The following is a 230686-nucleotide window of genomic DNA, read 5'->3' on the forward strand; positions in this document are numbered from 1 at the left end:
TGAGGTTAATTGTTGCCAGCTCACGTTCTCCACCACTCAGCTCCAGTCCTTCTTCCTTGATGCGCTGGCCGAGGATCTGCTCAGGCAATTTCTTGTTGTAGATAATGTCGGACATTGCCATCCACGGCCAACCGGTACTAGACATATCCATAAACTCAAAGCGATAACGTAGTTCTTCTTTACTCGTTGGCTCACCACTCAGTAAATCAAAATGCAATACCCGGCCGTCTATACTCCCTTTCAATGCCAGATAGAAGCTCTGTAGACGCTGTTGACCATCGAGCACGAGCCATTTTGCCTTAGTTTTACCATGATGATAATGGTCCTTTAAATCAACCTTACCGCCATTAAAGTTCTGTATAAATTTACGGTGTTTTATCGCTTCGCGGGTTTTCCAGAAAAGCATTGAAGACAGAGGGTATTGGCGCATCACCGAGTCAAAAAGGCGGGCAATTTGATCTGTATTCCATACAAACTGTCTCTGAATATTTGGTAGCCAAAGTCCGCCTCCATCAGCTTCATCGTTGTTGATTTCCTGAACCATTGCCTTTATTGATTTACTTGGCATCGTATTCTTCCTTGTTGTCAGATCGTTGGTGCATACTTGAAATTGGCTCGCTTAAGCACATTAAGTAGGATTATCGGCAGAGAGATAATAACATTTAGGTTAAATGGGATCTTTCTAAGTATCTGTAAGTATCCCACCCAAGCGGCCCATTCACTTTTAGTGATTTTCCGACATACTGATTATGCCCCCTGAGGAGATCGCTATGCGTAAATTCTATTCACCGAGCACCAGCTCATCGCCGTTATGAAGTCTGTCGAAGCGGGCAGGACCTTCAAAGACGAGTGTCGCGAGGCCGCTATTTCCGAAGCCAGCTATTACAACTGGAGGGCGAAATATGGCGGGATGGAAGCCGCTGATATCAGAAAAATCAAAGTTCTTGAGGACGATAATCATCGCCTGAAGCAGATGTTTGCCGATCTGAGTCTGGAATGCCGGGCGGTGAAAGACGTCATCGAAAAAAAGCTTTAAAACCAGCGATAAAGCGTGAGCTCGTCAGTGATCTGACCGCGCAGTTTACGATGAGCGTACTCCAGGCATGCAGGACGTTATCGCTGAGCAGGACAGAGTATCGTTATCAACCGGATACGCGACGTGATGAAGCGGTGATCCAGGTGCTGACCGAGGCGGCCGAGCGCTGTCCCCGCTACGGCTTTAAGAAGCTTTTTCAGGTGCTTCGCAGGCAGGGACACGTCTGGAACCACAAGCGGGTACACCGAATTTACTGTCTATTAAAACTGAATTTTCGTCGTAAGGGTAAACTACGCCTGCCGGTGCGCAATCCGGCTCCGCTGGCCATGCCGGAAGCGCTCAACCAAAGTTGGTCGATTGATTTTATGCACGACGTCCTGACATGTGGCCGACGTTTTCGGACTTTTAATGTTGTGGATGATTTTAACCGTGAAGCTCTGGCTATCGAAATTGATCTGAATAACCCAGCGTAGCGGGTCGTGCGGGTGCTGGATAGAATAGTGGCAAATCGTGGATATTCAGTGAAGGTGCGGATAGATAACAGACCGGAACTAATATCACTGGCGCTGGCGCAATGGGCTGAAGACCATGGCGTGATGCTGGAATTTATCAAGCCGGGTAAGCCGACGCAGAATGCGTTTGTCGAACGTTTTAACAGGACGTACCGGACAGAAATACTGGATTTCTACCTGTTCAGAGCGCTGAACGAAGTATGGGAAATAATGGAACGCTGGCTGAATGAGTACAACAGTGAGCGGCCCCATGAATCCATGAATAACCAGACACCGGAAGAGTACCGGCTGATGGCCGAGAAACCGGAAATCTCAAAAAGTATGTGGAACTGAAGCTGGCATACTTACATCATGTCATGTCATGTCATGTCATGTCATGTCATGTCATGTCATTGCATAAATGCGCTTTCATATCGAAAGCGCATCCAGCAAAAAAACATCAGCCAGTAACTATCAGCATTATTGCGACATTTTTAACTCCGTTTAAGGTTAGCAAGCGCGCGTAATGGCCGTCTTTCCAGCTCGAATGTATCAATGAACCGCAGCGAAGAATTCCCATCAACTAGCCCCAAGGAGTCAATCAGAACATTTCGCTCAGGTTCTCTACATTGCCACAGAGGATGCGTAACGATTGCGCGCCAGAGTTCTTTTCCATCCTGAATTTCGGTAAGAACCGGTAATGAGTACTCTTTAGACAATTTGATTGTTCCAGGCCGTAACGCCGCGACGTCTTCCGCCAGCTCAAATGCTCTGTCTCGCCATCCGATCATTTCAGGATGAATCCAGTCATCATCGTTCAGACCGCAGGCAAATTCAGGTATAACCATTGCTCGTAAGTATGCCATTCCTAAACGCCAGTCCAGTAAACCGTGATACCGGCGGTTACCGTATCGCTGTATGCACTTGTAACAGGCAGTTTGACACTGAGCGGGATGATCCTTCTTAAGGAAATCAACCATTGGCCAGACTCGCTTATCTTCCAGAATCTCATGCAATAATGTGACTATCAAAGGCGGCCCACCAACGACGACTCGCTCGGCAAGCCGTCTGCATAATCCTGAACCGTTGATCAACGCGTCTGCGATTTGCAATATAGGTTTCTCATGATGGAGTCGGGGTTCAAGCGTTTCGAATTCGTCTGGCGAGACATCCAGATAGAGCGCAGCTTTGTGCGTTAATATTTGAGTCGCGCTGATAGCCGCCGCGCGCGTAGGCAAATTCATGTATTCGCCGTATCTGGCTATCATGTTCAAATTAAGGCGAGGATCAAATTGCATTAACTCCAAGTGAAGCGACTCAGTTTCTTTGCTTGATACAAGCCCAAAGCTATGCTTCTCGCCAGTACACCGCCATCTAAAATTATTGCGTAATCCAGCCCAATTCGAATCTATCGCTTGGCTTCCTTTAATAGGAGAATGGTAGGTAGCTAAAGGAATCGGCACCTTTTGATCTGTCGCTAAATCAACAGTAAACCGTTCTCCTTCTTTCTCTCCATTAATCGGCCCATCATTAAGACGCAAAATAGTGACGCCACCACGTCGTACGTTAAAAGTACCGCAATTTTCTGGGATATCTTTATGCAATACGGTTGCAGTAGTTTTTAACGACATACGAGTAAAGCTGTCCATGTCATCTTTTGGTTCGAAATCCGTACGGAAAGCGGCAGGCGTGATATAGAGTTCGAATTCTTCTGGGCTAATAGGTGTATCGCAATCCTCACAACCAATGTCGTTAACAGGTTTATTTTGCTCAAGTTTAGCGGATCCGCATGAATGGCAAATTGCAACATAGTGACTCGATTCTTTCCATGAACATACCGTTGAGAGATCTGCAACTCGATTATCTCGGACTTGAGGTTCTCGGTAGTTACCGGTAAAGCCGATCACTTGATGCTTTTTTTTATCCTTAATTAACACCGAGCCAGGAGCATACTCAAAAACTGCAAGATCAAGATCGCGATCCATCGTTGACCATTCGTATTCCGTCTCACCATTTGCCCCTTTTGTTTTGCGCAATCCCAGATAAAGATTACGTACCCGAGTCGGCATTCCATACATCGGCAACAGACCTCGTTCGGCCAGAAAACGAGCAAGTCCCGTACTGTCGTCAGGCGCGGAAGGCCTTAGTTTTTCAATTTCTTCAATTATTCTTTCGGTGTTAATTGCGGAATAAAGGCGTCGGCGCTGATCGGGGTCAAATGTTGCTGCTTCAATAAAGCGTTCTCGTATGTTCTGATTTACTTCCAGCGCGCGATACAATAGTTTGGCCCAGTCAACTTTATTATCATGATAGTAGTCATGCGTTGAAATATATTCACCATGAACATCTGGCGGAACGAGCTTATCTCCAGGGAATATCATTTTGTTTTTTCGGCATTCTTCGCGCATATCGTTAAACGCGCTCTTAAGCCAGATTTTCCGCAAAAGTCTTTGGGGAATTGCGTCGTGATCTACTGCCAGGAAAGGAGGAGGCGGTGGATCGCCGGTGATCGCATGCGGATGAGCAAAGTAATAAGCATCGTGAGTTCGTCCGCGGCAGAATGTGATTACAAAAGAAAATGCCTGGCCGCGTCGTCCTGCGCGACCGACGCGCTGTTGGTAATTAAATCGCTGGGGCGGCATGTTAGCCTGATATACTGACTGAAGCGAACCAATATCAATCCCGACTTCCATCGTCGTGGTGACGGCAAGCATATCGATTTCAGCATCCAGTTTTTCAAGCTCGCTCATCTCATCAACGAAAATCCCCTTGAATTTGCGTAATCTGTCTGAGAAATCATCCGTTTGTCCCGTCAACTCCTCGACGTTCAACCGGAAGCGTTTAACGCCGTCCCTTTCGCCTCGCACTATACGTTTGCCAAGAAAATTGTCTTCCCATAACTTTTCAACGACGCCTTTGGATTTGGTATCAAGCGGTCTCGTACAACGGGTACAACGCTTAAACCCTAAATGTAAGTGGATCCGCTCGCAGTTGCTGCATTGCCAATAGGGATCGCCTGGTTTGGCTACCTTGAGATATAATTTACCAATATTGAATAAACCAGCTGAATGCCCTCGGGTAGCGAACTGATTTAAGACTTGTGTCAAATTATTTTGATAATTTTTTTCTCCAAATAAAGCTTTAGCGACACGTTTTACTTTTTCTTTTGTAACATCTTTTCCTGTATTCCATTCTACGGAGTTTTCAGAATCAAAATATTTATTTTCTTTTACGCGATAAACACCAGCGAATACCCTTAACCAGGCATCAAGTTCGGGTATATCTTCTTTGTCTGAGGTGCACGGATAGGCCAAGCCAGTCTCTTCCAATGCGAAGAAAGTATTAGCAAAAATGACGTCATCAATTAATTCAGATTGATTGTCAATTATCTTCTTTTTGAGCTCTAATCGTTCAGATGAAGAAAGCTTTTCATGGTATTTAACAATATTTTTTTCTTTTGTAAAATTGGTATGCCAGACATCGTTACTATCTCCATCAGTACTCTGACGATATTTGTAAGGCGATATTCCCAGTCCTGCTAGTTCAGAGGATATTTTTCCTATGAAGTCGCCGTCTGACTCAAGTAATTTATCGATTTTTATACGCCTAAATTTACAAAGCTCGGAAACACCTGCTTGGTTTATTTTTATATTATGCAGTCGTTCATATTCGGCATAATTTTTGTCTGTTAGGGCTTTTATCTTCTCTTCTTCAATACTATCTTCTGAAACGTAGTTAATTTCAGCCTCTCGAATCATCTTTCGGGCGGCAGTGACCAATATTTCCCTGCGCAGATCGCGCAAGTGCAAGCGTTCGATTTCTAGCGCCATCGATGCCGCATCCTGCCGACTATCCGAGAAAACGATACTTTTTGCTTCCGCGCCGATCGCATGCAGCAATTCAAATAGCTCTGTCGCCACCAATTGAGATGATTTAGTCACACCGGTACGAAATGCGCGAATGGGGGTTCTGGAACGATTGCTGGCTGGTCGGCTGGAATAGTCGATGCCGCAGTTAGGACAGCAGAATGGCTGCGCGGAAGGTTTCTTTGTCGGTTCGCCTTTTTTAGTCGGAATTGTTTTTTGGAAATAAAGATATCCGTGAACCACGTCAGTATTTGTTGGCGATATTTCCTGCCCGACCGTCACAATACCTGTAAGTGGATTAAGCGCCGCCTTATCCCAGACATCCCAACCTTTTTCGCAGCCTGCCGGAGTTTTATCAAATATATCGACTGGCCAAAAAACCGCAAACTCTTCCAGTGTCATATCATCGTAATATTCAGCACCGGGGCGTTCGGGAAGATTTTCCAGATTAGTCGCCGAAGGTAATAATTCGATAGTTATATCGCCATTCTGGCCCTTCTGACCGCCGAGCAATAAATCGCCGCATGCTTCGCAGTACAGCATTTCAAATAAACGACGACCGCGATCTTCCCCTGGGGCTGAAGGCGCGTGCGATAGTCCCCGTTCCAGACAAAAATCAGCGAATTTTGCTTTTTTTTCTCCTGGAGACACGGACGCGAAGAAACCTTCGATATTTCTGACGAATGTATGTACGCGAAACGCTGGCGTGACGTTGGCGGGCTTCTCACAATTCATCCCGGATTCCGGTAGCGCACGCACCAGCATTAATCCACGTAATGCCAATTCCGACTCATCCGGCTTACCCGGCTCTTCCTTCAAAAAGATTTTATCGATGATAATCCCAGGTGGCATCGCCCGCGGCATTTCGCCATCTTTTTCAATACAGGCGTTCGTCAATAGCGCGGCGGCGGTTTCCGCCGCTTGTTTTATACCCTGCATGATATTTTGCTCTTTTATGCCAAGAGCCTGGAAGGCATCGAGTAACGCCTGATTCAGAGTGTCCGTCATATTCAGATTGCGGACGACATTGCCCTGTTCTGCAAGGGCGGCGCGCATTAATGCGGCGAAAGGCTGTACGGCGATTTTTCCTGATGGTTTCGGCGGTATGAAAGGTTTTCCCTGAATGACGCTGTTACGCCAGAAATCTGTTTCAACGCTGCCAGGATCCAGTGAATTTCGGCAAGTGCCGAAGGGGGCGAAGAGATCCCGCAGGTACTTCCGCGATTGCTCCCCATCCGCGCCGTCCATCGGCAGTGATGCGGAAGACGCCAGCAAACGCAGCTTATAACGGTGTTTCGGAGAATCAAGTCCGAGCCGAACAATCAGTGATTTAATCAGCATAGCGGTTTCCGTACCTGCGGAACCTCGCATTAAATGCAGTTCATCGAACACCAGATAGAAGTACGCGTCGTCATTGTTCATCAGCCATTCGCGCGTAGCGTCAAAAATATTATCCTCGACTTCGCGCGAAAGCATTGCTCCCAGCATTGAGGCGTTGGTGACGAGAACATCAGGCGGGGCAGCCTGCATATCCCAGCGAGAAACCATCTCCGCGCCGTCTGTCGAAGGAAATATATATCGGGTTTTTTCCGAAGCGTTTTCTTTTTCGTCGAATACGCGCGCGGCCTGTTGATCGTTATTAATTCGATTCAACGCCTTACGTAATTTTTCAAGATTACGGGCACGACGGCTTTTTTCCGAACTGGCGCTGGAAAGACGAGGATGGCTGGCGTAGCCGGTAACCGGAGTGGCGCTGGTATATTGCCCGAAGAAGATCTGGTTTCCGTTGAAGCGATCCTCCATAACCTTTCGTGCGTAATCGGAATCCAGTGTTTTACGCAAACGCGCCATTTGATCTTCAACCAGAGCGTTCATCGGATAAAGCACCAGCGCCCTGACCGCCGCTGGGCGTTTTTCTCCTTCGCGACGAGAAACCCAGTTATTTTCTGCGCCATTCCACCATTGGTTTTGTAGATAACCACCGTCAGGCTTGGACCAGTTGACAGCTTCATTTGATAATGCAGCCAGAATAGGCAGCATAAAACTTTCCGTTTTTCCCGAACCTGTACCCGATGTCACAATGCCGGGGCAGCCGGGACGAATACCGCGCTCCAGCATCTGAGTCTGGTGGCTATACGGCGCATGGACTGAACGACGCGGCCATACCTTGTCGCCAGGTTCCGAATCGAACAGACCGGATAATGCCAGTTCGACGAACGCCTTCCGGCCTTTGGGAGACAAGTTATTCAGCGGCCCGCCGTCCATCTCGGCCAGATCTTCGAGCGTTTTATCCGAAGACTCATACCGTAAAACAGGTTCAATGTAGGGCTCTGCGGCAAATTCCCCGCTGCTATTCAAAAGATTGCGTCTTGAGGCCGTGACGAAAGGATCGGCAATTCGGAAGTTGGTTTCTATATACGAAATGAAGAAGTCTTGAATACGGCGAAAACCGCCAATCGGATCTAACATGATTTCCTTCTCCTGCTATTTAATGGGCGCGTAGATCGTTACTCTGTAAATCTGCGTATAAATCGACTAAATGCTTCTGATGCGCTTTGTTTTCATCATCGAACGGCATGGCTTCATGCGCAGTTCTCATCGCCCGTAGGGTATTTGCCAGATCCAGACGTCCGGCTGACATTTCATCCGTGATAGCGAGTTTATCCGGGAGCAAACCTTGCGATATCGCGCCAGGATCCAGTTCACTATGATTTTCTGAAGAAAGATGCAAGGGGGACAGTGCTATCGAATTTCGAATGACGACGTTTTCCATCCGTAGACGAAGATGCCGTTCTTTCAGTTTCTCCGCTTCTTCACAATCTTCGTTTTCAATGGTGCCGCAAATCAGAAAGCGTCGGGGTAAATCTCCACCATGCAATCGGTCTTTTAGCGCTGGCAACCAGAAACGCGCGGCAGAACATTCGACACGCTCAATGACGGTGAGGATCGTTCGGGGACAGGAAGCTTCGCTCAGCAATAATCCCTGATAAAGAGGCGTCGCCAAATTATTTCCCGCGCGAACCCAAAGATCTTCGCCGGTAATCATCGTTGGATCGGCGATCTGCCGGATGGAGCGACCTGAAGAAATCAGTGATTCGGCAATAGCAAGGAAGTCCTGCGTTTCAGGGCCAGATAACAATGGACATTCTCCAGCCAGCATTAACGCCAGAAATTGCGTCATGAGTATCTTTCCGTCAGGTGTCAGCAACTTGTTCTCTCTGACGGTATGACCGAATTCTTCGCAGGATACGACTCTCGCTTGCGCTGGGAGGCGTACTTCAGGGATCGCTGAGTAAGCCATGCGGCGCGCTTTTTCAGCAATAGCTATATCCATTTTTTTGAGTTCAATTTGCGCCTGAGCGGTACTTTCTTCAGCATCCGTTAAAGACGCCAAAAGTGCTTCACGCTCGCAGGTGAGGGCTGCCAATATTTGACGTTCGTTTTCGTTCTGAGCGCATAAATCAGCGTTGGCGTCTTTCAGGCAGCTAATTTCGCTTTCGAGATACGTTTTTTCCTCTTTGAGTGTTTGTTCTATATACGTTTTCTTTTCTGCAAAAACAGAATGTAATTTTTCTTCTTCGAGCTGCCGTAATTGTGCGATCTCCTCTTCGATCTCGCTTTTCCTTGTCTTCTCAAAAACGGCCATTTCCGCTTCAATTGATTCTCGACGTTGCAGGCGTTCAGCAGAAAACTCTTTATCGAGCGACTTCTGCTGTTCGGCGCGCAACGCGACTCGCTCTTCTTCCGCAATGTTTTGTATTTGATGGTCGAGAAGGCGAGCGATATGCTGGTCCTTCAACATCGCTTCGGTAAACTGACGAGTCAGCGAATCTTCTGCCTCCAGTTTCTTAGCTAGCTCTCCTGCCCGAAGCGTTTGAGCGGCAGCCAGAAGAACATCGACGCCGGAAGTTAATTTTCCATTTTGCTCATTTGTATGCACCCGAAGCCATGAAGCGATCGCGGCTGTCGTATCAGCGCAGGAAAGGAGTTGAATGACGTTTTCGATATACTGCTTATCCGGCGTCCAGTCATGGACTTTAGCGGGTGAAGCATCAGTATCGGGCATATAAAATGCTTTTCCGCATTCAGATGTGTCGGATACACTAATTACACCGTTTTCGTTGAAAGCATATTCATGGACGCTCTGGTTTCTGGACAGCATCAGACAACCTGATTTTGACTCAGCCAGATTCGCCAGAATAAATCCGTCAGGCCCGAAACGGATAGCCCATAGTCCCGGTTCGCCGTCTGCCGTTATGCCGTCGAAACTTAATCGACGACGCGCCTCCAGCAGCGACTGCCCGGAAGATAAATCATAATAAGGATAAATATGACGGGTGTGTTTCGCCTGAGTCTTGTTTCGAGGGCCTGGACCCACCTGAAAAGCAGCCCATTCTTGCGGGCGAAATTGTAAAATGTCAGTTCCGTTGAACTCGACTTCCCCTGTACGAGGAAATTTCTTCCTAGGATTGTCGATCACACTCCAGCCATCTAGGGTTTCCTGCGCGACAACTTTGAAGTAAGACTGATAATTTCTGCGGTCATATTGACCAATATACCAAGGGATATCTTTCATTATTCTTTTCCTTATTTCCCAGTCCATAACGCTAGAAGCCCGTTTCGCCATTGAAGACGCATTTTTCCGCCGGAATGGCGAGCTGCGGAAACTAACTGGCTGGCGCTATTATCGTCATCCGACGAGAGCGAATAGAAACATCCAGGAAGCAGTTGGTTTAGCCAACGGAAAGATATGTCGTCGAGAGGGTAAGCATATCCGGCTTCCGTCGGGCCGCCGTTTCTGAGCAGGTTGCGCCGCAATCCTGTTGCCAGTGCGTCAGGCAAGCCGCAATCGTTGGTAATGCAAATAAAGCGGTTATCAGCGATTTTCCTGAACGTAGGGCGGCGAGCATCCACGTTCGCGGCGATAATTGCGGCGGTTCGGGATAAAAAAAACTCCGTTTTTCGGTGGGTAACAACACTATACACATCATGATCGCGTCCACCCGGATGAACATGGCGCGTTAAACGCGTCGTTTCGCCATCTGAATCCACATGCGGCAGAAAACATCCGGAATTCCAGTCCCAGGTTGCCGCCTGAACGTGAAGTTCGGCGGTGCGGAGCGTTGACATAAATGCGAGAGGCATCATATCTGACTTCAACGGCGCCTCGACAAGTGGCCATTCCATAATCCGGGATAACGTGACAGGATCATCAATCTCCGCGCCGAATACAGGAGGAGACCAGACACTTACGCCGCTGCGACGGAAATATTTTCCGCCCAGTTCTGAGACCGCTTTTTGAAAATCATCTATAAGCCTGGCGCAGATAGCACCTTCTACAATAACCAGACTGCTTTTTCCATAGCGAATATGAAACAGCGATGGTTTAACTAGCGTCCATACCCGACCTTTCCAGGACTGGCGTAAGCGCGGCTCAATCAGACCTGCATCATGCAGACAGCGAAGCAGATGCCATATGCTGATACCGTCAGCAACGCGCTGGAGAAGAGAGACCAGTTCAACTTCTTCCCAGCCGCTGGCGCCGGTTGCGTAAATAGCCTCCAGAAGATGTTCACAACGCACATCGCCATCTTCCATTAACAAGGGCGATTCGGCGCGGAATACTGGGGTTTTCAGTTGCGAAATCTTCCATTCAGTAAGACGCTCGAGATGATATTTTGCGCTTTCCCCTAGCGCTGGATGTGGAACAGCGCGATCAAAAAAACGCACTCGCCGCCGCCATAGTGGCATTTTCTTGTCTGCTTCCAACTCAGGCTCAATAATAAACTCGCCGCTGAGTGGCATGGATGATATTAATTGCCCATCTATCTTCTTGACATCGATTTTTGCGCAATTTTTCCCCAAAGCATAAACCCTGTAATTTCGCGCGTCTGATTTGATGAATGGCAGAAATGCAGGCAAGCCCAGCCATCCCCCCGGTACTCTTATTCCGTCGTAAATCAGAGGACGGGTAATCTGTTCATCCGGCGAATCTGACGACGCTTTCATCACACGGAGTATATCCATTGCTAGATGACGGCTCTGAGGGCGTCTGGTCAAAATCCAGTCACCTTCTATAACTGCATCGTCAAGGTATTTGCATATACGTGTGGAGTGCTTACAGGATAATGCGATGTAAAATTGTGAAGAACATTTATCGGGAACTGCGATTGCTCTCCAGCGTCCATGGCCGACTTGATGAAAAAAGATTAAGCCGATCTGCACGGCTTTTCCCAGGTTTTCACTGTGTCCAGCAGATGCAGAAATTAGCGCTTCGGATAACGAAGGAGCGAAAACACTATCGTTGTTCTCATCAGAGGAGCTGAAATAACACCGCGAATCGTCGAAATCGACCCGCATATCAATAATCGCTTTACGCATTTCAACATCGGGGAACTGCGCCATAGCTCGCTGACGCAGGCGCCAGAAAGGCATATCGGCGAGTGTTCTACGTCCAGCAAACCAGGCGCTTTTAAACTCGTTAAACGCCTGACTCATTGCGTAAGATGCGTTTTCTTTTTGAATCGCGAATTGGAAATAGTCGATTAACAGTCGGGGGCTGGATACAGCTTGCGGGTGATTCATAAGAACTCGGGTCATCAAGCGCAAGTCTGTTTTTCCGGGAAAAGCCAGCCGTAGGGTGTAGCCGATGTGACTCCAACTGGGTGGTATTTCAGGAAGAATCAGACGACGGTAAGGCTCCTCTTTCTGAATCCGTTGTTCAAGCCATCCAGCTAGCGCTTCCCACATAGCGTTTACGCCTGCCAAATTCTGGTAGCTATGCCCGGTTTGTAACCAGTTCTGTAACTTCAGGCGGAAATCATTACTTTCTTCTTGAGCGTCGAATTGACTGCTGATAAGTAGCGTCATTACAAGATAAGTAAAATATCCGGGAGACTTGTCATTGGATCTTTCCATCATTCCACTTTCAAGGCGCAGCGGCAGATCCGGTATCCTCGACATACATACCTGAAAAGCTTTTTCTATTTCATCCGCGCCGACGCCGCTGTCGGCGAATGCCGCTGCAAGCGTCGACGGCGTAACTTCAAACCAGCGAATATCCTGCGCATCGCCGTCGGGACCGAATCGTAGAAAATAATCGATCAGCTTACTTTCCCAGCCATCGGGCGTAACAGGCGGCGTCCACTTCATTTGTGTTTGTCCTCCCTCCGGCGCTCATCATTTCGGACAGCTATCGCCAGCGGTTCCAGGATGCGTTCAGCCAGAAAACGGACTGCGGGAACAGCAAGCCCGTCGCCGATAACTTTAAATGCCGATTGATACGCTGCCGGGAGAATAAAATCATCCGGCAACCCCATTAACGCCGCCGCTTCTTTGACCGAAAGCAAGCGCGTTTTCACCTGATTGCCCTTGACAACGATAATACGAGGACGAGAAGCCCCGCCTTTTGGTGTTCTAAGGCAACCAAGAACGGCCGAGAACGTAATTTCAGTCCGTTGCCTGTTAACGCCTTTTTCTTTACGCATGCGTAAATAAAGGCTGCCTGTTATTGTCGCGCCAGATGCCTGAGCGTTCGCCAGACGAGCCAAGTTCGCCGGTGCCATCATACTGATAAGCCGTTGTGTTTCATCGAAAGAATGCCATAGTGCGTTTTCGTCTTCAAAATCGATTAAGTCATCTAACTCCTTCGTTTTGGAGTCTGGCATATTGCCAAGCGACCACCAGATCCAATCATTACGGGCATCCTTCGCCAGCGCATCGCAGGCACGGAGGAGCGAAGGTGAATGCCATTGCGACAAAGGTTCTTCAGAGATCAAACATTCGGGAATGGAAACATGGCGACTAACAGCCACAAGAAATACGCGGGGCCTGGACTGTGGAAGAAAGTGCTTTGCATCAATGATTATTGCGCCATATCGGTAGCCTGTTTTACTTAACTGATGGCATATCGCGGCGAAATGGCTCCCTTGATCCAGCGTCAGCAATCCAAGAACATTTTCAAGAACAAGAATTGGCGGCTTACGGTTTTCCTCGCCGAGCCTGCTGATTAAATCGAGGAACGGCCATATCGCACCGGAACGCGTGGTTTCATCCGCGCAGGAATCTCTTTCGCCAATTCCCAGGCCATTGCCGGCCAGCGATAAATCCTGGCAAGGAAATGAGGCCCAGCTTAAATCAGCATGGAGTGGCAGTTCATCGGAGGCGACTTCGCGTACATCACGCATGTCGAAATGTTCGTCGCCCCAGTTATCGATGTATGTCGATGCTTTTATCGGGTCCATATCGTTGGCGAACAGACATTGCCACTGTTTTCCCAGCCCAGCCCTGGCCATACCGCCGCCCGCAAAAAACTCATAGAAACTGAATTCCTCTTCGTGAGGTTGCGCTGAATGATTGTCGCTCGTGACGGCTTTAGTGCTCATGACCTGACCATAAAATAGTATTACTGAATTGGCGCATCGATCAATTTCCTGAAAAGGATATTCTTATCTAGATAGTCTATAAAATCATGAAGATAATATCTATATGGATAAATGTGCTGGCTATGTAGCAAAGTTTAGAAACTGACTGAATATGAAGATAATTTTTCCTCCCGTAAGTGAAGCTTTAGAAACGATGAAGAAAAAATGCAAATAGTCAGCACTTGCGCTGTAAAATGTTTGTTATTTAGGAAAATTCACTACTGGAACAGATAGCTTAAATGCCGTTTAACATTCACCTCTGGTCTGAGCTAGCACCACGATACGATGGGACTATTTTGTTGGGCAACGGTGCAAGCATCGCCGTTAGTCATCGTTTTGCGTATGGATCTCTGTTTGAACACGTCACGCAAAGAGAGAGTCTGGAGGAAGATGTACGCAGACTTTTTGACTTTTTTAAAACTAAAGATTTCGAACTTATACTGCGTATTGTTTGGCAGGCGTCTAACGTCAATAAATCTTTAGAAATTGAAGATGCCCGCACCCATGAGGCCTACCTCCGAATCCGCGAATGCCTCATTCAGGCTGTACGAGATGTGCATCCTGAGCATGATGAAGTTGATGAACAACTGCCATACATTTACGCGTTTCTGAAAAGATTCAACACGGTTATTTCGCTGAACTATGACCTGATTGTTTACTGGACAATGACATATGGTCTGGATATCAACGATCATCATCGATTTAAGGACTGCTTTCTTGCCAGAGGTCTTTTTGAGCAGGATTGGCAACGGTTAAGAGGAATGCTTGGAAATGAACAATCTAATACGCTTGTTTTTTATCCACACGGCAGCCTTATACTATGTCGAAACCGTGTTGAACAGGAACATAAAATCCATATCCGAGGATCTGGTTTGCTCGAATCAATTCTGGAACGTTGGCAAAGCGAGGAAGTTGTTCCGCTATTTGTCAGCGAAGGAACGTATGAGCAGAAGGTTAGTTCTATTCAGAGTAGCTATTATCTTTCAACAGTTTACCGTGAAGTTCTCACCGAACCGCGTGAAAATCTGGTGATTTTAGGTTGGGGGATGGGTGAGCATGACGTACATCTGCTAAAACGCATGGCGAGAACAAGAATACAACGCGTCGCTGTATCTGTTTTTCGGGGGGATCAGGCTTATTGCACCAGAGTTAACCAATTAATCAGAGATAATCTGGGACCACATGTCCTCATCGAGTTTTTCGACAGCGAAAGTCCGAGCTGCTGGAATCAGCCACCAGAAAATCTGATGCAGGGGAACTAACTGGTAATGTGGCATGGCTGAAGCGGCATGTTACCAGAGCTCAGCGCCGAACAGCTATGCTTCTACAACGGAACTGTGATCAATCGAATCGGGCAGTCAACTCTGCGGCAGATGTGGACATTGCAACACTGTGTTCAGTAATATATTTATGAAATTTTTCATGTTGATACAGTTATTTCTCGTTACGAAAATCCCAACGCCGCATGGGAACTAATTTCACCTTTGCTTTCCTCAGAACGATCGTAAAAAGTCGGTCCCATTATGTTCAGCATCGCAAGGTCATTAACGGGATGTTTTAGGTACTTGGGTCATGGAAAACTGTTTACATCCTATTCAACCGGTACCGTAATCGGGAATTATTAAACTTAATTTCAACAAAACGGAATCGTGGATAACCTCCTCTTATGAATATCTGAGCAAAATGGTCATTTAAGGGGCACTATCTCCCTTTAACAACATTACTGAATGCTATCAGCTATATTCCAACCCAAGTTCAAACCCTTTCACCGCTGTGGGGTAAGGGGCGCTATGCTCGCATATACAGAGGCAGTTTTTTCTCCCGCGTGATTTCCGTTCCCGTATCAGCTTCCGGCTAATCGTTTCCCAACACAACCCGTCCCGCAAGGGTAAATGACACGCATTCTGCGCCCTTGCAGGCCGGAACGATGCCGGGAAAGCGAACCGTCAGGCGATACGAAGACGAAAATCACACCACTGACGGAGAAAAACCATGACTATTTCCCTGCATACCTAGGCTAGCGCCCCTAACACCGCAGCGGCGACCAGCGTATCCCCGCTGGAGCAGTCAGGCTCCTCAAAAACGAAATTTTCTAAAGCCAAAACCGATATTTATCAGACCGTCACCGACAACATCATTGCAGCGCTTGAAGCCGGTGTAAAACCATGGTCTTGCCCGTGGCAACAAGTGCCGGGCATGTCTGGGTTGCCATCCAATTACGCAACCGCTATCGCGTATAGCGGAATGAATATCATGCTGTTGTGGTGCAGTGCGTCAAAGCAGGGCTTCGGTGATTCACGCTGGATGACCTACAAACAGGCGCAGGCAGTAGGCGGGCAGGTTCGCAAAGGCGAGCACGGCACGACAGCCATTTTCTATTCAACCTTAGAGAAAGAGAACGAAGACGGTGAAATTGACAAGATACCAATGCTGAAAACCTTCAATGTGTTCAATGTTGAACAAATCGATGGCCTTCCGCTGACAACTGAAACAGTCAGCTCAGAAGCAACCTTTGACCCGTTGCCGGAGGCTGAAAATCTGTTCCAGAAGAGCGGCGCAAACATCCTTGAGAAAGGACAAAACGCTTTTTTTAGACCTTCAACCGATGAAGTCTGGCTACCGGAGCGCCATCTGTTTTCAGATGCCGCTAATTTCTACGCTACTGGCCTACATGAGCTGGTTCACTGGAGCGGCGGTAAAAACCGACTTAACCGTGAAATGAAAGGGAAATTTGGCAGCGCAAATTATGCGGAGGAGGAATTAGTGGCTGAGCTGGGAAGTGCTTTTCTGATGGCGGATTTGGGTATTGTTGGAGAGGTGCAGCACGAAAGCTATATTGTTTCCTGGCTGAAAGCACTGAAAAACGATAAGCGCTATGTTTTCAAAGCTGCCAGCGTCGCCTCAAAAGCGCATCGTTACCTGATGGATAAAATTTGAGCCGGAGATGATAAGCCGCAAAGGAGCGCGGCTTTAACCTTTAACGTGAGTGGGCAGAGTAAAGCTTGTTTCAAGGGGGAATCCCCCCTGCAAATTTTCCTGGTACTTGGTGCCAGGAAAATTTGCAGGCTGCAGGGCGGGCGGCAAAGAGCCCGCTCATCCCTATAGATGTATTGGCTTAAACTTGATCTAGCAGTGTTCGCTGCAAGACATGATTCAACATGACAATCGGCAACGAGCGAGAATCGGACCCATCCAGTATCTTTTGAGCTAAGATGTCGAGTGAAGTGGCACACTGAATTTGGCCACCTGAACAGAGGTGATATGCTCACCTCAGAACAACACAGGTGCTCCAATGAAAAAAAGAAATTTCAGCGCAGAGTTTAAACGCGAATCCGCTCAACTGGTTGTTGACCAGAACTACACGGTGGCAGATGCCGCCAAAGCTATGGATGTTGGCCTTTCCACAATGACAAGATGGGTCAAACAACTGCGTGATGAGCGTCAGGGCAAAACACCAAAAGCCTCTCCGATAACACCAGAACAAATCGAAATACGTGAGCTGAGGAAAAAGCTACAACGCATTGAAATGGAGAATGAAATATTAAAAAAGGCTACCGCGCTCTTGATGTCAGACTCCCTGAACAGTTCTCGATAATCGGGAAACTCAGAGCGCATTATCCTGTGGTCACACTCTGCCATGTGTTCGGGGTTCATCGCAGCAGCTACAGATACTGGAAAAACCGTCCTGAAAAACCAGACGGCAGACGGGCTGTATTACGCAGTCAGGTACTTGAGCTACATGGCATCAGCCACGGTTCGGCCGGAGCAAGAAGCATCGCCACAATGACAACCCGGAGAGGCTACCAGATGGGACGCTGGCTTGCTGGCAGGCTCATGAAAGAGCTGGGGCTGGTCAGCTGTCAGCAGCCGACTCACCGGTATAAACGTGGTGGTCATGAACATGTTGCTATCCCTAACTACCTTGAACGGCAGTTCGCCGTGACCGAGCCAAATCAGGTGTGGTGCGGTGATGTGACCTATATCTGGACGGGTAAGCGCTGGGCGTACCTCGCCGTTGTTCTCGACCTGTTCGCAAGAAAACCAGTGGGCTGGGCCATGTCGTTCTCGCCGGACAGCAGGCTCACCATGAAAGCGCTGGAAATGGCATGGGAAACCCGTGGTAAGCCCGGCGGGGTGATGTTCCACAGCGATCAGGGCAGTCATTATACGAGCAGGCAGTTCCGGCAGTTATTGTGGCGATACCAGGTCAGGCAGAGTATGAGCCGGCGCGGAAACTGCTGGGATAACAGCCCAATGGAACGCTTCTTCAGGAGTCTGAAGAACGAATGGATGCCGGTGGTGGGTTACGTAAGCTTCAGCGAGGCAGCTCACGCCATAACGGATTATATCGTTGGATATTACAGCGCACTAAGACCGCACGAATATAACGGAGGGTTACCCCCAAACGAATCGGAAAATCGATACTGGAAAAACTCTAACTCGGTGGCCAGTTTTTGTTGACCACTTCAAATTGAAGCCAGAAAAATGCCGTACCAGTGCAGACTGATACGGCTATTTTTTTCAGAGGGGTTATCCCATTGTGCAACTAATTTTCTTCCCACAAATATAAGGTGGGGCATACGCTTTCCGGCACATATCCAGATAATCCGACCACCACTGCATCATCGCCTTGCGGGCTTCCAGATGCTCCACCTTGTGAATGTATGCTGCCCGTACGCTATTGCGTTCCTGATGGCTCATCTGACGCTCAACCGCATCCTGTGACCAGAGGCCTGATTCAATCAGGGCACTGCAGGCCATTGCCTGGAATCCGTGACCGCAGATTTCATCTTTCGTGTCATACCCCATCAGGCGCAGCGCCTTGTTGACCGTGTTTTCGCACATTGGCTTATACGGATTGTGATCGCCGGGAAATATCAGTTCCTGATGTCCGGATATATCCCGTATCTGTTTTAGAATAGCGATCGACTGACGAGAGAGGGGAACGATATGTGGCGTGCGCATTTTCGCGCCACGCCCTGAATAGCGGACACCGGGTATGGCTTCCCGGGTGGCTGGAATGGTCCAGATTTTGTTTCTGAAATCGATCTCAGACCAACGGGCAAAGCGCAATTCGCTGGAACGGATAAACAGGTGCAGGGTGAGTGATACCGCCAGACGGGTTAATTCTCGCCCTTGCCTGTAGTCTTCAATGCGGGTCAACAGCTCCGATAGTTTCTCCAGCGGAAGGGCAGGGTAGCGGCGTTTAACGGGCGGGGGGATGATACCGTCCAGATTTGCCGCTGTGTTGTGTTCTATGAGTTCCTGATGCACGGCATGACGCATGATGTTGCACATATGCTGCCGGGTTCGGGCCGCCACTTCCAGAAGACCTTTTTTCTCAATACCTTTCAGCAGGTCGATGAAATGACGGGGTTTCAGTTCTGTGACCGCCAGGTGTCCAATTATCGGGAAGATATGGTTGTTCATACTGGTAAGCAGACGGGCAGCATGGTTTTCTGACCATGTCCGGTTGCTTTTATGCCAGTCCATTGCCACATGCCTGAAGGTTTTTTCTGGCGAGGAAGTGGCTCTTTCAGCAGAGCGCTGTTGTGCCGGGTTGATATTTTGCGCCAGCAATTTACGGATGCCGTCACGTTGCTGGCGAGCGTCGGCCAGGGATACATCAGGGTAGGCACCTAAGCCGAGGCGTGATTTTTTTCTGTTGATGCGATATTTGAGATACCAGAGACGTGAACCGCCTGGATTAACCAGCAGGTACAGACCGTGAGAATCGGAAACTTTGAAAGGTTTTGTGGATGGTTTTAAGTTGCGGATTTTTGAATCGTTAAGAGACATTTGGGGGTCACTCCGTCATCGAACCAACTTGACCCCAAATCTGACCACCAAATTCTTCCGATGCAGAGGGAAAATTGAAAATGCATCGGGAAGACTTTTCACGCTAACTTATTGAATCTGAATCATATAAGTATTCGCAGAGCGACATGAAAACAAGAATTTGGCTCCTCTGACTGGACTCGAACCAGTGACATACGGATTAACAGTCCGCCGTTCTACCGACTGAACTACAGAGGAATCGTTGGAACGGGGCGAATAGTAGCGATGCCCTTGCAAAATGTCAAAGCCGGAATGGATTTTTCCGGTGCGTTTGCTGGCAAAAACAGCGACTGCCGCTTTTTTATCCCCCTTTCCTGTCGAAATGTAATCTGCTGACTGAGATCTCACTTTAGAGCGAATTCATCGCAGATGTTAGAGGCGTGTCAAATTTTTGTTATTTGATGATTTTAAAACACGTATTTCGATGCTTTCATAATTAAAATTTCAAATTTCACATTTATGAAATAAATAAACTAAAACCATATCAGGTGGCTGCAAACGGGTAGGGTTAAGTGAAAGGTTTTTATGAAATTATAATTCAAACAATGAATTAGTGATAAGGAGTTGTTATCACCATAAGCTTTTTCCTCGGAAAAATGTACCTCCTACAGACCAAATGAAGCCGACAATGATGCTGTGGAATGAAAAAAATATTTTTCCATTGATGGCATCAACGCCCGGGCATGTTAACGATTATAAGGGTTACCCATGAACTTTAAAAAAGCGATCGTAACGTCACTGTTAGCCTGTATGTTGCCAGCCGCCGCCTTTGCCAAAGATATTCAGGTTGGCGTATCCATGGCGCTTTTTGATGATAATTTTCTCACCACCGTTCGTTCGGCGATGCAAAACGAGATGCAAAAAGAGAGCGTTAAAGGCCAAATTGAGGATGCAAAAGGTGATGTGGCCCAGCAATTACAGCAGGTACAAAATTTTATTGGCCAGGGCGTGGATGCCATCATTGTTAATCCGGTGGATACCAATGCGGTGAAACCCATCGTCGATCAGGCGACAAAGGCCGGGATCCCGCTGGTTTTTGTTAATCGCCGTCCGGCCATTGAGCTTGCAGGTAAAATCGCCTATGTCGGTTCGGATTCGGAGCTGGCGGGCCGCTTACAGATGGAAGCGCTGGCGAAGGCAATGAACGGTAAAGGCAATGTTGCGATTTTACTGGGGGATTTGGCAAACGAGTCAACTCGCGAGCGTACTAAAGGCGTTGAGGCCGTTGTTGCCAAATACCCGGGTATTAAGGTGATACAAAAGCAGACGGCAAAATTTCAGCGTAATGATGCGGTGGATGTGGTCAGTAACTGGATGACCGCCGGAGATGATATTAACGCCATTGCCTCTAACAATGACGAAATGGCGATTGGTGCATTACAGGCACTGGGAAGAAATAACGCGAACGTATTGATTGCTGGCGTTGATGGAACCCCGGATGCATTACAGATGATTAAAAACGGCAAAATGGTCGCAACCGTTTTCCAGAATGCCAAAGGTCAGGGCGAAGGGGCAGTGACCACCGCCGTTAAACTGGTGAACGGTGAGAAGGTACAAAATATTGTCGATATTCCTTTCCAGTTGATCACTAAAGAGAATTATGAACAGTTCGTCAGCATGAACCAAAAATAACTCTTCTCTGACAGCGTGGTACGGAGGTGAAGCATGACTGCTTATGCGCTTGAAGCCGAAGGCATCAGCAAGTTCTTTCCTGGCGTAAAGGCACTGAGTAATGTGTCGTTGCGCGTCAAGGCGGGAACGGTCCATGCCCTGATGGGTGAAAATGGTGCTGGAAAATCCACGTTAATGAAATGCCTTATCGGGATTTATCGTCCCGATGACGGCGTGATTCGTATTAAAGGAGAACCAATTCAGTTCCATGACACCTTGGATGCGCTTCGTTCAGGTATCTCAATGATCCACCAGGAATTGAACCTGGTTCCGCATATGACCGTCGCCGAGAATATCTGGCTAGGACGCGAGCCGATGAAATACGGCTTCGTTGATCACGCCAGATTAAATCAGCTAACGCGCGATCTGCTCCTGAAGCTGAATATTCGTCTGAAGGCGGATGATCTGGTGGGCGAACTCAGTATTGCTTCTCAGCAAATGGTAGAAATTGCGAAGGCGGTCTCGTGGAATGCTGATGTAGTGATTATGGATGAGCCCACTTCAGCGCTAACGGAAACAGAAGTCTCACACCTTTTCACTATTATTCGTGACCTGCGCGCTCAGGGAAAAGCCATCATCTATATTAGCCATAAGATGGATGAAATATTCGCCATTACCGATGAGGTGAGTGTCTTTCGCGATGGTGCTTGGGTTGGCAGCGATCAAACTGCCCACTACACGCGTCAGTCGTTGATTACGCAAATGGTTGGCCGCGAGCTGACGCAGCTGTTTCCCAAGTTTAATAATGATATTGGCGCAGAAGTGCTGACCGTGCGCGGGCTCACGCGGAAAGAGAAATTCTACGACATAAATTTCTCGCTACGTCGCGGAGAGATCCTTGGCGTTGCCGGGCTGGTTGGGGCAGGGCGCAGTGAAGTCATGGAGAGTCTGTTTGGAATGACCGCGTTTGACAGCGGAGAGATATTGATCGACGGCGTGCCGACTCGCATTGATTCACCCTCAGTCGCCATTGAGAAAGGACTCGCATTCCTTACGGAAGACCGTAAAAAGTCAGGGCTTTTTTTGGTGCTATCCGTTATGGAAAACATGAGTATTGTCAATATGCCGGAGTATAGCGCCAAAGCGGGTTTCGTCAGTCATGAGCAGATGGCAAAGGACTGTATGGAGCAAATTCGCCGGCTGAATATCAAAACGCCGACAATGGATCAAATCATCAACAATCTCAGTGGTGGCAACCAGCAGAAGGTTTTAATTGCGCGCTGGCTTCTGGCACAACCCAAAATTCTGATTCTTGATGAACCGACGCGCGGTATTGACGTGGGCGCTAAGGCGGAGATTTACCGCCTGATCAGTGAACTGGCAAACCGCGGTGTAGCCATCATTATGGTTTCCTCTGAACTGCCGGAAATCCTGGGGATGAGCGATCGTGTGATGGTGATGCACGAAGGGCGTATTACCGGCATCCTGAATAAAGAAGAAGCCGATCAGGAAACCATTATGTCGTTGGCATCCGAATAAGGGATGGGAAAATTTATGAGTGACGTAAAAGCCAGCTCCCGGCAGCCAGCAGTACAGCGCGGTTCGCTGTTCGGGCAACTTAAACATAAGATGCCGAAAGATACCGGTATTTTTATCGTGATGCTGGGCATCGCACTAATCTTTGAAGGTTTTGGGTGGTATGTACGCGATCAATCATTCCTGCTCAACCCGAACCGCCTGATATTGATTGTCCTGCAGGTGGCGATTATCGGCATCATTGCGGTAGGGGTAACGCAGGTTATTATCACTACGGGTATCGATCTCTCCTCGGGTTCGCTTATTGCGCTTTCCGCCGTCGTTGCCGCCAGCCTGGCGCAAACCTCCGATAGCTTGTCACCGATGTTTCCTTCGCTGGTAAATTTACCCGCGGCAGTGCCGGTTCTGGCAGGGATTGGTGTCGGGTTACTGTGTGGGGTAATTAATGGTGTATTGATCACCCGTACCGGTATTCCTCCCTTTATTGCAACACTCGGGATGATGGTTTCGGCGCGGGGGCTTGCGCAGTACTATACGCAGGGTAACCCGATCAGTTTTCTTTCTGATGGTTTCACCGCGATAGGACAGGGGGCGATGCCGGTTATCGTTTTTCTCGTTGTGGCGGTAATCTTCCATATTGCGCTCAAGCACACGCGTTACGGTAAATATGTCTACGCCATCGGCGGCAATATGACCTCGGCGAAAGTGTCGGGGATTAACGTTAATAAATACCTGATTATCGTCTATACCATTGCTGGTGCGCTTTCAGGTCTGGCCGGTGTTGTCCTGGCCGCACGCGTCAGCAGCGGCCAGTCAAGTATGGGAATGTCTTATGAACTGGATGCTATCGCCGCGGCGGTTATTGGCGGCAGCAGTCTGATGGGCGGCGTCGGGCGGATTACCGGTACACTTATCGGGGCAGTGATTCTTGGATTGATTAAGAGCGGTTTTACCTTTGTGGGTGTCGATGCTTATGTGCAGGACATTATTAAAGGAATCATCATCGTGGCCGCCGTTTCTATCGATATGCACCGTAACCGCAAGAAACGTTGACCCTTCTCGATTCCCTCGTTCAGACGCGCCGCGTAACAATTTCATGCGGCGCGTTATCTGCAGCATATATTGCACATCACCGTGACATTTTGCCCTAACCTGGTGCGACTGATGTTTACGGAAAAAATGCGATCTTATTAACCGCATGAATAAATTCACAGGGTGTAAGTAGATTTGCTTATTTTACTGCAACTTAGTGTAAGAGATTAAGCCTCCCACGGATCACCCGATGATATTGGCCTGTATATTGCAATCCTGTGAAGGTACGACGTCATGCTTAATACATATCTACCGTCATTTTGAATGCAGGTGTTGGCTATTCTTCTGGCAACCCAAAAGTGCTTACCTGCGTAAGCTCTTCGGGATTTATTCAGCCGGCGCCAACCTGCACTTGACATGAGCAGGGATAAAACAGCCGCATTCAGGCATTTGGGGATTCGTTACGGAGGCAAAATGAACTTAAGACGACTTAAATATTTTGTGAAAATCGTCGATGTCGGCAGCCTGACTCAGGCAGCAGAAGTGTTACATATTGCGCAGCCTGCGCTAAGTCAGCAGGTTGCTACTCTGGAAAACGAACTGGACCAGCAGTTATTGATTCGGACTAAACGTGGTGTGACGCCAACTGAAGCGGGGAAGATCCTGTATGCACATGCCTGTACTATTTTACGACAGTGTGAACAGGCGCAGAGGGCGGTGATTAACGCAGGACAGATACTGAGCGGTCAGGTTTCGATCGGTCTGGCTCCGGGAACGGCGGCCTCTTCACTAACAATGCCCTTACTGCAAACCGTTCGCGAGCAATTTCCAGGGGTGCTGGTTTATCTTCATGAAAACAGCGGTGCTTCATTAAATGAAAAAGTGATGAGTGGACAACTTGATATGGCGGTACTTTACGATCGTGCACCTACCGCCGGGATCACCAGCATGCCCTTGATGAAAGAAGAGCTCTACCTGGTCGGTGCCACCGTCTCGCCGGGACAAAGCGTCGATTTAGCTGAGGTTGCGCAGATGAATTTATTCTTGCCGCGTGATTACAGCGCGGTGCGTAAGCGGGTTGATGAGGCTTTTTCACTACGGCGTTTAAGTGCGAGGATTATCGGTGAAATAGAATCGATCGCCACGCTGACTGCTGCGGTGTCCAGTGGGATGGGGGCGACCGTATTACCCGAATCTGCCGCCCGCTCACTGGTTAGCGCGACTAACGCATGGATGTCGCGTATTGTCAGTCCGACGTTGAGCCTGCCGCTATCGCTAAATGTCTCTTCATCAATGACGCTGTCACCCTCCGCGCAGGCGGTAAAAAATATTCTGTTATCACTGCTGAATAAACCGACGACGGAAGAGCGCGAGCTAATGTTAGTGAGCTAAGCCTGGAGGTTTGCAGTAGCCACATTTGCCGTGCAAGCATAAACGGTACTACACGCTGCCTTCCGGCGGCGTTTTTTGGCTAATGTGAACACAGTAAAGCACCCGCTGCTTATCGCTAAATCGCATAACTATCCCTTTTTTATTATTTGTTGCTATCAATTTGCCTCCTTAACATAAGGACAAATCAACAGATGACAGAGGGGAACGCGCATGAATTTCCAGCAACTTAAAATTATTAGAGAAGCCGCGCGTTGTGAATTCAATCTGACCGAGGTAGCCAACACGTTATTCACCTCGCAATCTGGCGTTAGCCGACATATCCGCGATCTTGAAGATGAATTAGGCGTAGAAATTTTCATTCGTCGGGGCAAGCGTTTGTTGGGGATGACGGAGCCGGGTAAAGCGTTGCTTACCATCGCGGAACGAATTCTTGATGAAGCGGGCAAGGTCAGACGGTTAGCCGATGTATTCACGAATGAATCAAGCGGTGTCTTAACGATTGCCACAACGCATACTCAGGCTCGCTACAGCCTGCCTCCGGTAATTAAAGCTTTTCGCGTACTCTATCCCAACGTGCGGCTGGAGCTGAACCAGGGGTCACCGCAGGAAATTGTCGCAATGCTGGTTGCCGGTGAAGCTGATATCGGTATTGCCAGTGAACAGGTGGTCAATAATCCCGCGCTGGCGGCTTTTCCATGGTTCAGTTGGCATCATGCGCTGTTAGTACCAAAAGGGCATGAGCTGGAACAGCAGCAACCGGTTACGCTGAGCGCGCTGAGCCGTCACCCACTTATCACCTACCGTCAGGGAATTACCGGTCGTTCTCGTGTCGATCGCGCCTTCCACGCCGCAGGCCAGAAGCCCGATATCGTTCTCAGCGCCCAGGATTCTGACGTCGTAAAAACGTACGTTGAACTGGGGTTGGGGGTCGGTATTCTGGCCGATCAGGCCTGCCAGTTAGATGAACATTCAACGCTAACACGGCTGGAAGCCAACCATCTGTTTGAATCCAATACTGTCTGGCTGGGCCTCAAGCGTGGACAGCTTCAACGTAATTATGTCTGGCAGTTCCTTGAGCTTTGCAATGCCAATCTATCGCTGGAAGAGATTAAGCGTCAGGCGTTGTCGCTCCATGGCGAAGAGGCTGTCGCAATCGATTTTCAGATTTAACCGTCATGAGTGACGTTCCCTCTGTATTGGCCGTATTGACCTAACCGAATTAGCGCCTTATATGCGCCTGCTCAGCAGGCGTTCGCGGACCCTTACTGTGCTAATCGTAACATTTATGCACAAAATGACATGCTATGCCTGGCTATACAGGGCTATTCTTGTCGAACAACATCTCCGGTTGCAATCGTAACCGGCTTCTTTCGCTCTAACGCTAACTAACAAAAAAATTCGTGAGGATGAAAACATGGTTGCAGAAAAACGCCCCGTCTGGTTCATAACCGGATGCTCGACCGGGTTTGGCCGCGAGCTGGCGCAGCAGGTCATTGCACAGGGATTTAATGTTGTTGTGACTGCCAGAGATACAACGAAAATCGCTGATCTGGTCGCAGGGCATGAGTCCAATGCGATTGCACTGTCGCTGGATGTGACCGACAGCGCGAATATCGATGTTGCCGTTAAAGCGGCGCTGGCAAAATTCGGTACCGTTGATGTGCTGGTCAATAACGCCGGCTATGGTTACCAAAGCTCGGCAGAGGAAGGGGATGAAGCGGAAATTCGTGCCCAGTTTGATGCCAACGTCTTCGGGCTGTTTGCAATGACGCGCGCGCTACTGCCGACGATGCGTAAAGCGCGTTATGGACATGTCATTAATATCACCTCGGTTGCCGGTTTTATTGGTTTCCCGGGATCCAGTTACTATGCGGCCAGCAAGCATGCTGTTGAAGGTTGGTCGGATGCGCTGGCTGCCGAAGGCGCGCCGCTGGGTATCCATGTCACCTGCGTTGAGCCAGGTCCGTTTCGTACCGACTGGGCGGGTCGCTCTATGCGTCGGACGGAAAACACCCTTGCAGACTATGCTGAAACCGCAGCGGCTCGGATGAACAACACCGCGAAGATCAGTGGTAAGCAACCAGGCGATCCTGCGCGTGCAGCACAGGCTATGATTGCCATCACGCAGCGAGATAACCCGCCACGGCATTTGGTGATGGGCGCTTTCGGTTTTCAGGCGGTGACCAGCAAACTGAAAGAACGTCTGGCGGAAATTGAGGCATGGAAGGAAACCACTCTCGGCACGGATTTCCCTGACGCCAGCTAATACAGCTCCGGCATCCTGCGATGCCGTTTTTCGTTGCAAGGGGCAATTCCTCTGGCCCCTTGCCTTTATCCGTTCACGCGCGTTATTCCCTTTGCTATTTTGCCTGCGGGCAACCTGCTGTATTTCCTGCTTACGGGACTTTTTGCGTGTGTCATCATCGGTTTTATTCACCTCTCCGCTCTGCCATTCCTGCTGTTCTGCTGCAAATTCATTGTACCGCCATTTCTCTTTAACCTCGCTGTAACAGTCAATCGTCAAGGTAATAGCTCGCCCAACCTGAGGAACGTGCCATGACCTTTTTATCTTTAATGTGCTTGTCCCATCGCTGCATTAAGGAGTTTGTTCAATGATGAACATATCCAGACATCCGACCACTGTTTACCAGGCCGTCGCGGCGCAATTAGAAGAGGAGCTGCGTAAGGGCTACCGCTGTGGCGATTATTTACCCTCGGAACAACAACTGGCGACGCGTTATGCGGTAAATCGCCATACGCTGCGCCGTGCAGTCGATGAACTGGTTAATAAAGGGTTACTGCAACGTCGTCACGGGGTGGGCATTTTGGTACTGATGCGCCCTTACGATTATCCACTGCATACCCAGGCACGCTTTAGCCAGAATCTGTTGGAGCAGGGGAGTCACCCGACCAGCGAGAAACTAATGGGCGTGCTGCGTCCGGCGAGTAGCGATGTGGCGATGGCGCTTGCCTGTAATGAAGGGGCAAATGTCATTCATCTGCGCACGCTACGCCGTGTGAATGGTGTGGTGGTGTGTGTCATTAATCATTACTTCTCCGATCTCAGCTGGTGGCCGCAGTTGCAACAGTTTCACAGCGGTTCCCTTCACGATTTCATTCATCAACATCTCAATCATCAGCTGACGCGTCGGCAAACCCGGATCAGTGCGCGCCGGGCACAGGCAAAAGAGAGCAAGTTACTGGAAGTCGGCTTGCAATCACCGCTGTTGTGCGTACGTACGCTGAACAGCAGGGAAGATGGCAGCATGGCGGAATACTCCGTCAGCCTGACGCGTGCCGATATGATTGAACTGACGCTGGAGCATTAAATGGACGCGTTAAAAGCACGTCAACATTGGCTTTCGGTACTGGCACACAGCGCCGCCGATCGGCTGGAATACTACTGGAATGCACTTAATCTACAGCCAGGTTATGACGTATTACGTGCGCCTGAAACCGGTTTAACCCGGCTACAGGCGCGGATGGGTGCTACCGGAAAACGCTTTATTGTGGGTGATGTTACCGTCACACGGGCAGTGGTGCGGCTGACGGATGGCACCTGTGGCTACAGCTATATTACTGGCCGGGACAAATTACACGCCGAGCGCTGTGCCGTTATTGATGCACTGCTGCAACAGCGAGAGAACGGGGCTTTGTTGCACGATAACCTGATTACGCCACTGGCAGCGGAGCGCGCGGAGCAACAGCAGCAGCGCGCACGTGAAGTCGCCAGCAGTCGCGTGGATTTCTTTACTTTGGTACGCGGAGATAATGCATGACTTTACTGGCCAGCTTTAACCGTCCGGTGGCTGATTCACAGCACGCCTTTCGCCGCATCCTCAAAGCGATGAGCGAGCCGGGCGTAATTGTATCACTGCCGCTACAGCACGGCTGGGGCGCCTTGTCACCAGCGGCAACCGCGGTACTGCTAACGCTTGTCGATCGTGAAACGCCGCTGTGGCTGGACGATGCGCTGAGCGATGAGTCACTGCTTGCGAATCTGCGTTTTCATACCGGCGCGTCGCTTAGCGAAGGGGGAAATGCAGCATTTGCGCTGTTATCCGCGGCTTCCGATGTCGATCCGATGATATTCGCCTGTGGCGATAACCTCTCACCGGAGAAAAGTACCACGGTGATTATTGAGGTGCCTTCGCTGAATGGCGGCTTGACACTGCGCCTGCGTGGTCCCGGCTTGATGGAAACGCGCGCTATCGCTCCTCAACTTCCTGAGCGCTGGCTGGCGTATTTGCGTCAGCGCCCAACGATATTCCCTCAGGGCATCGATCTTATGTTTACCTGTGGCACCGCGCTGATGGCGCTGCCGCGTACCACCCAAGTGGAGGTTTGCTGATGTACGTTGCCGTTAAAGGGGGAGAAAAGGCCATCGCCAATGCGCACCAGTTGCAGCATGACCTGCGCCGGGGGGACCGCCAACAGGCCGAGTTGGAGTGCCAGCAAATCGATCGGCAGCTTGGGTTAGCTGTGGATCGCGTGATGACGGAAGGCGGCATCCATGACCGCCAACTCGCTGCGCTGGCAATCAAGCAGGCGAGCGGCGATTTAGTCGAGGCGATTTTCCTGCTGCGTGCCTATCGCACTACGTTGCCTCGGCTGGCGGATAGCTTGCCGCTTGATACCACGGTGATGCGGCTTGAACGCCGGATCTCGGCGGTTTACAAAGATCTGCCCGGTGGGCAGGTGCTCGGACCAACCTACGATTATACCCACCGCCTACTGGATTTTACCCTGTTGGCTAACGGTGAAACGCCTGCCGCACCACGTGCAGAACAGCCGCTTGAGGAACACTGTGCGCACGTGTTCGATATGATGACCCGTGAAGGACTGGCAGCACAGGAGCTTGATGACGGCAGCGAACCGCTGGATATCACTCGCGAGCCACCTGAATATCCCGCTCCCCGCTCTGCGCGCCTACAGCAACTGGTGCGTGGTGACGAAGGTTTCTTACTGGCGTTGGGGTACTCGACGCAGCGCGGCTACGGGCGTACCCATCCGTTTGCCGCTGAAATTCGCACCGGTTATGTCACGGTAGAGATTGCGCCTGAAGAGCTGGGTTTTCCGTTTGAGATCGGTGAAATTTTGCTGACCGAGTGTGAAATGGTCAATGGATTTACCGTTCCCGGCGATGAGGCACCGCATTTCACACGCGGTTATGGTCTGGTCTTCGGACGTTCGGAGCGTAAAGCGATGGCGATGGCGCTGGTAGATCGTGCGCTGCAGGCAGATCAATACCAGGAGCGCGTCACCAGCCCGGCACAGGACGAAGAGTTTGTCCTGGCGCATGCCGATAACGTGGAGGCGGCGGGTTTTGTCTCTCACCTGAAGCTGCCGCATTACGTCGATTTTCAGGCGGAACTGGAACTGTTGAAACGGTTACGCCAGGAGTATCAGGAGCAGAGAAATGCATGAACTGAGCGGTTATAACCCCGGCTACCTTGACGAACAGACCAAGCGAATAATTCGCCGTGCAATCCTGAAAGCGGTAGCAATACCCGGTTTTCAGGTACCATTTGGTGGACGGGAAATGCCGATGCCTTACGGCTGGGGGACGGGCGGTATCCAACTTACCTCCAGCATTATCGGCGAACATGACGTACTGAAAGTGATCGATCAAGGGGCGGATGACACCACCAATGCGGTATCAATACGCCAGTTCTTCCAGCGCGTCAGCGGTGCCGCGACGACCGAACGTACGGTGGATGCGACTCTGATTCAGACGCGACATCGTATTCCGGAAACGCCGCTGACGGAAGATCAGATCCTGATTTATCAGGTGCCGATCCCGGAGCCGCTGCGCTTTATTGAACCGCGTGAAACCGAAACGCGAAAAATGCACGCGCTGGAGGAGTACGGCATCATGCAGGTGAAACTGTATGAAGACATTGCTCACTATGGTCATATCGCAACCACCTACGCTTATCCGGTAAAGGTGAACGATCGCTACGTGATGGACCCTTCACCAATCCCTAAATTTGATAATCCCAAAATGCACATGATGCCCGCGCTTCAGTTGTTTGGGGCTGGTCGTGAGAAACGCATTTATGCATTACCACCGTTCTGTAAGGTGGAAAGCCTCGATTTTGACGATCATCCCTTTAGCGTGCAGCAGTGGGATGAGCCTTGTGCTCTGTGCGGATCACGCCAAAGTTACCTTGATGAAGTGGTGATGGATGACAACGGCACCCGTATGTTTGTCTGCTCCGACACCGATTTTTGCCATCAGCAGCAGGAAAAAAATCATGATCAGTGAACAACCGCTGCTGGCGGTAAATAACCTGACGCATCTTTATGCACCGGGTAAAGGTTTTGATGACGTGTCATTTGAACTCTATCCCGGGGAAGTCCTGGGGATTGTGGGCGAATCCGGATCCGGTAAGACCACCTTATTACAGGCGATTTCGGCGCGGTTAACACCACAGCACGGCAACATTCTTTATCAGGGTAATGATCTGTACGCGTTAAGTGAAAGTGAGCGTCGTCGCCTGTTGCGTACCGAATGGGGCGTGGTGCACCAGCATCCGCTTGATGGGCTGCGTCCGCAGGTTTCCGCCGGCGGGAATATCGGCGAACGCCTGATGGCCGTCGGCCAGCGCCATTATGGTGAAATCCGCCAGCAGGCCAGTAAGTGGTTACAGGATGTAGAGATACCGGTGTCGCGCATTGATGATTTACCGGTGACCTTTTCTGGCGGTATGCAGCAGCGTTTACAAATCGCCCGCAATCTGGTGACGCATCCTAAATTGGTGTTTATGGATGAACCGACGGGCGGGCTGGACGTTTCCGTACAGGCGCGCCTGCTCGATCTGCTGCGCACGCTGGTTCGGGAGCTTAATCTGGCGGTGGTGATTGTCACCCACGATTTGGGCGTTGCCCGGCTGTTGGCACACCGTTTGCTGGTCATGAAGCAAGGCCAGGTGGTGGAGAGTGGATTAACCGACAGGGTGCTGGACGATCCGCATCATCCCTACACCCAACTTCTTGTCTCTTCGATTTTGAGTTAAGGCCATCATGAACACACAGCTTCGCGTTGAGAATCTCTGTAAAACTTTTGTATTACACAATCAGCATGGTGCCGAATTACCGGTACTGCAGCAGGCCAGTTTTGAGGTGGCCGCGGGGGAATGCGTGGTGCTGGATGGCCATTCCGGTAGCGGAAAATCGACACTTTTGCGTTCGCTATATGCCAACTACCAGCCTAACAGTGGGCATATCTGGCTGCAACATCAGCAACAGTGGGTCGATCTGGCATGTGCCTCTGCCCGCCAGATCCTGGCGATACGACGTGAAACCATTGGCTGGGTAAGTCAATTTCTGCGGGTGATCCCACGTATTTCGACGCTGGAAGTGGTGATGCAGCCGCTGCTGGAACGTGGCGTAGAGCGCAGCCTGTGTGAAGTCCGGGCCCGACAGTTATTGACCCGACTTAATGTACCGCAGCGGTTGTGGTCCCTGGCACCGTCAACGTTCTCCGGTGGTGAGCAGCAGCGCGTCAATATTGCTCGCGGTTTTATTGCAGATTATCCCATTCTGCTGCTGGATGAGCCGACCGCATCGCTCGACAGCACAAACAGCGCGGCGGTGGTTGAACTGATTGAAGAAGCGCGCACGCGCGGTGCGGCTATTGTTGGCATTTTCCATGATAAAGCGGTGCGCGATCGCGTTGCCGACCGTCTGTATGTAATGAGCCCGGTGGCTCAAGGGGCAGAGGCATGATTATCAATAATGTGCAGTTGGTACTGGAAAACGAAGTATTGCACGGTTCGCTGGAAATTCAGGATGGCGTAATCCGCAGTTTTTCTGATTCGATTAGTCGTCTGCCGGGTTCGCTCGATGGCGAAGGTGGCTATCTGCTGCCCGGGCTGGTTGAGCTGCATACCGACAACCTTGATAAATTTTTTACGCCACGGCCTAAAGTGGACTGGCCCGCGCACTCAGCAATGAGCAGCCACGATGCGTTGATGGTGGCCAACGGTATCACGACGGTGCTGGATGCCATTGCCGTGGGGGATGTGCGTGACGGTGGACATCGTCTGGACAACCTTACCAAAATGATTAACGCCATTACCAGCAGCCAGAAAAACGGATTGAACCGCGCGGAACATCGGCTTCATTTGCGCTGCGAATTGCCCTATGACGATACGTTACCTCTGTTCGAACAATTAATGGATATCCCTGAGTTGTCGCTGGTGTCACTGATGGACCATTCGCCGGGACAGCGCCAGTATGTGTCGCGCGAGAAATACCGTGATTACTATCAGGGAAAATATCAGTTGAACGATGTGGAGATGGCGCAGTTTGAAGAGCAGCAACTGACGCTGGCGGCGCGCTGGTCTCAGCCCAACCGGCTGGCGATTGCAGCACACTGCCGCCGAAAAAATATCGCGCTGGCGAGCCACGATGATGCGCTGGATACCCACGTCGATGAGTCACACGCGATTGGCAGCGTAATTGCGGAGTTTCCTACCACTGAAATCGCCGCCCGTCGCTCGCGGGAATTGGGGCTACAGGTGTTGATGGGCGCACCGAATATCGTACGTGGTGGATCGCATTCCGGTAACGTCGCCGCGCATCGGCTGGCACAGCTGGAACTGTTGGATATCCTCTCTTCTGATTACTATCCGGCCAGCCTGCTGGATGCGGCGTTCCGTATTGCGCAGGATGAAACGAATCGCTACGACTTGCCACGTGCCGTACGACTGGTTACCGCTAATCCAGCGCGGGCTTTGGGGTTACACGATCGCGGCATTATTGCTGAAGGTAAGCGGGCCGATCTGGTGCTGGCGCATACCACTTATGGACATGCGCATATTCGCCACGTTTGGGCACAGGGACGGGCTGTTTACTGATGGCGCGCCTCATTTGGCTGATGGGCGCCTCCGGATCGGGTAAAGATAGCCTGCTGACGGCGCTGCGTGAACAGGCTCCGGAGGGGATTCTGGTGGCACACCGCTACATTACTCGTCCGGCTAATGCGGGGGGAGAGAACCATGTTGCGCTAAGTGAGGTGGAGTTTTTGCGCCGACGCGCGAAAGGGCTGTTTGCGCTTGACTGGCAGGCACATCAGCACTATTACGCGCTGGGGATTGAAGTTGATCTCTGGCTGGAACAGGGAATGGATGTGGTGGTTAATGGCTCCCGGCAGCAGCTCACCGCTGCGTGTCAGCGCTATGACGGCCGTATCCTGCCCATTTGCCTGCAGGTGTCTTTACCGGTACTGGAACAGCGCCTGCGGCAGCGTGGACGGGAAAGCGAAGGCGAAATTGCCCAGCGGCTGGCGCGGGCGCAGGAAGCACTGCCAGACCGTTGTTTGCGGCTGGCTAACGATGGTGCTCTTACGCAGACGTTAAGCCAGTTCCGCGCACTGCTGGAGCGTGAAGCATGCAACTGACCTTTTTAGGGACCGGAGGCGCACAGCAGGTACCGGTATTTGGCTGCGACTGCGACATTTGTCAACGAGCTCATCGACAGCCTCGCTTTCGTCGGAGTCCCTGTAGCGCAGCAATCCGCTGTGAAGGTGAAACTACGCTGCTGGATGCCGGACAGCCGTTACTGGAGCAACGTTTTGCACCGGGCGAGTTAACGCGTATTTTGCTGACACACTATCACATGGATCACGTACAGGGGCTGTTTGCACTGCGCTGGGGGATGGGAGCCAGAATCCCGGTATACGGGCCCCCTGACCCCGCGGGTTGCGACGATCTTTTTAAACATCCAGGGCTATTGGACTTTGCGCCCCCGGTGACGCCGTTTGAGCCGGTACAGCATGGTGCGTTGCGTATCACGCCGCTACCGCTGGTTCATTCAAAATTAACCTACGGCTATCTGATTGAGTATCGCGGGCAGGCTCTGGCATGGCTGTGCGATACCGTCGGTCTGCCGCTGGAAACCCTGGCATTTTTACAGACGCGCTCGATTGACCATCTGGTGCTGGACTGTAGCTACCCACCACTGAGCGCGCCGCCACGCAATCATAATGACGTTACATTGGCGTTGCAGTTGCACCAGCAGTTGAAGCCACAACAGTGCTGGCTCACGCATTTGAGTCATGAAGTTGATCGCTGGCTGGAAAATCATGCGCTGCCATCCGGCGTATCTGCAGCCTTTGATGGGTTGACGCTGGCGCTTTAGCCGCACGGGGCCATATCATCGTTTCATCATCTTATTGTCATGAAGTCTTCACGGGGGATGCCCTAAATATAACCGGCACAAACTTACGCTCAATTACATCGAAACGGATAAAAATATGGCACAGGCACTATTGAAATCCGCGCTTGACCTTGAGGCGCTAACATCGCCGGTTACGCACAGCAAAATTCTTTCAGTCCAGGGGCTCAGTAAAGCTTACTCATCGCAGCAGCGTGTGCTGGATGATATCAATTTCGAACTGCATGCCGGCGAGCTGGTAGCGGTTATCGGTCGTTCTGGTGCAGGTAAATCGACGCTGCTTCATGTACTTAACGGCACACTTCCCGCGACGGAAGGTGAAATTCTTTACCACCGTGACGAGGGGCAATCGCAGGACATTGTGACGCTGAACAGCCGTCAACTGCGCCAGTGGCGCAGTGAGTGCGGCATGATTTTTCAGGATTTTTGTCTGGTGCCGCGCCTTGATGTTCTCACCAATGTGTTACTGGGGCGTTTGAGCCAAACGTCAACACTCAAATCTTTTTTCAAAATTTTCACCGATGAGGATCGGGCCCGTGCTATTGCGTTGCTGCAGTGGCTCAATATGCTGCCCCAGGCGCTGCAACGCGCGGAAAACCTCTCTGGTGGACAGATGCAACGTGTGGCTATCTGCCGCGCGTTGATGCAAACCCCGAAGATCCTGTTAGCCGATGAGCCGGTAGCCTCGCTCGATCCGAAAAATACGCGTCGCATTATGGATGTGCTGCGTCAGGTCAGTGATAACGGTATTAGCGTGATGGTTAACCTGCACTCGGTTGAGCTGGTCCAGGAGTATTGTTCGCGGGCGATTGGTATCGCTCACGGACGGATTGTTTTTGATGGTCATCCATCGCAACTCAATGAAAATCTTCTCCATACGCTGTACGGCGATGAAATCACGCATCTCCATTAAACAAAAAACTACACAGGCGACAGTAATGAAAAAGACACTCAGTTTGACGACGATGTTCACCGGTGCGCTGTTGGCGTTTGGCGCCAGTGCTGCGGATGCACCCAAAGAACTGAATCTGGGGATCCTCGGAGGGCAGAATGCCACCCAGCAGATTGGTGATAATCAGTGCGTAAAGGATTTCTTTGATAAGGAATTAAGCGTCGATACTAAGTTACGCAATTCGTCGGACTATTCTGGCGTGATTCAGGGATTATTAGGCGGCAAAGTTGACCTGGTGCTCAGCATGTCACCGTCCTCTTATGCTTCTGTTTACATCAACGATCCGAAGGCTGTCGATATTGTCGGTATCGCCGTGGATGATACCGACCAGTCGCGTGGTTATCATTCGGTGGTGGTGGTGAAAGCGGATAGCCCTTATCAGAAGCTGGAAGACCTGAAAGGAAAAGCCTTTGGCTTTGCCGATCCGGACTCAACCTCTGGTTATCTGATCCCTAACCAGTCATTCCAGAAAATGTTTGGCGGTAATATTGATAATAAATATAACAACGCTTTTTCCAGTGTGACCTTTTCCGGCGGCCACGAACAGGATGTGCTGGGCGTGTTGAATGGCCAGTTTGAGGGCGCGGTGACTTGGGCCTCTATGATCGGCGATTACAACACCGGGTATACCTCCGGCGCGTTCACCCGCATGATCCGCATGGACCACCCGGATTTGATGAAGCAGATTCGTATCATCTGGCAGTCACCGTTGATTCCAAACGGTCCGATTCTGGTGAGTAACAAATTGCCTGCTGACTTTAAGCAGCGTGTTATTACGGCGATCAAGAAGCTGGATACCGATAATCACAGCTGCTTTATAAAAGCCATGGGCGGTACGCAGCATATCGGTCCGGCCACCATCGCCGATTACCAGACCATTATTGATATGAAGCGTGCGCTGACCAAAGACGGCCGCTGATTTTCGCTTTTCCCCTGTCTGTTGCAAGACGGACAGGGGAAATATCAGGCAGAACACCATGCAAAATCACGACTTTGAACGCTATTACCAGCAGATAAAAGGGCGACAAAAGCGCGACACATGGCTTTGGTCTCTGCTGCTGGTGGGGCTGTATCTTGGCGCGGGCAATGTTGCCGAATTCAGTCTCTCTACCATCCTGACCTCGCTACCGCACTTCTTTGATTATCTGCGACAAACGATTCCTGTATTGCACTTACCGTTGCTGTTTGCTGACGGACATACCGAAGGCTCATTGGCCTACTGGGGTTATCGGCTGCATATTCAGCTGCCGCTTATCTGGGAGACGCTTCAGCTGGCGTTGGCGGCAACGATAATCTCCGTAGTGATTGCCACCGTTCTGGCGTTTTTTGCTGCCAACAATACTCTAAGCCCACCAGCGCTACGTTTTGGCATTCGTGCAGCGGTGGCTTTTCTGCGAACCATGCCAGAACTGGCATGGGCGGTGATGTTTGTGATGGCATTTGGTATCGGGGCGATACCGGGTTTTCTCGCGTTAGCGTTGCACACCGTGGGCAGTCTGACCAAGCTATTTTATGAAGCGATAGAAACCGCATCAGATAAACCCAATCGTGGTCTGGCGGCCTGTGGTGCCAGCAAATTTCAGCGCATGCGCTTTGCCTTCTGGCCGCAGGTTAAACCTATTTTCCTTTCTTACAGCTTTATGCGTATGGAGGTCAACTTTCGCCAGTCAACTATTCTGGGGCTGGTGGGCGCAGGGGGAATTGGCCAGGAGTTGATGACCAGCATCAAACTGGACCGTTACGATCAGGTGAGCATGACCATGCTGCTGATTATTATCGTGGTATCGCTACTGGATACGCTTTCAGGGCGTCTGCGTCGTTGGGTTGTTGAGGGGAAACAGTGATGATTGCGCTACAGGGGACGCTTGATATCAAGCATATGAAGCAACAGCATGATGAACTGTTCAGCATGCAGCGTCGCTATCTGCAGCGTATTGGCCTGCTAATACTGGCGGTCGTGCTGTTTTATGTGCTCTTTTTCATGACGTTTGGCATGCCGTGGGCCCAATGGCTAACGGGTTGTCAGCAGCTTGGCCGTTATTTTCTGCGGATGTTTGTCTGGCATGATTTTATTAACTGGCCATTCGGTTACTACTTTTCGCAAATTGCGATCACGCTGGCAATTGTATTCGCCGGGACACTGACCGCCACGCTGCTGGCGCTGCCACTGTCGTTCTTTGCCGCCCGCAATGTGATGACTAGCCGAACGCTACGACCGATTGCGTTGCTGGTACGCCGCCTGTTGGACGTACTACGCGGCATTGATATGGCGATTTGGGGGTTGATTTTTGTTCGCGCGGTGGGAATGGGGCCGCTGGCCGGCGTACTGGCGATTGTCATGCAGGACGTTGGGCTGCTCGGTAAACTGTATGCTGAAGGACATGAGGCGGTAGAACGCTCACCAGGGCGCGGACTGAGTGCGGTCGGTGCCAATAGTCTGCAAAAACACCGCTACGGTATTTTTACTCAATCGTTTCCGACATTTCTCGCGCTTAGCCTGTATCAAATTGAATCCAACACCCGCTCTGCGGCGGTATTAGGTTTTGTCGGCGCCGGGGGAATTGGTCTGGTGTATGCCGAAAACATGCGGCTGTGGAACTGGGATGTAGTGATGTTCATCACCGTCATATTGGTGGTGATTGTTATGGCGATGGATGCCATTTCAGCCCGGTTGCGTAAACGCTATATCGTTGGGAATAACGTTCCACTTTATCAGCCATAATGGTGAAAGTGCTGGGGATGACGTACATTCCCGGCGCTTTCAGAACCCGCCTCGCGATGGGCTACACCCTGCAAAATGGAAGCGTGAGAGGGCTGTGATCATGATGGCGGCGTTCGGGGATACTGCCAGAGCCAGCGCCCGCTGATCATACGCCAGTAGAAGAATATCCCGCGAACGATCCAGTCGAGGAACATACCGAGCCAGATCCCCACCACGCCGAAACCCAGCATGATGCCCAATATATAGCCGACAACGATGCGACAGCCCCACATGCCAAGCATGGAGATCCACATCGTAAAACGCGCGTCACGAGCCCCTTTCAGACCGGCCGGAAGCACCCATGAGGCGGCCCAAAATGGCATAAATGCTGCGTTGAGCCAGACCAGCGTTTTTACCACCTCAATAACGTCTGTTTCGCTGGTGTAGAAGCGGGCAAGCACGCCAGCGAAGGGCGCCGAGAGAAACCCCAGCGCGCACAGTCCGACGGTTGACAGCCAAAAAATATGCTTCAATTGCCGTTCGGCTTGACCAATTTGTCGTTTGCCTAAACGGGTACCGACGATAATAGTGGATGCCGATCCCAGGGCATTACCGGGCAAGTTGATTAACGAGGCAATCGAGAAGGCGATAAAGTTACCGGCGATGACATCGGTACCCATTCCGGCAACAAAAATCTGTGTCAGCAGCTTGCCACCGTTGAACAGGACGGATTCGATGCTTGCCGGTAAGCCGATGCCGAGCACTTCCATCAGGATGGCGCCATTCATCGGTTTAAAGTAGCTTTTTAGGGTGATCTTCAGGCGAGGATTAAAACCGATTGCCAATACATAGATTACCGCAATCGCTCCGAGATAACGCGAAATGGTCAGCCCGATACCGGCACCGATGAATCCCAGTCCGGACCAGGAAAAACAACCGTAGATTAATGCGCCGCTAATGACGATGTTGACAATGTTCATGCCGCCGTTGATCAGCATCGGGATTTTGGTATTGCCCGCACCGCGCAGCGCGCCACAGCCAATGAGGGCTATCGCAGCGGCGGGGTAGCTCCAGACGGAAATACGCAGATAGGTGAGCGCCAGTGCTTTTACCTCCGGCGCGGCACTCCCGGCAATTACATCAATAATCGCTTCACCTGAAAGGGCGATCACTAGCGCCAGTAACACCGAGGCGAGAGTCATCAACACCAGCGACTGCCGCGTCGCGGCACGGGCACGCTTGCGATTTAATTTACCGAGGCTAAAAGCCACAACCACGGTAGTACCCAGGTCCACAGCTGCAAAAAAAGCGATGATCACCATGCTGAAACTTTCAGCGAGACCAACGGCAGCCATTGCTTCAGCACCCAGTCGACTGACGAGGAAAGTACTGAGCACCCCCATTAATAACACGCACATATTCTCGAAAAGAATCGGTACGGCGAGGGGCGTAATTTCACGCCAGAACAAGACGCGATATGAGTGTCTTTTCGGATACCAACCCGTACGCTGAATCGCGTGTAGCAATGTATCTCTGAAATTTTGCAAGGTAAGTCCAGCGGAAAGGAGCAGGTAAGTCATCTGATGATGGTAAAAGCGTGAGAATTATGCAATTTTTTAACCGTTTTTTTTATGTATCAGAACGCAAACAGCTTGCTGGTAAAGCACCTGGCCCCTCGCAGCCCGGCCTGCTTGTTGCCGGCAGAGGGGCCAGGTGCTACGCAGAATCGGGCACGGTGTTGGTCGTGAACTCTTTTACGGCCCAGTCGAGGAAAACACGTACCCGCGGTGAGAGTTGACGACTGCGTGGGTACAGGAGCGATACTGGCGCTGAAGGCGGCGGAAAATCTGTCATCACGGCAATCAGCGAGCCGCGTTGTAAATCATCCTCGACATGAAAGCGGGGGATTTGGGCCAGCCCCATTCCCAACCGTATTGCGGTAAGGTAACTATCCGTACCTGTCACGGATAAGGTGGCTGGTAGTGAGGCTGTACGGTGTTCGCCATCGTGGACAAATTCCAGCGGTGCAAGATTACCCGTAGTGATTGAACGTAAACCGACCATGGTGTGCCCGACCAGTGATTCAATGCGTGTTGGGGTGCCAAAACGTGCGAGATAAGCGGGCGTGGCACAGGTTAACCTTTCCAGCGAAGCCACCTGCCGAGCCGCCAGATCGCTATCGCGCAGTTTTCCGTAACGCAATGCGCAGTCCACGCCTTCCTGGACTAAATCAACCCAACGATCGCTTTCACTCATCGTAAGTTCAATGTCGGGATAACGTGCAAAAAAAGTGGGTAACCCTGGCATCAGGAAATGACGGGCCAGTGTGCCCTGAACTTCAACACGCAGTAATCCTTTGGGCTGTGCGCTACTGAAAGCGCCTTCGGCCTCTTCAATATCGTTAAGAATCGCCAGGCAACGTTGATAATAAGCTTCACCATCAAGCGTCGGCTTCACCACTCGCGTCGTACGCTGAAGCAGGCGCACCCCAAGCCGGGATTCCAGCTCTTTAATCGCATAGGTTACCGTTGAGCGTGGCAGGGTGGTGTCATGTGCTGCCAGCGTAAAACTACGCCGTTCCACCACGCGCGTAAAAAGCCGCATTGCATCAAGTCGATCCACGGATGCTCCTATTGTTCGTTTTTATTGAATAGTAATGGCAATTTTAGCGAGTTTATCTTTTTATCCCGTTCAACGATAGTTATCACACACCGCCGCTACTGGCGGACTGAATTAAGGAGAAAGAGATGCCTGCTCAAAATAAAGTCGCCATTGTTACTGGCGCATCCCGCGGTATTGGTGCCGCTATCGCACGTCGCCTGGCGAAAGATGGCCTGAACGTATTGGTCAATTTTGCGGGTAGCGCAGCCGATGCCGAAGCGCTGGTTAATGAGATTGAAAAAAACGGTGGACGGGCGATCACCGCCCAAGCCGATGTTAGCGATGCCGCTGCTGTAGCACGGATGTTCGACGCCGCTGAGGCTGCCTATGGTGGTGTTGATGTTTTGGTGAATAACGCCGGCATCATGAAGCTGGCAACGCTTGCTGAGACGGACGATGCGGTGTTTGACAGTCAGGTTGCCATCAACCTGAAAGGGTCTTTCAATATGCTGCGTGAGGCGGCCCGGCGTCTGCGTCCGGATGGACGAATCATTAATCTGTCATCAAGCGTTGTTGGTCTGTATCAGCCCACTTACGGAGCGTATGCCGCGACGAAAGCGGGTGTCGAAGCGATGGTGCACGTTCTGACGAAAGAATTGCGCGGACGTAATATTACCGTTAATGCCGTTGCTCCTGGGCCGACTGCAACTAAACTGTTTCTTGATGGCAAACCGCAGGATGTTATTGACCGTCTGGCGAAGCTGGCTCCACTGGAGCGTTTAGGGCAACCGGATGATATCGCTGCCGTAGTGTCATTTCTTGCCGGCCCTGACGGTGCCTGGATTAATGGTCAGACACTGCGCGTAAATGGCGGCATTATTTAACCCCTACAAACGGGCATCCAGCCCTGGAGAGAGTGAAATGAGCAAGAAAAATATTCTGATCACCGGTGCTTCAAGTGGTTTCGGACGCATTACTGCAGAAGCGTTAGCGCGTGCCGGACATACGGTGTATGCCTCAATGCGAGATATTGCTGGTCGTAATGCACACAATGCTGCCGAAATGGCGGAAACGGCTAAGCGTGAAGGCGTGGATCTGCGCGCTATCGAGCTTGACGTGCAATCAGAACCTTCTATCGATGCTGCCGTAAGCAAAATTATCGCTGACGTCAATCAGATCGATGTTTTGATCCATAATGCCGGCCACATGATGTTCGGTCCTGCGGAGGCATTTACGCCGGAGCAGTATGCCCAGCAATATGATGTTAACGTCCTTGGTACCCAGCGTGTTAACCGGGCCGCACTGCCGCATATGCGTCGGCATGGGCAAGGCTTACTGGTTTGGATATCATCAAGCAGCTCTGCTGGGGGAACGCCGCCGTACCTGGCTCCTTATTTTGCAGCGAAAGCCGCGATGGATGAATTGGCGGTATTATATGCGCGTGAATTAAGCCGCTGGGGTATTGAAACCACCATCATCGTTCCCGGTGCCTTTACAAAAGGAACCAACCACTTTGCTCATTCCGGCCGACCTGCGGATGAAGCGCGGCTGGCCGAATATGAAGCGGGCCCTTATGCCGGGTTTGGTGAGCAAGTTCAGCAGGCGTTTGCCCGCATTGTACCGGATGATGCTGATGTGGGTGGCGTTGCCGATGCGATTGTCGAGGTGGTCGATTTGCCGTTTGGCAAACGCCCGTTCCGCGTACACTATGATCCTACCCAGGACGGTGCGGAAGTTGGTTTTATGGTGCTGGACCGTCTGCGTGCAGAGATGTTACATCGGGTTGGCCTCGGCGATTTGCTCAAACCTCATGTCCGCAGTCAATCATAACTGTTGCAGCAACCCCCTATCTCTGTAGCAAAGCATAACGAAGGAAGAATTATCGTGACGACACGGAAAACCGCCCGATTTATTCTCGGGCGGAGTCATGAGTCGGTGGCTATTCAATACCGGGTTCTATCGCGTACATGTCTACCGGCGTTATCTTAGTGATCAACTTATTTTCGAAAAGAAATTGTTCATAAGCCTGATAACGTGCGCGATCCAGCCGCGCCGGGTCACGTGCAAATAGTGGCAGAGTTTTCATCCATGCCTGATGGTTTAGCGCGGTATTTAACTGCGGATATTTTCGGGCAAACTGTGTCCAGGACTCTTCAGGATGAGCGTGCAGGAAGTCACTGCCCTGTTTTAATGCGATGAGGAATTTGCGGATTTTAGGCTGATTTACCGCATCGCGGTTGGCGACAATAATTAGCTCGTCGTAAGCCGGAACGCCGTAATCCTCCACGTTTAATACTACCGGATCTTTCCCCTGCAGTTTCAGCTCTACTGCTTCAATATTGCGATAGCCCCCAATAACCGCATCCACCTGTCCTGCGAGTAGCGCGCTGGTTAATTGGAAATTAACGTTAATTAACTTGATATCATTGGCATTGAGCTGCTCATGTTGCAGCATGGTGGCCAGTATCGCATTTTCGATTCCGCTGACGGAATAACCGATTTTTTTCCCTTTTAGCCCCGCAGGAGAGGTAATCGTTTTATCCAGGGTGATAACGGTATTAAGGGGGGAATTGATTAATGTTCCGACGCGCATCAACGGCAGATTTTGGTCAGCAAAAAAGTGCAATTGCGGTTGATAGGTGATGGCGAGGTCGGCCTGCTTTGCTGCCACCAGTCGCGGCGGTAAAGCCGGATCGGAAGGGGGGACGATCTTCACGTCGAGCCCCTGGGCTTTGAACGCGCCGATCTGTTCGGCCACCATAATGGGGGCGTGATCGGGATTAATATACCAGTCGAGGATCAGCGTCAGTTTTTCTGCCGCGTTGGCGTGGGTCGCCAGTACGACGCTAAGCAGCAGGCCAAAGAAGGTTTTTTCTATCATTTTTCTTACTCTTATCGTTGAGAAGTTATGCATCGTTTTCCGGCGCCCAGACAATCAGACGCAGCAATAGGGCATCAACCGCTACCCATAGCAGGATGGTCATGACGACCAGAATAAACAGCGCGGCAAAGCAGATATCGGTCTGCATACGTGCGTTGGCGTTAAGCATGACGTAACCTAATCCTTCCGCCGAGCCGACCCATTCCCCAATGATGGCACCGATGGGGGCAACGGCGGCGGCCATACGCAGGCCGGAACCAAAGGCTGGCAGCGCCGCCATCAGCCGAACGTGCCGTAACTGTGCCCACGGTGACGCGCGCAGAGTACGAGCCAGATCGAGGTAGTCGTTGTTTACCCGGCGCAACCCATCAAAGAAGGCAGAGGCGACCGGAAAAAAAATGACCAGCACCGCCATGGCCACTTTGGCGCTCATCCCAAAACCGAACCACAGCACCAGTAGTGGAGCCAATGCAAATACCGGTATTGCCTGGCTGGTCAGTAGCAGCGGCATCAGCCAGCGTTGTAATCGTGGAGAGAAGATCATGCTCAGTGCCAGCAGCACGCCGAGCAGGACGCCGATCGTCAGACCGCTGACGATTTCGCTGGCGGTCACCAGCGAGTGATACGCAAGATAATCTCGCCCGTACCAGAGGGCCTTCGCGACCGCGATGGGCGAGGGCAGCAGAAAGGAGGGAATATTGCTCAGGGTGGCCAGCCACCACAATAGTAGTAGGCCGAAACATACCGTCAGACCACGGCGCAGGCGTGAAAGACGTCCTTCAGAAAGGGGTTTCATTCTGCTGCCCTCACCAGCTGTTGTAATAGTTCAGCCTGGCTCTTCAGCAAGTTAGCATCATCTGGTGCGCGCGGCGGTTGACCCGCGATGTGATGCGAAGCATCAATACCGGCAGGGTAACGAGAGAGTACCAGCAGGCGATGACTTAAACGGCAAGCCTCCATTGGGTCGTGGGTAATCAGTAATACGGTATGCTGCGCTAGCAGTTCGGCAGCCAGTGTCTGGATCATGGCGCGGGTAATTGCATCCAGTGCTGAAAAGGGCTCATCCATCAGGACAATCGGCTGACGTTCGTACAGGGTGCGGGCGATAGCGGCACGCTGTCGCATCCCCCCCGATAGTGTGCCGGGTAATGCGTTGCCATAGCCGCATAATCCCACGCGTTCAAGCAGGTGTCTGGCCCATTCCTTATTGGCCTTTTCACCACGTAAGCGTGCGCCGAGAGTAATGTTTTCGTCGATCGTCAGCCACGGATAGAGGAGATCTTTCTGCCCCATCCACGCGATGCGTCCGGCGATGGGAAGGCCATCACTGCCGATTACCGTTCCCGACGTTGGTTTTGACAGACCGGCAATAATTTTTAGCAGGCTGGTTTTTCCTGCCCCACTGGCACCAAGTAGCGCCACAATGCTACCGCTGTCGATATCCAGATTGAGCCCTTCAAAAAGGGTTTGCTGGCCAAAGCGCAGAGTGAGATCGCGAACCCTTATTCCTGGCGGAACAGTGCCACTGCTGAGGGTGGACATGTTCACAGTGGATACAACGCTGCAGTTTTTTCTGATGCGTTTAGTCCCATCTGCCAAAAGGCCGTTTCCAGCTGGGTCGCGGTGGTGAAAACTTGTGAAAGCTCACTAAAGCGCGCCTGTGCGCCGCGCTGCTGACCAACGTTTTCCAGCAAATCAAGTGAAGCCTTCACGCCAGCAAGATAGGTTTTATCACCGTAGTTTCGTATCCATGAAGCATAACGATGACCTTCTATGCGGGTGGACGTTTCGTTTAACAGGCGCAGACCAATTTCCGCATAGCCCGCAACGCAAGGCATTAAAGCAGCAAGCAGATCCAGCGCATCACCCGAGTGACCAATATCCAGTACATAGCGAGTGTAATTCATGGTTTCTGCAGCTTCGGGCTGCCGGGCCATTTCTGCCTCATTCAATCCCCAACGGGTGCAATAGTCGACGTGTAACGGCAGTTCAGAGACGATGGCATTGAGTGAGGCGGTGGCCATACGCATTTCAGGTAAGGTGCGTAATTTGCTGACCAGCAGTGCATAGGCGCGGGCAAAATGGATCAGGAACAGATAATCCTGCGTAAGATAATGGCGGAATGCAGACTCAGGGAGCGTGCCTGCACCGAGTGATTGCACAAAGGGATGGGTAACGTAATCCTGCCAGTGGCGTCCCGCCTGCTGGCGGAGTTGTCCGTAAAGACCGAGCTCAAACAGAGTCGTATACATGGGACCTCCTGAAAGTAAATGGAGATCCGGGTGCGCTGAGGTATGAACAGACAACGGCTGAGAGCCATTGCCAACCCGTCCCTTCGCTGGCATGACCCAGATCAGGTTCAAAGGGTTCGGCTTGCGCCATCTCAGCCCTTTACAGGACACCCCTCGGAGCAGACTTTTATACGATATTTATTTTTTGATTACAATGTTGATGGCCGCGGATATGTGATTGAATCGAGAGATGACAAATGGCCCTCTGAGGCCGATGTGGGGTTGATATGTTGAGGCAGCTGAAAAGGGGAGGATGCTGTGGCTACAATAAATTGTGTCATTTTGGATGATTATCAAAACGTCGCATCGCGAATGGCAGACTGGTCGCTATTGGCTGACCGCGTGACTGTTTCTTATTTACACGAGGCGATCCGCGACCGGACTACGTTGATCACGACGCTGTATGATGCCGATATTGTTGTCGCCATGCGTGAGCGCACCCCACTCGACAGTGCGCTGTTTGCGGCGTTGCCAAACCTGAAACTTATTATTACTTCTGGTATGAGAAATGCTGCTATAGATCTTGCGGCTGCAAAGCAGCGGGACATTGTGGTTTGCGGAACGGAAGGGGGGAGTGAGGCGCCGACAGAGTTAACGTGGGCGTTGATATTGGGGCTTGCCCGCCATCTGCACATTGAAAACCGCAATCTGGTACAAGGTGGGCCGTGGCAATCGACGCTGGGTACCACGCTTAATGGAAAAAAAATAGGGTTAATCGGGCTGGGCAAAATTGGTAAAAAAATGGCCATCCTTGCTCAGGCCTTTGGTATGTCAGTTTGTGCCTGGAGTCCTAATCTTACGCGGGCCCGCGCCAGTGAGGCTGGCGTCGAATTTTGTGCGACGAAAGACGCTTTGCTGACACGCTGCGATTTTGTCTCGCTTCATCTTATCTGCTCCGGCACGACTCAGGGTATTTTGCAGTATGCCGATCTGAAGAAAATGAAACAAAGCGCCTACTTAATCAATACCTCACGCGCGGCGCTGCTGGAAAAAGGTGCGCTCCTGATGGCGTTAAAAAATGGGGATATTGCCGGTGCTGGAATTGATGTATTTGAAGAAGAGCCGCTACCCGCTGATTCAGACTATCGTCAGGCGCCTAACCTACTGGCATTGCCGCATTTGGGCTATGTCAGTGACAGCAATTATCGTCAATACTTTCCGCAGACGGTGGAGAACATTCAATGCTGGCTGGCGGGTGAGCCTGTCAGAAGAATAAATTGATGATGCAGGGGAGAGGCTGCATTTTTTATCTGGAAACGGCAGAGATTTCACCTGTTCCCTGAATGATTTTGCGTATATACCCGGGATAATTTCGCTGCTAGCCAATAATGCTAGCGACGTGTCTGAAGGGTATCAATCAACTTTAATATAATACTCAGAGGGTTAAGTATGAGCGATTTACCTGCGGATAATTTTGGTGCTGCACCTGTTGCGATCGTGGGGGCAGGCACGTTGGGTCGGCGTATTGCGTTAATGATGTTTGCCCATGGCGTTCGGGTACGGCTTTATGACGCTCAACCTACCTCGGCGCAGGCGGCTTTAACATTCATTGAGCAACAGGCACCTGCATTGGCCGAGAGAACAGGGCATATCGCGGGGAAGATTGAAATTAGTACAGACCTTTCACAGGCCGTAGAAGGCGCCTGGCTGATCATTGAGGCTATTCCTGAAGATATTGAACTTAAGCGAGCGTTGTTTGGGGAGCTGGATCGGCTTGCGTCAAGCAGCGCTATTTTGGCGAGTAACTCTTCCTCATACCCTTCCAGCCAGATGATTGACCAGGTCAGCGCACAAGGCCGAAGCAGAGTGGTGAATACCCATTTTTATATGCCGCCAACGCAAAATGCGGTTGAAATTGCCAGTTGCGGGCATACCGAAGACGCAATTATCACGCGCCTCAACCATTTCTTCCCCCGCTGCGGATTTTATCCTTTTGTTGTACGTAAAGAGAGCGTCGGCTTTATTTTTAATCGTGTCTGGGCGGCGGTTAAACGTGAATGTCTTGAGGTGGTGGCGACTGGCGTATCAACGCCGGAAGATGTTGATGGTATTTATAAGGTGAGCCTTGGCGCGCAGTTTGGCCCCTTCGAGATGATGGACAGAATTGGTTTGGATGTGGTGTACAATATTGAAAAACACTATGCCGCCTTAAATCCCGAACTCTCGGCCCAACCTCTTAAGTTACTGAAGGAATATATTAATCAGGGGCATTTGGGGATGAAAACGGGGCAGGGGTTTTATCAGTATGATGATAAAGGCCAGCGGCGATAGCACCCATCGGTAAGGTTGTCCCTCACAGTTGAGTCTTATTGACAAGGCGCGCTCATAGCCCCGGGCATTCGCAATGTCGAGCTTTACAGGCCTTGGTGTTAATTGTTTCGGGGCCTGTTTAGCGAGCATCTAAACGATAAATTACAGTTTTAAATCGTGCAGGAAAACCTGCCGCTGGGCCGAAAATAGGGGGCACGGCTACGGTCCCGTTTGCGGTTGTAACTGATAGATCCATGCGGTGATCTGCTGGTTATTCAGCGTGGTTACACTCACCTCAACACGATCATAACCATCTTCAAACTCGTCTAACATGGGCCAGTGAGCCTCCAGGTTATCGGATAAAAATAAGTAACCATTTACTCGTGGTCCATTTTTATCCAGTACTATTCCTGGGAAGTCTGCGGCAGCTCCCCAGCCATATTCGTAAAATGTACCGGTCACATAACCTTGCAGCCACTCACCGCCGATGTTCTCAAGTATGTGTGCATTAGAGTGACCTAAGCGTAACGTACCGTAAACAAATAAAGACGCCATTTTCCCTCATCAGTTAACATAATGAATACACAATCAACAGGCGCTTAGCCGCTAATCCACGGAATGGGAGAGCGGCCGATACACACCATGACAATCAAACTATTCTGGCCATGCAACTTCAGTAACCCGTTAAACGGGGTTATTTCATCGTTTTTTTCATTTTCTCAACAAGCCCATATTTTGGAAGTAGTTTTTTAATTTCAGGGTCCGAGGCATAAGCGCGGGGACGATTTCCCTGAAAGCATTTAGCATGGATATCGATATCCGGGTGATTAACTAATGACTTAACGCCTGTTTCGAAACCAATGCGCGCACATGTATGCAGGGCCGTTTGCCCATGTTCGGTATCTTTTGCATTGACATTCAATTCTGGTTTTTTTAATAACAGTGAAAGTATCAGCGTTCCCTTTAACTCCATATTTAAGGGGATGTGACCGCCGCTACCGGTGGCGCGAGTTGCTAACTCAAGGTGATGAAGCATTGCGCCCAGAGGCTCCCTACCCGTAGGCTCATGTGGCATATTAACATCAAGCTTTTTATTTTTTAACAGTGCTGTTACCGTGTCAACTCCACCATCGGCAAGACCCATGCGATTAGAAAAAGATTCGTTTATGGCCTCATGGATTGGCGTACTGCCTGATTCATCTCTTATATTGGGGTTTATATTTGTCTCATTAATTAAAAACTTCTGCATATCAAGATTGTGTGAGCGAATTGATTTGGTTAATAAAGACGTGCCTTGATGTAATGCGTTAATATCTAATCCCAACTGAGGCATCGTTAACAAAGCACGCAGTGTGCCTATATTTCCGTGTTGAGCTGATGAGTGCAATAACTCGGCCGACTGCGACATGAAATTGGCCGGATCACCGTTAAAGCTTCGTTCGAAGAGTTTTAATGCTGTGTCGGCACTTATCGAAGGGGTCAGTTTGCACGCGTTACTGGCAATTAAAAGTGAAGGCGCGGTGGTTGTATTATCTAGTAACAATCCTATAATTTCATTCGCTTTTCTACTTTCAAGACTCGCAAGCCATACAACCGATTCCTTGCCATATAAGTTGTGGAACATATTGAGACCGGCATCAATAGCCCCACTCTGACTAGGCTCGGATTTTAGCATAAAAGCCAGTGCGTCCACGTCGTCACGCATTATGGCAGAAAGGAAATGCTTTTGTTGCTCGCCGGGTGGAAGTAAATGAAATGACTCCGACATATTCGCATGATTGCTCTTACTGGTTGAAGCGAAGTTAACCATGTCTCGTGAGTTTTTAATATGTCCTGCCACTTGCATGACTAGTTCATTTGGTAGCTGAGAAAACCCTGTTCCACGCGTTTGCATTATATTGTTCTCATCTTTAATTCTTATAGGTAAAGCCGTTTTAGTGACATGAAAATTCGATGAGTTCCGTTTTTTAAATTTTCAGATTATTCGTGATTACATTGTCTGCAAAATAATTCCTGATGGGCCGGCCCTAAACTGCCCATTCGCAGACAGAAGCATCCCTGAGATTCCGGCCGATGCATAACATGATAATCAGATTATACGGGTTATGAAATGTCAGTGAATCTTAAAATGCGGGTTATCTGATTGTTTGTTTTATTTTGTCAAAAAAACCATCTTTTGGCAGTAGTTTTTTAATTTCAGGATTCGAGGCGAAATCACGGGCGCGTTTTCCACTAAAATTTTTACTATTGATATTAATGTCAGGATGGGAGGCTAATAACCTAACGCCACTTTCAAAACCAGAGTCTGCACACCGATGCAGGGCCGTATTACCCGTCGCAGTATCTTTTTCATTGATGTTTAATCCGGGCGATTTTAACAGCAATGAGAGCGCCGATGTTAATTTTGACGTTTGATTAATGGAAATATCATTTCTACCTTTTCTTAGCATGATAAAATAATCAACAACCATTTTTAGCGGCGTTTGCCCTTGGTTATTTGAAATATTAGCATTAATTCTGTTACTGCTTAAGAGCGTTTTTATTGTATCAATGCTTACTCTATCAGAAACAGATTCTATCATTGCCGTATGGAGCGGCGTATTACCAGATGTGTCTTTTATATTTGGATCAATATTCGTCTCATTAACTAAAAATTTAAGCATGTTATGATTATTCGAATATAGTGATTTACTTAATAAAGACGTGCCATTTTGGATTGAGTTAGTATCTAATCCCAGTTGTGGCATCATTAATAAAGCACGCAGCGTTCCTGGATCTCTGGATTGAGCAGATAAGTGCATCATATCATTTGCCTGTGATTTAAAATTGGCAGGATCGGCGTTAAAACTTCGCTCAAAGAATTTTAACGCTGTCGAGGTACTCATTGGCGTGCCCAGCTTACACGCATTACTGGCAATTGAAACTGTAGGGGAGGTGTTTGTATTTTTTAGCAATAGTTTGATGAATTCATTTGCATTCTTACTTTGCAGGCTCGCCAGCCATATAACCGATTCCTTTCCATATAAGTTATGTACCGAATGGTGGCTGGCATCAATGGCACCACTCTGGTTAGGCTCGGCTTTTAGCATAAAAGCCACTGCATCCACATTGTCATTCATTATGGCAGAGAGTAAATGCTTTTGTTGCTCGCCAGGTGGAAGTAAATGAAATGACTGTAATGTATTAGCATAATTATTCTTACTGGTTGACGCGAAGCTCGTCATATCTCGTGAATCTTTAATATGCCCTGCCACATGCATGACCAACTCATTCGGTAGCTGAGAGTACCCTGTCCCACGTGTTTGCATTACATCGTCCTCACCGTTGATTGTGTTTTTAGCATCAAGCTATTTGAGTGACATGAGGATTCAGTTGGTTCCTTGCTGGCGTAAATTGTCGATCAACGTCTTACCAGATAATCAGAAAAGGTGAGGTCGTCGTTTCTGTAAAAGACCGAAAGATGGCTGATGGGGGAATGAAAAGGGGGCTGATAAAAAGGTGCCTGTTTGTGGTGTTAATCGACTCACCGGGAAAGCATTTCCCATGGCAAATGGGGCTATCAAGACGTTCGGCATGGAAGCAATAGGCCTCATGGCTGAAGGAGTACAGGCTAACAACCATGATTTGTTTCTGCTACTAATGCCTGACTTAACATGTATTGTCTCAGCTTCAGGTAACATAATGTGTTTGCCCTACAAAGAGAGAATTTTAATGCAAAAAGCCCGCTCAGGTTTCCCTGAGCGGGCTTCTCTAAATATGGCTCCTCTGACTGGACTCGAACCAGTGACATACGGATTAACAGTCCGCCGTTCTACCGACTGAACTACAGAGGAATCGTTTGAACGGGGCGCATAATAACGGTGGGCATAAAACTTGTCAAAGCCTCTTTTCATCAAAGATTACTGACTGATGAATAAACCAACAATCCGAGCCTTTTTAGCTTATGGCAAGTACCGACACTGTTTATTCAGCGATAAATGAGGGGATTACCCGGGCAGCAGAACTCGACACTGTCTCGCTATCAACAGCATTTGGAAAAAAATTGTTTTGAATAATGATCACGTTTATTTCATTTTTGCATTGTAATTGCCAAATATGAAATATACATTCCAAAAACACTCATCAACACGCGGAAAATGAGCATGAAAAAGGTAAAAGTTGGGCTGATTGGAACGGGTTATATTGGTCGCTGCCACGCAATTGCCTATGCGCAGGCTCCCACAGTGTTCGACCTGAAAGGCGAAATTGTGCGTGAAATGCTGGCTGAGGTGAACCCGGAATTAGCCGCTCGTCAGGCCAACGCCTTTGGTTTCCGCCGGTCTACTGGTAACTGGCGTGATTTGGTGAGCGATCCTGATATTGATGTTGTCGATATTTGCGCCCCTAACTTTCTGCACAAAGAGATAGCGCTGGAAGCGATACGTCACGGTAAGCATGTCTATTCTGAAAAGCCGCTGGCACTGAGTGTGGCGGATGCTGAGGAGATGACACACGCTGCACAGGAAGCGGGTGTTAAAACGCTGGTGGGCTTCAACTATATGAAAAATCCAACCAGCCAGTTGGCGCGCGAGATTATCGCGCGCGGTGAAATTGGCGATATCGTGCATTTTTATGGTACCCACAACGAAGATTATCTGGCAAACCCACAAACGCCGCGTGACTGGCACTGTCAACATGCGCTGGCAGGACTGGGAGCGTTGGGCGACTTGGCTGCACACATTGTCAATATGGCCCACTTCCTGGTCGGCGATATTGAGGAAGTCAGTGGGGATATGATGACCGTCATTAAACAACGCCCCGACCCGGAGGAACCTGCGCGTTTGGTGCCTGTTGAAAATGAAGATCAGGCCAGTGCCTTGCTGCGTTTTAAACAGGGTGCGCAGGGTGTTATAGAAACGTCACGCATTGCCTGTGGACGAAAAATGGGGCTGACTTATGTTATTACCGGTACGCGTGGCGCGCTGCGTTATACCCAGGAGCGTATGGCGGAGCTGGAGCTGTATCTGCATGATGAACCCACAGGTCGGCAGGGATTTAAAACGATACTGACTGGCCCTGCGCATCCTGACTACGCGGCTTTTTGTGTTTCCGCAGGTCACGGTATTGGTTTTAACGATCAGAAAACTGTCGAGATACGCGATTTAATAAACGGTATTGCTGCAAACGATCGGATGTGGCCTGACTTTGCTGAAGGATTGCAGGTCACCAGGGTGCTGGAGGCCATTGCTGCATCGGCGGTTGAACGCCGGTGGATAAAAGTATAGTCGCCAACAGCGGATACAGCTCTTTTTAGCATGTTGTGCTCCGTGCCGGTGTTATCTGCGCCTGCCACTTACTGTTTCTGTCGCGCTTCTTATTAAGTCACAAGGGCCTTCAGCAAGCGCATTCAGTGATGCGCTTCACATCAAACGAGCCTGCATGCGTCCGGGTTTCTGTTGCATCCTGAATTGGCCTTTATCTGATTTTAGCCATAAAAGCTAAATATTAACGCGTGGCGTTGAACTTTTATTGATATTCGCTTCTGTAAAATTTCTGTAATAAAGAAAAATCCGAAGGATGCGAATTGTGAGGCTGGAATTAGATCAAACCCTGTATGTTGCGAAGGGACGTCACCGCGAATGTTATCTTCATCCTGTTGATAACCATCTGTGCGTGAAGGTAGTTTACAATAAGGAAAGCGGGGGGGCTCAAGAGTCGCGACGTGAGTTGAAATATTACCATTTTCTGGAGAAGCGTAATATTGACTGGCGTATTCTGCCGGCGTTTCACGGTAAGGTTGAAACCAACCTGGGTACTGGTGTTCTGTTTGATTTTGTACGTGATTACGATGGTCAACCGTCTAAAACGCTGGAGCATTACTTGTCACATGAATTCCGTGATGGGCTGAATAATCCCGAGCTTCTGCGTGCCTTGTCAGAATTAAAAGCGGGCTTGCTCAAGAACCGCATTATTACCATGACGTTAAAGTCTAAAAATATTCTGTACAAAAAAGAGTCAGCCCATGTTGGGCGATTGGTGATTGTTGATAATATTGGCAACTCTTCACTGATCCCCGTGGCCAGTTACAGTAACTTTTTTGGTACACGTAAAATCCACAGAACATGGGCGCGTTTTATCAACGATCTGAAGAACGTGGATCAGGTTGCCGATACAATTGATGATACTGTCACCTGCTAATTACTGCTGCGGTGCAGCCTTCTGTTACGAAGGTTTTTTCGTTAATTATAGATGCCTGTGTGCTATTGCTTCCAAAAAGCATCCAATGCTCCTGGCATTTTACAGCTTTCTGTTAAGATGGTCGTTTATCGAAACAGAAATCTCTTAATTTATGAAACTGGATAAAAGGCTGCACCTGCATTCACTCGGGCTGCTGTTCATCGCTGTATTAGTCGCTTTACCGGAACGTCTGCACGTTCCTTTATATCAGGACATGACTGTCTATTGGGTAGAGACCGGACAGTCGATCTGGTTACTCTTTGGGGCTCTTTTTACCTTCATTTACGCAAAAATCACCCCTATGCCCCGCGAGAAAAAGATTTTCTGGTTATGGTCTGTAACCTGGTGGGTGATGTTATTTGGTCGTGGAATCAGCTGGGGGCGTGATTACGCGCCTGAACAACCTAAAATTTATTTTCACCTGATATCTTATCTGCTTATTGGTATTGTAATTGTTACGTTCCTGGTCAGGCCTGAACTGCACCGGGAGGTATTCAGGCGGCTTAAATCAGAGACCTTGCCGCTTTGGGATTGCCTGATTATGGTCGTTTGTTTCATCATCGCAGATACCATTGAACATCACCGTTACTTTGCCTTCTTGTTCCTGCAGGACCATAGTTATCAGGATCTCATGGAAGAGATGTTTGAAGTGCCCTTTATGTTAGCGCTGTTTTCAGTGGCATTTTATTTGATGAAAAAGGATGCCATCAGCAACCACCACAAGCTGGACGCATCCATTAATGGCAAGCTAAAGTGGTTTACAGCATGCTGTAAATAAAATGGTTTTTGCTGACGCCGTTGCCCCTGATTAAAGAAAGCCCCGTTTAAAAAACGGGGCTTTCTTTTTGTCGGATTATCCGTAGCCCGAGCTATTTTTACTTATTGTCCCGTACAGCCCAATCTTTTTTTCCTGCGACTAAATAAAATCCAATTATTTGGGGGAGGGGGATTTCCCTGCGGCAATGAAGAAAAGGAGAAACTGGCTGTTACCAACGGAATAATGCGTGTTACAGGGCAGTCTCCAGCGTTGTCAGTATCGCTGTGGGATCGGTACAGTTCATGTATTTGTAGCGCGAACAGGATGAGGGACTGATGATATTCCCGGACTGGCGCAGGTTGACCTTACCTAACGCTTGCAAACAGGAATACCCCGGCGAGAAGATAATAAGGCCGGGGTGTTGGAGGGATAATCCGCGAAGCTGGCTATCGCTCGCCCTGTGCTGTAGGCCAGGTCACGTTCATCCTGATGTTTAACTGGAAATCTCTTACGGCTCGATAATTATGCGCTGTATCAGGTCACCCTGAAGATAGAACTGAATCAGACCGCGGCCAGTAAATTTGCGGCTTTTAACGTTCACTGTCACTGCCTGGCCAACGAGCCCATCGCGTTGTACCGATTTGACTGAAATAACTTCCATACTGGCGTTTGCGCCAATGTTATCGGTGGTATTCCATGCCAACACACCGGTTTTCCCCTGGTAATGATGACCCCAGTCGGTGATATCCGCATCGGCGGCAAACTGCGCCAGAAAAGCATCGGTATCATGGTTATTGGTTGCGGTAATAAAATTTTCAATAGGTGTCGCGAGTGTGACTTTCATCATGCTTTTATCCTGTAGGGTTGGCTCTGCACCTGTCCCGCAGGCGCTGAGTAAAAATAGACACAGAGGCGCCAGCCAGCGCCGGATTATTAGCAACGCAGTTTTCATCTATGCTCCGGTGGTTATACGCACGGATTGCTATTTCACCGCAGGCCAGAATAGAACGATGGCGGGCGGCAAAAATATCAGCAGGAAAATCGGTAACTCTTCGAAAAAGCCATACCCTGCTTTGGTGATCCCTGCAATCATGTTGGTCAGGGCGATTGCAAACCACAGTACGGCGAACAGGGCAGGGAGCACGACGGTTACGGTCGGATAAACTGAAATAAATAGCCGAACCAGCAGACGGCATGCCCCGGCCAGTAAAAAGCCATTGGCCAGGAATAATAAGGTACGCATATAGGGCTCCTGATGGAGTGAGCCTGGTCGACAAGGGAGAATCGGCCCGTTTCGGTATATTTAATGTGAGTTCCGCTACGCCCATTCTCTTCTCCGGATGCCTGAGCGCAAGATAACCCCCACCAACATGAGGTAGAACCCATAGTAGTATTTTATAAGGAACTATAAAGTAGGGGATATTGATATTATAATTCCATTTTTACTAACAATGGGTTGAGCAAGGCGCGCGAGGATGGATAAATTCGATACCCTGTTACTCTTTACCCGCATTGTGGAACTGGAAAGTTTCAGCCAGGCGGCGGATCAATTGGGGATCCCCAGAGCGACTGCCAGCAATGCGATCAAAGAGCTGGAAAATAATCTGGAGTGTCGGTTACTGGAGCGCACGACGCGTCATGTGCATACTTCACCGGATGGTAAAGCCTTCTATGAGCGCTGCGTACATATCCTCTCTGAACTGGATGATGCCGAGTCGTCGCTGCGCCATACCGTTGCGCGGCCGCGCGGGATCTTGCGTATTGATTTACATGGTGCTCATGCGACGCACATTGTGCTGCCGCGGCTGGATGAGTTCCACGATGCTTACCCGGATATCGAACTGGTAATCAGCAGCGGCGACAGACTGGTAGACCTGGTGCGCGAAGGGGTCGATTGCGCGGTGCGCGCCGGAAAGCTGCACGATTCTTCGCTGGTGGCACGTTATCTGGCGACGATGCCTCAGGTTATTTGTGCCAGCCCGGACTATGTACGGCGCTACGGCTCGCCACGCAATCCCGAAGAGTTGATGGCGCACCAGTGTGTAAATTTTTTCTCTACCAATGGCGGGATGAACTACCCGATAGAGCTTATTGTTAATGGAAAAAAGCAGGGCTTCTATCCAAAGGGCTGGTTGACTGTGAATGACGCGGAAAACTACGTGATCTGTGCGTTGCGTGGTGGCGGATTGGTACAGCTACCGCGTTATCACGTAGAGGAGGCGCTGGGGGAAGGACGTCTGGTAGAAGTTCTTAGCGAATGGCAAAGTCCGGGGATGACGGTATCCGCGCTGTATCCGCAGCATCGCCAGCTGTCGCCGCGCGTACGGGTATTTATCGACTGGTTAATCAGCCTGTATAGTGAGCGCTTTCCTGAGGAAAAATCGGCCATTCACCGCCGCTGAATCCGGAAAGTTCCTCGATGCTGGGGTAAACCACTGGCACAGAGGAACGGAAACAGGATTCAGCGAAGAGGTCATTGCCTGGTGCAATATCGCTATCAGGTTTTATTGCGCGAGTAGTTTTCGGATACGTGACTCAGGGAAAAACCGAGGCGCTGGATATTACGCCCTGAAACAGGAAAAGGCTGTTCTTCACCTGCATTGTACGCGGATTCAATGGTGATCCCGCTGATGTCCAGCTCACAAGCCTTGTTAATTCTTGCTTTCAACAGGGCTTGCTGGATACCTTTACCGCGAAACTGCGGTAGCGTACCGCCAAAACCCAGCCACGCGACCTCGCCGGTGTTCATCATTGCGCCCGTGCCTGCCGGTTCGCCGTTATAGTGGGCAATAAAACAATGCCAGTTTTTACGTCCGATCAGATTTGCACTGCGCGCATCCATCCGGCGATCCATCTGAAAACATTCGCCTACGACCTCACTAAAAAGCTGACTCTCTTGCGTTGTTTCGGCTTCGATAATTGTGATTTCCGGTGCCACTTCATGTTTCACAGGCACTGCATCGCGCCAGTAGTGAGCTATCCCTCCACTACGCAGCGTAAACCCACACTCATTCAGCAACAGATCGATGTTAGCATGATGAAAATCGCTACCTAACGCAAATGCCCAGTTGGGATTAGCATGTTGATCCATCCATTCGGCTATTGTCTCGATCTGCTCCCGGGTTGCCATAGCGTTCTGACCCAAACTCATACAGCGGTTAAATAGCATAATATCGACTTCGCGGATGCCGGTACTACAATATTCAGGTAAATCAACCGCACTCATGCCCAACTCTGCCGCTACGGCTGCAGGTGAGGCTTGGTTGAGATCGTAACAGACACGGCGATGTGCCAGTGCTATCGGTTTGGCATGGGCAACAGCTGTACCTTGAACCGTATTATAAAAGCGATCTGACTTCTTAATTTTCATCATCCTTTCGTATAAAAAGACCATTTTTGCAGGTATATATTAAATTAATATTAATCAATAGCTTATGGTTTTACATTTTGCCATTCAATCCGCGTAAATGGCGGTTTCTAACGCGAGCTCAATCATGTTATCTACCGTTGCCTGACTCTCTTCTGCACTGGGTTCTTCACCCGTCAGACTAAAAATACAGGCCGTTAAGAGACTTAACGCTTGTGCCCGATACTGTGCCGCGATGGCGTACAGCGCTGAGGTTTCCATTTCAACCGCCAGAATGTTCATTTTTTTAAGCGCGGGTAGCATCGCTTCTGGTTTATCGTACAGGAGGTCGTTAGTGAAGATATTACCGAAATGCGTCGAAATATTGCGCTGATGGGCAACGCTCCAGCAGCGACGCAGCAAATCGAAGTCTGGCACTGCGGCGTAATCGTAACCACTGAAGCGGTCGCGGTTGGACGAGGAAGAGGTTCCTGCACCTGTTGCTACAATGACATCGCTCATATTGTGGTGGACGTCAATCGCACCGCAGGTACCGACTCGAATCATTCTTTTTACTGCAAAATCGTTAATCAACTCATGAGCGTAAATAGAGATCGATGGAATACCCATGCCGTGAGACATGACGGAAATACGTTCGCCTTTATAGTGGCCAGTGAAACCAAGCATATTGCGCGCGTTGCAGACACACCGGGCGTCGGTTAAGTAGGTTTGGGCAATATACTGCGCGCGCAGGGGGTCGCCTGGCATGATTACGGTGTCGGCAAAGTCGCCCGGATTGGCGTTAATATGTGCGGTCATGGGTCATCTCCTGCTATTTAAGGGCAACAACATAAACAGCTCGCTACGCAAATGAAAAGGCAAATGTCCGGTTGATGTTGATGGCGATCACAAAATTAAGATACTCCGCTCGCGGCAGATAGGTGATAATCGGGGGGAGTATTCTTGACGTTATCCCTGCCTTATCTGCGGGTAAGGCAACAATATGATTATCGGTTTCAGTTTTAGTGTGTCAGGAGTGAGAAAAGGGAGCCAGGGTATGCAAACCATTCAGCAGTTGGCGCAGCGTGGACACCAGATCCTACGCGAAACGGTGACGGCGGTTGCACTAAAAAAAAAGCATTGAATCCTGGCGAATATCTTCTTCGGCAGGGGGAGGAAATCAGTGCGCTGTATTGGATAACGCTTGGCGAATATTCCCTGCACCATCATGCGGAAAATGGCAAGGTGTTCAGCCTTGGGCAGCGTTTTGTCAGCGATACGCTCATTGGTGAGATTGAATATCTGACTAATACACCCAGCCAGTTTTCAGTGGTTGCGCATGATGCGATAACGGTTGACGTCATCCCGCCGGCGCTGATGCAAACGATACTGAGCAGCCATGCGGAAGTCGGTATCTGGCTGAGTCAACGGCTTTCGCAAAACTATCAGGGCGGGATGGCCAAAACGATGGAGCGTTTTCTGCAGCCGCTGCATTTTACTATCCTGGCCGATATTTATCAGCGCTACTTACAGGGTAAACCGTTGGTGGATTTCACGCAGGTGTACCGTGAAGCAGAACGATTTGGTTGTTCGGAGCGGGCTTATCGCAGGGTGATTACACAATTGCTTAACGACCGGTATATTCAGAAGTTATCCGGTGTCTACACGGTTTGTGACATGGATAAGTTTCACCGGACACTCACGGTTACGGCACGTTCTGGCTGAACGTGAGCTTCCGTCGCATAATCAGATGCTGGTTGAGTCCCTGCAGGATCGGTTGCAGTGGCATATTTTTACGATGCAGTATGATGGAACTCGGTAACCGACTGAACGATTACCGGGAGTATGACGGGTCACACGCTGAATGATGAAAAAATCGTTTACCAGCCGCAGACGTTAGCTTCTTCATCTGAATCGTAGCCTCGGATGATATTAACTAACTCTTTCAGTACATCAGCAGTAATGGTGTTGTCTTTTAACACATCGAGTGTAGGGAATCGTTTATCAACGGAAACACCGTTATTTTTATTCGTTACCGTCAGTACGAACCCTTTATTACTCTCATAGGTTAACGCCAGATCATCGATCAGTTTCTCAATGGCTTCCATAGCAATCTCAGGGACATAGAATGACATGGGTCTGAGATACACGCTTTCCACTTTTTTATTATTATCCTGGTTTAATAATGTTAATGAATATCCTTTATTTTCACTGGTCATGAGATTAACCTTCTATCAGAATTCTTGGGTCGACATAAAAATCCACATTAAATAATGTATCGTTAGAGAGTGCTTCGATCCTGTGCCATTTTTCTGGCGGGAATACACCAAATTGTCCGGCTTCAATCGTCAGCGTCTCGATCGGTTCTGGGCTTATTTCATCCACATAACCGTAATAACGAATAGCTCCTTGCATCACGGATAAACGCGGATAAACGCCTTGCCGTGTTCCTGAGTCCAGATGCCTCTTCCAGATAGACGGTGGCGCAGTATCTTTTGTCCACAAGGGGGTAGTCCGTGTATGAACATAATTTTCGGGTATGATAATTCGTTCCATGTTAAACCTCATCTTTTATCCAGCTGCTTTCATTGAACCGAAAGAGAAATCCCTGTACATGCATATAATATACTTCTTTTAATGCTTGTGAATTTTTTTCTGTTAATTAATTTTTCACTAAATTGATGCCGTTATCAGCGATGATCCTGTTATCAGGAGTGGAATGCCACTTATTTGGCTGGGCGAGTGGGGCCGGGAAATAAGAGGTATAGAGAATTACCTCGGAATTATACGTCACTTTTATACTTGTGGAGTATATCTGGTGGTAATGAAAAACATGGCTTATTTATGATTAGTTAAAATAAACCGTCTTTATAATAAAGGAGGGTTGCCCGTATTTTTATCTGTTCCTGTCATCTCGTACGGCTTGAAAGCCGGGTTTTGAGATTCTTTTTACAGCGCAAATTCTGTGCGCATGACGACGTCATAATTTAACGAAGAATCTGCGGGCAGTTCAGCGGCTTCCGGGACAAAACGTGTAAGTGTGTTGTGTGGGTATTAACGTTAATGATGCTGTAGAGGTGCTGGATCAACCGAAAGTTGCGTTGGCCAGGGCTGAAACAGCAGCCTGGCAGGCTTGCGCCAAAAGCGAACATTCACAAGTTCTGACAGGAATAACGCAGCAAGGTCATTGCTGCGCTATCTTAAGTTCATTTTTAGTCGCTAAAGTGCAACTCAGATCGTTATATGCATACAGAATTAATGCGAAGCTTGCGTCGGTCTGACAACTATTTCATTCACATCGACATTATCCGGTTGCTCAATGACATAGCGTACCGCGCGGCCAATAGCATCGGGCTGCAGTGCAATGGCGCGATAACTTTTCATCGCGTCAGCGGCGGCCGGATCGGTAATGCTTTCGGCCAGTTCACTCTCGACCACGCCTGGATGTACACAGGTTACCCTAAGCTGACTATTTTCCTGACGTAAGCCATCGGAAATAGCACGTACCGCAAACTTCGTGGCACAATAGACCGCTGCGGTCGGTGACACCGTCAGTGCACCCACTGAGGCAATATTAATGATATGCCCTGATGAACGTTCCAGCATCGACGGTAATACCGCGGCAATACCATAGAGCACCCCTTTGATATTCACATCGACCATTTGGTCCCATTCATCCACTTTCAGCGAGGACATCATCGACAGCGGCATGATGCCAGCGTTATTGATTATTACATCTATGCGGCCCCATTTTTCCAATGCGAAAGCAGCAAACTGTTCTACTGAGGCCCGTTGGGTCACGTCCAACTTCTGAATCTCAACTTCTGCACCGTCAAAACGTAACTCCTCTGCCAGCCCGGCTAAACGTTCTTCGCGACGGGCTCCTAAAAGGAGTATTGAATCGGTCTTTGCCAGTTCCCGCGCAATCCCTGCACCAATACCGCTGGATGCGCCGGTAATTAAGATCACTTTTTGAGCCATAAATACTCTCCTGTTTATGTAGTGCTGGCGATCTTACGCTGGCAAGACTATAAAGATAATCCACTCATTACTTAACAGACTGGTAATCGCGGCTAAACAATGACAGTTGATAAAAATGCGCTTGAGGTATTTGTTATCGTGGCGGAGACGCGTAATTTTCGGATAGCTGCCGAGCGCCTGGGAGTGACACGCTCGGCGATTAGCCAGACATTACGTCGACTGGAAGATCGACTGAATATTTCACTGATGCATCGGACAACGCGCAGTATTAACCTGACCGAGGCGGGAAAACGTTTTTATGATGATGTTGCTCCTGCTATTGAACAACTGAATTGTGCAGCGACGGATATCGCTGACCAGGCGAAGGAACCACGTGGGCAGCTACGACTGGCAATATCTTCAATAGCAGAGAGAGTCATTGGTGGGAAGATACTGGCGGATTTTATCTCCGCATACCCGTACGTCGAACTGGAAATTACCATCACCGATGAGGAGTTCGACATCGTGGAACAGGGTTACGATGCTGGTGTGCGGCTTGGCGAGGTTATCGCAAAGGACATGATTGTGGTGCCGGTTTCAACCATGCAGCGGCAGGTGGCGGTGGCATCCCATGCCTATCTTTCCCAGCATGGTATTCCGCAGCATCCGAATGACCTCATCCATCACCGGTGTATTGGTTGGCGAAAATACCCGGGCATTTCACCTTATTGCTGGGAGTTCTCTGATCGGGGACGCGATTTTGAAGTGAACGTCAAACCCCAGCTCACCACTAACGATATGGGGGTGATGATCCGTACCGTGTGTGCAGGAGGTGGGATTAGCTTTGGTATGGAAGAAACCTTTCAGCCTTACATTGCGCGTGGCGAGATGGTGACTTTATTAGATGAATGGTTACCGACGTTTCCGGGTTTTTATCTCTATTTTCCCGGGAGAAAGAACCTGGCACCTAAACTCAGAGCGTTTATTGACCATGTAAGGATGTGACGGTTCGTGTCTATAAATCGCCACACCTCCGGTAGATACCCTGAAGGTTATTATCACTCTTAGAACGCGCAGGTGTGCGGGGACTACCCTAATGCGGTACTCAACGTCCGCTCTTATCTGTCTTTCATAAACCGCAAAAAAGCAAAAAGCCAGCTTAATAAAAATTGAGCTGGCTTCTCTAATCTGGCTCCTCTGACTGGACTCGAACCAGTGACATACGGATTAACAGTCCGCCGTTCTACCGACTGAACTACAGAGGAATTGGTGCTACGAGGCGCATCATAGCGGCTGATGGTCGGCCGATCAAAGGAGAAAATGCAGGAAAGGGTTTATTTGCTGATACTTTAGTCAATCTGGCGAAAAATAAGTCGCCGTATATGCCAGCGATAAAGATAAGCCGGCGTTTGATTGCCTGATGTACGACGGTTTGCGGTGGCGGCGCTTGTTGTATTACAGGCCGGGGGCTTTCCACATGGGCGTGGTTAAATCTCGGTCTACCAAACCAAGCTGTTGCGCATAAATCGCCTGCCAGTTAGCTTTTTGAACCTGGTAGCCGCTATGATTGGCGCTATTCGGATGATATTCCCGTTCCCAGCGGACAAGGGCTTCGCCCGTATCGGCCAGCGTGCGATATATTCCTGCGGCGACGCCCGCTGCAATTGCGCAACCCAGTGCGGTGGCTTCTTTAACGACCGGTACTTTGACGGGTACGCCCGTTACGTCACTGAGAATTTGGCACCACAGTTTGCCCTTTGAACCGCCGCCCGCAAAGACCAGCGACTCCGCACGTACGCCGGAAAAGAGGGCGATTTGATCGAGATTACAGGCCGATACAATTGCCGCATTTTCTTCCAGCGCGCGGAAAAGCGTTGGTTTATTACATTTTTCCGGATCGATCGAGAGGTTAATAAAGGAGGGGGCGGCGTGATACCAATGCTTAAAGTGCATGGCATCGGAGAAAATAGGTGTAATTCCCCAGCAGCCAGCCGGGACTCGCGCGGCCATCTCCTCCAGCAGGGTATAAGCGTCAATCCCCAGCCGCTGCGCTGCGCGTTTTTCCTCATCGCAGAAGGCGTCCCTGAACCAGCGCATGGTGAGTCCCGTAAAAAAGCTGATGGATTCTGCCTGCGCCATGCCGGGGATGACGTGGGGATTGATGCGGATATTCATCGCGGGATCGGTCACCGGTTCCGATAGATTCACGACCTGTTGCCAGAAGGTCCCCCCCAGAACAGCCGTCTGTCCCGGACGCACCAGCCCCAACCCCAGCGAACCAAGCTGAACATCTCCGCCACCCATACCAACCGGTGTTCCTGCTTTTAGTCCACAGGTTTCGGCAGCTCGGGCAGTAATATAGCCGAGCCGTGTTCCCGTTTCAGCCACTGGTGACAGTATATCGGCACGCAGCCCGGCCATATCCAACAATTCCGGGTGCCAGTTGCGTGTTGACAGTGCCAGCATACCCGTCGTCCCTGCATTTGAAGGATCAACGGCCAGTTCGCCACTGAGCATATAGGCCAGCCAGTCACTGATCATGGTGACGGTCGCCGTCTGGCGATAAATTTCAGGACGATGATGGGCCAGCCACAGTAATCGCGGCATGGCGCTGAGTGCCAACGTCTGGCCGGAGCAGGCATAGACTTCGCTTTCAAAATGGAAATCGTGAATTTCTTTTAATTCGGCCACTTCACGGCTGGCGCGGGCATCAACATTCGCACAGGCCCATATGGCTTCACCGCTTTTGTTATACAATACAATACCTTCACGCATTGAACAGGCTGCAACCGCGCGTATTGCGGAAGCAGAGAGCCGAGCCTGCTGCAACGCCTGCTGAATACACCGGCATGTTAACTGCCAGTTTTTATGCAGATCGAATTCCATGGAGCCGGGCACTCCCGCTACGGAAAGGTGTTCCCATTCGGCCTGTCCTGTACCAAGCTGTTCACCATGAAGGTTAAAAATAACGGCACGGATACTGCCCGTACCGGCATCCAACGCCATCAGGCAGGTACGTTCGTCTTCTGTATTCAGGGTAGAGATCATGGTTATCTTCTCTCCTGCCATTGTTGGTCGTTAGCACCACGCTGTTAAAAAAACGTTTATAAAAAATGTAGATCAATTGCCTGATAGATAGATGGGGTTAATTGTGAGGTGGTTGGCAAATCCTTCATCCGATACGCTGAAATGCTATCGCCGAGTCCAAACCGGTGGACGAATTGTGATCAAAGCGCCGGTTTTCTTGTATTGAGCCGACTAGTTTTGTTTGCATCATCACCGTAGGTTCGTCCAGTAACACGGTGAATGTGGTGCTGACGCCGAGTCTGATCATAAGGTGCTGAACAAGGAGCAATAATGGAAGTGACCCTGGTTGAAATTAACGTCAAAGCCGACAAGATAGATGCATTCCTGGAGGCCTTTCGTCACAATCATGTAGGTGCAATTCAGGAGCCCGGAAACCTGCATTTTGATGTACTGCAGGATAAGGATATTCCTACACGGTTTTATATTTATGAAGCCTACTGTGATAAAAATGCCGTATTGGCCCACAAGGAAACGCCTCATTATCAGGCCTGCGTTGCAGCGCTGGAGTCCTTGATGAGCGAGCCAAGAAAGAAAAAGGAATTTACAGCAATATACCCGCAATGATTATTCATCCTTTTTCAGATGAATAACCGCTAAATAATATATTTGGCGGGGTTGCAATACGAGTGAAGTTTATTGAGTTTCCGCACCAGTGCAGATATTGAAATTAAGATGACAATGAAATAAATGCACTCCCACTCTGATAAGTAACTTGAATCAGATAACAATCAGATTTATCTCCCTTTTACCCGCTTCACCGCTGTGGTTCGTGCGCCTGGAACGACCTCGTGGCCCAGTAGTTACTGATATATGATTAAATGTGTGACACTCTCTTCATCGCAATGTGATTATTATGTATGCGCTGTCAATTGAACGCGTGGTAGTGTTATCTGCTGTTGTTTTTTGGTTTTATTATTATATCTCTCTGCTTTTTTCGGGGGTTTTGCCATTATTTTACCTTTTAAAACTAATGAGAAATAATGCGAAGAGTTGTGAAGAAGATAACAAATTAACTTTAAATAACTTAACACAGCGTTTAGTAATTAAAGTTATCAGGAGAGGTGTGTCTGACATGTTATATATCCTGAATGTTCATGTTACAGATGCGCGGCCCTAACGGTCGGGGGCCACGGATGAGCCAAATAACGTAACCAACCATACTGTGACCTGAATCATAGCAGAAATATTACGCGAGCTATTCATCAGCGTGTTTTCCTGTCGATAGCGTGTTTTGTACCTTCCATTCTTTACTTTGTAACAAAGGCAACGTGAAGAATGAAGGCAGCTAAAAATTAAAAGGATAATGTCATGTCTGCACAGAATGAGATCACGATCACGCCGGAATGCCTTGCGGCTTATGGCATCCGGAACGTCAGCGAGATTGTTTATAACCCAAACTACAGTCAGTTGTTCGAAGAAGAAACACATCCGATGCTCAGTGGATACGCGCTGGGACAGGTTACGCGTAGTGGAGCTGTAAATGTCGATACCGGGATTTTTACCGGGCGCTCGCCACGTGACAAATATATCGTTCGGGATGATATTACCCGCGACACGCTGTGGTGGGCTGACCAGGGGACCGGGAAAAATGATAATAAACCCTTGAGTGAGCCAGTCTGGCAGAGCCTGAAAGGGTTGGTCGGCGAGCAGCTTTCCGGTAAACGACTGTTTATTGTTGATGCTTACTGTGGGGCTAATCCGGCCAGCCGCCTGCGCGTGCGTTTTATTACCGAGGTCGCCTGGCAGGCGCATTTCGTGAAAAATATGTTTATCCGCCCGGAAGAACATGAGCTGATTGATTTTACTCCCGATTTTGTGGTGCTGAATGGCTCAAAATGTACTAACCCGAACTGGCAAGAGCAGGGCATGAACTCTGAAAACTTTGTCGCCTTTAACTACACCGAGCGTATGCAGTTGATTGGTGGAACCTGGTACGGCGGTGAGATGAAGAAGGGGATGTTCTCGGTAATGAACTACCTGCTGCCTCAGCAGGGAATCGCGTCAATGCACTGCTCGGCAAACGTCGGTCAAGCGGGAGATGTGGCCGTCTTTTTCGGTTTATCCGGTACCGGGAAAACCACTTTGTCTACCGATCCTAACCGCAGCCTGATCGGCGATGATGAACATGGTTGGGACGATGACGGTGTATTTAACTTCGAAGGTGGCTGCTACGCAAAAACCATCAACCTTTCCGCGCAGGATGAGCCTGAAGTGTTTGCGGCAATTCGTCGCGATGCATTACTGGAAAATGTCAAAGTATTGTCCAACGGCGAAGTGAATTACGCGGACGGCTCGAAAACCGAAAATACACGTGTGTCCTATCCGCTTTATCATATTAAAAATATTGTCCAGCCCGTTTCCCGTGCAGGACACGCTTCTCGCGTGATTTTCCTGACTGCAGATGCGTTTGGCGTGCTGCCACCGGTTTCATGTCTGAGTGATGAACAGGCGCAATACCACTTTCTTTCCGGCTTTACCGCCAAGCTTGCCGGTACTGAACGCGGTGTAACTGAACCTACGCCGACGTTCTCAGCTTGTTTTGGTGCGGCGTTTCTGTCGTTACATCCTACACGCTACGCTGAAGTATTGGTGAAACGCATGCGTGATGCCGGAGCAAAAGCCTACCTGGTTAATACGGGCTGGAATGGTACGGGCAAACGTATGCCGCTCGAACTGACGCGTAAAATTATTAACGCGATTTTAAACGGCGAGTTGGACGATCAACCTACTGGTACACTGCCGATATTCGGTTTGCAGGTCCCTAAACATATTTCGGGTATCGATCCATTGGTGCTGGATCCACGTCGCAGCTACGGCAGCGATAAAGAGTGGCATGACAAGGCCGTGGTACTGGCTGAAAAATTTATTGCGAATTTCTCCCATTATATTGATACGCAGACCGGTGAGTTACTGGTAAGTGCCGGACCGCAAATTCCGGGCTAAGCAGATGTCTAATTGCTGTCGCTGGGCGGCAGCAAAGCACTACTCCTGCAGGTACCCGGTAAGTGACCTGGGGGGGTAGTCTATTGTCAGCATCACGGATATCTTGCTGGCAACCAATACTGACTAATAATTCGTCTGTTTTAAATTCACGAATATCCTGCCAACATCTAGAAACATATCTATTGTTACATCTCCCTTGCTGCTTACGGATACATCCGCATCCGTAATGCACATATGCTTATTGTTCATGCTATCTCTGCGATCTTTTTTTAAGCTGACTTTTACTTTATCTGTCATTCATTAAGCCTTTTCGGAAATATCGCACCCGAATGAGAAGCTACGTCCGTAACACTTTCTATTATACGGTAAATGATGAGAAACTGATTTTGTTTTCCGATGATTAATTTTGTATAAGGATTCACATGTCTCATAAGGATTTGACATATTTAGTTGCAGGATGTCAATCGCATTCTATTCCTTTACCCGCCGAGTTAAGAATAGCGTGGGAAAAAAGTGACGATGCCTGGTGTTTAAAAGATAGAGAAAGAAAAATTGTATTTGTTAATGAAAAGTATTATTCGTTAATTGCCCCGGATAACAGAAAGGGAGAGTCCGCATTTTCCTGCTTCCGCCACTATATTATTTGTCACGACAACCGTGTAATAGATGAGGAGCGAAAAATAGAAGCCTTTGGCGTTCTACCAACTATCGCCACCAGTGAGTTTGCGATGTTTCAGTGTGAAAGAATGCCTTTTTACAACGCAACTGCTCACATGATCGGTATCATGAGTCACGTCACGCCACTGGGTGCTATAACGCCAAATTTTTTTGTTTCCGGGGAGGGTGTCGGGACGTTCAGTACATGCTGCCCGCTGGATATTTTCTCTGAAAGGGAGTGGGTTGTGGCCTTTCTGCTGTTACTCGGTTTATCGGAAAAAGAAGCTGCTGAAAAACTCAATCGTACGCTGAGAACGATAAAGTTTCATAAGAGTAATATTTTGCAGAAAACATACTGTGCTACCACCCGGGAATTTATACAGTTAGCCCGTCGTAATAAATGGCAGTTTGCCATTCCTCATGAGTTTGCTAAACCCTGTTACATTATTAGATAAATAAGAAGGTTGAGGTTTTTTGTGCTAACTCAATAGATTGCCTGTTGATAAGTTTGGATTATGCCTGGTACCTACGTTTAGACCTGTGTGAACTGTACCTTTAGTACAGTTCATTATGCGGTTTACGCGAGTAATCTCTTTTTATCCGCGGGCTAATACCTGCTGATATTCCCAATAACATGGATGAAAAGAGGACATGCGATGCGTTATGAAATAAATCGAGACCTTCCAATATTGATTATTTCAATCAGTGATGGTGATGTTCAGCTTAAAAACTCTTATGAAGCAATAAAGGAAGAACGTATATTAAATGACTATCATTTTATTGATAGCTATACGATAGAAGATGCCTTGGTCACATTGCGAAAAGAGTCCGGTATTCGCTGTGTGATTATTGATGACAATGATTTTCCCGGTCAGGAGGGATGTTCGAAGCAAATCCAGGATATCATTCGCGTTATTCGGAAGAAGAACTATAGCATTCCAATATTTTTATCATCGCGGACTCCGATTTTGGGGCGTTTACCGATGGCGATTATCAGGGAGATACACGAATATATTAATATTAATCAGGATACGCCGGCGTTTATTGCCGGCCGCCTCCATCTTGCAATTCGACAATATACTGAAAATTTATTGCCTCCTTATTTCTCGGCGTTAAAAAGTTACGCAACCGATAGCCCTTATTATTGGGATTGTCCCGGGCATCAGGGCGGCGTTGCCTACCTCAAGCATCCGGTAGGACGTGAGTTTATTAACTTTTTCGGTGAAAATATCATGCGGGCAGATATTGGCATCGCTACCCCGGAAATGGGGGACTGGCTGGAGCATAAAGGAGCACCGGGAGCTTCTGAAAAGCGCGCAGCCGCGCTTTTTGGTGCAGATAAAACCTACTATGTTACCGGTGGATCTTCGCAGTCGAACCAGATCGTCGGACATTCGCTTCCGTTGAAGGAAAAAGTTGTGCTGGTTGACCGGAATTGTCATAAATCCGTTAATCATGAACTGACCATCACGCAGGCTAACCCGGTCTATTTCCAGCCATCACGAAATGGTTTTGGCCTTATCGGACCGATCCCTCCTGAGCAATTTGAAGCGCAATCCATTAGCCAGAAAATTAATGACAGCGTCTTTGCCAGTCAGATGGAAGATCCTCTTCCCGTCTACGCCATTATTACCAACTGTACCTATGACGGGCTCATTTATGATGTCACGGCGATAACTCGTACGTTATCAGATTCGGTACCACGCATTAAATTTGATGAGGCGTGGTATGCGTATGCGAAATTCCATCCACTTTACCGCGGCCGTTTTGCGATGGATGTCCCGACGGATAAAGAAAAGGGACCGACGCTGTACGCCGTACAATCGACGCATAAAATGTTAGCGGCCTTTTCGTCAGCATCAATGATACATATCCGCAACTCACGGCGTGCACCGGTTAATTATGAAAACTTTAATCAGTCGTTCATGATGCACGGCACGACTTCACCGTTCTATCCCATTATTGCTTCCATTGATGTTGCCACTGCGATGATGGAAGGAGAAGCTGGCAAGACGCTACTGGATGAAGCCATCAATGATGCGCTTAATTTTCGTAAAACGATGGTTAATGTTGCGGATAAAGAGAAAGAGGATAACCCCGATGGTTGGTTTTTCGGCGTCTGGCAACCGACCATGTTGCTGCATGAGGGTAAACCCGTGTCATTTACCAGTATCCCAAATTCGATTCTGGCGCGTGATGCCTCCTGTTGGGTGCTGCGGGAAGGTGAATGCTGGCATGGTTTTAATGGTCTGCCGGATGGCTATGCGATGCTGGACCCGATCAAAGTCACCATTACTTGCCCGGGGCTCAATGCGCAGGGAAAAATAAGCACATTTGGTATCCCGGCTCCCGTCGTATCAAAATATTTGGGAACGCAGCGGATTATTCCGGCAAGAAACGGTGATTACAATATCCTCATTTTATTTGCGTTAGGTTCAACGCAGGGGAAATGGAATACGCTGATCGATCTGCTAATGGTATTTAAGCGTCATTATGATGACAATACGCAGCTCTCTTCAGTTTTGCCTGATGTTGCCGCCAGTGCATCGCGCTATCAGAATATGGGCTTAGGTGATTTATGCCGCGCTATCCATCAGGCCAATATTGAACTGGATATTGCCAGGCTCTCTGAATTAGCCTGTACGGCAGAAACGATCCCTGTGTTATCACCCTCCCAGGCTTATGAGCATCTGGTTGCAGATAATACTGAACTGGTTGCGGTCGCTAAGATCCGAAACCGGACGCTGGCCGTGATGATTACCCCTTATCCACCTGGAATTCCCTTAATCATGCCGGGGGAAATTATTACCAGCGAATCTCAGCCTATCGTCGATTACCTTGTTGCATTACAAATCTTTGGACAGCAATTTCCGGGATTTGAGCATGAATTACAAGGCGTTGAAATCGATGAAAAGGGCGGTTACTGGGTGCGCTGTATTAAAGAAGATGCACTGAGAAGAGTTCCCCTCGCCTTCGAAGCATTACCGGCACCTCAATCCTCCTGATTGCTGCGCAGTTTGGCTATTCCCCCTGGGTGCATACCGCACCCAATAAGCGAATTACTATATTGATGGTGGAAAAATACTATGTCATCCACAAATAACATTTCTGTGAAAAAAATGGGGCTGATTGCGCTAACGCTGGTAACAGCCTCAAATATGATGGGGTCTGGGGTTTTTATGTTACCGGCCAATCTGGCAGGCATTGGTGCAATCTCACTGTATGGCTGGATTATAACGATTGTCGGTGTCATTGCACTGGCGCTGGTGTTTGCCAAAAACAGCATGATAACGCCGCAGACGGGCGGCATTATTGCCTATGCCAGTGATGCCTTTGGCCCGTTTATTGGCTTTCAAACGACAATTTGCTATTGGATTAGCGCATGGGTAGGCAACGTAGCGCTGTTGATTGCGGGAGTGGGGTATCTGAGTTACTTCTTTCCTGCGCTTAAAGATCCGATATTTAGTTCAATGACGGCGGTTGTGATTCTATGGGGATTTATTGCGCTGGCTTCATTGGGAGCGAATGTTGCCGGGCGTTCCCAATCTTTTACTGCCAGTTGTATGCTGGTCGTGGTGTTAGGGATCGGTTTTGTTGGATGGTTTTGGTTTGACCCCGCGCTGTTCACGGAGGTCTATAACGGCACTGGCGGTAGCGATACGACGGCTATTTTTTCTGCCGCCTCGCTGGCATTGTGGGGCTTTTTGGGCGTGGAGTCGGCGGTTGTTTCGACTGGACAGGTGGAAAATCCGGAGTCCACCGTGCCAAAAGCAACGGTGATGGGATTACTGATTGCGGCGGTGTGCTATGTCAGCAGTTGCTCGGTGATCATGGGGCTGGTGCCACATAAAGAGTTGATTGGATCATCGGCCCCCTTTGCAGATGCGGCACGCTACATGTTTGGCGGCTTTGCCGGTGAAATTGTTTCTGCACTGAGTATCATCGCCTGTTTTGGCTCAATATCGGGATGGCTTATCCTGCAGTCAGAGGCGCCGAGAGAAGGGGCAAAAGAGGGATTATTTCCCAAATTTTTTGCTGATGTGAATAAAAACGATGTTCCGATGAAAAGTTTGCTTTTTACTGGCGTATTGATGACATTAGTTTTACTGGGTACGGCTTCGCCTAACCTGGCAAAACAGTTCCAGATTATCGTGTTAATGTCGGTATTTGCCTCATTGCTCCCCTATATTTATGCGCTGGTCTCGCTGCCTGTCATTATGGTGGCAAAATCCCTCAATAAAGGGAGGAGCTTTGTGATCTATTGCATCCTGGCCACCATCGGTATTATTTATAGTTTGTTTGCGCTGTTTGGTGCGGGCGCCAGTGCGATGTTCTGGGGAGTACTGATGATGATGCTGACTATTCCTTTATACGCATTTATCGCAGCGGCACGCAGCAAAAAGGGCATTGAGACACTTTATCTTCATCAGAAAGAGAAACAGGGCGAATAGGTTGTTTATCGCCGTATGTTAGCAGCACGGTCCTCCATTGAACGTCACGGTAGCAAGGTGTACTTGGACAATCATCACATCATCATTTGCCTGCCGATGGATGCTAAATGAAATTGTACAATCTGTGCCTTGGCTACTGTGGGCCGTGGCTATATTGTGGTGAGGGGATGCAAACCGTTAGTGAGACGATCGCTGAGAGGTGACGCATTGATTTAGGTCATCGTGCTATCTTTCAGGTTTTGGACTTCTGTGCACTAAATTCGTCGGATTAGATATCTTATTTCATCTTTCTTGTAGGATAATTATTTTGCAAAGACGGACGGCTCAAGCTCAATACTCAAAGTGAATTCGCAAGCGGCGCTTCACTTTGGCTCCGAATGCGTTGAGTCCACTTATAGCCCGGAATAATATCCGGAAAGGAGAGAAATCATGAGTACTGAAATCAATAAACAGGTTGCTCAGACATACTTCGCTGCGCTAGGCCGATATGATATAGACGGTATGAGGGCGTGCATGACCGATGACGCCACTTGGTGGATTGTTCCAGGAACGAGCTTCTCTGGTTTGCACCCTAAAGAGACTTTCCTCAGCTATATTCCTAAATTATTCGACGGCACTGTTGGTCGGCTGGATTTTGAGCCTTTTGAAATAACGGCAGAGGATAATCGTGTCATCATCGTGACGAAAGGCAATTTGCAGTTCAACGATGGGCGCGTTTATGCGAGCAACTACTGCTTTGTGTTGACTTTCCGTGATGGAAAGATCGTCAGCGGCAAAGAGTTCCTTGACCCGATTCACGTCAATGAAATTTTTGGTGGACCAGAGTCCTAAGCTGAGTAAATACGCACTGTTTCTCTGGGGCACCTTGCGGTGAAACCCGGAACAGTTCGAAGCAATATACCGTATGCTGTCCCGGCATGCGGTATTTTTTTAACATTTTCCGCCATTCGGAAAAATTGAAAAAAATCAGCGTGCCCACGATACGCAGCCTTAATTTAACCGTGACCCTCTGTTTTCTAACCGAGCCATTCCCATCCTGTCTCACCACTGGCAGTGGGATATGTCTGTTTCCCGGAACCCGCATCCGCTTTTGACCGCCCTCGCTCAACGCAAGTCGAACGTGATTCACGTCCGGTGACCCTGGCACAGTCTCAAAATTTACGGGTATAATCCCATAAATTTTCCAACGGGTTTAGAAACGAAGATGACAAAACTTACCTTACAAGAGCAACTGCTAAAAGCTGGATTAGTGACGACAAAAAAAATGGCCAAAGTCCAGAGGACGGCTAAAAAGTCACGCGTTCAGGCCCGTGAGGCAAGAGAGGCGGTGGAAGAAAATAAAAAAGCGCAACTTGAGCGTGATAAGCAGCTAAACGAACAGCAAAAGCAAGCTTTTTTATCTAAAGAGTATAAAGCGCAGGTAAAGCAGCTCATTGAAATGAACAGGATCAACATTTCAAAAGGTGATATTGGTTTTAACTTCACTGATCATAATCTAATTAAAAAAATCATTGTGGATAAGACGACCCAGACTCAGTTGATTAGTGGTCGGCTTGCCATTGCTCGTTTGATTATTGATAACAGCGGTGAGAGTGAATACGTTATTATCCCCGCGAGCGTAGCCGATAAAATTTCTCAGCGAGATGCAACCAGCATTGTTTTAAATAGCGCGCTTAGCCAGGAAGAGCAAGATGAGGAAGATCCGTATGCCGATTTTAAAGTACCCGATGACTTGATGTGGTAATGAACGCTTTCCGATGAGATGAAGAGTTATGAGAGTTCCCCAGGGATTTTTCAGTTAACTTAACGAGTTAGTCGGTTTATCAAACGGGAAGGCTCTTGCATAAGGGGCTGCCTGACGGGGTTATCTCCTGGCTTCCCTCTCGCGTTGGTGTTACGCGCGGCTTATGCACTGAGTTATAGACTTTTGCTTTCAGAACGGGCTGGTATTACGGGCACTGAACCACGTTTCACTCGCGGGATGAAAAAAATGTAACTCACTGGCGTGCAGCATTAGCCGTGGTGTGCGTTCGGTAACTGGCTGCAGGCAACCGCCATAAAGATCACAGCCCAAAATGGGGTGACCCAACTGCTGACAATGGATACGAAGTTGATGAGTACGTCCAGTTTCTGGCGTAAGTTGCACCCGAGTTAGTGGCAGCAACGTCCCGTCGTCCCATTTATGATAAAAGCGCTCAACGACCCGATAGTGGGAGCGAGCGGGTTTGCCGTTGATGGCGCAAATCGACATTAACGGAAAACGCATGGGATCTTTTGCAATAGCAGCGTCGATCACTCCTTCGTCTTTGGCCAGATGCCCACAGAGCAGGGCGCTATAAACTTTGATCACTTTACGCTGGCTGAACTGCTGGCAGAGGGCGGCATTTATAGCTTTATTGCGGGCAATCACCATTAGCCCGGAAGTGCCGAAATCAAGACGGTGGACTAATGTGCAGCCGGGGAATATCTGCACCAGTCTGTGATGCACCGAATCGAGATTTTGCGGATTTTTCCCCGAGAGACTGAGTAGTCCGCCAGGTTTATTGATAAGCACCAGGTGATCGTCCTGATAAAGATTCTCGATCTTGTCATGGCAAGGTGGTGCAATAAAGGTATCAATAATCCTGGACATCAGGCTACCCGAATGGAGAATGGGGGCGGATAATAACGAATTTTAAGTCGATTGACGAATCTGTGTGTCGGAGCGAGCAATCACCATCTGTTACGCCGATCATGGTATCCGGCCATTTCGCAATTTTACCGGTTGCCCGAGACATCCAGTTCATTGTCCATCGTCGATGGCATGAAGGCAAAAAGCCCGCTCAGGTTAACCTTGAGCGGGCTTTTTAAATATGGCTCCTCTGACTGGACTCGAACCAGTGACATACGGATTAACAGTCCGCCGTTCTACCGACTGAACTACAGAGGAATCGTTGGAACGGGACGAATAGTAGCGGGCACTACATCGAGTGTCAACAGCAAAAAACACATTAGCTTTCAATTGGCTGCGTTTACATCAATGCGATCGCTTAATGAACAGTTTCACCATCGTCACGTCGTAATTGCCAGCTCTCTACATGCTTTAAGGTATCCTGGCCATAAAATAAGACGAAACGCTGATAAAGTGTTGGGAAACGACCTTGCAGGAGTTCAGGCGCGCTAAAAAAATACTCTGAAAGTACCGCAAAACACTCCGCCGGCTCGCTGGCCGCGTAAGCATCGATAGTGGCGGCATTCTCGCCAACCAGATCGATTTCCTCCTGAATATTCTCCATTGCAGCATGCAAGTCGTGTTCCCAACCGGCCACGTCACGCAGGGGAATCGCAGGAACACCGTTCGCATAACCACTGCCGCGCGAATCAAGTTTGTGAGCAACTTCATGCACGATAAGGTTGAACCCGGAGAGGTCGAAGGAGTCCTGAATATCAAGCCAGTTCAATACGATTGGACCTTGTTGCCAGCTCTGGCCTGATTGCACCATGCGTTCATTATGTACCAGGCCGAAATCATCCTGCCACTCATCATCGACAACAAAAGGTGTTGGGTAGATGAGTACTTCGTTGAAACCATCCAGCCACTCAAGGCCAAGCTTCAGCACGGGCAAGCAAAACAACAATGCAATGCGCGCACAACTTAGCTCGTCCAGTTCAAAATGTTGCAATGGTACCAGACGCTTCTGGCGTAGAAAGCGATCGGCTAACTTGATCAAGGCATGTTTGTCTGCCTCGCTCAGTGCCGAAAAAATAGGAACATTAATTGCCTGTTGCCAGGGTAAGGGCGAAATCTGTTCTTCAGTATTTGCTTTCCACGGCCATTTAATCATTATCGAATTCACTCCTGAATGCCAGCCTGGTCCAGCACCTCCGCTCCATCGCAATGTGCGTAATCGCTTTCTGTCTGAACAGAGTATAGGCGACAGAAGAGGCAAATATATCCGCTACGTTTCAAATTGCCGCGGTTTTCCTTCGCGGGTCCATTACGTTAATCATTACCCGTAGTGGACTCCCGCAGCGTCACCGATCTCCTGCAACCTGAATGATTTAAAATATAGATGCGTGTAGAACACAGTGTGACAGGGGAAATATTTCTTAATCCAACTATTCAATCATTTGTTGTTATGGCCGTCTGTGATTAGTGCCGCAGCACGGCGAAAAATAGCGTGCATGCCACTGTCGCCGGCCAGACTTATACTTTTTCGAAACCAATCACCCAAACCCACGGATTCACCTCCCAACTCGTGCCGCCGTACTGCTGCGTCCAGGCCTTCTTGTAGATATCTTTCGGCATGACCAAATCGCTATTCATGGTGAAGAAATTATTCAGAAAATTAAGGTCGGTCTGTATACCCTCAGCAGCAATGTCGTCATCGGTAATATCCTGGATTTTCTCAACGCGAATATCATTGATGCGCAGATTTATCCGGCTGGCCCAACGTGGCATGTGAATAGCTGTTTGCCAGCCAGCCTGACCGCTATTGTCCTGGCGATCGCCTGACTCATTGTAGTCAGCGCGATACTGGCAATAGCGGCTATGACGAAAGGCCGCCGGAGAGCGCGTGTAGTCAGCCACACTTTCTGTGGGCACGACGGGCCCGCGCCAGGTTTCCCTTACCCAGAGAATATCGCCCAACTGCCCGAAGGGGCATTGATAGCTCAGATTGGACATCTCCAGAAACTGGTGACCTTGCAGGTGATTGTTAATCACGTCAAATCCATAGCAACCTTCGTGATTATCCTGCGCAGGGGTAAATGCCAGGGGCTTCATGATCCGCCGTGTCTGTGTCTGCTGGCCCATTAATAAGTTGCGAACCCGCTGATCGGAAAAGAGAATCGGCTGTTCTTTCATGGAATACCTCATTGTTACTCTCTAAAATGGAAAAAACGGGCGTGGGCGCCTCTTTTTATTCAATGCGACAAATACTACCATCCCTTAATGATAAAGGGGCACGCAATTTGCTAATAATGATGAGGTTAGCTTATTGAATTGCATAAGTCGCCATTTACCGTTTGGCACCCTTCGTCAGAGTGTGAGGGAGGTCTTGCGTGATTCCCGTTTTTCAGATGTTAATGCGTCGATAAAAAATATTATTGATGTTTATCAAATGAATATATAAATATTCGCTTAAGCAATGATCCTCAATGATCCGGTTTTCTGTTCTGTCGACAGGGCCCGAGTCGCCCGCGTCGTCGTGCAGGTTATTTATCGGCAACAGGATGATAAAATCCAGTTGCCGTATTACAAATACTTATGTTTTTAGCGGTGCGGGCAAAATATGCCAATCAGTAAAGGACTAATTGTTCAATAAAGGCGGCGAACGGCGTGATCGGGAGCTATAATTTTGATGGATGTCTCATTTTTTTGTTGTTTTTTTCATCGGTTGCAAAAACATTCCGGCTTCTGTCATAGAAGCGTCATCATCCGTATTTTATAAATCTTCTGAGGAAGTAGAACAGGGCGGTGGAACCTTGTCGGACAATCCCGCCGCCGTTAGCAGGCGCTTATAAAAGCTAAGAAAGAGGGAGAATGCTATGCCGTCTATGTCGCTTGAAATATGGCAATCACGATTTGAGCATTGGCTCCATGAAACCTGGCCACAGGATGATAAGGCGCATGATGTTGCACATCTAAAACGCGTCTGGCAAACAGCCCAGCGTATTATGCAGGGCACAGAGGCCAATCCACTGGTAATACTGGCCGCATGCTATTTCCATGACGTAGTTAACTTACCGAAGAATCACCCTGAACGGCATCTCGCTTCCCGAAAAGCTGCTGTCGAAACACGTCGGATTATGCAGGAGGTTTTCCCGGATTTTCCTGCGGAGCTGCATGATGCCGTAGCGCATGCGATACAGGCCCACAGCTTCAGTGCTCGGATCGAACCTGAAACGCTGGAAGCCAAGATTGTACAAGATGCCGATAGGCTGGAGTCTTTGGGGGCTATTGGTCTGGCTCGCGTTTTTTATACGTCGGGAGCCCTGGGTCGCCCCCTTTTTGATAGCGATGACCCGATGGGTAAAGCGCGTGAGCTAAATGATAGTCACTGGACGCTGGACCATTTCCAGAAAAAACTTTTTACGTTACCAAATACCATGCAAACGGCGGAAGGGAAACGACTGGCGCAACATAATGTACATTTTTTGGTGGAGTTTGTTGCCAAACTGTGTGCTGAGTTACGGGGCGACCTCTGTACGCTGGATCCGTCAATACTGCGTGATTATTCGCCACATGCGCTCGAATATTAAATTTTTGTGAACATCTATCCAAACGGGAAAACTTCAGCTACGGTGTGGTAGCCCATAATCAGGAGAAAAAGGTATGACCGACACCGTCAGCTTAACCATAAAGATCGATCCCACCTTAAAAGAGACCTTGAAAAGTCTCGCCCTGGAGAATCAAATCTCAGTTAGTCAGGAAATTACTCAGCGTCTGCTCAGTAGCTTAGCGCCAGAGCAGCCGCCAGTTATCGATAATTCGCATACTGAGGAAGAGCCAGCGAGCGACCTCACTAGCGGTGAAATCAAGCAATTACGCGCCTTGCTGAAAAAGCAAAGAAAGAAGAAATAAAGATCAAACAAGAACATAGGGGACGCTGGTGAGCGTCCCCTTTTTCATTATAGTGAAAATAAATGAACGCTTTGCGCCAGCCGTTGTGAATCGCCCACCAGTGTTTCTGCCGCAGTAAGACTGCTGTTTGTCAGCGTTTCATTATGTTGTATCTGCTGATTCAACTGGCGGATATCTCCGGCAATGGAATTGATCTGTTCGCTTTGCGCAAGGGCGTTTTGCTGCATCTCCTGTAATAATGCCACCACGCTGGTCACCGCCAGCGTAATTTCGCTAAAGACACTGTTCAACGCCTGAACCTTGGTAAAACCGGTATCAATATGGTCGTGAGTACTATTGATTAACCTGTCGATATCGCGTGTCGAATGACTACTTTTTTGCGATAGCAGGCCAATTTCGCGGGCGACTACCGAAAAACTGCGGCCGTAGATACCTGCGTGTGCCGATTCAATGGCTGCATTGAGCGCTAAAAGTTTGGTTTGCAGCGATAGACCTTCTAATAGTGTAATAATGCCGGCTATTTCTTTCGATGCTTCAACGATTTCCCGCATCCTGGCATCTACATCCGCCACCATAGTGCCGCAACGTTGCGCCATAACATCTGTTGCCTGCACCTGCAGCGTGGCATGTCGGGTGAATTGTGTACCCTTTTCAACGTCTCCGGCGATGGTATTAAGACGCTGGCTAATTTGTCCAATTTGTTGCGTTTGCTTCTGATTCTGCTGGCGAACGGCCCCATTTTGTCGGGCTATCTGCGCGGCATTATTCATAACGGTAGTTGAGATAGTGTTAATCTCCCCCACAATATGCTGGAGTCCGTGCTGCATCCCGGCAATTGCCTGTGATAAACGCTTTAATTCGCTGGCCTGCATCCGACCGATTATTAAGGGGCGCGACAGGTCGCCTGTCGCGATGCGTGAAAGCTGTCGGGATGCGGTATCAAGAGGGACAATTACACCGCGCAGTAGAAGAAAACCGCCGATAAGCAGGGCCGTAAGCAGCAGGCAAGAGATCCCAAGGGAGACGTTGCGGCTGTGCAGCAGTGATGCCAGCATATCCATGTTGGCTTTACGTCCTTCCTGCTGCGTCAGCGCGATATCCCGATTATAGGCGTCATTAAACTGCTGCTGGTAGGCTTGCATCGGGACCATAAAAAAAGCGTCAATCTGGTTTTCATTCAGGCTTTTAAGCTGTTCGCGTAGGCCGCCAAAAAGCAGATCAACACTTTGCTTCAGATCGCTTTTCTCATCGGGATGCCAACGAGAAAATAGCGTTTGAGCCTCTTCAAGCGAGGCCTGCGCACTGGCCGCCAGACTTTTCCAGCTATCAACCGAGCCGCTTTGCTGATCCTGCATCAGGAAGAGTCCGGCGCGGTTGCTGTTATCGCTGGCCGTCAGTAACGCGATTCGCACTTTATCCAGCAGAGACTGGCGTTCATTCATCGCGAACGAAGCCGCGATATTGTGGTGGGTATGGTTCACTAAGCGCGTCAGTAACGCGATGCTGGTACATTGCAGCAGTAAAAAAAGCAGTAAAAAAAGCAAAAAACTGCCGCGCAAACTTCGCAGAAAAGCGGGGAGTTGAAGGCGTGAGAATGGGCGTCGGATGACGCGAAGCGGCAACGCTGAAAGAAGCGACATAATCCTTCCCCTTAAATAAAAAAGGAGTATTCGCTTCATTAATGACAGTAATGTTACAGCTGATCTTTTGCTATTATAAACAGATGATTACAGTCTGCTAAGGCAAACTGATGAAGGATATGACGGTCTATTGATCTTCGTCACCGTAGTAAAGAACACCTAATTTTATCAGTGGTCTCCCCTGCGATTTACGGTGCAGGTTAGTATCACGCAGCGAGTAAACACAGCCGCAGTACTCCTGCTGATAGAATCGTTCACGTTTGCTAATTTCAATCATCCGGGCGGATCCCCCTTTTTTACGCCAGTTATAGTCCCAGTAGATCATCCCGGGATAGGGGGCTGCCGCACGTTGACCGCAGTCGTTAATTTGCTGCATATTCTTCCAGCGTGAAATGCCCAAGGAGCTGGATATAGCGGTAAACCCGTGTTCCCAGGCATAAAGCGCAGTACGTTCGAATCGCATATCAAAGCACATGGTGCAGCGCACGCCGCGTTCGGGTTCCCACTCCATGCCTTTTGCCCGTTCAAACCAGTTATCCGTATCGTAATCTGCATCGATAAAAGGAATTCCGTGCTTTTCAGCAAAGCGGATATTTTCTTCCTTACGCAACAAATACTCTTTTTGCGGATGGATATTAGGATTGTAGAAAAAAATGGTGTACTCAATGCCGGCGGCCTGAATCGCTTCCATTACTTCGCCTGAACAGGGGGCGCAGCAGGAGTGCAGCAAGAGTTTATCTGCGCCATTTGGCAGAGAGAGTGGGGGACGTACTGTTTCGCTCATATCGCTATGCTCTAACTGTAAACTTTGCAGCAGTTTAGGCAGGGTAAAGCAAAAAGTCATTTCTGTTTTCACCGGGTGATAATTCAAGCGGAAGTTTTCATGGTGACGCCAGCTGTGCAGGCAGTGATATCGTTCTCAATCCGGGTCAATGAAGTGATAGAATAGCACCAGATTATTCCAGAATTAGAGCCCCTATGAGCGAATTTGACCAGGTTGCGGCACAACTGGCAGAAACATCCCGCCAGCAGCAACGACAGAAGTTTGAGCAGGACCGTGCGCTATTGCTGCGCGTGCTGGAAATATACGATCAGAAAACCATTGCTGGCTTACTGCGTAAGGCCAGCGAGCATGAGTGGACACGTGAGTCATTGAATCGCTGGCTCAATGGCAAGAGCTCACCGAGAGCACTGAGTGCGTCGGAAGTGACGATGCTACAGAGGATGCTACCGTCTCCACCGGCCAACCATCCCCATTATGCCTTCCGATTTGTCGACCTCTTTGCTGGTATTGGCGGTATCCGCAGCGGATTTGAAGCCATTGGCGGCCAATGTGTGTTTACCAGCGAATGGAATAAGCATGCGGTTCGGACTTATAAAGCTAACTGGTACTGTGATGAACAGACGCATCGTTTTAATCAAGATATCCGTGATATTACCTTAAGCGGTAATGCTGAGATCGGTGAGCAGCAGGCTTATCAACATATTAATGAAATGATACCCGATCACGATGTGCTACTGGCGGGTTTTCCCTGCCAGCCGTTTTCGCTGGCAGGGGTTTCGAAGAAAAATGCATTAGGGCGGGCACATGGCTTTGAGTGTGATGCGCAAGGAACGCTTTTTTTTGATGTAGCGCGAATTATCACTGCCAAAAAACCACCAATATTCGTCCTGGAGAATGTGAAAAACCTGAAAAGCCATGATAAAGGCAACACCTTTCGCATTATTATGGCCACGCTGGATGAGTTGGGATATGACGTGGCGGATGCGGATATCACCGGCGCCCCCGATCCGAAGATTGTCGATGGTAAACACTTTCTGCCGCAGCACCGCGAGCGCATTGTGCTGGTGGGTTTTCGTCGCGATTTACAGCTCAAAAAAGACTTTACGCTGCGCCAGATCGCGCAATTTTATCCCCATCGTCGCATCACGCTTGCCGAGTTGCTGGAGCCGGAAGTCGACGCCAAATATATTCTGACGCCGACACTCTGGAAGTACCTTTATCACTACGCGAAAAAGCACCAGGCTAAAGGTAATGGGTTTGGCTATGGATTGGTTAATCCCACTCAGGCCAGCGGTGTGGTAAGAACCCTCTCGGCTCGTTACTACAAGGATGGTTCTGAAATTTTGATCGATCGTGGCTGGGATCTTGCGCTGGGTGAGGTAGATTTCGATGACGCTGAAAACCAGCAGCGCCGTCCTCGCCGCCTGACGCCTCGGGAGTGCGCGCGCCTGATGGGATTTGAGACGCTTCAAGGGCAGGCTTTCCGCATACCGGTCTCGGACACGCAAGCGTATCGCCAATTTGGCAATTCGGTGATCGTTCCGGCTTTTGCAGCGGTGGCAAAATTGTTACAGCCCTGGATCATAGAGGCGGTTAGCCGACGTCAGAATAGCCTTTAGTGGCCCTCCGAAGGGGCTGACGGAATGGAATCTCATTGCAACTGGCGGAAATGGAAACTGTTTCGTATCCTAACGTCTTAGCCGCCGCCGAGTGGGAGGAAAATCATGGCCGATGTTCATTCTGCTGAAGTGCGTAGTAAAAATATGCGTGCGATTCGTACGCGCGATACGGCCATTGAGGTCCGGTTGGCGCGCTTGCTGGAGCACGCAGGATTCTGCTATCGGGTGCAGGATAAAGCACTGCCGGGACGACCCGATTTTGTGCTGGATGAATCGGGCACGATTATTTTTGTCCATGGTTGTTTCTGGCATCGCCATCACTGCTATTTATTCAAGCAGCCGGCAACGCGTACCGATTTTTGGCTGGAAAAAATGAATGCCAACGTCGCGCGTGATGAACGGCACATCGCCGCATTACGCGAGAGGGGCTGGAAAGTATTGATTGTCTGGGAATGCGCACTGCGCGGAAAATGTAAGTTGGATGATGAGGCGATGACGTCTCGCCTTGAAGAGTGGATTCTTGCCGGTGATGGCGATGCTGAGATCGACCATCAGGGCATTCATTGTCTCTCTTTGCTCCCTCACCCAAGCCGTGGGGAAGCGCAGCGCTAAGCGTTAAAATCGGTTCCCAACGTCACCGCCCGCCATGTATCGATGTCCTCCCTGAATGCATTTAACATTTTCTCGGTGCGCGCTAGGGCGTCACTGCCCAGCAAAAGGTGTAGCGGCGGGTTTTCTGCTCGCGCGACCGCAACGATTGCTTCTGCGGCTTTTTGCGGATCCCCCAATTGCTTACCGGCTACCGAGTCCAGTTTTGCCATTATTGCGCCAGCAGTGGTGGCGTAATCCTCAATATCACTGCTGCTGCGGCGCAGCGAGTGTGCAGAAAGAAAATCGGTACGAAACGCCCCCGGCTCTACCAACGTGACATGGATGCCGAGCGGAGCGACTTCTTGAGCCAGGGCCTGAGACATGCCTTCTACGGCAAATTTTGCGGCAGAATACAAACCTGAACCGGAATTAGGTGCAATGCCCGCGATCGAGGAGATATTAATGATATGTCCGCTCCGCTGCTTACGCAGGCGGGGAAGTGCCGCCTGGATAACTCTGCGTGTGCCATGGAAATTGACGGCAAATAGCCGATCGATTTGCTCATCCGTGGCTTCTTCTACCGCACCCAATAAGCCATACCCGGCATTGTTGACGAGCACATCGATCCGACCCGCCACGGCGAATGCTTTTTCTACAGTTGCACTTACGCCACCAGCATCGGTGACGTCCAGCGGCAGCCAATGAAAATGCGGTTCGGATATAAAAGAGGGCGCGATATCTCGCGTCGTGCCGATAACTGTTTCACCCTGCGCCAGCAACGTTTGGGCCAGAGCGTGACCAAAACCGCGTGATACGCCAGTGATAAACCAGACTTTTTGTGAAGATGACATCGCGTAATTCTCCTGTGTGGGACGTGTGAAGAGTGTGTCAGATTTTACTGTGTGGATAATCTACCGTTATTTGCATTCACTCTGTGGTGACTTGGGTAGAATGAGATCGTCGAAAAAAATCGACAAAGGCTTTTATCGTCGGGGATGCGACGCTCTGCTGTGGGTAGTAAAGATAAAAACCATCAAAGGAACGGCTGTATTTTTCCAGGATTAATTCCAGCTCACCACGTTCGACGTGATGGGCGACTTTTGAATCAAGCCAAAATCCTATCCCGAGATGCTGGCACGCTGCGCTAACCGCCAGTCGACGGTCCGAGACAATCAAGGGGCCGCTAACCGTAACGCTCACCCAGCGGTTATCGTGCCACATTTCCCAGTTATAAATGTGCTGATTGCCCGGATATCGCCAGTTAATGCAGCGATGCTGCTGTAGATCGTTGATGGTTTGCGGACGGCCAAAACGGTCAAGATAAGCCGGGGAAGCAAATGCGACCTCACGAAATTCACCGCCTAGCGGATGCGCGATCATATCATTTTCCAGTCGTTCGCCAAGCCGTACGCCAATATCAAAGCCCTGGTTAACGATATCAATAGCTGCATCTTCGACGGTAATATCCAGGATAATATCCGGCCAGGCACGGTGAAAATCCCCTAACAGAGGCTCAATATAAAGTTCGGCGGCAATTCGGGTGGTGTGCACGCGTAGTGTACCTGCGGTTTTACCGCTAAGGCTGGCGATATCGTTGACAGCATGATCCATGGCCTGAAATGCAGGTTTAATTTTAGCCAGCAGCTGTGCGCCGGGCTCGGTCAGCGACAGGCTGCGCGTGGTGCGGTTAAGCAGCCGCACGCCGAGCCGGGCTTCGAGTTGGCGTAAAACCTGGCTTAAGGTGGAGGGTTTAATATTAAGCATTATCGCCGCACGGGAAAAACTACCCTGTTCGACAATCGTCATAAAGGCTTTCAGCTCGGCATAATCGCTGTTGCGCATAGGGGGGCCTTTAGTTCATCGTCGAAGATTTTGCCGGAAACAGGTATTTTCCAAGCGTGACCACGACGACGGCAAAAATAATAATTCCGAGTGCCAGCCACTCCAGTGATGACAGGGTTTCATTACCTAAGGAGGTGCCCAGTAATACGGCAACCACCGGATTAACGTAAGCATAGCTGGTGGCGATGGCGGGCGTCACGTTGCGGATAAGATACATATAAGCATTAATAGCAATAATTGAACCGAAAATAATCAGGTAGCCCAGCGCAAATACGCCCTGTAGTCCGGGCAGTGTTGTTATGCGTTCGCCGCTTAATGCGCTAGCGGCAAGCAATATTACGCCTGCTGAGAGCATTTCAATCGCGGCAGCCATTGCGCCCTTTGGTAGCATCACGCGGGAACCCCAAACCGATCCGAAAGCCCAGCTTAACGCGGCAATTAAAATCATTATGGCACCCCACGGATTTCCACTTAAATGCCCTCCGCTGTTTAGCAGGATAATACCTATCAGGCCGACGCAAATCCCGAGCCATTCAATCCAGCGCGTGGCAATACCAAACAGGCGGCTGAAACACATCGCAAATAGCGGTACTGTTGCCACCATGACGGCCGCGATCCCGGAAGGCACATCCTGATGTTCTGCCAGCGTGACCAGACCGTTGCCGATGGCCAGCAGTAAAATCCCCACCAACACGGCATTAAGCAGCGGACGTGCAGGGGGCAACGGATGACCGCGCCAGCGTAAAAAAATAAATAGCAGCAGACCTGCAATCAGAAAACGTAATCCGGCCATTAGCATGGGCGGCCAGCTCTCAACGCCAAGGCGGATAACAAAATAGGTCGATCCCCAGATGATATACAGGGCAAAGAGCGAGGCTATTAGCGGTAATATTGCGGAGGGATGACGTGACATTCGCAACCATCTTAATGAAATTGAAGGGAGATTACACTAACGCTAAATTATCCAGACAGCCTACTTTTTTTAGCGAAGATGGTGATTTCAGGGCTTTCCCTTCATCTATTTCGCGCAACACAAAGATTGCCATTTTGGACCATAATTGGTTATATCCTCCCTACCTGAAGTTACCCCTGCATTAGCCGTATTTGTTAATCTGAATCACTTAACCCTGGTTGAGCTTTTCAGGTTGGATTTTGCGCCGTCGGGTTGTGTAACACCAGTTATTCAGGAGAAGGATCGTACATCCCCATTTAATCAGGCCAGGTGGAATCTATGGGCAGCATCAAGCTGACGGTAAGGCGCCTCTACAATCTACGCGGTGAGCGCATGGTTAATGTCCATGCGACGGCGCGGATTTTTGTTGGTGAAACGCTTATTGCAACCGAAGAAATTTCGGGCATGACGGAAAGTCCGGTGAGCAAATACCTGCAGCATGATGAAGCCGAAGGACAGCCGATACGCGTTGAATGGGACTGTGAGGGGATTGCTGATATGACTGTTGCTGAAGCAGGCGGGTATTCCTGTTGCGATCCCGAGACGTCACGCTCAAAAAGCTAGTTCAGATTGATATACAGGGACAACATTTACCCTGCGCCCGAGCCTGTTAGTGCATCTCACAGGCTTACGTTTAAAATGAAGACAAATATAGCCTGAAATAAGGAATTTTATTTTGGCAGGAACAAGTTTACTGACGTTACTCGATGATATTGCTACGTTACTCGACGATATCTCCGTGATGGGGAAGGTTGCGGCAAAGAAGACCGCGGGCGTGCTGGGAGACGATCTCTCGCTCAATGCACAGCAGGTAACCGGCGTTAAAGCGAATCGTGAATTACCAGTTGTGTGGGGCGTAGCTAAGGGATCATTTATTAATAAATTAATCCTGGTGCCACTGGCTCTGGTGATCAGTGCATTTGCGCCCTGGGCTATTACGCCGCTATTAATGATTGGGGGGGCGTACCTCTGTTATGAAGGGGTCGAAAAGGTCATGCATAGCCTGCATCCTGATAAATCGGCCTCAACACCCGAGGCGCGGCAGCAAAGACTGGCAAATACTGCGCAGCAGGATCCGGTCGCTTATGAGAAGAAAAAGGTTAAAGGGGCCATTCGCACCGATTTCATTCTCTCTGCGGAAATTGTAGCGATAACTTTAGGAATTGTCTCTGAAGCACCGTTACTGAATCAGGTTTTAATCCTGTCAGGTATTGCAATCCTGGTGACTATTGGCGTGTATGGCATCGTCGCGGGGATCGTAAAGCTGGACGATTTAGGTTTATGGCTGAGCGAGAAATCTTCAGCCGCAGCAAAGGTTGTTGGCCGCGGTTTGCTGGTTGCTGCCCCTTGGTTAATGAAGGTGCTCACCGTAGTGGGAACGCTGGCGATGTTTTTAGTCGGGGGGGGAATTGTGGTCCACGGTGTTCCTGCTTTACATCATATGATTGAAGATGTTAGCGCCCGACAGAACGGTATCGTTACGATGTTGATCGATAACGGCGCCAACATGGTGATTGGTGTTATCGTTGGTTCCATTGTGCTCTTTGTCGTAAATATGATTGCGAAGATGCGCTCGGCATAAAATAATACCCGTCAGGTTGGCGCGCAGGCGCTCTGTAACCTCCTTTTATCTGGAGTAAATAATGAACGATGATATTTTCGAATTTGATATTGATGCTCAGTTGGAACAGGCTGAAGCAAATGCAGCTAAAAAAGCCAGTGAGGTTCCGCTCGATCTGAATGACGAAGCGGATTGCGAAGGCTGCAAAATCTGATCCTGCCTATCCGGTCGTAGCAGCAAAGCGGGTAACGACGTTATCCGCTTTCTCTTATTATTCAAGGGTCCCTCCCTTTTTCCCCCTTCCTGCTGGTGTCAGGGGCTGCGTTTTTCGTCTGCGGGTGTTGCAGTGCTGACGCTACGCCGTCGATAGCGCGTTTGTTCACATATTGCCAGCCATCGTTGCTCGCTTGCCAAATAAATGTAAACTGTAAGTACATTTTTCTCGAATTTCCCCGGTGAATTTATGATTGATGAACTTCAACAGCGCAAAGCCTTCGCTGCACGCCTGCATGAAGCCTGTCACCAGAAAGCCCTTGAAGTACATGGTCGAGGTGTGATTCTGGCTCGCGCATTGGGTGTTACGCCGCGTGCGGTGGGCAAATGGCTCAATGCCGAGGCATTACCGCGTGATGGCAAGATTCAGGCGCTGGCGGATTTTCTTGGCGTTAGTCGGGAATGGCTGCAGCTTGGTGCCGGCACATGGGATAATAATGTCCGGAAGGTGCCTCAGCCCCTTGGCTATCAGAGCTTTCCGCTGATCAGTTGGGTGAGCGCTGGACTCTGGAGCGAAGCGATCGAGCCCTGGTCGCGGGAGGCGATCGATTGCTGGCCTTCTACGACGCGTAACGCGAGTGAGAATAGCTTTTGGCTGGAGGTGAAAGGTGACTCCATGACTGCACCGGTTGGCTTGAGCATACCGGAAGGTATGCTGATTCTGGTCGACCCTGAAGTCGCGGTAACGTCCGGAAAACTGGTGATTGCCCGGCTCAGCGATAGCAATGACGCCACCTTTAAAAAATACGTGGAAGATGGCGGACATAAATATCTCAAGCCGTTGAATCCGGACTATCGAATGCAGGAGATCAGCGATAACTGCCGCATTATTGGCGTGGTGGTTGAAGCTAAGTGGGATAATCTGGGCTAAGGGGTGGCCCGAAAAAATGAATGGATGAAGATTGCTGAAAATGTACTTTTGGTTCATTATTGATTCATGCTTATTTCCTCAGGAGAGGGCCATGGAGATGATAATGAATTTGCTATTATTGCTCGTCGGTGCAGTAAAGGCGGTAACAGGCAGACTGACGATTCAGGAATGGGGATATCTTTTTAGCGTGGCAATCGCTCTGCTGCGAGGAATAATGGCATGGCGTGATAACCGCGCTGAACAGCGTAGACGAACGGCGATTCTTCTTCATTATTCCCGGCAGTTGGGGAGACGCACGATAAAAAAGATCCGTAAAAAGTTACAGCAGATGGAAAATGATAAATTTCACCGTTAGCGCGCGTGCGCCTGGCAGAATGTCCCCGTTCTGTATGAGAATCACCGCCTCTGTACGACCGTTTTAACACCCGCTACACTCAGCTCACTGTTATCTATGTTGGAAAATGTGAGCACCTGTTTATGAAGGTTAACGCCAGTTTTCATTTTTTAGGATCAAAGGTTAAACCGAAGAACCTGGTGCATTTTTGTTTTCTCGCTGTATTTTGCCTCTCAACTTTTATCACCTGGCGTGAAGCGATTGCGCTAAAGAATACCTATGAAGTTAATCAACGTATCAAATTAGATTCGGTCAGCACGGCGCTGGAAAGTCAGATCCAATTTACGCTGGGCGGGTTAGATTTTTTTCGTACCATGTTTGATTATGCGTTAAAAAGTCCATCGGAGACGTTTGATACACGGCACATCAGCGACATCTTTTCGCGGTTACGTGCCCGCCCCATTTGGCGTATGAACGTTGATAGCGGGCATAACATGACGTTAAACGGTGTATCTGATACCTGGATAAAGAGCTGGCCGATCCTGAATCGCGACGACGAGCAACGGCTGCAGGATGAACTGAATGCAGCACTTAAGTTCAGTTATATTTTGCAATTCAGCGATCCGGAACATGATTTCCAGTCACGGCTTTGGTATATCGCTCGCGCCGGGTTTTATGTGTCCTCAACGCCGCCACGGAACGATGCTGAGGTGCTGGAAAGCTACCAGCGAATGATCCAGAGTGATTATTTCACCAGCATGAGCCCGGAAAACAACCCGTCGCGCAGACGGCACTGGACCCCGCTTTATCATTCATTACAGAACGAAGGGCGAATGATAACGGTGAGTGTGCCGGTTGACCGGAACGGCTATTGGTATGGCGTCCTTGCGATGGATTTTTCCAGTCAACGTCTTCATGAACATCTCCAGCGGGCCATACCGCAGCAGTATGATGGCATGGTGGCGATATTCGATCAGAAAATGAATGAAGTGGCTACGTCAGGTAATGCGCCGCAGGCGCGAAACTACCGCCTGAGCGCGGAGGAGATGCGAAAATTAAGTCAGGCGATTCAGCATAAAGATGAAGGAGGCCTGCGCGTGGGTACGCGTTTTATTACCTGGAATAAAATGCGCAGTATTAATGGCGTCGCGGTGAGTATCCAAAACCTACGTGATGGCATGCACGGTGAAAGTGGGCGGGTTACGCTGGTGCTGGCTGGAATGTGGGGGCTTTTTAGCCTGGTGTTGCTGGCTTCGCACCAGACGATGATTCGGCTGGTGACGCATATGGGCCAGCTGCATGTAAAGCTGGCATGGCGTGCGAATTATGATGGCCTAACCCAGCTTTATAACCGTACGGCCTTTTTTGACCATAGTGAACAGCTTGCGGAGCGGTGTCAGTGCAGTGCGCAGCCGCTTTCACTGCTGCAACTTGATATTGACTACTTCAAGGCAGTCAACGACCGGTTCGGCCACCAGGCCGGGGATCGGGCGCTCTCTCACGTTGCTACTGTGATAACGCATGCATTGCGTAAAACGGATATTGCGGGGCGGGTTGGAGGCGAAGAGTTTTGTGTACTGTTACCTGATACATCACTGAAGGATGCGGTAGCAATAGCCGAACGCATTCGTCAAACGCTGGCCGGCGATCGGATACAAGTGACCTCAGATACACAACAGCGTGTCACCGTCTCCATTGGCGTGGCTGGCAGTGAAGAGCAGGGGCAATATCAGGTTGACTCTCTGCAATTCATTGCTGATAGCCGGTTGTATCATGCCAAACAGAACGGGCGTAATCGCATCGACTGGCAGAGCTAATCTTTCCTTCTCCGGCGTCTTTTCGCATGGCATACCGGCAATGGCCAGCTGGTGTAAGGTGAATGCACGTTATTCAGACCCGTTGGGTAACAGGCATTTTGTCTCTGCCATGGTGCGAGGCAGGGATGCTGAGTAAGCAAAGATACATTCGTTGGTGGCGGGTTATATTTTCTCGATGAAAGTAACTCTAAAGAGTTATTTTTTTGATCAATGCTTAAGTTTCATTCATCAAATATTGTCAACAGCCCAAGGCTTACTATCAGTTTTCTGGACTATTTCCTGGTAGGAAAAGTCTTAATGTGCAAAATCCTTTGGCTTGACGTCGGCAGGGACGACATAAGCTGGAAGCCTTATATGGCATGTGCTGGCGTGCAATGAAAGCATTAATTAACTGTTTCGGAGAAGGTATTACGCGATCGATCAGACTTGTCTTAGTGAAATGAAAGCGTAATCTGCTGTAGTTAGAGAATTTCCTGGTGTAACGAATTTCATTTGAATTTATTTTTCACCCGGCCATCGGCCGGGTTCTTTTTGCCTGAAAAAAGACTCACCGATTGACCTCGGTGATGGTGTAGTCACGAATATCCAGTTCAAAAGCCTCGGCTAATTCGGTATAGGAACCATAGGCTGTACCGTCCACCTCCACGCGGTGGGCATCTTCATTATCAACGTACTCTTTAACATCACCGGAAGTCCGTTCCTGGATGGCGCCAAGCAATGCCTCCACGTCAATGTTAACCTCACGCTGTACGTTATCGCTGTACTCTTTGGCCATCGCCATAATTGTGCCCTCATTGAAAACCCACTTTCTATTATAGACGCTGACAGCCTGGCGCCGCGCCGCGGTGGGATCGTCTTGTTGGAAGGAAAGCCTGTCGCAGCAGGCAGTTTGCATCTCAACGAAGAAAGCGGGATATTATCGGAAACATCAGCGTTTTTTTCTTGCTTTCAGCCAGAATTGGCACGCAAATCCATAATAAATGCTACCTTTACCGATGATTTAACTGATGACATTTTTATAAATTCTGATGAGGAGTCAGTATGGATTTCCTGCGTATTATCATCGCCATTATCCTTCCGCCACTGGGCGTTTTCATGCAGGTTGGATTTGCCGGGGCATTTTGGCTCAATATTTTGCTCACACTGTGCGGCTATTTGCCCGGTATTGTTCATGCCGTATGGATTATTGCCCGTCGCTAAAACGTCGCTGCTTAAATGCGGATTTTCGGATAAAATTACCTGACCAAACAGGGGAGGATGCGCATGAAGGTTAACGACCGGGTATCAGTCAAAACCGATGGCGGGCCACGGCGGCCCGGAACGGTACTGGCGGTTGAAGATTTTAGCGAAGGAACCATGTACCTGGTGGCGCTGGAGGATTATCCACTGGGCATTTGGTTCTTTAATGAACTCGGCCATGCCGATGGTATTTTTGTCGAACCGCACGAGAAATAACGATCCTGCGATAACCTGCGGCAGAATATTTCCGCAGGTTATTGGGTATGTGCCTTCCGCTAAGTGATTAGAATGTTTCCCAATTATCGGCGTGAAGAGTGGCAGAGTGTAACGTTGCGGCGCGATCCTGTTTATCACGGGCATGGCTGCCGGTTTCTGCCTGCGGCCGATCGGCGGTGAGGCGGAAGGTCGCTACGGCCTGCGTCAGGCGGGCCGCTTGTTCCTCAAGCGATGATGCCGCAGCTGAAGCCTCCTCTACCAATGAGGCGTTTTGCTGTGTCACGTTGTCCATTTCTGTGACTGCCAGGCTTACCTGCTGGATTCCGTGGCTTTGCTCGTCAGAAGCTGCGGCTATCTCAGCCATAATGTCTGTAACCCGGCGTACGGCATCCACGATTTCCGTCATGGTATTACCTGCATTTCCCACTTGCACAGAACCTTTGCCTATCAAATCAACGGATTCAGCGATCAGCACGTCGATCTCTTTTGCTGCCTGAGCACTACGCTGTGCCAGATTGCGGACTTCACTGGCTACAACGGCAAAACCCCGCCCCTGTTCACCTGCGCGGGCGGCTTCCACAGCGGCGTTCAGGGCAAGGATATTGGTCTGAAAAGCAATACTGTTAATGACAGTTGTAATTTCCGCAATTTTCTTTGAACTGCCGGAGATATTATTCATGGTGCTCACGACGCCTTTAACGATATCGCCTCCGCTGCGGGCTTTACCTGAGGCATCGGCGGCCAGTTGGCTGGCATGATGGGCATTTTCCGCGTTTTGCTTAACCGTTGCCGTCAGTTGTTCCATACTGGCCGCCGTCTGCTCCAGTGCCGCAGCCTGCTGCTCAGTCCGTGAAGAGAGGTCGGTATTTCCCGCAGAGATTTCACTCGAACCCTGATAGATCGCCACTGCACCTTCACGCACGGTACCGACCGTTTTGACCAGCGCTTGCTGCATCGCCTGCAAATTATTTCCCAGACTGCCGATTTCGTTACGTCCCCACGGCTGTAAAGGGGCCGTAAGATCGCCACGAGCAATTTGTTCGATGCGGATAACCGCGCTGCGCAGCGGCATAATCACGACGCGGCGCAGAAAAAGGAAAGTGACGAACGTTAAGAGCAGGGCAGCTCCGAACGCCAGCCCCATCACGATAAAGCCCAGGCGTGATTGGGAGGCGGCCTGATGGCCGATCTCCAGGGCCCGCTCGGTACGGAGACGACTGGCTTGTTGCAGCACTTTCTCATAGTCACGAGTGAGTTTACGAGTCACATCGGTTTCCTGAGCGATAACACCTTCAAAACTGCCTTGGGACGCGGACTGGACCATCGGCATAACCCCTTTGCTGATGTATGTCTCAAAGCGAGATTTTAGCGGTGCGTCAAGCGCCAGGTCTGCAGCACGCTTATCTGCACGGTTCTGATACAGGATAAAGTCCTGCTGAGCCTGCTTGATCAGGTTTTCTGCGTTGGCCAGATTGGTTTTGAATTCATTCATTTCACCGATGCGCGCGGCGGCGGCGGCATGTATTATTGTCAGCCTCGCTGTGCCCAGGTGTGTTGCGCTGTTCAACAGGCCCATACGCGTCTGAATTTCCTGCGTCGCCGCATTTAAGGATTGATTACTTTGGATAAGAAAATAACTGGATAGGGCAATACATAAAGCAAAGAGCAGCAGGATCCCGCTGAATATCGTCGCAAAGAGTGGGACCATGCGCAGATGCTGCCAGAAACGGATCCTGCCAGTCTCGGTAGTGTTTTTTTTTGCGTTCATATCCTTTTGCTCTCAGTCAGATGTAGGGCGAAGCGACGCTTCGGTAACCACATTGAACATCGGCCTGATTGCGAAAAGGCTTAGCTAATAAAATGAGATCGTTGTCGCAAAATAAGATAAATAAAGCAGGTCAATATTCCGACCTGCTTAAGATATTATCTTACGTTGACGTAAATACCCGAAGTAACATTGTCCGTTAATCGCACCACATGATAAATGACTTGTTTATTATGCGTTTTTATTTTCCGCTTAATATTACCTTTATGAGATGAAACCGTTTTGGCTTTAATCTGCATTTTGTCAGATATCTGGATGGTGTCATGACCGGACATCCACATCTTCAGCATATTGGATTCTGTCTGACTTAATGTAAGCGGGTTGATGTCGTACCCTGAAGAGAGCCGGGGAGGACTGCTGAGCTTTTTTTGAAAATAACTTACCAACAAATTATCGAGTGTTGATGATTTTACTGACTTTGACGTAATGATGAGGTTTTTTCGAACGTAGAGATATTCTTCAAAATGAATATTGGCGATTGCCATAAAAATGAAAAATAACGTATCCGGATGTTGCATAATAATACTACGGATTCGTTGGCTGGCATCTGCCTCATGAATAAAACACTCTTCATTAATAAATACCACGCCGGGTTTAACCTGTTGGCAGCGAGAAAAAAGCTGGTCAATATCATTGACCGAGAATATATTTTTCTTTTTGATTCCTTTCAGCGCCATATAGTCCATTAAACCCAAGCGTGTATAGCTGCATGAATCCATAATAATCGTTGGCATAGTAGCGGCCCTCACCAAATTGTTATCCGTTTAAATCAACGATGAATTACGCGTATCGTGGTACGAGAGAAAATTGCTAGTGCATATTTTTTATAATTGCGCTGCAAACATAAAACTCAAACAATATTTGCCAGCGCCAACTTCTTAAACCAGCAGAAAGCCCTGCATGATAAAATTTTGACGATATTTGCTCTATTTTAGTTCAGGGAACCACCATCAGGACGACCTGCTCGCAGCCTGCCATAGCACATCACCTGCAGTAATTTTTAGAACGCCGTCACTATCGCGCACAACATGGATATTTCTGATAGGACGATTCCTAAAATCATTTATACCCCGAATGTTTGCTTTTTTAAAGCCTGTTGACAATGCCGGAAAATCAAAAGTAAAACAAGAGAAAACATAACAAATAAAAAATCTTTATAAAACATAAAGTTGGTTTTTAAATCCCCAAGACAGAGCCCTGCAACTCAGAATGTTCTCATTTTTAAAATACGCGAAGCCTTTTTTAATAAGAATAATTTTTATCCAAAAATGGCATTTATCAGAATTTCCTTAGGTTGTATAAAGTAATTCTGGCTCAGAAAATGCACGGATAGTTTTTAAATTCTAATGTATTAATGGTGTATCAGTGCTGAATGGTTAATGTTTAATGCGTTGCAGTTCGGAGAGTATGTCAGAAAGTAAATCAAACACTTCGCTGAATAAATGCTCACAGAATGGCGCCAGCAAAGGCATTACCAGACCGAGCGCGAGTATTCCAACCGATAAGGTGACGGGGAAGCCAACGGCAAAAACCGAGAGCTGGGGTGAAACGCGGTTTAACAAACCCAGGGCCATGTTTAACGTGAGGAGCAGAGTGATCAGGGGTAACGCTAACATCATGCCGTTAAGGAAAATCAGGCTGCCCGCTTTAGTCAACGCCAAAAAAGCATTCGCGTTTAGCGGTGCACCTCCGACAGGTAACGTATGAAAACTGTCCGCCAGCATTGAGATAAGCCACAGATGCCCGTTGAAACTGAGGAATAACAGCATGGCGAGCATATCGAGTAACCGCGCCAGCACTGGCATATTGAGACGGCTGGCCGGATCGAAAAATGTTGCGAATGATAATCCCATCTGTAGCCCAATCACTTCACCTGCAGCACGTACCGCAGCAAAAGCAAATTGCATCGTGAACCCTAACGCAACACCGATAAGCATTTGCTGAATAAGCAGCCAGAAGCCGCTGACGGAGAACAGTGTGACGTGAGGGGCGGGCAGTAAGGGGACTAAAAGCCATGCGATCATCGCCGCCAGTCCGACTTTAACGCGATGGCCGATCGCACGCTCGCTTAGGATTGGGGCGGTGGCGATCAGGGCCAGAATGCGCACCATTGGCCAGAAGAACTGGCTTAGCCAGGTCATAAGCTGGTCACTGTCAAAGGTTATCATCAGCCGATAATCGTGGGCAGAGTAGAAAACAGCGTGCGCATGTAATCGAGTATCAGGTTCAACATCCACGGGCCGGCTGCCACTACGGTTATTGCGACAGCGAGAATTTTAGGAATAAAAGAGAGTGTCTGTTCATTAACCTGTGTTGCTGCCTGTAACAAACTGATTAGCAAACCGCTGATCAGTGCAGCAAGGAGCAGCGGTGCTGCCAGCGCAAGAGTGACCTTCATGGCTTCCTGTCCAAGTACCATTACTGATTCAGGTGTCATGTCTTCTCCACTAAACGATAAAACCATTGAAAAGGACGAGCGTTATCGCACGTCCACTCAGGAATAAAAGCTCTGCGCCAGCGAGCTGACGAGCAGTTGCCATCCATCAACCAGGACAAACAGCATAAGCTTGAAGGGGAGGGCAATAGTGGCAGGGGGCACCATCATCATGCCCAATGCCATCAGCACGCTAGCGACCACCAAGTCGATAATCAGAAAGGGAATAAAGACGGTGAAGCCAATCTGAAATGCGGTTTTGAGTTCGCTGGTGACGTAAGCCGGTAGCAAAATTCGCATCGGCACGGCTTCGGGTCCGGCAATAGGGGGCGCGTCAGCGAGGCGTGCAAAAAGTGCAAGATCAGCTTCACGCGTCTGACGTAACATAAATTCGCGTAAGGGCTGTGCGCCTTTATCAATAGCGATATCCATACTGATTTTGTCTTCGCTAAACGGCAAATATGCATCCTGGTAAATTTTATCAAACACCGGTGCCATAATAAAAAAGGTCAAAAATAGAGCCAGCCCCAGCATGACCTGGTTCGGGGGGGCTGACGGCGTACCAAGCGCGTTACGCAGTAGGCTGAATACGATAATGATGCGGGTGAAGCTGGTCATCAGCAGCAAAATTGCAGGCAGGAAGGTCAGCGCGGTGATAAATACCAGCGTTTGTACTGGCAGCGACCAACTCTGTCCACCGTTAGGCAGTGGATGACTGATTAAACCGGGAAGCTGGGCCTGGACATATGGAGCAAGCAATAACAAAGGAAACAGCACTAACAGGCGGCGCATCATTGCGGTTTTCCTGAACGTTTGACCAACGATTGAAGCAGATGACGAAAATCTGCCGCCGCCGGGGGGTGGGTAAACGCTTCAGGTGGTTTGGGCGGTAACGTGTGGAGATGGGTAATGTGCTGAGCGGTGACACCCAGAACTAACCTCGCATCCTCCATGTCTACCACGACGACACGTTCGCGCTGCCCCAACGAGACGCTGGCGCTGATGTTTAACGACTGCAAACCGGGCCGCTTTGGAGTAAGACCGAAGCGGCGCGCCAGCCAGGCGAAAAACAAAATGAATAAAATAATACCGGCCAGTACCGAGCTGACCTGTGCCAGCATTGAACCTGTGGCGTGAGCAGGCGGAGAACTGACGCCAGGTTGAAGTTGTACTGTGCTGCTTTTCATTAACGGCTCAGACGGCGCATGCGTTCAGACGGCGTGATAATATCGGTTATCCGTACGCCATACTTATCGGCGACCACGACGACTTCGCCCTGAGCAATCAGATAGCCATTGATCAGAATATCCAGCGGCTCGCCAGCCAGACCGTCCAGCGCGACGACGGATCCCTGCGTGAGTCGCAGCAGCTCTTTGATCGTCATTTTTGTGCGGCCAAGTTCAACGGTGAGTTTGACCGGAATATCCATAATCAGGTCGATATCCTGCAGCGAACCAGCGACATCTTTGTGTTCAAAAGCGTTAAATACGCTCTCTGTTGAGGGCGTATTAACGGACGCGGCTTGTTCATTTAACGCATCAGCCCACAGATCGTCCGCAGCGATGTTGTCATCAGACGGTTTCTTGCTGTCACTCATTGGGCTGTTCCTCGTTCAGCGAATTCAAAATTGGATTAATCAAATGTTCTACACGCAGCGCGTACTGACCGTTTAACGTCCCGTATTGACTGGTCAACACGGGTACGCCATCGACATGGGCAATAATGCGTTCGGGTTTTTCAATGGGTAACACGTCGCCTGGTTTGAGCTGCAAAATGCGTGAAAGCCGCAGTGAAATGTCTGCAAAATTAGCCACTAGCTCCAGCTCTGAATGCTGCACCTGTTTCACCAGCGTTTCACGCCAGTGATGATCTTCCCGCCGCGAGTTTTCAAGCGGCGGATTAACCAGCAGTTCACGCAGTGGCTCGATCATGCTGAACGGAATGCAGATATTAAATTCACCCACCAGATTACCGATCTCGACATGGAACGGTGTCGTCACCACAATGTCATTTGGCGAGGTTGTAATATTGGTGAACTTCACCTGCATTTCTGAGCGAACGTATTCAATCTCCAGCGGGTAGATTGCTTTCCATGCATCGCTATATCCTTCCAGTGCCAGTTTGAGCATGCGGCGGATAACGCGTTGCTCAGTATGGGTAAACTCACGCCCTTCAACTTTGGTTGGAAAGCGACCATCACCGCCGAACAGATTATCTACCGCGACGAAAACGAGCGCCGGGGAAAAGACAAACAGTGCCGTGCCACGCAGCGGCTTAAGGTGTATCAGGTTGAGGTTGGTGGGAACGGGTAGATTGCGCGCAAATTCGTGATAGGGCTGAATTTTTATGGCACCTACACTAATGTCCGGGCTGCGGCGTAGCAGGTTAAATAATCCCATGCGAAACTGCCGCGCAAAGCGCTCATTGATAATCTCCAGCGCTTGTAGCCGCTCGCGAACTACCCGCCGCTGGGTGTTCGGATCATAGGGGCGGATGGTATTGTCGCTGACGTGTTGCGCCGTTTCATTTGACGCACCATCGTCGCCGTTAAGCAACGCATCAATTTCAGCCTGAGAAAGCAGGTTATCGGCCATCAGCTCACCTTAAAATAAAGGCGGTAAACAAAACATCATTTACAACCTGAGGCGGTTGACCCGCGATTAACGGCGCGGTCAGTGCCTGTTTGATGGCGGTAATTAACGCTTGTTTTCCCTGATCGTTGGCCAGCGTCATAGCATGCTGACGAGAGAGCAGCAGGAGCAACCGACTGCGTACTTCCGGCAGGTAATCGCTCATGCGGCGGCGAGTCTCTTCATCGGGCAGGCGCAGGGTAAAGCCAACATACAGTACGCGGTCGGGATCGTTATCTTCATTGACCAGATTAACCGTGAAGGTGTCCAGCACAAAAAAGACGGGTGCCAATGGTGGTGGCGTCACGCTGAGCGCGCTTTTCTCGTCGGCGTTGCCTTTCGTCATTTTCCAGATGGCATAACCTGCCACGCTGCAAGCGGCCAGCGTTACTAACAGTAACACCGGGAGCATCAGTGAACGTTTACGGCCAGTGGCTTGCGCGTTATCGGACATGTGTGCAGTAAATTCCTGTGAATGGTATGAGCCGGTCTGCCGGTGAGACTGACGTGATTATCCCGCGTCTCGCATCGTTCAATGGCAGGAAAAGACGCGGGTTTTGCCATTACCTTCGGCGTTTGTTGTGCTTAGGCGAAAATATCAACGGCCCGATCGCCTGCTATTCGTGCTTGTAAGCTGACGGGCACGGCGACAGCGGTGATCTCGTCGTCGTTTATCATGTGGACAGCGCCGTTATGCGGTGATTCTCGTGGTGATTGCTGTTGTTCGCTGAAGGACTGGTGTTGAGGAAAAGACTCGCTGCTGACGTTGCTTTGTCCCAGCGTGATACCGTTTTCTGCTAACGCGCTGCGCAACTGAGGCATAGCCGCTTCCAACGCGGCACGCACATGGCTATGCCCGGAAACCAGAGTCAACTGTGCCTGATCATTATCCAGTTTCAGGCTGATTTGAAGCGTACCGAGGTCCTGGGGATGTAACTTTAATTCGGCATTTTGTTGACCGTTACGGCTGAACATGACGATGTGTTGCCCCAGCGCCTGTTGCCACTCCGGGCTACCCAACTGCACATTCAGCGAGGTCGTTGCGGGTGCCATTGTTGTGGTGCCCGTCGAAGGGATTAGCGGTGAGGATGCGGCTGTAGGGATATTCACGTTCAGCGTGTCGTCGCTCTTTATGGCTAGCGGGGTGTCGCCATTATGCCGAGTGCTATCGCTCATCGCCTGCTGAATGGGTGCGCTGATAATGGAAGCGCTCAAATTTGGGGCCGTAGGGGAGGGATTCCCTGCAGAGGCTGCTGCAAAGAATGCCTCAGGTGGGGTAGGGTTGTTGCTATTCCCTGATACGCCATCCGGCGATGTTATGGAGCCCTGTGTGACGAGCGGCGGGACAGACCGTCCCTCGGGGATGGGCTGAGCGACATTACTACTTTTTTGCGTACTTTTTTGCAATGTGGCGAGCGGATTGGTTGTGACGGGCGGCAGCATAGCAAAAAGCGCCTGTAGTGCCTGTTTATCGCTTTCGTTTAATGCGCTATGTTCCAGCGTCTCTTTCTCATCGGCAGCTTTGTTCACGCTTTGGCGGTTTTCGACATGCAGCAGCGTGGTAAGGACTTCAGGCTTCTCGTTGCCCGCGCTGCGTGTAGACAATTTGGCTCCGGGAGCGGCTTTCCTTTCGCCATTAACCGGGGTCACCGCAGAATGATCGTCCGCGGCAGAATTAACTTTCGCAGTAAGATGATCGCTGATCAGAGTGAAGAATGCCTGTTCAATACCATCTTCAGCCGTGGATGTATTACTGGCTACGGAATCATCAAAACTGACAGGTAAAGTGGCTGATGTCGGAAGCGTAGGGAGTGTGATCATTCGCCTTTCCTCAAGGTTGCCCGCTGGGCAAATTCATCCATCCGTTTCTGATCGAGACGGTTTTCTTGTAACAGCTCATTCGCTTGCGCACGGGCCTGCAGCGTTTCATAAGCATGGAGCCGCTGCTGCCTCGCTCGCCATTGTTGTAACGCCTGTTCCAGTTTTGAACTCCATTGCGCCAGTTGATGACGATGCTGCTCAATGGCTTTTTCAAGCGTTTGAATAAACTGGTGATAATTGTGCCAGCGGGTGCTGGCAATACCCTGAGTTAGGGTATCGTTAAGCTTATTGCGGTATTCATCCTGATAATTTAGCAGCATGGACAATTGTTCATCGGCTTGCTGATGGGCATGCCGCATCTCGCCGAGTTGCCGTGCGGCTTGCTCCAGATCTTTTTGCGCCAGTCCGCACAGAGTGGCGATCGGCGTCTGCTGTTTTGCCATGGTTGCAGGTCCTTATTGGCTCACCGGTTATGCCCGGGCACGGGAGCGGATTAACCAAAAATAGCCTGTAAATGCAAACAGGCGTCATCATACTGGCTGCGCTCAAAAATGCCCTGTTGAAGAAAGGCTTCCAGTTCCGGGTAAAGTCGTATCGCGTTATCCAGTAGCGGGTCGCTTCCTGCAGCATAGGCGCCCACGCTGATCAAATCGCGGTTACGCTGATAGCTCGACAATAACTGTTTGAACTGGCGTACCCGCGCATAATGGGTGTCGTCGACCAACGAGGTCATCGCCCGGCTAATTGAGGCTTCAATATCAATGGCGGGATAGTGCCCGGCTTCTGCCAAACGACGAGAAAGGACAATATGCCCATCAAGAATGGCGCGCGCAGAATCGGCAATGGGATCTTGTTGATCGTCGCCTTCGGTTAATACGGTATAGAACGCGGTAATCGAACCGCCGCCACTGATACCGTTTCCGGCACGTTCAACCAGCGCGGGTAATTTGGCAAAAACCGAAGGTGGGTAACCTTTGGTGGCAGGAGGTTCACCAATAGCCAAGGCTATTTCACGTTGAGCCATGGCATAACGCGTCAGTGAGTCCATAATCAGCAATACATGCTGGCCGCGATCACGGAAATCTTCGGCAATACGCGTGGCATAGGCGGCACCCTGCATACGTAATAACGGTGATACATCAGCCGGCGCTGCGATCACCACTGAGCGAGTCCGGCCTTCAACGCCTAAGATATTGTCAATAAAGTCTTTAACTTCGCGCCCACGCTCGCCAATCAATCCCACGACAATCACATCGGCTTTGGTGTAACGTGCCATCATGCCAAGCAGCACGCTTTTCCCGACGCCTGAGCCGGCAAAAAGCCCCATCCGCTGGCCGCGCCCAACGGTCAACAGGGCGTTAATCGCGCGGACGCCGGTATCAAGGACATCGGTAATTGGCGTCCGCTGTAGCGGGTTAAACGGCGGCGTCACTAATGCGGCGCGGTAGCCCGTTTCCGGTGACGGCAGGCCATCAAGCGGGCGTCCGCTACCGTCAAGTACTCGCCCTAAGAGTTCAGGTCCCAGCAGCAGTTGCTTGCCATTGTATTGTTTCCCACCGGTAACACGGGCAAAGACGCGGGCTCCGGGCAGAATACCTTCCACTTCCTCCAGCGGCATGAGGAACAGTTTTTGTCCGTTAAAACCCACGACTTCGCTTTCGACTTCGGTAATATGATCTGCTTCTTGCCGTTCGATAACGCAGGTCGCACCAAGCGGTAACTGCAAGCCAGTCGCCTCCAGAACCAGGCCTGTCGCGCGGGTGAGGCGCCCGTAGCGCCGCACCGCAGGTACCCGACTTAGACGCTCTTCAAAAGCATCCAGGGCGCCAAGCCAGCGTGAAAGACGGGATGACATCAGCGCTCTCCCGGTGCGGCAAGGCGACAGAGCTCATGCCAGCGGGTGGCGACGCTGGCATCCAGATCGCCATCCTCAGCGCTGACTTTACAGCCACCCGGGTGCAGCGTGTTGTCTGCCAGCAGCCGCCAGCCATGGAGATTAAGTGTGGCGCCGAGCGTTTGTTCCACCTGCTGAAGATCATCGGGGTGTACGCGTAGTTGAGGTTTGCCGCTAAACATAGGTTCCTGCTGAATCAACTGCTGGATTTGGCGCAGCAGCGCTGATCCGTCAACCGCCGTTGCCTGGCCGATCACCTGGCGCGCTGCCTCCAGCGCAAGCTGCATCAGGCGCGCGGAAATAACGCTATCCAATGCTTCGAGGGTATGGTGAAATTCGGTCACTAACTGCTGCATACGGGCCTGGATTGGCGCATGTCGCTGCTGAGCTTCCGCTAATCCTTGCTGATAGCCCGCGTCATAACCTGCTTTTTGACCCTCACTGAGCCCTTTTTGTTGGCCTTCCGCGTAGCCAATACTCTGCGCTTCGTTACGTACCTGCAGTTGGAGCATTTCCAACTGGCTCTGTTGGGAATCCGGCTCGTTGGCAGGCAGTGCCGTCTCAATAAGTTCTTCTGACGCCGCTTTGGGGATATAGCCCAGGTCGTCGGGTTGCCAGGCTTTCCATGGCCGGGAAGAAAATGCATCAGACATAGGTTTCTTCGCCCCCGCCAATAACCATTTCACCGCTTTCCGCAAGGCGGCGAACGATCAGCAGAATAGCTTTCTGTTCGTTCTCCACTGAAGACATGCGTACCGGACCACGATTAGCCAGGTCGTCGCGCAGAATATCTGCGGCACGTTGCGACATATTCTTGAGGAATTTTTCACGCAGTGGCTGTTCTGAACCTTTCAGCGCAATCAATAGTTGCTCCGATTCCACTTCCTGTAACAGACGCTGAATACTGCGATCGTCGACTTCTACCAGGTTTTCGAACAGGAACATCTCGTCGATAATTTTTTGTGCCAGCTCGCCATCGAATTCACGGACCGCTTCAATAACGGCTTCTTCTTGCTGTGATTTCATCAGGTTAATAATTTCGGCAGCGGTTCTCACACCGCCCATTTTTGCGCGTTTGAGGTTTTGACCATCAAGCAGGGTATTGAGCACCTCGGTCAGCTCAGCCAGTGCTGCAGGCTGTACGCCACCGAAGGTGGCAATACGCAGCATCACATCATGGCGCAAACGATCGTCAAACAGCGCCAGGATATCAGCCGCCTGGCCGCGTTTGAGGTGAACCAGAATGGTAGCGATGATCTGCGGATGCTCATCACGGATAAGGTCTGCCGCCGACTGGGGCTCCATAAAGTTGAGCGTTTCCATGCCGGTTGTGGTTTCCCGCGTTTCGAGGATATCTTCCAGCAGGCTGGCGGCACGCTCCTCGCCTAATGCTTTGATCAAGACTGAACGCAGGTAATCATTGGAATTGAGGCTTAATGCGGCGAACTGCTCAGCTTCTTTCTCGAATTCACGCAGCACATCGGTCAGTTGCTTGTGTGAAATCTGTTTCATATTCGCCATAGCGGCGCTGAGGTGCTGAACTTCACGCGCTCCGAGGTGTTTAAATACCTCGGCCGCACGCTCTTCACCAATGGTCATCATTAAAATGGCGCTTTTTTCGCTACCTTTCAGGCTCATAGTTCGTTGCTCATCCATTGACGAATAACCAGCGCCACGACGCGCGGATCGTTTTCAGACATAGCGCGGATGCGCTGGCTCAGCACTTCTGCACTCAGGCGCTGTTGGGATTTATGCTGTTGGTCAAGCTCATCTTTACTGAGGTTTACCGTATAGGCATCCTGCTCCTGATGCTGCATATTGCGCGTGGCAAGAGCCTCGGCGGTGGCGTTATCCTGCATCTGCTTACGTATGAGCTGCGGGCGGATCACCTTGCGCCAGAGAATGAAGGCGACCAGCAGCACCAACAGCCAGCGACCAGCGACCAGCACCTGTTCAAAGAACGATTGTTGTTGCCAGAAGGGCAGCTCGCCACCGCTAACCGCCGTCGGCGTAAATGGCGAATTGACAACATTTACGCTGTCGCCGCGTCCGGTTGAATATCCCATCGCTTCACGCGTCAGGTCCTCAATCTGTTTAATTTGGTTATCATTTAGCGCAACATTTTTTCCCTGCTCATCAAGACGATAATTGACCACTACGGCCACGGAGAGACGCTTGACGTTGCCAACATTCATTTTTGTGTGGCGAATGGTGCGGTCGACCTCATAGTTAGTGGTATCGTCTTTCCGCATATTGGTTGGCGCCGCGCGCTCGTTAGCGGCACTGGCCGCGGTTGCTGCGTTAGTGGCGTTCGCCGTGTTGGTATTATTTGCTGCCGCATTATTATTGGTATTTGGGGTTTGAATGGGGGCAGAATTCGCTGGCGCGGGTTGGTTAGACAACGCGCCGGGTACGCCCCCCGCGTACTGTCCACCCGACTGTTCACTCAGGCTGCTTTGTCTGGAACGCACGGCGGCGTTATTGGGATCCGCATTCGGTTTATACTGCTCGTCAGTTTGTTCACTGGCGTCAAAATCAATTTGGGCGGTCACTTGGGCATGGACATTTCCCGGCCCGACCAGCGGGCCGAGAATGGCTTCAATACGCTGTTGGTAACGATTTTCAACTTCGCTCGTGTATTTCAACTGGGCATCGTTCAAATCGCGTCCGGCAGCATCAGCATGCGTGAGCAGGCGTCCCGTTTGATCCACCACGGTGACGTTACCCGGTGGTAGACCGGCTACGCTGCTGGAAACCATGTGAACCACCGCATTGATTTGTCCTTCGTCCAACGTCCGGCCCGGCTGCAGGTTCAGCGTAACGGAGGCGGAAGGCGATTTTTGTTCACGAACAAACAGGGTAGGTTTTGGCATGGCCAGGTGTACGCGTGCGTTTTTAACCGGGCCAAATGTTTCGATGGTGCGTGCCAGTTCACCTTCCAGCGCGCGCTGATAGTTGATCTGTTCACTGAACTGGCTGATACCAAACTTCTCTTTGTCCAGTAGTTCAAAGCCAACCGCTCCCCCTTTGGGAAGTCCCTGTTGCGCCAGGCGCAGGCGCAGCTCATGCACCTGCTCAGCTGGAACCATTAATGCACCGCCGTTTTCTTTGAAACGGTAGGGCACATTCATTTGACTTAGCTGCGTGACGATCGCGCCACCGTCTTCATCGGTCAGATTATTATAAAGCACACGATAATCAGGCTGTTTTGCCCATAGCACCATCGCGATAACGATTGCAATCGCTGCTGCTGCGGCAATCATCACAGGAATTCGGGGATTGGCGCGCAGGCGTGCCAGAAGATCGCTGATGCCTTTTTTATCTGCTGAGTTTTGAGCGACCGAAGCGTTCATGACCTTTCCCTGAGTGGCAATAGACCGGACTGATTTACGTTAAGTGGTAGCAAAGCTGACTCCCTGGTGAGGCTTGCAGTAAAAGTTCCCCCTCAATGTGGTCATTATTTTCTGTATTAAAAAATTTGATGGGCGAATAAGCTGGGTTTTTTGCTGCTATTTGCAGGCTTTGTCTGATTGACAGTGTGATAAGTTTTTAATCGTAAAATTTACGTTCACGCAGTTTTGAGGCAAAAGATGGCTATTCAAGGTATCGAAAGCGTTATTCAACAGTTACACGTGACGGGGCTACACGCTGCTAATAAAGCTACGCAGGGTGCCGATCATATCGATTTCGCCGGGCAGTTGAATGCGGCGCTGGGTAAGATCAGCGAAAGCCAGGATGTTGCTCGCACGCAGGCCCAGAACTTTGAGTTGGGCAAGCCGGGAGTCGCCCTGAATGACGTGATGGTAAATATGCAGAAATCGGCAGTTTCAATGCAGCTAGGTATCCAGGTCCGCAATAAACTGGTTGCGGCGTATCAGGAAATGATGAATATGCAGGTTTGAATCTGTAACTTGCCGACCTCACTATTTTGGCGCAACGTGTGTGGGCCAGTCACCTTGCCCATTAGCGCATTGACGCCTGACATTTTTTCTTAAGTTCCTGCATGGCGGCAGGCGGCATAGGTGCGGTCATCATGCCGTGGTAATTCCAGCATTCTCGAGTTTCATGCTGGAATACTGTCGGCTCAACAGGTGTTTTTGAGCAACCCGTTACCGTAAGCGCAAGCAGACCCAGTGCGGTGTATCGCCATTCCATGTCATTTCTCCCTTTTAGTAAACGTATCATAGCGTAAAAACCGACGGTAGGTGACCTTTGTTAATTAAAGGAGTAAATGGTGCATGATCCCCAAAAACCCAAATCCAAATCGTTCAATAATAGAAATAAATAGCTTTAATTGACGATAATGCTTGCTTAAAAAAGTGATGCGTGTGTAAATAGCGACTCGGTTTGTGGTACAGACCTATTTATGCCAAGCGGTTTTATTAAAGCAGTTCTCAGTTCGAGCGTTATCTTAGATATCTCTTTTCCTGAATCTTCTTATTACCTTGCTCATAAGTATTATCTGCAAAGCAATCCTGTCCGCCTGGTTATCAGGCCAACGAAATTCAGAGGAAAGTATTATGTCTAATAAAATGACTGGTTTAGTAAAATGGTTTAACGCTGAGAAAGGTTTTGGCTTTATTTCTCCTACCGATGGTAGCAAAGATGTATTCGTACATTTTTCTGCAATCCAGGGTGATAACTTCAAAACGCTGGACGAAGGTCAGAGCGTAGAGTTCTCTGTTGAGAACGGCGCTAAAGGTCCTTCAGCGACCAACGTTGTTGCACGCTAAGACGCAACATAGCAGGGTGCTTACGATAGCGAAGAGGGTATATTACCCGAGCAGTTAAGCCCCTGTGAGAAAAACCCGCCTCGTGCGGGTTTTTTTACGTCCGTAGTTCACGCAGTGCCAGCATCCAGTCATTTTCGCCATCATATATTATGATGTGCTTTTCGCTGTCTTACTTTGGCTTGCCGTAAAATACGCGCCACAATGAGAACATATCATCGTGTGGTCTTTGCTGATTTTTGATGATAATTGCTTATCCGTTAAGGCGCAGGATGGGCATTTTATTGATTTAGTTCGCGTTCTGAAAAACCGTAAGCTATCGAGATTCAGCATTGTAGTCATCTAATGGATGGTTTAGCAGCCAGCTTACGCGCTAATTGTGACAAAAGATCTTCATACCCCACGATCGTCATATCCTTCATACGCCATCCCCGCGCTATATTATCCGGTCCTTCCATGGACCTGGCCTTGTCGCCATCGAACGGCATCCGGCGCGGCATTGATATCGAACGTTAACGGTTATCGATATCCCGGTACGGTGCGTTTAATCTGCCACCAACCACATGTCTGCTTCTTCAAACATTTCTTCAATAATACGTGCCATAATCGCCTTATCGCTTTTACTGGCATCGGTTTCGATCGCGTTGCGCTGCATCGGTTTGACTTTTACCTGCGCCTCCGGAAAAGCACGATGAATGCGTTTTTCTAACTCTTCATGGATAATTTCATTGGCATTGTTAAGTCCTGCCACGTTGCGTTTATCATAAATCAACTCGACAAACATTTTTGCAAACCTCTTTGAGCGATCACACGGTTTTTCTGTTTTGGGGGGCTAATAATACTGGATAACGATACAGTATCAATGGCTGAGCGAAGTTTTGTGATGCAATTACGTGCTTAAGGCAAAAAATACGCGCCAACTGGCACTCTGTAGACCGTGCTTGCAGGACATCCAATGCAGTTTATTGCATTTTGTGTATATACTTCCTGTCGCCTCGCCACTGATGCTGGCGGGGATCGCTAAACACGGCTGTGAAACGCAGCATGAGAGACGACTCAGGAGCCACCATGGCAGCAAAGCACCCGACGGGTAAACATTTAAAAGCAGAAGTGCTGCATGATAACAAATCCCTGCTGATCTTTGTGGTGAAGGGGACGCGTATTGAGGACATGCCATATGATGATAACGTCGATTATCCGGGCGAAATGTTAATGGCGCTACCTGAGCTTACAAGCGCTTTCGATCGTGAATTGGATGAGATGTTGAGCGAGGCGAACAGCGGCGATGTGCTGGTGTTGGTATGTCCAACGGACTCCGTCTTTACTTATGGCTATTCACGCGTTAAGACGATGATCGCCAAATAATAAGATGACAGACCGATGCCATTCGTTAGCCTCTTCAGGTGATAGCGTAGGGTAAATAAACAGGGGAAGCAGTATGAAACAGTTGGTAATCGACATTTTACTGAAGATGGCAAAAATGGATGTGGATGCCAAAGAACTTACGGCGCAGGTTGAAGCGCAATCGCTGCTGATCGCCGCGCTAATGCTTACTGCCGGAAAACAGGGCTCAAACTCTATTTCTGAAAATGTACAAAGTGCCATTATGGCGGCGTCAACGTCTTCAACTGAATTTTTGCAAACGGACGTGGATTTACTGTTGACACATGTGAATCGTTTATTAGCGGTAACACGTTATGTCGATGAAAAATCAGAGATAGAAGAGTAATTCCCACAAGGCAGTGCCTGCTGCCGCAGACACTGCCGTGAATCACGTTATTTACGGCCGATCACTTTACCCAGCACAAAGCCTACGCCAACGGCAATGGCCAGCGAAGCGAGTGGAGAACTCTTTGTTTGTTCCTTCACGCTGTCGACAAAATCATCAACTACATAACTTCCGCGGGCAAGTTGTTTGCGAACCTTACCTTTTATTTCATGCTCCGGTGAGCGGGTAGCTTTACCGAACTGCTCCTGGCCGGCACCGATAGCTTCATCAACTTTGTCTTTTGCCTGTTCAAACATATGCTCTCCTTAATGAGTGAGTCCTCTTTCGAGACATTGTTAAGCATAGACCATTGGTGCGTGGGTGGCAGATTTCAAAATTGAACGTGTTATCGTTATCTTTTGCATGAATACGTGGAAAGCGTGGTTACAATTCATTTTTGATACAGAACTCTTCCCAGGTCATTCCCAGCGCTTCAGCATGGGAGCGTAAATAACGTTCAATCGCCTGTGCCGCAACCTCTTTATTGGGCTCAGCCAGTTGGATTGAGAACAGGATCCCATCCTGTTTTTTGGCTCGCAGGAAAGCTGCGTAAATGCGATCGGCCTGGATTGCGCGCAGTCGTTCTTGCGTCATACCCAGCGATTGGGCATCCTGGGGGCTGATTTTATCCAGCGCGGCGCTGAAATCCGGGTGTGCCTGCAAAAACATATCGCGGGCAATAGCGTAATACTCTTCTGGGGTTTTCATCTCTCTTCCAGATTCAGGTGTCTTTAGGCTAGTGTACACGCCGAAGGCGGCCATTGTCTTGCCGTGGCTGCGATCTCTTTTTTACTCTGAGCGATACAACGCTGGCGCAGCTATATGTTATCCGGCGCAAAGAAATGCTGAAATTTTAGTCAGTTATCCCACTGTAAACTGATTATACTGAAGATTGCCTGTTGTCATTAGCGGTGTAGTGATATGTTTCTTGCCAAAATAGATCGAACAATTAACGCTTATCCGCGTGCGCATTAAGATGAAGGAATGAACATGAAAAAGTGGATGGTACTCAGTGCGATAGCGCTAAGCGGCTGTACGCAAATTACCAATTACGATCAGGCCGTTAAAACGCCAGCACCCGCCGCTTTACTCGGGGTTTGGCAAAGTATGGGACCGCAAAGTGGTTTAATCAGTCCTGATGCAATTGCCACTCTTATTGTTACTGAGCAAGGGGATACGCTCGATTGCCGTCAGTGGCAGCGGGTGATTGCGAAGCCTGGCAAGCTGACTGTCCGTGCTGACGAGTATGTTAATGTGAATAAGCAGCTGCGTGTTATGCCACTGGATGTAGAGAATGGCGTGATGTACTACGACAAGCTGAAATTGCATAAAGTGGATACACCCACGGCAGAATGCCAGCAGGCACTGGAAGCGGTACAGCAGCAGCCGGATAGCAAAACGATCCAAAATATTGCTCCCGAAGCGTTTAAGTAAAAGAGCTGACAAGCTTTGCTTTGGGCGGGTGCGGTATGGCCTTCTCGGCATACCGCATTATGATGAGCAAGCGTTAATCCAACACCCAAACGCTGACACCTCGCCCCTGACAGCGAAAGGTTGCCTGGCCGTGTTCATCGCTGCGGATGATTTCATCATGCTGGCCTAAATAATCGTGCCACTGTTTATTCGCCCACGCTTCTCCGAGCGTTAGCGTTTTTTCTCCGGCATCACCGTTTGACATGATCACCACGCAACCCGGTAGTGTCTCGGTTCCGCTGCGCGTAAATGCGATACAATTTGCGTGGTCGAAATAATCTGTTTGTACGCCATGCGCATAGTTCTGACGTGCGGTAATTAGCGGCGTTAGCTCGGCGATAACCGGCATTTCAATCATGTATTGCTGTCCGTCATTGCCTTCATCTTCGTAAGTCGCGCCAAAAAGGTCAGGATAAAATACGGTTGGAACTCCCTGTTCGCGCAGTAAAATGAGGGCATAGGCGAGGGGTTTAAACCACGGCTCGACAGGGGCCTCCAGTGATTGTAACGGTTGAGTGTCATGGTTTGCGACCAGCGTAACGGCATGGAGAGGATCGGTGGCAACCAGCGAACCGGTAAAAATCTGGCTGAGATCATAATCGGCATCCTGCTGCGAGGCATTGTGGAAATTTAGGTGCAGGGCTGCATCAAATAACATGGTTTTGCCATCAACCTGGTCGATATAATTCTGTAATTTATCCACTTCATGCGACCAGTATTCTGCAACGATAAACATCGGCTGTTCAGCCGCTTGCTGGATATGGTCTATCCACTCTTTATAGAACCAGGCCGGAATATGTTTAACCGCATCAAGTCGAAAGCCGGTACAGTGGACCTCATCCATAATCCAGCGTGCCCAGTACTTAAGTTCTTCTGTTACGGCATGATTACGAAAATCAATATTTGCGCCCATCAGATAATCGAAGTTACCTAACTCATCATCGACCTGATCGTTCCAGCCATCCCGGGTGTAGTCGTTAATTATTTTAAAAATGCCGTTTTCATCGGGGTTTTCAATATGGTCTACGCCGCTGAAGCAATGATAATCCCAGATAAATTGAGAGTATTTTCCCGCACGCTCCGGAAAGGTGAAACGGGTCCAGGCTTCGGCGTCGATGACGTCTTCCTCAATTTCCTCGCGGTTCTCCGGATTAACTCGATTGACCTTTACCGGCTCCTTCTCATCAGCACCCATTTTATGGTTCAGCACGACATCCAGAATCACGCCAATATTTTGTGACTTTAGCGCGTCGACGGCCGCCAGTAACTGCTGTTTATCACCGTACTTGGTTGCACGGCTTCCCTTTGCATCAAATTCGCCCAGGTCGAACAGGTCATATGTGTCGTAGCCCACGGAGTAACCGCCGGAGTCACCTTTATAAGCGGGTGGGAGCCAGACGGCGGTAATGCCGGTTTCACCCAGCCATGCTGCGCGTTCGGCGACCTCAGGCCAGAGTTTTCCTCCATCGGGATAATACCAGTGGAAGAACTGTAGCAATGTTGGGTTGCGCATTATCGACTCCGTTTACTCTGTCCGAAAAGTAAAGTATGGAGTAAGCGGCAGGAAAAGTATGAAGTCGGGAATATTTATTTCGCGTTAGCGGAAGATTGCTGTGGGCGGGGAGGATCCGCTGGTCAGTCGCACGGCTGCTTTATTATATTTTCGTGCAGCAGAACGACCAGAAGCCGACAGTCTCTTACTCCCGATCGCTTTTTTCGGTGTCGTAAGTGCGGGTGCAAGGTCGCTGCTTTCGGCGCTTGTCAGAGTATCCTTCTGGGTAACGAAATGGTGTTTCGTCGCTGGCCCATTTATTCACTGGGATACAGTACGGTACCCGACAGTTCACCATAAGCAGAATTCATTGCTTTATGGCGATTTGAATGGCCAATCAGGGAAACCAGCTCATCCATACGCAGCTGCAGCAGGCGTTTTACCTCGGCTTCATTATCCAAAATATGCCGTAAAACAGGACGCAGCTGTTCCTGAGTATGAAGGGAGACAGGATGCTGCTGCGTGACATCAGACAATGTTTCCACCGCACTGATATAATGGACTTCCATATCAATTAACTCATCCCATTTGTTCTCAGCAGCCAGACGCAGCATCGTCTGGCTGAGGACTAATAGTTGTTGGTAAATCACCAGCAAGTGCGGCGCAGCGTCCATCAAACAGCTTCCTGAACCAATTGATGGGTGTTGGACGCATCCTTCCAGGCATCAGCAATATTACGTAGCAGCGTCTCGACTTCCTGTATGGCATCCCCATCATTATGCAGATTAGCCTGCAACAGACGTTGTACCATGTAGGCATATAATGCTGATAAGTTGTCCGCTAACTCGTCACCGCTGCTGTCAATCAGACCTACCTTCAGCCCGTTCTCAATAATATTAATCGCTTTAGATAACGATTCCCCTTTGCCAGCAAGATTGTCCTCTTGCAGAAACAGGCGTGCACGAATCAGTGCGCTCAGCGCACCGTCGAATAACAGGGTGATCAGTTGATGGGGGGTGGCACTCATTACTGAACTTTCCAGCCCCACTTTCGCATAGGCTTTGGTGCCGCTTGCGCTATACATATCACGTCCTCATTACTTACTTGCTATCATTCGAGGTACTGAACTGAGAGGTTAAATAGCTACTGGTGTTATTCAACCGGGTCATGAGTACATCCAACTGGGTAAACTGCGTTTTGTACCGCTGAATATTGCTGTTAATGCGATCGTTCGCGGTGTTGAATTGTTCGGTGAGTTTTTTAAGCGTGCTGTTAACACCATCGGTTGCAGCGGCCAGAATACCGGTAGTGGAGGTGTAGCTGGCTAATGATCGACCGATGGTTGTGGCAATCCCGGTCGTTTTCCCATCGCCGACGATCATTGCCATCACGCCTTTGGCGTCAGATGTCACGCTGGCTTTTAGCTTGTCATTATCTACATTTAACTGTCCGCTATTGGGGTCCTGCGTAATACCAATTTGGGCCAGTGTTTTAAAGGTGGAACTGCTGGCTGCGTTAGTTAACTGGCTTTGCAACTGAGTCTGTATCGTGCGTAACGTGCTATCGCCTAACAGTGCTCCGTTCTTATTGTTTTGATCCTGGCCAGCGTCAACGCCGGTATAGCTGGTCAGATTGTCAAAGGTTGTCTGCAGGGCATTGTAGGCTTTTACCCAATCAGTAATAACCGATGTCGTCTTTGCAATATCTTTGCCGATCGTCAGTGACTGGACGCCATCAGTCTTATTCAGTAGGGTTAACGTAACGCCTTCAGGCGCATCGATAATAGTGTTACTGTCACGTTCAATAGCAACATTATTGACCTTGAGAAGGGCGTTTTTAGCCGGTATAGACTCCGTCATTCCATTGGTGCCCTGTGCGGCATCCTTGTCATAACCGATAACACGCTGCAGCGTATCGTCACCCTTAACCGCGATGGTCATCGCGTTGTTTTTCCCGGTACTGCCGGAGGTGACAACTAACTGGTAATGATCGTCATCCACTTTAATAATGCTGGCGTTGATCCCCGCCGCCGCATTGTTAATAGCATCGCGTACCCCGGTTAGTGAAGTTTGCTTATCAGTTAACTGAATTTCGAGAGGTTTTTCTTTACCAGGCTGGCTGATGGTTAGCGTTCGCGTTGTCGCCGTACTGCCAATACTGTCCGTGGTACTGGTTACTTTGCCGGAGAGCAATGATTGCGCCTGTGCCAGTTGAGTGACCTCAACGGTATATTGACCCGCCGCCGCCCCCGCCGCGGTGGCGGCGGTAAATGCCGATGGGGCGCTGCTGGTTGCGGTGGTACTTTGGAAAATATTGGCATTGCTCAACGCGGTGTTGGCAGTCTGGAATGCGGTCAGTGCGCTTTTCAGTGTGCCATAGGCCGTCAGCTTTGCGGTATAGGCGCTTTGCTGAGCGCTAATGGGCGCCAGTGCAGCTTTTTCCGCTGTTGTCAGATTGGTTAATACCGTACTTAAATCGAATCCGGCCCCAATACCTAATGAAGAGATGCTGGCCATAACTATCCTTATCTTATTCTCTCAGAAGAAGTGTTGGTTTTATCGGCAGGATTTTTAGAAAGTTTACTTTTTTTTAGCAGACGCAATAAAGCGAACACCGGAAATAAAACCAGGCAATTCCGACGTTAACGTTAGCCGCATATTCTCATCGGATTACCTCATCCCAACGTTTGTTCCTGATGATGAATTACGACGTGAGCCCGCGAGGAAAAGCAACGTATGCATATGGTCTTGCGTGAAAGCCAGCATGCTGCATGAACAGGAGGCGAATAAACTTTTTTCTAAAGGTTGCTTTAGGCGGGCCGATACATGGTTGGACGGCGATGAAGCCGTGGGCAGATAGCCCAAACCTAACCGATCTGATTAAAGGATATTACCATGGCACAAGTTATTAATACTAACAGCCTGTCGCTGATGACGCAGAACAACATGAATAAGTCTCAGTCTGCGCTGGGCACGGCGATCGAGCGTTTATCTTCCAGTCTGCGTATCAACAGTGCAAAAGATGATGCGGCAGGTCAGGCAATTGCCAACCGTTTCACGTCTAACATTAAAGGTCTGACCCAGGCCGCGCGTAATGCCAATGACGGTATTTCTGTTGCTCAGACGACGGAAGGCTCACTGGGTGAAATTAACAATAACTTACAGCGCATCCGTGAACTGACCGTACAGGCACAGAACGGCACTAACTCTGACTCCGATCTCTCATCTATCCAGGACGAAATTACCTCACGTCTGGCGGAAATCGATCGCGTTTCAGGACAGACCCAGTTTAACGGCGTTAAAGTGCTGGCATCTAACAACACCATGCAGATTCAGGTCGGCGCGAACGACGGTGAAACCATTGCCATCGACCTGAAAAAAATTGATAGCGGCACCTTGAAGCTGGATAAATTCAATGTTGTGCGTCCTACAACGGCCGATCTTAAAGATACAAATGGCGTGGCTGTGGCGGCGGCTGATGTTAAAAATGCCGGTGGTGATGTTGTTGACCTGCTGCAGTATAAAAACGCGGCTGGCGATGTTGCTTATGCGGTAAAAGATGCTGACACCGGCAAATATATGGAGGCAACGGTAGCCATTACTGATGCGGATCCGGCTGCAGATCCTGCCGTTAACGCCAGTGCGGTTGTCACCGTTGGTGCCGCTGAAATTGATAACGCTCCGACTGACGATCCGTTAAAAGCGCTGGATGATGCCATCGCGCAAGTTGACCAGTTCCGCAGTTCGCTGGGTGCGGTCCAGAACCGTCTGGATTCTGCTATCACCAACCTGAACAACACCACCACAAACCTTTCATCTGCACAGTCACGTATTCAGGACGCCGACTACGCAACAGAAGTGTCTAATATGTCGAAGGCGCAAATCCTACAGCAGGCCGGCAACTCCGTGCTGGCTCGTGCGAACCAGGTTCCACAAAGCGTGCTGTCTCTGCTGCAGGGCTAATTCGCAGTCGCGTGACGTTCATTACATCTAACCCCGCTTTGGCGGGGTTTTTGCTATCCGCATCATGGATACGAGAAGATGTCATTTGCTGCATTTCTGAAATAACCCCCCTTTTTTACACCTATTCACTCAATCAATCTCTCGACAGCATTGGATAATTATCGCGATAACTCATTAACGCAAGGGAAGTCAGAGTGAACGATCTCTATACCGCCGAAGGCGTGATGGATAAACATTCGCTGTGGCAGCGATATGTGCCGTTGGTACGCCATGAAGCACTGCGACTTCAGGTACGTTTGCCGGCCAGCGTAGAATTGGACGATCTGCTGCAGGCTGGCGGAATTGGACTATTAAACGCCGTGGAGCGCTTTGATGCGTTGCAAGGGACGGCGTTTACCACCTATGCGGTACAGCGTATCCGAGGGGCGATGCTGGATGAGCTTCGCAGCCGTGACTGGGCACCGCGCAGCGTACGCCGTAATGCCCGTGATGTCGCGACCGCGATGCACAAAGTTGAGCAGGCTCAGGGACGTTCTGCCAGTGAACTGGAAGTGGCAGAACAGCTGAATGTCTCGATGGAGGAGTATCGGCAGATACTGCTGGATACGAACAACAGCCAGCTTTTTTCTTATGATGAATATCGTGAGGAGCATGGCGATAGCGCGGAGTGGATTACCGAAGGGCATGAAGAAGCGGACCCACTTTATCAACTTATGGAAGGGAATCTACGTGAACGTGTGATTGCTGCGATTGAGGCTTTGCCCGATCGTGAAAAAATGGTACTGACCTTATATTACCAGGAAGAGCTCAATCTCAAAGAGATCGGTGCGGTGCTGGACGTGGGGGAATCTCGCGTCAGCCAGTTACATAGTCAGGCGATAAAACGTTTGCGCGCCAGGTTATCAGGCGCACGTTGACAAGGTCAGTTGTTACTTTCCTAGACGACCGGGGAATTTCTCATGGCGCCAAAAACAAGGCCATTGAGCCGATATTTGAAGGACTACAAACACAGCCAGAGCCACTGTTCACATTGTGGCAAGGTACTGGATCGTATGGCGCTGGTGTTTCGTGGTCAAATTATCAATAAAGAGGCGATTGCCCGAATGGATCAGCCGGTCGACGATCGGGTCTGGCTGAAGTTGCAAAATGAGCTGATGGCGCTGTGCCGCTTTTGTAGTGATATCTATTGCAACACCCATCCGACTTATTTCGATATTATGGCATTTAAACAGTACCTGTTTGAGCAAACAGAAATGAGCCACAGCACGGTACGTGAGTATGTGGTGCGCTTAAGGCGCCTCGACGATATGCTTGCTGCGCGTAACTATCCGATTGAAAAGAAAGACGATACGAGCTGGCATAAATGTCTGGAAAATGCGCTCCCTGATGCCGGTCAGAATAATTATCGCATCGCACTACGTAAGTACGATCAATTTCTTCACTGGCTGCATGCATAAATGAAAGGTGACCATTTGCTCATCTTCTGCAAGACTGTAGGGATAACGTAACGCGTAAAGCGGAGGCTGTGTTGTCCCTACATCACTTAATTGACTTTCCCCGGCTAGAATTTATTGGCGCGCCAACACCCCTGGAGCACCTTCCTCGTCTCTCTGACCATCTTGGTCGCGATATTTTTATTAAACGTGACGACGTCACGCCAATAGCGATGGGCGGGAACAAACTGCGAAAGCTTGAGTTTCTTGCCGCTGATGCATTGCGACAGGGCGCCGATATGCTGGTAACGGCGGGCGCAATCCAGTCAAATCATGTACGTCAAACCGCAGCCGTCGCGGCAAAACTGGGATTGAAGTGTGTGGCTTTGCTGGAAAATCCAATCAATACCCATGCTGAAAACTATCTGACAAACGGTAATCGCTTGTTACTGTCGCTACTGGATACCGAGATTATTATGGTCGATGCGCTTTACGATCCGCAGCATCAGCTAAATGACGCGGCAACCCGGCTTGAAGTACAGGGTTTTCGTCCGTATGTCATACCCGTCGGTGGTTCAAGTGCATTAGGTGCGCTGGGATATGTTGAGTGTGCGCAGGAAATTGCGCACCAGAGCGAAGGGGTCATAGATATCGCCGCCGTCGTGGTGGCATCTGGCAGTGCAGGAACGCACGCCGGCCTGGCGGTGGGACTGGAACAGCTACTGCCTGAAACTGAACTCGTTGGCGTGACGGTTTCAAGAAAGGTTGCGGACCAGTTACCCAAAGTTCAGGTATTACAACAGGCCGTTGCCAAGTCACTGTCGCTGAATGCCTCCGCGGCGATCACGCTCTGGGATGATTATTTTGCACCAGGATACGGCGAACCCAATGAAGAAGGCGCTGCAGCGATAAAACTGCTGGCTCGTCTGGAAGGAATCCTTCTTGACCCCGTTTATACCGGAAAAGCCATGGCAGCGTTGATCGATGGGATTGAACAACGGCGTTTTCGCCGTGAAGGGCCGATCGTCTTTGTGCATACTGGCGGTGCGCCTGCGTTATTTGCTTATCATCCTTCGGTATAAGTTAGTCGGGAAAAACAGTTTATAATCCAGTCGTTAAATATTCTTCAAGGACGCCGTTTCTATTTATTAGAAAATTTTTATGGACATTGAGCACACATCAATAAGCATAAGATGAGGTAAGCATGAATTTTTCTCTGGTACGTCGCCGACTGGCAATGGGTGTTATGGCGGTTGCGCTGGTAGCTGGCAGCAGTACAGCCAGTTTTGCGGCTGAAAACTTGTTGAATACGGTAAAGGAACGCGGCGATTTGCTGGTCGGCCTGGAAGGGACCTATCCTCCATTTAGCTTCCAGGATGAAAATGGCAAGCTGGCGGGTTTTGAAGTTGATTTTGCAACAGCGCTGGCGCAGCACCTTGGTGTGAAGGCAAATCTTAAGCCAACTAAATGGGACGGCATGCTGGCATCGCTGGATTCTAAGCGTATTGATGTGGTGATTAACCAGGTAACCATTTCTGATGAGCGCAAAAAGAAATATGATTTCTCAACCCCTTACACTGTATCGGGTATTCAGGCGCTGACTAAAGCTGCGGATGCAGGCACCATTACTAAACCGCAGGATTTAAGCGGCAAAAAAGTGGGAGTAGGACTGGGATCGAACTACGAACAATGGCTGCGTGATAACGTTAAGGGTGTTGATATCCGTACTTATGATGATGACCCCACTAAATATCAGGATCTGCGCGTTGGACGTATCAACGCAATCCTCGTCGACCGTCTGGCTGCATTGGATTTAGTGAAGAAGACAGGAAATACGTTGGCTGCGGCAGGTCCGGCATTTTCACGGCAGGAAGCGGGGGTGGCATTGCGTAAAGGCAATGATGATCTGTTGAAGGCGATTGATGGCGCGATCGCGGATATGCAAAAAGATGGCACGCTCGCTAAACTTTCTGAAAAATGGTTTGGCGCGGACGTTACTCAATAATGCAAGAAAGTATCCAATTGGTGCTGGACTCAGCACCCTTTTTACTTAAAGGCGCGGTCTTTACGCTACAGCTGAGCATCGGCGGGATGTTCTTTGGCCTGGTACTTGGTTTCATTCTGGCGCTGATGCGGCTTTCCCCCTTCTGGCCTATCGCCTGGCTGTCACGCTTTTATGTGTCTGTTTTTCGTGGTACGCCACTGATTGCCCAGCTGTTTATGATCTACTACGGTTTGCCGCAGTTTGGTATTGAACTGGATCCAATACCCTCGGCGATGATCGGCTTATCGCTTAATACCGCGGCTTACGCATCGGAATCATTGCGCGGTGCGATCTCATCCATTGAGCGCGGGCAGTGGGAAGCGGCGGCCAGTATTGGTATGACGCCCTGGCAAACAATGCGCCGGGTGATCCTGCCGCAGGCGGCGCGGACAGCTTTACCTCCTCTAGGTAACAGTTTTATTAGCCTGGTCAAGGACACATCGCTGGCCGCCACCATCCAGGTCCCGGAACTTTTCCGCCAGGCGCAACTGGTCACTTCGCGTACGCTGGAAGTCTTCACCATGTATCTTGCGGCTTCGCTGATTTACTGGGTTATGGCGACGTTGTTATCTGCGCTGCAAAATAAGCTGGAAAATCATGTTAATCGTCAGGATCGGGAGTCGAAATGAGCGCCATCGAAGTCAGCAAACTGGTTAAGCAGTTTAATGGTCAGACGGTGTTACACGGCATCGATCTGGACGTCGCATCAGGCGAAGTGGTCGCAATTATTGGTCCAAGCGGCTCGGGTAAAACGACATTGCTCCGCAGTATCAATCTGCTGGAGATACCGAACAGCGGTACCATTAAAGTCGGTAATATTCAGATTGACGCAGCGATTGCGATGAGCAAACAAAAGGAACGCGTGCGCAGCTTGCGCCAGCAGGTCGGGTTTGTCTTCCAAAATTTCAATCTGTTTCCGCATCGCTCGGTGTTGGAGAATATTATTGAAGGCCCGGTCATCGTCAAAGGTGAGCCTAAGAGCGAAGCGATTGCGCGTGCCCGTCAACTGCTGGAAAAGGTGGGGCTACAGGGTAAAGAAGAGAGTTTCCCTCGCCGTCTTTCTGGAGGACAGCAGCAGCGTGTAGCCATCGCGCGTGCACTGGCAATGCGCCCAGAAGTAATTCTGTTTGATGAACCGACATCTGCGCTTGACCCTGAATTGGTGGGTGAAGTTCTCAGTACCATCCGGGCGCTGGCGGAAGAGAAGCGTACCATGGTGATCGTCACCCATGAAATGAGTTTTGCGCGCGATGTCGCTGACAGAGCGATTTTTATGGATCAAGGGAGAATTGTTGAACAAGGTCCGGCAAAACAACTCTTTTCTAATCCGCAACAGGCGCGTACCCGTCAGTTTCTTGAAAAATTCCTCAATGCTTAAGCTATTATTCGCCGGTTAATCCGGCGAATAACTATGTTTCGCTAATAGTAAATAAAGATAATCTTAAAGTCGTATCTTAGGTTAAGTGCTTGCGTCTAATAAGCGCGTTAAGACTTTTCCTGCATCGTTATTATACGCAGTAATAACCCTTTAAGAGTAACCTCATAGTTTTTTGTAGGAAATTTCTTGATTATAGGTGTGATTTTTCGCTTAATTAGGCATGAATTATGACACCGATCGAGAAAAAAGAAGTCCTTTGGATTAATACCCTGAAAGGTGGTTGCATATTGTTGGTTGTATTACATCATACTATTATCACTACCTTTGCACCCTCTCTGCAATATATAACGGCGGGTAACGCCATAGCACACATGTGGGTAGCTTTTAATACCTATCTGTCTCCACTCAGAATGCCCGCTTTCTTCTTTGTCTCTGGCTTGCTGTCTGCAAGTGCTATTAGTGAAAAGTCATGGAAAGAGGTTTTCACGAAAAAGTTTAGCAATCTTATTTATCTCTATATCCTTTGGGGCGTTATCCAATGGGCAAGTATATATAATATTTCTGCTAATCTCATTGGTGAAAGGCTCTCTTCAGCTCAAAATGCCGCTTATGCGGAGTCGTTATGGGAGTTTATCCAATTGCTGGCACTTTCCATGACCAGCCTGTGGTATCTTTATGCATTAGCTGGATATTTTATTGCGGCTAAACTTTTTAATCGTTATAAAAAAGGGTTGTTTTTAGCTGCGATTATAGCAAGTTATATGGCCCAGTTGGGATGGGTTCCTGGTTGGGGTCCTACCGGCGTAGTCCAAAATTTTATCTATTTCCTTTTGGGCGCATTTTTTAGTACTTATCTGGTTGAGCTAAGTCGCATGACGCGTAGAAATTTGCTGTTGCTTGCCGGGATTGCCTTATTAGGGGTAGCCCATCATGCTATCGGGCTCTACAAAAATATCTTTTACTGTATGCTGGCCATCGTTTTAGGTATTGTTGTTTGCCGTGAGCTCAACCGGCGATTCAATATGGGCTGGCTCAATTGGATTGGTCGTAATACGCTGCAAATTTATGTCCTGCATCGTATTTTTATTGAGGCTCTTGGCCTTGGCATGTTATCGCTGGCTGCCAGTTATAGCTTGTTTACTAACGCGACATTTTCACTTTCATGGGCGATAACGCTTCCTGTTGTCGCGGTTGCGGCCTGTACTATTTTGCCTTTGCTCGTCTGGTCGGTGCTTAATCGTGGCCCCGGACGTCTGCTTTTCCTCTACCCACGGTTGATGCGCAAGACGCGAGCTTTACCTGAAGCAAGTTAACAGCTAAGCGTTGAACAGGGGGAATACCGCTCCTGTTCAATGCGTTGACTGAAAATAGCAGTATGAAGATGGGGGCTCAACATCTGAAAGCGTATAGACTAGAGTAGCGGGTATCATTTCAAATGACAGATGATGTATTTTTCCACGCTAAAATTATAACTGGGCCTTTTCTGGCGTGGTTTAATCCGAAATAATCTCAAGGCGCGACTTCCGTGCTGAATGACACCTCTTCCGATACTTCATGTTATGTTAACAGCTCATTGTAATATGACCTTATTCGGAGGTGCATTATCCGCACGAACAGGCGAGTTGGTGAGGGGGGCAACCTGCAATGTACTCACCAGAAATAAGATGAAATCTGCATATTGTCTTTTTTAAATCAGTTAATTGTCAGGGCCAGAAATTATTTTTAAGACAATCGCTACAGTCTTGTCCGGGCTGCTTAGTGGATACTCCTGTGCATAATAAATATTTTTTTTGTGCATGCTGATGCACTTTTGCTATCACACAGCCGGAGTCACCCTATGAACCATCAACCGCGCGAAGAGATCCACTGGATCAATACGCTAAAAGGCGCCTGTATTTTATTGGTTGTTCTCTATCATGTCGTATTACCTGGGTATGCAGATACGCTACAATATCTAAACGCAGGATTGTTTCCGGCCCATCTTTGGGTGCAGTTTAATTACGTGTTATCTCCTCTGCGCATGCCAGCATTTTTCTTTGTTTCTGGCTTGCTCGCGGCCAATGCCATCGCCAATAAACCGTGGAAGAATGTCTTTACCGGCAGGGTGACGAATCTGTTTTATCTCTACATCTTGTGGGGAGTGATTCAGTGGTTATCCATTTATGGCATCTCGACCGAAATTACCGGACAGCGAATTTCATCTAATATTAACTCGTCGTATGCTCAATCCCCGCAAGAGTTTATTTCGTTGATGTTGCTGGCAATGAGTAGCTCCTGGTACCTCTATGCCCTGGGGTTATTCTTTTTGTTTGCCAAGCTATTTCGCCAGCAGCGGTTGCCATTGATGCTGGTGGCGATACTGCTTAATTATGCCGCGCTGACTAAATTTATACCCGGCTGGGGGCCTGAAAGTCTGTCGCAGTATTTTATTTTCTTCCTGCTCGGCGCATTTTACAGTGCATCGCTGATTCGTCTAAGTGAATGGCAGCGTGGCAATATCCTTCCTTGTCTGGTGCTGATTGCGCTATCTGTATTGCATATTTGGGTTGGATTGGGAAGAAGCCTTTTTCTTTGCACATTAGCGATCCTGTTCTGCATCGCGGTCACGCGCAAATTAAATCACTATTTCGATATGAAGGCGCTGAACTGGATGGGGAAAAACACGCTGCAAATTTATGTGCTACACCGCATTTTTATTGAGTTTTTTGGTATGACAGCCATTCTTTTTTCACTGAATCACCAGCTGTTTAACTACCCGCTGTTTTCTCTGATATGGGCGATTGGCTATCCTGTTGCAATGGTGGTTCTTTGCTCCTCCTGTTCCATGGTTGTCTGGACATTACTTAATCGCGGCATCGGGAAATCGCTGTTTATTTATCCTAAGTTATTACGCATCAAAACTGATGCGTAGCGGAGTTGGGTGCCGGTATTGACTCTCTAAAACAGGGCGAAACCAGGACTGGTTTCGCCTGATCGAGTAATGTCTTATCCAATAGTCATCAGACTGGCATTCCCTCCTGCTGCTGCGGTATTCACGCTAAGGGAGCGTTCAAGCAACAGGCGTTCGAGTAGCAAATTGGTTTCACCACGGGCGAAGCCCTGGACCGAGACGATTGGGCCGTCACGCTCGGCGACGTTGACGCAGACTTCGCGTAACTGATCGGCATCACCATGATAAATCACAGCATCGAACATCTCATGGCGAGCCAGCACCTCTCGTGAAAAATCAATACGTCCCTGAACGGCACCGGGCAATGCGCTAAACAATGAACGGTGGAGCTCGTCATCTTGCCATAAGGCCCGGCTACCCGCACTGGTTACGGCTGCCAACTGGATCAATATATCGGTTTCGTTATCTGCCAGGCACAACACGCGTTCACGCGGGAGCAGGGCGAAAGTGTTGCGTTCACCGGTAGGGCCGGGCAGTAGGCGAAGGGTCCCTGTCTGTGCCAGCTCGCCGTAACGGTGGCAGATTTCTGCCAGTTTGTGGTTTTCCTTTGCCCACTCACTCAGAGCCTTGTGGGCATCCAGCAGCGCCGGGCGCATCCCCGCATCGACCGGACCATCCTGGCGGTTTAGCGTGACGCTTAAGGCGTCTGCAGGACGATGGGAAAGCAGTCGATAAAGATAAAGTGGACCACCAGCCTTCGGCCCGGTGCCAGATAAGCCTTCACCGCCAAAAGGTTGTACGCCAACCACCGCGCCAACAATATTACGGTTGACGTAGAGGTTACCGACTTTTGCGCTATTCACGACTTGGGTAATGGTTTCATCAATACGGGTATGTACGCCCATCGTGAGGCCATATCCGGATGCATTAATCTGCTCAACCAGTGCAGGCAAAGTATTACGTGTAAAACGAACTACGTGCAAAACCGGGCCGAAGACTTCTTTGTCCAAATCGCCTATGGCATTAAGCTCAATCAGTGTTGGCATGACAAAGGTGCCGTGGCTCCACTCTCTACTGTCCTGACGATTATCCTGCGCAGCCTGGTAGACCGTCAGACCTTTTGTCTGCATTGCCTGGATATGGCTATTTATCTTATCCTTCGCTTCGGTATCAATGACCGGACCAATGTCGGTTGAAAGCCGCTCGGGGTTCCCCATCCTGCACTCAGCCATCGCACCGCGCAGCATCTGTAGCGTATGATCGGCAACATCTTCCTGAATGCACAACAGACGCAGCGCTGAGCAGCGCTGACCTGCGCTGTCAAACGCAGACGCAACGATATCCATCACGACTTGTTCAGTGAGTGCAGACGAGTCGACAATCATGGCATTCATGCCGCCGGTTTCAGCAATCAGCGGAGTAGGGCGGCCGTTTTGATCGAGTCGTCCGGCTAGTTGACGCTGTAACTGTGTGGCGACGGCCGTTGAACCAGTAAACATGACGCCACGGACTCGCGGGTCCTGTGTGAGCTGTGCGCCAACGGTTTCGCCGCGTCCGGGAAGGAGCTGGATCACACCAACCGGTACGCCGGCATCCAGTAAAATATGAATGGCTTGAGCGGCGATTAACGGTGTTTGTTCGGCAGGTTTCGCCAGTACACTATTGCCGGCAGCCAGCGCCGCGGCTATTTGTCCGGTAAAAATAGCCAGCGGGAAGTTCCATGGACTGATGCAAACCACTGGGCCAAGTGGGCGGTGAGTTTCATTATCAAAATCATCACGTACCTGACCAGCGTAATAGTGCAGAAAATCTACCGCCTCACGTACTTCAGAAATAGCGTTGCTAAACGTTTTCCCCGCTTCACGTACCAGAATACCAATCAGATGTTGCATTTGGCTGTCCATCAGCATCGCGGCGCGTTCGAGAATTGCGGCGCGTTCCTGTGGAGGGGTAGCAAACCAGATAGAGCCTGCGTTGACTGCGGCATCAAGCGCCAGAGAAACTTCTTGTTCGGAGGCCTCACGCACCTGACCGACGGTGTCGGTAGGGTCGGAAGGATTGAGGACCGGTTTCGTTTCTCCGGGAGCCAGTGCGCCATCAATAATCGGTTGTGTCAGCCAGGGCTGAGCTGCACTGTTCAGTAATGCGCTGGAAAGCGATGCCAAACGGTGTTCATTTGCCAGGTCCAGCCCGGTAGAGTTCTGGCGTTTACTGCCATAGAGATCGCGTGGTAGTGGGATCCTGGGATGGGGTAGGCCGACGGAACCTTCGCTGGCGGCGAGACTTTCTACCGTGCTGACTGGATCGGTGATGAGTTCATCAATGGGCACGGCAGTATCGGCAATACGATTCACAAAAGAGGTATTAGCACCGTTTTCCAGCAGGCGGCGTACCAGATAGGCCAGCAGGGTTTCATGAGTGCCTACGGGGGCATAGATGCGGCACGGACGATTCAGTTTGCCGTCAGCGACTTTGCCTACAACCTGCTCGTAAAGCGGTTCCCCCATTCCGTGCAGGCACTGGAATTCGTACTGCCCTGGATAATAATTATTACCTGCCAACTGGTAGATGGCCGCAAGCGTATGCGCGTTGTGGGTCGCAAATTGTGGATAAATCAAATTAGGAACCGACAGGAGCTTACGGGCGCAGGCCAGATAGGAGATATCGGTATAGACCTTTCGGGTATAGACCGGATACCCTTCAAGTCCTTCTATCTGGGCACGCTTGATTTCACTATCCCAGTAGGCGCCTTTTACCAGACGGATCATCAGACGACGGCGACTGCGCTGCGCCAGGTCGATTAGAGAATCGATAACGAAAGGACAGCGCTTCTGGTATGCCTGGATAACGAAGCCGATCCCGTTCCAGCCTTCCAGTGCGGGTTCAAAGCACAGTTTTTCCAGTAAATCGAGAGAGAGTTCCAGCCTGTCGGCCTCTTCAGCATCGATATTAATTCCAATATCGTAGGCGCGTGCCTGCATCGTCAGGGATTTAAGAATAGGGTAGAGCTCGTCCATCACGCGATCGTATTGTGCTCGACTGTAACGCGGGTGTAATGCTGATAATTTGATGGAAATACCGGGACCTTCGTAAATACCGCGGCCATTGGAGGCTTTGCCGATCGCATGAATGGCCTGCTGGTAGGAGATCAAATAGGCTTTGGCATCAGCGGCCGTCAGAGCGGCTTCGCCAAGCATATCGTAGGAGTAACTGAAGCCTTTCTCTTCCAGTTTCCGCGCGTTGGCAAGTGCTTCCGCTATTGTTTCACCGGTTACAAACTGCTCACCCATCAGTCGCATCGCCATATCCACACCTTTTCGAATAAGCGGTTCGCCACTTTTACCAATAATGCGGTTTAGCGAGTGTGACAGGCTGGCTTCATTGTGGGTAGCGACCAGGCGCCCAGTAAACAGCAGGCCCCAGGTGGCCGCATTGACAAACATTGATGGGCTGCGGCCCAGATGCGATTGCCAGTTCCCCGTACTGATTTTGTCGCGGATCAACGCATCACGCGTCGGTTTATCCGGAATGCGTAACAGCGCTTCAGCCAGGCACATCAGCGCAATGCCTTCCTGCGATGAGAGTGAAAACTCCTGTAGCAGACTTTGCACCATACCGGCTCGCCCCCCTGCGCTTTTCTGGTTGCGTAGTTTTTCTGCCAGGGTGTAGGCCAACTGTTGCGTTTTCACCGCCATGGCCCCGGGCAGACGAGCCTGCTCCAGCAGCATCGGTACGGCTTCGGGCTCCGGTCGCCGCCATGCGGAGGTAATAGCTGCACGCGTAACAGACTGCGGTAGTATTTGTTCAGCAAAATCGAGAAAAGGTTGGTGGGGGTCTTCCGGGAGCGTTTCATCGACATCGTTAACGGTCTGAATAGCCCCCTCCGGCAGCGCATCACCGGCTTCCAACTGCTCTAAGTAATTAAATATCGCCTGTTTAATCAACCAGTGAGAGGTACGATCAATTTTTTGCGCTGCCAGCTTAATTCGGTCACGTGTCGCCTCATCCAGCTTGACGCCCATTGTGGTTGTTGCCATGGCTTTAGTCCCTCTCAATTTAAACATTAGCGGTGTTGATTGCGCTTTGCCCAATTATTGACCATGTGTGGGGTTGCACGCACATCTGCGCAGCAATATCACTTATGTTGCAACTTTGTGCAACCATGTTAAATGTGACACCGTTAACAATGTGAGAAATCAGGCAAACTTACGATTATTCCTTTTTTAAATTCCGTTAGAACAAAATCTAAAACGATTTAAGGACCGGTATTTCCAGGAAATAGTACTTTTATGAAGGTGCAACTCGGAAGTTTGTGAGCCAGTGCAACCTCCTGGTATTTTTAATGTAATGGTGCGTGAATAAGCCGTTATTGATGTGTTAAATCGTTGGCGTGCCTGTTTTATTTCCGGCAGGATAACGCGCTTCAGGATTGAAGGGGTGCTGATGTCACATTCAGGTGGCTAAACAAATCCCTTCGCTTCCTCTGTATAAACCGATAATAAATGGAGAAATGGGATGACAGTAAGTACACCGATGATGGTGACCTTTATTGTTTATATATTTGGCATGGTGCTGATTGGTTTTATTGCCTACCGATCTACCCGGAATTTTGACGATTATATTTTGGGTGGGCGTAGCCTGGGTAGCGTGGTGACCGCGCTTTCTGCGGGGGCGTCCGATATGAGCGGTTGGCTACTAATGGGGTTGCCTGGTGCGATATTCCTTTCCGGAATTTCGGAGAGTTGGATCGCGATTGGTCTGACGATTGGGGCCTGGCTTAACTGGAAGATTGTGGCCGGTCGCCTTCGCGTTCAGACTGAACACCACAATAACGCATTGACCTTACCAGACTTCTTCTCCAGCCGTTTTGAAGATAACAGTAAGCTCCTGCGCATTATCTCTGCCATCGTTATCCTGGTCTTTTTTACCATCTACTGTGCATCCGGTATTGTGGCCGGAGCTCGCCTGTTTGAAAGTACGTTTGGTATGAGTTACACCACCGCATTATGGGCCGGTGCAGCTGCCACTATTGTCTATACCTTTGTCGGCGGATTCCTTGCCGTTAGCTGGACAGACACGGTACAGGCCAGCCTGATGATTTTTGCGCTAATTCTGACGCCAGTCATTGTGATAGTGGCCGTAGGCGGCATGAGCGATGCGTTAAAAGTTATTGAGGCAAAAAGCATTGAAAACCTGAATATGCTGAAAGGGCTGGATTTTGTTGCGGTTATCTCTTTGCTGGGATGGGGGCTGGGTTATTTCGGGCAACCCCATATCCTGGCCCGCTTTATGGCTGCCGATTCCCACCGTTCTATCCGCACCGCACGACGCATTGGTATGACATGGATGATTCTGTGTCTTGCCGGTGCCGTGGCGGTTGGTTTCTTTGGTATCGCCTATTTCCAGAACCATCCTGAGCAGGCTGGGGGCGTCTCTGAAAATGGCGAACGTATTTTCATAGAACTGGCACGAATTCTGTTTAATCCATGGATTGCCGGAATTTTGCTCTCGGCCATTCTGGCGGCTGTAATGTCGACACTGAGCTGCCAGTTGCTGGTGTGCTCTAGCGCATTGACTGAAGATCTGTACAAAAACTTCCTGCGTAAAAATGCCAGCCAATACGAACTGGTTTGGGTCGGACGTATGATGGTGCTGCTGGTGGCTGTCATTGCTATCGTGCTGGCTTCCGATCCTAACAACCGCGTGCTGGGGCTGGTGAGCTATGCTTGGGCCGGTTTTGGTGCGGCGTTTGGCCCGGTCGTTCTGTTTTCCGTGTGTTGGTCGCGTATGACCCGCAATGGGGCGCTGGTCGGCATGGTGGTGGGCGCTGCCACAGTCTTGCTATGGAAACAATATGGCTGGCTGGAGCTTTATGAAATCATCCCTGGTTTTATTTTTTCCAGCGTGGCGATTGTGGTCGTCAGTTTGCTGGGGCGTGCGCCTTCAGCTGAGGCGCAACAACGTTTTGCCGCCGCTGAAGCGGAATTTAATGCTGATTAACTCCTGATGTTAAGTCTGAAGAGCCCGCCTGTAGCGGGCTCTTTTTCATTATGTAGCCAGCAAATTACGAAAATTGCCAAGTCACCTCTTGTATTTCCCACCTCGTTAATGATAATCAATATCGTTCTGATTTACCCTTCTTTACTTCTTTTGACCGAGTTTCACTTTTGAGGTGCCAGGCATGTTTGTCCCTTTTCTCATTATGCTGCGTGAAGGATTAGAGGCAGCACTGATTGTCAGCCTGATTGCCAGCTATCTCAAACGAACCCAACGTTCTCGCTGGTTTGGTGCAATGTGGGGCGGCGTATTCATTGCTGCCGCACTGTGTTTAGCGTTCGGTGTGTTTATCAATGAAACCACCGGTGAATTTCCGCAGAAAGAACAGGAACTTTTTGAGGGGTTGGTGGCGGTTATTGCAGTCTGCATTCTTACCTGGATGGTGTTCTGGATGCGCAAAGCTGCACGTAATGTCAAAGCCCAGTTAGAAGATGCCGTGGACCATGCTCTGCAAAAGGGAAATCACAATGGCTGGGCGCTGGTGTTTATGGTGTTTCTGGCTGTCGCGCGCGAAGGCCTTGAATCCGTCTTCTTCTTGCTGGCCGCTTTTCAGCAGGATGTTGGCATGGGGCCCCCGTTAGGTGCGATGTTAGGGCTGGCTACAGCGGTTGTTTTGGGGATGCTGCTTTATTGGGGAGGCGTACGCTTAAACCTGGCGAAGTTTTTCAAATGGACCAGCTTGTTTATTTTGTTTGTGGCGGCAGGTCTTGCAGCCAGCGCCATCCGTGCATTTCACGAAGCCGGGTTGTGGAATCAATTTCAGAATACGGCATTCGATTTCAGCCAATCTCTCTCAACGCATACCGTTTTTGGCACGTTACTGGAAGGTATTTTGGGCTACCAGGAAGCGCCAACCGTGAGTGAAGTCGCGGTGTACTTTATCTATTTGATTCCGGCGCTGCTGCTTTTCATTTTGCCAGCACGCCCGACGGCCTCAGCCGCGCGAACCGCGCGCTAAGCTACTGACAGCGCGCCTTACGCCGCGCATATTCGTGACTTTGACAGGGAATTACTATGACTATTCGTTTCCGCCGTAAGGCGCTCTGCCTTGCACTGTTGACGCTGTCTTCGGCGTCAGGGGCCGCCATGGCTGCCGATGTACCCCAGGTTAATATCAGCGTCAATGATAAACAGTGCGATCCGATGACACTGACTGTCAACGCCGGTAAAACCCAGTTCATTATCAAAAATAACAGTATGAAAGGGGTGGAGTGGGAGATCCTGAAAGGCGTGATGGTTGTAGAAGAACGCGAAAATATTGCGCCAGGATTCACTCAAAAAATGACGGCAAACCTTGAAGCCGGCGAATATGATATGACGTGTGGGCTGTTGAGCAATCCCAAAGGTAAACTAATCGTCAGTGCAACGGGTGAAAAAGCAAATGATGGTAAATCCGACGTGCTGCAGCTGGTAGGACCCATTGCCGAATATAAAGTTTACGTGACCAAAGAGGTCGATCAACTGGTCACTGGGACCAAAGCCTTCACTGATGCGATAAAAGCGGGTGATATAGAGAAAGCCAAAGCATTATTTGCTCCAACACGTCAGCATTATGAGCGCATAGAACCGATCGCGGAATTGTTCTCCGATCTGGATGGCAGTATTGATGCCCGCGAAGATGATTACGAGAAGAAGGCCGAAGATCCGAACTTTACCGGATTCCACCGTTTGGAGAAGGTGCTATTTGGCGATAACACCACCAAGGGAACGGAAGAGTATGCCGACCGTTTATACAAAGACACGCAAGAGTTGCAGGTGCGTATCAATGAGTTGGCATTTCCTCCGGGCAAAGTTGTGGGTGGTGCGGCAGGTTTGATTGAAGAAGTCGCGTCCAGCAAAATCTCGGGTGAGGAAGATCGTTATAGCCGTACCGATCTGTGGGACTTCCAGGCAAATATTGATGGTGCCCAAAAAATTGTGAACCTGCTGCGTCCGTTGCTTGAGAAAGCGAATCCTCAATTATTAACAAAAGTGGATGGTAACTTCAAAAAAGTGGATGCGGTTCTTGCCAAATACCGCACGCAAACGGGATTTGAGTCTTACGATAAGCTTACAACAGCCGATCGCAATGCAATGAAGGGCCCTGTTACGGCGTTGGCTGAAGATCTTGCTTTGCTTCGTGGAACCTTAGGTCTGGACTAATTCGTCATGGATAAAGAATTGGACGCGACGTTACCGTCGCGTCGTCGTTTACTCAAAGGGATGGGCATTCTGAGTGGTGCCCTGGCAGTGGGCGGCGGCTGTCCGGTCGCCGCTGCTACCCCTGAAGATAAGTCGTTTTCACCGGGTGCGTTGTCGCCGAATGCACGGATGGAGCAACAGCCTTTTTATGGTGTGCATCAAGCGGGTATTGTGACGCCGCAACAGGCGTCAATGATGTTGGTATCTTTTGATGTATTGGCTGCGGATAAAAACGATCTTGAGCGGCTATTCCGGTTGCTGACCGATCGTATCGCTTTCCTCACGACCGGAGGAAAAGCTCCCCAGGTGAGTAATCCACAATTGCCACCGATGGACTCCGGTATTCTCGGCGATAACATCTATCCTGATAATCTCACCATCACCGTCTCGGTTGGCGCCTCTCTTTTTGACGGGCGCTTCGGCCTGCAAGCTCATAAACCGCTAAAACTGGAAACCATGAAGCGTTTCCCTAACGACGCGCTGGATACCCGCCTGTGTCACGGTGATGTACTGCTGCAGATTTGTGCCAATACTAACGATACGGTCATCCATGCGCTAAGGGATATTATTAAGCATTCGCCCGATCTGCTGAGCGTACGCTGGCGACGTGAAGGATTTATTTCCGATCATGCTGCCCGCAGTAAAGGAAAGGAGACGCCGATTAACCTGCTGGGTTTTAAGGATGGAACCGCGAATCCCAATACGGCTGACCAGCCGCTGATGAATAACATTCTGTGGGTGAGTGCGGAGCAGGGGGAACCGGGCTGGGCTACGCACGGAAGTTACCAGGCGACACGTATTATTCAGTTTCATGTAGAATTTTGGGACCGCACCCCGCTACGTGAGCAGCAGACTATTTTTGGTCGGGAAAAGCACAGCGGAGCGCCGCTTGGCATGAAATATGAGCATGATGTTCCGGACTATTTACAGGATCCGGACGGTGTGACCATTCCACTCGATGCGCATATTCGTCTGGCCAATCCACGCACGCTGGCGACGCAAAACAGTTTGATGCTGCGGCGGGGATACAGTTATTCGTTGGGCGTCTCTCAGGCGGGGCAGCTTGATATGGGGCTGTTATTCGTCTGCTATCAGCATGATTTAGAAAAAGGTTTTTTGTCCGTTCAGCAGCGCTTAAACGGTGAGGCGCTGGAAGAATATATAAAGCCTATCGGCGGCGGTTATTTTTTTGTTTTACCCGGCGTACCCGACGATAAACATTTTCTGGGGCAGACGTTACTCGAAGCCTGAGAGGTTATCCTTAGCCATTCGTTCATCGTTGAATGACTGGCTATTTTTTAATCTATTTCTGGCGCTCTTTCGTTTGTCACGCTTTGATACGAATTATCTGATTGCCTTAGATAACGTGAGTTTGAATAAACGTTTTGATTTTTAATGTTTTTTTTATTCGATTAAAAATAGACTTTTATCCCTGAGCTTATTTTTTTCAAAAATGACGTAAAATTAATGTTGCAAATTGGGCGGGAACTGTTGCATTTTAATCAGTAACGGTAGTCAGATGATTTTAAACATAACGCCATTCAGAATAATGGATGTTGTGATTATCGGGAGGGGAATGACGCAAGTCCGTATTCCATCCGTCATTTGATAAGCCAATATGGCTAACACCGACGCAACTTCAGGTATCATGGGTATATATGGAGATCGCGAATGGATAAGTCCTCTATGGGACATGAGTCTGATAAAGTGTTTACCATCGCTTTTTCTCGCGAGGATATTTTCTCCTCAATCGTTTTCCTTCTCTTCTTATTTCTTTCATTTCAATTAAAACATGCATTATTTTCTGGTGCGCAGACTCGCTTCGGCCTTTTTGCGGACTTTTATCAACGGCTATACAAGGCTTAAAAGGAAGCCACGACCTCTAAAGCGTTCACGTAATCGCATCACAACCTATTAGATGCGGGAAATGAAACCAACTGTAAGGTGCCACTATGGGAAGACAGAAAGCAGTGATCAAAGCGCGTCGTGAAGCCAAACGTGTGCTTCGTGGCGATTCACGCAGTCATCGTCAGCGTGAAGAAGAATCGGTCACCTCGCTGGTGCAGATGGGTGGGCTGGATTCAATCGGTATGGCACGTGATACCCGTGACAATTCGCCAATTGAAGCCAGAAATGAAGCTCAGGCGCACTATCTCAATGCCATAGAAACGAAACAACTGATTTTCGCTACCGGTGAAGCGGGTTGCGGTAAAACCTGGATCAGTGCAGCGAAAGCCGCTGAGGCTCTGATACATAAAGATGTAGACAGAATTATTGTCACACGTCCGGTGCTGCAGGCGGATGAGGATCTGGGTTTTTTGCCTGGTGATATTTCCGAGAAATTTGCACCTTATTTCCGACCTGTGTATGACGTTCTGGTTAAACGTCTTGGCTCTTCCTTTATGCAATATTGTTTACGGCCTGAAATTGGTAAAGTTGAAATTGCGCCATTCGCATACATGCGTGGCCGCACATTTGAAAATGCGGTGGTGATTCTGGATGAGGCGCAGAATGTTACCGCAGCGCAGATGAAGATGTTTTTGACTCGTCTTGGAGAGAATGTGACGGTAATCGTGAATGGTGATATTACCCAGTGTGATTTACCGTCTCATGTACAGTCCGGCCTGAGCGATGCTTTGGCGCGTTTCCAGGAAGATGAACTGGTCAGTATCGTGCGTTTTGGTAAAGAGGATTGTGTACGCTCAATGCTTTGTCAGCGTGCATTGAATGCATATACGTAAACCTTTGCGGAATCAAACGTAGTTAAAACGCGGCGTCTGCTGCGTGACGAGTAAAGTAGTGAGTTAATATGTAGCCCCAAGCCCGGACGCAAGTTCGGGCTTTTTTATGCATAAAAAAAAGCCTGAACATTAATTCAGGCTTTCTCTTTAAATTTGGCGGTGAGAGAGGGGTTCGAACCCTCGATACACTTTCGCGTATACACACTTTCCAGGCGTGCTCCTTCAGCCACTCAGACACCTCACCGTTTATATCGCCATCCCGCAAGGGATAACGGGGCGCTACTATAGGGAGTAGCGGAGAAACGGTCAAGTAGAATTTTTCCTTTTGTTATATCTGGTTAAGGCGTAACCACACGACCCCTGTCATACTTCACACAACAGGATTGTTGGCTGCGCCTGTTCGCCCCGGTCACTGACTGGAGTAGGCTTCCGGGGACTCACAGGCTTGCCGCCGCCCGCAGATCAAGAGTTTAATGATTTCACGCGGTTAGCATAACTCTTACGCAGCTTTTGTAATTTGGGCGGGATAACCGCCAGGCAATAACCGTTCTGTTGGCCACGACCCTCCCAGTAATCCTGGTGATAACCCTCAGCCGGATACCACGCCGTCAATGGCTCAATGGTGGTCACCACTGGCTGTTGATTATCCTGCTGGGCACGCTGAATCGCAGCTTCAGCCTCCGCGCGTTGCTCTGGCGTAACCGGGAAAATCGCTGAGCGATATTGAGTACCCATATCATTACCCTGGCGATTGAGCTGTGTGGGATCGTGGGTTGCAAAACTAATATCCAGTAAGTCGCCGTAGCTCAGTTGCTCGGGATCGAAACCGATACGGATCGCTTCTGCATGACCGGTGGTTCCGGTGCAGACTTCTTCATAGGTTGGGTTGGCGGTGGTTCCCCCGGTGTAGCCACTTTCGACGGTTTCTACACCGATCACATCTTTAAACACCGCTTCGGTGCACCAGAAACAACCGCCTGCGATGATTGCGTATTCTTTAGCCATGGTAAAAACTCCTGAATGTACGACGATTACCCAGATGGTGGCCGGATAACCGAACAGATAAATACGTTATCACATTGTTATTGCGCGTGGCGTATTACTGTGTGCTTGCCTCTTCGTTACAGGAAGCCGGCGCGAGGACATGGCTACCCGTGCAAAGGCGATTTCGTTATAGATCTGAGTGGCCGTTGTTCTAAATCCGTTGGGTGTTATGGCGATGGCGCAGCGGTACTATTTGATTTTTGCCACGGGAAGCTCATTGAGTTGTGTCGTGTAGGCCGGGGAGAGAAAGTCGCGTTTCATCTGCCATTGTTGCTGAATACCCTGTCCGGCAAACCACAGCGTCCCCCGACCTTGCTGATTATGCTTATCCAGCAGAGACATGAGTTGCTCACTATTGCGGCGGGGAGGCTGTGGATCGAACAAATCAAACTGCGCAATGCCCTGGCTGAAGAAGTCACCCAGCATTACGCCGCCCTTCATATAACGTTGTTCCGGTCGCCAGATGGCATCCAGGCAGTACACTGCGCGATTAATAATATCGCGGCTGTCCTGCGTGGGTGTCAGCAGTCTGCTGCTGGCTGAGTTAGCATAATAGGGGTGATTATCATCATGGGGGCTGGTACGAATGAAGGCACCCACCTCACGGCAGTACTGGCGCTCATGCCGTAATTTTTCTGCCGCCCGCACAGCATAACTGCAGATTGCCTCCCGCATTTGCGCATAATCGGTGATACGGGAACTAAACGATCGTGAACAGAGGATATGTTGCTTTCCGGGGATCACTTCTTCAAACATCAGGCAGGATTCCCCACGCAGTTCACGTACCGTACGCTCCACGACAACACCAAAGTGCTTACGTATTAAAGCGGTTGGCGTGTTGGCAAGTTGCAGAGCTGTCTTAATTCCCATCTGATTAAGTTTCTTACTTAGTCGTTGCCCGATACCCCAGACATGATCAACCGCCAACAAGGCCATCAATTTTTGCTGGCGTACCGTGGAGGAGAGATCAAGTACGCCGCCTGTTTTAGTCCATTTTTTAGCCGCATAATTTGCCAGTTTCGCCAGCGTTTTAGTGGGTGCGATACCAACGCCGACCGTTAGATGGGTTTCCCGTAGCAGTGTATCCCGCACATCGTGACCAAACTGTGCCAGTGGCATACAGTGCTCGACACCGGTCAAATCGAGAAAGGCTTCATCAATAGAATAGACATCAATACGCGGCGCCAGACGTTCCAGTGTTTCCATCACGCGGTTAGACATATCGGCATATAGCGCATAATTGGATGAGAAGACCACGACATTGTGACGTTGTAACTCCTCGCGTAATTTGAAATAGGGAGCGCCCATGTTCAGAGAAAGTTGCCTGGCTTCGCGGCTGAGAGAAATAATACATCCATCGTTATTGGACAGCACCACCACGGGGCGGCCGCGTAAATCGGGGCGGAATATCGTCTCACATGAGGTATAGAATGAATTAACGTCAACGAGTGCGAACATGGTTATTTATCAGCCGTCAAAGGTGGCGTTATAAGCTATTTTATTTGTCATTTTGCTTCCGCAGTGCTTAACATTCTCTTACGGAAATTTCCGGGGCGGCTTCCATTTTCACCTACGAAGGGCAGAGCAAAAGGTTACGCCCAGCCGGATACGGAGCCAGAACCGCGATGATCTGGCTCCTCGGGTATCATCAGGAACCGAGTTTATCTTGAGTGCGTAGCTCAAAATCGGCGGCATCATGACGTTCATGAAGTTGCTCTGATGGCTCACCCCACGTGCGATTAACGATACGGCCACGCTGCACGGCGGGGCGCTGGTCAATCTCTTGCGTCCAGCGCTGCAAATGGGGATAACTCAGGACGTCCAGAAACTCACCTGCACCATACTGCTGCCCCTTTGCTAAATTGCCGTACCAGGGCCAAATTGCGATATCGGCAATCGAGTATTCATCACCGGCAATGTAACGATGGTTGGCAAGCTGGCGGTTTAGTAGATCGAGATGGCGCTTTGCTTCCATTGTAAAGCGGTCAATGGCATATTCGAGCTTCACGGGCGCATAGTGGTAAAAATGACCAAAACCGCCACCGAGATAAGGTGCCGCGCCCTGCAGCCAGAAAAGCCAGTTTACGACTTCAGTTCGGCCCGCCAGGTCTTTAGGTAAAAAGTGGCCAAATTTTTCTGCAAGGTAAAGCAGGATAGCACCGGACTCAAATACCCGAATTGCCGGTGAGGTTGAGCGGTCTAACAGCGCCGGGATCTTAGAGTTAGGATTAACGTCTACGAACCCGGAAGAGAACTGTTCTCCTTCGCCGATGCGAATCAGATGTGCATCATATTCCGCATCGCTGATGCCAAGCGCCAGTAACTCCTCAAGTAGGATCGTCACTTTTTGGCCGTTCGGCGTACCCATGGAATAAAGCTGCAGAGGATGTTTACCTACAGGCAGGGTGGCATCATGGGTCGGTCCGGCAATCGGACGATTGATTTTGGACCAGATGCCGTTGCCTTCGGGGTCCCACGTCCAGACTTTAGGGGGCGTATATTCTTTATCCGTCATGATAATTACTTGCCTTTTCGCTGAGTAAAGGGGGCCAGAATGCCCTGTATCGATCGCCACATCGCTTAAAAAACTAAGCGGCTGCATAGATAATGAAGGTGACGACGCCGAAAATTTCCAGTTCTTCTTCATTGCGTAGCACGATGGGTGAAAAGCGCGGGTTCATGGGCAACAGCTGAACGTTAGGCCGTAGCTGCAGTTTCTTTACCGTAAATTCGCCATCAATAGCGGCGACGACAATACGGCCATGTTCCGGTTTCAGGGCGCTATCGACAATCAGCAGATCGCCGTCGCTGATATTTGCATCCTGCATGGAATCACCCGCGACCCGGATGAAATAGGTCGCACTGGGATGTTTGATCAGATGTGCGTTCAGATCAAGGCGACGCTCGACGTAGTCGGCAGCTGGGGAGGGGAATCCGCAGGCGACCGGGTCCGAATACAGCGGTAACTCCCGGGATATTGGATGTTCTGCGGGATATAAAAGTATCATCATTCAGGCTCAATATAACTGTATTTATATACAGTATTATCAATTTCTGACAACGATCAAGTTTTATCTTTCCTTAAACCATCATGGCATTGTTCTGCCAGAGTATTTAACGTCCATGGTGACAGCAGAAGTGCCGAGGGGGGGGCAGCAAAGGCCACTATTACCGGGTAGAACCGGTGCTTTCAACGTGGCGATTTTATCCCGTGTCTGACGAGTGAATCGGGTCGCAATCGCCCTCCTCATAGAAATTAACGCTGTAGCACAACTGGCGGAAGCCGAAACAGTGCCTATACTTAATTGTGATGTTGTTCGCAGTTTGGCCCGAGAGCGCCATGAGAAGACAGGATCTGGCATGACGCCGGACGATGAGTGAAGGTTGGGTGAGGAGAAAACATCCTAAAATAGTCAATTTGTCGTATTCCTTTCAGTCACCCGCGTGGTAAACGTTCCACGCTTCCTGTCACTGGCCTCGGTAACCTCACGTCGGACATCAGAAATCTCCTCATGTGCTGGCAAGTGGTATTTGTACGCTTGCTCAAAATATCCTGACCGGAGGAAGAGTGTGACCAACGAATCTGCTGTTTTACCGTCGTTAAGTGGCGGTCTTTATGCCTTCTTCTTCGATGTTGATGGCACCTTAGCAGCGATTAAACCACGCCCTGATGAGGTCTCGATCCCTGAAAATGTCCGTCAAATGCTGCAATCCTTATCTACCCTGAGCCAAGGTGCGCTGGCGTTGGTATCAGGACGTCCTGTGAAAGAGCTGGACGTCCTGATATCACCGCTGCATGTACCGCTTGCGGGTGTGCACGGCGCTGAACGCCGAGATGTTAAAGGCGAACTGCATTGCACCGCATTGCCTGCGGCAGTGACAAAAGAGTTGGGTGATATTCTCGCTGACAGTATCGCGGGCTGGCCCGGGACGCAGGTGGAAATAAAGGGTATGGCCTTTGCGCTGCACTATCGTCAGGCAATGCAATATGAAGCGCAGGTTTTACAACTGGCGCAGTCAATGGTTGAGCGTTTCCCGGAGCTGGCGCTGCAGCCGGGTAAATGTGTGGTGGAGCTGAAGCCACAGGGTATTGATAAGGGTGCTGCGATTAAGGCCTTCATGCGTGAAGCACCTTTTACCGGACGGATACCGGTTTTTATTGGGGATGATTTAACCGATGAGGCAGGATTCCTTGTAGTGAATGCCATGCAGGGCATTTCGGTAAAAGTGGGGGATGGCCCAAGCCATGCACGTTACCGCCTGAAAGGGGTGAATGATGTTTACGCATGGCTGGAGCAGTTAATATTACAATTAGATCAAGACAAGACAACGTCGGTAAGGAGTAAAGGTTATGAGTCGCTTAGTGGTCGTATCTAACCGTATCGCGATACCCGATGGGTCGAAGACCGGAGCAGGGGGGTTGGCCGTAGGAATTTTAGATGCGTTAAAGTCTACCGGTGGGCTATGGTTTGGCTGGAATGGTGAAATTAGTACCATCACGGAAGAAGATGATCCTGAAAAGCTGGATACCCAGCAACATGAAGGAATCACCTATTCTTCCTTTAGCCTGAGTCAAAATGATTATGACCTTTACTACAGCCAGTTTTCCAATACGGTAGTATGGCCTGCATTCCATTATCGCCTTGATTTGGTGCAGTACCAGCGTGAGGCATGGGAAGGTTATTGTCGGGTCAATGAATCATTGGCTACGCGTCTGCAGCCGCTGGTAGAGTCTGATGACATACTGTGGATCCATGATTATCACCTGTTGCCATTTGCCGCTGCCTGCCGCAAAAGGGGGATGAATAATCGCATGGGGTTCTTTCTGCATATTCCTTTTCCTACCCCCGAAATCTTCAATGCGTTGCCTCCCCATGAAGAGCTATTGGAAATGCTGTGCGAGTACGATTTATTAGGTTTCCAAACCGAGAGCGATCGTGTGGCATTTCTGGAAAGCTTATCGTTATTGACCCAGGTGCAAAACACCGGAACTAAACAACATCGCGCGTTTGGTCATAATTTCTCCACAGACGTTTATCCCATCGGTATTGAGCCGGACAGTATCAAGGAAATGGCGGAAGGGCCATTACCTGCGAAAATGGCAGCGATGAAACGTGAACTGGGCGATGCCAAAAATATTATTGCCTGTGAGCGGTTGGATTATTCGAAAGGGCTACCGGAACGCTTCCTGGCCTACGAGGCCCTGTTGGAAAATTTTCCGCAGCATCGCGGTAATATCCGCTATTCGCAAATTGCGCCAACCTCGCGAGGCGAAGTCCAGGCATACCAGGATATTCGTCACCAACTGGAAACGGAAGCGGGGCGTATCAACGGTAAATACGGTACGCTTGGTTGGACGCCGCTGTACTACCTTAACCAGCATTTTGATCGCCGGCTATTGATGAAAATTTTTCGCCTGACCGATGTGGGATTGGTGACTCCGCTACGGGATGGGATGAACCTGGTTGCAAAAGAGTATGTTGCTGCACAGGACCCGGACGATCCTGGAGTGCTGGTGCTATCACGCTTCGCCGGTGCGGCAAACGAACTGACCTCGGCATTAATTGTTAATCCTTACGATCGCGATGAAGTTGCGGCAGCGCTTGATCAGGCATTAACGATGCCGCGGACTGAGCGTATTTCACGTTACAACGACATGATGGCCGTTCTGCGTAAAAATGACATTACCCACTGGCGGGAGTCTTTCCTGAAGGATCTCTATGCCATCAATCCACGGCAAGAAGAGGACGCGGTAAGCCATAAGGTTGCCACCTTTCCAAAACTAGCCTGATATCTGAAGTGTAACGGCTAACGCATCGATTTCCCCGCGTTAGGCTCTATCAGATGCTATTCCTGCCACGGGTTAATGTCCGGGATTCCGGGCATTAACTCGTGATACGTCTTCGCCAATTGTTTTTCTTCCGCGTTAAGCCACAGGTCTTACTCACCATATCCGTTAAAGCGCAGCGAAAGCATCATGCCGTTGGTTAACAGAGCGTTCAGATGAGAATGAATAGACTACAGAAAATGCGGGGGCTAAAAAACGGCGAGGAAATGGACGAATGATAGGATCATACATTCATTTGGCTAATATAACGTTCCGTTATCGTTATTCTGCCTGCTGCCGGGGACGTTTTTTTCTGTTAAAAAAAGGTTGCTGAAAAGCGGTGCAAGCCGATCGTCGTGTCTTTTCGCTGTCATTAATTTGCCACAGAAATCTCTCCTCTTTAGCTGACACAAAAGGCCGACTTCCATAATAAGAATGGCATTTAATTTTCACTTTTGTTAAATAATTAAAATATAACTCTTAAAATTTTGAATTTGTCATAATTTTAATCTAAAAAATGCGATTAAGACGATATCGGTGTGAAGAGACCGGTTTTTGAACAATCACTTTGAGCAAAAGATGGCTTTTTTGATTAATAAATAATCTATACAACAGAGTTGCTGATGTGTTAATGATGTAATTTAGGTGCAAAGTGTGATTTGCATCACACTTTATCTAAAATTACGGCGCGTTCTCGTTGTATGTGTTAATAAGAGCGGATAGAGTTGCGCTGCTTTCGGAATATTCTTAAAAAATGTAAGCGAACGTCAGGGAAGATTGTTACAACTCAGGATTTGTAAAAAGGCAAAATGAGTTATGACGACTTACTGGACCGTTCCTCCGTTCGGAAATGCGACATCTTCAGTAACGTTTGGCTACTGCCACGAGTTTTTGCCATCTTTAGATTTGCCCAGCAGCAACCAAGGTCGTGGGTTTTATTCCACGGACGTTAAAAGTAGTGTCAGTCAGGATGGAAAAAATAATGGGTACACCAGAATTACTAAAACATATTTACGACTTAAATCTGTCATATTTATTGCTCGCACAGCGTTTAATTTCCCAGGAAAAAGCCTCAGCAATGTTTCGCCTTGGTCTTGATGAATCCATGGCTGATGCATTATCGCAATTAACATTGCCTGAAATGGTGAAATTAGCCGAAACAAACCAACTGGTTTGTCAATTCCGTTTCAGCGATCGCCAAACGATTAAGCGTCTGACGCAGGATTCTCGCGTTGATGATTTGCAGCAAATTCATACCGGTATTCTGTTATCCAGTCGACTACTGCGTGATGCTTCCGCAAAAGTAGCAGATATGCCGAAAAAGAGAGCCGGCTGATGAGCGAAAAAAGCATTGTTCAGGAAGCGCGAGATATACAGCTGGCAATGGAATTAATTTCTCTTGGCGCGCGCCTGCAAATGTTAGAAAGCGAAACTCAACTGAGTCGCGGTCGCCTGATCAAACTGTATAAAGAACTACGCGGTAGCCCTCCGCCGAAAGGGATGTTGCCGTTTTCAACGGACTGGTTTATGACCTGGGAGCAGAATATACATGCATCAATGTTCTGTAATGCATGGCAGTTTCTGCTAAAAAGTGGCCTTTGTGATGGCGTTGACGCGGTCATCAAAGCCTACCGACTTTATCTGGAGCAATGTCCTCAAGCCGATGATGTACCGCTGCTGGCGTTGACGCGTGCCTGGACATTGGTGCGTTTTGTCGAGAGCGGCATGCTGGAACTATCCAACTGCAAATGCTGCAGCGGCAGTTTTATTACACACGCGCACCAGCCAGTGGGCAGTTTCATCTGTAGCCTGTGCCAGCCGCCATCGCGGGCGGTAAAAAGACGTAAACTTTCTGCTGCACCTGCCGATAGTACTCCACAACTGCTGGATGAACAGGTTAAACACGTGGTTTAAGTTTGTTCGCAACGTGGAATGCATCCAGCAGCGGTTATTTAACCGCTGCTTTTTTTTTGCCTGTATTTCACGCCAGTACCTTCAGCTCTCTGGATTAACGTCCATCAACACGTTACAGACGTAAGGATTTATTGTGCTGATCATCTTGGGATATATCGTCGTGATGGGCTCGGTGCTGGGCGGCTACATGTTAGTGGGAGGGCATCTCGGCGCATTATATCAGCCCGCTGAGTTATTGATTATCGGCGGTGCAGGTATTGGCGCATTTATTGTGGGTAATAATGGAAAATCAATTAAGGCTACGCTAAAAGCCTTACCCCTATTAATGCGTGGCTCAAAATATAACAAAGTCGTGTATATGGATTTAATGGCGTTGCTATATCGGCTGATGGCGAAATTACGCCAACAGGGAATGTTGTCGCTTGAACATGACATTGAAGCACCTCATGAAAGTGAAATTTTTGCTCATTATCCACGGATTCTTGCCGATAAACGGCTGGTGGATTTCATCACCGATTATTTGCGATTGATGGTGAGCGGCAATATGAATGCGTTTGAGATTGAAGCGCTAATGGACGAAGAGATTGAAACCTATGAGCACGAGTGCGATGTCCCGGCACAGAGCCTGGCAACCGCAGGTGATTCGCTACCGGCGTTTGGGATTGTCGCGGCAGTGATGGGTGTCGTGCACGCGCTGGCTTCGGCGGACCGTCCAGCGGTTGAACTGGGCGCTTTGATTGCACACGCCATGGTTGGAACCTTTCTGGGTATTTTGTTGGCATATGGCTTTATCTCTCCGCTGGCGTCGGTTATACGGCAGAAATGTGCGGAAACGACGAAGATGATGCAGTGCATTAAAGTGACGCTGCTCTCCAGCCTGAACGGCTATGCACCACAAATTGCCGTCGAGTTTGGGCGTAAAACGTTGTACTCAACGGAACGTCCCTCTTTTATTGAGTTGGAAGAACACGTACGCAGCACAAAATCACCGGCAAAACAGACGTCGGAACAAGACGCATGAAACACAGTAATGCCCCTATCGTTTTGATAAAGCGCCGGAAAATTAAAAAAAATGCGCTGGCACATGGTTCATGGAAAATCGCCTATGCCGATTTTATGACGGCTATGATGGCCTTTTTCCTCGTGATGTGGCTGATCTCAATCGCCAGCCCAAAGGAGCTGGTGCAGATTGCTGAGTATTTTCGTACGCCACTCAATGTCGCGCTAACCGGCGGCGAGCGCAGTGCAGAAAGCGAAAGTCCGATTCCCGGAGGTGGGGATGACACAACGCGGGCGCAGGGTGAAGTGAAAAAAGTTATCGATATGGATGTGCAAAAACGCAAACTGGATGATATTCGGCTGAATCGCCTGCGTGAAAAGCTTGATCAATTGATTGAATCCGACCCGCGCCTGAAAGCCCTGCGTCCGCATCTGATCATCAATATGGTGGAGGAGGGGCTACGTATTCAGATTATCGATAGCCAAAACCGCCCGATGTTTAAAATCGGCAGTGCCGACGTCGAGCCGTACATGCGTGATATTTTGCGAGCAATCGCGCCTGTCCTCAATGATATACCAAACCGCATCAGTCTTGCGGGGCATACGGATGATTTTCAGTACGCCAACGGTGGTCGGGGTTATAGCAACTGGGAACTCTCTGCCGATCGTGCTAACGCCTCGCGTCGGGAGTTAGTTGCGGGTGGACTGGCGAGCAGTAAAGTGCTCCGCGTCGTCGGCATGGCCGACACCATGAAATTGAAAAATCGTGGCGGCGATGATGCGGTAAATCGTCGTATCAGCCTGTTGGTATTAAATCACGATACCGAAGCTGCGATTGAAAAAGAGAATGCGGAAAGTGACGCGATGCAAATTAATGATGCCGCCAGTTTTAAGCAGATTAGCGTGCCGGACCAACCTGCGGATACGACCTCCCCAATAACCCCTCAACCTTTACAGGCCGCGACGACAAGTCCGACGCCGTCAGGCAGTCTTACGCCGACCGCGCCGGTTAATCGTCCCCAGCCTGAGCGTAACACACAGCCGAGGTAACACCATGAGCATGGATCTCAGCGATTTTTATCAGACGTTTTTCGATGAGGCCGACGAACTGTTGGCCGATATGGAGCAACATCTACTGGTCCTGGACCCGCAGATGCCGGATGCGGAGCAGCTTAACGCCATTTTCCGGGCGGCACACTCCATCAAAGGTGGCGCGGGCACATTTGGTTTCCGGATATTGCAGGAAACGACGCATATTCTGGAGAACATTCTTGACGATGCGCGCCGGGATGAGATGCCGCTCAGCACCGATATCATCAACCTTTTTTTGGAAACTAAAGACATCATGCAGGAACAGTTAGATGCCTACAAAGCGGCCCTGGAACCCAATGCTGAGAGCTTTGCATACATCTGCCAGGCATTGCGTGAGCTGGCCCTGGAAAGCAAAGCTGTTGCCGTTGAATCGTCCGTTCCCTTGCCCGTTATCCCTGCGGCCTCTGAATTACCACATGCTGCGGTCGGGAGCGGGCTACGTTTGACGCTGGTGGACCTCAAGCCAAATGAAGTGGCATTGATGCTGGAGGAACTCGGCAACCTTGGCACGGTACGTGATGTGATCAAGGGAGAAAACTCGCTTGAGGCGACGCTCGATTCTGCGGTTGATAAAGAGGACATCGTGGCGGTACTGTGCTTCGTGATCGAATCGTCACAGATTCTATTCTCTGCGCCTCGTCCCTCCGCCGAAAACGATATCGTTCTGCCCGCTAATGAAACGCCTGTAGAGCAAATCAGACCGGCATTAGCCAGCGTGAGCGATATCGCGCCAGTCAGACAGGTAAAAAAAGCGGCCGCTGCCCGCAGCGGCGAGTCGAGCAGCATTCGCGTCGCAGTGGAAAAAGTTGACCAGCTAATCAACCTGGTGGGTGAATTGGTGATTACCCAGTCGATGTTAGCCCAGCGTTCCGACGCGCTTGACCCGGTTAATCATGGCGATCTGCTCAACAGCATGGGGCAGTTGGCGCGTAATGCCCGTGACCTGCAAGAGTCGGTTATGTCGATCAGGATGATGCCGATGGAATATGTTTTTAGCCGTTTCCCGCGTCTGGTACGCGACTTAGCCGGTAAACTGGGCAAGGACGTTGAGCTCACGTTAATGGGTAGCTCAACTGAACTGGATAAAAGTTTAATCGAGCGCATCATCGATCCCCTGACGCATTTGGTGCGCAATAGCCTCGACCACGGTATTGAAACGCCGGAACAACGGCTTAACGCGGGTAAGTTGGCCACCGGCAACCTGACGCTTTCAGCCGAACACCAGGGCGGCAATATTTGTATTGAGGTCACGGATGATGGCGCGGGCCTGAATCGCGAACGTATTCTGGCAAAGGCGCTCTCTTCTGGCCTGCCTGTCAGTGAATCAATGAGTGATGAAGAGGTCGGGATGCTCATTTTTGCACCGGGCTTCTCGACGGCGGAGCAGGTGACGGATGTGTCCGGGCGAGGTGTTGGCATGGATGTGGTTAAGCGCAACATTCAGGAGATGGGCGGCCATGTTGAAATCGCATCAAAACAGGGTAAAGGCACCACCATCCGTATTTTACTGCCGTTGACGCTGGCCATCCTTGATGGCATGTCTGTTCGCGTCGGAGAGGAGGTCTTTATTCTGCCACTTAATGCCGTGATGGAATCGCTGCAGCCTCGGGCGGAGGATCTGCACCCGCTGGCGGGGGGCGAACGCGTGCTTGAAGTGCGTGGTGAATATCTGCCGCTGGTGGCGCTGTGGACCGTTTTTGACGTCGAAGAGGCAAAAACCGAAGCAACGCAAGGCATTGCCGTAATACTGCAAAGTGCGGGGAAACGCTATGCGTTGCTGGTGGATCAATTGATTGGCCAACATCAGGTTGTGGTCAAAAACCTGGAAAGCAATTATCGCAAAGTGCCGGGTATCTCCGCCGCGACCATCCTCGGTGATGGCAGTGTTGCGCTGATCGTTGATGTCTCTGCATTGCAATCCATTAACCGTGAAAAGCGTGTGGCTGGCGCCGCTGCCTGAGCATAATCGAGTAGGAGTAAGGGGTTATCTATGACTGGAATGGCAACCGTCACTAAACTGGCAGGTGAAACCGTAGGGCAAGAATTTTTAGTCTTTACGCTGGGAGAGGAAGAGTACGGGATTGATATTCTTAAAGTACAGGAGATCCGTGGCTACGATCAGGTTACACGCATCGCCAACACGCCCGCGTTTATTAAAGGTGTTACGAATTTGCGCGGTGTGATTGTACCGATTCTCGACCTGCGTATTAAATTCGCGCAGCCTGACATAGCGTACAACGACAACACCGTGGTGATTGTATTGAACCTCGCGCAGCGGGTGGTCGGAATCGTCGTGGATGGGGTTTCCGATGTTCTGTCGCTAACGCATGAGCAAATTCGGCCTGCCCCTGAATTCGCCGTAACCCTCTCTACCGAGTATTTGACCGGGTTGGGGGCATTAGGCGATCGCATGTTAATTCTGGTTGACATTGAAAAGCTGCTAAGCAGTGATGAAATGGCATTGATGGATAATTTGCGCAGCGTCTGAGCCGCAAGTTATCCCTCTTCCCCACAGCATACAACAACGTGGCGGGTCAACTAACCGACCACGTTTTCCCTTCCCGGCAGGCACCATTATTTAGCGTATAAACGTGGTAAAGATCTCATTTTTCGCGCCGATAACCACTGCATCGGTCACGTAAAAGGGTTTCCCATGTTTAAGCGTATGAAAGTTGTCACCAGTCTGATATTGGTGCTGGTTGTTTTTGGTTCGCTGCAGATGATTACTGGCGGAATATTTTTCCAGTCGTTACAGAGCGACAAAGAGAATTTTACTCTTACTCAGATGCTGCGCCGAGAACAGAGCAATCTGACGGCGACATGGATAGCGCTGATCCAAACCCGTAATACACTGAACCGCGCGGGCATACGTTTCACATTGAATGCACAGCAGACGGGAAGTAACGTCACCGGCTCGGATCTCATCACACTCGCTAAAAAACAACTTGTTGAAGCAGAGCAACAGCATAATCAATATCGCAATGAGCTGCCCGAAGACGTGAAAACGCTGGGATACATTAAGGATATGGAGGAGCAATATGGCATTCTCCATGATGCACTCAGTCAGCAAATAACCTTAATGGCCGCTGGTGATATGAAAGGCTTTACAGGTACGGGAATTCAGGGACATCAGGATGGCTTCGAGCGCGCTTATGCAAACTGGTTGAATACGACCGGCGAGCTGTTTGCTGCAGGATCGCAACAAAATCAAACCTCCTGGCAACGGGCCATCTGGAGCATGGGCATCACGCTATTCATCCTGCTCAGCATCATCGTGCTGGTGTGGATAGGCATGCACCATATCCTGCTGCGCCCACTAAAAAATACGATGCACCATATCCGGCATATTGCCAACGGGGATCTTACCCAGCCGATTGAGGTGCACGGGCACAATGAGATGGGGCAACTGGCGAGTAGTCTGCATGATATGCAGCAGGCGCTGGTGAAAACCGTCAGTGATGTACGCGACGGCTCCGATGCAATTTATACCGGTGCCAGTGAAATCTCAGCGGGGAATAACGACCTCTCATCTCGTACTGAACAGCAGGCGGCGTCTCTTGAAGAGACGGCTGCCAGCATGGAACAGCTTACCGCCACCGTTAAACAAAATGCGGAAAATGCGCGACAGGCATCTCAACTGGCTTTGACCGCGTCGGACACCGCCCTGAAAGGGGGGAAAGTCGTGGATGGCGTCGTCAAAACGATGAGTGATATTGCCAATAGCTCACAAAAAATTGCAGACATTATCAGCGTAATAGATGGCATTGCCTTCCAGACCAACATTCTCGCACTGAATGCTGCGGTGGAGGCTGCGCGTGCTGGAGAGCAGGGCCGTGGCTTTGCTGTGGTGGCAGGGGAAGTCCGAAATCTGGCGCAGCGCAGCGCGCAGGCGGCAAAAGAGATCAAAGCGCTGATTGAAGACTCTGTGAGCCGGGTCGATACCGGGTCTGTGCTGGTTGAAAGCGCGGGTGAAACCATGAACGAAATCGTCAGCGCGGTCACACGCGTAACCGACATCATGGGGGAAATCGCTTCGGCGTCGGACGAACAGAGTCGGGGGATTGACCAGGTTGGCCTCGCGGTTACTGAAATGGATCGGGTGACGCAGCAAAACGCTTCACTGGTTGAACAGTCTGCGGCCGCGGCTGCGGCGCTGGAAGAACAGGCGAGTCGGCTAACACAGTCGGTTGCCGTATTCAGAATTCGTAAAGAATCCGCCGCGCGTGCCGTTAATGTGTATACAGCGCATAAAACATCAGCCGCTGCATCAGCGATTGCTGCGCCGAAAACGAAGGTCGCAACGCTCACTGATGAGAACTGGGAAACGTTTTAATCCGTGATCGCCGCCCTGCATAACGGCGTGCTTAGCCTGGAGGTTGTGATGTTTAGCCGTATTCGTATCTCAGGAACGTTGATTTTTATTCTTGGGCTGTTCTGTCTGATGCAGATTGTGAGCAGCGGACTGTCGTTTAACTCTTTTCGGCTGGATGCGAATAACTTACGGCAGGTAGAGATCGGCGGGCAGCAGCGTGATGCGTTGAGTCAGAGCCGGGTTGCATTGCTGAGTGCGCGCGTAACGCTGAGCCGTGCCGGTACCCGGGCGGCCTTAAGCCTGCCACGCGACCAGGTCACCGCTCTGCTAAGCACTGCACAACAGGCGTTGGATACAGCCAATACGCGCTTTAACCAATTTCTGTCCATCCCGCCTCTCACGCCAGAAGGGGTGGCATTAACGAAAGAGATCAAAGCGAGCTATGGCAATTATCACCATGAGCTGATGCAGTTAATTGTCTACCTGCAAAATTATCAGCTGCAGGATTTTCTGGATGCGCCGACGCAGCCGGCGCAAGAGGCGTTTGAACAGAGCTATAACCGCTGGGACAGGCATATTAAAGCGCTACTGGCCCACGCTGAAGAGGCCAGCGGCAAATTTTATCTGCAGTCCAGGATGATTTTTGCCGCCGCCGTATTGTTATCGCTCTTGGTGACATTGCTTTCTCTCTATTTTCTGAAACGTGCGTTTATTACTCCGCTGGCGGAAATGCGCCAGCATTTTGCGCGCATTGCCGCCGGAAACCTTGGCGGCACGATTCATGCAAACGGGCGCAATGAGATGGGGCTGCTTTTTGCCGACCTTGATGACATGCAGCATAAGCTGGCCGATACCGTGATGCAGGTGCGTGACGGTAGCCAATCGATGCAGGTGGGCATTCGTGAAATCGCGGCGGGGAATAACGATTTATCAGCGCGTACCGAGCAACAAGCCGCCTCGCTGGCTGAAACTGCCGCCAGTATGGAACAGCTAACGGCTACCGTTACCGGGAATGCGGATAATGCCCGACAGGCGTCGCAGCTAGCGCGTGAGGCTTCGAATACCGCCCACAAAGGCGGCAAACTCACCAGTAATGTAGTGTCGACTATGAGCGAAATTGCCACCAGTTCGAAAAAAATCGGTGATATCACCAGCGTCATTGACGGTATCGCTTTCCAAACCAATATTCTGGCGCTTAACGCGGCGGTTGAAGCCGCACGCGCGGGTGAGCAGGGGCGTGGTTTTGCAGTCGTTGCGGGTGAAGTCCGCAACCTTGCACAGCGCAGTGCACAGGCGGCGAAAGAGATCAAACTGTTGATTGAAGAGTCGGTGAATCGGGTGGATGTCGGATCGGCTCTGGTTGCCTCTGCGGGGGAAACCATGAATGAGATTGTGCAATCCGTTGCGCGAGTGAATGACATCATGGGCGAAATTGCGTCGGCTTCGGACGAGCAACGGCGCGGTATTGAACAGGTTGCGCAGGCTGTTAGCCAGATGGACCAGGTGACACAACAGAACGCCGCGTTGGTTGAAGAGGCAGCCTCGGCGACCGATGCGCTTGAAGCCCAGGCTGAAAATTTGAACCAGGTTGTCACCAGATTTACGCTTGATGCCACTTTAGCCACGCCGTCCACGCACCCGGTGGCCGCGCAAGGTTCCAGGGAAAATGACGCCGTTTTAACCTCTTAATCAGTTCTTAGCCGGGTGACCTTTAGATGAAGAAACCGACGTTGCTGAATCCGTCAGACAACGCCACGCTGCTGTCGCAGATGGTGCAGCGTTTGCCGCTATCCGATACGCATTTTCGCCGTATCAGTCAGTTAATTTATCAGCGAGCGGGCATTGTGCTGGCTGACCACAAGCGTGAAATGGTCTACAACCGGCTGGTGCGTAGATTACGGATGTTAAATATTGATGATTTTGGTCGTTATCTGGCACTGCTTGAACACGACCCTCATAGCGCAGAATGGCAGGCGTTTATTAATGCGCTTACCACTAACCTGACGGCGTTTTTTCGTGAGGCGCATCATTTTCCTGTTCTGGCAGAACATGCGCTGCGGCGGACGGGGAGCTACAACGTATGGAGTACCGCGGCATCGACGGGCGAAGAGCCCTGGTCAATCGCGATGACACTGGTGGAAACGCTGGGCGGTGGCGCAGGTAAGTTTCATGTGCATGCCAGCGATATTGATACTCAGGTACTGGACAAGGCGATGGCGGGAGTCTACCGCCATGAGGAACTGCGTACGCTTTCGCCACAGCAGCTACAGCGTTTTTTCCTGCGCGGGACCGGGCCACATGCTGGCATGGTAAGGGTTCGCAGCGAATTGATGGGAGCGGTGAGCTTTTCTCCGCTTAATTTGCTGGCGCCCGAGTGGAAAATTCCTGGACCGTTTGATGCAATATTTTGTCGTAACGTAATGATTTATTTCGATAAAGAAACACAGGAATCTATATTAAGGCGTTTTGTTCCCTTGCTGAAACCGGGCGGATTACTGTTTGCGGGGCATTCAGAAAACTTTAGCCAAATCAGCAAAGAATTCTGGTTGCGTGGTCAGACGGTCTATGGCCTGACGAAGGAAAAGCCATGAGTAAAATCAGAGTCATGTGCGTTGATGATTCAGCGCTGATGCGACAGTTAATGACAGAAATCATTAACAGCCATCCTGACATGGAAATGGTGGCCACGGCACCGGATCCTCTGGTCGCGAGAGACTTGATCAAGCAATTTAATCCACAGGTGTTGACGCTGGACGTAGAAATGCCACGTATGGATGGCCTTGATTTTCTTGAGAAATTAATGCGATTGCGCCCTATGCCGGTAGTAATGGTTTCGTCACTCACTGGAAAAGGTTCGGAAGTGACGCTGCGTGCGTTGGAGTTAGGTGCGGTGGACTTTGTCACTAAGCCACAGTTGGGAATTCGTGAAGGCATGCTGGCTTACAGCCAGATGATTGCCGATAAGGTGCGTACTGCATCCCGTGCGCGCCTGAATATTCGCGGTATGCAGGCGGCACCTGCGCTGCTAAAAGCCGGGCCGCTGCTAAGTAGTGAAAAGCTAATTGCTATTGGCGCTTCTACCGGCGGTACAGAGGCGATTCGTCATGTATTACAACCGCTGCCGGCTACCAGCCCGGCTTTACTGATAACACAGCATATGCCGCCGGGGTTTACCCGCTCCTTCGCCGAACGGCTGAATAAATTATGCCAAATAACGGTGAAAGAGGCGGAAGAAGGGGAGCGTATATTGCCAGGACACGCCTACATTGCGCCAGGCGGAATGCACCTCGAACTGGCCCGAAGCGGTGCGAATTATCAGGTGAGGTTAAATGACGGGCCGGCGGTGAACCGTCATAAACCGTCGGTGGATGTTTTGTTTCATTCTGTAGCCCAGTTTGCCGGACGTAACGCCGTCGGTGTCATCCTGACCGGTATGGGAAATGATGGTGCGGACGGTCTGCTGGCAATGCACCGCGCTGGAGCCTGGACCATTGCACAGAATGAAACGAGCTGTGTTGTTTTCGGTATGCCGCGTGAGGCGATAGCACGCAGCGCAGCCAGTGAAGTCGTGGATTTACATCAAATCAGCCAGCATATGCTGGCGAAAATTAGCGCCGGGCAGGCGCTACGAATATAACCCAGACCTGTTTACGGGACGAGACAACGAAGGAGTCGATATGGCTGACAGCAATATGCGTTTTTTGGTAGTAGATGATTTCAATACAATGCGCCGTATCGTGCGTAACCTTTTGAAAGAGCTGGGATTCAATAATGTTGAAGAGGCGGAAGATGGCGCTGATGCGTTGAATAAACTGCGTGCTGGTGGTTTTGATTTTGTTATCTCTGACTGGAACATGCCGAACATCGATGGGTTGGAACTGCTGCAAACGATTCGCGCCGATGCGGGCCTAAGCAAACTACCTGTACTGATGGTAACCGCGGAAGCGAAAAAAGAGAATATCATCGCCGCGGCGCAGGCGGGGGCCAGCGGCTACGTCGTAAAGCCTTTTACCGCCGCGACGCTGGAAGAGAAGTTAGGCAAAATTTTCGAAAAACTGGGTATGTAAGGAGATGTGATGAACGAACTTACGAAATCCCCTCCTGAGGGCACATCGGCCCATGACATTATTTCGCGGATTGGTTCTCTTACGCGCATGCTACGTGAAAGTCTCCGCGAGCTGGGGCTCGATCGTGCGATTGCAGAAGCCGCAGAAGCTATCCCTGATGCCCGAGACCGGCTTGATTATGTGGTACAAATGACGGCACAAGCGGCCGAACGTGCACTGAACTGCGTTGAGGCTTCACAACCTCGTCAGACACAACTTGAAAGTGGTGCCAAAGCGCTGAAAATCCGCTGGGATGAGTGGTTTGAAAATCCCATCGACCTTGCTGATGCGCGTTCCCTGGTTTCAGATACGCGAGGTTATCTGGAATCCGTCCCCGTGCATACCGCGTTTACTAATGGCCAATTGCTGGAAATCATGATGGCGCAGGATTTCCAGGATCTTACCGGCCAGGTGATTAAACGTATGATGGATGTGATTCAGGAAATTGAACGTCAGCTACTGATGGTTCTTCTGGAGAACCTGCCGGAAGCAGGGGCGCGTCAGAAACAGGAAGGCAATAGTTTACTGAATGGCCCGCAGGTAAATGCCGCAGCCCCGGGCGTCGTGGCGAACCAGGATCAGGTCGATGACTTGCTGGATAGCCTCGGTTTTTAATCACATGGCAGGAGGCTTAACGCTTCCAAAATGAAAGCGATATACCCGCTGTACTTCAGGCTGCAGGTTTGTTAATTGCGTTATCGGGCGGGGTTCTGGCCGTGACAAAATAGCCTGCAGATCTGCCATCCGTAAAATAGCCGCCATTTTACGTTGTTACTCCCGCCATCAGTGCGCTCTCGTTTTGGCATGCTACTGATTGAAATCCCGCGTATGAAGGTTGGCTGTCGTGGCTCAAGACAGTGATGAGGAAAAAACAGAATCCCCCACCCCCCACCGGCTGGAGAAAGCACGCGAGGAGGGGCAGATCCCGCGCTCGCGCGAATTGACATCACTGCTGATGTTGTTCACCGGTCTGATGATTTTGTGGTTGGGAGGCGAACCGATGGCTCGCCAACTGGCCGCCATGATCGCCTCAGGGTTGCAATTTGACCACCGCATTATTAGCGATGACAAACAGAGCGTCCGGCATATCAGTAGCCTGTTGCTACAGGCCGTGTGGGCGCTGCTGCCTGTTATGAGCGGTCTTGTGCTGGTAGCTATCGCCGCGCCGATGATGCTGGGCGGCGTGGTGCTCAGCGGTAAAGCCATCAAGTTTGATATTGGTAAACTCAATCCACTCAAGGGACTGAAGCGGATGATTGCGGGCCAGGCCTGGGCTGAATTGCTGAAAGCTGTTCTGAAGGCGGTATTGGTATCGTCTGTAACCTGCGGATATCTGTGGCACCGTTGGCCAGAGATTATGCGATTGATCACCGAATCGCCGCTGACCGCGCTGGGTCACGCACTGAATACCCTGGCGGTATGCGGTCTGCTGATTCTGATGGGGCTTATCCCAATGGTCAGCTTTGATGTGTTCTGGCAGCTGTATAGCTATTTTAAAGGCTTACGCATGACGCGGCAGGAAATTCGCGATGAATTTAAGCAGCAGGAGGGTGATCCGCATGTTAAAGGACGTATACGCCAGCAGATGCTTGCGACTGCACGACGGCGCATGATGGCAGATGTGCCCAAAGCGGATGTGATTGTCACCAACCCGACCCATTATTCAGTCGCGTTGCGGTATGACGAAAAGAAAATGAACGCACCGAAAGTGCTGGCAAAAGGCGCGGGTGAGATTGCGTTGCGTATCCGCGAAATTGGCCAGCAGCATCGTATCCCGGTGTTGGAGGCACCGCCGCTGGCTCGGGCGCTGTACCGGCATAGTGATATTGGTCAGGCGATTCCCGGCGTGCTCTATGCCGCCGTGGCGGAGGTGCTGGCGTGGGTATGGCAGTTGCGCCGTTGGAAAGTAGAAGGCGGCCTGATCCCGAAGAAACCTGAACATTTGCCGGTGCCGGAAGCACTGGATTTTGCTGGAGAGAAAAAAATTGATGGCTAATCTGGCCGCATTATTACGCTTACCGGGTGATTTTAAAAATACCCAATGGCAGGTACTTGCCGGGCCGGTACTGATCTTAATGATCTTATCGATGATGGTGTTGCCACTGCCGCCCTTTATCCTCGATTTGCTATTCACTTTCAATATTGCTTTGTCAATCATGGTGTTGCTGGTGGCAATGTTCACACAGCGTACGCTGGAATTTGCCGCTTTTCCGACGATTTTGCTGTTTTCAACCTTGCTTCGTCTGGCACTGAACGTCGCCTCTACACGCATTATTTTACTGGAAGGGCATACGGGGGCAGGTGCCGCGGGTCGTGTTGTGGAAGCATTTGGCCATTTTCTGGTGGGCGGGAATTTCGCGATCGGCATCGTAGTCTTCATTATCCTGGTGATTATCAACTTTATGGTTATCACTAAAGGGGCCGGGCGCATTGCAGAGGTAGGCGCACGCTTTGTACTTGATGGGATGCCAGGCAAACAGATGGCAATAGATGCCGATCTCAATGCGGGATTGATCGGCGAAGATGAGGCGAAGAAGCGTCGTTCGGAAGTTACGCAGGAAGCGGATTTTTACGGTTCAATGGATGGTGCCAGTAAATTTGTGCGTGGTGACGCCATCGCTGGCATCATGATTATGGTGATTAACGTTATTGGCGGCTTACTGGTTGGGGTGATTCAGCACGGTCTGGATTTCAGCCATGCAGCAGAAACCTATACGCTGTTGACCATTGGTGATGGTCTGGTGGCACAAATTCCCGCGCTGGTTATTTCGACCGCGGCAGGTGTTATTGTCACACGGGTGAGTACCGATCAGGACGTGGGCGAACAGATGGTTACGCAGCTGTTCAACAACCCTCGAGTCATGATGTTAAGTGCGGCAGTTCTGGGGCTACTGGGGCTGGTACCGGGAATGCCTAATCTGGTATTCCTGCTATTTACTGCGGCACTGCTGGGGCTGGCCTGGTATATCCGTGGCAAAGAGATGAAACCAAAGGCGATAACGCAGATGGCGGTAAAACCTCAGGAAACGGCGACCTCAGTTGAGGCCTCCTGGACAGACGTGCAGTTGGAGGACTCGCTGGGGATGGAGGTGGGCTATCGCTTGATCCCCATGGTTGATTTCCAGCAGCAGGGCGAACTACTTGGACGCATCCGCAGTATTCGCAAAAAATTTGCCCAGGAAGTGGGTTTCTTACCTCCGGTGGTCCATATTCGCGACAATATGGAATTGCCGCCTGCTCGCTATCGCATTTTGATGAAAGGGGTGGAAATTGGCAGTGGCGATGCATGGCCGGGACGCTGGATGGCGATCAATCCCGGCACAGCCGTGGGCTCGCTGCCGGGTGAGGTAACTGTCGATCCCGCGTTTGGGTTGGCCGCCGTCTGGATCGATAGCGTGTTAAAAGAACAGGCCCAAATTCAGGGCTTTACCGTGGTGGAAGCCAGTACGGTGGTGGCAACGCACCTTAATCATCTGATTGGACAATACGCCAGTGAGCTTTTTGGTCGTCAGGAAGCGCAGCAATTACTGGATCGTGTTAGTCAGGAAATGCCGAAATTAACCGAAGATCTGGTTCCGGGTGTCGTGACGTTAACAACGTTGCACAAGGTATTACAAAACCTGCTGTCCGAACGGGTATCGATTCGTGATATGCGCACTATCATTGAAACGCTGACGGAGCATGCGCCGATACAAACCGATCCGCACGAGTTAACTTCGGTTGTTCGTGTGGCGCTGGGACGCGCAATTACGCAGCAATGGTTCCCGGGCAGTGGTGAAGTTCAGGTTATTGGATTGGATACTGCGCTTGAAAGGTTGTTACTGCAGGCATTACAGGGCGGCGGTGGGTTAGAGCCAGGCCTTGCGGATCGGCTGCTGGAGCAGGCACAGCTGGCATTACAGCGTCAGGAGACACTGGGCGCGCCGCCGGTATTGCTCGTCAACCACCCGCTTCGCGCTTTACTGGCCCGCTTCCTGCGGCGGAATCTGCCACAGTTGATGGTCCTGTCGAACCTTGAACTGACCGACAACCGTGATATCCGCATGACATCAACCATTGGGGGACATTGATGCTGAAGCGCGTCGCGACGATGGTATGGCTACTGGGGCTTCCGGGAGCGGTGTCTGCGTCGGCGGGGGCATGGCAGGCCAGTGGTAGCGGTCCAGCCATCAGTTATCGCGGCGTTTCGGCCTCTTCCGCGAGTTTATCGCCATCTCAGACAGTGAGTGGTCAGATTACTGACGTTTTCTGGCGCTATCGTTTAACCGGCCCCACGCCAGCAGGACTACAGGTAAAACTCTGTTCCGGTACGCGCTGTGTCACGATTGAAGGAGCCAGCGGCGCGACCCGAGGATTAGCCGATGCAGATGCCAGCGGCAATGTACATTTTGTGTTTTATATCGAAGGTGCGGGACGGCTTTTTCCAGTATTTCGGGTATTAAGCCAGCAAGTTATGGTGAATTACCAGTAAATTGAGGAGCGAGCAGGGGGCGAATGATCCCCCCTGCGTGGCGCGGGTATTACATGCGTTCGACGGTTTCGATACCGAGCGTATCAAGGCCTTGCTTCAGTGTCTTCGCCGTTAGCAAAGCGAGTTTCAGACGGCTCTGGCGAATGGTTTCATCGTCAGCTGTCAGTATCGGGCAGTGTTCGTAAAAACCAGAGAACAGTCCTGCCAGGTCATACAAGTAGGCGCACATAATATGCGGCATGCCGTCCCGGGCGACCTGAAGGATCGTCTCTTCAAACTGCAATAGTCGGGTAGCTAAGGCTGCTTCACGCTCTTCACCAATTTTGGTATCGCCAGTCACACCGGATAAATCAATCCCGGCCTTACGGAACACGGAAAGCACGCGAGTGTAGGCATACTGCATGTAAGGCGCGGTATTCCCCTCAAATGCCAGCATATTATCCCAGTCGAAAATATAATCCGTCGTGCGGCTTTTGGACAAATCAGCATATTTGACCGCGCCAATGCCGACGGTATTCGCCAGCGCCGCAAGTTCATCGGCTGGCATCTCAGGATTTTTATCAGCAACCAGCTTAGTCGCGCGTTCAACGGCCTCATCCAGCAGATCGGAGAGCTTAATGGTGCCGCCAGAACGTGTTTTAAACGGACGGCCATCTTTGCCCAGCATCATGCCAAACATGTGGTGTTCCAGCGGTACCGAGTCAGGGACATAACCTGCTTTGCGCACGATGGTCCATGCCTGCATTAAATGCTGGTGTTGACGCGAGTCGATATAATAAAGGATGCGGTCAGCGTGTAGCGTTTCATAACGGTACTTCGCACAGGCGATGTCTGTGGTGGTGTAAAGATAGCCGCCATCCTTTTTCTGAATGATGACACCCATCGGCTCACCTTCCTTGTTTTTGAACTCCTCAAGGAAAACCACGGTGGCGCCTTCACTCTCAACGGCTAAACCTTTTGCTTTCAGGTCAGCAACGATACCCGGTAGCATATCGTTATAAAGGCTTTCACCCATCACATCATTGCGGGTGAGCGTGACGTTTAACCGGTCATAAATTTTCTGGTTCTGCGTCATGGTGATGTCAACCAGCTTTTTCCACATGGTGCGGCAATATTCGTCGCCACCCTGTAGCTTGACGACATAATGACGAGCCCGTTGTGCAAAGTCTTCATCCTCATCGTAGGCCTTTTTCGCTTCGCGATAAAAACCTTCCAAATCGGCGAGGGCAATATCGCCCTGCTGTTCGTTCTGCTGCTTTTCCAGAAACGCGATTAACATACCAAACTGGGTGCCCCAGTCGCCCACATGGTTAGCTCGGATGACCTTATGTCCGAGGAACTCATGAGTACGCGCCGCTGCGTCACCAATGATGGTTGAACGTACATGACCGACGTGCATTTCTTTTGCAACGTTAGGTGCCGAATAGTCAATAACTATCGTTTGTGGAGGAAGTGTCGCAACGCCAAGACGTGGTGAACTCACGGCGAGATCGATCTGCCGGGAGAGCCAGTAATGGTCGAGAAAAATATTGATGAAGCCAGGTCCGGCGATTTCAACTTTGCTGGCAATTCCATTCAGATCGAGATGTTGTAACACCTGCTCAGCCAGTTGTCGTGGTGGTTGCCCTAGTTTTTTTGCTACGGCCATAATACCGTTTGCCTGGTAATCACCAAACTGGACTTTAGCCGACTGGCGAACCTGGGGTTCGCTTTCTGCTGGCGCACCGACAGCGATCATCGCCTGACTGACTTTTTCTGAAAGAAGGGCCTGAATATTCACCGAGTTACCTTAATAAGCTTAAAAAGCCCGTCTACGAACAGAACGGGCCAATGTCCTCGCCGCACCTGACAGCATCAGAAGATGTTGTACATAGCGCGGCGGAAAAGAAGGGTAAAAGTATACTGTATTTGTTGTAAGCCGTCAGTAGGCGTGGAACGCGGAAATATGGGCTGGGCAGGTTTCAACCAATATCCCCGCACCTTTTTGTGGCAAATGCATCAACTGACTCGACTCCCCGGCCAAGGTAATGCGTTTGCATATTACCGTCTAACACGAAACAGTATGTATACCTGCCGTTTAACGGCGGCGAAGATGGCGGTGTGGGTGGTTAATCGTTTTACTATTACGTGCTTGCACGTGACGAATAACAGCGAAAGCCATCAGCGCAATCAGAACTGCGATAATAAGTAACGTAAGCATATTGCTATTCCTGATATGATGGTAATAACAAACCTATAAGAAAGCTGGTTAATATTCAATCAACTCTCTTTAATTAGGAATTACCTTATTTCATCCATAAAAATCATAATAAACAAAAGGTTGTGTTTTGTTTATAAAAACAAAAATTGTGCCGTACCGCTCTAAAATAGACATGTATTGGGTAATTAATGCATATTTATAAATAAAAATAACGTTAGCAGAGTATTTAATCCATTAAATGGCCTCCCTTCACCTAAAGTGGTGCTGTCATTGATGAATAAAAGTAAAGTAAATATAAGGAGACTCCATGTTGTTATGGAATCAAGTCGGAGAGTTAAAGGATCTGGTAAATGATCTGCCTCGCTTTGAGCAGGCATTGACCGATCTTGCTGAAACCCTGGGGATAAATTTAAGCACCCTGGAGGCGGACCATATCTCCGTACGCTGTCATCAAAACACAACGGCAGAGCGGTGGAAGCAAGGCTTGTCCCAAATTGCCACCCTGTTTTCTGAAAATGAAATTAAGGGGCGCCCCATCTGCTTATTTGAGCTGGCTCAGCCATTAGTCGTGGGGCCGTGGCAGTTAAACGTCGTTGAACTCCCCTGGCCAGGAAATACGCTTTATCGCCATGAAGGATGGGAACACGTTGAAATTGTGCTGCGAGGCGAGGCGGAAACGCTGGGGGCGCGCGCTTTAGCATTGTTATCAGACGAGGGGCTCGCGCAACGCCACATTTCAGTAAAGACCCGTTCACCCAAGGGTGAGGGCGAGCGTTTACCTAATCCGACACTGGCCGTGACGGACGGAAATATAACCATCAAGTTCCATCCCTGGAGCCTGAAGGAAATTGTTGCCAGCGAACGGGATCAATAACTAAAGGCTGGCAATCGCGCGTGTCATTCGCTGAAGAGCCTCCTGCAGCGTGGCACGCGTGCAGCCAAAGTTGAAGCGAATAAAACCATCGTCGCCAAAGTCACGGCCCGGCGAGAATCCGAGCCCATGCTCTTCAAAGAATGACGCCGGATTAGTGAGGGCCAGTTTCTTCACATCAATCCAACCCAGATAGGTCGCTTCGGGTGAGCTCATGGTTAATCCCGGCATGGCATTGACGGCATCCACCAGCATATCGCGGTTAACTCTCAGATAATCAAGTTGTGCGTCGAGCCAGCTCTGCCCGTCTCGCCATGCTGCCGTGGCGGCGACCAGCGCAAGTACATCAACACCCGGCACGATGCCCTGACGCGCGGTATTGAAACGCTGGCGCAGTTCTTTATTAGGAATAATGGCGATGGAGGCACCGAGACCGGCGATATTAAAGGTTTTTGACGGAGAGGTCAGGGTGATGGATCGCTGTGCGGCATCTTCACTGAGAGCGGCAAAAGGAATATGGCGAGCACCGGGCTCAAGCAACAAATCACAGTGGATTTCATCCGAGCAGACGATTAAATCATGGCGCTGAGCAAAGCGTAATTGCGCTTCAAGCTCCTCCTGACGATAGGCTGTGCCGCCAGGATTTTGTGGATTGCACAACATTAAAAGTTTTTCGTTACCGCTGAGCTGTTGTTCAGTGGCGGCCAAATCCATCAACCAGCGACCGGCCTCAAGATGCATCTGTATATTCAACTGGCTGCGCTGCGCCCAGGAGGCGGAGAGGCGAAATGGAGGATAAATTGGCGTTGGGGCCAGCGTTCCCTGGTTCGGTGAAGTAAAAGCGCGAACACTGAGGTTAAGCCCGCTGATAACCCCCGGCAATAAGACAATCCAGTCCGCTTCAACCTGCCAGTTATAGCGCTCTGCCATACGCTGAATAACCACCTCAATCAGCTCATGCGGTGTATCGCCATAACCAAATACGCCATGATTTATGCGTTGTTGTAGCGCGTCAATAATGCAGTCTGGTGAGCGAAAATCTGTATCTGCGACCCACAGAGGCAGTACGTCGCGGTCGCCATATTTATTCCATTTAATACTATCGCTGTGACCCCGGTCTATCCGTTGGTCAAAATTGGGTGCCATGATTAAAAATCCCGTTAATATTACCTGTAATGCCAGCCTACCCGAGAAATGAACAACCAGCCAGCAGTCATTAAACAGGAGGATGATATGACAAAACTGGAAGTATGCTGCTATGGAGTGGAGTGCGCCCTTACTGCGCAACAGGCCGGTGCGGATCGCATTGAACTCTGTGCTGCCCCGAAAGAAGGGGGGTTGACGCCCTCAGCGGGAATGCTGAAAGCGGCACGTGAGAACGTATCAATACCGGTTCATCCTATCGTGCGTCCGCGCGGGGGCGATTTCTGCTATACCCCGATCGAATTTGCCGCGATGAAGTCGGATGTTGCGTATATCCGCGAACTGGGATTCCCTGGCGTTGTAGTGGGAATGCTGGACGAGGATGCGCGCATTAATATGACCCAAATGCGGCAAATTATGGCGCTGTGTGGCGGTATGGCCGTGACCTTTCACCGAGCATTTGATATGTGCCACAACCCGAAGCGTGCTCTGGAAGAGTTAACCGATTTGGGTGTGGCCCGCATCCTGACATCCGGTCAGCAACAAAGTGCTGAAAGCGGTATTGCGTTACTTAAGGAACTAACTCATGGCAGTGAGGGTCCAATAATTATGGCAGGTGCGGGGGTGCGTTTAAGCAACTTGCAGAAGTTTCTTGATGCGGGTATTCATGAGGTCCATAGTTCGGCGAGTCGTCTGATTCCTTCCCCGATGCGCTATCGTAAAGCCGGCGTTTCGATGTGCTCTGACGCCGAGAACGATGAGTTTAGCCGCTATTGCGTTGATGGTGATGTCGTCGAAGCGATGAAGGGCATTATCTCAATGAGCGCCAAAAGAGTGGCCTGATCGACAACCAGTTTTGCCGCACAGCACGCCGTTATATCGACGTGATGTTTGCAAGTACCAAGCCCCAGCACATTGTTGGGGTTTTTTTTGACCAAGATGGAAGCGTTAAATTGAGGGATCCAACTCACCGGACTAAACGGTAGTGTGGTGGTGCCTTGCCGGCACGTGCAGTTGAGCTTGTCGACACACCTGCAGCGTGAAGTTTATCGGGTTTACAACGATCGTTTGCAGCATGGAAGATGATTGCAAGATCCTTTATGAGATTTTATTCGGGGCTTTCTCGTTTCTGCTGACGCTGAAAGAATAAATATCTGCGACTTACCGTCAGGCGGTTTCACGATGAATAAAGGCATGTTAAGTGGGTGGCTATGGCTGACATCTTGTATGCTGGTTAGTCAGGGGGTCTATGCCGCTGACAAGTGTGCGGCGAGCGGCCAGGCGATTAACGATAGCAACAGCGTCATCATGTTGGGTGGGACGGCAAAAGGGCGAATAAAGCAGTTTGCCGTGGGTGAATTCGGCAAGGATGTCGATCAGCAAAAACGGATATTAGGCCAGTTTGACCAGTGCGGTGTGCTAACTGTTGCCGATATCAGCTATCGCAAGGACGAAGGGAATGTATTGCTGCAAATGGAGCAGCACATTGGCCGCGTAACGGATGGCTGGCAGGCCGAGTATGGTATATCGGTCGTGGTCAAACAGCAGGACCAACCGGTTGAAGTGACAAATAAGCGCGGCACGATTAATTATAAAGTCGGCAAAAATGGCAATATCACCAGCGCAACCGATGTATTCATCCTCACGGGTGAGAAGGGGTTTACTGAAACCACATATGCCTATAATAAACAGTTTCGGTTGTTAAAACGCGTCGCACGCGGATCGGATCCGCTTAGTAATGGTGAGTCTCGCTTTCAGTGGTCTCCGACGGGAGATGTACTGACCTTAACGTCAGAGAAAAGCAAAGAAACCTATACCTATGACGACAAAAATCGTGAAATTCGGCTCGACACTATCACGCAAACTCCTGCCAGTACCATTACGAGCATTAATGAGTGTCAGTCGTGGGATGAGACAGGGAACTGCACATTGAGTTATTCGCGTGAAACTGAAACTATTGGCAAATCGGTGATCAAACGTAATATTAGCGCCGCATATCAGTTCCAATATTGGGCCGATGAAAAAACAAGATAGCCCGTGCAATATAGGCGATATGCTATACCCCTGTCCGACGTCCCCAGGGGCTAAATAGAGCCGGCTCACCGGCTCGCACCTTAGGGTTTACGCGCGACTAATACCGCTCGCAGCGGAGCCGGGTAACCCTCAATGGTTTTTGTCGGGTCGTCCGGCGCAAGAAATTCTGCCAGGGATTCGCTGGTCATCCAGTCGGTACGGCGCTGTTCCTCCGTGCTGGTCAGCGAATAGTCGACGATACGAACATCTTCAAACCCGCACTTTTCCAGCCAGTTTTTTAATGCACCGGTTGACGGAATGAAATAAACGTTGCGCATCTGTGCATAGCGCTCGCCGGGTACCAGCACGGCCTGGTCATCACCGTCGATAACTAACGTTTCCAGCACCAGTTCGCCGCCACTTACCAACTGATTTTTCAGCTGTAATAGGTGATCCAGCGGTGAACGGCGATGGTAAAGTACGCCCATGGAGAATACGGTATCGAAGGCTTTTAGTTCGGGAAGTTGCTCAATACCCAGAGGCAAAAGGTGAACGCGTTGATCGTTGCCCAGAAGCTTACGCACGGCTTCAAATTGGCACAGGAAAAGCTGCATCGGGTCGATACCCACGACAAGTTGAGCACCTGCGCCCAGCATGCGCCACATGTGGTAACCGCTGCCGCAACCGACATCAAGAATCGTTCGTCCAACCAGCGGAGAAATGTGTGGCAGTACGCGCTGCCATTTCCAGTCAGAGCGCCACTCAGTATTAATCTCCGTGCCGTAAAGCGAATAGGGGCCTTTTCGCCAGGGCATCAGATTGCGTAACAACTTTTCGATGCCGTCCCGCTGGCGATCGCTGAGGCCGTCGCAATCCGCGCTCACGCTATGTAATAGATCAAGACGATCGGGTTGCAGTAGCGGTAAGTACTCGACGGCCTTATCCCAGTTCTTAAAGTGCCCATGCAGATTCTCGCGTTGCCAGGCTGCAATCTGTGCAGGTAACGTCTCTAACCAGGGGGCCAGGGTTCCTTTGGCGATGAGCTGATAAAAGTTTCCAAAATCAATCATGCTGTTCCTGCTTTGACTGCCACTAACGATCCAAAATTAAAACACTGAAACCATAGCTCTGCGTGTTCGAAACCCGCCTGATGCAAACGCCTTTTATGCGTTTCAACGCTATCGGTCAACATGACGTTTTCAAGCATACTGCGCTTCTGACTAATCTCGAGTTCGCTATAGCCGTTGGCCCGCTTAAAGTCGTGATGCATGTTGAACAGAAGCTCGCCCACGTCACTATCCTCAAAGCTGAATTTTTCAGAAAGAACCAGTACACCCCCGGGATTTAATCCCTGGTAAACGGTATTTAACAACTGCTGACGCTCATCGGGCTCCAAAAATTGCAACGTAAAATTCAATACCACCATCGACGCGTTTTCAACAGTGATGGCACGAATATCGGCTTCTACAACCTCAACCGGTGTTTGCGCGCGAAAGGCGTCAATATGGCGTCGGCAGCGTTCAACCATGGCCGGAGAATTATCAACGGCAATAATTTTACAACCTGAGACGTGAATATTTCGTCTTACGGAGAGCGTCGCTGCACCCAGAGAGCAACCCAGGTCATAAATTTGTGTGTCTGGCTGAACAAAACGTTCGGCCAGCATGCCAATCATCGAAATGATATTGGAATAGCCGGGTACCGAGCGCTGAATCATATCGGGAAAAACTTCAGCTACGCGCTCGTCAAAGGTCCAGTCGCCCAGTTTTGCTATTGGCGCTGAGAAAAGCGTATCGCGGTTAGACATAACGGTAAGTCCGGTGAAGGTCGGAAAGGGCACTATTTTGGCAGAAAGCTGCGCGGGCTGCACCTTTTCTACTATCAGAAGGAACGCTTACTGGCTAACAATCGCCCCCTCAGTCAAATAGTCACGCTTAAAGAACGCAGGCAACGAGGCGGCGTGCTGATCCGTTGATGTCAAAAGGGGGCACTAAAAGGCCTGATCTGGCTCTGCGTTGTTGATCACTGAACCTTCACTCTGCAGGATGCGCCTGTATTGTCACTTTCCTGCTGCTGATATTATTTAGGGCATAGACAGGCTAAGCGCTGAAGAGGAGTTAATGAACACATAAATGGATTTTTTAATAAGCTGTCCTGTAACTTAATTCGATAAAACTAATCGGTTAATGTTTTCATCTGATTCTTTATTGCGCCATAATAATTCTGATACTAAAAATAGAATAATTTATGTGATGGATCGATGTTTTTATAAATTCTTAATGACGGGTAAATCTGAATGAGATATAGATATAACTGCTGCTACTGGAGTAAGTTCAGCACTTAGATATACCTCTTAAAGATTCAACTTATATATTGTTGTAACGTAAGTGTATAAGTTGTGGAAAGAACCAATATGAATAAGGATTTTATATGAGAACTCTGGATGTTAAGGAAATGGCGGTTGTCTCTGGGGCAGGTAATTATGCGGATAAACATGGGCCGGGAAGCGGTAATAGCAGTGGTGGAGGTAGAGGTAAAAGTAATGGAAATCCTCGTTATAACGACCCGGGCGTGGCAGATTGCAATAAGTCGATTCTCGTCGGTGCAACGCTTGGCGCGATTGGCGGTGGCCTGGCGGGCGCTGCATTAGGTATTGCAGGTGCAGCATTTGGTAGTGACTGCTCGAAATCATCGGCTTCATCTTGTAATAATAATAGTAAAAATAACAGTAGCCGAGGTGGAAATAACATCGGTGGTCAGTGTCGTTGGTAAAAATATCATATAATCCTGTCACCCCAGGGAGTAAAGCTGAAGATGAATCCGTTCTGGCGCGGAATTGCGGTTTTTATCGGTGTTTTTGGTGGATATTATTTTCTGAATGAGGCCTGCGTTACTGGAGGGTCTTTTACGACCAAAAGGGAACTTGCTCATTTAATTGTTACTGTTTTGACTATATGGTCATCAGTCAGTCTATGTTTGAAATTAGTACGCTATCTGACGATGAAAAACCATAAAAATAGTGAAGCCCGTAAATAATATTCTGTATTACGCCGAACATCCTCAATGAGTATGATGGCTGGATTATTTTACTATCACTGTACTCCCGCTATACTTAATGCAAATCTCGTTTAATCAACGGGATTTGCATGTCTTTTTTTAGAAAATTGGCCAGCTTAATTAAAAAAGCTGATCCTGCTGCGGCCAGTCTGGCGCATCCTTCAATTGTGGTAAAGCTAATTTCAGGTGCGGCCAAAGAAACTGAACCAGACTCATCACGTCACCGATATCCGGCGTGTGAATAAACAGCCATGGCTGTCCCTGCTGGCACCATTCAGGCAGTTTTCGTAGCCAGGCATTGAAAAAGGGCAGGTTATTTTGTGGATCTTCCCCGCCAATAAATCGCACCATCGGATTCTTTGCTGTCATCACCGCATGCGTTGGCACTTTGGGCTTCTTTGACTGCGCATGAATCACCGCCGGTAATGATGATTCAGAGGCATGGATGGGACGGCTATCGAGAATGACACGATTAATTCTGCGCTGTTTCAGCCCGCGGTTTAACGCCTGCTCGGCGTCACCTTTTGCAAAAAATGCCGGGTGACGAACCTCAACACCGTATTGAAAACATGTGGGTAATTTATCAAGAAACGACCAGAGTGTCTGGAGTTCATCCGGGCCAAATGCAGCGGGCAACTGTAGCCAATATTGCCCAATGCGGGCGGCGAGAGGATCTAACGTGCGGAAAAAGGCATTGGTCAAGTCGTCACATTGCCGTAGAGCGGCCTGGTGGCTAATGGTTGCGGGAAACTTAAAGCAGAAGCGAAAATTTGCATCGGTCATATCGCGCCAGCGCAGCACAATTTCGGGTTTTGGCAGAGCATAAAGCGTGGTATTGCCCTCAACGCAGTTGAAATAGCGCGCGTAGTCCGCCAGGGTTTCCATGCCCAGCTTTTTCCATCGGGGGTGCTGCCATTGCGGCAGACCGATATAAACTGGTTCCATTATTCTCCTGTTAACGGCGACCTGTTGATCGTCAGCAGGTCGACTTTCCGTACTTCACGTTACCGGACTGCTGCTGATAAGCCAGCAGCCTGTATACCAGCCCGGCGGCGACCGATCTGTTTGTCGCCGCCGGGCTGGTGGATATTATAGCGCAGCAATAACGTCTTCTGACTGGCGCACTTTTGCTATGCGTGGGAATACCCAGTTCAGGCTACCGTTGTGTTGTTCTGTGCTAGCGGCACTACAGATATCTTCAGCAATCACCAGGTTGAAACCGAGCTCCCATGCATGGCGGGCGGTAGATTCTACCCCAATATTGGTTGAAATACCGCCTAACACCAGTGTGTCAATACCTCGACGACGCAACTGCATTTCTAAATCGGTGCCGTAAAATGCGCCCCACTGACGTTTTATCACGCTGATATCGCTGTCCTGCACGTCGAGTTCTGCGGGAAAGTTCCACCAGTTGTCAGGTAAAGAGGTTCGGGTATTTACCGCATCAACCGCTTGTTTCGGTGCTTCAGCAAAATCAGTTGACCAGCCTACGCGTACCAGAAAAACAGGCGCCTGTGCGGCACGAAATTTTTCAGCAAGCCTGGCTGCCCGCGCAACAACGTCTTTCGCAGCGTGCGGGCCGCCTGCAAAAGGCAAAACGCCTTCCTGCAGATCGATCAATACCAGTGCGGTAGTCGTGGGATTCAATTTCATCAGATGGCTCCAGCAGTAAAAGAGAAAGAATAGCGAGAGAATGCGGGTTTCGGCGAGCAAAAAGGTGTCCGGAATCAGCAAGTTTTGTTAACTTTTGTGATTGCGCATGGTGGCAATGATCATCATTGGCTTGCTGAGCCATCTGTGATTATTTAGAGCGCTCACGGCATGGATAGTATTTTTCTGTTCAAATCACTGGCAAATGTTTGCTTATTCACGCTGGACGTGGGTGCTGCCGTGATGCAACTTCAATAACTTTGGGTATATAATGCCAGCCTTTTTTAGGGTAGCGTCTGCCCAAAACAGGTGCCTGATGGGGTAATTCTGTTACCGGACCCGGCAACACCAAAAGACGACCCGATGCTGCGCATGCAGCAGCAATGAAGTTAAAAGGATATCGTTATGCGTACTGAATATTGCGGACAGCTCAATCTGTCTCATGTAGGCCAGCAAGTAACACTGTGTGGTTGGGTTAATCGCCGCCGCGATTTGGGTAGCCTGATCTTTATTGATATGCGTGACCGTGAAGGTATCGTTCAGGTCTTTTTCGATCCCGATCGTCAGGATGCATTTAAGCTGGCTTCAGAACTGCGTAACGAATTCTGCATCCAGTTAACCGGCACTGTACGTGCTCGTGATGAGAAAAATAAAAACGGCGATATGGCCACCGGTGAGGTTGAAGTATTTGCCACCGAATTAACGATCATCAACCGTTCCGAGCCGTTGCCCCTGGACTCCAACCAGGTAAATACCGAAGAAGCGCGTTTGAAATATCGTTATCTGGATTTGCGCCGCCCGGATATGGCAAACCGCCTGAAAATGCGGGCGAAAATAACCAGTTTTGTACGCCGTTTTATGGATGAACACGGTTTTCTGGATATTGAGACGCCGATGCTGACCAAAGCGACGCCGGAAGGCGCGCGTGATTACCTGGTCCCGAGCCGGGTACATAAAGGCAAGTTCTACGCGCTGCCTCAGTCGCCGCAGTTGTTCAAACAACTGCTGATGATGTCAGGTTTTGATCGTTATTATCAGATCGTAAAATGTTTTCGTGACGAAGATCTGCGCGCTGACCGTCAACCCGAATTTACCCAAATCGACGTTGAAACCTCCTTTATGACGGCACCGCAGGTGCGTGAAATAATGGAGCGCCTAGTGCGGAACCTCTGGTCTGATGTCAAAGGTATCGACCTGGGTGAGTTTCCGATCATGACCTTTGCAGAGGCGATGCGTCGCTTTGGTTCCGATAAACCGGACCTGCGTAACCCAATGGAAATGGTCGACGTTGCTGATTTGTTAAAAGAGGTGGAGTTTAAGGTCTTTTCTGGCCCGGCGAACGATGCAAAAGGGCGCGTAGCGGCGTTACGTGTGCCCGGCGGCGCACAACTTAGTCGTAAACAGATCGACGATTATACTAAATTTATCGAAATCTACGGCGCTAAAGGGCTTGCCTGGCTCAAAGTTAATGCGCGCGCAGACGGGCTGGAAGGCGTTCAAAGCCCTATTGCCAAATTCCTGAATGCGGAAATCGTCGAGTCTATTCTGGCGCGTACTGATGCCGCTGATGGCGATTTGATCTTCTTTGGGGCAGATAGTGCGAAGGTTGTTACTGATGCCCTTGGTGCGCTGCGCCTTAAGGTTGGCCGCGATCTGGGCATCACTCATGAGGATGCCTGGGCACCGCTGTGGGTTGTTGACTTCCCAATGTTTGAAGACGATGGGGAAAGTGGCTTAACCGCGATGCATCACCCTTTCACCGCGCCGCGTGATATGACGGCAGATGAATTAAAAAGCGCGCCGGAAGCCGCTATTGCGAATGCTTACGATATGGTGATTAACGGTTATGAAGTGGGCGGGGGTTCCGTGCGTATTCATAACGGGCAGATGCAGCAAACAGTATTTGGCATTCTGGGCATCAATGAGCAAGAACAGCGCGAGAAGTTTGGCTTCCTGCTGGATGCATTGAAGTTCGGTACGCCACCGCATGCAGGTTTGGCCTTCGGACTCGACCGTCTGGTGATGTTGCTAACCGGCACGGATAATATTCGTGATGTTATCGCTTTTCCAAAAACCACGGCGGCAGCCTGCTTAATGACTGAAGCTCCAAACTTTGCTAACCCGGCCTCGCTGGAGGAGTTAGGGATTCAGGTCGTGAAAAAGGAAAAGCCTGAGAACAGCTAACATGGACTACAAGCAGCCCGTATCGGTATTAGTGGTGATCTTTGCTTTGGATACCAAGCGGGTATTGATGCTGCAGCGTCGTGATGACACGGATTTCTGGCAATCCGTCACCGGGAGCATTGAGCCCGGTGAAACGCCGTTGCAGACAGTCATCAGGGAAGTCTGGGAAGAGGTGGCAATTGATATCAATGCTGAGCAGCTCACTGTCACTGACTGTGAGCACCAGATAGAATTTGAAATCTTTGCTCACTTTCGTCATCGTTACGCTCCCAACGTGACGCATAATACTGAGCATTGGTTTACGCTGGCGTTACCTCATGAACGTGACGTCATGGTGACTGAACATCTTGACTGGCGATGGCTTGCGGTGCCGGAAGCGGCAAAACTGACTAAGTCCTGGAGTAATCGGCAGGCGATAGAAGCGTTCGTTGATTAATTTTGCTTTCGTTTTGAGTAGAAAGCTTGGGCATTATCGGCACAGCGTATCCGCCTGTTGCCCACAAAATTGCCTGAGCAATAAAATTATCTGGAGAGAAATTTCATGGCTGGCCATAGTAAATGGGCAAACACAAAGCACCGTAAAGCGGCACAGGACGCGAAGCGCGGTAAGATCTTCACCAAAATTATTCGTGAGCTGGTTACGGCGGCGAAGCTGGGCGGAGGCGATGCCGGTTCCAACCCACGCCTTCGAGCCGCCATGGATAAAGCGCTGTCTAACAACATGACGCGTGACACCATGAATCGTGCGATTGCACGCGGCGTGGGAGGGGAAGATGACAGCAATATGGAAACCATCATTTACGAAGGCTATGGCCCAGGCGGCACCGCCGTGATGGTGGAGTGTCTGAGCGACAATCGTAACCGCACCGTATCTGAAGTTCGTCATGCATTTAGCAAAACCGGGGGTAACCTCGGAACTGACGGTTCCGTTGCATATCTGTTTACCCGTAAAGGTGTGATCTCCTTTGCCCCGGGTCTGGATGAAGATACCGTGATGGAAGCGGCGCTGGAAGCGGGTGCAGAAGACATCGCAACCTATGATGACGGTGCCATCGACGTCTTCACCGCCTGGGAATCATTGGGTGATGTGAAGGATGCGTTGACGGCTGCGGGTTATACGGTCGATTCTGCTGAGGTCTCCATGATTCCATCAACCAAAGCCGATATGGATGCCGATACTGCACCTAAGTTGCTGCGCCTGATCGATATGCTGGAAGATTGTGATGATGTGCAGGAAGTTTACCATAATGGTGAAATTTCCGATGAGGTGGCGGCTACGCTGTAATGGCGTTCTGCTGCACTCAACATCCGTATACCGGAGACGTGTGATGGCAATTATTTTAGGGATCGACCCTGGTTCACGCGTCACCGGTTACGGTGTTATTCGTCAGGTTGGACGTCAGCTTACCTATCTCGGCAGCGGTTGCATACGAACTAACGTGACGGACCTACCGTCGCGGCTGAAGCTGATATATGCAGGCGTGAGTGAAATTATTACCCAGTTTCAGCCAGAGTTTTTTGCCATTGAACAGGTATTTATGGCAAAAAATGCCGATTCAGCGCTGAAGCTTGGTCAGGCTCGAGGCGCTGCGATTGTCGCTGCGGTGAATCAGGATCTGCCGGTTTTCGAGTATGCGGCCCGTCAGGTCAAGCAAACCGTCGTGGGGATTGGGAGTGCCGAAAAAACGCAGGTGCAGCACATGGTGCGCACGTTGCTGAAGCTGGCGGCAAATCCACAGTCGGATGCTGCAGATGCGTTGGCTATTGCGATCACGCACTGTCATCTCAGCCAGAACGCCAGCAAGTTGAGTGAAAACAGACTGACCCTAACCCGAGGGCGCTTGCGGCCCTGATGATGATATGCGAAGAGGCTGGATATTCATCCAGCCTTTTTTATGATATAAACGGGCACACTCGCTCATTTTCCAAAGGAAGCTCACGTGATAGGTCGTCTGAGAGGCATTATTCTTGAAAAACAGCCACCGCTGGTATTAATTGAAGCCAATGGCGTAGGCTATGAAGTCCATATGCCCATGACCTGTTTTTACGAACTTCCCGAGCTGACCCGCGAAGCGATAATTTTTACTCATTTTGTGGTGCGGGAGGATGCGCAACTGCTGTTTGGCTTCAACAGTAAACAGGAACGTGCACTGTTCCGCGAGCTGATAAAAGTCAATGGTGTGGGACCAAAACTGGCTCTGGCGATCCTCTCTGGAATGTCTGCACAACAGTTTGTTACTGCCGTTGAGCGTGAAGAGATTGCGGCTCTGATTAAATTGCCTGGCGTCGGTAAGAAAACCGCCGAACGTTTGGTGGTAGAGATGAAGGACCGCTTTAAAGGGATGCATGGCGATTTGTTCGCAACGGACTCTACTTTTGCCTTGACCAGTGAAACGCAACCGCCTGTGGAAAATGACGTAGAAAGTGAAGCAGTCGCTGCGCTGATCTCGTTGGGCTATAAACCTCAGGAAGCGAGCCGTATGATTGGTAAAGTTAATCGTCCAGGTGCGGATTGCGAAACCTTAATCCGTGAAGCATTACGTGCAGCCATCTGAGGTAAAGCATGATTGAAGCTGACCGCCTGGTGTCGTCGGGTGCCATCACTGAAGAAGAGGTTATCGATCGCGCGATACGACCTAAACTGCTGGAAGAGTATGTAGGTCAGCCGCAGGTGCGTGAGCAGATGGAGATATTCATTAAAGCGGCGAAAATGCGCGGCGATGCGCTCGATCATCTGTTAATTTTCGGCCCGCCAGGGTTGGGTAAAACCACGCTGGCGAATATTGTTGCGAACGAGATGGGCGTAAATCTACGTACAACATCGGGTCCGGTGTTGGAAAAAGCCGGTGATTTAGCCGCGATGCTCACCAACCTTGAACCTCATGATGTGCTGTTCATTGACGAGATCCACCGTTTGTCACCGGTGGTGGAAGAGGTACTTTATCCGGCGATGGAAGATTATCAGCTGGATATTATGATCGGCGAAGGGCCTGCTGCACGTTCCATAAAACTAGACCTGCCACCGTTTACCTTGATTGGTGCCACCACGCGCGCTGGTTCACTGACCTCACCGCTGCGCGATCGCTTTGGCATCGTTCAGCGGCTGGAGTTTTATCGGGTTGAGGATTTGAAACATATTGTCGGGCGTAGTGCTGCTTGCCTTGGACTGGAACTGAGCGATGAGGGTGCATTAGAAATCGCCCGGCGTGCCCGTGGCACGCCCCGTATCGCTAACCGCCTGCTGCGCCGCGTGCGTGACTTTTCTGAAGTCCGGGCAGCAGGGGATTTAAGTGGCGAGGTTGCCGCAAAAGCGCTGGATATGCTGAACGTTGATACCGAAGGTTTCGACTATATGGACCGGAAACTATTACTGGCGATTATTGACAAATTTACCGGTGGGCCCGTTGGGCTGGATAATCTGGCAGCTGCTATTGGTGAAGAGAGAGAAACGATTGAAGATGTGCTGGAGCCGTTTTTGATCCAGCAAGGCTTTATTCAGCGGACTCCACGCGGACGTATCGCAACTCAGCATGCCTATAAGCATTTTGGTATTACGCGTCAGGAGTAAATCACCGCAGGCGATCGATTGCCTCCCGACACGCGCAGTTGTCCCACCTGCGGATTCAGACCGCAGGTTTCCTCACCATACTCATAATAAAAATGACGGAAGCGGCCAACACGACAGATGGGCCCGCAGGCGTATCGTAAAATGCCGAAAAAGTTAACCCACCACTAACAGCGATGATACCAATCACCACGGCAATGCAGGCCATCTGTTCCGGGGAGCGGGAAAAACGCCTGGCGGTCGCGGCAGGTATAATCAACAGTGAAGTAATAATCAATGCGCCGACAAACTTCATGGCTACGCCGATGGTGAGTGCGGTAACCAGCATTAGCATCAGTTTGGTACGTTGGATATTGATGCCATCTACCTGAGCCATTTCAGGACTGATGGTTATCGTCAGCAGTGCGCGCCATTGCCACAGCAAAATAGCCAACACCAGCATGACCCCGATGGCAATAGTGATTAAATCCACGGGTGTAACGGAAAGCAGATCACCAAACAGATAGGCCATCAAATCAACCCGCACATTAGCCATTAGGCTGACTACGACTAAACCCAGCGATAACGCGCTGTGCGCCATGATCCCCAGCAGTGTATCGATCGCCAGGTGCGGGCGTCGTTCCAGCCAGACCAAACCCAGTGAGAGCAACAGCGTCACCGCGATCACAGCGTAAAAAGGATTAATATTGAGCAGCAGCCCGAACGCAACGCCAAGCAGCGAGGCATGCGCCAGCGTATCGCCAAAATAGGACATCCGTCGCCAGACCACAAAGGAACCCAGCGGACCGGCAGCCAGTGCCAGCATCACGCCGCCGAGCCAGCCGGGAAGTAACAACTCAATCATGACTGACTTTGTCCCCTGCGAAGAATAATTCGTCCCTGAAGATCGTGACGATGGTTATGATGATGGCGGTAAATCGCCAATTGTTCAGCGCCACGAGGGCCGAACATTGAAATAAATTCGGGATGACGCGATACCACTTCCGGCGTGCCGGAACAGCAAATGTGGTGATTGAGACACAACACCTCGTCCGTTTTTGCCATCACTAAATGCAGGTCATGGGAAACCATAAGCACTCCGCAGTTTAGCTCTCTGCGCAGACTATCAATCAGATCGTACAGTGCCACTTGCCCGTTAACATCAACGCCTTGTGTCGGTTCATCAAGTACCAACAACTGGGGTTGGCTGAGCAATGCGCGGGCAAGCAGTACGCGCTGTGTTTCACCACCAGAGAGCTTTTGCAGCGGATAATCGAGCAGGTGCCCGGCCTGAACACGTTTTAACGCGGGTAAGATATCTGCACGTTTGACGCCGGGACGCAGGCGCATAAAGCGGTCGACGGAAAGCGGTAGCGTGGTATCGAGGTGTAGTTTTTGCGGAACGTAACCAATACGCAGCGAAGCCGGGCGCTGGATGGTACCTGCACTTGGCGTAATCAATCCGAGTACGACCCGTACCAGCGTCGATTTTCCGGCACCGTTCGGGCCAAGCAGCGTTAAAATTCGTCCAGGTTCCAGTTTTAATGAAACATCAGAGAGGACGCGACGTTGACCAAAGGTCACCGCGATGTTTTCAAGCGTTACAAGTGAGGACATGTCGATTACAGGTTGCAGAAGATAACGAATGTTATAATATCACAAACCTTGTGCTTACCACGACGGATTGACGCATTATGTTACATAATAAAAAACGGTTATTCTCCCTCCTTTTAGCGCTTGGTTGTACCGCTCCGCTTGCTGCGCCAGCATCTGCTGCGGTAGTGGCTTCGATAAAACCACTGGGTTTTATCGCCGCAGCGATTGCCGATGGCGTAACCCCGGTGGAGGTGCTGCTACCTGATGGGGCTTCAGAGCATGACTATGCACTGCGTCCCTCAGACGTTCAGCGCTTGCAGCGCGCGGATCTTGTGGTTTGGGTTGGGCCGGAAATGGAGGCGTTTTTGACTAAATCTGCTGCAAAGCTACCGGCAAATAAGAATCTTGAACTGACCGAATTAAGCACGATAAAACCGTTGCTCATAACCGGAGAGGAAGGGGATGAGCATGAAGAAGATATATCGGAAGAGCATCACCATCACGGTGAATATAATATGCACGTCTGGATGTCCCCGGAGATCGCGAAACAGTCGGCGGTTGCAATCCATGAAAAATTATTGGAACTTATGCCACAAAGTAAAGCCAAACTTGACGCTAACCTGCGACAGTTCGAGGCTAGCCTGGTAACATCAGACCAGAAAATTGGCAGTGAGTTGGCGCCGGTAAAAGGTAAAGGATATTTCGTTTTTCATGATGCTTATAGCTACTTTGAGAAACATTACGGTCTGTCCCCATTAGGTCATTTTACCGTTAATCCTGAGATCCAACCGGGCGCACAACGCTTACATCAAATACGAACACAGCTGGTTGAGCATAAAGCGGTATGCGTTTTTGCTGAACCACAATTCAGGCCAGCCGTCATCGATGCCGTTGCCCGTGGAACCTCAGTGCATAAAGGCACGTTAGATCCTCTGGGGATGGACATCAGCTTAGCAAAAGATAGCTATGTGAAATTCCTCTCACAGCTGTCGAGCCAGTATGCGAGCTGCCTGAAAGGAGCATAGAGGAAGAGTATAACGTGCAGCAGCTAGCCCGCTCTGTCGCCATGGCGTTTAACAGTTTACCGCGTCCCCATCGCGTTATGTTGGGCTCCTTAACCGTCGTTACGTTGGCCGTTGCCGTCTGGCGGCCTTATGTGTATCACACTGGCGAAAACCCGATAGTTAAAAATATTGAACTGGACAGGGGAGAGCTGCGTAGCTTGCTTCCTGAAGCCAGTGAACCGATTGACCAGCCGACTCCCGCCCCGGAAGAAGATATTCCGAAAGATGAGATCGACGAAGATGTGCCTAATGAAACGGGTACGCATGATTACACCGTTTCAACGGGTGACACGCTGAGTAGTATTCTCAATCAGTATGGTATTGATATGTCCGATATCAACCAACTGGTCAAAACGGATAGCGATCTGCGTAACCTGAAAATCGGCCAACAGCTCTCCTGGACCCTCACAGACGATGGTGAGTTGCAGCGATTATCATGGGAGTTATCGCGTCGTGAGACGCGCACTTACGATCGTGCCGGAAATAGTTTTAAATCTTCCAGCGAAATGCAGAAAGGTGAGTGGAAAAACAGCGTACTCAGCGGCGTGGTGGATGGTAGCTTTGTTAACAGCGCACAAAAAGCAGGCCTGACCAGCGGTGAAATTAGCGGTGTGGTGAAGGCGATGCAGTGGCAGATGGATTTCCGCAAGCTGCGCAAAGGTGATAAATTTTCTGTATTGATGTCCCGTGAAATGATGGATGGCAAGCGTGAGCAAAGCCAGCTGCTGGGCGTTCGCTTAAACAGCGGCGGTAAAGATTACTACGCGTTTCGTTCAGAAGACGGTAAGTTTTACGATCGTAGTGGATCCGGACTTGCACGTGGCTTTATGCGTTTTCCCACCGTTAAGCAATACCGCGTTTCGTCAAATTTCAATCCACGTCGCCTTAACCCGGTTACTGGACGCATTGCGCCGCATAAAGGCGTTGATTTCGCACTCCCCATCGGCACGCCAGTCCTCGCGGTGGGTGATGGTGAGGTGGTGGTATCAAAGCGCAGTGGTGGAGCCGGCAACTATGTCGCTATCCGTCATGGCCGTCAGTATATGACGCGTTATATGCACCTGAGCAGGTTGCTAGTGAAACCGGGAGAGAAAGTAAAGCGTGGCGATCGTATTGCGCTTTCGGGTAATACCGGGCGTTCAACAGGGCCGCATCTGCATTACGAAATCTGGATTAATAATCAGGCCGTTAATCCGCTGACAGCGAAGCTGCCGCGTACTGAAGGGTTGACTGGTCAAGATCGTAAAGCGTACCTGGCTCAGGTTAAAGAGGTTATGCCGCAGCTAACCTTTAACTAAGCACCAGGCATCAGGGTTCTGCGATAATAAACCGACGGCGCAATCCGTCGGTTTATTATTGCCTGTAACCTCGCACAATCATTGCAAATTCATCTTTCAGCACTATCATTAGCCGGTTATTGTTTGAGGCGAGTGCATGGAAAACAGCAAAAAAAGTACTATTGAATTTATTCCCGTCTTTCAGAAGTCTTTCCTTACGCCGAAATACTGGGGCGTGTGGCTGGCGATTGGGGCATGTGCCGGTATGGCGATGCTCCCTGCGCGCGTGCGCGACCCTATACTGGGTGGTCTGGGCCGGGTTGCGGGAAGGCTAGCAAAAAGTGCCCGTCGCCGTGCGCAGGTGAATCTCCTCTATTGCATGCCTGAGGTGCCTGAGCAGCAACGTGAAAAGATCATCGATAACATGTTCGCCACCGCTCCTCAGTCGATGGTGATGATGGCTGAACTGGCGTTGCGCAAACCAGAAAAGGTGCGTCAGCACGTTGACTGGCACGGCAAGGAGATAATTGATGAGATGCGTGATAGCCAGCAAAACGTGATTTTCCTGGTGCCTCATGGTTGGGCGGTAGATATTCCGGCGATGCTGATGGCGTCTGAAGGGCAGAAAATGGCCGCCATGTTTCATAATCAAAAAAATCCGCTGGTGGACTATATCTGGAATGCTGTACGCCGCCGGTTTGGTGGACGTATGCATGCCCGTAACGATGGTATCAAACCCTTTGTCAGCTCAGTTCGTCAGGGATATTGGGGGTACTATTTGCCCGATCAGGATCATGGTGCAGAGCACAGTGAATTTGTTGATTTTTTCGCTACTTATAAAGCGACTTTGCCTGCACTTGGACGCTTGATGAAAGTGAGTCGATCGAGGGTGATTCCGCTTTTTCCGGTTTACAACAGTAAAACCCACCGGTTGGAAATTTATATTCGTCCAGCGATGGATGACCTGCTGGAAGCGGATGATGTCACGCTGGCGCGCAGGATGAATGAGGAAGTGGAAATCTTTGTCAGGCCAAATCCTGAACAGTACACCTGGATCCTTAAATTGTTGAAAACGCGAAAAGAGGGAGAAACTGAGCCCTATCGTCGTAAGGATCTCTTTCGCTAACCCGCGCAGTTACAACAGCATTTTTCCACGATGGGCGGATGGATAATCCGCCCATAATTTGTTGACCTGAAAGATGACGTCTATATTCACCACGCAGCAGGTTGCTAGACTGTGGTTGCTCGTGAAGGCATAACCGTCGGGACCTGCCGCGATGGCATTCATTCCGACGGCTGGCAACCTGACTGTTTCAGAATCAATATAGGGTAGCAGGTTGTGATATCAGAGCTCTGTAACGATCGCACGACGTTTACGTTCACGCAGGAAGGCCATTACCAGCAAAAACCAGCACACGCCGCATGCGAGATTAATCAGACTAAACAGAGCGCTGCCGCCGCTGAAATAGCCGAATTTTGCCGCTTCAATGCCCAGCGCAAAAGTAATGATGCTCAACATTCCTAACATGGCTGCGACACTGCCTTTCCCCGCATTACTCGAGAAGAGTGTGAGTCGGTATAATCCCGCATTGACCAGACCCGCCCCAAAGGCGTACAGGCTGAGCCCCGCAGTCATCCACAAATAGCTATGGGGATTTAGTGACGTACAGAGCGCAGCAAGGCCAAGGCCCAGTAAAATGGGCCATGCTCCCAGACGTAGCGGCTGCTCGATAGGTAATCGTCCAGCCAGCTTGCCCAGCGTCAGGTTACCGATAATCATCGCCAGGAAGACAGGTAGCTGCAGCAGGGCATATTCCAATCGCGTCAATCCTTCATCGTGGATGAGGATGACCGGTGACAGAGCAACCCAGGTCAGAATGGGAATGGATACCAAGCCGATGGCTAACGATCCGCCGACGACCTGACGATCTTTTGCCAGCGTCAGATACCCTTTTGCCAGCGACTTTAGCGAAATGGATGCGCTTCTGTCGCCCGCTGTTTCCGGCATCGCACGCCACAGACCGATAAATGCGACTGCGGTCACTGCTGCAAAAAGATAGAACATGTTGCGCCAGCTACTGACATTGAGAAAAGCGGCCCCCGCAAGCGGGCCAGCCAGTGGGGCCAGCAATGCTACATTCGCCATTAAGGCCATAATGCGTACGCTTACTGCTTCATCAAAAGCTTCCTGAATTGCGGCATAACCCACGGCACCAATAAAACAGAGACTGATACCTTGTAAAAAGCGGACAGCAACAAACTGTTCAATATTTTGTACGCCATGGGTCAACAGACAGGAGAGCAGAAAGAACGCAGCTCCCGCCAGCAATACAGGTCGACGTCCGTATTTATCCGATAGCGGGCCGAGCAGCCATTGCAGAACAATCCCGCCAATGAGATAAGCGGTAAGTGAGGCAGAAACCCATTCTGGGCCCACGTTGAACTCGCTGGTCACCAGTAGCATACCTGGCTGAATCATATCGTGAGCGATATAGGTAGCAAATTCGAATAGCACCAGTGACAGGGGAAATATGAGGTGTCTCGGTGATAAAACCGAGACCGGGGTATACGACGACATCCAGGTTCCTTTTCCGGTAAGACTTTTTATTGACCAAAGCGTGCCTCACAGTACTCAACCCATCATTCATCACGTCAGGTTTTGTACCGCCAGGCACGATTTAGCAACGACATTATTATTCAGCCCAACGTGAAAGCGTCATTATCTCTGCGTCAAGGCCGGCACAGAGAGGTTGGGAGAACGTAATGATTAATGGGCAAACACCGCAATCGGATTGACCAGCATGCCAGCAAATTTTAGATTTTCTGTCGGTTCGGACAGACTAATCATTTGTTGATTGTTAGCCAATTGCAGACGATTCAGGCAGGAAAGTGGGAACTCCGGCATAAACATATTATAACGTGCAAATTTACTGGCCAACTGCGGGTGTGCCTGCTGATACTCTTTAACGCAATCCGCGACGCATTGCCAGAAGACATTCTCAGGCAGCACATTTTCCTGCACCAGAATAGCGTTGGCAAAGCGGAAAATACAGTCAAAGACATCGGTAAAGATTGATAACAGTTTCAGATTATCCGGCACGTCCACTGCCAGTCGGCGAACCTTTTCCGGTAGTTTTGCTTCTGGGTCCAGTACCGCGATCTCCTCGCCGATATCTTTCATCCAGGCTGCGACAGGCAGATTATTTTCCAACAGCAGAATCAGATTTTCGCCGTGAGGCATAAACACCAGATCATACTGATAGAAGCAGTGGAGTAACGGACTCAGATAACAACGCATCCAGGCCGATATCCAGCGTTCAGCGCTGACGCCAGAATCGGCAATGAGTGCGGTCAACAGCGCTTTTTGCTGTTGATCGACATGCAACAGCGATGCCATGGTCATCAATCGCTGATTAGGCTGCAATGTTGTCACAGGATTGTCACGCCATAATGCAGCAAACATTTTTTTATAAGCTGAATCGCCGATGAAGGCGCGCTCATAGTAACGATTATGGTAGCCGATAGCGGCCACCTCACGCAAAATGCGAAAGTCGCACCGTTGCAGCCAGCTATCTTTACTCACTAACTGCGCCAGCCACTGATTAATCGCCGGCGTTGTCGCCATATAGTAAGGTGACAGCCCGCGCATAAATCCCATATTGAGTACGGATAATGCCGTTTTGACATAACGTTTTTCTGGATGGCTGCGATTAAAGAAAGTACGGATCGACTGTTGTGCCTGATATTGGTCCTTCCCGGCACCGAGATAAATAATGTCGCGAGCCGCGATGTCCGGAGCGAAAATGGTGAGCAATTTGTTATGCCACTGCCATGGATGCACCGGCATAAACAGATAGTTTTCTCGTTCGACGCCAGCTTCATCCAGTTGTGTATTAAAACCAGTCAGCGTGTCATCTCCCAGTTCTTCCTGCATTAGCTGGCGATAGCTAAGCGTGTCAAGGCTGGAAAAGTGCGCGTTCCGCTGATGTACTGCAACCCACACCAGGTTGACGGGTGCGGCAGCTTCCGGGGCATAAGCAAGATAATCACGGGCATCAAAGCCGATACGACCATTGTTGGCGACAAAACAAGGGTGCCCTTCGGTCATTGAAGCTTCTACCGTCTGGAAGTCTGCCCGTGTAAGCGCTGCACTGTCGGGAGTGTTTTTTTCAAACTTAAATACGCTGCTGCACAATGTACTGGTAATTTCTTCCATATATGTGGCCAGCATCGGTGCCGGGATACCAATGTGTTGATTAAACTCAATAATGAATTGGAGGGCGTCCAGCGGGATACTTTCACCGTCTTGCTGCTTAATTAACGTGTCGATATCGATCGCCCAGTGATCTAATGCCAGACGTACAGCGCTGAACCGGTATTCCGCTTCACTGTTCGGGACCGCCAGTGTGTAGCTATCCAGCGCCTCCGTTGCGGAAATTTTCTGGGGTATGAGCAGTTTTTCATGGGCAAATTCGGCAATCGCTTTACGGATTAACAGCCGGTTAGCCTGTACCCAGTAGGGACCGGTCAGAGAGCTTCCGGTAAGCATGGTCGTGGCACCTGACATTTTTGATGTTTCCTGAAGTAAAGCCTGTTGATAATCATCGCGCTGACAAAAGGCGAGCCAGGCTGTTTTATGTTTCATAGCAATGGTGTGCTGATAACGAAAACCGGCACGTTTATTCAGTACATGAATTTTATGGTTGCGTACATCGGGTTCAACGACGATACGTTTGACCTGTGGCAGGCTGAACAGGTAATCCATTACCGCGGTAAATACCTGCCAGCTAAATTGCGCGATGGGCTTATCTGTTGGAGCAATAAGGATATGCATGCCGTAATCTCCCGGCTGTGTCGGGTAGTACTTCCCCACGTCATCCTCTTGCGTTCGGTAACACTCCAGTAAGAATATTGGCTGTTGGTCACAGCAGCCGATCACGGCAGCTGTGGGATTGCACTCTGTCAGCGCACGATAAAAATGGGTGACTTGCTCGAGCGAATCATTCTGCATTCCCCAGAAATACGCATAGTCTCGTGTAACCCATTGATAAATAGTTTTTATATCATCAGGTTTTAGCGTGCGAAGAGTGAACAAGCCCGCCGGACGCCTGCAACGAAAGAGTAATGGGTGACTCATCTTATGCCTCCGATTCTGCGGTAAAAGACTGGAAAGCAATTTTTCGCTCAATGGGATAGATTTCACGGCCAGCGATTTCACGGATCAGTATTGAGTTACGGTAACAGGCCATCCCCAGATCGGGCGTGACAAAGCCATGCGTGTGTAACTCAGCGTTTTGCACAAATACCTGATTATGCGGGTCGATGCTGTAATTACGCTGCACGTCATAACGGCCTTTTTCATCCCAGCACAGGCGCCCGGCAATGCCTTCAATAAACGGTGGTGGCTGATAATGATAACCGGTCGCCATAATCATGCCTGCACTGCGACGGGTATAAGTCTGGTCCTGTTCTTGCTGGTACAGCGATAATTCAAATTCACCATTGGCTAGCGGGCGAATATCGGTGAGCTCAGAATGCGTAAATAGTCTCGCGTTCAGTTTTCCGCTAAGTTGCTTGTTATACATCAGGTCATAAATATCGTTAATCAGACCGCTATTAATACCTTTATAGAGGTTCTTATGCTGCGCATTGATTGCATCGCGTCTGCTGGGGGGCAGGGCGTGGAAATAATCAATCCACTCTGGTGATGTCATTTCCAGCGTCAGTTTGGTGTATTCAAGTGGATAGAAACGCGGTGCACGCGTGATCCAGTTCAGTTGATAGCCAAATTGGTCGATGTCATGAAGCAGATCGTAGTAGATCTCTGCTGCACTCTGTCCACTGCCTAATATGGTAATACTGCTCTTCTGTTGCTGCGCGGCTTTGTGCGATAGATATTCACTGGAATGGGTGATGAACTCTCGATACGGGCGACAGCATGCTGGCATCCAGGCTGTGGGGCCGGTACCTAACACCAGTTTCCGCGCCAGCCAGATCCGGCTTTCACCGCTTTGCGTGGAGCGGCTGCGCACCCGATAGCACTGCAAATTATCGTCATAGCTGACGTAATCCACGCAGGTATTCCAGTACAAATTATTCAATTGCGAGCAGGCCCATTGGCAATACTGGTTATACTCTTTGCGCATCAGGAAAAAATCTTCTCGGATATAAAAAGCATAGAGTTTCTCTTTCTGCTTCATATAGTTGAGCAAACTATATGGACTGGTCGGATCCGCCAGGGTCACTAAATCTGCCATAAAAGGCGTTTGCAAATGCGCACTTTCCAGCATCATGCCGGTATGCCAGTCGAAGCCGGGATTTTGATCGAGGAATACGCCGTTAATTTCTTTTATGGGGGCGGTCAGGCAAGCCAGGCCAAGATTAAAAGGACCAAGGCCGATCCCGATAAAATCATAAATTGTCTCATTCATCGCGTTGACCTCACTGATTCGCTGCATCTGGAATGGCACGACTTGCCAGCTCACGCCCGTAATGCACGATTAATGCGATAATATCTTCAAGGTCAGCCGTGGTGGTCGCGGGGTTGAGCAGGGTGAACTTCAGGTACTGCCGACCCTGTATTCGAGTGCCTGCAACTACGGCGTTACCTGAACGGAACAACGATTTTCTTATGTGGGCATTGATATCATCAACAATCGCATTGCTCCTGCCTGGGTGTGGTGTAAAGCGAAAAATCTGCGTTGTTAATTCCGGTTGATGCAGAACTTCAATGGCCGGATGAGCCTCCAGCAATTGATGCGCGCGTTGTGCAAGCGCGATTAACCTGTCAAAGGTTTCTCCGATTGCATCGGCCCCCATGATGCGTAGGGTCATCCACATTTTTAACGCATCAAACCGTCGGGTGGTTTGAATACTTTTATTGACCAAATTTGGCGTGCCTTCCTGCTGCGCACTGAGCGGGTTCAGATAATCGGCATGGACTGTAACGTGGCTCAGATGCTGACGGTGGCGAACAAAGAAAGCGCCACAGCTGACAGTCTGAAAAAAGGATTTGTGATAATCGACGGTGACAGAGTCCGCGAATTCAATCCCCGCAAGGCGGTGTCGGTAGCGGGGGGAAACCAGTAGGCCGCAGCCGTAAGCGGCATCAACATGCATCCACAATCCATGATGCTGGCAAAGCTTTGCTATTGCCTGGAGCGGGTCAATACTACCGAAATCTGTTGTGCCGCTAGTTGCAACCACGGCGATGGGAATCAAGCCCTGCTGCAGACAACGCTGGATCTCCGCCTCCAGCTTGATCGGGTCCATCCTGTAGTGTTCGTCATAATCGATGGAAATGACTGCATCGTAGCCCAGTCCGAGGATAGCCGTGGATTTCTGGATACTGAAATGGCTGAGCGCTGAGGTGAAAATACGCCACTTACTGGCTTCTTCCGGTAGGCCCTTTTGTTTAATCAAATAGCCGGGATGATGACGAGCGCACCAGCTATCACGCGCTAATAACATCGCCATTAAGTTGGATTGTGTGCCACCGCTGGTAAAAATGCCATCGGCAGTGGCCGGGAACCCGATGCGGTTTATCGTCCAGTCAATCACCTTTTGCTCAATTAGCGTACCACCTGCGCTTTGATCCCAGGTATCGACTGAGCTGTTTACTGCACTCATAATCTGTTCTGCCAGTAGAGAGGGAAGTACAACAGGGCAGTTGAGATGGGCGACATATTTAGGATGGTGGAAATAAACGGCATCGCGTAGATAGAGCTGCGCCAGTTCTGCCATGGCCTCTTCGTGACTTTCCAGCGGAGTGTTCAGGTCTATCGCTGTAAAAGCGGAGGCCAGTTCGTGGGGAAGAATGCCACTAAACGGTTTTTCAACCTGCTGAATGGTGCTGTTAATAAGCGCGAGGGCACGTAGCGTCTGTTGTGAATAAGCCTCTACTTGCTTATCGTTAAAAAGGAAATTGTCATGTGAATCGCGCGGGTGTGGCTGAGGTATTGAGGCAGCGCATGCCGGTTGAGAACGAAAAACCATATCCTTTACCTTTTTTGGGACGTAAAAAATCTCGCCGCCATAAACTATGACAGCCTTTGCCATCTGATTTTGCTCTCAGATTAAATATCCTTACTGTTTATGCCTTAGCGTCATGCAATGGGAGATGACGGATAACGCTATTTTTATCTGTTAAACATGGATAACTCTCCATTTCGTGTGGTTAATCCAGATGATACTGCTAATGGTACGTTGTTTTAATGATAACAAGATTATAAATGATAATCATTATCATTCAATATAATTTGTAAGACCAAAAAGTGATAAGTTTATTTGATGATATTTATGTGATACATGTCACATAATGAGGGTGGTTAGACTACAGAATCGTGAAAAGAAAAGAGTAAGGCGGGAGGTTGAAGGCTAGAAAAAGGGCGGAAATTAACATCCGCCCCAGGTTGTTTTTTGTCAGCAATTAATAATAAAGCGAGAATTATTCTACGCGCAATACGCGGCTGGTATTGGTCGTCCCGCTGGTACTCATGACATCACCTTGAGTGACAACCACCAGATCGCCAGACATCAGGAAACCTTTATCGCGGAGCAGATTAACTGCATCGTGAGCAGCAGCAACACCATCGTTATTGCTGTCAAAATAAACGGGAGTTACGCCGCGGTAAAGTGCCGTCAGGTTTAATGTGTGTTCAATACGCGACATGGCAAAAATTGGCAAGCCGGACGTAATGCGCGAAGTCATCAAAGCAGTTCGCCCGGACTCGGTCATCGTGATGATTGCCGTGACGCCCTGTAAATGGTTTGCGGCATACATTGCCGACATCGCAATGGCTTCTTCGATATTATCGAATTGTACATCAAGCCGGTGTTTGGAAACGTTAATACTGGGGATCTTTTCAGCGCCCAGGCACACTTTTGCCATGGCTGAAACCGTCTCAGCAGGATACTGACCAGCCGCTGTCTCTGCTGATAACATTACCGCATCGGTGCCATCAAGTACGGCGTTAGCCACGTCCATGACTTCCGCACGCGTTGGCATTGGGTTAGTAATCATCGACTCCATCATTTGCGTGGCGGTGATTACCGCACGATTAAGTTGACGAGCACGACGGATCAGCGCTTTTTGAATTCCCACCAGTTCCGGATCGCCAATTTCAACGCCGAGGTCCCCACGCGCCACCATGACTACATCCGATGCGAGAATAATGTCATCCATGGCTTCCTGGCTTGCCACGGCTTCCGCACGCTCAACTTTGGAGACGATTTGTGCGTTACATCCGGCTTCCCTGGCCAGACGACGTGCGTAGTTTAGATCTTCACCACAGCGAGGGAAAGACACGGCGAGGTAATCAACGTCGATCCTGGCTGCAGTAATAATATCTGCCTTATCTTTTTCGGTAAGCGCTTCAGCTGATAATCCGCCACCAAGTTTATTAATCCCTTTATTGTTCGAAAGTGGACCACCGACGGTGACCTCAGTAAAGACTTTCAGATCCTGAACGTCCAGAACCTTCAGTTGCACCCGGCCATCGTCCAGCAGCAGGATATCGCCTGGCACAACATCTTGCGGCAACCCTTTATAATCGATACCAACTTTTTCTTTGTCACCTTCACCTTTGCCCAGGCTCGCATCTAACAGGAAGCGATCGCCCTGGCTAAGAAAGACTTTACCTTCCTTAAATGTTGATACGCGAATTTTAGGCCCCTGCAAATCGCCGAGGATAGCCACATGGCGGCCAAGTTTTGCCGAAATTTCACGTACTTTATTCGCACGCAGTTGATGATCTTCGGGCGTGCCGTGAGAGAAGTTAAGACGTACAACGTTAGCGCCGGCAGCGATGATTTTTTCGAGGTTATTATCACGATCGGTTGCCGGGCCTAAAGTGGTTACAATCTTGGTTCTTCTTAGACGTCTTGACATGGGGGACTCCGTTGACTTTTAAACGTGGTGTTGCTGAAGCAATCACGGGATATTTTACTTTTTTGGCGAACCGCCGTTGTGCCTGCTACGCCTTCCCTTTACTGCCTTGCTACAACTCAAGTTACTCGGGTGTTGTTGAATTTATCTGCTGTGCTTGCCACGTATTCTCGCCGTGGCTGCCTGAAAACATCATGGAAAAGGAATGATGACATCCTTATTAAAACGCGACTCTTTCAACGCTTCTTTGACACGCTGCAGGTTATCCCGAAATTTTGGGCCCTGGCGCAGGGTAAAGCCGGTCGCCAGAGCATCAATTACGGTTAATTGCGCCAGTCGCGAAACCATAGGCATATAGATATCAGTATCCTCTGGAACATCGACAGTCAACGCCAGCGATGCCTGCAGTGCCAGAGGCGAACCGGGTGAGGTGATTGCCAATACTTGCGCATTATTCTCACGCGCCAGCTGTGCCAGTTCCACGAGGTTTTTTGTTCGCCCCGTATGAGAAATAAGCACCACGACGTCACCAGCTGAGCTATTGATGCAGCTCATTCGCTGCATCACAATATCATCGGAATAGATGACTGGCACATTAAAGCGAAAAAATTTATTCATGCCATCGTGTGCCACTGCCGCCGAGGCACCTAAGCCAAAAAAAGCCAGCTTTTTTGCCTGAATTAACATCTCAACAGCGCCGTTGACAGCGTTCATATCCAGATGCTGACGAACGTGGTTGAGACCGGCCATTGCCGATTCAAAAATTTTGCTGGTACAGGAGGCAATGTCGTCGCCTTCATCTATATTACGGCTAACATAAGGCGTTCCTTTAGCGAGACTTTGCGCCAGCACCAATTTGAAATCAGGGAATCCTTTTGTTCCCAGCCGATGGCAAAAGCGATTGACGGTCGGTTCACTAACATCTGCGGTGCGTGCCAGAAGGGCAATGCTGCAATGGATAGCAGTTTGAGGTGAGTTGAGTATGGCTTCAGCGACCTTACGTTCAGATTTACTGAGATGTTCAAGGTGGGACTGCATTTTTTCCAGCATGTTCATAGGTCGATGACCACTCATCAATTCTGACGATTTCATTCACAGGAGAAATCGATGTCATTTTGTAGAGAATATACCTTGCCGTCGATAAGCTTTGGCAGCATCGGTTAAATGGACCTTTACATTTTTTGCCAGAATTTGAACTGTGTCTAATTTTCTCCAGTGTAAAAACGGTAACAAAAAAGTTGAACGATTAGGCACAAACTGACTGGCAGAAAAATAAATTCCGCACGTAAATTAACGCTCAACGTAATATGCCAATAAATCGGGTAAGTTTGCTCTGGTATAACCCGAGTTTGTTTACGCATCATAGCGAAAAGAAGTACATTGTATTGAAAGAACATGACGATAAAGATCTGGTCGAGTACGGAACCACCAGGCCGGAACTATCCTGCAACGAGGAGATAAAAATGGCGGTAACACAAACAGCCCAGGCATGCGATCTGGTTATTTTCGGCGCTAAGGGCGACCTTGCACGCCGGAAATTGTTGCCTTCCCTGTATCAGTTAGAAAAAGCAGGGCAGATCCATGAAGATTCACGCATCATCGGTGTGGGCCGCGCGGACTGGGATAAGGCAGCTTATACCAAAGTGATTCGTGAAGCGCTTGAAACCTTCATGAAAGAGAAGATTGATGAAGCGCTGTGGGACAAGCTCAGCAGTCGCCTGGATTTTTGTAACCTTGACGTTAATGACATCTCACACTTTCCAAAACTTGGTAAGATGTTAGACCAGAAAAAACGTGTAACGATCAACTACTTTGCGATGCCGCCAAGCACATTTGGCGCTATTTGCAAAGGCTTGGGTACAGCAAAGTTAAATGCTAAACCTGCTCGCGTGGTAATGGAGAAGCCGCTCGGTACTTCACTGGAAACCTCGCGTGAAATCAACGATCAGGTCGGTGAATATTTCGAAGAGTGTCAGGTATTCCGTATTGACCACTATCTGGGCAAAGAGACGGTACTGAACCTGCTGGCACTGCGTTTTGCTAACTCTCTGTTTGCTTCAAACTGGGATAATCGCACGATCGATCACGTGCAGATCACCGTCGCTGAAGAAGTGGGTATCGAAGGCCGCTGGGGTTACTTTGACAAAGCCGGTCAGATGCGTGACATGATTCAAAACCACCTGTTACAAATCCTGACAATGATCGCGATGTCACCGCCAGCGGATTTGTCTGCCGACCGCATCCGTGATGAAAAGGTAAAAGTGCTGCGTTCGCTGCGCCGTATCGATCACACTAACGTGCGGGATAAAACCGTGCGTGGGCAGTATACGGCTGGTTTTGTGCAGGGCAAAAAAGTACCTGGCTATTTAGAAGAGGAAGGGGCGAATAAATCGTCCAATACGGAGACGTTCGTCTCTATACGCGTTGATATTGACGACTGGCGCTGGGCAGGCGTACCGTTCTATCTGCGTACCGGCAAGCGTTTGCCGACTAAATGTTCCGAAGTCGTGGTCTATTTTAAGAATCCTGCGCTCAATCTGTTTAAAGAGTCATGGCAGGAACTCCCGCAGAACAAGTTGACGATTCGCCTTCAGCCGGACGAGGGGGTAGATATTCAAATCCTCAACAAAGTCCCGGGGCTCGATCATAAACACAATTTGCAAACAACCAAACTGGATCTGAGTTACTCGGAAACGTTCAACCAGTCGCATCTGGCGGACGCCTACGAGCGTTTGCTGCTGGAAACGATGCGCGGTATTCAGGCTCTGTTTGTACGTCGTGATGAAGTGGAAGAGGCGTGGAAGTGGGTTGACTCCATTATGGATGCCTGGGCTGCTGATAATGAAGCACCGAAACCATATCAGGCGGGCACGTGGGGCCCTGTCGCTTCTGTCGCGATGATCACGCGTGATGGTCGTTCCTGGAACGAGTTCGAATAACGATCATGTTTCGTCAAAGCCCGCAATTGCGGGCTTTTTTGTGGCTAAAATGTATGCCATATAAAAATGAACCATGGTTTTAAAAAATTAATTTTTGGCTAAGCGCGCGCCGTGAAAATCCTGTATGGTAGACCTCGACACCCTCTTCCTGACGCGCTGGCTGCGTCAATTTCGTCCATGGCAACCATCCGGGAACGTTGTGGGCATGACAGGAGACCAATCCCGATGAAAAACTGGAAAACGAGCGCTGAAAAGATTTTAACTACCGGACCTGTAGTCCCGGTTATCGTTGTCAATAAACTCGAACATGCGGTACCAATGGCGAAAGCATTGGTGGCCGGTGGTGTCAACGTGTTGGAAATCACGTTGCGTACACCCGTTGCAATGGATGCATTACGTGCCATCATCAACGCGGTGCCTGAAGCCATCGTCGGCGCTGGAACGGTGCTGAATACGCAGCAGTTGGCTGAAGTAACGGAAGCCGGTGCTCAGTTTGCGATTAGCCCGGGCTTAACTGACCCTCTGTTAAAAGCGGCAATTGAAGGTTCTATTCCTCTGATCCCGGGTATTAGCACGGTTTCGGAGTTGATGGTTGGGCTGGAATATGGACTGCGCGAATTTAAATTCTTCCCTGCGGAAGCGAATGGTGGGGTTAAGGCGTTACAGGCAATTGGTGGACCTTTCCCACAGGTAAGATTCTGCCCGACAGGGGGGATTTCACCCAGCAACTACCGTGATTATCTGGCGTTGAAAAGCGTACTCTGTATTGGCGGTTCGTGGCTGGTACCCACTGATGCGTTGGAATCTGGCGATTACGAGCGTATAACCCAACTGGCGCGGGAAGCCATTGCTGGCGCGGTAGTTTAGCGGCAACGGTCGGTCATTTCGTGTGACCTGGCGGGTTCGGAAAGCGCCGAGCCCGCCAGGGCGCATTTGTGTGTTAGCGGTAAACGATTTTCCCTGACGGGGGTTAACCCGTAACCTGAACACCGGTAGCACACGTAATGGCGCGCTGCACTGCCTCATCAATATTATCACCCGTGGCAAGCGCCACGCCCATTCGGCGCGTACCATCAATTTCAGGCTTACCGAACAGCCGCAGTTGCAAACCAGCACCCAGCACGTCAGCTACACCGCTAAAGCAAACATTATCGCTTGTCAGTTCGGGTAAAATAACGGCGGAGGCAGCAGGGCCATACTGACGGATGCCGCCGACCGGTAAACCAAGGAAAGCCCGCACATGTAACGCAAACTCAGAAAGATCCTGAGAAATTAGCGTTACCATACCGGTATCATGCGGCCGCGGTGAGACTTCGCTGAATATGACGTCTTCCCCGCAAACAAATAACTCAACACCAAAAAGGCCATGACCACCCAAGGCAGTAACGACTTTTTCAGCAATCGCCTGGGCACGCTGGAGGGCAACTTCACTCATGGCCTGGGGCTGCCAGGATTCACGATAATCACCGTCCTCCTGACGATGTCCGATCGGCGCACAAAAATGAATGCCATCAACCGCACTGATGGTTAGCAGAGTGATCTCAAAATCAAACTTCACAACGCCCTCAACAATGACGCGGCCCGCACCAGCACGGCCACCCTGTTGCGCGTATTCCCAGGCATTGTCGAGTTGTGCTGCGTCACGAATAAAGCTTTGCCCTTTGCCGGATGAACTCATTACTGGCTTAACGATACACGGAAAGCCAATGTCATGGGCTGCCTGTTCAAAAGCGGCCTGATTGTCGGCAAAACGATAGCGGGAGGTTGGCAGCGCTAACTCTTCGGCGGCCAGGCGTCGGATTCCTTCGCGATTCATGGTCAGGCGTGCCGCCCGTGCGGTTGGCACGACATGTTGTCCCTGCTGTTCAAGTTGAACCAGCATATCCGTGGCAATCGCTTCGATTTCGGGAACGATATAATCGGGCTTCTCAAGTGCGACCAGGTCTTTAAGCGCTGCACCATCCAGCATATTGATAACATGGCTACGATGAGCAACATGCATTGCCGGAGCACCAGCATAGCGATCGACAGCGATAACCTCAACGCCCAGGCGCTGACATTCAATCGCGACTTCCTTACCGAGTTCACCTGAACCTAAAAGCATTACGCGGGTTGCGGCAGGGCGCAGCGCGGTTCCAAGAATCGACATAATACCACCTGAAGGGATGAAAAAATCGCGCGCAGTATATACGAAAACGATTGCGTACGCATTAGCTTTACCGTGCAGCAGGCAACTGATGCCGCCGGTACAATCTTTGTAAATAACCTTTCGCTTCGATAGACCCCAAAAGCTGGCAATGCGGTAGTGGGCATCACGCGACCATCCGGGTTTTGTTATTATGCGGGCAATAATTCACTGCTACGCCACCACGGGAATAGCGTCGTGGGATCATCAAACCCGTTGGCGATATTATCTGCTAAGACAGAGGATTCCTGTGCCTGACCGATGATAGAAAGAATCCGTTCCGTCGGCGGTGCCAACAGGCTATCGGTCCATTCACAGACGTATTTTGCGTATGCCCAATACTTTTCAAAAGTCGATTCCATCCACTGTCGGTCAAATACCAAATTTTGCTGCGCCACAATGGATTCAAGGTAAATATCAGCCGCTTTTGTTGCGCTATTGGCCCCTTGTCCTGTAATGGGATCATTCAGGACAGCCGCATCACCAATAGAAAGGACATGGCGACCAGACGGCAAAGTTAATACAGGCTCGCGAATAACCGGTGTGACGGAACCGATCAGTGTGGCACGGCGATCGGTGAGCTCTGCCGCGACCATTCTGTCAGATTCTGCTGGTAAATATTGGGTCAGAAGTTTCTTGGTCAGAATTAAATGTTCGTCTGGTGTTTTAATATTTTCCCAACAGTCAAAAGCACCGCCGGGTATCCCCTCAAAAAATGAAATATGGCAGGGGCCGCTGAAGGTTACGGCCGGCATTGAGAAATACTCGCCAATGCCGGGTAAAATATTGCAAGTGACATATTCATGCTCTGATATTTTTTTCACGCCATGAACATAGCATAGGGATAAAATACGTTGGGGAATAACATGATGACTTACTGATTCATTAACGGTTAATTTTTTACTTATTTCACCTTTACCGGTAGCGAGAATAACAAGATCGTGTTTTTCAGCTAATTTCTCCAACAGAGGGATGTCTGCTTTGACTATTTTTAACTGACCTCCACGCTGAGTAAAAATATCCATCAGTGAAGATAATTTCATGCGTTGATCTACAGATTGCCCGGGTTGTTTTAATTTTCCGAGCCAGTGAACTAATTTTTCATGGCTGTTCTCAGGGTTAATTATATTTAACTCAATCCCTGCAACATCCGCTGGATAATCATGCCATGTTTGTTTAATAATTCGATCTTCTGTTGCTATTGCTGAACTAAATAGGCACTGACTGGATAAAACGCTACCGTTTCGTATTTGTTCCTGGCTACGATCGCTAACCAATGTAACCTGGAAATTTTTTTCTAACAGTCCAAGCGCTAAAATTAAGCCGGACTGACCGCTACCGATAATTGCAATTTTCTTCATCTTTTCTCTCATTCGACTAACATTCCGGAGAAATGGTCCATTCCGCATTTTTTTTGCCAAAACCAACGTTAACGTTGATAACATACTCTTCCTGTCGTTGGCAAACCGCGCGTCACATCCTCAATCCTACATTTTGTTAGGGAATGTTTAACCAATAGGATAGCGCTGAGAGCAGTGAGAAATACCTGTCTGAATGTGTAAGTCAATTTAATCTGTTACCGCTTCTCCTCGCCAAACAATATATTTTCCGGAGAATAGAATGAATATCATAAGTCCTTGCTGATGGTTGTTGCACATAGCAGTCGAGCCTGCTGGATACTTATGACAGTAACGAAGAAAATCGAAATGTCAGTGCCGAACGTTTACCACAGACGCGGCGATGACGAATTGCATCATGTTTTCCTGACTTTTCCTCTCCTTACGCTTCTTGACGACAAGTGCCTTACTCTTTAATACGATTCTTTTTTTACGGAGGCGGCATGAGTCACTGGCTACAGCAAATTCAATCTGTACTGGGTAACCACAACAATAAAAGCAGCGGTGAAGGCTTGGCGAAAATGCTGGCGCCTGGCGCACTGGGTGGCTTAGCGGCATTATTGGTTACCAGCAAATCCTCACGTAAATTGCTGACAAAGTATGGCAAAAATGCGCTGATCCTTGGAGGCGGTGCAGCCGCAGGCACGTTGCTATGGAATAAATATAAACAGCGGATCGGGGAAGCCCATCGCGACGAACCTCAGTTTGGTCAGCAGGTAACGCCCGTTGATGCGCGCGTTGAGCGACTAATTACTGCACTGGTGTTTGCGGCTAAAAGTGACGGGCATATTGATGCACAGGAACGGGAAGCTATTGAGCAACAGATCCATCAGTCTGACATGGGCGAAGCGGGGGAGAAAATCATCCAGCGTGCTATTGAGCAACCGCTCGATCCTCAACTATTGGCTCGCGATGTGAAAAATGAGGATGAGGCGCTGGAGCTGTTTTTCCTGAGTCACGCTGTTATTGATGTCGACCATTTCATGGAGCGCAGCTATTTACAGGCGTTGGGTGACGCACTGAATATCCCACAGGATGTGCGTGACGGGATTGCCGAAGATATCAAACAGGAAAAACTAAAACTTACCGCGTGATGGTCATCCCGGGCTGGAAAAAGGTGCTTCTGACCCGGGATGATAGATGTCTTTTCTTACCCTTTATCTCTTGGCAGCTCTCGGCTGAAATGCCACCCTTACGGTATGTGCCACAACGATACTGAATAGACTATGATTCCGCCAAAAGCTAAAAAAATTCCTTATTCGATGACACAGCATAGCGACACCCGCATCGATGATTATTACTGGCTGCGTGATGATCATCGTGAAGATAGCGAGGTGCTGGATTATCTGCACGCTGAGAATGATTACGCTGATAAAGTGATGTCAACCCAGGCGGCATTGCAGGAGCGAGTGCTGAAAGAGATTATCGAGCGTATTCCACCACAGGATCATTCTGTTCCTTACGTCAAAAACGGCTATCGCTATCAGCAACGGTATGATGCGGGAAATGAATATCCCCTCTATTTGCGTCAGTTGGCTACGGCCAGCGATACTGCATCATGGCAAACCCTGCTTGATGCCAATGAGCGTGCCGCGCACAGTGAATTTTATACCTTGGGCGCGCTGGAGATCAGCCCTGATAACCAGGTTATGGCGCTGGCGGAAGACTTTCTTTCCCGCCGACAATACGGAATTCGCTTTCGTCATCTTGTCAGTGGGAACTGGTATCCTGAAGTGCTTGAAGACGTCTCAGCCAGTGCGGCGTGGGCAAATGACTCGCGCACGTTTTATTATGTGCGTCAGGATAAAAATACGTTGCTGCCCTGGCAAGTATGGCGGCATACGCTTGGTGAACCACAATCATCCGATGAGCTAGTCTATGAAGAGCAGGACGATGCTTTTTACGTCGGCATTTATAAAAGCCTGTCGGATCGGTTTATTTTGATTGCGCTTAATAGCAGCACAACCAGTGAAACGCTATTGCTGGATGCGGAAGTTCGGGATGCGAAACCGCAGATTTTCTGCGCACGACGTAAAGATCACGAGTACAGCGTCGAACATTACAAACAGCATTTTTATGTCCGCTCCAATCGCGAAGGCAAAAATTTTGGGCTGTATCGCACGAATGTACTCGCGGAATCTAACTGGGAAACGCAGGTTCCCGCTCGCGATAATATCGTACTGGAAGACTTCCAATTGTTTCGTGACTGGCTGGTACTCGAAGAGCGCCAGCATGGGCTGACCCGCATTCGTCAGTTGGCTTGGCTCGGCGGTCAAGAGATTAACATTGCATTTGATGACCCAACGTATGTGAGTTGGCTGGGTTATAATCCCAACCCCGAATCGAGCGCGCTGCGCTACGGTTATTCGTCAATGACCACGCCATCGACGTTGTTTGAGCTGAACATGGACAGTGGCGAGCGCCAGGTGCTGAAACAGGCTGAGGTCAAAGGGTTTGATGCGAATCAGTACCGAAGTGAACGCGTGTGGGTGAGGGCGCGCGATGGCGTCGAGGTGCCCGTTTCGCTGGTTTATCATCACCAACACTATCAGCCGGGTAAAAATCCTCTGCTGATATATGGTTACGGGTCGTATGGCAGCAGCATGGACGCGAACTTTAGCGCCAGCCGGTTAAGTTTGCTGGACCGCGGATTCGTGTTTGCTCTGGCACATATTCGCGGCGGGGGAGAGCTGGGGCAACAGTGGTACGACGACGGTCGATTGCTGAATAAAATGAACACCTTTAATGACTTCCTTGATGTTACGCACGCGTTGGTAGCACAGGGATATGGCGATGAAAAACGCGTGTATGCCATGGGGGGCAGTGCAGGTGGCCTGTTGATGGGAACTATTATCAATATGCAACCGTCCCTCTTTCATGGCGTGGTGGCTCAGGTGCCTTTTGTCGATGTTGTGACAACTATGCTTGATGAAACTATTCCGCTGACGACGGGGGAATATGATGAATGGGGCAACCCCAACGAACAGCGCTATTATGACTACATCAAACAATACAGCCCCTACGATAACGTGAGCGATCATGTTTACCCGCATATGCTGGTCAACACCGGTCTGCATGATTCCCAGGTGCAATACTGGGAGCCGGCGAAATGGGTAGCGAAACTGCGCGAGTCTAAAACCGGAGACAGCCTGTTGCTGCTGTGCACGGATATGGACTCAGGCCATGGTGGTAAATCAGGAAGATTTAAGGCTTACGAGAGTGTTGCATTGGAATATGCTTTTTTGATCGCGCTGGCGCAGGGCACGCTAACTGCCGAAAATGCCAGCTGATTCATGCTGGCAGATGGCGCAGCATTGCGGTGCGCAGTTCGGCTTTTAAATCCGGGATATTTGCCAGCATCCACTTTAAATAGCCCGGGTCGCGCTTTGCTACCTCGGCAATTTTATGTCCGCGGTACTTACCAAACGGAAATGTCTCTGCCGAATTGCGTTGCTGCATGCGATTGGACATCTGGATCGCGTTCCAACCTGATGTTTGCATAATACGGATCAGCAGTGATGCCGTTACATAGCAATCGAACAGCGCCCGGTGGGCATGAAGATCCGCAGGCGGAGTCACTTCTAACTGAAGGCTTTCCCGCAGTGCCTGATTGCCATATTTCCGCCCGGGCCACAGTGCTCTTGCGAGTGTCATTGTGCAAATCCACTCGCCATGCATTTCCGGCAGTATGCGACGATCGAAGCTGGCATTATGTGCAACGTAATATGCACTGCCATGATAGCGGTCAATCACTTGCTCAATGGTGGGTTTGCCTGCCACCATTGCTTCTGTTATCCGATGTACAGCCATTGCCTGGCGGCTAATAGGGCGATCGGGGCAGATTAAATCGCTCATCGGATTTACAATCTCACCATCAATCACATCGACGGAGGCGATTTCAACAATCCCGCCTTGCAGCCCACAGGTTTCTGTATCAATTACGCGTAGCATGCATCACCTTCGTTACCCGCTTGCCCGAGTAGCCTGCGGGTATACCTGATCTGTCTTAACGTTTGCATCATGTTGGCTCAGAGTCCATTACCCCGCAGGGTAAATGGGAATATCCGTTCAGGCGTTATTTCTGTTTTGGTTCATAAGGAAGACGCGACAGGCTCAGGGATGCCTGACGGTAATGCGCCAAACGCTGCCGGAACCAGTCGCGTAAAGATTCTGGCTGCTCTCGCTCTACCATTTCAGCGATGGTTGGCATGTTATAACGCTCTTTAAATGCGACGCCAGCAGCGGCTAAATCTACGTTTATTTTGTCTTTCTCTTCTTGCGGCAGGATCGCCAGATTTTGATGCATTATTCTCTCCTGTGGCAACCAAAATAGCCGATGACGGCATGGACCAACCCAAGTGTCCCTGGAACTAACCCTACATGAGCCAGGCCGTTAACCCTCAGATTATTTCGGGTATGCCACGGCTTGGCAAGCCCCGTATGCATTGATTGCCGTTATCGCCTCGACAGCGTGATAGTTGCAGAGTATTCTTCGGCCTTTGTCACAGCCTGCGGGCTGCAGCTCAAAAGGATGGCACGATGCGTAAATTCAGTTTCCCCTCAAGCGCAGCGCTACTGATTACGGGCGTGGCTTTCTCCCAGACGGCAATGGCCCATGCGCACCTGAAAACACAATATCCGGCAGCCGATGCCACAATGGATGTTTCTCCGCAGGCGCTAACATTGAGTTTTACAGAAGGTATTGAACCTGCCTTCAGCGGTGTTGAGATGATGACTCACGATCGCCAGGCCGAACCCATGGCAAAAGTAGAACGAGATGCAAACAACCCTGCCCAGCTAATTGTTCCCCTCAGTCTGCCGCTAACCAGTGGAAATTATCAGGTAAACTGGCATGTATTATCGGTTGACGGTCATAAGACCAAAGGAAATTACACTTTCAGCGTGAAATAGACTATGTCACTGAGCTTACTGTTTATTCTTTGCCGCTGGTTGCATTTTACAGCACTGATTTTGCTGGTGGGTGCCGTATCTTATACTGCATTACTGGCCCCAAAATCTTTTAGGTCACATCTCATTTTACGATTGTATCCTCTGATACAGGGCACATGCGTGCTGACATTGTTTAGTGCAGGTGCGTTACTGGCAGTACAAACCGGTTTAATGAGCGGTGACTGGCACGATATCGGCGATAGTGAAACCTGGTTGGCAGTGCTGGGTACACGCTTTGGTCAGGCGTGGCAATGGCAAATATTCCTTTCAGCCGCTGCCTGCCTGGTATTTTTATATCTTAGAGTGAAGCGCCAACTGGTGTTGTTTGTGTTGGGACTGGTGCAATTGTGTGGGTTGGCATTTGTTGGGCATGCCACGATGTTAGAAGGATGGGCGGGGGCCTTACAGCGTTCAAATCATGCCATACACCTTATCTCTGCTGCATTTTGGGCTGGCGGGTTGCTGCCACTCCTGTTATTGATGCAGGAAGTGAGTAAAATCACGCTACGTGATGATGCCATCCGTACCATGATGCGTTTTTCACGTTATGGACACCTCGCGGTAGCACTGGCTATCATCACCGGCATGGTCAATTCAATTATGATATTGGGATGGCCGCTGAGCAGTTTTGCTGCTTATAGCCAGTGGTTGGCACTAAAGATATGTCTGGTGGCGGTCATGATAATGATTGCCTTATTTAATCGTTATTGGCTGGTACCGCGATTTCAGCTGGTGGGCGAGGAAGCACACCAGCGCTTCATCCTGATGACGAAGATTGAACTGGTGATTGCTATCGCCGTCGTGTTTGTGGTTAGCGTATACGCCACATTGCCACCCGCTTAAAAAATGGTGTGTTACCGACGTGAAAACTGTTTGCAGACAGCGACGTGGAGGCAGTCATCCAGACGGTAATGTGAAGTATAACGATATATTTTATTCTGCGCCTGAATGTTGGGTGCTTTCAGTGAGGTTAGAAACCCGATGAAAAAACTGGTTTGTTTGCTGCTTTCAATGGGGATTTGCGGTAGCGCGCTGGCGTCATCTCAAATTATTACCGTGAGTCGTTTTGAAATAGGTAAAGAAAAGTGGCCATTTAACCGCGAAGAGGTCATGTTAACCTGTACCGAACGGCACGAGTTATTGGCGATTAACCCCAGCACGCTGGCGAAATATCCATTAAACGATTCGGCTGCGGCGTCACTGAGAGCGGGGCAGATACAAATGCAGCCTATTAGCGTGATTCAGGCTGATGATGCGAAAAACCCCGGACAGAAAATGAGTCTTCAACCAATAATTGAGCGTGCAGCTAAGCTTTGTCATTAAGCGTATAACAACATTTTGCGGATGCCATGGAGGGCATCCCTCCCCGTTTTTCACGCGATACATTTCAGTCTACAAATTCAGTCGTGCTATCTGTATTCGGTTGTTACATGAACCCACTCCCGGTAATTTACCGATTTTGCACTGCGCTGCAACCCGAATGATTCTGGGCATACCGCTCACCTGCTAGCGAATGTTTCGAGGGTTGGAAAGGTTGTATTGAGATTTCTGCCATCCCGATCACAGAGTACACTTCTTTCTTTCTGACACAGCCTCTTAGCTGGAAATTCCATCCGTTTTGTCTACCCTTTAAAGGGCATGGCGACCTCGCCTGCATTAATGCCAACTTTTAGCGCACGGCTCTACCAAGAGCCATTCCCCTGGACCGAATACAGGAATCGTATTCGGTCTTTTTTTTACCCCCCCTTTCAGGTTTGAAAAGCAGTAAAGTTATTCAATCTCAATCAGTTAACGGAGTTTTTTTGCCCTGCATTACTCAGTCAGATTCTGTGTCGCCACTTTTTCGCGCCATGAACGTCAGTGGATCGCAAAAAATAGCCCCCGCTTTGATGGTGAAGATGGGAGTGTCGGTCGCTTTTTAGCATACCGGATATTCATTGGTTGGACTTAAACAGGCAGGGTAATAAAAACATTCCCAGGTTTTGCTAATCATTAAATTTTGTTAATCTATTTACTCTGTTACTTCATGGGATTAGGGATTAAAAATGGAAGAAGTTGAGTTTTTTAATGATGGTAAAGTCAGTGTTTCAAGCGCACGATTTCGTGTTGGTGCCAGCACATATGCAATGCAAGGGGTGACATCTGTAAAAAGGGGGCAAAAAGATGCTAATAAATTACCTGCGATACTCATGGTCGCAATTGGCCTGTTTATGCTAATAGGGGTTGAGCATTTTGGACCTAAATCCTTAGGTGTGCTTTTAATTGTAATAGGCGTTGTATTGTTTAAGAAATTAAAACCCGAATTCAGTGTTTATTTAAATAGTGCGTCGGGGGAAAGCCAGGCTCTGCAAAGTAAAGATAAAGGCTATATAGATAAGGTTATCGAAGCGCTAAATCAGTCTATCGTTCATAGAGGCTAACGATAAGTTATTGCCAGGTCACATCGGCACCACCTCTTAGAGAGGTGGTGATTAATGTCGAATAGCCTGAAAAATACGCGAGGAATATTCCTGTCTACGCATGGGCAAGAAAACAGCGACTAAATGATCGTTGGTGGCATCGGCACTTATCCTGATGGTATAGAGCATACACGGGCTGGCTATTTTTTTTAAAGCGCCCATCTCAGGCATTATGACAGCGTCAATAAAATACTGCGGGTTGAATGACGTTAACGCATACGCGGGGTTAATAGCAACGAAGCAAAAAACCAGCGGGTCTATCGTGTAACGTCGTGGAGGCGGGGAAGTTAAACGAATCCGCAACGTTATGAGGAAAAATTCTGCCTGTAAAGTGTTATTACCATGCTGTTTAAGTTCGATCTGTTGAAATGAGCGGAATATTCAAAATACGGTGATCGCATTATGTCACAGCTCATTTTATCACGGACGTCATCTACACCTGAAACTGGCTATCAACTACTTTCGGCTTTAGTGAAGGGTGATATCAAACCTGGTCATTCATGGAACCGAGCCGGATACCGTACTAAGTATTTACTACGAACCTTGACAATGCCCATGCTCAGCATGCAATTGTTAAATAATCTGGCTGCGACTCCGCATTTATCCCGTATTTTGCGGGTGCAACCCGCGCTGCCACTTAAGATGCATCGCCCCTATCTGGCAGCCACGTTAACGACTCAGCAAGTGGTCGATGCACTCAGTCAACATTATCACTACCTTGCGGCGGATTGCCCTTCAGCCATGTACGATGCCTGTCTTTCTGCCAGTGGTTTTACGCTGGTACGGATCGCTGGCAAAAACGATGAAAGTTATGTCATCAAAATGCGTTCAATGGACAAGTTAAACAAAGAAGGCGAGGTTTCACTGCTGTTTGAGACAGAAGATGGCACCATGCTGGGCTCCACTACTTTTTCTATATTTCAATTCAGACAGCGAAAAACACTGTTTATTGGTGGTATGCAGGGAGCAAAACAGGAAACACCCCATCAGGCTATTCAGCAGGCAACAAAAGGTTGCCAGGGACTCTTTCCTAAGCGCTTACTGATTGAAGCGATTTGCCGGCTTGCTCTGAGAATGAAAGTTGAACAAATTATTGCCGTCGGTAATAGCACCCATATTTATCAAAACTGGCGTTACCACTACAAGAAAAAGGATCAGTTGTTTGCTGATTATGATGCATTTTGGCAATCACTGGATGGTGAACGGATCGATGGCGATTATTTTCGTTTGCCTGATCATATTACCCGTAAAGACCTGGAAGAGATTGCCAGTAAAAAACGAGCGGAGTATCGCCGTCGCTATTTGCTGCTGGACAGACTTGAGGACGAGATAGATAACCACTTCAGTTAAGTCACGGACGGGATGATTTATGCTCCGTGCCAGACGCGGGGCATGGATTGCAAGTCGAAGGCTGGGCAGGAGGCACTATGGTGTATATCAGAAAGGTCAGATCAAACGACTCAGCGCAATAAAAACAGGAAAACGACGTTATTAATATTGTCGTTTTATACAGCATCGGTAAGAGCCCGCAATAAATTTCGTGGCCAATAGAACGTATTACCCCACGATAAATAAATGGGCTAACCTTGCTAAAGTTTCCAGCAGGAACAGACTGCTCATAAAAATCAGCAATAACGTTAGATAAAATTGTTTACGGTTCCCCACGATTTTCTCCCGAGCTTATTTCCTTACTGGTCGATTATGACTGGTGAGTATCCGCAGCTAGCCTCTTCTGGTTACTTCATGTCCACCTGACCACCTCGTGCTACTGCAATGAGTCTTGGCTTACAGATATAATAAATTGTGCGTTTCAGATGGCAGTACTCTTCTGACAAACATTTTGGGTAAACGTTCAGCAGGAAATCCTCTTTAAAAGGGTAATAAAATGCAAAAAATACTGACTATAGAAGGCGATAGCATCACAGACATCCCTTCATTTTATGCACAAATTAATGCGATTTTTATGCAGGGTGAAGACTGGGTCCTGGCAAACAGTCTTGATGCATTGGATGATTTGTTTTATGGCGGTTACGGTACGCTAAAAGGGGAAAAATGTGTCACGTTGATCTGGAAAAATATTGAAACTTCGCGGGTTACCCTTGGCTATGAGGTCACCCGGGCCTTTTATGAAAATAAGCTGCAATACCCTGAAAAATTTAACGTAAAACTGATCAATCAGCAGCTTAATGATCTGAAAAACGGGACAGGAAAAACATACTTCGATATTGTGCTGGAGATTATTGCCTCGCATCCGAATATTGAGTTTAGCGCGCAGTAAGCTGTCTGCACGTCCTGTTCACGCGGGCCGCGCGTTAGTCACATCGCCCACTTTAGTGACAACATAAGCGATACGACTTGAGATTGATAGTCTTGCCGCGCCTGCCATTCTATCGGCCGCGTGGCGAAACAATAGCGCAGGATAGTGAAGAGTTGCGATTAATACACTATTCTCAAGTCCCGCCTCAATTCAGGCTTTAAATAATTTACCGTCGCGGACCAATTCGCGCGGATAACTGTTTTTCAAGCGAGTGCTAACCTTCTTAGCCAGACCGATAGGACGTTGTTGATAAGTCACAATAACTTCGTCACGTGGCAAGGGCGCCGCAGGATAGATATCACGACCGCGATACCACTCTTCTGCTTCCGTTTCACTGAGTTCAACGCTATTGTCCGGCCGGGGTTGAGCCAGGGCGATAATGGCCTCATGCTGCCAGCGATATCCTTTAGGGAAGGTTTCGGCGAGTTTCAGTCCAATACGCGAGAAACGAACCTGACCGAACAGAGGGGTGATCGTTGTCGGGAATAACCAAACTTCTTTATCACGCAACCACGGGGAAAGCGCGCTATCCCAGATAATGCCTGCTTTATTGGCTGCAGCGCTAATATCATTGGCCTGCTGGCGGTTTGCTGGTGTGAAGGGGAACTGACCAACTTTATAGCCGGGTTTTTCCATCGGTGCTATAGACGCGGTTTTACGCAGGCGCGCAACAAAAAATCCTTCACTGTCGAAAAGGTGAGGAAAGACATGCAGAAAACCGTCGACGGTAAGTGCCTGTTCCGCGCCGTTGAACAACTGGGTGAGCGGTAATACCTGTACGGCCTCCGGATATTGCTGCAATAGCCAGTGCACGACCTGCTGATTCTCGGTGTGATTCAGTGTACAGGTTGAGTAGATCAGTACACCGCCGGGCTTGAGAGCATGAAAGGCGCTGTCGATGAGATCGCGCTGTGTTGCCGCAATATTAGCCGTGCTTTCCGGTGACCAGTTGCGTAATGCATCGGGATCTTTACGTATAACGCCCTCACCGGAACAAGGCGCATCCAGCAGAATGGCATCAAAGGTTTCAGGTAGGGCCGGGCCAAATACGCGGCCATCAAAATGTGTGATACCCGTATTGCTGACGCCGCAGCGGCTAAGATTTGCATGTAAGACTTTCACCCGACTGGCCGAATATTCATTCGCCAGGATGGCACCCTGATTAGCCATTTTTGCGGCCATTTGCGTGGTCTTTGAACCTGGCGCTGCGGCCATATCCAGTACCAGATCTGGTTGAGGCTGTGCATCAAAGAGTGCACTAACCGGCAGCATTGAGCTGGCCTCCTGGATATAAAACAGGCCACTAAGGTGCTCGGCGGTACTGCCAAGTGGCAGTGAGTCGGCGTCTTCTCGTGAAATCCAGAAACCATCTTTACACCACGGTATAGGCGTTAATGCCCAATGATAAGGCGCAACCTGCTTCAGGAAGTCATCTACGCTGATTTTTAAGGTATTAACACGCAGGCTACGGCGCAGTGGTTGCTGGCTTATCGCAATAAATGCGTCAAATGCTGCCGTATCAGGCAAGGCTTCACGCATGGTATTGAGGAAAGCATCGGGAAAGTAAACGGGAGAAGAGTGAGCCACTGACCGGGTTCCATACAAAAAAAAGTACGATGAGTGTAACACAGGAACGAAAAGGGTAGAAAAGCAGCGGGCGCAATGGACGCCCGCTGTAAACCAAAACTAGCGAGGAATTGCGGTTCCCCATTTACGCCACTCTTTGGGTTCTTCATCCTGAAGCAGGAAATGCTTGTTTGAAGTAGCTTGCGGTGCCAGCGGCACGGTCGGTGGTGTCGCAAACTGAATGCCACCACGAATAAACTGCTGCAGCGTTCCTGTTTTTACGACGCCGCCGATCAGACCAAAATCAAGGTTATAGCCGGAAGCCAGCCAGAAAACCGAATTATTACGCACCAGATGCTGATATTTTTTGCTGATACGCAACGTCACCTGTACCCGGTCCGCCATACTGCCGAGCGATGTTCCGGTAACGGTGCCGACCTCTATACCACGAAACAGCACCGGAGTGCCTATGGAAAGCGAACCTCCTTCCGGCGTATCCACGACAACACTTAGGCCATCAAGATAGCGCGCATCCGTAATGGTCGACTCCTGGAGTTCAAAGCTACGTGCTGCGCGTCCCTTGCCGGGATCGACATTAATATAAGGCTGCAGTAACGTTTCCAGATGGTTAACTCCGGTGGCGGATATCTCTGGGGAAACGACGGAAAAACGACTTCCCCAGCGGGCAAAATCATCAACATATTCCGGATAAAGAACCGCCTTCGCGATGACCTGATTTTTATCGGGATTCAGTGCCAGTGACTCTACCTGCCCAATATTAATGCCGAGATAGCGGATCGGCATACCTGCGGCGAGTTTGCTGGCATCAAAGGTTTGTAGTGAAATCTGGCTACCCACCGCGCGGGCGGCAGTTTCGGAAGCATAGAGCACCCGTTTCTGGTCGTCATTAAGACCCGCGCTGGCACCGCTCATGTTATCGAAGCTGATTGCCCCTTTCAGAGCGCGGTTAAGCGGCGAAGCCTGAACCGTCAGACCGCTGCCGTTGAGTTGTACGCGCGCGCCACCTTCGGCCCAAAAAACGCTATTCGGCGTCAGCAGCTTGCGATATTCAGGTTTGATATGTACAGAAACGTCAAAGGCATTAGCCTTAGGTGTGACATCAACAATTTCACCAACCTGAAATTTACGATACAGCACCACGGAGCCGGCCTGGATATCCGGCAGGCTGTTCGCGGTCAGCATTAGTGTTGTTGGTGGCCGATCGCTGATAATGCCTTCACGGGCTTTCTCCGCATCGGCGTATAGAGGATAGCTCTCTTTACGCTCACCTTTAGCACCGGGTTCCAGACGAATTCCGCCTTCTACCCATTCACTGGCGCTGGCACCTAAAACCTGCATGCCGTCGAGTCCGAATTTAACATCCAGACGGCTATTCATGATGAATTTACTGTCGCCATGCACCAACCGGCGGTATTCGGGAGCGATAGCAACCTCGAAGCTGACGCCTTTTTCATCTAACTGACGTTTGATAACCTGTCCAATCTTCATACCGTGCAGCATGATCGGTTGGTCAGCATCAATACCATAACTTTCGGGGGCGGTGAGCCTCACCGTTAATACATCCGGCTGTTGCAACATCGATTCACTACTGGCGAGTACCGTAAAGTGGCTTTGGTGCTCGCCTTCACCAGGTACCAGCTCCAACGTGTTGCCGGTCAGCAAACTGCTCAGACTGGTATCCTTCAGGCTGATTTTTGGGCTGCGCATCTCAATACGCGTACCGGTACGCATCAATCCCACGACCGAAGGATCGACCGTCATCTCGCCTTTGACCTTACCGCCAGGCTGTAATGTCAGCGCGGTGAGGGTGCCTACCTCAAGCCCCTGATACATTAATGGTGTACTGTTCGCTTTAAGATTTTTTCCATCTGGCAGGTCAAGAGTAATGCTTACCCCGCGCTGGCTATGGGCTAAATCAGGATAGAGCTCGTAATTTTGATCGGATTTTGCCTGTTCAGAGCCATCAGGCGAATCAAACGCCACGGCGCCGTTGACCAGTGCCGCCAGGCTTTCAAGCTGGACTTTCGCTCCGCCCAGACCGACGTCGGCTTTCACGCCGGAGACATTCCAGAAGCGACTCTCTTTTTTAACAAGATTGGTAAAGCGACGTTCGATGAGAATATCTACCGTGACGCCCTGATTTCCGGCGTTAATGCTGTAATCATAAACGCGGCCTACCGGGATTTTGCGGTAATAGACGACGGAACCCGTGTTGAGTGAGCCGAGATCGGCTGTATGAAGATGAATGAGCATCTCACCAGTGTTAACGCGGTATTTCGGTTGGGTGTCCAGCGCGACAAAGTTTTCTCGCGGCTGACCCTGACCCGGCATCATGCCAATGTAATTACCGCCAACGAGCGCATCAAGCCCGGAAACGCCCGCCAGCGAGGCTTTCGGGGTAACCAGCCAGAACTGGGTATTATCACGTAGCGCATCTTTCATATCGCTCTTGATGCTGGCTTTGATCTTAATCGTACGAAGATCGTCCGTCATGCTGATCCCCTGAACCAGACCAACCTCAACGCCTTGATAGCGAATTGGTGTTCTGCCCGGAACAATACCGTCAGCTGAAACGAAATCAATGGTAATCGTGGTACCGCGCTCCTGATAATTCGTCCAGAGCAGCCAGCCTGCAATCAGCAGCGCAATAAACGGTAGCAGCCAAAAGGGCGATATTCTGCGTTTATTACGCACCCGAGCTTTAGTCGGTGTAGTCGGCGTTTCCTGTTGCATGTGCATCCCAAAGTAATCGGCTATCCAGCCACTCAACGGCAAGGATAGTGAGAATAACCGCTGAGCCAAAGAAGAAGGCTGCCGGTCCCATGGTAAAAGCCAGAAGCTGATCGCGATTGACCAGCGACATGGTAAGTGAAATAACAAACAAATCCAGCATTGACCAGCGTCCAACCCAGCGTACCAGGCGTAGCAAACGCATGCGTGTTTTCAGACCGTGTTCACATTTAAAATGAATGCTTAACAGCAGCGTGAGCAGCACAATCACTTTTGTGAAGGGAACAAGGATACTGGCAATAAACACGACAGCTGCGATGGGGATATTATCCGAAGCCAGTGACAGTGTGCCGGAGAAGATAGTATCTTCCTGCCGCGAACCGTTAAGATAAATGATAGATATTGGCATCAGATTAGCAGGCAGCAGCAGTACTACGGACGCAATTAAGGCCGCCCAGGACTTTTGCAGACTTTGATGGCGGCGAAAATACAGCGGCGTGTGGCATCGTGGGCAGCGCCCATATCTATCCGGTGTGCCGGTAGAATGACAGCTCAGGCAAACCTGTAACTTCGACGTATCAATGTTGATGTGGCTTTCCGGCTGTGGGTAGAAGCGCTGCCAGAGTTGCTCAACGTTGAGATGAATAAGCGTAAGTAAACTGAGCAACGTCAGGGCAATAAAGGCGCTCAAACCCACACCTAACTCAAGATCTGCATAGTCCTGTACCTTAATGGCAGCAACGATGATACCGATCAGGTAGATATCCAACATTACCCACTCTTTCAGTCGATCCAGCATTAACAGTACCGGGCGCAAATTCATACCCAGCCGCTGACCAAAGAACAGATAGATAATGGCAAGCACCAGCGTGATGGGGGCGCCAACGGTGCAGAACGCTACCATCGAAGCCGTTAATACATCACCCTGTTGCGCCATTTGTATAATGCCACCCAGCAGGCTGGCGTTAATATTGGCGCCAAGAAGGCGAATATCGACCAACGATTGGCCAAAGGCGAATGGCATCAACAGTATCATCGTGGCAGCCATTGTTACCAGGCGCGCCATCGACCAGTCCCGGCCACCAGGAATTCTGGCATGGCAGCGTGGGCAATGTGCTGACTGGCAGGATTTCACATCCGGTAAGGAAAAAAGGGTATCGCATTGTGGACAACGCTGATAACGTTCACGGGGCAGGGCATGGCTGATGGAATGTATTTTCATATTATTATGATGCTGCAATGCCCATTTAGTACAGGTAATAAGCAGAAAGCGTTATCCGTTCAGGATACGCTGTCACGACGGTGAAGATTGAAGGTAAATGTTAATGTTAATGTTAATGTTAATGTTACAGTCTGTTTTACGACTAAAAGGTTATCTTATCTAACAGTATGATTCACCTTGTCTGCCTGGACAATTAATGCTTATTTTAACGGATGGTGCAACGGCAGGACACCATTCAATTGTATTCACAATGGTTAATGAATGAACAAACAAGAGTTTTATACGGATTTAGACCGTGATTTGCGCGCTTTGCTTACCGGCGAAACCAGTTTTCTCGCAATAATGAGCAATTGTAGCGCGCTTTTATATGAACGTCTTGAGGGTATTAACTGGGCGGGATTTTACTTGCTTACTGAAGCTAACACTCTGGTGCTTGGCCCATTTCAGGGCAAAATCGCCTGCGTGAGAATTCCTGTAGGGAAAGGCGTATGCGGCACGGCCGTGGCGGAAAAAAGCGTACAACGCGTGGATGATGTTCATGCTTTTCCGGGGCATATCGCCTGTGATGCTGCCAGCAATGCTGAAATTGTGCTGCCGCTGATGGTCAATGGCGAAGTTATTGGCGTTCTTGATATCGACAGCACGGTTTTTAATCGCTTCGATCAGGATGATGAAATGGGCCTGAAAACCCTTTGCGACGGGCTTTGTCAGGCCCTTTCCGGTAGCGATGTGGAAAAATTTATTCACATGAAACGCACCTAAAGCGCTGGATCACGTAGCAATTGCCGATGGGCTCATTATAATGTCGCCTGTTCATGCCTGCGCTGGTTGGCAAACCCGTTGTAATCAGGAAATTTCATGGAAAATCAACCTAAGTTGAATAGCAGTAAAGAAGTCATCGCCTTTTTGGCAGAGCGTTTTCCAAACTGCTTTAGCGCCGAAGGCGAAGCACGTCCGCTCAAAATCGGTATCTTTCAGGATCTTGTTGACCGTGTGCAGGGCGAAATGAGCCTGAGTAAAACTCAGCTCCGCTCTGCGCTTCGTCTTTATACATCCAGTTGGCGTTATTTGTATGGCATCAAGGTTGGCGCGTCGCGTGTAGACCTGGATGGCAATGCCTGCGGTGAGCTTGAGCAACAGCATGTTGATCACGCGCGCAAGCAATTGGAAGAAGCTAAAGCTCGTGTACAGGCTCAACGCGAACAACAGCAGGCGAAAAAGCGTGAAGCCGGTGAAGAAACAACGCCGCGTCGCCCACGTAAGCCTGCCGTGCGCAAGCCCGCTGCAGCCGCTGAAGGCGAACAGCCGCGTAAACCGCGTCCAAAGGCGCCGCGTCCTACTCAGGATCGTGCAGCTGCTCCGGTGGAGCATCAACCTCTGGCGCAGCCCGTTACCGATACTGCTGCATTACAAGTGGGCCAGAATATTAAAGTCAAAGCAGGTAAAAGCGCGATGGACGCGACCATTCTTGAAATATCAAAGGATGGCGTTCGGGTGCAGCTCGCTTCCGGCATGGCTATGATTGTGCGCGCAGAACATTTGCAGTTCTGAAACGGAGGCCAACCAGGGCATGAACAAAACGTTTAAAATGACAATGATTGCGGGCCTGCTGATGGCAGGCAATGTATTTGCCGCAGAAAATATCACGCGTGCGAACCAGATACCCCAACTGAGTCAGGAGCCGCAACATGCCACGGTTAGCGAGCGTGTTACCTCCCGCTTCACCCGTTCGCACTATCGCCAGTTTAAGCTTGATCAAGACTTCTCAGCCAAAATTTTCGATCGCTATCTGAATATGCTGGATTACAGCCATAACGTACTGTTGGCTTCAGATGTGGCGCAATTCTCCGATAAGAAAACGACGCTGGGTGACGAGTTTAAAACGGGGCAGCTACCGGTTTTTTATGACTTGTACAACCTGGCGCAAAAACGCCGATTTGAGCGCTACCAGTATGCGCTCTCTGTACTCAGTAAACCGATGAATTTTACCGGCAACGATACGATTGATATCGAGCGCGCGAAAGCGCCGTGGCCAAAAAGCGTGGCAGAGTTGAATGGGCTCTGGGATGCTAAAGTTAAATATGATGAATTAAGCCTTAAACTCACCGGCAAAGATGAGAAAGAGATCCGCGAGATTCTAACAAAACGTTATCAATTTGCTATCCGCCGTCTGGCGCAGAGCAACAGTGAAGACGTTTTCCAACTTGCGATGAATGCGTTCGCGCATGAAATTGATCCGCACACTAACTATCTTTCTCCACGCAATACCGAACAGTTCAATACTGAAATGAGTCTCTCTCTGGAGGGAATCGGCGCGGTATTACAGATGGATGATGACTACACCGTTATCAATTCAATGGTGGCTGGCGGGCCGGCAGCGAAGAGTAAAGCAATTACCGTGGGCGATCGCATTGTAGGTGTAGGGCAGCCGAATAAACCGATGGTTGATGTCATTGGCTGGCGCCTTGATGATGTTGTTGCGCAGATAAAAGGGCCGAAGGGCAGCCGGGTAAGGTTGGAAGTTTTACCTGCGGGTAAAGGCACCAAAACACGTGTAGTCACGTTAACCCGTGAAAAAATCCGTCTGGAAGATCGCGCAGTCAAAATGTCGGTGAAAAACGTCGGCAAGCAGAAGGTTGGCGTACTGGATATTCCCGGTTTTTACGTTGGGTTGACTGACGATGTTAAGGTTCAGCTACAAAAACTGCAGAAGCAAAACGTTGACAGCATCGTTATTGATTTGCGGACTAATGGCGGCGGCGCTTTAACGGAAGCGGTATCGCTTTCTGGCCTGTTTATTCCGAGCGGCCCGGTGGTGCAGGTTCGTGACAATAACGGAAAAGTACGTGAAGACAGTGATAACGATGGCATTGTTTACTATAAAGGGCCGCTGGTTGTTTTAGTGGATCGCTTTAGCGCCTCTGCGTCTGAAATCTTTGCGGCGGCAATGCAAGACTATGGTCGTGCCCTGATTGTGGGTGAGCCAACCTTTGGTAAAGGGACCGTGCAGCAGTATCGTTCGCTGAACCGTATCTACGATCAAATGTTGCGTCCTGAATGGCCTGCACTGGGCTCGGTTCAATACACCATTCAGAAATTCTATCGTATCAACGGTGGCAGTACACAGCGCAAAGGTGTTACGCCTGAATTGTTGATGCCGACCGGAGTTGAAGCGGTGGAAACTGGCGAAAAATTTGAAGATAACGCGCTGCCGTGGGATAGCATTAATGCGGCGACCTATGTTAAGACCGGCGATCTGAAGCCGCTGGAAGCGCAATTGCTGAAAGATCACAACGATCGCATTGCGAAAGATCCGGAGTTCCAGTACATCATCAAAGACATTGCGCGGTTTAATGCCCTGAAAGCGAAACGTAATATGGTTTCACTCAATTTCGCTCAGCGTGATAAAGAGAACCATGAAGAGGATGCACTGCGTTTAGAACGCATCAACGCCCGCTACAAGCTGGAAGGTAAAAAACCACTGGCGAATCTTGATGATTTACCGAAGGATTATAAAGAACCCGATCCCTATCTGGATGAGACAGTGAAAATCGCAAACGATCTGGCTCAACTGGAAAAATCAGTGTCTTCGGGTAATACCGTGACGAAATAAGCCATTTCCTTCCTGAAAAGGCACTGTTATCGCAGTGCCTTTTTTATTACCCGATGTGGCGTAATTATTCACACGATTCTGTTACTTTCTAAGCGTAACCATTATCAGTGTGGAAAGTGCGACAAAATGTAAAGTTATGTCTTTTTAAACACTTAAACGTTAAGGTCGCTTGAATTGTTGCCGCCAGCCCATAGGATATATATCCGTATAGCTGTACTCAATTAACCGAGGAAGATTAAATTTTATGATGCGTATTGCGCTTTTCCTGCTAACCAACTTGGGTGTCATGTTGGTCTTTGGGCTGATCCTCAGTCTGACAGGGATCCAGTCAAGCAGCGTGCAAGGCCTGATGATTATGGCAGGCCTGTTTGGCTTTGGCGGTGCGTTTGTTTCACTGCTGATGTCAAAGTGGATGGCGTTGCGCTCCGTGGGCGGTGAAGTGATTGAACAGCCGCGTAATGAGACGGAACGCTGGCTACTGGAAACGATCAGTCGCCAGGCACAGCAGGCAAGTATTGCGATGCCACAGGTGGCGATTTATCACGCACCTGATATTAACGCGTTTGCAACGGGTGCACGCCGTGATGCTTCGCTGGTTGCGGTTTCAACGGGTTTGTTGCAGAACATGAGCCGTGATGAGGCTGAAGCTGTACTGGCCCATGAAATTAGCCATATCGCAAATGGTGATATGGTGACCATGACCTTAATCCAGGGCGTTGTGAACACCTTCGTGATTTTTATTTCACGCATTATTGCGCAAGTTGCCGCTGGTTTTCTGTCGGGTGATCGTGAGGAAGGTGAAAGCAGCAATGGTAATCCGATGGTCTACTTTGTTCTGTCCATGGTACTTGAATTAGTTTTTGGTATCCTGGCCAGCATCATTACCATGTGGTTCTCGCGCCATCGCGAGTTTTATGCCGACGCCGGTTCGGCGAAACTGGTGGGACGTGAAAAAATGATTGCGGCGTTGCAGCGATTAAAAACCAGCTATGAGCCGCAAGAGGCCAGCAGCATGATGGCATTTTGCATCAATGGTAAATCTAAATCGCTGAGCGAGTTGTTTATGTCGCATCCAACCCTGGATAAGCGTATTGAAGCTCTCCGCAGCGGACAGTATCTGAAGTAACCGTGGTGTATCCCACCCGCATATTTAGCCGAATGGTGTGAGAGATAACGACGTGAAAAGCGACGCGATAGCGTCGCTTTTTTTATGTGGTCAGGAGCGGACTACCGTGGGTTGCATAAGACGCATAGAGCTAACAACGGCTGCCAGAGTGGAAAAACATCCGGCCAGAATCAGTGACGCGTGTGTACCGTGGCTGCCGGATAGGTTAAACATTAGCGCGACGAGTGCGGCTCCACTGCTTTGTCCGAGTAAACGCGCCGTGCCGAGCATACCACTGGCACCACCGCTACGGTGTCGGGGGGCGGAAGATATTATCGTGTGGTTATTGGGGGATTGAAACAGACCAAAACCAGCGCCGCACAGTATCATACGCCAAATGATATCCACATCACTCGGCGATGTGGGCAACAGCGCTAGCGCGAATAATCCTATGGCAAACACCGCCAGGCCTATCCCGCCCAGTAAGCCAGCATGGTAGCGCTCGATCAATCGTCCCGCGATCGGCGCCATCACCATGGTTGCCAGAGGCCAGGGCGTTAATAAAAGCCCGGTTGCCACCTCGCTACGGCCTAATACACTTTGTAGAAAGAAAGGTAAGGAAACCATGGCTAGCATTTGTGCGCAGAAAGAACAAACCGATGTGCCGATAGACAATGAAAAAACGGGAAGGCGCAGCAGGTCTACAGGAAGCAACGGAAAGGGCAGTTTTAGCTGCCGACGGATAAATAATGTTCCAATGATGAGTAAGGCTACAATCTCCGCTGCAATAATTTCTCCGCGCTGGCCTTGGGCAAAACCACTCAGTGCCGACAACAGTAAACCAAAAGTAAGTGCATTCATTATCGCGCCAGGAATATCAAATCGCTGACCCTGCGATTTTTGAGAATTATCCGGCAGGAAGCGTAATGCCAGCCACAGTGCTATTACACCGACGGGAATATTGATAAAGAATAGCCATTGCCATGAAGCTATTGACAGCACGGCGGCAGCGACCGTTGGGCCTGCAGCCGTTGACACTGCGACAATCAATGAATTAATCCCCATTCCTCGCCCAAGTAGCCGCTGTGGATAAATAATGCGGATGAGTGCGGTATTTACGCTCATCAACGCCGCCCCGCCAAAACCCTGCAACACGCGCGCAAAGGTGAGCATTTCAAGTGAGTTTGAGAGCGCGCAAAAAAGAGACGTACAACTGAAAAGCACCAACCCTGCCTGATAAATTCGACGATAACCAATGATATCGCCCAAAAAAGAGAGCGAAAGCAATGAAATGATAATAGCCAACTGATAGGCATTAACGATCCAAATGGATTCAGCCGGGCTGGCATTGAGATCGCGTGCGATTGTCGGCAGCGCAACATTGGCGATAGCGCCATCCAGTACGGCAACAGTAATGCCTATTGCGATAGCGATGATCGCGCCATAACGTTGGGGAACAGGTAAACCATCCATCTGAGGAATTTGCGGCATAATTGGGGAAGTCAATAGAGTGAATATCATCATGCTAATGATTTTTTTATCATAATGCACCGTCTTTAGCCGGGAAAGCACGCTTTGAGTGTATCGATACAATTCAACTGATTTCATTGCAGACTTTATTGATGAAATCGTATACTAGAAATAGTGTTCCATTTTTTGTAAAACAATTTTAGAAAGGTTAATCCTCATGGCTAATGCAGATCTGGATAAACAGCCGGATTCCGTCTCTTCCGTGCTTAAAGTCTTTGGTATCTTACAGGCGCTGGGCGAAGAGCGTGAAAATGGTATTACTGAGCTTTCGCAGCGCGTAATGATGTCCAAAAGTACCGTTTATCGATTTCTGCAGACCATGAAGTCACTGGGTTATGTTTCACAGGAAGGCGAGTCAGAGAAGTATGCGCTGACGCTAAAGTTGTTTGAGTTGGGTGCTAAGGCGTTACAAAATGTGGATTTAATTCGTAGTGCGGATATTCATATGCGTGAGCTGTCACGCCTAACCCGGGAAACCATCCATCTTGGCGCGCTGGAAGAAGGTAGTATTGTTTATATCCACAAGATTGACTCCATGTATAATTTACGCATGTATTCGCGTATTGGCCGCCGCAATCCATTACACAGCACAGCGATTGGTAAAGTGCTGCTGGCATGGCGAGACAGCGCAGAAACGCATGAAATTTTACAGGACGTGGAATTTAAAAGAAGCACTTCTCGCACGGTTGGTAGTGAAGATGAGCTGATGCTGGTTTTAGCGTTGGTTAAAAAGCAGGGCTTTGGTGAAGATAACGAAGAGCAGGAAGAGGGATTACGTTGTATAGCCGTGCCGGTATTTGATCGTTTCGGCGTTGTGATTGCCGGATTAAGCATCTCTTTCCCTACTATCCGCTTCTCAGAAGAGAGCAAAAAGGATTACGTCGCGATGCTACACCGTGCGGCAAAAGCGCTTTCTTCGCAAATGGGTTACCACGACTATCCCTTTTGATACTGTCGGGTAGGCGAATATTGCCTGTTGCGCCGTTTATCATGATGCCAACAACAACATGGGAATATAAGCGGGGAGAAGAGGCAGCCGCTGCCAATCGGCTGCTTCATAATTAATTATCGACCACTTCCGTACTCTTCTTCAGGATCGGGCAGTCCGTCACGCCAACGATACCGCTATCGGTATGCAGGTATTGTGCGGTGACCATACCACGCGCGGTTAAATACTGGCATTGCAACCCCATCCCAGCCACGTTTTTATTGCTGCCGATTAATACGCCATAGCCGGTTAACAGCATTGCCAGCCAAATAATGGCCAGCACCATGATGATACGAATAGCGAATCTCATTTCGTCTCCTTGTTGAAATTTGACAGCATTCCACGCTTTGCCGCCAGTGTTTGTCATAGCAGGATGCCTGCTGTTTCTTCCTGAATCGATCGGAGGAAGCTGAAAGAGGGCGCCAGCTAAAGGAATTTTTGAGGCTGGCTATCATTTCAGGTTATAGCAGGTAAAATCGACAGCGTTATGTTGGGCACCTGGTTCCGACGTGTGAAAGCACGGCAATATTGAGGCACGTATGAATGAGATAGCGAATGGCGCGATGGGTTTTGCGCCGATGGTATTGATTGTTGCTCTGATCGTTATTGGGTTGATCGCGTGGTTCTTTGTCAACCGAGCCAGCGTTCGGGCAACCGAACAGATTCGTCTTTTAGAGGCGCTGCTGGATGAGCAGAAAAAACAAAATGCAATGCTGCGTCGTTTAACGGAGCGTATGGTAGGGAGCGATCAAAGTAAAAAGCGTGACGATGATGAAGAAAGCAAGGATTTTACGCGGCTCATCCCAGAGCGTTAATCGGGAGTAAAATCGGTCGGCTTCACGCTGTCTTGTCTACCTTTTGGCAAACTTACCTGAGTTACCCTTGCGGCGATGCGCGGCGTCGCCATTCCTGACAGTAAATTGAATTATGCAGGTTGTATCTTGCGGAGGAGAGTGAGCGGTGGCATGGAAAAATCAGTGGTACGATCCTACGAAATTACACCATACGCCGGAAGGTTTTCGTAATCCGGAGGCTGACCTGCGGCAGCAGGGTGATTTACAACGCTGGCGTAAAGAACGTAAGGCGCAGGGGTTGCCGCATCCACCAATGGCCGGCTATGACGGTTTTATTTCTCAATGGTGGCAGCCCGCTGATGTTTCCGGCCATGATGATGCGGTTTGGTGGCTGGGGCACGCTTGTCTGATGCTGCGTATCAGTAATCGTTATATGCTCATCGATCCCGCTCTTTCTAAACGGGCATCCCCGCTACGCTTCTATGGTCCAAAACGTAAAACACCTGCTCCGTTAGCGATTGATGCGCTCCCTGCGTTAGATATCGTTCTGGTTTCCCACAATCACTATGATCACCTTGATAAGCCAACGATTAAAAAAATTCTGCAGCGCTTTCCCGATGTGCTGTTTATTGTGCCTTTGGGATTGCAGTCGTGGTTTCACCGGCTAGGCGCGCGCCATGTCAAGCAATTGGATTGGTGGGAATCTTATCAGAGCGATAGCGTGACGATACATGCGGTGCCCGCCCGCCACTGGAGCATGCGATCATTAAAAGATCGCAACCGCTCTTTATGGTGTGGCTGGACGATTTGCTCGGAAAAACTGCGCTTCTGGTTCACCGGAGACAGCGGGTACAGTGAAAATCTGCTGGATATCCATCAGCGTCTGGGGCCATTTAACCTCGCGGCGTTACCTGTTGGCGCTTATGCACCAAAATGGTTCATGCAGGGGCAGCATATGGATCCGGAGCAGGCCGTGTCGTTACATCGCGCCCTTGGCTCTCCGTTGTCTATACCTATCCATTGGGGCGTTTTCGAGTTGGCCGATGAGTCGTTGGATGCACCACCGCAAGAATTATCGCGGGCAATGCGTGCCGCGGGACTGGATGAGCGCCGATTCAATGCCTGGCGAATAGGGGAGCGGATGCTGCTCAATAATATTTACCAGGGATAATCCTAAACGGTAAAGTTAAAGCCAGAGAGACATTTCTTCGCGTTATTTGTTTATCACCGATAGAGATAGCGTGAATTAACTTATAACAAACATATTTGCATTTAATTGGGGCGGACTGAAATATAGTCTCCTGATTTTGGTGCAATTTAATTATTAAGCTGTACGACAAGAAGCTGAATTGTACAATTTTCCTTGCATCAGGTTTAACAACATTTCTTCTTCACTGTGCTAGTGGAATTTGGCATTAGCTTGCCATATTTGTGCAATACGCTTGCGATAAAGTAAGGCGTTAGCCTGAAAACACAATAGACTGAGCTGCATGTTCAGGCTAAAGTAATCCTAAGGTTACAGGCATGCTGGAGAGGGGTTCGCCCATTTGAATTGTGTGCTTTTGTGTAGAGGTTATGCATATTTGTGCAAACAGTGTGGTTGTCGCATTCAATTATGTGCGACGTGTCGATCACTGTTTAAAAATGGCTTGCCATTAATTTACGGATATGTGATAACCCTTTCTGGGTAAAACGAGGTACAGTTCTGTTTATGTGTGGCATCTTCAGTAAAGAAGTTCTGAGTAAAGACGTTGACGTTGAATACCGCTTCCTTGCCGAACCTTAATTAGTGCCTCATTCAGTAATGTCTCTGGTTTCTCTGTAAGTAAGCCTACGGGCGAATAAATCACTCTAAGGAATTTGCAAAATGGCAAAGATTAAAGGTCAGGTTAAGTGGTTCAACGAGTCTAAAGGTTTTGGTTTCATTACTCCAGCCGACGGCAGCAAAGATGTATTCGTACATTTCTCTGCCATTCAGGGTAACGGCTTCAAAACGTTGGCCGAAGGCCAGAACGTTGAGTTCGAAATTCAGGATGGCCAAAAAGGCCCAGCAGCAGTTAACGTAACTGCCATCTGATTTTGACCCCAGCCATAGCGTAGTGCCTGATGCATTTCGCCGCTGAATCTCAATAGATAAAGCCTCATCATTTATGATGGGGCTTTTTCTTTTTCCTCCCGGTAAATCTGACGGCTGCGCACCGTGCACAGGATAAGATTTGGTGGCGAGATTGTTGCTAAAACGGTGTACACTGCCGCCCTGTTTTTTTCCGGAGAGCTTGCATGCTATACCTCTGTCCACTTTGTCAGCAGCCGCTGGTGCTTCAGCACGCCAGTTGGTGTTGCAGCAACCAACATCAATTTGATCGGGCGAAAGAAGGTTATGTAAACCTGCTGCCGGTGCAGCACAAACGCTCAAAGCAGCCTGGTGACAGTGTAGAAATGATGCAGGCACGTCGTCAGTTTCTCGATGCAGGGCATTACCAGCCGCTGCAACAACGCGTTGCGGCCATGCTGGACGAAGTGCTGCCAGCGGACGAGGTCGCTTTGCTGGATATTGGCTGCGGAGAAGGGTATTACACTCAGGCCGTTAGTGAGAAATTGGGGAAAAGGGCGGTGAGTAGCATCGTTGGACTTGATGTTGCGAAAGTCGCGATCCGCTATGCGGCCAGACGCTATACCAATATTGACTTCTGCGTGGCATCCAGTCACCGATTACCGTTTGCGGATGCCAGCTTTGATGGGGTATTAAGAATTTATGCACCGTGCAAAGCCGAGGAACTATTCAGGGTGATAAAACCGGGAGGATATCTGCTCACGGTTACACCGGGACCGCAGCATCTGGTGCAATTCAAAGCGCTAATTTATCAGCAGACCATCCTGCACGCTGACAAAGACGAGCATATGCCGGGCTTCAGTCGAATCTCACAGCATCCACTGGGCTACACCATGACGTTGAAAGGGGATGAGGCATGTGCATTATTGCAGATGACACCTTTCGCCTGGCGGGCTCGTTCCGAGGTGTGGCAGCAATTGGCGACAGAGACGGCGTTTACTTGTGAAACGGATTTTGTTCTGACTCTATGGCAGCGAGCGGAAAACGAGCCAGAGCGCTAATCTTTAGGGTTGCAGGCGGAGTCGCTTGATTCCGTGCGTCTGCAGGATGAGCTAAAGGCTCACCCTGCAGCATAATAGGGCGGCTACAGCATCACGTTATAAATAGCGTCTAAATCGTCGATATGTCTGACGTGTATAAGCAGACGTCTCTGCTCCAGTTGAATGACCAACACGCCATCTTCAGATAAGTTCATCGTTTTAATTCGTGAATAGTCAATCCAGACGTTTGCATAGAAGAACCCCGATTCTTTAAACACTATTTTAGGTAAACGGACCCAGAAAATATAAATGGTAATAAATGCCAGAACCAGTAATAGTGTTGTGGTTAGCTGTGGGCCTCGTGATGAAACATTATTATAAATAAGGATAGCGATTAAGCCGATAAAAATCAGGCTATCTAATTTTGTACGACGCTGGAGGCGAACTTTCAGACGCGTCTTGCCTTTGCGCAGTTCCATGATGAATTCATCATAAATAGCATAAAGCAAGAGCAGAGTAATAAAAGCGATAATGACGTAGTCGGTTAAAAACATGCTGCCGCTCCCTGAAAGTCGTTTCGTTAACGTTTTATATAAGCGTTGGCGAATCGACTCTAATGAAAACCGGGAGCCATGCTCCCGGTCAATCCAAACAACAATGGTTAGAGTTACAAGCCCAGCAAACCAATCCAGTAGCCGAAAATACCTATGGCGAAGAAACCGATGATAATCCATAGCGCATTGACTTTACGCCGTAATAACCACATACACCCGAATGTAAGTAACAGTGGTACTAATCCTGGCATTAATTGGTCAAGAATTGTTTGTACCGTAGTGATATTGGTTTTACCCGTTTGATCGGTAATACGCGAGACCACTAACGGAATATTCACATGCGTCCACTTATTAACCAAGGCCCCCATAACAAATAAGCCCAGAATGGAGGCACCCTCCGTCAATTTTTGCAGGAAGCCACCGCCCATATCATTAACAATATCGACGCCTTTTTTATAGCCATATGCCACGCCGTAGTAGCGTGTGAGCAAACGAACCAGATTGAACAGTACAAAAAATAATACCGGGCCAAGTAAACTACCGCTCATGGCAATACCGGCGCCAAGCGCGGCAAAAACCGGGCGGACCGTACCCCAGAAGATGGGATCGCCAACACCTGCAAGCGGTCCCATCAATCCGACTTTGATACCGTTGATGGCACCATCATCAATCGGTGCACCGTTTGCACGCTGCTCTTCCATCGCCATCGTCACCCCGAGGACCGGTGCGGCTACGTAAGGATGGGTGTTAAAAAACTCCAGGTGACGTTTAATTGCCTGCTTGCGGTCGTCGTTATTTTCCGGATAGAGCCGACGAATCACCGGCACCATGGAGTAACAGAAGCCCAACGCCTGCATGCGTTCAAAGTTCCATGAGCCCTGAAAAAGGTTTGAGCGCAGGAACACATCGCGAATGTCGCTTTTTGTGAGTTTCTTCTGTGTTGTCGTGGTATCAACCATTTCTCTCACCTTTTCCTTAATCTAATTCGTTGTCGAGATCGTTATGCGCAGCAGCGGCAGGGCTACCCCCGGCAACACGGTTATATTTGGGACTCAACTGGATATAGAGCGCTGCCATGACAACGCCGATCACGCCCAACGCCACAAGGTTAAAGTCGGTAAACGCTGCGGTAACAAAGCCGAGATAGAAAAACGGCATCAGATAACCCGCGCGCATCATGTTAATCACCATTGCATAACCGACGACGACGATCATACCGCCTGCGATATTCAGACCATTGGTGACCACATCCGGAATTGAGTTCAGCAGTTCTTGTACGGCGTGTGTACCGACAGACACCGCGACAATAATGGCCGGGATTGCAATACGCATTGCCTGAAGGAGCAGAGCAGAGACATGAATCCACGAAATTGCACTAAGGTTACCTCTCTCTGCGGCTTTGTCGGCTGCATGCTGGAAGGCGACGGTGATAGTACGAACGATAATGGTAAGAACCTGACCTGCAGCTGCAAGAGGTATCGCCAGGGCAATGCCCGCTCCGACACTTTGCCCGCCAGCAATAACCAGAATGGTCGAAATGATCGAAGCCAGTGCGGCATCGGGTGCGACCGCGGCCCCAATATTCATCCATCCAAGCGCGATCATTTCCAACGTACCACCGATAATGATACCGGTTTTCACGTCACCCAACACAAAGCCAATTAACGTACATGCCACCAGTGGGCGGTGAAACTGAAATTCATCAAGGATAGATCCCATACCTGCAATACAGGCGACAATAAATATCAGTACAAGTTGAAGAGTGGTAATCTCCATTGCACTTCTCCTCTGACATTTCTACTTACTGAGTGTAAACCTGACGCATCAGGCAATGAATAAAATCATTCTCTATTACTGTTTTACCTTAGCAATCAGGTCCATCATTTTTAGTCTTTGATCGGTTGAAACCTTTCTTACTTCTAATTCAATACCGCGTGCATTGAGTTTCTTAAATGCATCAATATCTTTTTCATCAACCGAGACGGCATTATTTACCTGGGTTTTACCCTGGCGAAATGCCATACCCCCGATATTCACCGATTTAATATTTACGCCACCGGCAACAACGCGTTCGACGTCGGTAGGATTTGTAAACAGCAGCATCACCTTATCCTGGCCATATGTCGGGTTGTTATAAACACGGATCATTTTTTCGACATCGACAACATGAGCGGTTACACCGGGAGGTGCAACCTGGGTCAGCAGCGTTTTCCGGACATGATCGGCTGCAACCTCGTCACTAACGACAATAATGCGGGTAACGTTGGTTTCCTTGGTCCAACGGGTAGCGACCTGACCATGAATCAGTCGGTCATCAATGCGCGCCAGACCAATCTTCATATGATCCTCCGGGCCCATCGGTTTCACGGGGGCCGCCGCTGCGGCGGGTTTTGCCGCGGCGACCGGAGCGGGTTCAGGTTCTTTTGCTTTCAGCGCTTTTACGCCTTCACGTCCCGCTTCCACCGCAATTTTTATCAATTCATCAAAGGATGGGTTGTCATCACGGGCCATTAAGGTTTCAACCAACATGGGAATATTGACGCCGGCGATCACTTCATATTTATCTTTATCAACAACAATACGGCTTGCTGCGTTAAAGGGGCTTCCACCCCAAGTATCAACGAGAAATAGTACGCCCTGATTTGTATCCAAATCAGTGAGACGCGCATTGTATTTATCTATTATGGTTTCCGCATTTTCACCCGGGACAAAATCAATCCAGCCCACGTTTTGTTGCTCACCTAATAGCATTTCGGCGGTTTTCAGAAGCTGTTCCGCTGCCCAACCGTGCGTGCCGATTACAATAGCAATAGTCACTTGCTACCTCCGTTTTCAATAACGATGGCGTCAGTAGGATTTAACTGATGCACCAACAATTTCATCTGAACTTAACGAGCCCAGAATCAATGGACCTAAATTAAGACACTTACGATAACCGTTAAGAGCATTTACAGTGCCAAAGTATAAAGCTGTTACGTCGCGAATTATTTTAGACTGTGAAAAAATAAATTATGTGACGCCGCTCGGTAATTTAGAGGCTTAACCTACTGTTTTTACGTTCTGCTCATTTCTGGCGCAAAAATGTGAAGGCGAACGACGCTTGTAAGAAAATATTTTGTTGGCAATGCTTCAACTGGTAGAGTAGAGATCCTTTTATTGCTACAGGAGTAACGGGCCTCAGCCCTCCCTATGGACTGTCACCGACGTTGTTTAACCACGCCACCGGGCCATCCGGCTTATTTTTCCAGACTATTTAACACACGGGTTTTGCTTACCTGTTCCTGTTCTCTTCGCACGTCCGTTAAACGGATCGTCGCGTTGTCCTGTTCCTGGTTTCGGAGTCTGTAATGGAATTTCTCTTAGACCCCTCGATTTGGGCCGGTTTACTGACGCTTATCGTTCTTGAGATCGTACTGGGTATCGATAATCTGGTCTTTATCGCTATTTTGGCTGACAAATTGCCGCCTAAGCAGCGCGATAAAGCGCGTTTAATCGGTCTGTCACTGGCGCTGTTGATGCGTCTGGGTCTACTCTCACTCATTTCCTGGATGGTCACGTTAACGCGTCCATTGTTTTCCATCGGAGAGTTCGGTTTCTCAGGACGCGATCTTATTCTGTTGTGCGGTGGCCTGTTTTTGTTGTTTAAAGCAACAATGGAATTGCATGAGCGGCTGGAAAATAACGATCACAACAGTGATGGTAATAAAGGCTACGCCAGCTTTTGGGCGGTGGTCATACAGATAGTGGTGCTGGATGCCGTATTCTCACTCGATGCGGTCATCACCGCCGTGGGAATGGTCAATAACCTGGCAATTATGATGACGGCTGTTGTGATTGCGATGGGCGTGATGTTACTTGCCTCAAAGCCGCTGACCAATTTTGTCAACGCGCACCCAACAGTGGTCGTACTGTGCCTCAGTTTTCTGCTGATGATTGGTTTGAGTTTGGTTGCGGAAGGTTTTGGCTTCCATATTCCGAAGGGATATCTGTATGCGGCCATCGGTTTCTCAATTCTGATCGAATTTTTCAACCAGGTTGCACGGCGTAATTTTCTTCGTCACCAATCTCATCGGCCAATGCGTGAACGCACCGCAGAGGCGATTTTACGTCTGATGGGCGGGCGCCGTGGTTCATCACAGCCGTCCGGTAGCGAGACAACCGATGTGGCTAAGGCGATTCCACGCGAAGCATTTAAGGATGAAGAGCGCTATATGATCAACGGCGTATTGACCCTGGCTTCGCGATCTGTACGGAGTATCATGACGCCGCGCGGGGATATTTCATGGGTAGATACCGAACGCCCACTTGATGAAATTCGTATTCAATTGCTGGATACCCCACATAGCTTATTTCCAGTATGCCGCGGCGAACTGGATGAGATAGTCGGTGTCGTCCGGGCAAAAGAGCTCCTTGTGGCATTGGATCATGGTGTTGACGTAGCGATGTTTGCCTCATCAAACCCACCCATTATTGTCCCTGATACGCTTGACCCGATTAATCTGCTGGGCGTGTTACGTCGGGCCAAAGGCAGCTTCGTGGTCGTCACCAGTGAGTTTGGCGTTGTACAAGGATTGATTACGCCTCTCGATGTGCTGGAAGCGATTGCCGGTGAGTTCCCGGATGAGGATGAAACCCCCGATATTATCGCGGATGGCGATGGCTGGCTGGTGAAAGGCGGAACCGATCTCCATTCACTGCAGCAATTACTGGATACGCAGGAGCTGGTCAAAGCGGAGGATGATCATGCCTCTCTCGCAGGTTTGTTGATTGCGCAAAAGGGGCAACTGCCGCAGCCGGGTGAGGTAATCGAACTTCTGCCGCTACGTTTCCAGATTATTGAAGCGACGGAGTATCGTATTGATCTGGTGAGAGTGACGAAGGAACGCCCCGATGATGAAGACGAAGCGTAATGCCTGATCGTGATAAACGGCGCCGGTGGCGCCGTTTTTTATGTGGCCAATTCAGCCTGGTACTGTTTTAACCAGCCGGGGAAATCAGCAAGTGGCATCGGTTGTGCGTAATAGTACCCCTGCAGTAGATCCACTCCGCGTTCGCGCAGATAATTGACTTGTTCAATATTTTCAACACCTTCTGCAACTAGTCCGATATGAAGTTGCTGTGCCAGAGAAATCACCATATCCGTGACGGTTGCGTTAATGGCATCGGTACCGATCGCTGCCGTGAAAATTTTATCAATCTTTAATACGTCGGGGCTAAGGGTCTTCAGATATGACAGCGAGCTGTGGCCGGTGCCAAAGTCATCAATCGCCAGTTTGACCCCTTGGGCATGCAGCGCTGCGACTACCTGCTGGTCAACAATAGGAAGTGCATCCCGTTCGGTAAGTTCAATCATCAACTGCGGGCTGGGTTTAGCTGGCCACCAGTAGTTATTTAGGTCTGCCAGGATATCTTCGTC

At 49.7% G+C, this 230686-nt stretch carries 212 protein-coding genes, 5 tRNA genes, 3 pseudogenes and 1 riboswitch (2 of these 221 cut by a window edge); of the genes and pseudogenes, 125 read left to right on the forward strand and 95 right to left on the reverse strand.

Annotated features, from left to right (window positions below; genetic code table 11):
* A protein-coding gene (locus J1C60_RS07175; RefSeq protein WP_128176726.1) for a DUF262 domain-containing protein crosses the window boundary here: on the reverse strand, positions 1–568 show its 5' portion. It extends 1118 nt beyond the left edge of the window; the window shows 568 of its 1686 coding nt (coding positions 1–568); it begins with the start codon at positions 566–568; its stop codon lies off the left edge, out of view.
* A gap of 243 nt (positions 569–811) precedes the next feature.
* Here J1C60_RS07175 and J1C60_RS07180 point away from each other — a divergent pair.
* Positions 812–1881, forward strand: a pseudogene (locus tag J1C60_RS07180) (IS3 family transposase).
* A 140-nt stretch (positions 1882–2021) separates the two neighbouring features.
* Here the strand turns inward: J1C60_RS07180 and J1C60_RS07185 are convergent.
* From J1C60_RS07185 to J1C60_RS07200, 4 genes are read right to left on the reverse strand one after another with little or no spacing between them, the layout of a single operon-like run.
* A complete protein-coding gene (locus J1C60_RS07185) occupies positions 2022–7862 on the reverse strand; it encodes a DEAD/DEAH box helicase (protein ID WP_128176728.1) in 5841 nt (1946 codons plus the stop codon).
* Between the two features lie 19 nt (positions 7863–7881).
* Positions 7882–9969, reverse strand: coding sequence for a hypothetical protein (locus J1C60_RS07190; protein ID WP_128176730.1), 2088 nt, complete (start codon positions 9967–9969; stop codon positions 7882–7884).
* A gap of 11 nt (positions 9970–9980) precedes the next feature.
* Positions 9981–12545 (reverse strand): hypothetical protein, encoded by a 2565-nt coding sequence (locus tag J1C60_RS07195; protein ID WP_128176732.1) that lies wholly within the window; start codon positions 12543–12545, stop codon positions 9981–9983.
* Positions 12542–13777, reverse strand: coding sequence for a DNA cytosine methyltransferase (locus tag J1C60_RS07200; protein WP_128176734.1), 1236 nt, complete (start codon positions 13775–13777; stop codon positions 12542–12544). The genes J1C60_RS07195 and J1C60_RS07200 overlap by 4 nt, the downstream gene beginning before the upstream one ends.
* A 278-nt stretch (positions 13778–14055) precedes the next feature.
* Here J1C60_RS07200 and J1C60_RS07205 point away from each other — a divergent pair, with 278 nt between their 5' ends.
* The 3 genes and pseudogenes from J1C60_RS07205 (at position 14056) to J1C60_RS07215 (ending at position 18277) form a co-directional block, all read left to right on the forward strand.
* Positions 14056–15078, forward strand: a complete 1023-nt coding sequence (locus tag J1C60_RS07205) for a DUF4917 family protein (protein WP_128176736.1) — start codon at positions 14056–14058, stop codon at positions 15076–15078.
* A gap of 730 nt (positions 15079–15808) precedes the next feature.
* Positions 15809–16753 (forward strand): annotated as a pseudogene (locus J1C60_RS07210) (ArdC family protein).
* Between the two features lie 355 nt (positions 16754–17108).
* Positions 17109–18277, forward strand: a protein-coding gene (locus J1C60_RS07215; RefSeq protein WP_154324830.1) for an IS3-like element IS911 family transposase whose coding sequence is annotated in 2 segments (ribosomal slippage) — positions 17109–17358 and positions 17358–18277 — 1170 coding nt in all. Because the reading frame shifts where the segments join, the coding sequence is not laid out codon by codon here.
* Between the two features lie 69 nt (positions 18278–18346).
* Here the strand turns inward: J1C60_RS07215 and J1C60_RS07220 are convergent.
* Positions 18347–19615: a tyrosine-type recombinase/integrase gene (locus J1C60_RS07220; protein ID WP_128177344.1), complete on the reverse strand. Its 1269-nt coding sequence runs from the start codon at positions 19613–19615 to the stop codon at positions 18347–18349.
* A 161-nt stretch (positions 19616–19776) separates the two neighbouring features.
* Positions 19777–19852 (reverse strand) — tRNA-Asn (locus J1C60_RS07225).
* A 510-nt stretch (positions 19853–20362) separates the two neighbouring features.
* On the opposite strand from J1C60_RS07225, the gene J1C60_RS07230 reads away from it, so the two are divergent.
* The 20 genes from J1C60_RS07230 (at position 20363) to phnE (J1C60_RS07325) (ending at position 39081) form a co-directional block, all read left to right on the forward strand.
* Positions 20363–21286, forward strand: coding sequence for a sugar ABC transporter substrate-binding protein (locus J1C60_RS07230; RefSeq protein WP_128177342.1), 924 nt, complete (start codon positions 20363–20365; stop codon positions 21284–21286).
* A 33-nt stretch (positions 21287–21319) separates the two neighbouring features.
* On the forward strand, positions 21320–22804 hold the full coding sequence (locus J1C60_RS07235; RefSeq protein WP_128177340.1) for a sugar ABC transporter ATP-binding protein: 1485 nt from the start codon (positions 21320–21322) through the stop codon (positions 22802–22804).
* A 15-nt stretch (positions 22805–22819) separates the two neighbouring features.
* Positions 22820–23854 (forward strand): ABC transporter permease, encoded by a 1035-nt coding sequence (locus J1C60_RS07240; RefSeq protein WP_128177338.1) that lies wholly within the window; start codon positions 22820–22822, stop codon positions 23852–23854.
* 453 nt (positions 23855–24307) lie between these two features.
* Positions 24308–25225 (forward strand): nitrogen assimilation transcriptional regulator NAC, encoded by a 918-nt coding sequence (gene nac / locus J1C60_RS07245; RefSeq protein WP_128177336.1) that lies wholly within the window; start codon positions 24308–24310, stop codon positions 25223–25225.
* A gap of 210 nt (positions 25226–25435) precedes the next feature.
* Positions 25436–26395, forward strand: coding sequence for an HTH-type transcriptional regulator Cbl (gene cbl / locus J1C60_RS07250; RefSeq protein ID WP_128177333.1), 960 nt, complete (start codon positions 25436–25438; stop codon positions 26393–26395).
* A 244-nt stretch (positions 26396–26639) separates the two neighbouring features.
* The gene (locus J1C60_RS07255) at positions 26640–27491 is read left to right on the forward strand and encodes an oxidoreductase (RefSeq protein ID WP_128177331.1); all 852 of its coding nucleotides are present in this window, start codon (positions 26640–26642) and stop codon (positions 27489–27491) included.
* 349 nt (positions 27492–27840) lie between these two features.
* Positions 27841–28554 (forward strand): phosphonate metabolism transcriptional regulator PhnF, encoded by a 714-nt coding sequence (gene phnF / locus J1C60_RS07260; RefSeq protein WP_128177348.1) that lies wholly within the window; start codon positions 27841–27843, stop codon positions 28552–28554.
* Positions 28555–29004, forward strand: coding sequence for a phosphonate C-P lyase system protein PhnG (phnG, locus tag J1C60_RS07265; protein WP_128177329.1), 450 nt, complete (start codon positions 28555–28557; stop codon positions 29002–29004).
* Positions 29001–29576 carry a phosphonate C-P lyase system protein PhnH gene (gene phnH / locus J1C60_RS07270; RefSeq protein WP_128177327.1) on the forward strand — a complete coding sequence of 192 codons (576 nt, stop codon included), beginning with the start codon at positions 29001–29003 and terminating at the stop codon, positions 29574–29576. Before phnG ends, phnH begins: the two co-directional genes overlap by 4 nt.
* A complete protein-coding gene (locus J1C60_RS07275) occupies positions 29576–30652 on the forward strand; it encodes a carbon-phosphorus lyase complex subunit (RefSeq protein ID WP_128177325.1) in 1077 nt (358 codons plus the stop codon). Before phnH ends, J1C60_RS07275 begins: the two co-directional genes overlap by 1 nt.
* Positions 30645–31493 carry an alpha-D-ribose 1-methylphosphonate 5-phosphate C-P-lyase PhnJ gene (locus J1C60_RS07280; protein WP_128177323.1) on the forward strand — a complete coding sequence of 283 codons (849 nt, stop codon included), beginning with the start codon at positions 30645–30647 and terminating at the stop codon, positions 31491–31493. Before J1C60_RS07275 ends, J1C60_RS07280 begins: the two co-directional genes overlap by 8 nt.
* Entirely contained in the window at positions 31483–32244 is a 762-nt protein-coding gene (phnK, locus tag J1C60_RS07285; protein ID WP_128177321.1) for a phosphonate C-P lyase system protein PhnK, read from the forward strand. The genes J1C60_RS07280 and phnK overlap by 11 nt, the downstream gene beginning before the upstream one ends.
* A gap of 7 nt (positions 32245–32251) precedes the next feature.
* Positions 32252–32956 (forward strand): phosphonate C-P lyase system protein PhnL, encoded by a 705-nt coding sequence (gene phnL, locus J1C60_RS07290; RefSeq protein ID WP_128177319.1) that lies wholly within the window; start codon positions 32252–32254, stop codon positions 32954–32956.
* The gene (gene phnM, locus J1C60_RS07295; RefSeq protein ID WP_128177317.1) at positions 32953–34089 is read left to right on the forward strand and encodes an alpha-D-ribose 1-methylphosphonate 5-triphosphate diphosphatase; all 1137 of its coding nucleotides are present in this window, start codon (positions 32953–32955) and stop codon (positions 34087–34089) included. The genes phnL and phnM overlap by 4 nt, the downstream gene beginning before the upstream one ends.
* Entirely contained in the window at positions 34089–34631 is a 543-nt protein-coding gene (phnN, locus tag J1C60_RS07300; RefSeq protein WP_128177315.1) for a ribose 1,5-bisphosphokinase, read from the forward strand. Before phnM ends, phnN begins: the two co-directional genes overlap by 1 nt.
* The gene (gene phnP / locus J1C60_RS07305; protein ID WP_128177313.1) at positions 34622–35371 is read left to right on the forward strand and encodes a phosphonate metabolism protein PhnP; all 750 of its coding nucleotides are present in this window, start codon (positions 34622–34624) and stop codon (positions 35369–35371) included. Before phnN ends, phnP begins: the two co-directional genes overlap by 10 nt.
* 115 nt (positions 35372–35486) lie before the next feature.
* Entirely contained in the window at positions 35487–36320 is an 834-nt protein-coding gene (gene phnC / locus J1C60_RS07310; RefSeq protein WP_128177311.1) for a phosphonate ABC transporter ATP-binding protein, read from the forward strand.
* Between the two features lie 25 nt (positions 36321–36345).
* Positions 36346–37278 (forward strand): phosphonate ABC transporter substrate-binding protein, encoded by a 933-nt coding sequence (gene phnD, locus J1C60_RS07315; protein ID WP_128177310.1) that lies wholly within the window; start codon positions 36346–36348, stop codon positions 37276–37278.
* A 58-nt stretch (positions 37279–37336) separates the two neighbouring features.
* Positions 37337–38203, forward strand: a complete 867-nt coding sequence (gene phnE, locus J1C60_RS07320) for a phosphonate ABC transporter, permease protein PhnE (RefSeq protein ID WP_128177308.1) — start codon at positions 37337–37339, stop codon at positions 38201–38203.
* A complete protein-coding gene (gene phnE, locus J1C60_RS07325) occupies positions 38203–39081 on the forward strand; it encodes a phosphonate ABC transporter, permease protein PhnE (protein ID WP_128177307.1) in 879 nt (292 codons plus the stop codon). Before phnE (J1C60_RS07320) ends, phnE (J1C60_RS07325) begins: the two co-directional genes overlap by 1 nt.
* Before the next feature lie 98 nt (positions 39082–39179).
* On the opposite strand, the gene J1C60_RS07330 is transcribed toward phnE (J1C60_RS07325), so the two are convergent.
* Positions 39180–40640 carry an EmmdR/YeeO family multidrug/toxin efflux MATE transporter gene (locus J1C60_RS07330; protein ID WP_128177305.1) on the reverse strand — a complete coding sequence of 487 codons (1461 nt, stop codon included), beginning with the start codon at positions 40638–40640 and terminating at the stop codon, positions 39180–39182.
* A gap of 136 nt (positions 40641–40776) precedes the next feature.
* Entirely contained in the window at positions 40777–41682 is a 906-nt protein-coding gene (locus J1C60_RS07335) for a LysR family transcriptional regulator (protein WP_128177303.1), read from the reverse strand.
* A gap of 125 nt (positions 41683–41807) precedes the next feature.
* Between J1C60_RS07335 and J1C60_RS07340 the strand changes: the two genes are divergently transcribed.
* Positions 41808–42545 (forward strand): SDR family oxidoreductase, encoded by a 738-nt coding sequence (locus J1C60_RS07340; RefSeq protein ID WP_128177301.1) that lies wholly within the window; start codon positions 41808–41810, stop codon positions 42543–42545.
* A gap of 37 nt (positions 42546–42582) precedes the next feature.
* On the forward strand, positions 42583–43491 hold the full coding sequence (locus tag J1C60_RS07345) for an SDR family oxidoreductase (protein WP_128177299.1): 909 nt from the start codon (positions 42583–42585) through the stop codon (positions 43489–43491).
* A 109-nt stretch (positions 43492–43600) separates the two neighbouring features.
* Here J1C60_RS07345 and J1C60_RS07350 read toward each other — a convergent pair whose 3' ends face one another.
* From J1C60_RS07350 to tenA, 4 genes are read right to left on the reverse strand one after another with little or no spacing between them, the layout of a single operon-like run.
* Positions 43601–44542 carry an ABC transporter substrate-binding protein gene (locus J1C60_RS07350; protein WP_128177297.1) on the reverse strand — a complete coding sequence of 314 codons (942 nt, stop codon included), beginning with the start codon at positions 44540–44542 and terminating at the stop codon, positions 43601–43603.
* Between the two features lie 25 nt (positions 44543–44567).
* Positions 44568–45338, reverse strand: a complete 771-nt coding sequence (locus tag J1C60_RS07355) for an ABC transporter permease (protein WP_128177295.1) — start codon at positions 45336–45338, stop codon at positions 44568–44570.
* Positions 45335–46084 (reverse strand): ABC transporter ATP-binding protein, encoded by a 750-nt coding sequence (locus J1C60_RS07360; protein WP_128177293.1) that lies wholly within the window; start codon positions 46082–46084, stop codon positions 45335–45337. The genes J1C60_RS07355 and J1C60_RS07360 overlap by 4 nt, the downstream gene beginning before the upstream one ends.
* 2 nt (positions 46085–46086) lie before the next feature.
* Positions 46087–46794, reverse strand: a complete 708-nt coding sequence (gene tenA / locus J1C60_RS07365) for a thiaminase II (protein WP_128177290.1) — start codon at positions 46792–46794, stop codon at positions 46087–46089.
* A 61-nt stretch (positions 46795–46855) separates the two neighbouring features.
* Positions 46856–46958, reverse strand: a riboswitch (TPP riboswitch).
* Positions 46959–47145: 187 nt separating this feature from the next.
* On the opposite strand from tenA, the gene J1C60_RS07370 reads away from it, so the two are divergent.
* Positions 47146–48054 carry a D-2-hydroxyacid dehydrogenase family protein gene (locus J1C60_RS07370; protein ID WP_128177346.1) on the forward strand — a complete coding sequence of 303 codons (909 nt, stop codon included), beginning with the start codon at positions 47146–47148 and terminating at the stop codon, positions 48052–48054.
* A 168-nt stretch (positions 48055–48222) separates the two neighbouring features.
* On the forward strand, positions 48223–49104 hold the full coding sequence (locus J1C60_RS07375; RefSeq protein ID WP_128177288.1) for a 3-hydroxyacyl-CoA dehydrogenase family protein: 882 nt from the start codon (positions 48223–48225) through the stop codon (positions 49102–49104).
* 198 nt (positions 49105–49302) lie between these two features.
* On the opposite strand, the gene J1C60_RS07380 is transcribed toward J1C60_RS07375, so the two are convergent.
* The 4 genes from J1C60_RS07380 to J1C60_RS07395 form a co-directional block, all read right to left on the reverse strand.
* The gene (locus J1C60_RS07380; RefSeq protein ID WP_128177286.1) at positions 49303–49638 is read right to left on the reverse strand and encodes a gamma-glutamylcyclotransferase family protein; all 336 of its coding nucleotides are present in this window, start codon (positions 49636–49638) and stop codon (positions 49303–49305) included.
* Positions 49639–49777: 139 nt separating this feature from the next.
* A complete protein-coding gene (locus J1C60_RS07385; RefSeq protein WP_128177284.1) occupies positions 49778–50977 on the reverse strand; it encodes an ankyrin repeat domain-containing protein in 1200 nt (399 codons plus the stop codon).
* A gap of 241 nt (positions 50978–51218) precedes the next feature.
* Positions 51219–52391: an ankyrin repeat domain-containing protein gene (locus tag J1C60_RS07390; protein ID WP_128177281.1), complete on the reverse strand. Its 1173-nt coding sequence runs from the start codon at positions 52389–52391 to the stop codon at positions 51219–51221.
* Positions 52392–52840: 449 nt separating this feature from the next.
* Positions 52841–52916 (reverse strand) — tRNA-Asn (locus J1C60_RS07395).
* Between the two features lie 309 nt (positions 52917–53225).
* On the opposite strand from J1C60_RS07395, the gene J1C60_RS07400 reads away from it, so the two are divergent.
* The 3 genes from J1C60_RS07400 to J1C60_RS07410 all read left to right on the forward strand — a co-directional run bounded on the left by J1C60_RS07400 (position 53226) and on the right by J1C60_RS07410 (position 56077).
* Positions 53226–54347, forward strand: coding sequence for a Gfo/Idh/MocA family protein (locus tag J1C60_RS07400; protein ID WP_128177279.1), 1122 nt, complete (start codon positions 53226–53228; stop codon positions 54345–54347).
* A gap of 301 nt (positions 54348–54648) precedes the next feature.
* Positions 54649–55260 carry a YrbL family protein gene (locus tag J1C60_RS07405; protein WP_164877286.1) on the forward strand — a complete coding sequence of 204 codons (612 nt, stop codon included), beginning with the start codon at positions 54649–54651 and terminating at the stop codon, positions 55258–55260.
* Between the two features lie 151 nt (positions 55261–55411).
* Positions 55412–56077: a hypothetical protein gene (locus J1C60_RS07410; RefSeq protein WP_182611403.1), complete on the forward strand. Its 666-nt coding sequence runs from the start codon at positions 55412–55414 to the stop codon at positions 56075–56077.
* A 487-nt stretch (positions 56078–56564) separates the two neighbouring features.
* Here the strand turns inward: J1C60_RS07410 and J1C60_RS07415 are convergent, their stop codons facing one another.
* Positions 56565–57008 (reverse strand): nuclear transport factor 2-like protein, encoded by a 444-nt coding sequence (locus J1C60_RS07415; protein ID WP_128177276.1) that lies wholly within the window; start codon positions 57006–57008, stop codon positions 56565–56567.
* A 30-nt stretch (positions 57009–57038) separates the two neighbouring features.
* Positions 57039–57299: a hypothetical protein gene (locus tag J1C60_RS07420; RefSeq protein WP_128177274.1), complete on the reverse strand. Its 261-nt coding sequence runs from the start codon at positions 57297–57299 to the stop codon at positions 57039–57041.
* Positions 57300–57531: 232 nt separating this feature from the next.
* Here J1C60_RS07420 and J1C60_RS07425 point away from each other — a divergent pair, with 232 nt between their 5' ends.
* Positions 57532–58458, forward strand: a complete 927-nt coding sequence (locus J1C60_RS07425; RefSeq protein WP_128177272.1) for a LysR family transcriptional regulator — start codon at positions 57532–57534, stop codon at positions 58456–58458.
* A gap of 95 nt (positions 58459–58553) precedes the next feature.
* On the opposite strand, the gene J1C60_RS07430 is transcribed toward J1C60_RS07425, so the two are convergent.
* Together J1C60_RS07430 and deoD are read right to left on the reverse strand one after the other, a co-directional pair.
* Positions 58554–59426 carry a GNAT family N-acetyltransferase gene (locus J1C60_RS07430; protein WP_128177271.1) on the reverse strand — a complete coding sequence of 291 codons (873 nt, stop codon included), beginning with the start codon at positions 59424–59426 and terminating at the stop codon, positions 58554–58556.
* 84 nt (positions 59427–59510) lie between these two features.
* Positions 59511–60221: a purine-nucleoside phosphorylase gene (gene deoD / locus J1C60_RS07435; RefSeq protein WP_128177269.1), complete on the reverse strand. Its 711-nt coding sequence runs from the start codon at positions 60219–60221 to the stop codon at positions 59511–59513.
* A 321-nt stretch (positions 60222–60542) separates the two neighbouring features.
* On the opposite strand from deoD, the gene J1C60_RS07440 reads away from it, so the two are divergent.
* Complete coding sequence (locus tag J1C60_RS07440; protein ID WP_229655798.1) at positions 60543–61127, forward strand: Crp/Fnr family transcriptional regulator; 585 nt, start codon at positions 60543–60545, stop codon at positions 61125–61127.
* 155 nt (positions 61128–61282) lie between these two features.
* Here J1C60_RS07440 and J1C60_RS07445 read toward each other — a convergent pair whose 3' ends face one another.
* The 3 genes from J1C60_RS07445 to J1C60_RS07455 all read right to left on the reverse strand — a co-directional run bounded on the left by J1C60_RS07445 (position 61283) and on the right by J1C60_RS07455 (position 63383).
* Positions 61283–61621 carry a DUF1869 domain-containing protein gene (locus tag J1C60_RS07445; protein ID WP_128177268.1) on the reverse strand — a complete coding sequence of 113 codons (339 nt, stop codon included), beginning with the start codon at positions 61619–61621 and terminating at the stop codon, positions 61283–61285.
* Between the two features lie 4 nt (positions 61622–61625).
* A complete protein-coding gene (locus J1C60_RS07450) occupies positions 61626–61958 on the reverse strand; it encodes a TehB family protein (protein WP_128177266.1) in 333 nt (110 codons plus the stop codon).
* A 699-nt stretch (positions 61959–62657) separates the two neighbouring features.
* Positions 62658–63383, reverse strand: a complete 726-nt coding sequence (locus J1C60_RS07455) for an SDR family oxidoreductase (protein WP_128177264.1) — start codon at positions 63381–63383, stop codon at positions 62658–62660.
* A 99-nt stretch (positions 63384–63482) separates the two neighbouring features.
* Here J1C60_RS07455 and J1C60_RS07460 point away from each other — a divergent pair, with 99 nt between their 5' ends.
* The gene (locus J1C60_RS07460) at positions 63483–64367 is read left to right on the forward strand and encodes a LysR family transcriptional regulator (protein WP_128177263.1); all 885 of its coding nucleotides are present in this window, start codon (positions 63483–63485) and stop codon (positions 64365–64367) included.
* A gap of 184 nt (positions 64368–64551) precedes the next feature.
* On the opposite strand, the gene J1C60_RS07465 is transcribed toward J1C60_RS07460, so the two are convergent.
* Together J1C60_RS07465 and lsrK are read right to left on the reverse strand one after the other, a co-directional pair.
* A tRNA-Asn gene (locus J1C60_RS07465) sits at positions 64552–64627 on the reverse strand.
* A gap of 190 nt (positions 64628–64817) precedes the next feature.
* Entirely contained in the window at positions 64818–66410 is a 1593-nt protein-coding gene (lsrK, locus tag J1C60_RS07470) for an autoinducer-2 kinase (protein ID WP_128177261.1), read from the reverse strand.
* A gap of 309 nt (positions 66411–66719) precedes the next feature.
* On the opposite strand from lsrK, the gene lsrG reads away from it, so the two are divergent.
* The 7 genes from lsrG (at position 66720) to J1C60_RS07505 (ending at position 76244) form a co-directional block, all read left to right on the forward strand.
* Positions 66720–67013, forward strand: a complete 294-nt coding sequence (lsrG, locus tag J1C60_RS07475; RefSeq protein WP_128177259.1) for a (4S)-4-hydroxy-5-phosphonooxypentane-2,3-dione isomerase — start codon at positions 66720–66722, stop codon at positions 67011–67013.
* A gap of 744 nt (positions 67014–67757) precedes the next feature.
* A complete protein-coding gene (gene pckA, locus J1C60_RS07480) occupies positions 67758–69392 on the forward strand; it encodes a phosphoenolpyruvate carboxykinase (ATP) (RefSeq protein ID WP_128177257.1) in 1635 nt (544 codons plus the stop codon).
* A 422-nt stretch (positions 69393–69814) separates the two neighbouring features.
* Positions 69815–70504, forward strand: coding sequence for a response regulator transcription factor (locus tag J1C60_RS07485; protein ID WP_128177255.1), 690 nt, complete (start codon positions 69815–69817; stop codon positions 70502–70504).
* A 201-nt stretch (positions 70505–70705) separates the two neighbouring features.
* Entirely contained in the window at positions 70706–73054 is a 2349-nt protein-coding gene (locus J1C60_RS07490; RefSeq protein ID WP_128177253.1) for an Orn/Lys/Arg family decarboxylase, read from the forward strand.
* An 81-nt stretch (positions 73055–73135) separates the two neighbouring features.
* Positions 73136–74500 carry an amino acid permease gene (locus tag J1C60_RS07495; RefSeq protein WP_128177251.1) on the forward strand — a complete coding sequence of 455 codons (1365 nt, stop codon included), beginning with the start codon at positions 73136–73138 and terminating at the stop codon, positions 74498–74500.
* Positions 74501–74929: 429 nt separating this feature from the next.
* A complete protein-coding gene (locus J1C60_RS07500) occupies positions 74930–75331 on the forward strand; it encodes a nuclear transport factor 2 family protein (RefSeq protein WP_128177249.1) in 402 nt (133 codons plus the stop codon).
* A 373-nt stretch (positions 75332–75704) separates the two neighbouring features.
* A complete protein-coding gene (locus J1C60_RS07505; protein WP_128177247.1) occupies positions 75705–76244 on the forward strand; it encodes a DUF2058 domain-containing protein in 540 nt (179 codons plus the stop codon).
* 189 nt (positions 76245–76433) lie between these two features.
* Here J1C60_RS07505 and J1C60_RS07510 read toward each other — a convergent pair whose 3' ends face one another.
* From J1C60_RS07510 to J1C60_RS07525, 4 genes are all read right to left on the reverse strand, one after another.
* Positions 76434–77132: an RluA family pseudouridine synthase gene (locus J1C60_RS07510; protein WP_128177245.1), complete on the reverse strand. Its 699-nt coding sequence runs from the start codon at positions 77130–77132 to the stop codon at positions 76434–76436.
* Between the two features lie 221 nt (positions 77133–77353).
* A tRNA-Asn gene (locus J1C60_RS07515) sits at positions 77354–77429 on the reverse strand.
* A 100-nt stretch (positions 77430–77529) separates the two neighbouring features.
* Positions 77530–78324 carry a DgsA anti-repressor MtfA gene (gene mtfA, locus J1C60_RS07520; RefSeq protein ID WP_128175016.1) on the reverse strand — a complete coding sequence of 265 codons (795 nt, stop codon included), beginning with the start codon at positions 78322–78324 and terminating at the stop codon, positions 77530–77532.
* 362 nt (positions 78325–78686) lie between these two features.
* On the reverse strand, positions 78687–79346 hold the full coding sequence (locus tag J1C60_RS07525) for a hypothetical protein (protein ID WP_128175014.1): 660 nt from the start codon (positions 79344–79346) through the stop codon (positions 78687–78689).
* Positions 79347–80038: 692 nt separating this feature from the next.
* On the opposite strand from J1C60_RS07525, the gene J1C60_RS07530 reads away from it, so the two are divergent.
* Both J1C60_RS07530 and J1C60_RS07535 read left to right on the forward strand, forming a co-directional pair.
* Positions 80039–80743, forward strand: a complete 705-nt coding sequence (locus tag J1C60_RS07530; RefSeq protein ID WP_128175066.1) for a phosphohydrolase — start codon at positions 80039–80041, stop codon at positions 80741–80743.
* Between the two features lie 73 nt (positions 80744–80816).
* On the forward strand, positions 80817–81065 hold the full coding sequence (locus tag J1C60_RS07535) for a hypothetical protein (protein WP_128175012.1): 249 nt from the start codon (positions 80817–80819) through the stop codon (positions 81063–81065).
* Positions 81066–81112: 47 nt separating this feature from the next.
* On the opposite strand, the gene J1C60_RS07540 is transcribed toward J1C60_RS07535, so the two are convergent.
* Both J1C60_RS07540 and J1C60_RS07545 read right to left on the reverse strand, forming a co-directional pair.
* Positions 81113–82705, reverse strand: coding sequence for a methyl-accepting chemotaxis protein (locus J1C60_RS07540; RefSeq protein WP_235859143.1), 1593 nt, complete (start codon positions 82703–82705; stop codon positions 81113–81115).
* Positions 82706–82832: 127 nt separating this feature from the next.
* Positions 82833–83489, reverse strand: a complete 657-nt coding sequence (locus tag J1C60_RS07545) for an epoxyqueuosine reductase QueH (RefSeq protein WP_128175008.1) — start codon at positions 83487–83489, stop codon at positions 82833–82835.
* 194 nt (positions 83490–83683) lie between these two features.
* Between J1C60_RS07545 and J1C60_RS07550 the strand changes: the two genes are divergently transcribed.
* Positions 83684–85108: a DNA cytosine methyltransferase gene (locus J1C60_RS07550; RefSeq protein ID WP_128175006.1), complete on the forward strand. Its 1425-nt coding sequence runs from the start codon at positions 83684–83686 to the stop codon at positions 85106–85108.
* A 105-nt stretch (positions 85109–85213) separates the two neighbouring features.
* Positions 85214–85720, forward strand: a complete 507-nt coding sequence (locus J1C60_RS07555) for a very short patch repair endonuclease (protein WP_128175004.1) — start codon at positions 85214–85216, stop codon at positions 85718–85720.
* Here the strand turns inward: J1C60_RS07555 and J1C60_RS07560 are convergent.
* The 3 genes from J1C60_RS07560 to yedA form a co-directional block, all read right to left on the reverse strand.
* A complete protein-coding gene (locus J1C60_RS07560; RefSeq protein ID WP_128175003.1) occupies positions 85717–86550 on the reverse strand; it encodes an oxidoreductase in 834 nt (277 codons plus the stop codon). The two genes, J1C60_RS07555 and J1C60_RS07560, sit on opposite strands and share 4 nt — an antisense overlap.
* Before the next feature lie 76 nt (positions 86551–86626).
* The gene (locus J1C60_RS07565) at positions 86627–87541 is read right to left on the reverse strand and encodes a LysR substrate-binding domain-containing protein (RefSeq protein ID WP_128175001.1); all 915 of its coding nucleotides are present in this window, start codon (positions 87539–87541) and stop codon (positions 86627–86629) included.
* Positions 87542–87551: 10 nt separating this feature from the next.
* Positions 87552–88454, reverse strand: coding sequence for a drug/metabolite exporter YedA (yedA, locus tag J1C60_RS07570; protein ID WP_128174999.1), 903 nt, complete (start codon positions 88452–88454; stop codon positions 87552–87554).
* Between the two features lie 318 nt (positions 88455–88772).
* Between yedA and J1C60_RS07575 the strand changes: the two genes are divergently transcribed.
* The 6 genes from J1C60_RS07575 to dgcQ all read left to right on the forward strand — a co-directional run bounded on the left by J1C60_RS07575 (position 88773) and on the right by dgcQ (position 93349).
* Entirely contained in the window at positions 88773–89057 is a 285-nt protein-coding gene (locus J1C60_RS07575) for a hypothetical protein (RefSeq protein WP_128174998.1), read from the forward strand.
* Positions 89058–89169: 112 nt separating this feature from the next.
* Positions 89170–90075 (forward strand): DUF808 family protein, encoded by a 906-nt coding sequence (locus tag J1C60_RS07580; protein WP_128174996.1) that lies wholly within the window; start codon positions 89170–89172, stop codon positions 90073–90075.
* A gap of 61 nt (positions 90076–90136) precedes the next feature.
* A complete protein-coding gene (locus J1C60_RS18615; protein WP_259393832.1) occupies positions 90137–90268 on the forward strand; it encodes a hypothetical protein in 132 nt (43 codons plus the stop codon).
* 249 nt (positions 90269–90517) lie between these two features.
* Entirely contained in the window at positions 90518–91198 is a 681-nt protein-coding gene (locus J1C60_RS07585) for a LexA family protein (protein WP_128174994.1), read from the forward strand.
* A 103-nt stretch (positions 91199–91301) separates the two neighbouring features.
* Positions 91302–91553: a hypothetical protein gene (locus J1C60_RS07590; protein ID WP_128174992.1), complete on the forward strand. Its 252-nt coding sequence runs from the start codon at positions 91302–91304 to the stop codon at positions 91551–91553.
* 122 nt (positions 91554–91675) lie between these two features.
* The gene (gene dgcQ / locus J1C60_RS07595; RefSeq protein ID WP_128174990.1) at positions 91676–93349 is read left to right on the forward strand and encodes a cellulose biosynthesis regulator diguanylate cyclase DgcQ; all 1674 of its coding nucleotides are present in this window, start codon (positions 91676–91678) and stop codon (positions 93347–93349) included.
* A gap of 547 nt (positions 93350–93896) precedes the next feature.
* On the opposite strand, the gene J1C60_RS07600 is transcribed toward dgcQ, so the two are convergent.
* The gene (locus tag J1C60_RS07600; RefSeq protein ID WP_128174989.1) at positions 93897–94130 is read right to left on the reverse strand and encodes a DUF2525 domain-containing protein; all 234 of its coding nucleotides are present in this window, start codon (positions 94128–94130) and stop codon (positions 93897–93899) included.
* A 260-nt stretch (positions 94131–94390) separates the two neighbouring features.
* Between J1C60_RS07600 and J1C60_RS07605 the strand changes: the two genes are divergently transcribed.
* Complete coding sequence (locus J1C60_RS07605) at positions 94391–94549, forward strand: YqaE/Pmp3 family membrane protein (protein WP_128174987.1); 159 nt, start codon at positions 94391–94393, stop codon at positions 94547–94549.
* 63 nt (positions 94550–94612) lie between these two features.
* Entirely contained in the window at positions 94613–94804 is a 192-nt protein-coding gene (dsrB, locus tag J1C60_RS07610; protein WP_128174986.1) for a protein DsrB, read from the forward strand.
* A 67-nt stretch (positions 94805–94871) separates the two neighbouring features.
* Here the strand turns inward: dsrB and J1C60_RS07615 are convergent, their stop codons facing one another.
* From J1C60_RS07615 to fliF, 15 genes are all read right to left on the reverse strand, one after another.
* Complete coding sequence (locus J1C60_RS07615) at positions 94872–96572, reverse strand: methyl-accepting chemotaxis protein (RefSeq protein ID WP_128174984.1); 1701 nt, start codon at positions 96570–96572, stop codon at positions 94872–94874.
* Positions 96573–96727: 155 nt separating this feature from the next.
* Positions 96728–97363 carry a transcriptional regulator RcsA gene (gene rcsA, locus J1C60_RS07620; protein WP_128174982.1) on the reverse strand — a complete coding sequence of 212 codons (636 nt, stop codon included), beginning with the start codon at positions 97361–97363 and terminating at the stop codon, positions 96728–96730.
* A 642-nt stretch (positions 97364–98005) separates the two neighbouring features.
* Positions 98006–98797 carry a flagellar biosynthetic protein FliR gene (gene fliR / locus J1C60_RS07625; RefSeq protein ID WP_128174979.1) on the reverse strand — a complete coding sequence of 264 codons (792 nt, stop codon included), beginning with the start codon at positions 98795–98797 and terminating at the stop codon, positions 98006–98008.
* Positions 98797–99066, reverse strand: coding sequence for a flagellar biosynthesis protein FliQ (gene fliQ / locus J1C60_RS07630; protein WP_128174978.1), 270 nt, complete (start codon positions 99064–99066; stop codon positions 98797–98799). The genes fliR and fliQ overlap by 1 nt, the downstream gene beginning before the upstream one ends.
* Before the next feature lie 57 nt (positions 99067–99123).
* Positions 99124–99855: a flagellar type III secretion system pore protein FliP gene (fliP, locus tag J1C60_RS07635; protein ID WP_128175065.1), complete on the reverse strand. Its 732-nt coding sequence runs from the start codon at positions 99853–99855 to the stop codon at positions 99124–99126.
* The gene (gene fliO / locus J1C60_RS07640; protein WP_128174976.1) at positions 99855–100250 is read right to left on the reverse strand and encodes a flagellar biosynthetic protein FliO; all 396 of its coding nucleotides are present in this window, start codon (positions 100248–100250) and stop codon (positions 99855–99857) included. Before fliO ends, fliP begins: the two co-directional genes overlap by 1 nt.
* The gene (fliN, locus tag J1C60_RS07645) at positions 100250–100660 is read right to left on the reverse strand and encodes a flagellar motor switch protein FliN (RefSeq protein WP_128174974.1); all 411 of its coding nucleotides are present in this window, start codon (positions 100658–100660) and stop codon (positions 100250–100252) included. The genes fliO and fliN overlap by 1 nt, the downstream gene beginning before the upstream one ends.
* Entirely contained in the window at positions 100653–101657 is a 1005-nt protein-coding gene (gene fliM, locus J1C60_RS07650) for a flagellar motor switch protein FliM (protein ID WP_128174973.1), read from the reverse strand. Before fliM ends, fliN begins: the two co-directional genes overlap by 8 nt.
* A 4-nt stretch (positions 101658–101661) precedes the next feature.
* Positions 101662–102147, reverse strand: a complete 486-nt coding sequence (gene fliL, locus J1C60_RS07655; protein WP_128174971.1) for a flagellar basal body-associated protein FliL — start codon at positions 102145–102147, stop codon at positions 101662–101664.
* Between the two features lie 131 nt (positions 102148–102278).
* A complete protein-coding gene (locus J1C60_RS07660; RefSeq protein ID WP_128174969.1) occupies positions 102279–103514 on the reverse strand; it encodes a flagellar hook-length control protein FliK in 1236 nt (411 codons plus the stop codon).
* Entirely contained in the window at positions 103511–103957 is a 447-nt protein-coding gene (gene fliJ, locus J1C60_RS07665) for a flagellar export protein FliJ (RefSeq protein WP_128174967.1), read from the reverse strand. The genes J1C60_RS07660 and fliJ overlap by 4 nt, the downstream gene beginning before the upstream one ends.
* A gap of 50 nt (positions 103958–104007) precedes the next feature.
* A complete protein-coding gene (gene fliI, locus J1C60_RS07670) occupies positions 104008–105369 on the reverse strand; it encodes a flagellar protein export ATPase FliI (RefSeq protein WP_128174966.1) in 1362 nt (453 codons plus the stop codon).
* Complete coding sequence (gene fliH / locus J1C60_RS07675; RefSeq protein ID WP_128174964.1) at positions 105369–106061, reverse strand: flagellar assembly protein FliH; 693 nt, start codon at positions 106059–106061, stop codon at positions 105369–105371. The genes fliI and fliH overlap by 1 nt, the downstream gene beginning before the upstream one ends.
* A complete protein-coding gene (gene fliG, locus J1C60_RS07680) occupies positions 106054–107046 on the reverse strand; it encodes a flagellar motor switch protein FliG (RefSeq protein WP_229655824.1) in 993 nt (330 codons plus the stop codon). Before fliG ends, fliH begins: the two co-directional genes overlap by 8 nt.
* Positions 107043–108761 carry a flagellar basal-body MS-ring/collar protein FliF gene (gene fliF, locus J1C60_RS07685; protein WP_128174961.1) on the reverse strand — a complete coding sequence of 573 codons (1719 nt, stop codon included), beginning with the start codon at positions 108759–108761 and terminating at the stop codon, positions 107043–107045. The genes fliG and fliF overlap by 4 nt, the downstream gene beginning before the upstream one ends.
* Before the next feature lie 237 nt (positions 108762–108998).
* Here fliF and fliE point away from each other — a divergent pair, with 237 nt between their 5' ends.
* A complete protein-coding gene (gene fliE, locus J1C60_RS07690) occupies positions 108999–109310 on the forward strand; it encodes a flagellar hook-basal body complex protein FliE (RefSeq protein WP_128174959.1) in 312 nt (103 codons plus the stop codon).
* Positions 109311–109371: 61 nt separating this feature from the next.
* Here fliE and J1C60_RS07695 read toward each other — a convergent pair whose 3' ends face one another.
* Positions 109372–109563, reverse strand: coding sequence for a hypothetical protein (locus J1C60_RS07695; RefSeq protein ID WP_128174957.1), 192 nt, complete (start codon positions 109561–109563; stop codon positions 109372–109374).
* Positions 109564–109928: 365 nt separating this feature from the next.
* On the opposite strand from J1C60_RS07695, the gene cspE (J1C60_RS07700) reads away from it, so the two are divergent.
* The gene (cspE, locus tag J1C60_RS07700) at positions 109929–110141 is read left to right on the forward strand and encodes a transcription antiterminator/RNA stability regulator CspE (protein WP_017800059.1); all 213 of its coding nucleotides are present in this window, start codon (positions 109929–109931) and stop codon (positions 110139–110141) included.
* A 147-nt stretch (positions 110142–110288) separates the two neighbouring features.
* Here cspE (J1C60_RS07700) and J1C60_RS18685 read toward each other — a convergent pair whose 3' ends face one another.
* Both J1C60_RS18685 and J1C60_RS07705 read right to left on the reverse strand, forming a co-directional pair.
* The gene (locus J1C60_RS18685) at positions 110289–110480 is read right to left on the reverse strand and encodes a YnfU family zinc-binding protein (protein WP_422645787.1); all 192 of its coding nucleotides are present in this window, start codon (positions 110478–110480) and stop codon (positions 110289–110291) included.
* A 202-nt stretch (positions 110481–110682) separates the two neighbouring features.
* On the reverse strand, positions 110683–110922 hold the full coding sequence (locus tag J1C60_RS07705; RefSeq protein WP_128174956.1) for a DinI-like family protein: 240 nt from the start codon (positions 110920–110922) through the stop codon (positions 110683–110685).
* 284 nt (positions 110923–111206) lie between these two features.
* Here J1C60_RS07705 and J1C60_RS07710 point away from each other — a divergent pair, with 284 nt between their 5' ends.
* Complete coding sequence (locus tag J1C60_RS07710; protein WP_128174954.1) at positions 111207–111503, forward strand: hypothetical protein; 297 nt, start codon at positions 111207–111209, stop codon at positions 111501–111503.
* A gap of 73 nt (positions 111504–111576) precedes the next feature.
* Positions 111577–111867, forward strand: a complete 291-nt coding sequence (iraP, locus tag J1C60_RS07715; protein ID WP_128174952.1) for an anti-adapter protein IraP — start codon at positions 111577–111579, stop codon at positions 111865–111867.
* A gap of 47 nt (positions 111868–111914) precedes the next feature.
* On the opposite strand, the gene J1C60_RS07720 is transcribed toward iraP, so the two are convergent.
* Both J1C60_RS07720 and J1C60_RS07725 read right to left on the reverse strand, forming a co-directional pair.
* Positions 111915–112163, reverse strand: a complete 249-nt coding sequence (locus tag J1C60_RS07720; protein WP_128174951.1) for a CsbD family protein — start codon at positions 112161–112163, stop codon at positions 111915–111917.
* A 127-nt stretch (positions 112164–112290) separates the two neighbouring features.
* Positions 112291–112614, reverse strand: a complete 324-nt coding sequence (locus J1C60_RS07725; protein ID WP_128174949.1) for a DUF6388 family protein — start codon at positions 112612–112614, stop codon at positions 112291–112293.
* Between the two features lie 282 nt (positions 112615–112896).
* On the opposite strand from J1C60_RS07725, the gene yedD reads away from it, so the two are divergent.
* Entirely contained in the window at positions 112897–113340 is a 444-nt protein-coding gene (gene yedD, locus J1C60_RS07730; RefSeq protein WP_128174948.1) for a lipoprotein YedD, read from the forward strand.
* 73 nt (positions 113341–113413) lie between these two features.
* On the opposite strand, the gene amyA is transcribed toward yedD, so the two are convergent.
* The 4 genes from amyA to fliD all read right to left on the reverse strand — a co-directional run bounded on the left by amyA (position 113414) and on the right by fliD (position 117387).
* Positions 113414–114892, reverse strand: coding sequence for an alpha-amylase (gene amyA / locus J1C60_RS07735; RefSeq protein WP_128174946.1), 1479 nt, complete (start codon positions 114890–114892; stop codon positions 113414–113416).
* 296 nt (positions 114893–115188) lie between these two features.
* Positions 115189–115545: a flagella biosynthesis regulatory protein FliT gene (gene fliT / locus J1C60_RS07740; RefSeq protein WP_128174944.1), complete on the reverse strand. Its 357-nt coding sequence runs from the start codon at positions 115543–115545 to the stop codon at positions 115189–115191.
* A complete protein-coding gene (fliS, locus tag J1C60_RS07745) occupies positions 115545–115955 on the reverse strand; it encodes a flagellar export chaperone FliS (RefSeq protein WP_128174942.1) in 411 nt (136 codons plus the stop codon). The genes fliT and fliS overlap by 1 nt, the downstream gene beginning before the upstream one ends.
* Before the next feature lie 16 nt (positions 115956–115971).
* Positions 115972–117387 (reverse strand): flagellar filament capping protein FliD, encoded by a 1416-nt coding sequence (fliD, locus tag J1C60_RS07750; RefSeq protein ID WP_128174940.1) that lies wholly within the window; start codon positions 117385–117387, stop codon positions 115972–115974.
* Between the two features lie 378 nt (positions 117388–117765).
* On the opposite strand from fliD, the gene J1C60_RS07755 reads away from it, so the two are divergent.
* From J1C60_RS07755 to J1C60_RS07795, 9 genes are all read left to right on the forward strand, one after another.
* A complete protein-coding gene (locus tag J1C60_RS07755) occupies positions 117766–118833 on the forward strand; it encodes a FliC/FljB family flagellin (protein ID WP_128174938.1) in 1068 nt (355 codons plus the stop codon).
* A gap of 194 nt (positions 118834–119027) precedes the next feature.
* Positions 119028–119750 (forward strand): RNA polymerase sigma factor FliA, encoded by a 723-nt coding sequence (locus tag J1C60_RS07760; protein WP_128174936.1) that lies wholly within the window; start codon positions 119028–119030, stop codon positions 119748–119750.
* A gap of 42 nt (positions 119751–119792) precedes the next feature.
* A complete protein-coding gene (fliZ, locus tag J1C60_RS07765) occupies positions 119793–120290 on the forward strand; it encodes a flagella biosynthesis regulatory protein FliZ (protein ID WP_128174934.1) in 498 nt (165 codons plus the stop codon).
* Positions 120291–120361: 71 nt separating this feature from the next.
* Positions 120362–121348, forward strand: coding sequence for a D-cysteine desulfhydrase (locus J1C60_RS07770; protein ID WP_128174932.1), 987 nt, complete (start codon positions 120362–120364; stop codon positions 121346–121348).
* A 122-nt stretch (positions 121349–121470) separates the two neighbouring features.
* On the forward strand, positions 121471–122271 hold the full coding sequence (gene tcyJ / locus J1C60_RS07775) for a cystine ABC transporter substrate-binding protein (RefSeq protein WP_128174930.1): 801 nt from the start codon (positions 121471–121473) through the stop codon (positions 122269–122271).
* Positions 122271–122939: a cystine ABC transporter permease gene (gene tcyL, locus J1C60_RS07780; RefSeq protein WP_128174928.1), complete on the forward strand. Its 669-nt coding sequence runs from the start codon at positions 122271–122273 to the stop codon at positions 122937–122939. Before tcyJ ends, tcyL begins: the two co-directional genes overlap by 1 nt.
* Positions 122936–123688, forward strand: a complete 753-nt coding sequence (gene tcyN, locus J1C60_RS07785) for an L-cystine ABC transporter ATP-binding protein TcyN (RefSeq protein ID WP_128174927.1) — start codon at positions 122936–122938, stop codon at positions 123686–123688. The genes tcyL and tcyN overlap by 4 nt, the downstream gene beginning before the upstream one ends.
* Before the next feature lie 227 nt (positions 123689–123915).
* Complete coding sequence (locus J1C60_RS07790; protein WP_128174925.1) at positions 123916–125001, forward strand: acyltransferase family protein; 1086 nt, start codon at positions 123916–123918, stop codon at positions 124999–125001.
* Positions 125002–125525: 524 nt separating this feature from the next.
* Positions 125526–126599 (forward strand): acyltransferase family protein, encoded by a 1074-nt coding sequence (locus J1C60_RS07795; RefSeq protein ID WP_128174924.1) that lies wholly within the window; start codon positions 125526–125528, stop codon positions 126597–126599.
* A 74-nt stretch (positions 126600–126673) separates the two neighbouring features.
* Here the strand turns inward: J1C60_RS07795 and putA are convergent, their stop codons facing one another.
* Entirely contained in the window at positions 126674–130615 is a 3942-nt protein-coding gene (gene putA / locus J1C60_RS07800) for a trifunctional transcriptional regulator/proline dehydrogenase/L-glutamate gamma-semialdehyde dehydrogenase (RefSeq protein WP_128174922.1), read from the reverse strand.
* Between the two features lie 478 nt (positions 130616–131093).
* On the opposite strand from putA, the gene putP reads away from it, so the two are divergent.
* From putP to phoH, 6 genes are all read left to right on the forward strand, one after another.
* A complete protein-coding gene (gene putP / locus J1C60_RS07805; protein ID WP_128174920.1) occupies positions 131094–132578 on the forward strand; it encodes a sodium/proline symporter PutP in 1485 nt (494 codons plus the stop codon).
* A 181-nt stretch (positions 132579–132759) separates the two neighbouring features.
* A complete protein-coding gene (efeU, locus tag J1C60_RS07810) occupies positions 132760–133593 on the forward strand; it encodes an iron uptake transporter permease EfeU (protein WP_128174918.1) in 834 nt (277 codons plus the stop codon).
* Positions 133594–133649: 56 nt separating this feature from the next.
* The gene (gene efeO / locus J1C60_RS07815) at positions 133650–134777 is read left to right on the forward strand and encodes an iron uptake system protein EfeO (RefSeq protein WP_128174917.1); all 1128 of its coding nucleotides are present in this window, start codon (positions 133650–133652) and stop codon (positions 134775–134777) included.
* 6 nt (positions 134778–134783) lie between these two features.
* Positions 134784–136067, forward strand: coding sequence for an iron uptake transporter deferrochelatase/peroxidase subunit (gene efeB, locus J1C60_RS07820; protein WP_128174915.1), 1284 nt, complete (start codon positions 134784–134786; stop codon positions 136065–136067).
* A gap of 420 nt (positions 136068–136487) precedes the next feature.
* Positions 136488–136682: a hypothetical protein gene (locus J1C60_RS07825; protein WP_128174914.1), complete on the forward strand. Its 195-nt coding sequence runs from the start codon at positions 136488–136490 to the stop codon at positions 136680–136682.
* Between the two features lie 86 nt (positions 136683–136768).
* A complete protein-coding gene (gene phoH / locus J1C60_RS07830; protein ID WP_128174912.1) occupies positions 136769–137557 on the forward strand; it encodes a phosphate starvation-inducible protein PhoH in 789 nt (262 codons plus the stop codon).
* A 154-nt stretch (positions 137558–137711) separates the two neighbouring features.
* Here the strand turns inward: phoH and J1C60_RS07835 are convergent.
* The 5 genes from J1C60_RS07835 to umuD all read right to left on the reverse strand — a co-directional run bounded on the left by J1C60_RS07835 (position 137712) and on the right by umuD (position 141609).
* Positions 137712–137801: transfer RNA gene (locus J1C60_RS07835), tRNA-Ser, on the reverse strand.
* A 218-nt stretch (positions 137802–138019) separates the two neighbouring features.
* Positions 138020–138562, reverse strand: coding sequence for a peptide-methionine (S)-S-oxide reductase MsrA (gene msrA, locus J1C60_RS07840; protein WP_128174910.1), 543 nt, complete (start codon positions 138560–138562; stop codon positions 138020–138022).
* Positions 138563–138790: 228 nt separating this feature from the next.
* Positions 138791–140059, reverse strand: coding sequence for a translesion error-prone DNA polymerase V subunit UmuC (gene umuC, locus J1C60_RS07845; RefSeq protein ID WP_128174908.1), 1269 nt, complete (start codon positions 140057–140059; stop codon positions 138791–138793).
* Between the two features lie 190 nt (positions 140060–140249).
* Entirely contained in the window at positions 140250–141116 is an 867-nt protein-coding gene (gene yghU, locus J1C60_RS07850; RefSeq protein WP_128174906.1) for a glutathione-dependent disulfide-bond oxidoreductase, read from the reverse strand.
* Between the two features lie 73 nt (positions 141117–141189).
* A complete protein-coding gene (gene umuD, locus J1C60_RS07855) occupies positions 141190–141609 on the reverse strand; it encodes a translesion error-prone DNA polymerase V autoproteolytic subunit (protein ID WP_182611406.1) in 420 nt (139 codons plus the stop codon).
* A 562-nt stretch (positions 141610–142171) separates the two neighbouring features.
* Here umuD and otsB point away from each other — a divergent pair.
* The 17 genes from otsB (at position 142172) to flhE (ending at position 161322) form a co-directional block, all read left to right on the forward strand.
* Positions 142172–142978, forward strand: coding sequence for a trehalose-phosphatase (gene otsB, locus J1C60_RS07860; protein ID WP_128174902.1), 807 nt, complete (start codon positions 142172–142174; stop codon positions 142976–142978).
* Entirely contained in the window at positions 142953–144392 is a 1440-nt protein-coding gene (otsA, locus tag J1C60_RS07865) for an alpha,alpha-trehalose-phosphate synthase (RefSeq protein WP_128174900.1), read from the forward strand. The genes otsB and otsA overlap by 26 nt, the downstream gene beginning before the upstream one ends.
* A gap of 1018 nt (positions 144393–145410) precedes the next feature.
* Positions 145411–145764, forward strand: a complete 354-nt coding sequence (gene flhD / locus J1C60_RS07870; protein ID WP_128174899.1) for a flagellar transcriptional regulator FlhD — start codon at positions 145411–145413, stop codon at positions 145762–145764.
* Positions 145764–146342 (forward strand): flagellar transcriptional regulator FlhC, encoded by a 579-nt coding sequence (gene flhC, locus J1C60_RS07875; RefSeq protein ID WP_128174897.1) that lies wholly within the window; start codon positions 145764–145766, stop codon positions 146340–146342. The genes flhD and flhC overlap by 1 nt, the downstream gene beginning before the upstream one ends.
* A 133-nt stretch (positions 146343–146475) precedes the next feature.
* Positions 146476–147363 carry a flagellar motor stator protein MotA gene (gene motA, locus J1C60_RS07880; RefSeq protein WP_128174895.1) on the forward strand — a complete coding sequence of 296 codons (888 nt, stop codon included), beginning with the start codon at positions 146476–146478 and terminating at the stop codon, positions 147361–147363.
* Positions 147360–148391 carry a flagellar motor protein MotB gene (gene motB, locus J1C60_RS07885; protein ID WP_128174893.1) on the forward strand — a complete coding sequence of 344 codons (1032 nt, stop codon included), beginning with the start codon at positions 147360–147362 and terminating at the stop codon, positions 148389–148391. The genes motA and motB overlap by 4 nt, the downstream gene beginning before the upstream one ends.
* A gap of 4 nt (positions 148392–148395) precedes the next feature.
* Positions 148396–150393, forward strand: a complete 1998-nt coding sequence (gene cheA, locus J1C60_RS07890) for a chemotaxis protein CheA (RefSeq protein ID WP_128174891.1) — start codon at positions 148396–148398, stop codon at positions 150391–150393.
* 30 nt (positions 150394–150423) lie between these two features.
* Positions 150424–150921, forward strand: coding sequence for a chemotaxis protein CheW (cheW, locus tag J1C60_RS07895; protein WP_128174889.1), 498 nt, complete (start codon positions 150424–150426; stop codon positions 150919–150921).
* Between the two features lie 165 nt (positions 150922–151086).
* A complete protein-coding gene (locus J1C60_RS07900) occupies positions 151087–152766 on the forward strand; it encodes a methyl-accepting chemotaxis protein (protein ID WP_128174887.1) in 1680 nt (559 codons plus the stop codon).
* Positions 152767–152814: 48 nt separating this feature from the next.
* The gene (locus J1C60_RS07905) at positions 152815–154434 is read left to right on the forward strand and encodes a methyl-accepting chemotaxis protein (RefSeq protein WP_128174885.1); all 1620 of its coding nucleotides are present in this window, start codon (positions 152815–152817) and stop codon (positions 154432–154434) included.
* 26 nt (positions 154435–154460) lie between these two features.
* A complete protein-coding gene (gene cheR / locus J1C60_RS07910) occupies positions 154461–155336 on the forward strand; it encodes a protein-glutamate O-methyltransferase CheR (RefSeq protein WP_128174883.1) in 876 nt (291 codons plus the stop codon).
* Positions 155333–156382, forward strand: a complete 1050-nt coding sequence (locus tag J1C60_RS07915) for a protein-glutamate methylesterase/protein-glutamine glutaminase (RefSeq protein ID WP_128174881.1) — start codon at positions 155333–155335, stop codon at positions 156380–156382. The genes cheR and J1C60_RS07915 overlap by 4 nt, the downstream gene beginning before the upstream one ends.
* Before the next feature lie 40 nt (positions 156383–156422).
* Positions 156423–156812, forward strand: a complete 390-nt coding sequence (gene cheY / locus J1C60_RS07920; protein WP_128174879.1) for a chemotaxis response regulator CheY — start codon at positions 156423–156425, stop codon at positions 156810–156812.
* A gap of 9 nt (positions 156813–156821) precedes the next feature.
* Positions 156822–157466, forward strand: a complete 645-nt coding sequence (gene cheZ / locus J1C60_RS07925; protein WP_128174877.1) for a protein phosphatase CheZ — start codon at positions 156822–156824, stop codon at positions 157464–157466.
* Between the two features lie 229 nt (positions 157467–157695).
* Positions 157696–158847: a flagellar biosynthesis protein FlhB gene (gene flhB / locus J1C60_RS07930; protein ID WP_128174875.1), complete on the forward strand. Its 1152-nt coding sequence runs from the start codon at positions 157696–157698 to the stop codon at positions 158845–158847.
* A complete protein-coding gene (flhA, locus tag J1C60_RS07935; RefSeq protein WP_128174873.1) occupies positions 158840–160921 on the forward strand; it encodes a flagellar biosynthesis protein FlhA in 2082 nt (693 codons plus the stop codon). Before flhB ends, flhA begins: the two co-directional genes overlap by 8 nt.
* The gene (gene flhE, locus J1C60_RS07940; RefSeq protein ID WP_128174872.1) at positions 160921–161322 is read left to right on the forward strand and encodes a flagellar protein FlhE; all 402 of its coding nucleotides are present in this window, start codon (positions 160921–160923) and stop codon (positions 161320–161322) included. The genes flhA and flhE overlap by 1 nt, the downstream gene beginning before the upstream one ends.
* A 49-nt stretch (positions 161323–161371) precedes the next feature.
* Here flhE and argS read toward each other — a convergent pair whose 3' ends face one another.
* Positions 161372–163102: an arginine--tRNA ligase gene (gene argS / locus J1C60_RS07945; protein ID WP_128174870.1), complete on the reverse strand. Its 1731-nt coding sequence runs from the start codon at positions 163100–163102 to the stop codon at positions 161372–161374.
* A 297-nt stretch (positions 163103–163399) separates the two neighbouring features.
* Positions 163400–163522, reverse strand: a complete 123-nt coding sequence (locus tag J1C60_RS18620) for a hypothetical protein (RefSeq protein WP_259393830.1) — start codon at positions 163520–163522, stop codon at positions 163400–163402.
* Positions 163523–163829: 307 nt separating this feature from the next.
* Here J1C60_RS18620 and J1C60_RS07950 point away from each other — a divergent pair, with 307 nt between their 5' ends.
* Positions 163830–164396 carry a VOC family protein gene (locus J1C60_RS07950; RefSeq protein ID WP_128174868.1) on the forward strand — a complete coding sequence of 189 codons (567 nt, stop codon included), beginning with the start codon at positions 163830–163832 and terminating at the stop codon, positions 164394–164396.
* On the opposite strand, the gene J1C60_RS07955 is transcribed toward J1C60_RS07950, so the two are convergent.
* Positions 164397–165539 (reverse strand): MalY/PatB family protein, encoded by a 1143-nt coding sequence (locus J1C60_RS07955; protein ID WP_128174866.1) that lies wholly within the window; start codon positions 165537–165539, stop codon positions 164397–164399.
* An 87-nt stretch (positions 165540–165626) separates the two neighbouring features.
* Here J1C60_RS07955 and cutC point away from each other — a divergent pair, with 87 nt between their 5' ends.
* Both cutC and J1C60_RS07965 read left to right on the forward strand, forming a co-directional pair.
* The gene (gene cutC / locus J1C60_RS07960) at positions 165627–166379 is read left to right on the forward strand and encodes a copper homeostasis protein CutC (RefSeq protein WP_128174864.1); all 753 of its coding nucleotides are present in this window, start codon (positions 165627–165629) and stop codon (positions 166377–166379) included.
* Positions 166380–166718: 339 nt separating this feature from the next.
* Complete coding sequence (locus J1C60_RS07965; protein WP_235859142.1) at positions 166719–167570, forward strand: hypothetical protein; 852 nt, start codon at positions 166719–166721, stop codon at positions 167568–167570.
* Positions 167571–167650: 80 nt separating this feature from the next.
* On the opposite strand, the gene cmoB is transcribed toward J1C60_RS07965, so the two are convergent.
* The gene (gene cmoB, locus J1C60_RS07970) at positions 167651–168619 is read right to left on the reverse strand and encodes a tRNA 5-methoxyuridine(34)/uridine 5-oxyacetic acid(34) synthase CmoB (RefSeq protein WP_128174862.1); all 969 of its coding nucleotides are present in this window, start codon (positions 168617–168619) and stop codon (positions 167651–167653) included.
* Positions 168616–169356, reverse strand: coding sequence for a carboxy-S-adenosyl-L-methionine synthase CmoA (gene cmoA, locus J1C60_RS07975; protein WP_128174860.1), 741 nt, complete (start codon positions 169354–169356; stop codon positions 168616–168618). The genes cmoB and cmoA overlap by 4 nt, the downstream gene beginning before the upstream one ends.
* Positions 169357–169979: 623 nt before the next feature.
* Between cmoA and J1C60_RS07980 the strand changes: the two genes are divergently transcribed.
* Both J1C60_RS07980 and J1C60_RS07985 read left to right on the forward strand, forming a co-directional pair.
* Complete coding sequence (locus tag J1C60_RS07980) at positions 169980–170321, forward strand: hypothetical protein (RefSeq protein ID WP_128174858.1); 342 nt, start codon at positions 169980–169982, stop codon at positions 170319–170321.
* A 42-nt stretch (positions 170322–170363) separates the two neighbouring features.
* Positions 170364–170585 carry a hypothetical protein gene (locus J1C60_RS07985; protein ID WP_128174856.1) on the forward strand — a complete coding sequence of 74 codons (222 nt, stop codon included), beginning with the start codon at positions 170364–170366 and terminating at the stop codon, positions 170583–170585.
* Positions 170586–170726: 141 nt separating this feature from the next.
* On the opposite strand, the gene J1C60_RS07990 is transcribed toward J1C60_RS07985, so the two are convergent.
* Both J1C60_RS07990 and J1C60_RS07995 read right to left on the reverse strand, forming a co-directional pair.
* Positions 170727–171551, reverse strand: coding sequence for a DUF72 domain-containing protein (locus tag J1C60_RS07990; protein WP_128174854.1), 825 nt, complete (start codon positions 171549–171551; stop codon positions 170727–170729).
* A gap of 144 nt (positions 171552–171695) precedes the next feature.
* Positions 171696–172262 (reverse strand): hydrolase, encoded by a 567-nt coding sequence (locus J1C60_RS07995; protein WP_128175061.1) that lies wholly within the window; start codon positions 172260–172262, stop codon positions 171696–171698.
* Between the two features lie 399 nt (positions 172263–172661).
* On the opposite strand from J1C60_RS07995, the gene aspS reads away from it, so the two are divergent.
* The 6 genes from aspS (at position 172662) to ruvB (ending at position 178008) form a co-directional block, all read left to right on the forward strand.
* Positions 172662–174440 (forward strand): aspartate--tRNA ligase, encoded by a 1779-nt coding sequence (gene aspS, locus J1C60_RS08000; RefSeq protein WP_128174852.1) that lies wholly within the window; start codon positions 172662–172664, stop codon positions 174438–174440.
* A 1-nt stretch (position 174441) separates the two neighbouring features.
* A complete protein-coding gene (gene nudB / locus J1C60_RS08005) occupies positions 174442–174876 on the forward strand; it encodes a dihydroneopterin triphosphate diphosphatase (RefSeq protein ID WP_128174851.1) in 435 nt (144 codons plus the stop codon).
* 105 nt (positions 174877–174981) lie between these two features.
* The gene (locus J1C60_RS08010) at positions 174982–175725 is read left to right on the forward strand and encodes a YebC/PmpR family DNA-binding transcriptional regulator (RefSeq protein WP_128174849.1); all 744 of its coding nucleotides are present in this window, start codon (positions 174982–174984) and stop codon (positions 175723–175725) included.
* A 43-nt stretch (positions 175726–175768) separates the two neighbouring features.
* The gene (ruvC, locus tag J1C60_RS08015; protein WP_128174848.1) at positions 175769–176293 is read left to right on the forward strand and encodes a crossover junction endodeoxyribonuclease RuvC; all 525 of its coding nucleotides are present in this window, start codon (positions 175769–175771) and stop codon (positions 176291–176293) included.
* 87 nt (positions 176294–176380) lie between these two features.
* Complete coding sequence (gene ruvA, locus J1C60_RS08020; RefSeq protein ID WP_128174846.1) at positions 176381–176995, forward strand: Holliday junction branch migration protein RuvA; 615 nt, start codon at positions 176381–176383, stop codon at positions 176993–176995.
* A gap of 8 nt (positions 176996–177003) precedes the next feature.
* Positions 177004–178008 (forward strand): Holliday junction branch migration DNA helicase RuvB, encoded by a 1005-nt coding sequence (gene ruvB, locus J1C60_RS08025; RefSeq protein WP_128174845.1) that lies wholly within the window; start codon positions 177004–177006, stop codon positions 178006–178008.
* A gap of 55 nt (positions 178009–178063) precedes the next feature.
* Here the strand turns inward: ruvB and znuB are convergent, their stop codons facing one another.
* Together znuB and znuC are read right to left on the reverse strand one after the other, a co-directional pair.
* Entirely contained in the window at positions 178064–178849 is a 786-nt protein-coding gene (gene znuB / locus J1C60_RS08030) for a zinc ABC transporter permease subunit ZnuB (RefSeq protein ID WP_128174843.1), read from the reverse strand.
* Entirely contained in the window at positions 178846–179601 is a 756-nt protein-coding gene (gene znuC / locus J1C60_RS08035) for a zinc ABC transporter ATP-binding protein ZnuC (RefSeq protein WP_128174841.1), read from the reverse strand. The genes znuB and znuC overlap by 4 nt, the downstream gene beginning before the upstream one ends.
* A gap of 77 nt (positions 179602–179678) precedes the next feature.
* Between znuC and znuA the strand changes: the two genes are divergently transcribed.
* The 3 genes from znuA (at position 179679) to lpxM (ending at position 183047) form a co-directional block, all read left to right on the forward strand.
* A complete protein-coding gene (znuA, locus tag J1C60_RS08040; protein WP_128174839.1) occupies positions 179679–180605 on the forward strand; it encodes a zinc ABC transporter substrate-binding protein ZnuA in 927 nt (308 codons plus the stop codon).
* A 14-nt stretch (positions 180606–180619) separates the two neighbouring features.
* The gene (mepM, locus tag J1C60_RS08045) at positions 180620–181942 is read left to right on the forward strand and encodes a murein DD-endopeptidase MepM (protein WP_128174837.1); all 1323 of its coding nucleotides are present in this window, start codon (positions 180620–180622) and stop codon (positions 181940–181942) included.
* A gap of 136 nt (positions 181943–182078) precedes the next feature.
* Positions 182079–183047, forward strand: a complete 969-nt coding sequence (gene lpxM / locus J1C60_RS08050) for a lauroyl-Kdo(2)-lipid IV(A) myristoyltransferase (RefSeq protein WP_128174835.1) — start codon at positions 182079–182081, stop codon at positions 183045–183047.
* Positions 183048–183266: 219 nt separating this feature from the next.
* On the opposite strand, the gene J1C60_RS08055 is transcribed toward lpxM, so the two are convergent.
* The 6 genes from J1C60_RS08055 to J1C60_RS08080 all read right to left on the reverse strand — a co-directional run bounded on the left by J1C60_RS08055 (position 183267) and on the right by J1C60_RS08080 (position 192863).
* Entirely contained in the window at positions 183267–184499 is a 1233-nt protein-coding gene (locus J1C60_RS08055; RefSeq protein WP_128174833.1) for an MFS transporter, read from the reverse strand.
* A 189-nt stretch (positions 184500–184688) separates the two neighbouring features.
* The gene (locus tag J1C60_RS08060; RefSeq protein WP_128174831.1) at positions 184689–187058 is read right to left on the reverse strand and encodes a GNAT family N-acetyltransferase; all 2370 of its coding nucleotides are present in this window, start codon (positions 187056–187058) and stop codon (positions 184689–184691) included.
* 1 nt (position 187059) lies between these two features.
* A complete protein-coding gene (locus J1C60_RS08065; RefSeq protein WP_128174829.1) occupies positions 187060–188352 on the reverse strand; it encodes a lysine N(6)-hydroxylase/L-ornithine N(5)-oxygenase family protein in 1293 nt (430 codons plus the stop codon).
* Between the two features lie 10 nt (positions 188353–188362).
* A complete protein-coding gene (locus J1C60_RS08070) occupies positions 188363–189916 on the reverse strand; it encodes a pyridoxal phosphate-dependent decarboxylase family protein (RefSeq protein ID WP_128174827.1) in 1554 nt (517 codons plus the stop codon).
* Between the two features lie 451 nt (positions 189917–190367).
* On the reverse strand, positions 190368–191810 hold the full coding sequence (gene pyk, locus J1C60_RS08075; RefSeq protein ID WP_128174825.1) for a pyruvate kinase: 1443 nt from the start codon (positions 191808–191810) through the stop codon (positions 190368–190370).
* A gap of 189 nt (positions 191811–191999) precedes the next feature.
* Positions 192000–192863 (reverse strand): MurR/RpiR family transcriptional regulator, encoded by an 864-nt coding sequence (locus J1C60_RS08080; RefSeq protein ID WP_128175059.1) that lies wholly within the window; start codon positions 192861–192863, stop codon positions 192000–192002.
* 407 nt (positions 192864–193270) lie between these two features.
* Between J1C60_RS08080 and zwf the strand changes: the two genes are divergently transcribed.
* Together zwf and J1C60_RS08090 are read left to right on the forward strand one after the other, a co-directional pair.
* On the forward strand, positions 193271–194746 hold the full coding sequence (gene zwf, locus J1C60_RS08085; protein ID WP_128174824.1) for a glucose-6-phosphate dehydrogenase: 1476 nt from the start codon (positions 193271–193273) through the stop codon (positions 194744–194746).
* A 225-nt stretch (positions 194747–194971) separates the two neighbouring features.
* Positions 194972–195613 (forward strand): bifunctional 4-hydroxy-2-oxoglutarate aldolase/2-dehydro-3-deoxy-phosphogluconate aldolase, encoded by a 642-nt coding sequence (locus J1C60_RS08090; protein WP_128174822.1) that lies wholly within the window; start codon positions 194972–194974, stop codon positions 195611–195613.
* Positions 195614–195716: 103 nt separating this feature from the next.
* Here the strand turns inward: J1C60_RS08090 and purT are convergent, their stop codons facing one another.
* Together purT and J1C60_RS08100 are read right to left on the reverse strand one after the other, a co-directional pair.
* Positions 195717–196895, reverse strand: coding sequence for a formate-dependent phosphoribosylglycinamide formyltransferase (gene purT / locus J1C60_RS08095; RefSeq protein WP_128174820.1), 1179 nt, complete (start codon positions 196893–196895; stop codon positions 195717–195719).
* 188 nt (positions 196896–197083) lie between these two features.
* Complete coding sequence (locus tag J1C60_RS08100) at positions 197084–198292, reverse strand: styrene monooxygenase/indole monooxygenase family protein (RefSeq protein WP_128174818.1); 1209 nt, start codon at positions 198290–198292, stop codon at positions 197084–197086.
* A 479-nt stretch (positions 198293–198771) separates the two neighbouring features.
* Between J1C60_RS08100 and J1C60_RS08105 the strand changes: the two genes are divergently transcribed.
* Complete coding sequence (locus tag J1C60_RS08105) at positions 198772–199422, forward strand: tellurite resistance TerB family protein (RefSeq protein WP_128174817.1); 651 nt, start codon at positions 198772–198774, stop codon at positions 199420–199422.
* A 132-nt stretch (positions 199423–199554) separates the two neighbouring features.
* Positions 199555–201618 carry a S9 family peptidase gene (locus J1C60_RS08110; RefSeq protein WP_128174815.1) on the forward strand — a complete coding sequence of 688 codons (2064 nt, stop codon included), beginning with the start codon at positions 199555–199557 and terminating at the stop codon, positions 201616–201618.
* Position 201619: 1 nt separating this feature from the next.
* Here the strand turns inward: J1C60_RS08110 and exoX are convergent, their stop codons facing one another.
* On the reverse strand, positions 201620–202279 hold the full coding sequence (gene exoX / locus J1C60_RS08115) for an exodeoxyribonuclease X (RefSeq protein WP_128174813.1): 660 nt from the start codon (positions 202277–202279) through the stop codon (positions 201620–201622).
* Positions 202280–202403: 124 nt separating this feature from the next.
* The gene (locus tag J1C60_RS08120; protein ID WP_128174812.1) at positions 202404–202634 is read right to left on the reverse strand and encodes a DNA polymerase III subunit theta; all 231 of its coding nucleotides are present in this window, start codon (positions 202632–202634) and stop codon (positions 202404–202406) included.
* A gap of 233 nt (positions 202635–202867) precedes the next feature.
* Here J1C60_RS08120 and yobA point away from each other — a divergent pair, with 233 nt between their 5' ends.
* From yobA to J1C60_RS08150, 6 genes are all read left to right on the forward strand, one after another.
* The gene (yobA, locus tag J1C60_RS08125) at positions 202868–203239 is read left to right on the forward strand and encodes a CopC domain-containing protein YobA (protein ID WP_128174810.1); all 372 of its coding nucleotides are present in this window, start codon (positions 202868–202870) and stop codon (positions 203237–203239) included.
* Positions 203240–203242: 3 nt separating this feature from the next.
* On the forward strand, positions 203243–204121 hold the full coding sequence (copD, locus tag J1C60_RS08130) for a copper homeostasis membrane protein CopD (RefSeq protein WP_128174808.1): 879 nt from the start codon (positions 203243–203245) through the stop codon (positions 204119–204121).
* Positions 204122–204259: 138 nt separating this feature from the next.
* Positions 204260–204601 carry a YebY family protein gene (locus tag J1C60_RS08135; protein WP_128174806.1) on the forward strand — a complete coding sequence of 114 codons (342 nt, stop codon included), beginning with the start codon at positions 204260–204262 and terminating at the stop codon, positions 204599–204601.
* A gap of 722 nt (positions 204602–205323) precedes the next feature.
* Complete coding sequence (locus J1C60_RS08140) at positions 205324–205698, forward strand: DUF6232 family protein (RefSeq protein WP_128174805.1); 375 nt, start codon at positions 205324–205326, stop codon at positions 205696–205698.
* A gap of 441 nt (positions 205699–206139) precedes the next feature.
* The gene (locus J1C60_RS08145; RefSeq protein ID WP_128174803.1) at positions 206140–207087 is read left to right on the forward strand and encodes a VirK/YbjX family protein; all 948 of its coding nucleotides are present in this window, start codon (positions 206140–206142) and stop codon (positions 207085–207087) included.
* A 535-nt stretch (positions 207088–207622) separates the two neighbouring features.
* Positions 207623–208015, forward strand: coding sequence for a barstar family protein (locus J1C60_RS08150; RefSeq protein ID WP_128174801.1), 393 nt, complete (start codon positions 207623–207625; stop codon positions 208013–208015).
* Positions 208016–208204: 189 nt separating this feature from the next.
* Here the strand turns inward: J1C60_RS08150 and rsmF are convergent, their stop codons facing one another.
* The 3 genes from rsmF to yebS form a co-directional block, all read right to left on the reverse strand.
* Entirely contained in the window at positions 208205–209593 is a 1389-nt protein-coding gene (gene rsmF, locus J1C60_RS08155; protein ID WP_220485574.1) for a 16S rRNA (cytosine(1407)-C(5))-methyltransferase RsmF, read from the reverse strand.
* 147 nt (positions 209594–209740) lie between these two features.
* Positions 209741–212374 carry a PqiB family protein gene (locus J1C60_RS08160; protein ID WP_128174797.1) on the reverse strand — a complete coding sequence of 878 codons (2634 nt, stop codon included), beginning with the start codon at positions 212372–212374 and terminating at the stop codon, positions 209741–209743.
* On the reverse strand, positions 212343–213593 hold the full coding sequence (yebS, locus tag J1C60_RS08165) for a membrane integrity lipid transport subunit YebS (RefSeq protein WP_128174796.1): 1251 nt from the start codon (positions 213591–213593) through the stop codon (positions 212343–212345). Before yebS ends, J1C60_RS08160 begins: the two co-directional genes overlap by 32 nt.
* A 261-nt stretch (positions 213594–213854) precedes the next feature.
* On the opposite strand from yebS, the gene J1C60_RS08170 reads away from it, so the two are divergent.
* The 4 genes from J1C60_RS08170 (at position 213855) to htpX (ending at position 218332) form a co-directional block, all read left to right on the forward strand.
* Complete coding sequence (locus J1C60_RS08170; protein ID WP_128174794.1) at positions 213855–214355, forward strand: GAF domain-containing protein; 501 nt, start codon at positions 213855–213857, stop codon at positions 214353–214355.
* Positions 214356–214451: 96 nt separating this feature from the next.
* Complete coding sequence (proQ, locus tag J1C60_RS08175) at positions 214452–215144, forward strand: RNA chaperone ProQ (RefSeq protein WP_128174793.1); 693 nt, start codon at positions 214452–214454, stop codon at positions 215142–215144.
* Between the two features lie 19 nt (positions 215145–215163).
* The gene (gene prc, locus J1C60_RS08180) at positions 215164–217206 is read left to right on the forward strand and encodes a carboxy terminal-processing peptidase (protein WP_128174791.1); all 2043 of its coding nucleotides are present in this window, start codon (positions 215164–215166) and stop codon (positions 217204–217206) included.
* 244 nt (positions 217207–217450) lie between these two features.
* Complete coding sequence (gene htpX / locus J1C60_RS08185) at positions 217451–218332, forward strand: protease HtpX (RefSeq protein ID WP_128174789.1); 882 nt, start codon at positions 217451–217453, stop codon at positions 218330–218332.
* A gap of 90 nt (positions 218333–218422) precedes the next feature.
* Here htpX and J1C60_RS08190 read toward each other — a convergent pair whose 3' ends face one another.
* On the reverse strand, positions 218423–219835 hold the full coding sequence (locus J1C60_RS08190; protein ID WP_164877256.1) for an MFS transporter: 1413 nt from the start codon (positions 219833–219835) through the stop codon (positions 218423–218425).
* 163 nt (positions 219836–219998) lie between these two features.
* Here J1C60_RS08190 and kdgR point away from each other — a divergent pair, with 163 nt between their 5' ends.
* Entirely contained in the window at positions 219999–220790 is a 792-nt protein-coding gene (kdgR, locus tag J1C60_RS08195) for a DNA-binding transcriptional regulator KdgR (RefSeq protein ID WP_128174787.1), read from the forward strand.
* Positions 220791–220902: 112 nt separating this feature from the next.
* Here kdgR and J1C60_RS08200 read toward each other — a convergent pair whose 3' ends face one another.
* A complete protein-coding gene (locus tag J1C60_RS08200) occupies positions 220903–221139 on the reverse strand; it encodes a YobH family protein (protein WP_128174785.1) in 237 nt (78 codons plus the stop codon).
* A gap of 229 nt (positions 221140–221368) precedes the next feature.
* Here J1C60_RS08200 and J1C60_RS08205 point away from each other — a divergent pair, with 229 nt between their 5' ends.
* From J1C60_RS08205 to rlmA, 5 genes and pseudogenes are all read left to right on the forward strand, one after another.
* Positions 221369–221644, forward strand: coding sequence for a YebO family protein (locus J1C60_RS08205; RefSeq protein ID WP_128174783.1), 276 nt, complete (start codon positions 221369–221371; stop codon positions 221642–221644).
* 145 nt (positions 221645–221789) lie between these two features.
* Positions 221790–222794 carry an MBL fold metallo-hydrolase gene (locus J1C60_RS08210; RefSeq protein WP_128174781.1) on the forward strand — a complete coding sequence of 335 codons (1005 nt, stop codon included), beginning with the start codon at positions 221790–221792 and terminating at the stop codon, positions 222792–222794.
* Between the two features lie 540 nt (positions 222795–223334).
* Positions 223335–223478, forward strand: a pseudogene (locus J1C60_RS08215) (DUF2627 domain-containing protein).
* A gap of 12 nt (positions 223479–223490) precedes the next feature.
* Entirely contained in the window at positions 223491–223700 is a 210-nt protein-coding gene (gene cspE, locus J1C60_RS08220) for a transcription antiterminator/RNA stability regulator CspE (RefSeq protein ID WP_001062678.1), read from the forward strand.
* Between the two features lie 203 nt (positions 223701–223903).
* Positions 223904–224737, forward strand: coding sequence for a 23S rRNA (guanine(745)-N(1))-methyltransferase (gene rlmA / locus J1C60_RS08225; RefSeq protein WP_128174779.1), 834 nt, complete (start codon positions 223904–223906; stop codon positions 224735–224737).
* An 83-nt stretch (positions 224738–224820) separates the two neighbouring features.
* On the opposite strand, the gene J1C60_RS08230 is transcribed toward rlmA, so the two are convergent.
* From J1C60_RS08230 to manX, 4 genes are all read right to left on the reverse strand, one after another.
* Positions 224821–225270: a DUF986 family protein gene (locus J1C60_RS08230; protein WP_128174777.1), complete on the reverse strand. Its 450-nt coding sequence runs from the start codon at positions 225268–225270 to the stop codon at positions 224821–224823.
* Positions 225271–225383: 113 nt separating this feature from the next.
* Positions 225384–226229, reverse strand: coding sequence for a PTS mannose transporter subunit IID (locus J1C60_RS08235; protein WP_128174775.1), 846 nt, complete (start codon positions 226227–226229; stop codon positions 225384–225386).
* 16 nt (positions 226230–226245) lie between these two features.
* Entirely contained in the window at positions 226246–227046 is an 801-nt protein-coding gene (locus J1C60_RS08240; RefSeq protein ID WP_128174773.1) for a PTS mannose/fructose/sorbose transporter subunit IIC, read from the reverse strand.
* Positions 227047–227121: 75 nt separating this feature from the next.
* The gene (gene manX, locus J1C60_RS08245) at positions 227122–228087 is read right to left on the reverse strand and encodes a PTS mannose transporter subunit IIAB (protein WP_128174771.1); all 966 of its coding nucleotides are present in this window, start codon (positions 228085–228087) and stop codon (positions 227122–227124) included.
* A 530-nt stretch (positions 228088–228617) separates the two neighbouring features.
* Here manX and J1C60_RS08250 point away from each other — a divergent pair.
* The gene (locus J1C60_RS08250; RefSeq protein ID WP_128174769.1) at positions 228618–230180 is read left to right on the forward strand and encodes a TerC family protein; all 1563 of its coding nucleotides are present in this window, start codon (positions 228618–228620) and stop codon (positions 230178–230180) included.
* Between the two features lie 38 nt (positions 230181–230218).
* Here J1C60_RS08250 and J1C60_RS08255 read toward each other — a convergent pair whose 3' ends face one another.
* Positions 230219–230686, reverse strand: partial view of an EAL domain-containing protein gene (locus tag J1C60_RS08255; protein ID WP_128174767.1) — the end only. It continues 1095 nt past the right edge of the window; only the last 468 of its 1563 coding nucleotides appear in the window; its start codon lies beyond the right edge, outside the window; its stop codon occupies positions 230219–230221.

It is taken from the genome of [Pantoea] beijingensis (assembly GCF_022647505.1).
Lineage (GTDB): Bacteria > Pseudomonadota > Gammaproteobacteria > Enterobacterales > Enterobacteriaceae > Erwinia > Erwinia beijingensis.

Coding starts and splice junctions, on each gene's coding strand:
- motB (WP_128174893.1), top strand. CDS start 147,360: ATGAAACACAGTAATGCCCCTATCGTTTTGATAAAGCGCCGGAAAATT.
- tcyJ (WP_128174930.1), top strand. CDS start 121,471: ATGAATTTTTCTCTGGTACGTCGCCGACTGGCAATGGGTGTTATGGCG.
- J1C60_RS07790 (WP_128174925.1), top strand. CDS start 123,916: ATGACACCGATCGAGAAAAAAGAAGTCCTTTGGATTAATACCCTGAAA.
- J1C60_RS07450 (WP_128177266.1), bottom strand. CDS start 61,958: ATGGAACGAATTATCATACCCGAAAATTATGTTCATACACGGACTACC.
- J1C60_RS07795 (WP_128174924.1), top strand. CDS start 125,526: ATGAACCATCAACCGCGCGAAGAGATCCACTGGATCAATACGCTAAAA.
- cheA (WP_128174891.1), top strand. CDS start 148,396: ATGAGCATGGATCTCAGCGATTTTTATCAGACGTTTTTCGATGAGGCC.
- J1C60_RS08160 (WP_128174797.1), bottom strand. CDS start 212,374: ATGCAACAGGAAACGCCGACTACACCGACTAAAGCTCGGGTGCGTAAT.
- J1C60_RS07755 (WP_128174938.1), top strand. CDS start 117,766: ATGGCACAAGTTATTAATACTAACAGCCTGTCGCTGATGACGCAGAAC.
- deoD (WP_128177269.1), bottom strand. CDS start 60,221: ATGACCGCACATATTAACGCCAATCCGGGCGACTTTGCCGACACCGTA.
- J1C60_RS08140 (WP_128174805.1), top strand. CDS start 205,324: ATGGAAGAAGTTGAGTTTTTTAATGATGGTAAAGTCAGTGTTTCAAGC.
- yebS (WP_128174796.1), bottom strand. CDS start 213,593: ATGAAAATACATTCCATCAGCCATGCCCTGCCCCGTGAACGTTATCAG.
- J1C60_RS07345 (WP_128177299.1), top strand. CDS start 42,583: ATGAGCAAGAAAAATATTCTGATCACCGGTGCTTCAAGTGGTTTCGGA.
- J1C60_RS07985 (WP_128174856.1), top strand. CDS start 170,364: ATGAATCCGTTCTGGCGCGGAATTGCGGTTTTTATCGGTGTTTTTGGT.
- J1C60_RS08235 (WP_128174775.1), bottom strand. CDS start 226,229: ATGGTTGATACCACGACAACACAGAAGAAACTCACAAAAAGCGACATT.
- rsmF (WP_220485574.1), bottom strand. CDS start 209,593: ATGCGTGAAGCCTTGCCTGATACGGCAGCATTTGACGCATTTATTGCG.
- fliQ (WP_128174978.1), bottom strand. CDS start 99,066: ATGACACCTGAATCAGTAATGGTACTTGGACAGGAAGCCATGAAGGTC.
- fliD (WP_128174940.1), bottom strand. CDS start 117,387: ATGGCCAGCATCTCTTCATTAGGTATTGGGGCCGGATTCGATTTAAGT.
- J1C60_RS07415 (WP_128177276.1), bottom strand. CDS start 57,008: ATGAAAACTGCGTTGCTAATAATCCGGCGCTGGCTGGCGCCTCTGTGT.
- J1C60_RS07330 (WP_128177305.1), bottom strand. CDS start 40,640: ATGACTTACCTGCTCCTTTCCGCTGGACTTACCTTGCAAAATTTCAGA.
- J1C60_RS07530 (WP_128175066.1), top strand. CDS start 80,039: ATGTCGCTTGAAATATGGCAATCACGATTTGAGCATTGGCTCCATGAA.
- J1C60_RS07485 (WP_128177255.1), top strand. CDS start 69,815: ATGTCTCATAAGGATTTGACATATTTAGTTGCAGGATGTCAATCGCAT.
- J1C60_RS07445 (WP_128177268.1), bottom strand. CDS start 61,621: ATGACCAGTGAAAATAAAGGATATTCATTAACATTATTAAACCAGGAT.
- J1C60_RS07385 (WP_128177284.1), bottom strand. CDS start 50,977: ATGCAAACGCGTGGAACAGGGTTTTCTCAGCTACCAAATGAACTAGTC.
- lsrG (WP_128177259.1), top strand. CDS start 66,720: ATGGAAGTGACCCTGGTTGAAATTAACGTCAAAGCCGACAAGATAGAT.
- J1C60_RS07360 (WP_128177293.1), bottom strand. CDS start 46,084: ATGTCCACCCTCAGCAGTGGCACTGTTCCGCCAGGAATAAGGGTTCGC.
- fliH (WP_128174964.1), bottom strand. CDS start 106,061: ATGTCTGATGCATTTTCTTCCCGGCCATGGAAAGCCTGGCAACCCGAC.
- J1C60_RS07340 (WP_128177301.1), top strand. CDS start 41,808: ATGCCTGCTCAAAATAAAGTCGCCATTGTTACTGGCGCATCCCGCGGT.
- J1C60_RS07255 (WP_128177331.1), top strand. CDS start 26,640: ATGGTTGCAGAAAAACGCCCCGTCTGGTTCATAACCGGATGCTCGACC.
- flhE (WP_128174872.1), top strand. CDS start 160,921: ATGCTGAAGCGCGTCGCGACGATGGTATGGCTACTGGGGCTTCCGGGA.
- J1C60_RS07990 (WP_128174854.1), bottom strand. CDS start 171,551: ATGGAACCAGTTTATATCGGTCTGCCGCAATGGCAGCACCCCCGATGG.
- phnD (WP_128177310.1), top strand. CDS start 36,346: ATGAAAAAGACACTCAGTTTGACGACGATGTTCACCGGTGCGCTGTTG.
- cheR (WP_128174883.1), top strand. CDS start 154,461: ATGAAGAAACCGACGTTGCTGAATCCGTCAGACAACGCCACGCTGCTG.
- phnL (WP_128177319.1), top strand. CDS start 32,252: ATGAACACACAGCTTCGCGTTGAGAATCTCTGTAAAACTTTTGTATTA.
- J1C60_RS07280 (WP_128177323.1), top strand. CDS start 30,645: ATGCATGAACTGAGCGGTTATAACCCCGGCTACCTTGACGAACAGACC.
- phnE (WP_128177308.1), top strand. CDS start 37,337: ATGCAAAATCACGACTTTGAACGCTATTACCAGCAGATAAAAGGGCGA.
- J1C60_RS07430 (WP_128177271.1), bottom strand. CDS start 59,426: ATGAAAATTAAGAAGTCAGATCGCTTTTATAATACGGTTCAAGGTACA.
- fliZ (WP_128174934.1), top strand. CDS start 119,793: ATGGCGCCAAAAACAAGGCCATTGAGCCGATATTTGAAGGACTACAAA.
- J1C60_RS08240 (WP_128174773.1), bottom strand. CDS start 227,046: ATGGAGATTACCACTCTTCAACTTGTACTGATATTTATTGTCGCCTGT.
- cheW (WP_128174889.1), top strand. CDS start 150,424: ATGACTGGAATGGCAACCGTCACTAAACTGGCAGGTGAAACCGTAGGG.
- J1C60_RS08120 (WP_128174812.1), bottom strand. CDS start 202,634: ATGCATCAAAATCTGGCGATCCTGCCGCAAGAAGAGAAAGACAAAATA.
- J1C60_RS08105 (WP_128174817.1), top strand. CDS start 198,772: ATGAGTCACTGGCTACAGCAAATTCAATCTGTACTGGGTAACCACAAC.
- J1C60_RS18620 (WP_259393830.1), bottom strand. CDS start 163,522: ATGCTTACGTTACTTATTATCGCAGTTCTGATTGCGCTGATGGCTTTC.
- mtfA (WP_128175016.1), bottom strand. CDS start 78,324: ATGATTAAATGGCCGTGGAAAGCAAATACTGAAGAACAGATTTCGCCC.
- fliR (WP_128174979.1), bottom strand. CDS start 98,797: ATGATAACCTTTGACAGTGACCAGCTTATGACCTGGCTAAGCCAGTTC.
- pyk (WP_128174825.1), bottom strand. CDS start 191,810: ATGTCAAGACGTCTAAGAAGAACCAAGATTGTAACCACTTTAGGCCCG.
- J1C60_RS07720 (WP_128174951.1), bottom strand. CDS start 112,163: ATGTTTGAACAGGCAAAAGACAAAGTTGATGAAGCTATCGGTGCCGGC.
- cheY (WP_128174879.1), top strand. CDS start 156,423: ATGGCTGACAGCAATATGCGTTTTTTGGTAGTAGATGATTTCAATACA.
- J1C60_RS07410 (WP_182611403.1), top strand. CDS start 55,412: ATGAAACTGGATAAAAGGCTGCACCTGCATTCACTCGGGCTGCTGTTC.
- nac (WP_128177336.1), top strand. CDS start 24,308: ATGAACTTAAGACGACTTAAATATTTTGTGAAAATCGTCGATGTCGGC.
- J1C60_RS07495 (WP_128177251.1), top strand. CDS start 73,136: ATGTCATCCACAAATAACATTTCTGTGAAAAAAATGGGGCTGATTGCG.
- ruvC (WP_128174848.1), top strand. CDS start 175,769: ATGGCAATTATTTTAGGGATCGACCCTGGTTCACGCGTCACCGGTTAC.
- efeU (WP_128174918.1), top strand. CDS start 132,760: ATGTTTGTCCCTTTTCTCATTATGCTGCGTGAAGGATTAGAGGCAGCA.
- J1C60_RS07535 (WP_128175012.1), top strand. CDS start 80,817: ATGACCGACACCGTCAGCTTAACCATAAAGATCGATCCCACCTTAAAA.
- J1C60_RS07615 (WP_128174984.1), bottom strand. CDS start 96,572: ATGAACGCAAAAAAAAACACTACCGAGACTGGCAGGATCCGTTTCTGG.
- J1C60_RS07185 (WP_128176728.1), bottom strand. CDS start 7,862: ATGTTAGATCCGATTGGCGGTTTTCGCCGTATTCAAGACTTCTTCATT.
- fliG (WP_229655824.1), bottom strand. CDS start 107,046: ATGAGCCTGAAAGGTAGCGAAAAAAGCGCCATTTTAATGATGACCATT.
- J1C60_RS08110 (WP_128174815.1), top strand. CDS start 199,555: ATGATTCCGCCAAAAGCTAAAAAAATTCCTTATTCGATGACACAGCAT.
- dsrB (WP_128174986.1), top strand. CDS start 94,613: ATGAAGGTTAACGACCGGGTATCAGTCAAAACCGATGGCGGGCCACGG.
- J1C60_RS08090 (WP_128174822.1), top strand. CDS start 194,972: ATGAAAAACTGGAAAACGAGCGCTGAAAAGATTTTAACTACCGGACCT.
- flhA (WP_128174873.1), top strand. CDS start 158,840: ATGGCTAATCTGGCCGCATTATTACGCTTACCGGGTGATTTTAAAAAT.
- J1C60_RS07725 (WP_128174949.1), bottom strand. CDS start 112,614: ATGAAAACCCCAGAAGAGTATTACGCTATTGCCCGCGATATGTTTTTG.
- fliS (WP_128174942.1), bottom strand. CDS start 115,955: ATGTATAGCGCAAGCGGCACCAAAGCCTATGCGAAAGTGGGGCTGGAA.
- umuD (WP_182611406.1), bottom strand. CDS start 141,609: ATGATACTTTTATATCCCGCAGAACATCCAATATCCCGGGAGTTACCG.
- znuB (WP_128174843.1), bottom strand. CDS start 178,849: ATGATTGAGTTGTTACTTCCCGGCTGGCTCGGCGGCGTGATGCTGGCA.
- J1C60_RS07425 (WP_128177272.1), top strand. CDS start 57,532: ATGGATAAATTCGATACCCTGTTACTCTTTACCCGCATTGTGGAACTG.
- J1C60_RS08170 (WP_128174794.1), top strand. CDS start 213,855: ATGAACAAACAAGAGTTTTATACGGATTTAGACCGTGATTTGCGCGCT.
- lpxM (WP_128174835.1), top strand. CDS start 182,079: ATGGAAAACAGCAAAAAAAGTACTATTGAATTTATTCCCGTCTTTCAG.
- otsA (WP_128174900.1), top strand. CDS start 142,953: ATGAGTCGCTTAGTGGTCGTATCTAACCGTATCGCGATACCCGATGGG.
- znuC (WP_128174841.1), bottom strand. CDS start 179,601: ATGTCCTCACTTGTAACGCTTGAAAACATCGCGGTGACCTTTGGTCAA.
- J1C60_RS18615 (WP_259393832.1), top strand. CDS start 90,137: ATGAACGATGATATTTTCGAATTTGATATTGATGCTCAGTTGGAACAG.
- J1C60_RS08070 (WP_128174827.1), bottom strand. CDS start 189,916: ATGGTTTTTCGTTCTCAACCGGCATGCGCTGCCTCAATACCTCAGCCA.
- J1C60_RS07420 (WP_128177274.1), bottom strand. CDS start 57,299: ATGCGTACCTTATTATTCCTGGCCAATGGCTTTTTACTGGCCGGGGCA.
- J1C60_RS08010 (WP_128174849.1), top strand. CDS start 174,982: ATGGCTGGCCATAGTAAATGGGCAAACACAAAGCACCGTAAAGCGGCA.
- cbl (WP_128177333.1), top strand. CDS start 25,436: ATGAATTTCCAGCAACTTAAAATTATTAGAGAAGCCGCGCGTTGTGAA.
- J1C60_RS07460 (WP_128177263.1), top strand. CDS start 63,483: ATGACAGTTGATAAAAATGCGCTTGAGGTATTTGTTATCGTGGCGGAG.
- phnM (WP_128177317.1), top strand. CDS start 32,953: ATGATTATCAATAATGTGCAGTTGGTACTGGAAAACGAAGTATTGCAC.
- J1C60_RS07550 (WP_128175006.1), top strand. CDS start 83,684: ATGAGCGAATTTGACCAGGTTGCGGCACAACTGGCAGAAACATCCCGC.
- yedD (WP_128174948.1), top strand. CDS start 112,897: ATGAAAAAGTGGATGGTACTCAGTGCGATAGCGCTAAGCGGCTGTACG.
- fliN (WP_128174974.1), bottom strand. CDS start 100,660: ATGAGTGACAGCAAGAAACCGTCTGATGACAACATCGCTGCGGACGAT.
- J1C60_RS07590 (WP_128174992.1), top strand. CDS start 91,302: ATGAATTTGCTATTATTGCTCGTCGGTGCAGTAAAGGCGGTAACAGGC.
- J1C60_RS08230 (WP_128174777.1), bottom strand. CDS start 225,270: ATGTTTTTAACCGACTACGTCATTATCGCTTTTATTACTCTGCTCTTG.
- J1C60_RS07375 (WP_128177288.1), top strand. CDS start 48,223: ATGAGCGATTTACCTGCGGATAATTTTGGTGCTGCACCTGTTGCGATC.
- yedA (WP_128174999.1), bottom strand. CDS start 88,454: ATGTCACGTCATCCCTCCGCAATATTACCGCTAATAGCCTCGCTCTTT.
- fliJ (WP_128174967.1), bottom strand. CDS start 103,957: ATGGCAAAACAGCAGACGCCGATCGCCACTCTGTGCGGACTGGCGCAA.
- rlmA (WP_128174779.1), top strand. CDS start 223,904: ATGCTATACCTCTGTCCACTTTGTCAGCAGCCGCTGGTGCTTCAGCAC.
- amyA (WP_128174946.1), bottom strand. CDS start 114,892: ATGCGCAACCCAACATTGCTACAGTTCTTCCACTGGTATTATCCCGAT.
- efeO (WP_128174917.1), top strand. CDS start 133,650: ATGACTATTCGTTTCCGCCGTAAGGCGCTCTGCCTTGCACTGTTGACG.
- fliL (WP_128174971.1), bottom strand. CDS start 102,147: ATGTCCGATAACGCGCAAGCCACTGGCCGTAAACGTTCACTGATGCTC.
- yobA (WP_128174810.1), top strand. CDS start 202,868: ATGCGTAAATTCAGTTTCCCCTCAAGCGCAGCGCTACTGATTACGGGC.
- J1C60_RS07965 (WP_235859142.1), top strand. CDS start 166,719: ATGAATAAAGGCATGTTAAGTGGGTGGCTATGGCTGACATCTTGTATG.
- J1C60_RS07695 (WP_128174957.1), bottom strand. CDS start 109,563: ATGGAATGGCGATACACCGCACTGGGTCTGCTTGCGCTTACGGTAACG.
- nudB (WP_128174851.1), top strand. CDS start 174,442: ATGGACTACAAGCAGCCCGTATCGGTATTAGTGGTGATCTTTGCTTTG.
- yghU (WP_128174906.1), bottom strand. CDS start 141,116: ATGACGGATAAAGAATATACGCCCCCTAAAGTCTGGACGTGGGACCCC.
- J1C60_RS07235 (WP_128177340.1), top strand. CDS start 21,320: ATGACTGCTTATGCGCTTGAAGCCGAAGGCATCAGCAAGTTCTTTCCT.
- J1C60_RS07900 (WP_128174887.1), top strand. CDS start 151,087: ATGTTTAAGCGTATGAAAGTTGTCACCAGTCTGATATTGGTGCTGGTT.
- J1C60_RS07545 (WP_128175008.1), bottom strand. CDS start 83,489: ATGAGCGAAACAGTACGTCCCCCACTCTCTCTGCCAAATGGCGCAGAT.
- phnE (WP_128177307.1), top strand. CDS start 38,203: ATGATTGCGCTACAGGGGACGCTTGATATCAAGCATATGAAGCAACAG.
- pckA (WP_128177257.1), top strand. CDS start 67,758: ATGTCTGCACAGAATGAGATCACGATCACGCCGGAATGCCTTGCGGCT.
- cutC (WP_128174864.1), top strand. CDS start 165,627: ATGACAAAACTGGAAGTATGCTGCTATGGAGTGGAGTGCGCCCTTACT.
- iraP (WP_128174952.1), top strand. CDS start 111,577: ATGAAACAGTTGGTAATCGACATTTTACTGAAGATGGCAAAAATGGAT.
- flhC (WP_128174897.1), top strand. CDS start 145,764: ATGAGCGAAAAAAGCATTGTTCAGGAAGCGCGAGATATACAGCTGGCA.
- zwf (WP_128174824.1), top strand. CDS start 193,271: ATGGCGGTAACACAAACAGCCCAGGCATGCGATCTGGTTATTTTCGGC.
- J1C60_RS07955 (WP_128174866.1), bottom strand. CDS start 165,539: ATGGCACCCAATTTTGACCAACGGATAGACCGGGGTCACAGCGATAGT.
- J1C60_RS07220 (WP_128177344.1), bottom strand. CDS start 19,615: ATGTCTCTTAACGATTCAAAAATCCGCAACTTAAAACCATCCACAAAA.
- J1C60_RS07490 (WP_128177253.1), top strand. CDS start 70,706: ATGCGTTATGAAATAAATCGAGACCTTCCAATATTGATTATTTCAATC.
- J1C60_RS07705 (WP_128174956.1), bottom strand. CDS start 110,922: ATGTTTGTCGAGTTGATTTATGATAAACGCAACGTGGCAGGACTTAAC.
- purT (WP_128174820.1), bottom strand. CDS start 196,895: ATGTCGATTCTTGGAACCGCGCTGCGCCCTGCCGCAACCCGCGTAATG.
- J1C60_RS07605 (WP_128174987.1), top strand. CDS start 94,391: ATGGATTTCCTGCGTATTATCATCGCCATTATCCTTCCGCCACTGGGC.
- putA (WP_128174922.1), bottom strand. CDS start 130,615: ATGGCAACAACCACAATGGGCGTCAAGCTGGATGAGGCGACACGTGAC.
- J1C60_RS18685 (WP_422645787.1), bottom strand. CDS start 110,480: ATGACTACAATGCTGAATCTCGATAGCTTACGGTTTTTCAGAACGCGA.
- phnN (WP_128177315.1), top strand. CDS start 34,089: ATGGCGCGCCTCATTTGGCTGATGGGCGCCTCCGGATCGGGTAAAGAT.
- J1C60_RS08190 (WP_164877256.1), bottom strand. CDS start 219,835: ATGATGATATTCACTCTATTGACTTCCCCAATTATGCCGCAAATTCCT.
- ruvB (WP_128174845.1), top strand. CDS start 177,004: ATGATTGAAGCTGACCGCCTGGTGTCGTCGGGTGCCATCACTGAAGAA.
- umuC (WP_128174908.1), bottom strand. CDS start 140,059: ATGTTCGCACTCGTTGACGTTAATTCATTCTATACCTCATGTGAGACG.
- fliO (WP_128174976.1), bottom strand. CDS start 100,250: ATGAAAAGCAGCACAGTACAACTTCAACCTGGCGTCAGTTCTCCGCCT.
- J1C60_RS07915 (WP_128174881.1), top strand. CDS start 155,333: ATGAGTAAAATCAGAGTCATGTGCGTTGATGATTCAGCGCTGATGCGA.
- tcyL (WP_128174928.1), top strand. CDS start 122,271: ATGCAAGAAAGTATCCAATTGGTGCTGGACTCAGCACCCTTTTTACTT.
- phnG (WP_128177329.1), top strand. CDS start 28,555: ATGGACGCGTTAAAAGCACGTCAACATTGGCTTTCGGTACTGGCACAC.
- fliM (WP_128174973.1), bottom strand. CDS start 101,657: ATGGCCGATAACCTGCTTTCTCAGGCTGAAATTGATGCGTTGCTTAAC.
- phnH (WP_128177327.1), top strand. CDS start 29,001: ATGACTTTACTGGCCAGCTTTAACCGTCCGGTGGCTGATTCACAGCAC.
- J1C60_RS08060 (WP_128174831.1), bottom strand. CDS start 187,058: ATGAGTCACCCATTACTCTTTCGTTGCAGGCGTCCGGCGGGCTTGTTC.
- J1C60_RS07540 (WP_235859143.1), bottom strand. CDS start 82,705: ATGTCGCTTCTTTCAGCGTTGCCGCTTCGCGTCATCCGACGCCCATTC.
- J1C60_RS07190 (WP_128176730.1), bottom strand. CDS start 9,969: ATGAAAGATATCCCTTGGTATATTGGTCAATATGACCGCAGAAATTAT.
- cheZ (WP_128174877.1), top strand. CDS start 156,822: ATGAACGAACTTACGAAATCCCCTCCTGAGGGCACATCGGCCCATGAC.
- phoH (WP_128174912.1), top strand. CDS start 136,769: ATGGGAAGACAGAAAGCAGTGATCAAAGCGCGTCGTGAAGCCAAACGT.
- J1C60_RS07240 (WP_128177338.1), top strand. CDS start 22,820: ATGAGTGACGTAAAAGCCAGCTCCCGGCAGCCAGCAGTACAGCGCGGT.
- J1C60_RS08055 (WP_128174833.1), bottom strand. CDS start 184,499: ATGTCGTCGTATACCCCGGTCTCGGTTTTATCACCGAGACACCTCATA.
- efeB (WP_128174915.1), top strand. CDS start 134,784: ATGGATAAAGAATTGGACGCGACGTTACCGTCGCGTCGTCGTTTACTC.
- J1C60_RS07205 (WP_128176736.1), top strand. CDS start 14,056: ATGCCGTTTAACATTCACCTCTGGTCTGAGCTAGCACCACGATACGAT.
- fliP (WP_128175065.1), bottom strand. CDS start 99,855: ATGCGCCGCCTGTTAGTGCTGTTTCCTTTGTTATTGCTTGCTCCATAT.
- J1C60_RS08205 (WP_128174783.1), top strand. CDS start 221,369: ATGAATGAGATAGCGAATGGCGCGATGGGTTTTGCGCCGATGGTATTG.
- proQ (WP_128174793.1), top strand. CDS start 214,452: ATGGAAAATCAACCTAAGTTGAATAGCAGTAAAGAAGTCATCGCCTTT.
- J1C60_RS07370 (WP_128177346.1), top strand. CDS start 47,146: ATGGCAGACTGGTCGCTATTGGCTGACCGCGTGACTGTTTCTTATTTA.
- J1C60_RS08080 (WP_128175059.1), bottom strand. CDS start 192,863: ATGAACATGCTGGAAAAAATGCAGTCCCACCTTGAACATCTCAGTAAA.
- phnC (WP_128177311.1), top strand. CDS start 35,487: ATGGCACAGGCACTATTGAAATCCGCGCTTGACCTTGAGGCGCTAACA.
- J1C60_RS07195 (WP_128176732.1), bottom strand. CDS start 12,545: ATGAAGTGGACGCCGCCTGTTACGCCCGATGGCTGGGAAAGTAAGCTG.
- fliT (WP_128174944.1), bottom strand. CDS start 115,545: ATGGACGCTGCGCCGCACTTGCTGGTGATTTACCAACAACTATTAGTC.
- J1C60_RS08065 (WP_128174829.1), bottom strand. CDS start 188,352: ATGAATGAGACAATTTATGATTTTATCGGGATCGGCCTTGGTCCTTTT.
- msrA (WP_128174910.1), bottom strand. CDS start 138,562: ATGGCTAAAGAATACGCAATCATCGCAGGCGGTTGTTTCTGGTGCACC.
- J1C60_RS07400 (WP_128177279.1), top strand. CDS start 53,226: ATGAAAAAGGTAAAAGTTGGGCTGATTGGAACGGGTTATATTGGTCGC.
- J1C60_RS07350 (WP_128177297.1), bottom strand. CDS start 44,542: ATGATAGAAAAAACCTTCTTTGGCCTGCTGCTTAGCGTCGTACTGGCG.
- J1C60_RS07500 (WP_128177249.1), top strand. CDS start 74,930: ATGAGTACTGAAATCAATAAACAGGTTGCTCAGACATACTTCGCTGCG.
- J1C60_RS07950 (WP_128174868.1), top strand. CDS start 163,830: ATGTTGTTATGGAATCAAGTCGGAGAGTTAAAGGATCTGGTAAATGAT.
- aspS (WP_128174852.1), top strand. CDS start 172,662: ATGCGTACTGAATATTGCGGACAGCTCAATCTGTCTCATGTAGGCCAG.
- J1C60_RS08135 (WP_128174806.1), top strand. CDS start 204,260: ATGAAAAAACTGGTTTGTTTGCTGCTTTCAATGGGGATTTGCGGTAGC.
- J1C60_RS07230 (WP_128177342.1), top strand. CDS start 20,363: ATGAACTTTAAAAAAGCGATCGTAACGTCACTGTTAGCCTGTATGTTG.
- fliI (WP_128174966.1), bottom strand. CDS start 105,369: ATGTCATCCCGTCTTTCACGCTGGCTTGGCGCCCTGGATGCTTTTGAA.
- phnK (WP_128177321.1), top strand. CDS start 31,483: ATGATCAGTGAACAACCGCTGCTGGCGGTAAATAACCTGACGCATCTT.
- exoX (WP_128174813.1), bottom strand. CDS start 202,279: ATGCTACGCGTAATTGATACAGAAACCTGTGGGCTGCAAGGCGGGATT.
- J1C60_RS07710 (WP_128174954.1), top strand. CDS start 111,207: ATGGCAGCAAAGCACCCGACGGGTAAACATTTAAAAGCAGAAGTGCTG.
- prc (WP_128174791.1), top strand. CDS start 215,164: ATGAACAAAACGTTTAAAATGACAATGATTGCGGGCCTGCTGATGGCA.
- J1C60_RS08200 (WP_128174785.1), bottom strand. CDS start 221,139: ATGAGATTCGCTATTCGTATCATCATGGTGCTGGCCATTATTTGGCTG.
- fliE (WP_128174959.1), top strand. CDS start 108,999: ATGGCTATTCAAGGTATCGAAAGCGTTATTCAACAGTTACACGTGACG.
- flhD (WP_128174899.1), top strand. CDS start 145,411: ATGGGTACACCAGAATTACTAAAACATATTTACGACTTAAATCTGTCA.
- J1C60_RS07660 (WP_128174969.1), bottom strand. CDS start 103,514: ATGATCACACTCCCTACGCTTCCGACATCAGCCACTTTACCTGTCAGT.
- J1C60_RS08150 (WP_128174801.1), top strand. CDS start 207,623: ATGCAAAAAATACTGACTATAGAAGGCGATAGCATCACAGACATCCCT.
- J1C60_RS07525 (WP_128175014.1), bottom strand. CDS start 79,346: ATGAAAGAACAGCCGATTCTCTTTTCCGATCAGCGGGTTCGCAACTTA.
- phnP (WP_128177313.1), top strand. CDS start 34,622: ATGCAACTGACCTTTTTAGGGACCGGAGGCGCACAGCAGGTACCGGTA.
- cmoB (WP_128174862.1), bottom strand. CDS start 168,619: ATGATTGATTTTGGAAACTTTTATCAGCTCATCGCCAAAGGAACCCTG.
- J1C60_RS08100 (WP_128174818.1), bottom strand. CDS start 198,292: ATGAAGAAAATTGCAATTATCGGTAGCGGTCAGTCCGGCTTAATTTTA.
- J1C60_RS07200 (WP_128176734.1), bottom strand. CDS start 13,777: ATGAGCACTAAAGCCGTCACGAGCGACAATCATTCAGCGCAACCTCAC.
- tenA (WP_128177290.1), bottom strand. CDS start 46,794: ATGTATACGACTCTGTTTGAGCTCGGTCTTTACGGACAACTCCGCCAG.
- J1C60_RS07455 (WP_128177264.1), bottom strand. CDS start 63,383: ATGGCTCAAAAAGTGATCTTAATTACCGGCGCATCCAGCGGTATTGGT.
- J1C60_RS07575 (WP_128174998.1), top strand. CDS start 88,773: ATGGGCAGCATCAAGCTGACGGTAAGGCGCCTCTACAATCTACGCGGT.
- J1C60_RS07905 (WP_128174885.1), top strand. CDS start 152,815: ATGTTTAGCCGTATTCGTATCTCAGGAACGTTGATTTTTATTCTTGGG.
- lsrK (WP_128177261.1), bottom strand. CDS start 66,410: ATGATCTCTACCCTGAATACAGAAGACGAACGTACCTGCCTGATGGCG.
- J1C60_RS07565 (WP_128175001.1), bottom strand. CDS start 87,541: ATGCGCAACAGCGATTATGCCGAGCTGAAAGCCTTTATGACGATTGTC.
- J1C60_RS07505 (WP_128177247.1), top strand. CDS start 75,705: ATGACAAAACTTACCTTACAAGAGCAACTGCTAAAAGCTGGATTAGTG.
- J1C60_RS07390 (WP_128177281.1), bottom strand. CDS start 52,391: ATGCAAACACGTGGGACAGGGTACTCTCAGCTACCGAATGAGTTGGTC.
- J1C60_RS07355 (WP_128177295.1), bottom strand. CDS start 45,338: ATGAAACCCCTTTCTGAAGGACGTCTTTCACGCCTGCGCCGTGGTCTG.
- putP (WP_128174920.1), top strand. CDS start 131,094: ATGACAGTAAGTACACCGATGATGGTGACCTTTATTGTTTATATATTT.
- znuA (WP_128174839.1), top strand. CDS start 179,679: ATGTTACATAATAAAAAACGGTTATTCTCCCTCCTTTTAGCGCTTGGT.
- J1C60_RS07560 (WP_128175003.1), bottom strand. CDS start 86,550: ATGTCATCTTCACAAAAAGTCTGGTTTATCACTGGCGTATCACGCGGT.
- J1C60_RS07380 (WP_128177286.1), bottom strand. CDS start 49,638: ATGGCGTCTTTATTTGTTTACGGTACGTTACGCTTAGGTCACTCTAAT.
- J1C60_RS07980 (WP_128174858.1), top strand. CDS start 169,980: ATGAGAACTCTGGATGTTAAGGAAATGGCGGTTGTCTCTGGGGCAGGT.
- kdgR (WP_128174787.1), top strand. CDS start 219,999: ATGGCTAATGCAGATCTGGATAAACAGCCGGATTCCGTCTCTTCCGTG.
- J1C60_RS07600 (WP_128174989.1), bottom strand. CDS start 94,130: ATGGCGATGGCCAAAGAGTACAGCGATAACGTACAGCGTGAGGTTAAC.
- tcyN (WP_128174927.1), top strand. CDS start 122,936: ATGAGCGCCATCGAAGTCAGCAAACTGGTTAAGCAGTTTAATGGTCAG.
- J1C60_RS07825 (WP_128174914.1), top strand. CDS start 136,488: ATGGATAAGTCCTCTATGGGACATGAGTCTGATAAAGTGTTTACCATC.
- J1C60_RS07585 (WP_128174994.1), top strand. CDS start 90,518: ATGATTGATGAACTTCAACAGCGCAAAGCCTTCGCTGCACGCCTGCAT.
- htpX (WP_128174789.1), top strand. CDS start 217,451: ATGATGCGTATTGCGCTTTTCCTGCTAACCAACTTGGGTGTCATGTTG.
- copD (WP_128174808.1), top strand. CDS start 203,243: ATGTCACTGAGCTTACTGTTTATTCTTTGCCGCTGGTTGCATTTTACA.
- dgcQ (WP_128174990.1), top strand. CDS start 91,676: ATGAAGGTTAACGCCAGTTTTCATTTTTTAGGATCAAAGGTTAAACCG.
- cspE (WP_017800059.1), top strand. CDS start 109,929: ATGTCTAATAAAATGACTGGTTTAGTAAAATGGTTTAACGCTGAGAAA.
- J1C60_RS07555 (WP_128175004.1), top strand. CDS start 85,214: ATGGCCGATGTTCATTCTGCTGAAGTGCGTAGTAAAAATATGCGTGCG.
- J1C60_RS08145 (WP_128174803.1), top strand. CDS start 206,140: ATGTCACAGCTCATTTTATCACGGACGTCATCTACACCTGAAACTGGC.
- J1C60_RS07275 (WP_128177325.1), top strand. CDS start 29,576: ATGTACGTTGCCGTTAAAGGGGGAGAAAAGGCCATCGCCAATGCGCAC.
- J1C60_RS08250 (WP_128174769.1), top strand. CDS start 228,618: ATGGAATTTCTCTTAGACCCCTCGATTTGGGCCGGTTTACTGACGCTT.
- rcsA (WP_128174982.1), bottom strand. CDS start 97,363: ATGCCAACGATTATTATGGATTCATGCAGCTATACACGCTTGGGTTTA.
- J1C60_RS07510 (WP_128177245.1), bottom strand. CDS start 77,132: ATGTCCAGGATTATTGATACCTTTATTGCACCACCTTGCCATGACAAG.
- cmoA (WP_128174860.1), bottom strand. CDS start 169,356: ATGTCTAACCGCGATACGCTTTTCTCAGCGCCAATAGCAAAACTGGGC.
- fliF (WP_128174961.1), bottom strand. CDS start 108,761: ATGAACGCTTCGGTCGCTCAAAACTCAGCAGATAAAAAAGGCATCAGC.
- cspE (WP_001062678.1), top strand. CDS start 223,491: ATGGCAAAGATTAAAGGTCAGGTTAAGTGGTTCAACGAGTCTAAAGGT.
- phnF (WP_128177348.1), top strand. CDS start 27,841: ATGAACATATCCAGACATCCGACCACTGTTTACCAGGCCGTCGCGGCG.